The organism is Pseudomonas sp. BMW13, assembly GCF_013357275.1.
In the GTDB taxonomy this organism is placed as follows: domain Bacteria; phylum Pseudomonadota; class Gammaproteobacteria; order Pseudomonadales; family Pseudomonadaceae; genus Aquipseudomonas; species Aquipseudomonas khazarica.
On the sequence record NZ_SUKD01000020.1, the window covers coordinates 1 to 218,270 of the forward strand.

Annotated in this window: 200 protein-coding genes; 70 read left to right on the top strand and 130 right to left on the bottom strand. The window is 64.6% G+C overall.

Features of this window, described 5'->3' with window-relative positions; translation table 11 throughout:
- Positions 1–399: 399 nt before the first annotated feature.
- The 5 genes from nahK to E4487_RS15455 all read right to left on the bottom strand — a co-directional run bounded on the left by nahK (position 400) and on the right by E4487_RS15455 (position 9,469).
- Entirely contained in the window at positions 400–3,042 is a 2,643-nt protein-coding gene (gene nahK / locus E4487_RS15435) for a hybrid sensor histidine kinase/response regulator NahK/ErcS' (RefSeq protein ID WP_167519177.1), read from the bottom strand.
- The gene (gene nosP, locus E4487_RS15440) at positions 2,972–4,135 is read right to left on the bottom strand and encodes a nitric oxide-sensing protein NosP (protein WP_175253781.1); all 1,164 of its coding nucleotides are present in this window, start codon (positions 4,133–4,135) and stop codon (positions 2,972–2,974) included. The genes nahK and nosP overlap by 71 nt, the downstream gene beginning before the upstream one ends.
- 273 nt (positions 4,136–4,408) lie before the next feature.
- Positions 4,409–5,593 carry a porin gene (locus tag E4487_RS15445; protein ID WP_175253782.1) on the bottom strand — a complete coding sequence of 395 codons (1,185 nt, stop codon included), beginning with the start codon at positions 5,591–5,593 and terminating at the stop codon, positions 4,409–4,411.
- A 313-nt stretch (positions 5,594–5,906) separates the two neighbouring features.
- The gene (gene pqqF / locus E4487_RS15450) at positions 5,907–8,297 is read right to left on the bottom strand and encodes a pyrroloquinoline quinone biosynthesis protein PqqF (protein ID WP_175253783.1); all 2,391 of its coding nucleotides are present in this window, start codon (positions 8,295–8,297) and stop codon (positions 5,907–5,909) included.
- A 134-nt stretch (positions 8,298–8,431) separates the two neighbouring features.
- Positions 8,432–9,469, bottom strand: coding sequence for a GlxA family transcriptional regulator (locus E4487_RS15455; protein ID WP_175253784.1), 1,038 nt, complete (start codon positions 9,467–9,469; stop codon positions 8,432–8,434).
- Positions 9,470–9,723: 254 nt separating this feature from the next.
- Here E4487_RS15455 and E4487_RS15460 point away from each other — a divergent pair, with 254 nt between their 5' ends.
- Entirely contained in the window at positions 9,724–10,674 is a 951-nt protein-coding gene (locus E4487_RS15460; protein WP_175253785.1) for a LysR substrate-binding domain-containing protein, read from the top strand.
- A gap of 32 nt (positions 10,675–10,706) precedes the next feature.
- Here the strand turns inward: E4487_RS15460 and E4487_RS15465 are convergent, their stop codons facing one another.
- The 5 genes from E4487_RS15465 to E4487_RS15485 form a co-directional block, all read right to left on the bottom strand.
- Positions 10,707–11,033, bottom strand: a complete 327-nt coding sequence (locus E4487_RS15465; protein ID WP_134675590.1) for an AzlD domain-containing protein — start codon at positions 11,031–11,033, stop codon at positions 10,707–10,709.
- Entirely contained in the window at positions 11,030–11,698 is a 669-nt protein-coding gene (locus tag E4487_RS15470; protein WP_175253860.1) for an AzlC family ABC transporter permease, read from the bottom strand. Before E4487_RS15470 ends, E4487_RS15465 begins: the two co-directional genes overlap by 4 nt.
- A 103-nt stretch (positions 11,699–11,801) precedes the next feature.
- Positions 11,802–13,148, bottom strand: coding sequence for an FAD-binding oxidoreductase (locus E4487_RS15475; protein ID WP_175253786.1), 1,347 nt, complete (start codon positions 13,146–13,148; stop codon positions 11,802–11,804).
- A gap of 155 nt (positions 13,149–13,303) precedes the next feature.
- A complete protein-coding gene (locus E4487_RS15480; RefSeq protein ID WP_175253787.1) occupies positions 13,304–14,812 on the bottom strand; it encodes an aldehyde dehydrogenase in 1,509 nt (502 codons plus the stop codon).
- The gene (locus E4487_RS15485; protein ID WP_175253788.1) at positions 14,812–15,720 is read right to left on the bottom strand and encodes a dihydrodipicolinate synthase family protein; all 909 of its coding nucleotides are present in this window, start codon (positions 15,718–15,720) and stop codon (positions 14,812–14,814) included. The genes E4487_RS15480 and E4487_RS15485 overlap by 1 nt, the downstream gene beginning before the upstream one ends.
- Before the next feature lie 317 nt (positions 15,721–16,037).
- Between E4487_RS15485 and dctP the strand changes: the two genes are divergently transcribed.
- From dctP to dusA, 4 genes are all read left to right on the top strand, one after another.
- Positions 16,038–17,069, top strand: coding sequence for a TRAP transporter substrate-binding protein DctP (gene dctP / locus E4487_RS15490; protein WP_080757095.1), 1,032 nt, complete (start codon positions 16,038–16,040; stop codon positions 17,067–17,069).
- Positions 17,070–17,151: 82 nt separating this feature from the next.
- Positions 17,152–17,679, top strand: coding sequence for a TRAP transporter small permease (locus tag E4487_RS15495; protein WP_175253789.1), 528 nt, complete (start codon positions 17,152–17,154; stop codon positions 17,677–17,679).
- 54 nt (positions 17,680–17,733) lie between these two features.
- Entirely contained in the window at positions 17,734–19,032 is a 1,299-nt protein-coding gene (locus tag E4487_RS15500; protein WP_175253790.1) for a TRAP transporter large permease, read from the top strand.
- A gap of 203 nt (positions 19,033–19,235) precedes the next feature.
- Positions 19,236–20,246, top strand: coding sequence for a tRNA dihydrouridine(20/20a) synthase DusA (dusA, locus tag E4487_RS15505; RefSeq protein WP_175253791.1), 1,011 nt, complete (start codon positions 19,236–19,238; stop codon positions 20,244–20,246).
- On the opposite strand, the gene E4487_RS15510 is transcribed toward dusA, so the two are convergent.
- Positions 20,216–20,542 (bottom strand): transcriptional repressor, encoded by a 327-nt coding sequence (locus E4487_RS15510; RefSeq protein ID WP_175253792.1) that lies wholly within the window; start codon positions 20,540–20,542, stop codon positions 20,216–20,218. The genes dusA and E4487_RS15510 overlap by 31 nt on opposite strands.
- A 196-nt stretch (positions 20,543–20,738) precedes the next feature.
- Here E4487_RS15510 and tal point away from each other — a divergent pair, with 196 nt between their 5' ends.
- Positions 20,739–21,665, top strand: a complete 927-nt coding sequence (tal, locus tag E4487_RS15515; RefSeq protein ID WP_150605644.1) for a transaldolase — start codon at positions 20,739–20,741, stop codon at positions 21,663–21,665.
- 54 nt (positions 21,666–21,719) lie between these two features.
- On the opposite strand, the gene rssC is transcribed toward tal, so the two are convergent.
- Both rssC and rssB read right to left on the bottom strand, forming a co-directional pair.
- A complete protein-coding gene (gene rssC / locus E4487_RS15520) occupies positions 21,720–22,202 on the bottom strand; it encodes an anti-sigma factor antagonist RssC (protein WP_037050692.1) in 483 nt (160 codons plus the stop codon).
- A gap of 8 nt (positions 22,203–22,210) precedes the next feature.
- On the bottom strand, positions 22,211–23,395 hold the full coding sequence (rssB, locus tag E4487_RS15525; RefSeq protein WP_037050690.1) for a two-component system response regulator RssB: 1,185 nt from the start codon (positions 23,393–23,395) through the stop codon (positions 22,211–22,213).
- 214 nt (positions 23,396–23,609) lie between these two features.
- Here rssB and E4487_RS15530 point away from each other — a divergent pair, with 214 nt between their 5' ends.
- Positions 23,610–23,909 carry a PilZ domain-containing protein gene (locus E4487_RS15530; protein ID WP_037050688.1) on the top strand — a complete coding sequence of 100 codons (300 nt, stop codon included), beginning with the start codon at positions 23,610–23,612 and terminating at the stop codon, positions 23,907–23,909.
- 58 nt (positions 23,910–23,967) lie between these two features.
- On the opposite strand, the gene E4487_RS15535 is transcribed toward E4487_RS15530, so the two are convergent.
- The gene (locus tag E4487_RS15535; protein ID WP_175253793.1) at positions 23,968–24,672 is read right to left on the bottom strand and encodes a VacJ family lipoprotein; all 705 of its coding nucleotides are present in this window, start codon (positions 24,670–24,672) and stop codon (positions 23,968–23,970) included.
- A gap of 104 nt (positions 24,673–24,776) precedes the next feature.
- Here E4487_RS15535 and E4487_RS15540 point away from each other — a divergent pair, with 104 nt between their 5' ends.
- From E4487_RS15540 to E4487_RS15550, 3 genes are all read left to right on the top strand, one after another.
- On the top strand, positions 24,777–25,187 hold the full coding sequence (locus tag E4487_RS15540; RefSeq protein ID WP_175253794.1) for a thioesterase family protein: 411 nt from the start codon (positions 24,777–24,779) through the stop codon (positions 25,185–25,187).
- A 62-nt stretch (positions 25,188–25,249) separates the two neighbouring features.
- Entirely contained in the window at positions 25,250–25,966 is a 717-nt protein-coding gene (locus tag E4487_RS15545) for a phosphatase (protein WP_037050681.1), read from the top strand.
- 116 nt (positions 25,967–26,082) lie between these two features.
- On the top strand, positions 26,083–26,349 hold the full coding sequence (locus E4487_RS15550; protein WP_037050680.1) for a DUF4404 family protein: 267 nt from the start codon (positions 26,083–26,085) through the stop codon (positions 26,347–26,349).
- Between the two features lie 70 nt (positions 26,350–26,419).
- Here E4487_RS15550 and queF read toward each other — a convergent pair whose 3' ends face one another.
- The 3 genes from queF to E4487_RS15565 all read right to left on the bottom strand — a co-directional run bounded on the left by queF (position 26,420) and on the right by E4487_RS15565 (position 28,756).
- Positions 26,420–27,250 (bottom strand): NADPH-dependent 7-cyano-7-deazaguanine reductase QueF, encoded by an 831-nt coding sequence (gene queF / locus E4487_RS15555; protein ID WP_175253795.1) that lies wholly within the window; start codon positions 27,248–27,250, stop codon positions 26,420–26,422.
- 136 nt (positions 27,251–27,386) lie between these two features.
- Positions 27,387–27,869, bottom strand: a complete 483-nt coding sequence (locus tag E4487_RS15560; RefSeq protein WP_037050676.1) for a GAF domain-containing protein — start codon at positions 27,867–27,869, stop codon at positions 27,387–27,389.
- Positions 27,866–28,756: an ATP-binding protein gene (locus E4487_RS15565; RefSeq protein WP_150605647.1), complete on the bottom strand. Its 891-nt coding sequence runs from the start codon at positions 28,754–28,756 to the stop codon at positions 27,866–27,868. The genes E4487_RS15560 and E4487_RS15565 overlap by 4 nt, the downstream gene beginning before the upstream one ends.
- A 108-nt stretch (positions 28,757–28,864) precedes the next feature.
- Here E4487_RS15565 and E4487_RS15570 point away from each other — a divergent pair, with 108 nt between their 5' ends.
- The gene (locus E4487_RS15570) at positions 28,865–31,186 is read left to right on the top strand and encodes a response regulator (RefSeq protein ID WP_175253796.1); all 2,322 of its coding nucleotides are present in this window, start codon (positions 28,865–28,867) and stop codon (positions 31,184–31,186) included.
- Here the strand turns inward: E4487_RS15570 and E4487_RS15575 are convergent.
- The 3 genes from E4487_RS15575 to pdxB all read right to left on the bottom strand — a co-directional run bounded on the left by E4487_RS15575 (position 31,176) and on the right by pdxB (position 33,365).
- Positions 31,176–31,634, bottom strand: coding sequence for a MarR family winged helix-turn-helix transcriptional regulator (locus E4487_RS15575; protein WP_175253797.1), 459 nt, complete (start codon positions 31,632–31,634; stop codon positions 31,176–31,178). The two genes, E4487_RS15570 and E4487_RS15575, sit on opposite strands and share 11 nt — an antisense overlap.
- A complete protein-coding gene (locus E4487_RS15580) occupies positions 31,631–32,116 on the bottom strand; it encodes a glutathione peroxidase (protein WP_134675577.1) in 486 nt (161 codons plus the stop codon). The genes E4487_RS15575 and E4487_RS15580 overlap by 4 nt, the downstream gene beginning before the upstream one ends.
- A gap of 118 nt (positions 32,117–32,234) precedes the next feature.
- A complete protein-coding gene (gene pdxB / locus E4487_RS15585; protein ID WP_175253798.1) occupies positions 32,235–33,365 on the bottom strand; it encodes a 4-phosphoerythronate dehydrogenase PdxB in 1,131 nt (376 codons plus the stop codon).
- A 150-nt stretch (positions 33,366–33,515) separates the two neighbouring features.
- Here pdxB and E4487_RS15590 point away from each other — a divergent pair, with 150 nt between their 5' ends.
- Both E4487_RS15590 and E4487_RS15595 read left to right on the top strand, forming a co-directional pair.
- A complete protein-coding gene (locus E4487_RS15590) occupies positions 33,516–34,889 on the top strand; it encodes an MATE family efflux transporter (protein WP_134675575.1) in 1,374 nt (457 codons plus the stop codon).
- A 45-nt stretch (positions 34,890–34,934) separates the two neighbouring features.
- Positions 34,935–36,017: a DUF3080 domain-containing protein gene (locus tag E4487_RS15595; protein ID WP_175253799.1), complete on the top strand. Its 1,083-nt coding sequence runs from the start codon at positions 34,935–34,937 to the stop codon at positions 36,015–36,017.
- Here the strand turns inward: E4487_RS15595 and tusA are convergent.
- Positions 36,014–36,265, bottom strand: a complete 252-nt coding sequence (gene tusA / locus E4487_RS15600; protein ID WP_037050659.1) for a sulfurtransferase TusA — start codon at positions 36,263–36,265, stop codon at positions 36,014–36,016. The genes E4487_RS15595 and tusA overlap by 4 nt on opposite strands.
- Positions 36,266–36,481: 216 nt before the next feature.
- A complete protein-coding gene (gene rlmM / locus E4487_RS15605) occupies positions 36,482–37,537 on the bottom strand; it encodes a 23S rRNA (cytidine(2498)-2'-O)-methyltransferase RlmM (RefSeq protein ID WP_037050655.1) in 1,056 nt (351 codons plus the stop codon).
- Positions 37,538–37,758: 221 nt separating this feature from the next.
- Here rlmM and acnA point away from each other — a divergent pair, with 221 nt between their 5' ends.
- The 10 genes from acnA (at position 37,759) to E4487_RS15655 (ending at position 45,965) form a co-directional block, all read left to right on the top strand.
- Positions 37,759–40,500 (top strand): aconitate hydratase AcnA, encoded by a 2,742-nt coding sequence (acnA, locus tag E4487_RS15610; RefSeq protein ID WP_175253800.1) that lies wholly within the window; start codon positions 37,759–37,761, stop codon positions 40,498–40,500.
- Between the two features lie 181 nt (positions 40,501–40,681).
- Positions 40,682–42,247, top strand: coding sequence for a PAS domain-containing methyl-accepting chemotaxis protein (locus E4487_RS15615; RefSeq protein WP_150605654.1), 1,566 nt, complete (start codon positions 40,682–40,684; stop codon positions 42,245–42,247).
- Between the two features lie 101 nt (positions 42,248–42,348).
- The gene (locus E4487_RS15620; protein ID WP_175253801.1) at positions 42,349–42,753 is read left to right on the top strand and encodes a thioesterase family protein; all 405 of its coding nucleotides are present in this window, start codon (positions 42,349–42,351) and stop codon (positions 42,751–42,753) included.
- 114 nt (positions 42,754–42,867) lie between these two features.
- Positions 42,868–43,389 carry an adenylate kinase gene (locus E4487_RS15625; RefSeq protein WP_175253802.1) on the top strand — a complete coding sequence of 174 codons (522 nt, stop codon included), beginning with the start codon at positions 42,868–42,870 and terminating at the stop codon, positions 43,387–43,389.
- Between the two features lie 50 nt (positions 43,390–43,439).
- Positions 43,440–43,676: a helix-hairpin-helix domain-containing protein gene (locus tag E4487_RS15630; RefSeq protein WP_037050646.1), complete on the top strand. Its 237-nt coding sequence runs from the start codon at positions 43,440–43,442 to the stop codon at positions 43,674–43,676.
- Positions 43,677–43,709: 33 nt separating this feature from the next.
- Positions 43,710–44,072 carry a VOC family protein gene (locus E4487_RS15635; protein WP_150605656.1) on the top strand — a complete coding sequence of 121 codons (363 nt, stop codon included), beginning with the start codon at positions 43,710–43,712 and terminating at the stop codon, positions 44,070–44,072.
- A 205-nt stretch (positions 44,073–44,277) separates the two neighbouring features.
- Complete coding sequence (locus tag E4487_RS15640; protein ID WP_257229439.1) at positions 44,278–44,523, top strand: hypothetical protein; 246 nt, start codon at positions 44,278–44,280, stop codon at positions 44,521–44,523.
- Entirely contained in the window at positions 44,499–45,071 is a 573-nt protein-coding gene (locus tag E4487_RS15645) for a GNAT family N-acetyltransferase (protein WP_175253803.1), read from the top strand. Before E4487_RS15640 ends, E4487_RS15645 begins: the two co-directional genes overlap by 25 nt.
- Before the next feature lie 4 nt (positions 45,072–45,075).
- Complete coding sequence (locus E4487_RS15650; RefSeq protein WP_175253804.1) at positions 45,076–45,618, top strand: DinB family protein; 543 nt, start codon at positions 45,076–45,078, stop codon at positions 45,616–45,618.
- The gene (locus tag E4487_RS15655) at positions 45,615–45,965 is read left to right on the top strand and encodes a hypothetical protein (RefSeq protein ID WP_218952970.1); all 351 of its coding nucleotides are present in this window, start codon (positions 45,615–45,617) and stop codon (positions 45,963–45,965) included. The genes E4487_RS15650 and E4487_RS15655 overlap by 4 nt, the downstream gene beginning before the upstream one ends.
- A 1-nt stretch (position 45,966) precedes the next feature.
- Here E4487_RS15655 and E4487_RS15660 read toward each other — a convergent pair whose 3' ends face one another.
- The 4 genes from E4487_RS15660 to E4487_RS15675 form a co-directional block, all read right to left on the bottom strand.
- Positions 45,967–46,674, bottom strand: coding sequence for a type 1 glutamine amidotransferase (locus E4487_RS15660; RefSeq protein ID WP_175253805.1), 708 nt, complete (start codon positions 46,672–46,674; stop codon positions 45,967–45,969).
- A 156-nt stretch (positions 46,675–46,830) separates the two neighbouring features.
- Positions 46,831–47,175 carry a ribonuclease E inhibitor RraB gene (locus tag E4487_RS15665; RefSeq protein ID WP_037050633.1) on the bottom strand — a complete coding sequence of 115 codons (345 nt, stop codon included), beginning with the start codon at positions 47,173–47,175 and terminating at the stop codon, positions 46,831–46,833.
- A 276-nt stretch (positions 47,176–47,451) separates the two neighbouring features.
- Positions 47,452–48,381: an alpha/beta hydrolase gene (locus E4487_RS15670; protein WP_175253806.1), complete on the bottom strand. Its 930-nt coding sequence runs from the start codon at positions 48,379–48,381 to the stop codon at positions 47,452–47,454.
- On the bottom strand, positions 48,365–49,840 hold the full coding sequence (locus E4487_RS15675) for an NAD(P)/FAD-dependent oxidoreductase (protein ID WP_175253807.1): 1,476 nt from the start codon (positions 49,838–49,840) through the stop codon (positions 48,365–48,367). The genes E4487_RS15670 and E4487_RS15675 overlap by 17 nt, the downstream gene beginning before the upstream one ends.
- Positions 49,841–50,086: 246 nt before the next feature.
- Between E4487_RS15675 and E4487_RS15680 the strand changes: the two genes are divergently transcribed.
- Genes E4487_RS15680 through E4487_RS15690 form a run of 3 tightly spaced genes read left to right on the top strand, consistent with a single transcriptional unit; the run spans position 50,087 to position 52,557 of the window.
- Positions 50,087–51,127, top strand: a complete 1,041-nt coding sequence (locus E4487_RS15680) for an AraC family transcriptional regulator (protein ID WP_218952971.1) — start codon at positions 50,087–50,089, stop codon at positions 51,125–51,127.
- A gap of 50 nt (positions 51,128–51,177) precedes the next feature.
- On the top strand, positions 51,178–52,056 hold the full coding sequence (locus E4487_RS15685; protein WP_134675563.1) for a DNA-3-methyladenine glycosylase: 879 nt from the start codon (positions 51,178–51,180) through the stop codon (positions 52,054–52,056).
- Between the two features lie 3 nt (positions 52,057–52,059).
- Positions 52,060–52,557: a methylated-DNA--[protein]-cysteine S-methyltransferase gene (locus E4487_RS15690; RefSeq protein WP_047591497.1), complete on the top strand. Its 498-nt coding sequence runs from the start codon at positions 52,060–52,062 to the stop codon at positions 52,555–52,557.
- 38 nt (positions 52,558–52,595) lie between these two features.
- On the opposite strand, the gene E4487_RS15695 is transcribed toward E4487_RS15690, so the two are convergent.
- From E4487_RS15695 to aroC, 4 genes are all read right to left on the bottom strand, one after another.
- The gene (locus E4487_RS15695; RefSeq protein ID WP_037050625.1) at positions 52,596–52,787 is read right to left on the bottom strand and encodes a PLDc N-terminal domain-containing protein; all 192 of its coding nucleotides are present in this window, start codon (positions 52,785–52,787) and stop codon (positions 52,596–52,598) included.
- A gap of 80 nt (positions 52,788–52,867) precedes the next feature.
- The gene (locus E4487_RS15700) at positions 52,868–53,407 is read right to left on the bottom strand and encodes an acireductone dioxygenase (protein WP_150605664.1); all 540 of its coding nucleotides are present in this window, start codon (positions 53,405–53,407) and stop codon (positions 52,868–52,870) included.
- A gap of 15 nt (positions 53,408–53,422) precedes the next feature.
- Positions 53,423–54,574, bottom strand: coding sequence for an MFS transporter (locus E4487_RS15705; protein ID WP_037050622.1), 1,152 nt, complete (start codon positions 54,572–54,574; stop codon positions 53,423–53,425).
- A 73-nt stretch (positions 54,575–54,647) separates the two neighbouring features.
- Positions 54,648–55,739 carry a chorismate synthase gene (aroC, locus tag E4487_RS15710; protein WP_150605666.1) on the bottom strand — a complete coding sequence of 364 codons (1,092 nt, stop codon included), beginning with the start codon at positions 55,737–55,739 and terminating at the stop codon, positions 54,648–54,650.
- 124 nt (positions 55,740–55,863) lie between these two features.
- On the opposite strand from aroC, the gene E4487_RS15715 reads away from it, so the two are divergent.
- Both E4487_RS15715 and E4487_RS15720 read left to right on the top strand, forming a co-directional pair.
- On the top strand, positions 55,864–56,856 hold the full coding sequence (locus E4487_RS15715; RefSeq protein ID WP_175253809.1) for a S9 family peptidase: 993 nt from the start codon (positions 55,864–55,866) through the stop codon (positions 56,854–56,856).
- Positions 56,857–56,892: 36 nt separating this feature from the next.
- Positions 56,893–57,693 carry a hypothetical protein gene (locus tag E4487_RS15720; protein ID WP_175253810.1) on the top strand — a complete coding sequence of 267 codons (801 nt, stop codon included), beginning with the start codon at positions 56,893–56,895 and terminating at the stop codon, positions 57,691–57,693.
- 255 nt (positions 57,694–57,948) lie between these two features.
- On the opposite strand, the gene prmB is transcribed toward E4487_RS15720, so the two are convergent.
- Both prmB and E4487_RS24570 read right to left on the bottom strand, forming a co-directional pair.
- Complete coding sequence (prmB, locus tag E4487_RS15725; RefSeq protein ID WP_037050612.1) at positions 57,949–58,869, bottom strand: 50S ribosomal protein L3 N(5)-glutamine methyltransferase; 921 nt, start codon at positions 58,867–58,869, stop codon at positions 57,949–57,951.
- Between the two features lie 86 nt (positions 58,870–58,955).
- Positions 58,956–59,081, bottom strand: a complete 126-nt coding sequence (locus E4487_RS24570) for a hypothetical protein (protein ID WP_256662970.1) — start codon at positions 59,079–59,081, stop codon at positions 58,956–58,958.
- 155 nt (positions 59,082–59,236) lie between these two features.
- Here E4487_RS24570 and E4487_RS15730 point away from each other — a divergent pair, with 155 nt between their 5' ends.
- The 5 genes from E4487_RS15730 (at position 59,237) to E4487_RS15750 (ending at position 62,081) form a co-directional block, all read left to right on the top strand.
- Complete coding sequence (locus E4487_RS15730) at positions 59,237–59,833, top strand: cysteine hydrolase family protein (RefSeq protein WP_037050610.1); 597 nt, start codon at positions 59,237–59,239, stop codon at positions 59,831–59,833.
- 81 nt (positions 59,834–59,914) lie between these two features.
- Complete coding sequence (locus tag E4487_RS15735; RefSeq protein WP_037050607.1) at positions 59,915–60,235, top strand: hypothetical protein; 321 nt, start codon at positions 59,915–59,917, stop codon at positions 60,233–60,235.
- 110 nt (positions 60,236–60,345) lie between these two features.
- Positions 60,346–60,903: a Smr/MutS family protein gene (locus E4487_RS15740; RefSeq protein WP_175253811.1), complete on the top strand. Its 558-nt coding sequence runs from the start codon at positions 60,346–60,348 to the stop codon at positions 60,901–60,903.
- A 200-nt stretch (positions 60,904–61,103) separates the two neighbouring features.
- Entirely contained in the window at positions 61,104–61,649 is a 546-nt protein-coding gene (folE, locus tag E4487_RS15745) for a GTP cyclohydrolase I FolE (protein ID WP_037050603.1), read from the top strand.
- A gap of 63 nt (positions 61,650–61,712) precedes the next feature.
- Positions 61,713–62,081, top strand: coding sequence for a glutathione S-transferase N-terminal domain-containing protein (locus E4487_RS15750; RefSeq protein WP_047591510.1), 369 nt, complete (start codon positions 61,713–61,715; stop codon positions 62,079–62,081).
- 506 nt (positions 62,082–62,587) lie between these two features.
- Here the strand turns inward: E4487_RS15750 and ligA are convergent.
- From ligA to E4487_RS15770, 4 genes are all read right to left on the bottom strand, one after another.
- Positions 62,588–64,951 (bottom strand): NAD-dependent DNA ligase LigA, encoded by a 2,364-nt coding sequence (ligA, locus tag E4487_RS15755; protein WP_175253812.1) that lies wholly within the window; start codon positions 64,949–64,951, stop codon positions 62,588–62,590.
- A 102-nt stretch (positions 64,952–65,053) separates the two neighbouring features.
- Positions 65,054–65,875 (bottom strand): cell division protein ZipA, encoded by an 822-nt coding sequence (gene zipA / locus E4487_RS15760; protein ID WP_175253813.1) that lies wholly within the window; start codon positions 65,873–65,875, stop codon positions 65,054–65,056.
- A gap of 170 nt (positions 65,876–66,045) precedes the next feature.
- Positions 66,046–69,534, bottom strand: coding sequence for a chromosome segregation protein SMC (smc, locus tag E4487_RS15765; protein ID WP_175253814.1), 3,489 nt, complete (start codon positions 69,532–69,534; stop codon positions 66,046–66,048).
- A 6-nt stretch (positions 69,535–69,540) separates the two neighbouring features.
- Positions 69,541–70,200, bottom strand: a complete 660-nt coding sequence (locus tag E4487_RS15770) for a GntR family transcriptional regulator (protein WP_134675554.1) — start codon at positions 70,198–70,200, stop codon at positions 69,541–69,543.
- A gap of 234 nt (positions 70,201–70,434) precedes the next feature.
- On the opposite strand from E4487_RS15770, the gene E4487_RS15775 reads away from it, so the two are divergent.
- From E4487_RS15775 to guaD, 6 genes are all read left to right on the top strand, one after another.
- The gene (locus E4487_RS15775) at positions 70,435–71,568 is read left to right on the top strand and encodes an alkane 1-monooxygenase (RefSeq protein WP_150605672.1); all 1,134 of its coding nucleotides are present in this window, start codon (positions 70,435–70,437) and stop codon (positions 71,566–71,568) included.
- A 338-nt stretch (positions 71,569–71,906) separates the two neighbouring features.
- Positions 71,907–73,361 (top strand): xanthine dehydrogenase small subunit, encoded by a 1,455-nt coding sequence (xdhA, locus tag E4487_RS15780; protein WP_175253815.1) that lies wholly within the window; start codon positions 71,907–71,909, stop codon positions 73,359–73,361.
- 62 nt (positions 73,362–73,423) lie between these two features.
- The gene (gene xdhB / locus E4487_RS15785) at positions 73,424–75,820 is read left to right on the top strand and encodes a xanthine dehydrogenase molybdopterin binding subunit (RefSeq protein ID WP_175253816.1); all 2,397 of its coding nucleotides are present in this window, start codon (positions 73,424–73,426) and stop codon (positions 75,818–75,820) included.
- Between the two features lie 101 nt (positions 75,821–75,921).
- Positions 75,922–76,053 carry a hypothetical protein gene (locus E4487_RS24575; protein ID WP_256662971.1) on the top strand — a complete coding sequence of 44 codons (132 nt, stop codon included), beginning with the start codon at positions 75,922–75,924 and terminating at the stop codon, positions 76,051–76,053.
- Entirely contained in the window at positions 76,050–76,895 is an 846-nt protein-coding gene (gene xdhC / locus E4487_RS15790) for a xanthine dehydrogenase accessory protein XdhC (protein WP_047588650.1), read from the top strand. The genes E4487_RS24575 and xdhC overlap by 4 nt, the downstream gene beginning before the upstream one ends.
- Before the next feature lie 159 nt (positions 76,896–77,054).
- The gene (guaD, locus tag E4487_RS15795) at positions 77,055–78,359 is read left to right on the top strand and encodes a guanine deaminase (RefSeq protein ID WP_175253817.1); all 1,305 of its coding nucleotides are present in this window, start codon (positions 77,055–77,057) and stop codon (positions 78,357–78,359) included.
- A 278-nt stretch (positions 78,360–78,637) separates the two neighbouring features.
- Here guaD and E4487_RS15800 read toward each other — a convergent pair whose 3' ends face one another.
- Positions 78,638–79,405 carry a GntR family transcriptional regulator gene (locus E4487_RS15800; RefSeq protein ID WP_003243324.1) on the bottom strand — a complete coding sequence of 256 codons (768 nt, stop codon included), beginning with the start codon at positions 79,403–79,405 and terminating at the stop codon, positions 78,638–78,640.
- Positions 79,406–79,994: 589 nt separating this feature from the next.
- On the opposite strand from E4487_RS15800, the gene E4487_RS15805 reads away from it, so the two are divergent.
- Positions 79,995–81,335 (top strand): NCS2 family permease, encoded by a 1,341-nt coding sequence (locus tag E4487_RS15805; protein ID WP_037050561.1) that lies wholly within the window; start codon positions 79,995–79,997, stop codon positions 81,333–81,335.
- 580 nt (positions 81,336–81,915) lie between these two features.
- On the opposite strand, the gene uraH is transcribed toward E4487_RS15805, so the two are convergent.
- Positions 81,916–82,269, bottom strand: coding sequence for a hydroxyisourate hydrolase (uraH, locus tag E4487_RS15810; RefSeq protein WP_003460854.1), 354 nt, complete (start codon positions 82,267–82,269; stop codon positions 81,916–81,918).
- A 401-nt stretch (positions 82,270–82,670) separates the two neighbouring features.
- Between uraH and puuE the strand changes: the two genes are divergently transcribed.
- From puuE to E4487_RS15845, 7 genes are all read left to right on the top strand, one after another.
- The gene (gene puuE, locus E4487_RS15815) at positions 82,671–83,597 is read left to right on the top strand and encodes an allantoinase PuuE (RefSeq protein WP_175253818.1); all 927 of its coding nucleotides are present in this window, start codon (positions 82,671–82,673) and stop codon (positions 83,595–83,597) included.
- An 11-nt stretch (positions 83,598–83,608) separates the two neighbouring features.
- Positions 83,609–84,124, top strand: coding sequence for a 2-oxo-4-hydroxy-4-carboxy-5-ureidoimidazoline decarboxylase (gene uraD, locus E4487_RS15820; RefSeq protein WP_047588638.1), 516 nt, complete (start codon positions 83,609–83,611; stop codon positions 84,122–84,124).
- Positions 84,125–84,165: 41 nt separating this feature from the next.
- On the top strand, positions 84,166–84,669 hold the full coding sequence (locus E4487_RS15825) for an ureidoglycolate lyase (protein ID WP_037050551.1): 504 nt from the start codon (positions 84,166–84,168) through the stop codon (positions 84,667–84,669).
- Positions 84,670–84,716: 47 nt separating this feature from the next.
- A complete protein-coding gene (locus E4487_RS15830; protein ID WP_175253819.1) occupies positions 84,717–86,012 on the top strand; it encodes a urate hydroxylase PuuD in 1,296 nt (431 codons plus the stop codon).
- 233 nt (positions 86,013–86,245) lie between these two features.
- Positions 86,246–87,760: a nucleobase:cation symporter-2 family protein gene (locus tag E4487_RS15835; RefSeq protein WP_037050546.1), complete on the top strand. Its 1,515-nt coding sequence runs from the start codon at positions 86,246–86,248 to the stop codon at positions 87,758–87,760.
- 77 nt (positions 87,761–87,837) lie between these two features.
- A complete protein-coding gene (locus E4487_RS15840) occupies positions 87,838–88,698 on the top strand; it encodes an outer membrane protein OmpK (protein ID WP_152489075.1) in 861 nt (286 codons plus the stop codon).
- A gap of 501 nt (positions 88,699–89,199) precedes the next feature.
- On the top strand, positions 89,200–90,666 hold the full coding sequence (locus tag E4487_RS15845) for an NCS1 family nucleobase:cation symporter-1 (protein WP_037050540.1): 1,467 nt from the start codon (positions 89,200–89,202) through the stop codon (positions 90,664–90,666).
- 4 nt (positions 90,667–90,670) lie between these two features.
- Here E4487_RS15845 and E4487_RS15850 read toward each other — a convergent pair whose 3' ends face one another.
- Both E4487_RS15850 and moaA read right to left on the bottom strand, forming a co-directional pair.
- Positions 90,671–91,510 carry a transporter substrate-binding domain-containing protein gene (locus E4487_RS15850; RefSeq protein WP_175253820.1) on the bottom strand — a complete coding sequence of 280 codons (840 nt, stop codon included), beginning with the start codon at positions 91,508–91,510 and terminating at the stop codon, positions 90,671–90,673.
- Between the two features lie 44 nt (positions 91,511–91,554).
- Positions 91,555–92,550 (bottom strand): GTP 3',8-cyclase MoaA, encoded by a 996-nt coding sequence (gene moaA / locus E4487_RS15855; protein WP_047588628.1) that lies wholly within the window; start codon positions 92,548–92,550, stop codon positions 91,555–91,557.
- A gap of 212 nt (positions 92,551–92,762) precedes the next feature.
- On the opposite strand from moaA, the gene E4487_RS15860 reads away from it, so the two are divergent.
- A complete protein-coding gene (locus tag E4487_RS15860; protein WP_037050533.1) occupies positions 92,763–93,407 on the top strand; it encodes a TetR/AcrR family transcriptional regulator in 645 nt (214 codons plus the stop codon).
- A 216-nt stretch (positions 93,408–93,623) separates the two neighbouring features.
- On the opposite strand, the gene E4487_RS15865 is transcribed toward E4487_RS15860, so the two are convergent.
- Both E4487_RS15865 and E4487_RS15870 read right to left on the bottom strand, forming a co-directional pair.
- Positions 93,624–94,058, bottom strand: coding sequence for a heme-binding protein (locus E4487_RS15865; protein WP_037050531.1), 435 nt, complete (start codon positions 94,056–94,058; stop codon positions 93,624–93,626).
- 327 nt (positions 94,059–94,385) lie between these two features.
- Positions 94,386–95,300 (bottom strand): LysR family transcriptional regulator, encoded by a 915-nt coding sequence (locus E4487_RS15870; protein WP_037050530.1) that lies wholly within the window; start codon positions 95,298–95,300, stop codon positions 94,386–94,388.
- 111 nt (positions 95,301–95,411) lie between these two features.
- Between E4487_RS15870 and gcl the strand changes: the two genes are divergently transcribed.
- The 9 genes from gcl to E4487_RS15915 all read left to right on the top strand — a co-directional run bounded on the left by gcl (position 95,412) and on the right by E4487_RS15915 (position 106,159).
- A complete protein-coding gene (gene gcl / locus E4487_RS15875; protein ID WP_175253821.1) occupies positions 95,412–97,187 on the top strand; it encodes a glyoxylate carboligase in 1,776 nt (591 codons plus the stop codon).
- Positions 97,188–97,246: 59 nt separating this feature from the next.
- Complete coding sequence (gene hyi / locus E4487_RS15880; protein WP_175253822.1) at positions 97,247–98,029, top strand: hydroxypyruvate isomerase; 783 nt, start codon at positions 97,247–97,249, stop codon at positions 98,027–98,029.
- A gap of 130 nt (positions 98,030–98,159) precedes the next feature.
- A complete protein-coding gene (locus E4487_RS15885) occupies positions 98,160–99,050 on the top strand; it encodes a 2-hydroxy-3-oxopropionate reductase (RefSeq protein WP_037050525.1) in 891 nt (296 codons plus the stop codon).
- 421 nt (positions 99,051–99,471) lie between these two features.
- Complete coding sequence (locus E4487_RS15890; RefSeq protein WP_037050595.1) at positions 99,472–100,746, top strand: glycerate kinase; 1,275 nt, start codon at positions 99,472–99,474, stop codon at positions 100,744–100,746.
- A complete protein-coding gene (gene pyk, locus E4487_RS15895; protein WP_175253823.1) occupies positions 100,743–102,158 on the top strand; it encodes a pyruvate kinase in 1,416 nt (471 codons plus the stop codon). The genes E4487_RS15890 and pyk overlap by 4 nt, the downstream gene beginning before the upstream one ends.
- 170 nt (positions 102,159–102,328) lie before the next feature.
- Positions 102,329–103,243, top strand: coding sequence for an urea transporter (locus tag E4487_RS15900; RefSeq protein ID WP_175253824.1), 915 nt, complete (start codon positions 102,329–102,331; stop codon positions 103,241–103,243).
- 36 nt (positions 103,244–103,279) lie between these two features.
- Positions 103,280–103,663 carry a hypothetical protein gene (locus tag E4487_RS15905; protein WP_047588616.1) on the top strand — a complete coding sequence of 128 codons (384 nt, stop codon included), beginning with the start codon at positions 103,280–103,282 and terminating at the stop codon, positions 103,661–103,663.
- 89 nt (positions 103,664–103,752) lie between these two features.
- A complete protein-coding gene (locus E4487_RS15910) occupies positions 103,753–104,619 on the top strand; it encodes an ion transporter (RefSeq protein WP_150605679.1) in 867 nt (288 codons plus the stop codon).
- Positions 104,620–104,701: 82 nt separating this feature from the next.
- Positions 104,702–106,159, top strand: coding sequence for a DASS family sodium-coupled anion symporter (locus E4487_RS15915; protein ID WP_175253825.1), 1,458 nt, complete (start codon positions 104,702–104,704; stop codon positions 106,157–106,159).
- A 65-nt stretch (positions 106,160–106,224) separates the two neighbouring features.
- On the opposite strand, the gene E4487_RS15920 is transcribed toward E4487_RS15915, so the two are convergent.
- The 10 genes from E4487_RS15920 to ccmA all read right to left on the bottom strand — a co-directional run bounded on the left by E4487_RS15920 (position 106,225) and on the right by ccmA (position 113,537).
- Positions 106,225–106,551, bottom strand: coding sequence for a hypothetical protein (locus E4487_RS15920; RefSeq protein ID WP_037050511.1), 327 nt, complete (start codon positions 106,549–106,551; stop codon positions 106,225–106,227).
- Positions 106,548–107,759, bottom strand: coding sequence for a c-type cytochrome biogenesis protein CcmI (ccmI, locus tag E4487_RS15925; protein WP_175253826.1), 1,212 nt, complete (start codon positions 107,757–107,759; stop codon positions 106,548–106,550). Before ccmI ends, E4487_RS15920 begins: the two co-directional genes overlap by 4 nt.
- Entirely contained in the window at positions 107,756–108,244 is a 489-nt protein-coding gene (locus E4487_RS15930; RefSeq protein ID WP_175253827.1) for a cytochrome c-type biogenesis protein, read from the bottom strand. The genes ccmI and E4487_RS15930 overlap by 4 nt, the downstream gene beginning before the upstream one ends.
- Positions 108,241–108,780: a DsbE family thiol:disulfide interchange protein gene (locus E4487_RS15935; RefSeq protein WP_037050505.1), complete on the bottom strand. Its 540-nt coding sequence runs from the start codon at positions 108,778–108,780 to the stop codon at positions 108,241–108,243. Before E4487_RS15935 ends, E4487_RS15930 begins: the two co-directional genes overlap by 4 nt.
- Positions 108,777–110,750 (bottom strand): heme lyase CcmF/NrfE family subunit, encoded by a 1,974-nt coding sequence (locus E4487_RS15940; protein WP_037050502.1) that lies wholly within the window; start codon positions 110,748–110,750, stop codon positions 108,777–108,779. Before E4487_RS15940 ends, E4487_RS15935 begins: the two co-directional genes overlap by 4 nt.
- Complete coding sequence (gene ccmE, locus E4487_RS15945) at positions 110,747–111,235, bottom strand: cytochrome c maturation protein CcmE (protein ID WP_037050501.1); 489 nt, start codon at positions 111,233–111,235, stop codon at positions 110,747–110,749. Before ccmE ends, E4487_RS15940 begins: the two co-directional genes overlap by 4 nt.
- Positions 111,232–111,408 (bottom strand): heme exporter protein CcmD, encoded by a 177-nt coding sequence (ccmD, locus tag E4487_RS15950; protein ID WP_037050499.1) that lies wholly within the window; start codon positions 111,406–111,408, stop codon positions 111,232–111,234. Before ccmD ends, ccmE begins: the two co-directional genes overlap by 4 nt.
- Positions 111,405–112,160, bottom strand: coding sequence for a heme ABC transporter permease (locus tag E4487_RS15955; protein ID WP_037050497.1), 756 nt, complete (start codon positions 112,158–112,160; stop codon positions 111,405–111,407). The genes ccmD and E4487_RS15955 overlap by 4 nt, the downstream gene beginning before the upstream one ends.
- 64 nt (positions 112,161–112,224) lie before the next feature.
- Complete coding sequence (gene ccmB / locus E4487_RS15960) at positions 112,225–112,896, bottom strand: heme exporter protein CcmB (protein WP_037050495.1); 672 nt, start codon at positions 112,894–112,896, stop codon at positions 112,225–112,227.
- Positions 112,893–113,537: a cytochrome c biogenesis heme-transporting ATPase CcmA gene (gene ccmA, locus E4487_RS15965; RefSeq protein WP_134675541.1), complete on the bottom strand. Its 645-nt coding sequence runs from the start codon at positions 113,535–113,537 to the stop codon at positions 112,893–112,895. The genes ccmB and ccmA overlap by 4 nt, the downstream gene beginning before the upstream one ends.
- Before the next feature lie 159 nt (positions 113,538–113,696).
- Here ccmA and E4487_RS15970 point away from each other — a divergent pair, with 159 nt between their 5' ends.
- Entirely contained in the window at positions 113,697–115,229 is a 1,533-nt protein-coding gene (locus E4487_RS15970) for a flagellar hook-length control protein FliK (protein WP_175253828.1), read from the top strand.
- On the top strand, positions 115,226–115,567 hold the full coding sequence (locus E4487_RS15975) for an EscU/YscU/HrcU family type III secretion system export apparatus switch protein (RefSeq protein WP_037050489.1): 342 nt from the start codon (positions 115,226–115,228) through the stop codon (positions 115,565–115,567). Before E4487_RS15970 ends, E4487_RS15975 begins: the two co-directional genes overlap by 4 nt.
- Here the strand turns inward: E4487_RS15975 and E4487_RS15980 are convergent.
- The 70 genes from E4487_RS15980 to E4487_RS16325 all read right to left on the bottom strand — a co-directional run bounded on the left by E4487_RS15980 (position 115,548) and on the right by E4487_RS16325 (position 190,786).
- On the bottom strand, positions 115,548–115,991 hold the full coding sequence (locus E4487_RS15980) for a rhodanese-like domain-containing protein (protein ID WP_175253829.1): 444 nt from the start codon (positions 115,989–115,991) through the stop codon (positions 115,548–115,550). The two genes, E4487_RS15975 and E4487_RS15980, sit on opposite strands and share 20 nt — an antisense overlap.
- 123 nt (positions 115,992–116,114) lie before the next feature.
- Positions 116,115–116,537 (bottom strand): DUF2802 domain-containing protein, encoded by a 423-nt coding sequence (locus tag E4487_RS15985; protein ID WP_037050486.1) that lies wholly within the window; start codon positions 116,535–116,537, stop codon positions 116,115–116,117.
- 3 nt (positions 116,538–116,540) lie between these two features.
- Complete coding sequence (locus E4487_RS15990; protein ID WP_037050483.1) at positions 116,541–117,020, bottom strand: chemotaxis protein CheW; 480 nt, start codon at positions 117,018–117,020, stop codon at positions 116,541–116,543.
- A 96-nt stretch (positions 117,021–117,116) separates the two neighbouring features.
- Positions 117,117–117,944, bottom strand: a complete 828-nt coding sequence (locus E4487_RS15995; protein ID WP_175253830.1) for a CheW domain-containing protein — start codon at positions 117,942–117,944, stop codon at positions 117,117–117,119.
- Between the two features lie 86 nt (positions 117,945–118,030).
- Positions 118,031–118,819, bottom strand: coding sequence for a ParA family protein (locus E4487_RS16000; RefSeq protein WP_037050478.1), 789 nt, complete (start codon positions 118,817–118,819; stop codon positions 118,031–118,033).
- Positions 118,820–118,901: 82 nt separating this feature from the next.
- Positions 118,902–119,711 (bottom strand): flagellar motor protein MotD, encoded by an 810-nt coding sequence (gene motD, locus E4487_RS16005; RefSeq protein ID WP_037050475.1) that lies wholly within the window; start codon positions 119,709–119,711, stop codon positions 118,902–118,904.
- A 15-nt stretch (positions 119,712–119,726) separates the two neighbouring features.
- Complete coding sequence (locus tag E4487_RS16010; RefSeq protein WP_037050473.1) at positions 119,727–120,467, bottom strand: flagellar motor protein; 741 nt, start codon at positions 120,465–120,467, stop codon at positions 119,727–119,729.
- A 25-nt stretch (positions 120,468–120,492) separates the two neighbouring features.
- Positions 120,493–121,614: a chemotaxis response regulator protein-glutamate methylesterase gene (locus E4487_RS16015; RefSeq protein WP_037050471.1), complete on the bottom strand. Its 1,122-nt coding sequence runs from the start codon at positions 121,612–121,614 to the stop codon at positions 120,493–120,495.
- 45 nt (positions 121,615–121,659) lie between these two features.
- Positions 121,660–123,903 (bottom strand): chemotaxis protein CheA, encoded by a 2,244-nt coding sequence (locus E4487_RS16020; protein ID WP_175253831.1) that lies wholly within the window; start codon positions 123,901–123,903, stop codon positions 121,660–121,662.
- A 12-nt stretch (positions 123,904–123,915) separates the two neighbouring features.
- Positions 123,916–124,704 (bottom strand): protein phosphatase CheZ, encoded by a 789-nt coding sequence (locus tag E4487_RS16025; protein WP_037050467.1) that lies wholly within the window; start codon positions 124,702–124,704, stop codon positions 123,916–123,918.
- 19 nt (positions 124,705–124,723) lie between these two features.
- Positions 124,724–125,098: a chemotaxis response regulator CheY gene (locus tag E4487_RS16030; protein WP_169968482.1), complete on the bottom strand. Its 375-nt coding sequence runs from the start codon at positions 125,096–125,098 to the stop codon at positions 124,724–124,726.
- 100 nt (positions 125,099–125,198) lie between these two features.
- Positions 125,199–125,945 (bottom strand): RNA polymerase sigma factor FliA, encoded by a 747-nt coding sequence (gene fliA, locus E4487_RS16035; RefSeq protein ID WP_037050464.1) that lies wholly within the window; start codon positions 125,943–125,945, stop codon positions 125,199–125,201.
- On the bottom strand, positions 125,942–126,772 hold the full coding sequence (gene fleN, locus E4487_RS16040) for a flagellar synthesis regulator FleN (RefSeq protein WP_167494315.1): 831 nt from the start codon (positions 126,770–126,772) through the stop codon (positions 125,942–125,944). Before fleN ends, fliA begins: the two co-directional genes overlap by 4 nt.
- An 89-nt stretch (positions 126,773–126,861) precedes the next feature.
- Positions 126,862–128,172, bottom strand: coding sequence for a flagellar biosynthesis protein FlhF (gene flhF / locus E4487_RS16045; RefSeq protein WP_037050460.1), 1,311 nt, complete (start codon positions 128,170–128,172; stop codon positions 126,862–126,864).
- A gap of 11 nt (positions 128,173–128,183) precedes the next feature.
- Positions 128,184–130,313 (bottom strand): flagellar biosynthesis protein FlhA, encoded by a 2,130-nt coding sequence (gene flhA / locus E4487_RS16050; protein ID WP_371923174.1) that lies wholly within the window; start codon positions 130,311–130,313, stop codon positions 128,184–128,186.
- 101 nt (positions 130,314–130,414) lie between these two features.
- Entirely contained in the window at positions 130,415–131,551 is a 1,137-nt protein-coding gene (gene flhB, locus E4487_RS16055; protein WP_037050454.1) for a flagellar biosynthesis protein FlhB, read from the bottom strand.
- A 9-nt stretch (positions 131,552–131,560) separates the two neighbouring features.
- Positions 131,561–132,337, bottom strand: a complete 777-nt coding sequence (gene fliR / locus E4487_RS16060) for a flagellar biosynthetic protein FliR (RefSeq protein WP_037050451.1) — start codon at positions 132,335–132,337, stop codon at positions 131,561–131,563.
- 12 nt (positions 132,338–132,349) lie between these two features.
- Positions 132,350–132,619, bottom strand: coding sequence for a flagellar biosynthesis protein FliQ (gene fliQ / locus E4487_RS16065; RefSeq protein ID WP_037050449.1), 270 nt, complete (start codon positions 132,617–132,619; stop codon positions 132,350–132,352).
- A 10-nt stretch (positions 132,620–132,629) separates the two neighbouring features.
- Entirely contained in the window at positions 132,630–133,415 is a 786-nt protein-coding gene (gene fliP / locus E4487_RS16070) for a flagellar type III secretion system pore protein FliP (protein WP_037050447.1), read from the bottom strand.
- Complete coding sequence (fliO, locus tag E4487_RS16075) at positions 133,415–133,846, bottom strand: flagellar biosynthetic protein FliO (RefSeq protein ID WP_175253832.1); 432 nt, start codon at positions 133,844–133,846, stop codon at positions 133,415–133,417. Before fliO ends, fliP begins: the two co-directional genes overlap by 1 nt.
- 1 nt (position 133,847) lies before the next feature.
- The gene (fliN, locus tag E4487_RS16080; RefSeq protein ID WP_037050443.1) at positions 133,848–134,327 is read right to left on the bottom strand and encodes a flagellar motor switch protein FliN; all 480 of its coding nucleotides are present in this window, start codon (positions 134,325–134,327) and stop codon (positions 133,848–133,850) included.
- Between the two features lie 69 nt (positions 134,328–134,396).
- On the bottom strand, positions 134,397–135,368 hold the full coding sequence (gene fliM / locus E4487_RS16085; RefSeq protein WP_037050440.1) for a flagellar motor switch protein FliM: 972 nt from the start codon (positions 135,366–135,368) through the stop codon (positions 134,397–134,399).
- Between the two features lie 12 nt (positions 135,369–135,380).
- Complete coding sequence (gene fliL, locus E4487_RS16090; protein ID WP_037050438.1) at positions 135,381–135,902, bottom strand: flagellar basal body-associated protein FliL; 522 nt, start codon at positions 135,900–135,902, stop codon at positions 135,381–135,383.
- A gap of 301 nt (positions 135,903–136,203) precedes the next feature.
- Positions 136,204–137,442 carry a flagellar hook-length control protein FliK gene (locus tag E4487_RS16095; protein ID WP_037050435.1) on the bottom strand — a complete coding sequence of 413 codons (1,239 nt, stop codon included), beginning with the start codon at positions 137,440–137,442 and terminating at the stop codon, positions 136,204–136,206.
- Between the two features lie 66 nt (positions 137,443–137,508).
- Positions 137,509–137,862: an Hpt domain-containing protein gene (locus tag E4487_RS16100; protein WP_037050433.1), complete on the bottom strand. Its 354-nt coding sequence runs from the start codon at positions 137,860–137,862 to the stop codon at positions 137,509–137,511.
- A 30-nt stretch (positions 137,863–137,892) separates the two neighbouring features.
- Positions 137,893–139,581 (bottom strand): fused response regulator/phosphatase, encoded by a 1,689-nt coding sequence (locus tag E4487_RS16105; RefSeq protein ID WP_175253833.1) that lies wholly within the window; start codon positions 139,579–139,581, stop codon positions 137,893–137,895.
- Positions 139,582–139,583: 2 nt separating this feature from the next.
- Complete coding sequence (locus E4487_RS16110; protein ID WP_037050427.1) at positions 139,584–139,889, bottom strand: STAS domain-containing protein; 306 nt, start codon at positions 139,887–139,889, stop codon at positions 139,584–139,586.
- 84 nt (positions 139,890–139,973) lie between these two features.
- Positions 139,974–140,423 (bottom strand): flagellar export protein FliJ, encoded by a 450-nt coding sequence (fliJ, locus tag E4487_RS16115; RefSeq protein ID WP_037050425.1) that lies wholly within the window; start codon positions 140,421–140,423, stop codon positions 139,974–139,976.
- A gap of 67 nt (positions 140,424–140,490) precedes the next feature.
- Positions 140,491–141,837, bottom strand: a complete 1,347-nt coding sequence (gene fliI, locus E4487_RS16120) for a flagellar protein export ATPase FliI (RefSeq protein ID WP_134675532.1) — start codon at positions 141,835–141,837, stop codon at positions 140,491–140,493.
- The gene (gene fliH / locus E4487_RS16125) at positions 141,827–142,627 is read right to left on the bottom strand and encodes a flagellar assembly protein FliH (protein WP_175253834.1); all 801 of its coding nucleotides are present in this window, start codon (positions 142,625–142,627) and stop codon (positions 141,827–141,829) included. The genes fliI and fliH overlap by 11 nt, the downstream gene beginning before the upstream one ends.
- Positions 142,628–142,630: 3 nt before the next feature.
- A complete protein-coding gene (gene fliG / locus E4487_RS16130; protein ID WP_037050420.1) occupies positions 142,631–143,647 on the bottom strand; it encodes a flagellar motor switch protein FliG in 1,017 nt (338 codons plus the stop codon).
- Positions 143,640–145,424, bottom strand: a complete 1,785-nt coding sequence (gene fliF, locus E4487_RS16135) for a flagellar basal-body MS-ring/collar protein FliF (RefSeq protein WP_037050418.1) — start codon at positions 145,422–145,424, stop codon at positions 143,640–143,642. Before fliF ends, fliG begins: the two co-directional genes overlap by 8 nt.
- Before the next feature lie 10 nt (positions 145,425–145,434).
- Positions 145,435–145,764 (bottom strand): flagellar hook-basal body complex protein FliE, encoded by a 330-nt coding sequence (fliE, locus tag E4487_RS16140; RefSeq protein WP_037050415.1) that lies wholly within the window; start codon positions 145,762–145,764, stop codon positions 145,435–145,437.
- A gap of 243 nt (positions 145,765–146,007) precedes the next feature.
- Complete coding sequence (fleR, locus tag E4487_RS16145) at positions 146,008–147,423, bottom strand: sigma-54-dependent response regulator transcription factor FleR (protein WP_134675529.1); 1,416 nt, start codon at positions 147,421–147,423, stop codon at positions 146,008–146,010.
- A 3-nt stretch (positions 147,424–147,426) separates the two neighbouring features.
- The gene (locus E4487_RS16150) at positions 147,427–148,641 is read right to left on the bottom strand and encodes a PAS domain-containing sensor histidine kinase (protein WP_047586153.1); all 1,215 of its coding nucleotides are present in this window, start codon (positions 148,639–148,641) and stop codon (positions 147,427–147,429) included.
- Between the two features lie 178 nt (positions 148,642–148,819).
- Positions 148,820–150,295, bottom strand: a complete 1,476-nt coding sequence (locus tag E4487_RS16155; RefSeq protein ID WP_037050409.1) for a sigma-54 dependent transcriptional regulator — start codon at positions 150,293–150,295, stop codon at positions 148,820–148,822.
- A gap of 259 nt (positions 150,296–150,554) precedes the next feature.
- The gene (locus tag E4487_RS16160) at positions 150,555–150,848 is read right to left on the bottom strand and encodes a flagellar protein FliT (protein ID WP_037050406.1); all 294 of its coding nucleotides are present in this window, start codon (positions 150,846–150,848) and stop codon (positions 150,555–150,557) included.
- A 24-nt stretch (positions 150,849–150,872) separates the two neighbouring features.
- On the bottom strand, positions 150,873–151,253 hold the full coding sequence (gene fliS, locus E4487_RS16165) for a flagellar export chaperone FliS (RefSeq protein WP_037050404.1): 381 nt from the start codon (positions 151,251–151,253) through the stop codon (positions 150,873–150,875).
- Positions 151,254–151,325: 72 nt separating this feature from the next.
- Positions 151,326–151,718, bottom strand: a complete 393-nt coding sequence (gene fliS, locus E4487_RS16170) for a flagellar export chaperone FliS (protein ID WP_037050402.1) — start codon at positions 151,716–151,718, stop codon at positions 151,326–151,328.
- Positions 151,719–151,721: 3 nt separating this feature from the next.
- Positions 151,722–153,194, bottom strand: a complete 1,473-nt coding sequence (gene fliD, locus E4487_RS16175; protein ID WP_037050399.1) for a flagellar filament capping protein FliD — start codon at positions 153,192–153,194, stop codon at positions 151,722–151,724.
- 78 nt (positions 153,195–153,272) lie between these two features.
- A complete protein-coding gene (locus E4487_RS16180; protein WP_175253835.1) occupies positions 153,273–153,665 on the bottom strand; it encodes a flagellar protein FlaG in 393 nt (130 codons plus the stop codon).
- 72 nt (positions 153,666–153,737) lie between these two features.
- Positions 153,738–155,222, bottom strand: coding sequence for a flagellin (locus E4487_RS16185; RefSeq protein ID WP_037050397.1), 1,485 nt, complete (start codon positions 155,220–155,222; stop codon positions 153,738–153,740).
- A gap of 245 nt (positions 155,223–155,467) precedes the next feature.
- Positions 155,468–160,495: a glycosyltransferase gene (locus E4487_RS16190; RefSeq protein WP_257229440.1), complete on the bottom strand. Its 5,028-nt coding sequence runs from the start codon at positions 160,493–160,495 to the stop codon at positions 155,468–155,470.
- A 124-nt stretch (positions 160,496–160,619) separates the two neighbouring features.
- Positions 160,620–161,924: a polysaccharide pyruvyl transferase family protein gene (locus tag E4487_RS16195; RefSeq protein WP_175253837.1), complete on the bottom strand. Its 1,305-nt coding sequence runs from the start codon at positions 161,922–161,924 to the stop codon at positions 160,620–160,622.
- Between the two features lie 10 nt (positions 161,925–161,934).
- Complete coding sequence (locus E4487_RS16200; protein WP_175253838.1) at positions 161,935–162,894, bottom strand: FkbM family methyltransferase; 960 nt, start codon at positions 162,892–162,894, stop codon at positions 161,935–161,937.
- Positions 162,895–162,906: 12 nt separating this feature from the next.
- Positions 162,907–163,980, bottom strand: coding sequence for an NAD-dependent epimerase/dehydratase family protein (locus tag E4487_RS16205; protein ID WP_175253839.1), 1,074 nt, complete (start codon positions 163,978–163,980; stop codon positions 162,907–162,909).
- 1 nt (position 163,981) lies between these two features.
- Entirely contained in the window at positions 163,982–164,851 is an 870-nt protein-coding gene (locus E4487_RS16210) for a class I SAM-dependent methyltransferase (RefSeq protein ID WP_175253840.1), read from the bottom strand.
- Positions 164,845–165,675 carry an SDR family oxidoreductase gene (locus tag E4487_RS16215; protein ID WP_175253841.1) on the bottom strand — a complete coding sequence of 277 codons (831 nt, stop codon included), beginning with the start codon at positions 165,673–165,675 and terminating at the stop codon, positions 164,845–164,847. Before E4487_RS16215 ends, E4487_RS16210 begins: the two co-directional genes overlap by 7 nt.
- Positions 165,668–166,723: a Gfo/Idh/MocA family protein gene (locus E4487_RS16220; RefSeq protein WP_175253842.1), complete on the bottom strand. Its 1,056-nt coding sequence runs from the start codon at positions 166,721–166,723 to the stop codon at positions 165,668–165,670. Before E4487_RS16220 ends, E4487_RS16215 begins: the two co-directional genes overlap by 8 nt.
- Positions 166,720–167,601: a sugar phosphate isomerase/epimerase gene (locus E4487_RS16225; protein WP_218952972.1), complete on the bottom strand. Its 882-nt coding sequence runs from the start codon at positions 167,599–167,601 to the stop codon at positions 166,720–166,722. The genes E4487_RS16220 and E4487_RS16225 overlap by 4 nt, the downstream gene beginning before the upstream one ends.
- 2 nt (positions 167,602–167,603) lie before the next feature.
- Positions 167,604–169,394, bottom strand: a complete 1,791-nt coding sequence (locus tag E4487_RS16230) for a thiamine pyrophosphate-binding protein (protein ID WP_175253844.1) — start codon at positions 169,392–169,394, stop codon at positions 167,604–167,606.
- A 141-nt stretch (positions 169,395–169,535) separates the two neighbouring features.
- Positions 169,536–171,431, bottom strand: a complete 1,896-nt coding sequence (locus E4487_RS16235) for an N-acetylneuraminate synthase family protein (RefSeq protein ID WP_175253845.1) — start codon at positions 171,429–171,431, stop codon at positions 169,536–169,538.
- Positions 171,428–172,792 (bottom strand): CBS domain-containing protein, encoded by a 1,365-nt coding sequence (locus E4487_RS16240; protein ID WP_175253846.1) that lies wholly within the window; start codon positions 172,790–172,792, stop codon positions 171,428–171,430. Before E4487_RS16240 ends, E4487_RS16235 begins: the two co-directional genes overlap by 4 nt.
- A gap of 2 nt (positions 172,793–172,794) precedes the next feature.
- Positions 172,795–173,481, bottom strand: a complete 687-nt coding sequence (locus E4487_RS16245) for a sugar phosphate nucleotidyltransferase (protein ID WP_175253847.1) — start codon at positions 173,479–173,481, stop codon at positions 172,795–172,797.
- Complete coding sequence (rfbH, locus tag E4487_RS16250; RefSeq protein ID WP_175253848.1) at positions 173,481–174,803, bottom strand: lipopolysaccharide biosynthesis protein RfbH; 1,323 nt, start codon at positions 174,801–174,803, stop codon at positions 173,481–173,483. The genes E4487_RS16245 and rfbH overlap by 1 nt, the downstream gene beginning before the upstream one ends.
- Positions 174,796–175,863 carry a CDP-glucose 4,6-dehydratase gene (gene rfbG / locus E4487_RS16255; protein WP_175253849.1) on the bottom strand — a complete coding sequence of 356 codons (1,068 nt, stop codon included), beginning with the start codon at positions 175,861–175,863 and terminating at the stop codon, positions 174,796–174,798. The genes rfbH and rfbG overlap by 8 nt, the downstream gene beginning before the upstream one ends.
- Positions 175,854–176,624, bottom strand: a complete 771-nt coding sequence (gene rfbF, locus E4487_RS16260; RefSeq protein ID WP_152489117.1) for a glucose-1-phosphate cytidylyltransferase — start codon at positions 176,622–176,624, stop codon at positions 175,854–175,856. The genes rfbG and rfbF overlap by 10 nt, the downstream gene beginning before the upstream one ends.
- A gap of 200 nt (positions 176,625–176,824) precedes the next feature.
- The gene (locus E4487_RS16265; protein WP_037050368.1) at positions 176,825–178,513 is read right to left on the bottom strand and encodes a flagellar hook-associated protein 3; all 1,689 of its coding nucleotides are present in this window, start codon (positions 178,511–178,513) and stop codon (positions 176,825–176,827) included.
- Positions 178,514–178,581: 68 nt separating this feature from the next.
- On the bottom strand, positions 178,582–180,627 hold the full coding sequence (flgK, locus tag E4487_RS16270; protein WP_037050366.1) for a flagellar hook-associated protein FlgK: 2,046 nt from the start codon (positions 180,625–180,627) through the stop codon (positions 178,582–178,584).
- Positions 180,628–180,636: 9 nt separating this feature from the next.
- Complete coding sequence (flgJ, locus tag E4487_RS16275) at positions 180,637–181,833, bottom strand: flagellar assembly peptidoglycan hydrolase FlgJ (protein WP_134675513.1); 1,197 nt, start codon at positions 181,831–181,833, stop codon at positions 180,637–180,639.
- Between the two features lie 14 nt (positions 181,834–181,847).
- The gene (locus E4487_RS16280) at positions 181,848–182,915 is read right to left on the bottom strand and encodes a flagellar basal body P-ring protein FlgI (protein WP_037050585.1); all 1,068 of its coding nucleotides are present in this window, start codon (positions 182,913–182,915) and stop codon (positions 181,848–181,850) included.
- Between the two features lie 286 nt (positions 182,916–183,201).
- Positions 183,202–183,924 (bottom strand): flagellar basal body L-ring protein FlgH, encoded by a 723-nt coding sequence (flgH, locus tag E4487_RS16285; protein WP_037050361.1) that lies wholly within the window; start codon positions 183,922–183,924, stop codon positions 183,202–183,204.
- A 40-nt stretch (positions 183,925–183,964) separates the two neighbouring features.
- On the bottom strand, positions 183,965–184,750 hold the full coding sequence (flgG, locus tag E4487_RS16290; protein WP_037050359.1) for a flagellar basal-body rod protein FlgG: 786 nt from the start codon (positions 184,748–184,750) through the stop codon (positions 183,965–183,967).
- A gap of 46 nt (positions 184,751–184,796) precedes the next feature.
- The gene (locus tag E4487_RS16295) at positions 184,797–185,537 is read right to left on the bottom strand and encodes a flagellar basal body rod protein FlgF (RefSeq protein ID WP_037050356.1); all 741 of its coding nucleotides are present in this window, start codon (positions 185,535–185,537) and stop codon (positions 184,797–184,799) included.
- 212 nt (positions 185,538–185,749) lie between these two features.
- The gene (flgE, locus tag E4487_RS16300; protein ID WP_037050355.1) at positions 185,750–187,120 is read right to left on the bottom strand and encodes a flagellar hook protein FlgE; all 1,371 of its coding nucleotides are present in this window, start codon (positions 187,118–187,120) and stop codon (positions 185,750–185,752) included.
- 36 nt (positions 187,121–187,156) lie between these two features.
- A complete protein-coding gene (gene flgD / locus E4487_RS16305; protein WP_037050352.1) occupies positions 187,157–187,822 on the bottom strand; it encodes a flagellar hook assembly protein FlgD in 666 nt (221 codons plus the stop codon).
- Between the two features lie 21 nt (positions 187,823–187,843).
- Entirely contained in the window at positions 187,844–188,287 is a 444-nt protein-coding gene (gene flgC / locus E4487_RS16310; protein WP_037050350.1) for a flagellar basal body rod protein FlgC, read from the bottom strand.
- 11 nt (positions 188,288–188,298) lie between these two features.
- Positions 188,299–188,706, bottom strand: coding sequence for a flagellar basal body rod protein FlgB (gene flgB, locus E4487_RS16315; protein ID WP_175253851.1), 408 nt, complete (start codon positions 188,704–188,706; stop codon positions 188,299–188,301).
- 275 nt (positions 188,707–188,981) lie between these two features.
- A complete protein-coding gene (gene cheR / locus E4487_RS16320; protein WP_037050345.1) occupies positions 188,982–189,809 on the bottom strand; it encodes a protein-glutamate O-methyltransferase CheR in 828 nt (275 codons plus the stop codon).
- Positions 189,810–189,853: 44 nt separating this feature from the next.
- Positions 189,854–190,786: a chemotaxis protein CheV gene (locus E4487_RS16325; protein ID WP_175253852.1), complete on the bottom strand. Its 933-nt coding sequence runs from the start codon at positions 190,784–190,786 to the stop codon at positions 189,854–189,856.
- 77 nt (positions 190,787–190,863) lie between these two features.
- Between E4487_RS16325 and flgA the strand changes: the two genes are divergently transcribed.
- The 4 genes from flgA to E4487_RS16345 all read left to right on the top strand — a co-directional run bounded on the left by flgA (position 190,864) and on the right by E4487_RS16345 (position 193,455).
- A complete protein-coding gene (gene flgA / locus E4487_RS16330) occupies positions 190,864–191,622 on the top strand; it encodes a flagellar basal body P-ring formation chaperone FlgA (RefSeq protein ID WP_037050340.1) in 759 nt (252 codons plus the stop codon).
- 135 nt (positions 191,623–191,757) lie between these two features.
- Positions 191,758–192,093: a flagellar biosynthesis anti-sigma factor FlgM gene (gene flgM, locus E4487_RS16335; RefSeq protein WP_037050337.1), complete on the top strand. Its 336-nt coding sequence runs from the start codon at positions 191,758–191,760 to the stop codon at positions 192,091–192,093.
- Between the two features lie 50 nt (positions 192,094–192,143).
- Complete coding sequence (locus E4487_RS16340; RefSeq protein WP_175253853.1) at positions 192,144–192,611, top strand: flagella synthesis protein FlgN; 468 nt, start codon at positions 192,144–192,146, stop codon at positions 192,609–192,611.
- A gap of 94 nt (positions 192,612–192,705) precedes the next feature.
- Positions 192,706–193,455, top strand: a complete 750-nt coding sequence (locus E4487_RS16345) for a flagellar brake protein (protein ID WP_175253854.1) — start codon at positions 192,706–192,708, stop codon at positions 193,453–193,455.
- 30 nt (positions 193,456–193,485) lie between these two features.
- On the opposite strand, the gene E4487_RS16350 is transcribed toward E4487_RS16345, so the two are convergent.
- Entirely contained in the window at positions 193,486–194,802 is a 1,317-nt protein-coding gene (locus E4487_RS16350) for an MFS transporter (RefSeq protein WP_037050330.1), read from the bottom strand.
- Positions 194,803–194,844: 42 nt separating this feature from the next.
- Positions 194,845–196,086, bottom strand: a complete 1,242-nt coding sequence (locus E4487_RS16355; RefSeq protein WP_175253864.1) for a glutamine synthetase family protein — start codon at positions 196,084–196,086, stop codon at positions 194,845–194,847.
- A 364-nt stretch (positions 196,087–196,450) separates the two neighbouring features.
- Between E4487_RS16355 and sstT the strand changes: the two genes are divergently transcribed.
- Both sstT and E4487_RS16365 read left to right on the top strand, forming a co-directional pair.
- Positions 196,451–197,674 (top strand): serine/threonine transporter SstT, encoded by a 1,224-nt coding sequence (gene sstT, locus E4487_RS16360; protein ID WP_175253855.1) that lies wholly within the window; start codon positions 196,451–196,453, stop codon positions 197,672–197,674.
- A 139-nt stretch (positions 197,675–197,813) separates the two neighbouring features.
- Positions 197,814–198,581 carry an ATP-binding cassette domain-containing protein gene (locus tag E4487_RS16365; protein WP_037050323.1) on the top strand — a complete coding sequence of 256 codons (768 nt, stop codon included), beginning with the start codon at positions 197,814–197,816 and terminating at the stop codon, positions 198,579–198,581.
- Between the two features lie 7 nt (positions 198,582–198,588).
- On the opposite strand, the gene fhuF is transcribed toward E4487_RS16365, so the two are convergent.
- The 4 genes from fhuF to E4487_RS16385 all read right to left on the bottom strand — a co-directional run bounded on the left by fhuF (position 198,589) and on the right by E4487_RS16385 (position 202,378).
- Positions 198,589–199,338, bottom strand: coding sequence for a siderophore-iron reductase FhuF (gene fhuF, locus E4487_RS16370; RefSeq protein ID WP_175253856.1), 750 nt, complete (start codon positions 199,336–199,338; stop codon positions 198,589–198,591).
- A 31-nt stretch (positions 199,339–199,369) separates the two neighbouring features.
- A complete protein-coding gene (locus tag E4487_RS16375) occupies positions 199,370–200,350 on the bottom strand; it encodes a GNAT family N-acetyltransferase (RefSeq protein WP_175253857.1) in 981 nt (326 codons plus the stop codon).
- Between the two features lie 59 nt (positions 200,351–200,409).
- Entirely contained in the window at positions 200,410–201,732 is a 1,323-nt protein-coding gene (locus E4487_RS16380) for a lysine N(6)-hydroxylase/L-ornithine N(5)-oxygenase family protein (protein WP_134675506.1), read from the bottom strand.
- Positions 201,733–201,901: 169 nt separating this feature from the next.
- Complete coding sequence (locus E4487_RS16385; RefSeq protein ID WP_080757084.1) at positions 201,902–202,378, bottom strand: sigma-70 family RNA polymerase sigma factor; 477 nt, start codon at positions 202,376–202,378, stop codon at positions 201,902–201,904.
- Between the two features lie 149 nt (positions 202,379–202,527).
- On the opposite strand from E4487_RS16385, the gene E4487_RS16390 reads away from it, so the two are divergent.
- The 5 genes from E4487_RS16390 to fhuB all read left to right on the top strand — a co-directional run bounded on the left by E4487_RS16390 (position 202,528) and on the right by fhuB (position 210,954).
- On the top strand, positions 202,528–203,526 hold the full coding sequence (locus E4487_RS16390; protein WP_175253858.1) for a FecR family protein: 999 nt from the start codon (positions 202,528–202,530) through the stop codon (positions 203,524–203,526).
- Between the two features lie 205 nt (positions 203,527–203,731).
- A complete protein-coding gene (locus E4487_RS16395) occupies positions 203,732–205,423 on the top strand; it encodes a cyclic peptide export ABC transporter (RefSeq protein ID WP_172979166.1) in 1,692 nt (563 codons plus the stop codon).
- 116 nt (positions 205,424–205,539) lie between these two features.
- Positions 205,540–207,942 (top strand): TonB-dependent siderophore receptor, encoded by a 2,403-nt coding sequence (locus tag E4487_RS16400; protein WP_037050308.1) that lies wholly within the window; start codon positions 205,540–205,542, stop codon positions 207,940–207,942.
- Positions 207,943–208,040: 98 nt separating this feature from the next.
- Complete coding sequence (locus tag E4487_RS16405; RefSeq protein WP_257229441.1) at positions 208,041–208,967, top strand: ABC transporter substrate-binding protein; 927 nt, start codon at positions 208,041–208,043, stop codon at positions 208,965–208,967.
- Positions 208,960–210,954 (top strand): Fe(3+)-hydroxamate ABC transporter permease FhuB, encoded by a 1,995-nt coding sequence (gene fhuB / locus E4487_RS16410; RefSeq protein ID WP_037050305.1) that lies wholly within the window; start codon positions 208,960–208,962, stop codon positions 210,952–210,954. Before E4487_RS16405 ends, fhuB begins: the two co-directional genes overlap by 8 nt.
- A 56-nt stretch (positions 210,955–211,010) precedes the next feature.
- Here the strand turns inward: fhuB and E4487_RS16415 are convergent, their stop codons facing one another.
- Both E4487_RS16415 and E4487_RS16420 read right to left on the bottom strand, forming a co-directional pair.
- The gene (locus tag E4487_RS16415; protein ID WP_134675501.1) at positions 211,011–211,979 is read right to left on the bottom strand and encodes an alpha/beta hydrolase; all 969 of its coding nucleotides are present in this window, start codon (positions 211,977–211,979) and stop codon (positions 211,011–211,013) included.
- Entirely contained in the window at positions 211,976–218,260 is a 6,285-nt protein-coding gene (locus E4487_RS16420) for an amino acid adenylation domain-containing protein (RefSeq protein WP_373921538.1), read from the bottom strand. The genes E4487_RS16415 and E4487_RS16420 overlap by 4 nt, the downstream gene beginning before the upstream one ends.
- Between the last annotated feature and the right edge of the window lie 10 nt (positions 218,261–218,270).

The following is a 218,270-nucleotide window of genomic DNA, read 5'->3' on the forward strand; positions in this document are numbered from 1 at the left end:
CGCTTCACCGATCCACCGCTGCGGTGGATGTAAAAGGCGACATCCACCCTACGGCTCTGCTTGTCGTAGGAGCCCGCTGCGGGCGATCCATGCATCCGTGGCCTGATCGTCGGCAAGCCGGCTCCTACACATACCGTCCGATTGCGACTCACGACCTGGAAATCTGCCCGCGGAGCAGTCGTAGGGTGGATCACGCTTCACCGATCCACCGCTACGGTGGATGTAAAAGGCGACATCCACCCTATGGCTCTGCTTGTCGTAGGAGCCCGCTTGCGGGCGATCCATGCATCCGTAGCCTGATCGCCGGCAAGCCGGCTCCTACACATACCGTCCGATTGCGACTCACGACCTAGAAATCTGCCCGCTGAGCAGGCTGCGCCCTGCGGGTATGGCCCGCGTTCAGGCCCCGGCCCCGCGCTCCATCAGGTGACTCATCGCCGTTTTCAGCTTCATCGGCCGCACCGGCTTGTGCAGCAGACTGTGGCCAAGCTCGCGCATCTGCTGCTTGAGCTCGTTGCTGTAGTTGGCAGTGATCATCAGCGCCGGCAGCGGTGCGCTGCGCCTGGCGTTGATCTGCGCAACGGCATCGACGCCGTTGCGTTCGTCGTCGAGGTGGTAGTCGGCGATCAGCAGGTCGGCCTCGGCGTGGTAGTTGTCCACCTGGCGCGCCAGGTCTTCCTCGGACAGTGCGGTAACCACGCGACAGCCCCAGCCTTCGAGCAGGGTACGCATGCCGGCGCAGATCGCCGCGTCGTTATCCAGCACCCATACCCGAGCGCCGCTGAGGCGCTCGATCAGCTGGTCCGGGCTGTCCTGCACGGCGCGCACGCGCGGCGCCCGGCGGGTCAGCGGCACCTCCACGGCGAACATCGAGCCACGGCCCTGCTGCGAGGCCACGCGGATGCGATGGCCGAGCATGCGCGAGATCTTGTCGACGATGGCCAGCCCCAGGCCGAGCCCGCGATCCTGCTTGCGCTGCACCGTATCGCCGCGCTTGAACTCCTGGAATATCTCGCCGAGCTTGTCCGCAGGAATGCCGATACCACTGTCCCAGACCTCGATGGACAGGCTGTTGCCACGCCGCCGGCAGCCGAGCAGCACGCGCCCGCTGGCGGTGTAGCGGATGGCATTGCTGAGGAAGTTGCGCAGTATCCGCGCCAGCAGCTGCACGTCGCTGCGCACCAGCGCCGAGCTGGGCAGGTAATCCAGGCGCAGCCCCTCGCTGCCGGCGACCTGGCGGTACTCGGTGGCCAGGTTCTCCAGCAGCTCGCTGACGGCGAAGGGCGCGATATCCGGCTTGATCACCCCGGCATCGAGCTTGGATATGTCCACCAGCGTGCCCAGCAGGCTCTCGACATCCTCCAGCGAGTTGCTGACGTTGCGCACCAGCGGCTCGCAACCGGAGAGATCCGGCTTCTCCAGCAGCGCGCTGGTGAATAGCCGGGCGGCGTTGAGCGGCTGCAGCAGGTCATGGCTGACCGCCGCGAGGAACTTGGTCTTGGACAGGTTGGCCCGCTCCGCCTCGCCCTTGGCCTCGCGCAGGCGCGCCTCCATCTGCGTGCGCTCGTCGATCTCGCGGCGCAGCTGGTCATTGACCGTGGTCAGCTCGGTGGTCCGTTCGCGGACACGCTGCTCCAGGTGCTGATAGGCCTGGTGCAGCGCCTCGGCGGTACGCCGGCGCTCGGTGATGTCGCGGATCAGCACGAAAATTCCCACCACCTCGCCGCTGGCCAGGCGATTGGGCACGTAGGAGCGCAGCATGTAGCGCTCCTGGCCACTGTGGTTGGTCTCGGCGAACTCGAAGGTCACGCTCTCGCCGGACAGCGCCAGCTCCACGTAGGGCTCCAGGCGCTGGCAGTGCTCCTCGCTGTGCACCTCGCGCAGGCTCTGGCCGAGCATGGCGCCGCGCGGCCAGCAGTACCACTCCTCGTAGACCTTGTTGGTGAACTCGTAGACCAGATCGGCGGACAGGTAGGCGATCAGCGCCGGGACGTGGTCGGTGATCAGGCGGATCCAGCGCTCGCTCTCGCACAGCGCCTGCGCCTGCCGATGGCGCTCGGTGATATCGGTGAAGCTGTTGACGAAGCCGCCGGTGGGCAGCGGATGGGTGCGCACCTCGAGCATGCGTCCATCGAACAGGCGCACTTCCACTTGGCGCAACAGCTTGCCATTGGCATCGCGGCTTTCCGGGGTCAGCGGCTCCAGCTCGCTCTCGGCCATGACCTCGGCGAACGGCCGGTGGGCGTTGATCGGTGCCAGGCCGCAGAGTTCGAGGAAGCGGTGATTCCACAATTCCAGCGCCCCTTCGGCATTGACCATGGCCATGCCCTGCGACAGGTTGTCGACCGCGCGCTGCAGCAGGCGGGATTTCTGCGCCAGCGCCTGCTCGCGGCGCAGCGCTTCGCTCTGTTTCACCTCGGTGATATCGGTGTAGAGGATCACCAGCCCGCCCTCACGGGTCGGCCGCTCGCTGACCTGGACCCAGCGCCCGTCCTGCAGGCGGAACAGGCTCGGCTCGCCCTCGCGGCCCAGTTGCGCTTCCACCACCAGCCCGGTGCTGCGGCTCAGGCGGCGAATCTCCTCCAGCCGCGTACCGGTGCCGATGCGCGCCCGGCTGCGTTCCCACAGGGCCTTGAAGCGGCTGTTGAACAGCACGATGCGCTGGCGATCGTCGAACAGCACGAAGGCGTCGGAAATGCTCTCGATGGCGTCGATCAGGTGCTGGTGGGCGGTCTCGGCACGCAGGCGCGCGTCACTGAGCAACTGATTGCTCGACTTCAGTTCGGCCATCGCCTGGTTCAGCGCATCGGTGCGTTCGCGCACCTGCTCCGACAGCACCACCGAATGCTGGAACGCCGCGTAGGCGTCGTCCCCCCGGGAGTGGATCGACTCCACCCGTTCGATCAGCGCCGCGTTGATGCGCCTGAGCTTGGCGTTCTCCTGCTCCAGGGCCGCACAGCGGGCCTGCAGATCAGCGCTCGCCACGCCCGACAGGTCGGCCAATGGCGACACCGGTGAAGGTCTGATTGATGTGCATGCCATTGAACTGCTCTCCGTAGGTGTTGAAGCCGATCACCCCCTGCTGACGCAGCAGCGTGGCGACCGACTCGACGCCGCCGTCGTTCTCGATTTCCAGGCGCCGCAGGAAACAGTCGCAACCGATGGTCAGCAACAGCGGCCCCAGGCGCTGTTCGAGCCCGGCGAACAGCTGCTCCAGGTTGGGCAGCAACGGGCCGGGATGCATGGCGGTGAGGACGATGCCGTTCTCCACCGCGCAGTAGAACGTCAGGCTGAGGTCGTCGTGCACCTGCTGGATGGAGCGCACGTAGTAGTGATCGCTGATGCGCACCGCCAGCGGATAGGCGGCGAACACCCGGTGATCGAGGGCATCGAGCGGAACGCCGATCAGGTCGGCGTACTCCTGCGCGGCGGGCATCGCGTTGAGTTCGTAGACCCGGCGACTGGTGCTGTCGGCACGGGTGACCACCAGCTTGTCGCCGCGGGGCTGGATGTGGTGGGTGCTGAACACCTCGAAATCCAGCCAGGTGTTGAACAGCACCACCACCGCCGCGCCACTGTGGAAGCGCCCGCCGTGATAGACGTGGGTATGCGTCAGGTGGTTGTCGTCGCCCGCCGAACCGCCGAAGTGCGGGATGCTGCCGAGCGCCGCGCTGAGCGCGCCGAGCACCAGCTCCTCACGGCTGGACAGGCCATCGAGCAGGGTCAGGGCGAAGCTGTGGCCCTTGATCGAGGCCAGCTCGTTGCTGCGGCAGTCCTTGACCAGGCCGTCCACCAGGTGCTGCGCGTCGAGCAGGTTGAAGCGCTCCATCTCATCGATCAGCGCACTGGCGATGGAGAAGCAGCGCAGGTCGAAGCCCAGCGCCACCACGCAGCCGCGGTCGTAGCCCTGCGGGGTGATCTCGCCGGCGCTGGTGCAGCCGACCAGGCTGACGCCGCCGAAGTGCGCCTCCAGCGCCTGGCCGAGGCCGTCGAGGTCGTATTCCGCCGAGCAGAAGAACAGCACGAAGCCCAGATAGGGATGAATCAGCTGGCGTGCCAGTTCCTGGGCCGCCAGTTCCACGTCCTTCGTGCTGGATACCGCCCTGAGCACCCCTTGCGACTGTTCCAAGGCCATACCACGCCCCAATGCACCTACTGATCGAGTGGAAATTCTACGAAGCGCAGGTTGCCCGCCCCATGCTACTTGAGTACTGGATCGGGCCTTCCTAGGTAGGGTGCGCCTTGCACAGCAGCCATGCAGCCGCGACGTGACCCGGATGAAATCCGGGATGTGCAACGGAAAACGCCCCGGATTTCATCCGGGCTACAGGGCCAGGGATATGCAGCAGCCACAAACAGCAAAAGGCCGGGCGGGGGGCGCCCCCTGCCCGGCCTCGAACGCTGCGCGTTACCAGCTGAGAACCGCACCCACGGCGAAGGTGTCGGTGTCCTCGTTCAGGCCGCTGCCGGCGGCGGCATCGATCTGGTACTGGTTGTACTCGGCGACCAGCTTGAGGTTGTCGTTGATGGTGCGGAAATAGGCGATGCCACGGGTCTCGTAGTCAGCCGCCACGCCCAGGCCGTTGCCGTCATCCTCGGTCTTGCCGTAGGACAGCGCCAGGCGGTTCTTGCCCCAGCTGTAGGAGCCCTGCAGCAGGTAGCCATCGCTGTCGATGTCACGCAGGGTCGGCTCGCCCAGGTTGTTGGTGAAGAACGGGTTGATGCCCTTGGCCTGGAAGCCGGAACCGGTCAGCGACAGGCCGCCGAACTTGGCCTGCACGCCATAACCGAGGCCCTTGGAGGTCACCGTGTCGACGGTGTCGTCGGTGTTCTCGGAGGTCTGGTAGGCACCGTTGATCCAGGTGTAGATGGTCGAGCCGCCGACCTCGAACTGGTAGCTGAGCTCGGACTCGAAACGGGGATTCTCCTGGTAAGCCTTGCCGGTGGCGCTGTCGTCGTTGGTGTCGACCGGGTCCATGATGCCCACCGCCACGCGCAGGCCCTCGGCCAGGTTGTTGTTGCGGTAGGTGATCTGCGAAGTCGGGAAGGGGTACGGATAGCCGGTGCCGATGTTGCCGAAGGACACGCCATTGCCGTCCACCAGGCCCAGGGTGTCGGAGACGTTGCCGTAGCCAGCCAGCAGTTCGTCGAGGAAGATGTTGGAGCGCGAGAACAGGCCGAAGTCCTTGCCCACCAGCACCTCGCCCCATTCCGGGTTGGAGACGGTGCCGTAGAACTGGCGAACGTCGATGGCGGTATCAGTGCCGTTGGTTTCGCTGTCGTTGATGGTGACCCAGAAGGACGAGCGCCCGGTCAGCTTGAGGTCATCGATCTGCTTGCCGAAGTTGAAACCGATCCAGTTGGGCAGGAAACCCATCTTCACCCGTGACTGACGGCGGTCGAACTGGTCGCCATCGCGATCCACGTCGCTGTTGACGTAGAAGGCGTTGATATAACCGTCGGTGGAGAAAGTGGTGTCGTCCTGGTCGTACAGGACGATCTCGGCGGCAGCCTGCTGCGCGGTCGCCAGGGCGACGGCGGTGGCCAGGGTCAGGGGCAGAAGTCGAGTGATGGCGATCTTGTTGTTGTGCATAACGCTCTCCGCTTGAGTGGCGACCGCCAGGGCAGTCGTGTCGGAGGCGATTATCGAAAGCGCGCCCTGGCGGCCATACGCTGCCTTGGCAGCGTTTGCCTGCTGCTTTGGCCTGGAGTGACCGGCCCGCTTCCGGCGGCTCGCGACCAGCCTGCTACCGGTAGCGGGAGAAAGGTCGTAGTACCCGCCAGCCCTTGGATGTAGAACGACGGCGCACGGCGTCTGCCAGGCGCGGCGAACGCAGGCACGGGAAACGCCCGGGGCTCGCCGAGCGGCCACGGGTTCGATAGGGAGAGGGAAAGATGGGCGCAGCCTAGACCGGCGTCGCGGCTCCACTGGCCAGCACACGCCAGTCATCGGCGCGCAGCAGTTGCCGGTGCGCGCACAGCAGATCGCGGGGCGTCAAGGCGGCCATTGCCCGCTGCAGCCTTTGCGGGTGAGCCTCGGGCAGCCCGGCCAGGTGCAGCTGCCACAGCTGCTCGGTGCGTGCCCGGTTGGTGGTGGCCGGGGCCAGCGCCAGCTGCAATGCATCGCGCTCAGCGGACAGCGCCGCGTCGTCCAGTGCGGCGAGCGACTGGCATTGCTCATCGAGAAACGCGCGGATATGGGCAAAGATGCCTGACGCATCGCACCGCGGGGACTGCAGGGCAAACAGCAAGCCACAGCAGCCCTGAACCTGGCGAAAGCCGGCGAACAGGGCATAGCCCAGCTGCAGCTCGCCCCGCAGGCGCCGGTAGAAACGCCCCTGCAGCACCTGCCCGAGCAGGCGCCAGGCCGCCTCGGTGCGTGCATCGCGGGCAGGCAGCGGACAGAACAGCAGCAACGCCGCATCCGCGCCAGGCTGCGCCAGGCGCTGCCAGTCGAGACCTCGCGCCGCATCCGTGCATGGCGGCATGTCCGGCAGTGGTTCGACGGCCGCGCACAGCCTGGCCAGCTGCGCCTGCCCGGCGTCCCCCAGGCCGACGCTCAACCCTTGCAGCCCGGGTGCAGCGGGCAGCTCGCACAGCTGCGGCAGGCGCTGCAACAGATCGCGCAGCAGCAGGCCCTGTGCCTCCGGTTCGGCCAGCTCATCCAGCGGCGCCAGCAACACCGGCAGCAGCAGGCCACTGAATGCAGGCAACAGCGCTGCGGGCCCATGCAGCGCCAGGCTCCAGCCGGAGGCCTGCACGCTCAACTGGCTGCCGATGCCAAGCCGCTCGCCGCGCCAGCGCAGGTCGGCGCTGCGTGCTTGCAGGGTGGCCTCCAGGGCCGCCACGTCTGCCGTCACCGAACAGGGGCCGCGCCAGTGGAGAGCGGCCGGGCCGCCCTCGGCCTGCCCCGGATGATGTCGCAGCTCCGCCACCGGCAGAACGGCCGCTGCCGCGCTGGCGCCAGCCAGCAACGGCTCATCACAAGGCAGTTGCCATGTGTACGCCGGCGCCGGCACCGGCGATCGCTCCGCCAGTGCCCGCAACGGCAGCTCCAGGCCAATGGCGGGCCAACGGGGCTGCGCCTGGTCGCCGCCGTGCAGTTCGAACAGAGCGTCACCCTGCGCCAGGGCCGCCAGCAGAGCGCTCAGGTCTCGCAGCGTCTGGTCGTCATCCTGCGCAGGCGTCTGCAGGTGTCGAGCCAGCGCCAGCGGGCCGAGGCCGAGCGACCTGAGAGCGGCTGCCTGCTGCTGATGCTGCAGGCGCAACGACCAGTGCGCATGACCCCGCAGGTGCGCGGCCCAATCCTGCAGGACGGCGCGCAGGACGCCGCCCTGCTCCGCCGTGGCGCCAGCAAGGTCGAGGCGCAACAGACACTGCCCCGCGTGCTGGTACAGCACCCGCGCCTGCAATTGCCGGCACAGCCGCCGTTCCCGCAGCGCCGCCAGCAGGCCACCGGGCGCAGGGTCATGCAGCGCGTCCAGCAACAGCGCCAGGGCGGCCTCACAGCTACCGGCAGCGAGTTGCACAGCAAACCCCAGGTGCAGCGCAGGGCGCGCCTGCTGCAAACACAAGCGCGTCGCGCGCAGCGGCAGCAGGTCGGCCGGCGACGCGGAACCGGCGCCGCCCTCGCCCCCTGGCAGCGCCCCGAGCAAGGTCTCGGCGATCGCCAGCAACTGTTCCGCTGGTTGTGGCCCGACCAGGGTCAGGCGCATGCACCCGGCCCGGAAGTAGCGCCGATGGTGCGCCCGCAGCGCCTGCTGAAAATGCGGCGACTCCACGGCCAGGGTACGGCGATCCCCGGCCAGGAACTCGCCACAGCGATGCCCGGCGGCCAGTGCCTGCCCCAGTGCGTGATCGATGCGACTGTCGCCATCCTGGCTGCGTGCCTGGTACTCGGCATGCAGCACGTCGCGCTCGCGCAGCTGCGCCTCGCTCTCCAGCAGCGGCCAGCAGAGCATATCCAGCAGGCGAGTCAGCGCCGGCTGCAGTTGCGCGGCCGGCAGCTCGCAGACGAAATCCGTATGCCGCGCCCGGGTCGAGGCATTGACCAGGCCGCCATGGCGCTGGGCGAAGGCCATCAGCCCCTGCTCGCCCGGGTAATCGCGGCTGCCGAGAAACAGCAGGTGCTCGAGAAAGTGCGCCAGGCCAGGGTACTCCGGCGGCTCGTCATGGCTGCCGGCCGCCACCCGCAGGCACAAGCCGACGCGCTGCGCCCAGGGCTGCCGCTGCACGCACAGCTGGGCGCCGTTGGCCAGGTACAGGGCGTGGGCGGCAGGCGCATCCGGTTCGGGCATCGATCATCGATCTCGGGCAGTCTGCCGACAATCCTCGGCTCGCCACCAGTAGCGGACAATCCTTCTTTCGCCCTGGGGCACTACACCCTTGGTCGCATGCTCGTTTCCGTCAGGTACGCCGCCGTCACAAGCACCTAGGGCTCCAGAGCGCTCGTGCTCTTGCGAAACTTGCCGGGTGCAACGCCAAACATCTCGCGGAAACGCCGCTGAAAATGCGAAGGCGTCACGAAGCCGCAGGCGACTGCGACTTCGAGCAGCGCCTTGTTGGTGTACTGCAGCAACTGCCTTGCCCGGGTCAGGCGCAGCTCCAGGTAATAGCGCGGAGGCGTGGCCTGCACATGACGGCAGAACAGGCGCTCCAGATGACGACGCGAGATCCCCGAGTAGCGGGCGATCTCACCGATCTCGATCGGGTCTTCGATATTGCTGTGCATCAGCTCCAGGGCCGTTCTGAGCGAGCCCGGCAGGCGCGGGTCCAGGTCGAGCGAGGCGACGGATACATCGTAGGTCTGCCGCATCCTGTCGCAACCCAGCACCTCTTCGACAGAACCGACCAGCTCGGCGTCCGCCGTCTGCCGCACCACCTCCAGCATCATGTTCAGCGAGCTGTTCGCCCCCGCGCAGCTGATCCGCCTGTGCGCAACGACATAGGAATGGCTGGTCATCCTGACCCTGGGGAAGAGTTCTCTCATCATCACCCTGCCGTCGGGGTGGAAGGCGCACTCGTGGCCGTCGAGCAGCCCGGCTTCGGCAAGGAAGTAGGCGCCGTTCCACAAGCCGCCGAGCACAGCGCCGCAGGCCTCGGCCTGACGCAACTTGCCACGCAGCAGCGGCTCGGCGTGCAGAGCGCTACGGAAGCCGCCGCATACCACGATCATGTGCTGCTCTCGCTCGTTCAGCTCAGCGAGCCGACAGTCGACCGAGATGGCGATACCGAGATCGCTGACGACGACATCCTGGTACCCCACCACGCGTACGTCATACAGCGCCGTGGCGTTCATCAGGTTGGCAGTGACCAGTGCATCCACCGCTCCGGTGAACGCCATCATCGAAAAGTTTTCCAGCAACACGAAGGCCACCGGCAATCCGTTGGCTGCAAGCCGGTCATCCTGGCGCCGGCGCAGATGCATGCGGTTCTTGTCCCTCAGGACACTCTCGAAGGAGGATTTCACGGTGCTGGCAACTCCATCGAAGTCAGTGGCCGTCGTCCACGGGCGAGGCCTTCAGGGCGCGGTCCGTGTAGCCGCGCCGGGGATGGCACGGGCCTGCGGGAAAGGACGCCCGCGCAGTTCCCTTTGGCCAGCGCTTTCAGATACTCTCGGGGGGCTGTCGGAACAGGTTTGCACCTGCCTTCCTCTTCAATTCTAGGGCTCGCCCGTACGCTGCAGAATTGACTTTTTATTCAGGAAGTTGAATACCTTTCGTTATGGTCATGCACACCGAGCCCGATCAGACGCTGATCAAGATGCCGTCGCTGCGAGCGGTCAAATCCTTCATCGCCGCAGCCAAGTACCAGAACTTCACCAGGGCTGCCGAGGCGCTGTGCGTGACCCAGGCGGCCATCAGCCGGCAGATTCGCGAGCTGGAAAGCTACCTGGGTGCGGAACTGTTCACCCGCGCCGGTCGCGCGGTGGAGCTGACCACTGCCGGTTCGATCTTCTACGACGCCGTGCAACTGTCCTTCGTCAATATCGCCCAGGCAGCCGAACGCATCCGCAGCCACAACACGCGCAAGCGGGTACTGACGCTATGCTGCTCGCCGGCCTTCTCCGCATTGTGGTTGGCGCATCGTTTGCCGAGTTTCTTCAGTGCCAACCCGGACATCGACCTGAACCTGATCACCACGCAGAACTTCCTGTCGATGGAGCCTGGCGTACGCCCCGACATCTTCATCACCAAGCTGGCCAAGGTGCATGATGGCTACCGCAGCACGCCGCTCTTCCATGACATCATCTACCCCGTCTGCACCCCGCACTATCTGCAACAGCACCCTGAACTGAGCAGCCTCGAGGGGCTACGTGACAGCGTGCTGCTTAACCTCACCCCCTACGGTCGCTCACAGGTCGCCGAGCATGTCGACTGGGGCGTCTGGCTGGCATTCAACGATATCGATATGGAGGCCCGTGCTCACGACAGCCCCCACTTCTTCAATGCCAACGACTACAACATGCTGATCCAGATGGTCCTCAGCCATCAGGGCGTGGCGCTGGGCTGGCATCACCTGGTGGGTCATCTGATCGAACAAGGGCTGCTGGTACGACCGCTGGCCGAAGAGGTCGTGCATCGCGAGAGCCTGCACTACCTGACGTTCCGCGAAGACCGGGAAGATGACCATGCCTGCTGTCGCCTGCGCGACTGGCTGATGCAGCAGCTCTGACCGGCGCTGCAGTGCTTCGACGGCTGTGCGCCCTACATCAGCGACTGTTGCAGCCAGAGCATGCCCATGCCGCTCGCCAGGGTCAGCAGGATGCTCTTCGTGCGCCATGCGACCAGTGCAGCCAGCGCAGCCGCGAGCAGTCGGGCATTGCCCGGATCGAGCGCCATCTCGCCGCCGGGATGGGTCACGGCAGGCAACACCAGCGCGGCCAGCACGCTGGCCGGCACATAGGCGAGCGCCTGGCTGAGCAGCGGCGGGATACGCAGGCGACCATACGCCTGGATGAAGGAAACCCGCAGCGCGAAGGTGCCGAGACCGATGGCGACGAACAGCGCCCAGAGCGCCAGTTCCGCATTCATGGCGTCTCCTTGGTCGTGCTGACAGGCTCAGGCGAACGACGGCGCCCGACGAACAGACCGGTGCAGATACCACAGAAAGACGCGAGCAACAGCCCCAGGTTGTACGGAAGCCCGATAGCCAGTACCGCGACGGCACCGCCGACACAGGCGGCAGCAAGGCCGGCACAGTTGCGGATCGCCGGCACCAGCAGCCCCAGGAAAGACAGGGGAATGGCGAACTCCAGCGACCAGCTCGCGGGTATCCCGGCGCCGATGAAGACGCCAGCCATCACCGACAACTGCCAGCTCAGCCACATGCTCAAGGCACTGCCGGCATAGAACCAGTACCCCAGGGCAGGGTCGCCGCCCGACGACAGCCTCATGATGCTCAGCGCATAGGCCTGATCCGACAGCATGTATGCCAACGGCCATTTCCAGCGCCGGGGCAAGTGATGCAGGTAAGGCGCCAGCGAGGCGCTGTACATGACGAAGCGCAGGTTGATCACCAGCGCCGTGAGCAGGATCACCAGTGCGACCGCATCACTGCGCAGCAACTGCAATGCCGCCATCTGCGCCGACCCGGCGAAGAACAGCAGGGTCATGCCAAGCGTGGCGCCCGGAGAGAATCCCTGCTCGACCGCCATCACCCCGGTGACCAGGCCAAAGGGAATGACCCCCGGCACCATTGGCAGCAGGGCTCGAACACCCTCGAAGAATGCCGTCCAGTGTCGCGTCACATCATCCTCCAGCGCATCGGTGAACTGTGGCCTGCCAGCGCATCGTCGGCCGCTACAACTCGATCCCCGCCTGCCACTCCTTCCAGCGCATGGTCATATTGGCGCCGAGCGACAGGAAGGGTTCGGGAGGCAGGCGGCTGGGCTGGGCACTGGCCTGGAAATCGTCGAGCAGGGTGGAACGCTGATTCAGCGCCAGCTCCGCCGCGAGGAGGCCTGACAAGGTTCCCTTCACGGTGCCCAGGCCGTTCTGGCAGGCAGCCGAGAACACTCGCTCTTCCTGCTCGCCGAACGCCGCCACCGAGTTCAGTGACAGGCACAGACGCCCACCCCAGCGATGATCCATCGACACGCCGTCCAGCATCGGGAAACGAGCCGAGAAGGCACGGTCATGCAGCCTGGCAGCCCGACGGATATGGCGCTCGCCGATCTCCATGGACTGGTTCAGGGTGAAGTGGTTGCGTACGGTAATGCGGTGGCCGCTACCGTCATAGCTCGACACCCGGCGTAGCGTCGTGCCCATCGGATCGGCCGGGAGCAGGCTCCAGTCCGGGACGCCGCCCAGACGCTTGACCTCGGCCTCGCTCAGCGGCCTGGTCATCGAGGCGTAGGTGAAGACGTGCAGCAGGCGCTGCGCAAAGTAGCCGAACGACTGGATATGGCCATTCACCGCGAGGATCACGTGACGTGCGCGCACCCTGCCCTTCGGCGTCTGCAGCACGTGACGGTCACCGAGGGTCATCGACACGACCGGGCTGTGCTCATAGATGCACACTCGCCGGCTCAGCTCAGCGGCAGACATGCGGATGTAGGCCGCCGGCTGGATCATCACGGAATGAGGGGTGAACAGGCCACGACGGTAGAAGTCCGTGCCTGTCCAGGCCTTCATCTCCGTCGCATCCATGATCCTGAACGCTTCACCCAGCGAAGCCAGGTGCCGGCTGTAGGTATCGATATGCTGCTCACCTTTCTGCGTCGCCGCCCCCGTGACCTTGCCACAGGGGTCGAACACCTGCTTCGGCATTGCGGCCTCCGCGGCGGTGTGCCGGGCGAACTCGATGGCGTGCCGATTCAGGCGGATCTGCCGGAGGTCGGCATCCTTGGCGCCGGCATAGGTTTCGGAGTTCAGCTCATGGGGCAGATCGATCATGAAGCCACTGTTACGCCCCGCCGGCCCCTCGGCGAGCCGCCCGGCCTCCAGCACCACGACTCGCTGCCCAGGCACCAGCTGGTTCAGGCGACGAGCCGCAGCGAGGCCGGCGAATCCGCCGCCCACCACGGCCCACTCGACATCGATGTCTTCATCGAGCTGCGGGTAGACGGGGGCTGAAGACAGTATCGCGTTCCATGCCGCAGGGCCTGTATCCCTGGGTAGACGCCTTACCTTTATTGTTTTGCTCATAAACGGACCTGCCAGGATGACAGCTGGGTAGAGAGGGCAAGGACCGCCCTCATGAATGTGCAAGAAATTGCAGACGTGGCGTGACGCAGGCCGCCCGCCGAGCGGACTCGCCGATGCCCCAGGCAGGGCATCGGCGCATTTCAGCGCGCCCGCCCTCAGCCCTCGATCGTTTCGTCCCCGAGGCTGATCCAGATCGTCTTCAGCTCGGTGTACTGATCGTGCGCATGGATCGAGTTGTCACGACCGCCGAAGCCCGACTGTTTGTAACCACCGAATGGCGTGGTGATATCCCCTTCGCCGAAGCAGTTGACGGTGACGGTGCCGGCCCGGATGGCCCGCGCGGCCCGCAGGGCCTTGCGCGAACTGGCAGTGAACACGGACGCGGCCAGACCGTATTCGCTGTCGTTGGCAACCGCGATCGCCTCCTCGAAGCTGGACACGGTCACCACCGCCAACACGGGGCCGAAGATCTCCTCGCGAGCCAGCACGTCACTGCTGCGCACACCGTCGAAAATCGTCGGCGGCACGAAGTTGTCGCCCAGCACCTCGCCACCGAGCAGCAACCGATGGCCGGCCTCCTTGCCCTGGCGTAGATAGCTGCACACCTTGGCGAAGTGCCCGCTGTCGATCAGCGCGCCCAACTGATTGCTCGGGTCCAGCGGCTCGCCCGTGCGCCACTCGGCCGCCTTGGCGCAGACCCGGCTCATCAGCTCGTCCTTGATCTTTTCATGCACGATCAGCCGCGAGCCGGCCGAGCAGTTCTCGCCCATGTTCCAGAATGCCGCCGAGACCACCTGGTCCGCGACTGCATCGAGGTCCTCGGCGTCATCCAGAACGATGCAGGGGTTCTTGCCACCGCACTCGAGCACCACCTCTTTCAGGTTCGACTCGGCGGCGTAGTGGAGGAAGCGTCGGCCGGTTTCGGTCGAACCGGTGAACGCCACCATGTCGACATCCGGATGACGCCCCAGCGCCGCGCCGACGACCGAGCCGGAACCGGTGACGACGTTCAGTACCCCGGCTGGCAGGCCGGCCTCCCTGGCCAGCTCGGCGATACGCAGCGCCGTCAGCGAGGTCTGGGTCGCCGGCTTGACCACTACCGAGCAGCCCGCAGCCAGCGCCGGCCCCAGCTTCCAGCCGAGCATCAGCAGCGGGAAGTTCCATGGCAGCACGGCGCCGACCACGCCGATCGGCTCGCGCACGACCATCGCCACCACGTCCGAGCCGACCGGCGCGGTCTGGTCGTAGATCTTGTCGATGAGCTCCGCATGCCACTTCAGCACGTGGATGGTTTCAGGCACATCGATGGTCTCGCAGTCGGCAATGGGCTTGCCGGAATCGAGACACTCCAGCACCGCCAGCGCCCGACGGTCGCGCTCCATCAGCGCGGCGAGACGAAGCAAGGTCTCCTTGCGCTCACGCGGATGCAGGCGACTCCAGCGACCATCCTCGAACGCCTCGCGGGCGCTCTGTACGGCCAGATCGACATCCTCGGCGCCACAGGCCGCGATCTCCGCCAGGACCGCCCCGGTCGCCGGGTTGATGGTCGGCAGCGTCTGCCCGGACAGCGCCGGGCGGAACGCCCCGCCGATGAAGCTCTGCGTCTGGATCTTCAGGCCATCGGCAATGGCACGATACTCATCAAGGGTCAGCAGGTCGCTCATCACTTGCCCTCCTTCTGGATCGCGGCAATGCTCGCCTTCAACGTGCGAATCACCGTTTCCAGCTGCTGTTGCTCGGCCTCGTCCAGGCCCAGCAAGGGCTTGCGGGTCACCCCGGCGAATCGACCCGCCAGGGTCACGCCGTGCTTGACGCTCTGGATGAACTTGCCGCCCTGCTCCAGCACGCTCATCAGCGGCATCATCGCGCCCATGATGCGCCGCCCCTTGTCGAAGTTGCCTTCCACGACACAGGCGTCGTACAGGGCGATATGTTCCTCGGCGAGGAAGTTGGAACCTGCGCAGACCCAGCTCCTGGCGCCCCAGGCGAAGTACTCCAGCGCCTGGTCGTCCATGCCGCAGGAAGTCTGCAGGTCGGGATACTTCTGCATCAGCAGATGCAGGCGGTTGATATCGCCCGAGCTTTCCTTGATGGAACGGATGTTCGGCGAAGCGAGCACCTCGTCCAGGCAGGCCTCACCCATCACCGTGCCCATGCGCGCCGGGTAGTTGTACAGCATGACCGGCAGGTTGGCGGCGCGGTCCACCGCCAGCACGTGCTGCGCGACTTCGTGCTCGGTCGGCAGCGAGTAAGGAGGCGTGGCGACCAGGATCGCATCGGCCTTGTACTCGGCGGCCGCCCTGGCCAGGCGAATCGACTCGTTCGGATCGATCGAGCCGGTGCCGAAGATCACCGGCACACGCCCCGCACAGCGCGCCACCGCGATCTCGAGCAGGCGAACACGCTCGTCGTGAGATTCGACGTAGTACTCGCCCGTCGTGCCACCCACGACAACGCCATGCACCCCGGCCTCGATCAGATAATCAATGGACGCCATATATGCATCGAAGTCGATACTGAAGTCTTCACGAAAGGGCGTAATTACCGGGGTATAGATTCCTTCAAATCGCATAGGCCTCACCTATTAATAATTGTCGTGGTTCGAAACAAAACACAAAGACGAACGACGCAAGATCTAATGACAAGCGACGTCACGCGACAATCAACTTTTATGTTCCACAAACGATAACTTCAGGTAATGGCGCGCCTTGCACCTGAATAGCGGGCGCTGCCATAACGTGACGTTATCGTTTGCTCGCCGGTTTTGTTTCTTGACGCTCAGTGACGACCGACATACCGTTCAGACCGGCGTGTTAACAACCCATCTGGACACAACAAAGATTGAAGAGCGCGTGACTCGGCAATCAAACAAAAGTCCCGGAGATAAAAATGAAACAGTCGATCCGAACGCTATTTAAAGCATCACAGGCAGTCGTCATTTCCACCGCCCTGGCGCTGGGCTGCACTACAGGGGCACTGGCAAGCAACAAGGATTACAGCTTCAAACTTGCACTGGAATCCGGCGACCGTGACTCGGCGTCGGCCAAATCCATGCAACTCTGGGCCGACCAGATAAAGGAAAAGTCCGCCGGGCGCATGAAGGTCGATATTTATTATCAGGGTGAACTTGGTGGCCAACAGGAACTGTTCGACCAACTTGTAAAAGGCAATATCGATATGATGTTGACCTGGCCTCAGACTTCGTATGACGAACGCCTTGGCGTCAACTACATTCCCTACCTCACCCTGGGCTGGGACGATGCGCTGAAAGCCTATGACAAAGACGGCTGGCTGAAGAACATCCTCGACCCGGTCTATGCCGATATTGGCCTGAAGTATTTCGGCCCCTACCCCGAAGGTTTCGGGGGCATCGCGACCAAGGGCCGTTATGCCACCAACTATCAAGATGCCGCCGGCATGAAAGTTCGGTCGCAGCCCGTATTCCCGCTGCCTCAAACCATGAAGGCCATGGGCTTCCAGGCCGTTCCGATCGACTGGGCCGAAGTCTACACATCGATTCAGACCGGGGTCGTCGACGGCGACTCGAGCAACGTCATCTATTGGGACTACGAATACTTCCGCGACCAACTCGATTACTTCGTGCACTCCAAGCACAACTTTTCGTCCTACGCCATGCTGATGAACAACGCGACCTGGGAGGCGCTCGACGCCGAGGATCAGTCGATCATCGCCTCGGCGGCAGAACACGTGATCGACAAGCAGTTCAAGGACGCCAAGGCCGAGGACGACAAGTGGATTGCCAAGGCCCAGGAGGCCGGCATGAAGTACATCGAGCCCTCCACCGCAGACATGCAGGCCTGGGTCAAGCGGGTACGGGCCGAGGTATGGCCGGAAGCGGAAAAATCCCTTGGCAAAGAGATCATGGACAAGATCCGCGCCAACGCCTCCGTCCCCGAATAATTAGCCGGCGATAACGCCAGCCTTGAGGCAACCCATGCGTCTTACGGTTGCCTTTTTCTATTTACAACAGCAGGACATCTTGATGAACAAGTTGCTGACACTGATGGTGTCGATCGACAAATTTCTCATGCTCATCATCAAGCCGGTCGTCGTCGTAATCAGCTTCCTGGTAGCTGTTTTCCTGGCCTATGGCATCTTCGCGCGCGCCGTGATGGGCAAACCGGTGTTCGGTCTCGAGGAACTGGTGCTGCTGGGCGCCATGTGGCTGTACATGCTGGGCGCCGTTCTCGCCTCACGTGACCGCTCGCACCTGACGGCCGACTTCATCGAGGTCATGTTCAAGAACCCGAAGACGATCCAGGCGTTTCGTATCGTTGCCGCGCTGATATCGCTGGTCATGGCGATCTTCTTCGCCTCCTGGAGCTACGACCTGCTCTATTGGGCCGTCATCAAAGGCCAGAGCAGCACCGTGCTGAAAATGCCCTGGTACCTGTCACAGAGCAGCCTGTTCGTCGCCAGCATCCTCTTCATCTTCTATCAACTGCGAGATGTCCTGAACGACATCAACAGCTTTCGTTCCTGCAGCGGCCCTGATCAAGAACAGGCCTGAACATCCAGAACCCGCCACTCGCAGATAAACCTACAAGAGATACAGAGACTTATCATGGGCGCAATACTTGCTATCGTCGTCGTCATCATGCTGATGATGATCGGAGTTCCGGTTGTCTTCTCATTCGCCGCGATGACTCTGGTGCTGGCCATCAGTTACGGGGTCGATATCTCGTCGCTGATGACCACCGGCTTCTGGTCGGTCAATTCCGTCATCCTGCTGGCCCTCCCTCTTTTCGTCATGACCGGCTACCTGATGCAGGCGGGGGGCATGGCCGCTCGCCTGGTGCACTTCGTCGAGGCCATCGTGGGCAAGTCGCGAAGCGGCATGGGCTCGTCGATGGTCGTCGCCTGTGGCGTGTTCGGCGCCATCTCCGGCACGGCCTCTGCAGCAGTCGCGTCCATCGGCACCATCATGATCGGCCCGATGGAGAAGCATGGCTATCCGCGCGAATACACCAGCGCCCTGCTGGGTATCTCCTCGCTGCTGGGCCTGCTCATCCCGCCGAGCATCACCATGATCCTGTTCGCCGTGGTGACACGCCAGTCGGTCGCCGCCTGCTTCCTCGCGACCATCGGCCCGGGCATGCTGCTGATCCTGCTGCTGTGCCTGATCAACTGGATCAAGATGCGTACAGGGCACGACCCGCTGCAACAGCCCGTCGGATTCCGCCAGCGCGCCGAAGAGATCGGCAATTCCATGTGGAAGGCATTTCCAGCGCTGCTGCTGCCGGTGATCATCCTCGGCGGCATCTATGGCGGCGTCTTCACTCCCACCGAGGCGGCCGCCATCGCGGTGGTCTACTCCATCCCCGTCGGCCTGTTCATCTATCGCGAGCTGGATCTCAAGCGCCTCGCCGAGTGCTTCATCGCGGCGGCCACCACCACCGGTGTGATCATGGTCATCCTGGTGTTCTCCTTCGTGGCCAGTCGGATCTTCACCCTCGAACGCGTCCCCCAGCAGCTGACCGACCTGCTGATGGACCTGTTCCAGAACAAGCTGCTCATTCTGCTGGTGGTGAACGTGTTTCTGATCCTGCTCGGCATGATCATGGACGATGTCAGCGTCGTCGCCATCATCAGCCCGCTGCTGCTGCCGGTGATGGTGAACATTGGCGTAGAGCCCATTCAATTCGCAGCCATCGTCGGCACCAGCGTGGTCATCGGCTGCAACAGCCCGCCTATGGCCCCGATCCTGTTCATGACCTGTCGCATAGGCAATGTGGGCATGTCCCAGGTCATGCGCCCGGCCCTCGGCTTCATGGCATTCGCGGCACTGCCGGTCATGCTGGTGACGACTTACTGGCCCCCGCTCTCGCTGTATCTGCCGAGAGCGTTCGGCTACATCGGTTGATTGCGTGACGGCACGAGGGCGGGACTTTCCCGCCCTCGTGCATTCTGCACATCGGGGATAACCAGCGCCGCTGCACCTGGCGACGTCCGACTGCGCCGGGCAGGCGCTTTCTTGGTAGAATTGCCGATTACTTGCCCACCTGCCGGGACCCTCAGCATCGCTGCCGAGGGTACGGGCGCAGGTTTCAACTGCACTGATCGACGATGCATCAAGAATCCAAGCTGAAAGCCGCCACCACACGCCCTGCCCTGTCCCGCCGCTTCTCCGTGGCGCCGATGATGGACTGGACGGACCGTCACTGCCGCTTCTTCCTGCGCCAGCTGTCACGCCATGCCCTGCTCTACACCGAGATGGTCACGACAGGTGCGCTGATCCACGGTGATCGCGAGCGCTTCCTGCGCTACAGCGAGTGCGAACACCCACTGGCCCTGCAATTGGGCGGCAGCAACCCGCAGGACCTGGCGACCTGCGCGAAGATGGCCGAAGAACACGGCTATGACGAGGTGAACCTGAACGTCGGCTGCCCCAGCGACCGGGTGCAGAACAACATGATCGGCGCCTGCCTGATGGGCCACCCGGCGCTGGTGGCGGACTGCGTGAAGGCCATGCAGGATGCCGTGAGCATCCCGGTGACGGTGAAGCACCGCATCGGCATCAATGGTCGCGACAGCTATGCCGAGCTATGCGACTTCGTCGGCCAGGTGCGTGATGCCGGCTGCCGCAGCTTCACCGTGCACGCGCGCATCGCCATCCTCGAAGGCCTGTCGCCCAAGGAGAACCGCGAGATTCCGCCGCTGCGCTACGACATCGCCGCCCAGCTCAAGCAGGACTTCCCCGACCTCGAGATCGTCCTCAATGGCGGCATCAAGACCCTGGAGGAATGCGAGCAGCACCTGCAGACGTTCGATGGCGTGATGCTCGGCCGCGAGGCCTATCACAACCCCTTCCTGCTGGCGCAGGTCGACCAGCGCCTGTTCGGCGCGCCAGGCAATGGCATCACGCGCCTGGACGCCCTGCTCGCCATGCGTCCCTACGTGGAGCAACACCTGCGCGACGGCGGCACCCTGCACCACATCAGCCGTCACGTACTCGGCCTGGCCCAGGGCTTTCCTGGCGCACGCCGCTTCCGCCAGTTGCTGTCGACCGACCTGAACAAGGTCCAGGACCCGCTGGGCCTGCTCGATCAGGCAGCCGAACTGCTGCGCGGACACTGAGCCGGCGTCACCAGGCGATAGCGGCTGCGCCCTGTCGCCCGGACCATGCCGTTGTCTTCCATGCGCCGCAGGACCTGGCGCACGCTGACCAGGGACAGCGGCTCGCCGGCGTCACACAGCTGCTGGTGCAGCTCGCGGGCGGATACGCCCTGCTCCTCATCCGCCACGCACAGCGCCTCCACCACCTTGAGCCGGGGCATGCTGAAGCGCAGCCCGACCGCCTGTAGCCACTCACGACACTGGCGCGTGTCCGGCACAGCTTCGAGTGAACGAGAGGACTGGGTCTGGGTCGACATAATTCGGGTTCCTTGGCTGCTCGTTACAAGTCGGACTCCACCGACTCAGGGGCGTTCTACCACGCCTGTATAGATAAAGACGAACGAGCGAGCAAAAAGCGCATCCCATGCAGGTAAATTTTGTCAGTGACCCGACCGTTGAGCGCCCGGAGCGCCTCGGGTAAGGTCATGCCATCCGCAACGACAAGGCCACGTCATGACCTCCAAGCTGGAACAACTCAAGCAGTTCACCACCGTAGTCGCCGACACCGGCGACCTCGACGCCATCGCTCGCCTGCAACCGGTGGACGCCACCACCAACCCGTCGCTGCTGCTCAAGGCCGCGGCCCTGCCCCGCTATGCCGACCTCCTGCGCCAGGCCGTCGACGCGGGCAAGGGGGACCTGGGCCTGGCGTGCGATCACTTTGCCGTCGCGGTCGGTCAGGAGATTCTCAAGGTCATCCCGGGGCGTATCTCGACCGAGGTCGACGCACGCCTGTCATTCGACACCGAGGCCACCCTGCAGCGTGCTGAACGCCTGATCGGTCTCTATGAAAAAGCGGGGATCGGCCGCGAACGCGTGCTGATCAAGATCGCTTCGACCTGGGAAGGCATTCGCGCGGCCGAACGCCTGGAGAAAGCGGGCGTACAGACCAACCTGACCCTGCTGTTCACTTTCGCCCAGGCCCAGGCCTGCGCCGATGCCGGTGTGTTCCTCATCTCGCCGTTCGTGGGGCGCATCTACGACTGGTACAAGAAGGCTGAAGGCCGCGACTTCGTCGGCAGTGAAGACCCGGGCGTGCAGTCGGTCACCCGCATCTACGACTACTACAAGCACAATGGCTATGACACGGTGGTGATGGGCGCGAGCTTCCGTAACCTCGGCCAGATCGAAGCACTGGCTGGCTGCGACCGCCTGACCATCAGCCCCGAGCTGCTGCAGAAACTGGCCGAGGACGACGGCCAGCTGAGCCGCCAGCTGGCGCCGGGGGCAGCGGGCGAGCCGCGCCAGAGTCTCGATCAGAGCGCCTTCCGCTGGGCGCTGAACGAAGACGCCATGGCCACCGAGAAACTGGCCGAGGGCATTCGTCTGTTCGCCCGCGACCAGGAAAAGCTCGAGGCGCTGCTGACTGCCACGGCCTGAATGAAAAAAGGGGGCGTCAGCCACGCTGACGCCCCCTTTCGAATACGCCCGAGGTCAGTGCCGTTCGAGCGCGCTGACCAGATCGTGAAAGGCCTCGCGATTGGAATCGTTGAGCCCCATCAGGATACGGTGCGCTTCCAGCACCTTGGCCTTGACCACTTCCTCGGACTGATCCTGCGAAGGCAGGTCGTCCAGGCACTCCGGACAAGGGATCGGCCGGTTGACGATATTGAACACCTGATCGAAGCCCATGGACTCCAGCAGGCGGGTGATATCGTCGTGCGTGGTCACCACGGTGGGCAACAGGCCAACCTTCTGCCGGGACAGAATGGACAATTTCGCCAGCAAACCGAGCGTGGTGCTATCGATACTGCGGGTTTCGGTCAGGTCGATGACGATGGCCGAAAAATTCAGTGCGGTAAAAATCTTTTCAATCGTGGCATCCAGCGCTGAACACAATGTCAGCCGGACTTCACCGACGAACTTCAGGACGAAGGTACCGTCCTGCTCGGCGAATTGGATGCGACCGGGGCTCATCCCAGGATTCATGCAAGGTTCCTGCTCAACACCAGCAAGGCGATATCATCCGGCATCTCGCCCAGATTGGCCAGACCGAGAACTTGACGCAAACCACTCAGGGTACCGCCAGCCTGGCTAAGCAGTTGTGGCAGCACCAGTTCCTTGTCTTTCAGGGTATCTCCCGGCAACAGGTCAAGGATGCCATCGGACAACAGGGTCAGGCTGAACGACTCGGGTAGCGCCATGACCAGATCGTTGTATTCGGCCTCTTCGAACAGGCCGACCGGCAGACCGCGCCCTTCCAGATAGCGGGCCTGACCGTTCTCGAACAGCACGGGCAGCGGCAGGTGGCCACCGACGCTGTAGGTCAGCGTACCGCTGTCCTGGTCGATCACCCCGCCGAGCATGGTCACGTGCTTGCCCAGCTTGCAGTTGATCAGCCCACGGTTGATGTGGCCGAGCACGTCCGAGGGCTTGAACTCCGGCAGCCCGCCGCCGCGCCGCCACTCGTAGAGCAGGCGCGTGGTCATGAACTTGAGCAGCACGGTGACGAACGCGGAGGACGCGCCGTGCCCGGAGACGTCCGCCAGATAGAAGGCGATGCGCCGTTCGTCGATACGGAAGTAGTCGACGAAGTCTCCGGAGAGGTACAGCGACGGAATGATCTGGTGCGCGAAGGTCAGGTCATCCACCTGCCAGGGCGTCACCGGCAGCATGTTCATCTGCACCTGGCGCCCGGCGTTCTGGTCTTCCTGCAGCAGGTGCAGGCTGGCCTGCAGCTCGCGGTTGGCCGCTTCGAGCTTGTCGCGGTAGCGCTGGTTTTCCTGGCGCAGGCGATAGCGGTCGAGCGCTCGGTTTACCGAGTGCTCGAGCACGGCCAGGTCTTCCAGGGGCTTGATCAGGTAATCGGCCGCACCCAGGCGCAGGGCCTCGACGGCATCGTTCATCACGCCGGCCCCGGACACCACGATGACCGGCACTTCGATGCCCAGCGCATTGATCCGGCGGATCAGCTCGAGTCCGTCGACCTGCGGCATGCGCAGGTCACAGATCATCAGGTCGGGGTGTTCCTGCTGAAAGACTTCCAGCCCCTGCAAACCGTTATTGGCCTGCAACACCTTGAAGCCGCTGTCTTCGAGATAGGCCGCGAGGCTTGCACGCACGACGTCGTCGTCGTCGATGATCAGCAGAGTGGCACTGGTTTTGTGCATGGGGTATCCAGGCAAACTGCGCCAGGGCAATTTTTGGTCACTGCCCGTAGCGCGGCGCCGCATCGGTGGCGCCAGGGCGATTTCAAGGGGCAGACGGTACTCCCATCTGTCCAGCGATTCAAGCCGGGACCGGTCGTCGTTCGGCGGCTTTACAGGTCAAATCGGCGGGGGTTATAAGAGCCGCGGGAGAGCTCATAAGAAGAGGACAGGGTCCATGAGTCAGAACGATCGAGCGTACAGCGAGAAACGCGACTACATCCGCATGCGATTGGAAGCTCCAGTCATCCTCCATCATGCTGGCCGGGAAATCCCGGCAATGTGCCTGGATCTCTCCAGTACCGGCATGCAAATCGAGGCCGAAGTCACCTTGAGCATGGGCGATAAGGTCAAGGTCCACATCCCCTCCGAACACAACGAGCTGGCGGGCCTCGATGCCCAGGCCGAGGTGGTGCGCATCAGTGACCTCGAGGATGGCCGTCAGTCGCTCGGGCTGGCCATCCTCTCCATGAGCTGAAATCTGCCCTTACGAAAAAGGCGGCCCTGGGCCGCCTTTTTTGCGTCCGCCAAGGTGCTCAGAAGTCGTCCTCGACCTCACCGTCCTTGACCTTGAACTCGCGGCTCTGCAGGTAGGCGTTGCGGATGAAGATGTACTTGTCGCCGCTGACCAGGCGCTCGGCCTGCAGCAGGCTGGCACGGGTATCGATGACTTCCACGCCACGGCTCACGTTGCGGGTCGGCACGTGGTCCATGTACGGATAGGGCGTCAGGAAGCTGTCCGGTACGCGGCCGGTGGCATCACGCACGGTGCTCGGGCCGAGGAACGGGATCACCAGGTAGGGCCCGCTCCCCACGCCCCAGGCGCCGAGGGTCTGGCCGAAGTCTTCGTCGTTCTTCTGCAGCCCCATGTGCTTGGCCACATCGAAGAAGCCCAGCAGACCGAAGGTGGTGTTGAACAGCAGACGCCCGGTATCGACGCCGGCATCGTGGAACTTGCCCTGCAGCAGGTTGTTGGCCAGGTTGCCGACATCGCCGATATTGCCGAAGACATTGTGCACGCCGTCTTCGAGGAACTGCGGCGTCACGGCCTGGTAGCCCTGTGCGACCGGCTTCAGCGCGTAGGTGTCGAGCGTGTCGTTGAAGCTGAACATGGCACGGTTGAAGCCCTCCCAGGGGTCATCCTCCGACGCCGCCTGACTCAGCACAGGCAAGCAGCTCAGGCCAACGAGCGCGACCAGACTGCCGAGGCGCGCGATCCAGCGAGTACCGGTCACATGCATTGAATTCTCTCCTTGAGGAAAATAACGTGGCCACCGCCAGCGGCCCGAAGGCCGCGTAGTATAAAGCCAGGAGCCCGTCTTGGGCAGCATAGCGAACAATTGCCATGACCGATAAGACACTGCTGCATACCGCCCACATCCCCGTACGCTGGGGCGACATGGACAGCTACGGACACGTCAACAACATCATCTACATGCAATACCTGGAGGAGGCCCGCGTCGCCTGGCTCGAACTGGCGGGCGTGCCCATGAGCAACGTGCCCCAGGGCCCGGTCGTGCTGCAGACCCAGCACACCTACCTGAAACCCGTGGTCCACCCGGCGACCGTGATCGTCGAGCTGCGCGCCGGCCAGGCTGGTCGCAGCAGCCTGGTAGTCGAGCATCGCCTGAGCACGCTGGACGATCCCGAGACGCTGTACGGCGAAGGTTACTGCAAGCTGGTGTGGGTCGATCACGCCAGCGGCCGTTCCGTTGCCCTGCCAGAACACGTGCGTGCGCTGTTCACCGTCACCTGACGGTCATCTTTTGGTCATCCAGCACCAGTAGATTGAGCGGGGCCACTGTCACGGACGCTGCCATGCCCTCCTCTCCGACCGCCCTCCTCTTCGAGCTATCCGGCTGCCTGGTCGACTTCGGCGCGCGCACGCTGCCCGTCGCCCTGCAACGGCTCTACCCCGAATGCAGCACAACGACGCCTGTCGACACCCCTCAGCAGGCACTGGAGGCTTCACTGGGGCGCCCCGCGACGCCAGCGCAGCTGCAGGCCCTGCGGGAGACGCTCAGCGAGGTGGCCGGCGAACACGCCGAACTGGCGCCAGGCGCCGAACGCCTGCTCAATGACCTGGCCGACGGTGGCGTGCCTTGCGCCTGGCTCGACAGGCTGCCGAGCGATGCCAGCCTGCGCCTGGCCGAGGCGCTGCCGGACTCGGTGCTGGCAGCCCTGCCGCAGCAGGCCAGAGCCTGGCCGGCCCCCGACAGCTGCTGGCAAGCGCTGACCCAGCTGGGGGTCGAGCGCCTGGACGGCTGCATCCTGGTCAGCGGCAACCCGCTGCTGCTGCAGGCCGGGCTGAACGCCGGTTGCTGGACCATCGGCCTGGCCGCCTGCGGCCCCTTGTGCGGGCATGCCCCGGCCGACTGGCAGGCGCTGGCCGGCAACCAGCAGGAGCGCCTGCGTGCCGAAGCCACGCTGCAGCTCTATCGCCTGGGCGCTCATTCGGTGGTCGATCACCTGGGCGAAATCGCCGCCAGCCTGGACGACATCGGCATGCGCCGCAGCAAGGGCGAAAGACCCTGAGCGGTTGATCCGGGTCAGGCAAAAGCGCCACGCTTGGAGTACCCTTCAGGTACAGGCGGAAAACTTCCAGCATGGCCTGGGGTCAATGCCTATGCCGATTCGACAAGGAGAACTCTATGCCAGCAAGCGACCTGCAGCAGCAACTGGAAGCCCTACAGCAACACCTGGCCCAGGACACGCCGCTCAGTGAGGAAGAACGGGCATCGCTTTACCTGCTGACCCAGGAAATCGAGGTGCAACTGGCGCGCGAGGCTGCGGCTGCACCGGATGCGACGCTGGTCGATGGCGTCAACCTGGCAGTGGAGCGTTTCGAGGCCAGCCACCCCACGCTCGCCGGCACTCTGCGCAACATCATGCAAAGCCTGGCCAACATGGGCATCTGAACAGCCTGCGCCGGATGACACCGGCGCCTCCAGCAGAAAATGCCGCCCGAAGGCGGCATTTTTCATGGCATCACTGACGCGCGAGACGACCGTTCTCGCTAGTGATCGCCGCCGAGCTGCGGTAGGGATTGATGTCCAGTCCCCCACGGCGCACATAGCGCGCATACACGGTCAGCGACTGCGGGTTCAGCAGGCGCTGCAGGTCGAGGAAGATGCGCTCCACGCACTGTTCGTGGAAATCGGCGTGCTGACGGAAGCTCACCAGATAGGCCAGCAGGCTGGCAGGATCCAGCGCCGCGCCCTGGTAGTGCACCACCAGGCTGCCCCAGTCCGGCTGACCGGTGACCGGGCAGTTGGATTTGAGCAGGTGGCTGTGCAGGCACGCCTCCTCCACCCGTCCGGCGTCACAACGCAGCAGCTCCGGCTGCGGGTGATCGTACTGGCTGACGCTGATTTCCAGCTCATCGATGCACTGGCCCGGCAACGTCGCCACGCCCTCCTCCGCCACTTCCGCCAGCGAACGCAGACGCACGGCCACAGGCTTGCCGGCCACCGCAGACAGATCACTGGCCAGGGTCGCCTGCACCTCGTCCCAACTGGCGAACATCGTCTGGTTCAGCGAGTTGAGATAGAGCTTGAACGACTTCGACTCGATGATGTTCGGCGAATCGGCCGGGATGGCGAATTCGGCGATGGCCACCACCGGCTTGCCGGACGGCAGCAGCCAGGAAAGCTCATAGCAGTTCCAGTAATCCACGCCCTGATACGGCAGGTTGGCACCATCCAGGCCCAGCTCGGCCCACTTGGTCGTGCGCGAAATGGGAAACAGCAGTTCGGGGCTGTATTCGGCGATGTACTGGCTGGACTTGCCCAGCGGAGAGTGTTCGGCGGGGTGCTGCATGGTGCGGAATCCGGAATGGCGAGAACCGGGCGAGTTTAATGACTTGAGCAGCGCTTGTCCTGAGCCGTTGCGCAAGGCGCGCCGCTCGCGGGCACGCAGCCACGCCGGTGCGCGGCCGCTGGTGCCCCGTCACGGCTCAGCAGTCGCTGGCCGCCAGGAAGATCGCCGCCAGCGCCTCGACCCCGGCCTGATCGGCCTCACTGAAGCGCCCGAGCGACGGGCTGTCCAGGTCCAGCACCCCGATCAGTCGGGCATCCTTCACCAGCGGCACTACCAGCTCGCTGTTCGAAGCGCTGTCGCAGGCGATATGCCCGGCGAAGGCATGCACGTCTTCGATGCGCTGCGTCTGCCGGCTGGCAGCAGCGGCGCCACAGACGCCACGGCCGAAGGCGATGCGCACGCAGGCAACCTTGCCCTGGAACGGCCCGAGCACCAGTTCGCCGTCCTTGACCAGGTAGAAACCCGCCCAGTTCAGGTCCGCCAGTTCATGGAAGAGGAAGGCGGAGAACTGCGCGGCATTGGCGATGAAATCCCGCTCGCCGCTGAGCAGCGCCTCCAGCTGTGCGCTCAGCAAGCGGTAGCCATCGAGACCGGAGCCGGTTTGCGACAGATCGATCATGCCTGTTGCTCCAGCAGTTGCAGGCCGACCCAGTGACGGGCGAACTGATAGGCGCAACGGCCGTTGCGGTTGCCGCGCCCCAGCGCCCAGCGAATGGCGGCCTTCTCCAGCGCCTCGTCCCAGTTCCAGCGCAGGCCGACCTGGCGCGCCTGTACCTCGACCCAATGACGCACGACGATCAGGAAGTGCTCCTGGCTGAAGGGATAGAACGACAGCCACAGACCGAAGCGGTCGGACAGCGCGATCTTGTCCTCGACGGCCTCGCTGGGGTGCAGCTCGCCATCGACCATCTTCCAGTTCTCGTTGTCGCTCTGCCGCTCGGGCACCAGGTGGCGGCGGTTGGAGGTGGCGTACAGCAATACATTGTCTGGCGCCTGCTCGAGCGAGCCGTCGAGCACGCTCTTGAGCACCCGATAGTCGCCCTCGCCCGCCTCGAACGAGAGGTCGTCACAGAACAGCACGAAACGCTGCGACTGCCCCGCCAGCAATTCCACCACCCGTGGCAGATCGGCCAGGTGGTCGCGCTCGATCTCGATCAGGCGCAGGCCTGCCGCAGCGTGCTCGGCGAGCAGGGCGCGCACCAGCGATGACTTGCCCGTACCCCGCGCCCCCCACAGCAGTGCGTGGTTGGCCGGCAGGCCGCTGACGAACTGACGGGTGTTGCGCGCCAGCTGCTCGCGCTGGACATCCACCCCCAGCAGATCGCTCAGCGACAGGTCCAGGCACACGTCCAGCGGCTGCAGGAAACCACTGCGGCCATCACGCACCCAGCGCGCCGCCACGCAGTGGCTCCAGTCCACGTGCGGACGCAGCGCCGGCAGCAAGGGTTCAAGGCGTTCCAGCACCTGCTCGGCGCGGGCCAGAAAGTCCAGCAATCGGGAATCCACGATCGACTACTCCTTTTGCGCAGAACCGCACGTTGCAGGCTCTGCCGATACAGCGTCGCGATCAGCTATGCTTGGCATGCGCCAAGGATCAGAGACACGCACACATTCATGGATATTTCGCTCACCAATCGCCTGTCATTCAAACAGGCCGGCCTGACCGTGCTGGTGGCGTTTATCCTCGGCACGCTGTTGAGCGTCACCCAGGTGGCGATCGATTATGCCAGCGAAGACGCCTCCATCAACCGAGAGATTCGCGCCCTGCTGGAAATCAGCCACAACCCGGCAGCGCGCATCGCCTACAACATCGACGCGGAACTGGCCCAGGAGCTGGTGCTCGGCCTGTTGCGCTCGCCAGCGGTTACCCGCGCCGAGCTGATCGACAACAGCGGCCTGGTGCTGGCCAGCGTCAGCCGGCCGCGCAGCGAGAGTCGCTACAGGGTATTCAGCGACAGCCTGTTCAGCGCCGAGCGCGAATTCCAGGACCCGCTCTTCGTCTCCCATGCGCCCCATGAGGCGCTGGGCATTCTGCGCCTGGAGGTCGACACCTATGCCTTCGGCAGCCACTTTCTGCGGCGCTCCCTGCTGACCCTGCTGACCGGTTTCGCCCGCAGCCTGCTGCTGTCGCTGATCCTGCTGGTGCTGTTCTACTTCATGCTGACCAAGCCGCTGACCGGCGTGATCCGCGCGCTCAGCGAGCGCAACCCGCAGGACCCGCAGCATCGTCCGGTGCCCTGCCCGGAAGGCCACGAGCGCGATGAGATCGGCATTCTGGTGGAGGTCACCAACCGCCAGCTGTCGAGCATCGCCCAGGAAATCGAGCAGCGGCGCAATGCCGAGGACCGCCTGACCCAGTACCTGAACGAGCTGGAGAACATCGTTTCGGCGCGCACGGCCGAACTCAAGGCCACCAATGCCCGCCTCAGCCAGTCCAACCGCGAACTCGAGGTCGCCCGCACCACGGCGCTGAACATGGCGCAGGCGCGTTCGGCCTTCCTGGCCAACATGAGCCACGAGATTCGCACGCCGCTCAACGGCCTGCTGGGCATGCTCGCCCTGGCACTGGACGGCCCGCTCAGTGCCGAACAACGCCAGCAGCTGGGCATCGCCCATGACTCCGGCAAGGTGCTGGTCGACCTGCTCAACGATATCCTCGACCTGTCCAAGTTCGAGGCCGGGCAACTCGAACTGGAGTCCATCCCGTTCGATATCGGCGCCCTGGCCGAAGAAACCGCCAGCCTGCTGTCGCAGAACGCGGCAGGTGCCGTCGAGCTGACCTGCCTGATCGACCCCGCGCTGCCGGCGCAGGTGCTGGGTGACCCGACCCGGGTGCGCCAGATCGTCAGCAACCTGCTGTCCAATGCCTTGAAGTTCACCCGCTTCGGCCGCGTCGATCTGGCGCTGACGCGCTGCCCCGAGGGGATCTGCATCCGCGTGCGCGATACCGGCATCGGCATCTCCGAGGAAGCCCAGGCGCGCATCTTCCAGCCTTTCGCCCAGGCCGAGGTGGGCATCACCCGCGAGTATGGCGGTACCGGCCTCGGCCTGGCGCTGACCCGACGTCTCTGCGAGGCCATGCATGGCCAGCTGAGCCTCGACTCCAAGGAAGGCTTCGGCAGCGAGTTCCGCGCCGAACTGCCGCTGCCCACGCATGCGCAGGCCAACCCGCAGCCGCTGCTGCAAGGCAACATCGTCGCGCTGACCGCCGCCAGCAGCGGCCTGCAGCAGATGCTCAGCCAGTGGCTGCCCGCCTGGGGCCTGGGCTTCCGCCGCCTGGATACCGATGCCAGCCTGCTCGGTGTCGACGCCGACCTGCTGATCAGCGACTGCCCGGAGTGCCTGCTCGGCATTCGCCCGGCCATCAGCACACCGGTGCTGCTGGTGACGGCCTATGGCAACTTCCTGCCGCACGATCAGGCGCAGCGTCTCATGCCCCTGCTGCAGATCGCCCGCCCGCTGTCCCGCAGCGGCCTGATCCAGGTGCTGCGGCACATTCTGCAGAGCGACGACGGCGACGTGCATGCCGACGCCCAGGCCAAGCCGACGCGCTCGAGTTCGGCCCGCGTGCTGCTGGTCGAGGACAACCCGGTCAACCAGATGGTGGCCAAGGGCATGCTGAGCAAGCTCGGCTACCAGGTACTGATCGCCGGCCACGGCGCCGAGGCCCTGGACGTGCTGGAGCAGGAGTCCGTCGACCTGGTCCTGATGGACTGCAACATGCCGGTGATGGATGGCTACGAGGCCAGCCGGCGCATTCGCAGCAACGGTCGCTGGCCGGAACTGCCGATCGTGGCCCTGACCGCCAATGCGCTGTCCGACGAGCGCGAACGCTGTCGCGCCGCCGGCATGAACGATTACCTGGCCAAGCCCTTCCAGCGCGAGGAGCTGGCCAACATGCTCAACACCTGGCTGCCGGAGAGCGTCAGCCGTTGAGCCTGGCCAGCAGCTGGTCCAGATTGCGCCGCAGCCCCTCCATCTCCAGCAGCTCCTGATCGGCGAACTGGCACAGCAGCTGTGCCTTCAATGGCGGAACCTGCGCGCGCAAGCCCTGCCCCGCCTCGCTCAGTGCCAGATGCACCTCACGTTCGTCGCTGGCCGAACGCCGCCGCAGCACCAGGCCCATGTGCTCCAGGCGCTTGAGCAGCGGCGTGAGGGTCCCCGAATCCAGCTGCAGGCGCTGGCCGAGCGCCTTGAGCGTGGGCTGCACTGGCGCCTCGTCCTGCCATTGCCACAGCACCAGCATCACCAGGTACTGCGGGTAGGTCAGGCCCAGCGCGTCGAGCATCGGCTTGTAGGCACGAATGACCGCACGTGACGCCGCGTACAGCTTGAAACACAGCTGGTTGTCCAGCTGCAGTTGCGCGCTATCGGATGCACTCATTTCAACAGCGCTTCGATCTCGCTGCCCAGCTCTTCCGGCTTGGTGGTCGGGGCGAAACGCTTGACCACCTGGCCATCCTCACCGATCAGGAACTTGGTGAAGTTCCATTTGATGCCCTGGCTGCCGAGCAGGCCCGGCGCACGCTTCTTCAACTGCACGAACAGCGGATGCGCATCGCTGCCATTGACGTCGACCTTCTTGAACAACGGGAAGCTGACACCGAAGTTCAGCTCGCAGAACTCGGAGATCGCCCCTTCGTCACCCGGCTCCTGCTTGCCGAACTGGTTGCAGGGGAAGCCAAGCACCACCAGGCCCTTGTCCTTGTACTGCTGCCAGATGCTTTCCAGGCCCTTGTACTGGGGAGTGAAGCCGCACTTGCTGGCGGTGTTGACCACCAGCACGGCCTTGCCGCCGAAGTCCGCCAGGGTTTTCTGCTCGCCCTTGATGGTGGTGACCGGAATATCGAAAAGCGCATTGCTCATGGGAATCGTCCTGAATGGATGAGAGTGGCGAACAAAATAGCGAGCAATTAAATTGCATGCAATTTAATACCCATAAAAATAAGGCGCATGGATAGCGCCTCATTGCCTGGCCGCAGCGTTACACCAAGGTTGCGCCCAGCGCCTGCACCAGCCTGGCGAGTTGCGGCGCCTCGCCCTGGAGGCGTACGCGCAGCCCGTCGATCTCGCGGCGCATGGGGTAATGCTTGCGCAGGTGGTCGAATGCCGCGCGGCGCGTGGCGGCCTCGCCCACGAGGCTGCGGCGAAAATCGGCGTCGTCGCGCCGTGGGTCGTACACCGCCCGGCACAGACTGGTCAGCAGCCAGCCGGGCTCGGCGCTGGCGTCGATGCACAGCTCACCCAGCCAGGGCGGCGGCAGCAGATCGGCCAGGCTCACCTGCTCGGCCACGCCGAGAACGCGGCAGCAGGCCTGATAGATCTGCGCCGTACCGCGCAGCTTGCCGTCCAGGCTGTAGCCGGCGATATGCGGCGTCGCCAGCTGGCACAGCGCAGCCAGTTCAACATCGGCCTGCGGCTCACCCTCCCACACATCCAGCACGGCCTGAAGATCGCACCGCACCGGCAACAGCTCGCGCAGGGCGGCGTTGTCCACGACCGCGCCGCGACTGGCGTTGATCAACCAGGTGTCAGGCTGCAATGCGGCCAGGCGCCGGGCATCGAACAGGTGACGTGTCGACGCGTCCAGCGGCGTATGCAGGCTGATCACGTCGCACGCCTCGATGATCTGCTGCAGATCGACGAACGCGCCGCCCTCGGCAGCCTGTCGCGGCGGGTCACAGACCAGCACCTGCCAACCCAGCGCCTGCAGCACATCGACCAGGCGCCCGCCGACCTGCCCCACGCCCACCACACCGTAGACCCGCGTGGCCGGGTCGGCCCCCTCGCGCTCGGCCAGGGCGAGGATGCTGCCCAGCACGTAATCGACCACGCCACGGGCATTGCAGCCCGGCGCACTGCTCCAGGCGATGCCCGCCTCGGCGAAGTAGTCGAGGTCCAGATGATCGGTGCCGATGGTGCAGGTGCCGACGAAACGGACCTTGCTGCCTTCGAGCAGGGCGCGGTCGACCTGGGTCACCGAGCGCACCAGCAGCAGGTCGGCACCGCGCACGTCCGCCGCGCCGATCGCACGTCCAGGCAGGCGGCGGATACGGCCGAAACCGGCAAAGAATTCATCGAGCAGGGGAATGTTTTCGTCAGCGACTATCAGCATGGCGGGCTCCACGAGGCAGGCGTCCATTCTAAGCCAGCATCGCCGTCAGCGTCGCCCCGCAGGCCGCTTGACGGTGCGTCACACCGAGCTTTCCTGACCGACACGTCAAGGCGTAGACTACGCGGTTTCCTGCCTTCCCGAAGAACCGAAATGTCCACCGACACCCGCCTTGGCCGCGTGCGCACGGAACTGCGCAGCCTGCTCCTGCTGGCCACCCCCATCATCATCGCCCAACTGGCGCACACCGCCATGGGCTTCGTCGATACGCTGATGGCCGGGCGCGTCAGCCCGCAGGACCTGGCCGCCGTGGCGCTGGGCAACTCGATCTGGGTGCCGGTGTTCCTGCTGATGACCGGCGTGCTCCTGGCGACCACACCCAAGGTCGCACAGCGTTTCGGCGCGGGCGAAGAACCGAGCATCGGCCCGCTGGTACGCCAGGCCCTGTGGCTGGCCCTGGCCGTGGGCGGCAGCGCGGCGACGCTGCTGTGGAATGCCGAGTTCATCCTGCGCCACATGAATGTCGAGCCGGCCCTGGTCACCCCGGCCATGGGCTATCTGCGGGCCGTGGCCTGCGGCTTTCCTGCGGTCGCGCTGTTCCATGTGCTGCGCTGCTTCAGCGACGGCCTGGGCCACACGCGACCGACCATGGTGCTGGGCATCATCGGCCTGATGCTGAACATTCCGGCCAACTACATCTTCATCTACGGCAAGTTCGGTTTGCCGGCCATGGGCGGTGTCGGCTGCGGCTGGGCCACGGCGCTGGTGATGGGCTTCATGCTGATCGGCATGCTGGTCTGGGTGAAATGGGCGCCCTACTACCGCGCCAGCGGGCTGTTCGCTCATTTCGAGTGGCCGCAATGGGCCGTGATCCGCCGCCTGCTGGCCATCGGCGTGCCGATTGGCGTGGCCGTCTTCGCCGAATCCAGCATCTTCGCGGTGATCGCCCTGCTGATCGGCGGCCTCGGCGCGACCGTGGTCGCCGGGCACCAGATTGCCCTGAACTTCAGCTCCATGGTGTTCATGATTCCCTACTCGCTGGCCATGGCCTCCACAGTGCGCGTCGGTCAGGCACTGGGACGCGGGCAGCCGCGCGAGGCGCGCTTCGCGGCCGGTGTGAGCATGGGCGCCGCGCTGGGCTACGCCTGCCTGTCGGCCAGCCTGATGCTGTTGCTGCGCGAGCAGATCGCGCAGATCTATACCCCGGACAAGGCAGTGATCGCGGTGGCGGCGACGCTGATCGTGTACTCCGCGCTGTTCCAGTTCTCCGATGCCATCCAGGTCACTGCTGCCGGCGCCCTGCGTGGTTATCAGGACACCCGCATCACCATGCTGCTGACGCTCTTCGCCTACTGGGGCATCGGCCTGCCGGTGGGCTACGCCCTGGGGCTGTCCGACTGGCTCGGCGAACCCAGCGGCCCCAGCGGCCTGTGGCAGGGCCTGGTGGTCGGCCTGACCTGCGCGGCGGTGATGCTCGCCATTCGCCTGGCGCGCAGCGCACGCAGGCGCATTCGTCACGCGGTCTGAACGAGGGCGATTGGATAGCCGGGGGATCGGCTCTAGACTGAGCCCATGACACGACTCGTCCTGTTCCTCGGCCTCCTGCTGCTGGCCGGCTGCCAACCGGGCAACGACGGGCTGGCGCTGCAGCGCGACTACCTCGAACGCCTGCAGCGCTCGCTCGACGGTGCGGACTTCGCACCCTTCGACACGCGCACGCTCAGCCAGTATCGCCTGCCCGCGCGACGCCAGCGCCTGCTGGAGCTGCCGGAACTGCGCATCGGCCTGCTCGATCTGGTGATCGATGCGCGGCGCTGCCCGCACCTGCAGCAACTCATCAGCCAGCGCAACAGCAGCCTGGGCAAGCAGCTCCTGCCCAGCCAGCGCCTGGGTTACGAGGGCGACCTGCTACGCGCCATCGACGACTGCCTGCCGCACCTGCCGGACAGCGCCAGCCTGAAAGGCACCCTGCAGCGCCTGGCCGCAGAGAAACGCCGGCAACTGCCCGCCGTGTTCTGGAACGCACTCAATGGCAGCCCGGAGTTCGAGCACTACCTGCGTTTCGCCGACCAGGCATTGCCGCTCGGCAGCCAGAAAGACAACGCCGCCCTCGACGCCCTGCAGCGCCTGGCCAGCGTCGGCGCGGCCCTGCCCCGCCAGCTGCCGTCGGGCAGCGACACCCTGGACCCGCTGTTCTTCGCGCTCTACGCCAGCGAGCAAGGCGGCCAGCTGATCACCAGCCTGGCCAGCCTGCGCCACACCCTCGACGCCGGCAGTGAACTGCTGGAGCAGCGCCAGCGCACGCGCCCCCTGTGCCCGCTGGGCCAGGCGACGCCACGCGGGCGCATCCTGCAGAACATCTTCGTCAAATTCTACGCCGGCGGCCTGCAGCCGTACCTGGCGCAGGTCGACCAGCGCGGCCAGCAGTGGCAGGCGGTGCTGCACCAGCTGCAGCGCGTCGAGGGCATTCCAGCGGCCACCCGCGAGCACCTGCAGCGACTGGCTGGCGAACAGGACGGTTTGTGGCAGGCGTTTCGCGCCGCCACGGCGCGCCACGTCAAGGCCTGGCAGAAGGTGCTGAACAGCTGCGGCCTGGCGCCGGGGCAAACGGGATGGAAAGGCGCCGGGCGCGACGCCGAATCCTGGGCTGGCTAGTCCGTCTTCTTGCGGATCCAGTACAGGTAGGTGCCGTCTTCCTCGGCCTGGCCGAGCAGCTCATGGCCCAGGAACACACAGAACTTGGGAATGTCACGACGGGTCGAGGGATCGGTGGCGATCACCTTGAGCAGGCCGCCCGGCGACAGGTCGCGCACCTTGTTGTGCAGCATCATCACCGGCTCGGGGCAGTTCAGGCCACTGGCGTCGAGCAGGTCATCGTGATTGAGGGTCAGGGCTTCGGACATAGGGGGCTCCACAGGCAGGCGCGCATTGTCGCGCAAAGCTGACCTCCAGGTCACCCTGCGCGCACAACCTTGGATGGGCGGCGCATGCTCGCCAACTGCGGCAGAGTGCCTGCGCTCCGGCGTGTCAGGGATGGCCCGCACGCGCGCTCCGGGAGGACTCCGGAACGACGCGGGAGTCCGGGCCGGGCCCCTGCGGCCCGAGCCCGGTTCATCCCCTCACTTGCCGTGGCGGCGCAGATGACAGGTCACTTCCTCACGGTCGTGGTAGAGCTGCTTGCAGCCGATACTGACCTTCATGCCTCGCTCCGCCAGCCCCGACGCGATGCGCTCGAGCAAGCGCCGCACCTCGGCATAGCGCTGCTTCATCGGCAGCTTGAGGTTGACCACCGCCTCGCGGCACAGCCCCTCGCCCAGCCAGGTCTCGATCATCGAGGCGGTGCGCGCCGGCTTCTCGACGATATCGCAGACCATCCAGTGCACCGGATGGCGCGGGCGGAAGGTGAAGCCGTCAGCCCGCTGGTGCACCACGAACCCCGAATACATCAGGCTTTCGGCCATCGGCCCGTTGTCCACGGCAGTGACGCGGATTTCCCGGTTGACCAGCTGCCAGGTCCAGCCACCGGGCGCAGCGCCCAGGTCCACGGCGGTCATGCCCGGCGCCAGGCGCTGGTCCCACTGTTCACGCGGGATGAAGTGATGCCAGGCCTCCTCCAGCTTGAGCGTGGAACGGCTCGGCGCCTCGCGCGGGAACTTGAGGCGCGGAATGCCCATCGGCCACATCGCCAGGTTATCCGCCTCGGCGATGCCGGCGAACACCTCGCGGCCGCTCTTGAAGGTCAGCAGCAGGCGCGGTTTCTTCGCGTCCTCCACCAGCCTGCCGGCCTTGAGCAGCGCCTTGCGCAGCGGGGCCTCGAACTTCTTGCAGAAGGTGGAGACTTCCTTGCCCTCGTTGGTGTCGAGCACCTCCAGCCACAGGCTGCCGCACACCGGGTAGTCGGCCAGTGCCTCCAGCAGCACACTGATGCGCTCGCTCTCCGGCAGCTCGACGAAGCGCCCACGCGCCCACTGCCGCGGGAAGATCAACTGGTTGAAACGCACGCTGCGCATCAGGCGCTCGCAATCGGCCGCATCGTTGCAGACGAACTCGGCGCACGCGCTGCCAGGCTTGGCCTTGGAGTAGCCGGGCACGTCCAGACGAGCCGCGAGGTCGCTGATCTCGGCGCAGACCTCGCCCTCGAAACCGGGGCGGCAATGCAGAAACAGGGTATTCATCAAAGCGTCTCCTTGAGCCGCGCATGATACCTGAGGCGGGAACCTGAGGCCTGCAAACCTGTCCAGCTACTGTGTAGCCATCATCGTTTGAAGCGGCTACGACTGCTCGCAAACCACGCACATTCAAGGATACGGCTCGCAAGACTCGTCAGGCGGGACTAGCTTGAGAGTCTGCCGCCATCAGACATAGCCCGAACCGTGCGGGCCCAAGGAGACGTGCAATGCCCTCCCTCGATAGCCTGAACTGCCGCCGCGAACTGAAGATCGGCGACACCACCTACCACTATTTCAGCCTGCCCGAGGCGGCCCGCCGCCTTGGCGACATCCAGCGCCTGCCCAAGTCGCTCAAGGTGCTGCTGGAAAACCTGCTGCGCAACGAAGACGGCCAGACCGTGAGCGCCGAAGACCTGCAGGCCATGGTCGACTGGCTCGACCAGCGCGCCTCGGACCGCGAGATACAGTACCGCCCGGCACGGGTCCTGATGCAGGATTTCACCGGCGTCCCGGCGGTGGTCGACCTGGCCGCCATGCGCGACGCCATGGCCAGGGCCGGCGGCGATCCGCAGCGCATCAACCCGCTGTCGCCGGTGGACCTGGTCATCGACCACTCGGTGATGGTCGACCGCTACGCCTCCTCCAGCGCCTTTCACGACAACGTCGAGCTGGAAATGCAGCGCAACGGCGAACGCTATGCCTTTCTGCGCTGGGGCCAGCACGCCTTCGCCAACTTCAGCGTGGTACCGCCAGGCACCGGCATCTGCCACCAGGTCAACCTCGAATACCTGGCACGCACGGTGTGGACGAAGAGCGAGGACGGCGCCACCCTCGCCTACCCCGACACCCTGGTCGGCACCGACTCGCACACCACCATGATCAACGGCCTCGGCGTGCTCGGCTGGGGGGTTGGCGGCATCGAGGCGGAAGCAGCCATGCTCGGCCAGCCGGTGTCGATGCTGATCCCCGAGGTCATCGGCTTCAAGCTCAGCGGCAAGCTCAAGGAAGGCATCACCGCCACCGACCTGGTGCTCACCGTGACGCAGATGCTGCGCAAGAAAGGCGTGGTGGGCAAATTCGTCGAGTTCTACGGCGACGGCCTGGCCGAGCTGCCACTGGCCGATCGCGCCACCATCGCCAACATGGCACCGGAATACGGCGCCACCTGCGGCTTCTTCCCGGTGGATGACATCACCCTCGGCTACCTGCGCCTGTCCGGCCGCCCGGAAGCGAGCGTGCAACTGGTCGAGGCCTACAGCAAGGCCCAGGGCCTGTGGCGTGAAGCCGGGGCAGAACCGCTGTTCAGCGACAGCCTGAGCCTGGACATGGGCAGCGTCGAAGCCAGCCTGGCCGGGCCCAAGCGTCCGCAGGACCGCGTCGCGCTGGGCCAGGTCAGCCAGGCCTTCGACGACTTCGTCGGCCTGCAGCTGAAACCGGCGGCCAGGGAAGAAGGCCGCATGCTCAACGAAGGCGGCGGCGGTACGGCCGTCGGCGGCGACCAGCAGAGCGGCGGGATCGACTACCAGGACGACGGTCATACCCACCGCCTGCAGGATGGCGCCGTGGTGATCGCCGCCATCACCTCCTGCACCAATACCTCCAACCCCAGCGTGATGATGGCGGCTGGCCTGCTGGCCAAGAAGGCCGTGGAGCGAGGCCTGCAGCGCCAGCCCTGGGTCAAGAGCTCCCTCGCCCCTGGCTCCAAGGTGGTCACCGAATACTTCGCGGCCGCCGGCCTGACCCCCTACCTGGAAAAACTCGGCTTCGACCTGGTGGGCTACGGCTGCACCACCTGCATCGGCAACTCCGGCCCGCTGCGCGAGCCCATCGAGAAAGCCATCGCCAAGGCCGACCTGACCGTGGCCTCGGTGCTCTCCGGCAACCGCAACTTCGAGGGCCGCGTGCATCCGCTGGTGAAGACCAACTGGCTGGCCTCGCCACCCCTGGTGGTCGCCTATGCCCTGGCCGGCAGCGTGCGCATCGACCTCACCCGGGACGCGCTCGGCACCGGCAAGGACGGCCAGCCGGTCTACCTCAAGGACATCTGGCCGAGCCAGGCAGAAATCGCCGACGCCATCGCCAAGGTCGATACCGCGATGTTCCGCAAGGAGTATGCCGAGGTCTTCGCCGGCGACGCGAAGTGGCAGGCAATCAGCGTGCCCGAGGCCGATACCTACGCCTGGCAGACGGACTCCACCTACATCCAGCACCCGCCGTTCTTCGAGAACATCGCCGGCGATCCCCCGCGCATCACTGACATCCGCGATGCGCGAATCCTCGCCCTGCTGGGCGACTCGGTGACCACCGACCACATCTCGCCGGCCGGCAACATCAAGGCCGACAGCCCGGCCGGACGCTACCTGCGCGACAATGGCGTGGCCCAGGCCGACTTCAACTCCTATGGCTCGCGCCGTGGCAACCATGAGGTGATGATGCGTGGCACCTTCGCCAACATCCGCATCCGCAACGAAATGCTCGGCGGCGAGGAAGGCGGCAACACCCTGCACATCCCCAGCGGTGACAAGCTGGCGATCTACGACGCCGCCATGCGCTACCAGAGCGAAGGCACGCCGCTGCTGATCGTCGCCGGCAAGGAGTACGGCACCGGCTCCAGCCGCGACTGGGCAGCCAAGGGCACCAACCTGCTGGGCGTCAAGGCCGTGATCGCCGAGAGCTTCGAGCGCATCCACCGCTCCAACCTGGTGGGCATGGGCGTGCTGCCGTTGCAGTTCAAGCCCGGCACCGATCGCAACACCCTCGGGCTGACGGGCCAGGAGACGCTGGCCATCGAAGGGCTCGAAGGCGTGGAACTGCGCCCGCAGATGCCCCTGACCCTGATCGTCAACCGCGAGGACGGCCAGCAGGAACGGGTCGAAGTGCTGTGCCGCATCGATACGCTCAATGAGGTCGAGTACTTCAAGGCCGGTGGCATCCTGCACTACGTGCTGCGCCAGATGATCGCCAACTGACGCAAATGCCCTGCTGCTTCCTGCGGCAGGGCGCCTATTCTTCGTTGGGCCAGGGACGGCCGCCATCGCGACAGAAATGTGACGCCATTCAAAAAGCGTTACACTCGCAAAAAACGGATTCAGCCCTCAACTTCGCCACTTGCCGGCCGATGACAGGGCATTACAACGACGGATACCTGCCATGCGTAACAACCAACCGGTCACCCAGCGCGAACGCACCTTCCCTGCGCAGCAGCGTCTGATCTCCACTACCGATCTCAAGGGCCAGATCACCTACTGCAACGACGCCTTCGTCGAGATCAGTGGCTTCACCCGCGAAGAACTGCAACGTGCGCCGCACAACATCGTGCGCCACCCGGACGTTCCGCCGGCCGTGTTCGATCACATGTGGACGACCCTCAAGAGTGGCCGCCCGTGGATGGGTATCGTCAAGAACCGCTGCAAGAGCGGTGACTTCTACTGGGTCAACGCCTACGTCACGCCGATCACCGAGAACAACCAGGTGGTCGGCTACGAGTCCGTCCGCGTCAAGCCCAGCGCCGAGCAGGTACGCCGTGCAGAGGCACTCTACGCACGGGTCAACGCCGGCAAGTCGGCCGTTCCGGCGAGCAATCAGTGGGTGCCCATCGTCCAGGCGTGGATGCCGTTCATCCTGGTCAGCCAGATCGGTTTTCTCATCGGCCACTGGATGGGCAGCAACTGGGGCTTCATCCTCGCCGCCCTGCTCTCCGTACCGCTGGGCCTGGCCGGCATCGCCTGGCAGACCCGCGGCATCAAGCGCCTGCTGCGCATCGCCGAGCAGACCACCTCCGACCCGCTGATCGCGCAGATGTACACCGACAGCCGTGGCGCCGAAGCACGCCTGGAGATGGCCATGCTCAGCCAGGGTGCGCGCCTGAAGACCTGCCTCACCCGGCTGCAGGACACCGCCGAGCACCTGACCCAGCAGGCGCGCGAAGCCGACAAGCTGGCCCACAACAGCTCGGCCGGCCTCGAGCGTCAGCGCAGCGAAACCGAACTGGTCGCCACCGCCGTCAACGAGATGGCCGCCACCACCCTGGAAGTGGCCAGCAATGTCGCCCGCACCGCCATCGCCACCCAGGAGGCCAATCGCCTGACCAGCGAGGGCCGCGGCATCGCCGAGGAAACCCGCGAAGCGATCCAGCGCCTGTCGCAGTCGGTGGGGGACACCGGCGAGACCGTCACCCGCCTGGCCCAGGACAGCAATGAAATCGGCGGCGTGGTCGATGTGATCAAGGGCATCGCCGACCAGACCAACCTGCTGGCCCTCAACGCGGCCATCGAAGCGGCCCGCGCCGGCGAGATGGGGCGTGGTTTCGCCGTGGTGGCGGATGAAGTCCGGTCGCTGGCGCAACGCACCGCCGAATCCACCGAGCAGATCCACACGCTGATCGCCAAACTGCAGCGCACCGCCGAAGAAGCGGTGATGACCATGGAAATCGGCCGCAAGCAGGCCGACGAAGGCGTCGAACGCGTGCTGAAGGCCGACCAGGCGCTGTCCGGCATCAGCGATTCGGTCGCCAACATCGCCGACATGGCCAACCAGATCGCTGCCGCCGCGGAAGAACAGAGCGCCGTGGCCGACGAGATCAATCGCAACATCACCACCATCGCCCAGCTGGCCGACCAGACGGCTGGCGAGGCGCAGAACACGGCCAAGCTCAGCCAGGCCCTGACCGGCACCGCCCAGGGCCAGTACGCGCTGGTCGAGCGCTTCAACCGCTGACCCCGACCCGGCGCAGTGGCTCAGCCGCTGCGCCGGGTTGCGCACCTGCGCTGTTCCAGGCGCACAGTACGTCCAGCAACGCCCAACCCGAGACCTTCCCCATGAGCTTTGTAACGAAGCGACGAATTCTCTTCGGCGACTGCGACCCGGCCGGCATCGTCTACACGCCACGCATCAGCTACTTCGTCATCGAAGCGGTGCACGACTTCCTGGCTCACGCCCTTGGCGGGCCGGCCATACGCGAAATCTTCGCGATGGGCATTCTGCCTCCCGCCCGCGCACTCTCGATCGAGTTCCTGGCGCCCATGGCCTGGGACGAGGTCATCGACATCGAGGTGCGCAGCGGCGATCTCACCACCAGCTCGTTCTCCTTCTTCGTCGAGGCTCGCAATGCCGCGCACGACGTCACCTTCCGCGCCACCCTCACGCAGGTAGCCGTGTCCCCCGAGAGCAAGCGCCCCATCCCGCTGCCCCAGGCGCTGCGTGACGCCCTGAGCGCGACCTGACGCCCCACGGCGACCCGACACGCGCCTGCATGCGGCGTTTCTGCAGTACCCAGACGCCGGGCAGCCGTGCAATCATCCGGCACAACGCAGTGCACGCGAAGGGAATGATGGGGCATGAAACGGATAGCCGTTTTCGGCAAGCCAGGTGGCGGCAAGTCCACACTGGGCAGGAAACTGGCACAGGCCAAGGGCCTCGAGCTGTTCCCCCTGGACCTGATGGTCTACCGAGCCGACGGAACCAGGGTGTCGAACGAGGAATACGACGCGGCGCACCGCGCCATTCTGGACCGGGACGGCTGGATCATCGAAGGTCTGGGCACGCTGGAGTCCTTCTGGCAACGGCTGGAATCCGCAGACACGCTCATCTACGTCGACCTGCCGTACTGGCAGCACTACTGGTTCACCTGCAAGCGACTGCTGCAGAGCGCATGGGTGAGACCGGAAGGCTGGCCGAAGGGCAGCTCCGTGCTGAAAGGCACCCTGGCGAGCTGGAGATACCTGCGCCTGTCACCACGTTTCTGGACCAGCGCCTTGCTCGCCAGGATCGAGGCAAGCGCCGCCGGCAAGGCGCTCTACCACTTGCAGTCGACCGCAGATATCGACGCCTTCGTCAACGCGCATACGGTGCGCCGCTGAACACGCGCCAGTCGATCAACGGCAAATTCAATCCCTCGGTAGCCATCACCATGCCCTTTCCAGCCCATGAATACGACGCACTGATCAGCCTCAAGGGCGTAGGCCCGACCGTCGTTCGGCGACTCGAACAGATAGGTTTCAACTCACTCGGCGATCTGGCCGAAGCCTGCGTCGGCGATATCGTCAGCGCCGTATCGGCCCAGCTTGGCTCGACCTGCTGGAAGAACAGCCCGCAGGCACGCGCAGCCATCCAGGCGGCCATCGACCTGGCCAGATCCCGTCAGTGAATCCACCCTGCACACAGAGCCAAGGAGCCCGGCATGCCTGCCCACGAGAAGATCGACTACGTCGAATACCCCACCCGCAACCTGCCGGCCAGCAAAGCCTTCTTCCAGGCCGCATTCGGCTGGCATTTCACGGATTACGGCCCGGATTACACGGCATTCGCGGGCGAAGGCCTGGACGGCGGATTCTTCAGCGCCGAGATGTCGGCGCGTAGTGAAAACGGCAGCGCGCTGATCGTGTTCTACAGCGCGCGACTGGAGGAAACGCTGCACAAGATCGAGGCCGCTGGCGGGAAGATCGTCAAACCGATCTTCGCCTTCCCGGGAGGCAGGCGCTTCCACTTCGTCGAGCCCGGCGGCAACGAGTTCGCCGTGTGGTCGGAGCCGGACAGCCAGTAGCCGACACCCTCTGCAGCAGTGCCCGCCCTCGCCCAGGTCCCGTACGCGGTGCCAGGGGTGCGGGAATACCGGCGGAGAAACGCTGTAATAGTTGACCGCCGGCATTCGTTTGACCACTGCCCTGGGTGCACATTAACGTCCCTGCCCTTCACCTCTCGGGCGAGCGTCGCTGCGCCCGGGTCGTGGATGCGGATCATGCTGATCGATGCCCGCCGAGGCCTTGGCCTTCACCTGCCTGCAAGCGGGCCAGCTGAACACCCCGCTCGAACAGGCGGCGCGGAACGGCGAGGGCCAGTTGATTGCACTGCACGATGTCGTCGCCCTGGTGCGAACGCTGCTGGGCCTGTCCGCTGCCAGCCAGGCGCGTGAGCGGTTGCGCGCAGCCATTGCCGATGAGCCCCTCGACTACCTGAACGAGATATCCCGATGCCCGATCTTTCCGTCCATCTGACTACGCCACGTCTGCTGCTGCGCCCACTGGAAGCTGCGGATGCCCCGGCACTGTTCGCAATCTTTTCCGATCCCCAGGTCATGCAGTACTGGAACACCCCGGCCTGGGCCTGCGAGGCCGTGGCACAGGACTTCATCCGCGCGGAATGCCAGGCCATGCACGACGGCCAGCGCCTGACCCTGGCCATCGTCAACAGGGACAGCGGCGAGCTGATCGGCAAATGCCTGCTGTTCAGCTACGAACCCGAGTCGCGGCGCGCGGAGATCGGCTTCGGCATTGCCTCGAGCGCCTGGGGCCGGGGTTACATCCAGGAGGCGGCCCGTGAGCTGCTGCGCCACGGGTTCGAAACCCTGGGGCTCAACCGCGTCGAAGCGGAGATCGACCCGAGCAACGCCGCCTCCGGGCGGGCGCTGGAACGCCTGGGTTTCAGCAAGGAAGGTCTGCTCCGCCAACGCTGGATCATCGACGGGCAGGTATCGGATTCGGCACTCTACGGGCTGCTCAGCGAAGATTGGTATAGCCTTCAGGACAGGCAACAGCAGCGGTGAGAGCATGCAGAGAATCGAGCACATCCGCCAGATGGCGCGCTACAACAGCCGGATGAACGAACGCCTGTACGCTGCGGCTGCCAGTTTGCCCGACGAGGCATTGAGCGCCGAGCGTGGCGCGTTCTTCGGCTCGATCCTGGGCACCCTGAATCACCTGGTGGTGGCCGACCTGATCTGGCTCGGGCGCTATGCCGCACACCCGGCGAACCATCGGGCGCTGCAGGCGCTCGCCGGGCTGCAACGCCCCACGCGCCTGGATCAGCCAATGGCCGCGAACATCCGCGAGCTGACCGCCCTGCGCGTGCAGCTGGACGCCTGCATCGAGGCGCTGGCTGCGGAGATCAATGAAGAGCAGCTGGACCAGCCCCTGGCCTATCGCAACACCAGGGGGATCGAGGCGAGAAAGAACTTCTTCGCCCTGCTGATGCACCTGTTCAACCACCAGACCCACCATCGTGGCCAGGCGACGACCCTGCTCTCGCAGGCCGGGGTGGATGTCGGGGTGACCGATCTGCTGGCCAGCATCGCCGACGAGCCCGCACCATGATCCGCGTGCTCAAGTATGCGCTGATCGCCCTGGGAGCCCTGCTCGCCTGCATCCTGCTGGCCATCGCCATCGTCCTGCTGGTGAACGTCGCCGGCATGGATGCGGACGCCACCTACGAGCTTCGCGGCCGCTACAAGCCGAGCGCCGATGGCAAGACCTACCTGGTGGTCGAGCATGACAACGGCGGTGGCTGCGGCACGCTCTCGCTGGACGGCAAACCCTGGCCGGTGCCACTCGACGAGGCCGGCGAAACGACACCGGGGGTACACACGATCGAATGCGGTGGCGAGATCGAATTCGAGATCCAGTCCGGCAGCATCTACTACTTCGGCTACTGGGGCCCCTAGCTCACAGACCCGCCAGTTGCAGCCAGTGCGCGTAGAAGCCCTCGGCCACCTGGTTCAGCGCCCTGACCTTCTCCGGCAGCTGCTCGCGCATCTCGGCGAGGGACTGCTGGCTGGGCTGGCGCTCATCGAGCAAGTGCGCCCAGTCATCGAGCCAGCACTCGATCAGTGGCTCGGTCATCTCCGGGTGGCCCTGCAGCGCCAGCACCTTGTCGCCCCAGGCGAAGGCCTGGTTGTCGCACCAGCGGCTGCTGAACAGCGCCTGCGCGCCCTCCGGCAGGGCGAAGGTGTCGCCGTGCCACTGGAAGATGCTGAACGGCTCGGGCAGGTGCACCAGCCAGGGGCTGTCCGTCACCTGTGCATGGCGCTGCATGTCCTGCCAGCCCGCTTCGGTGTAGGGCATCCGCCGAATGCTGGCGCCGAGTGCCTTGGCCAGCAGCTGGCCGCCAAGGCAATGACCGATGATCGGCACTTCGCGGGCGATCAGGCGCTGCAGGGCGGCCACCTCGTCGGCGATCCACGGCAAGGGGTCATTGACGCTCATCGGGCCGCCCATCACGGCCACCGCCCTGGGTCGCTCCAGGTCATAGCCACGCAGCTCGCCCAGGTCGACGCGCAACACGTCGAAGCTGCAACCACGCGCCAGCAGCACCTGCGCCAGATGCGCGGGCGGGCAATAATCGATATGGGTCAGGATCAGAACATCGGCCATGAGTACCTCCGCCACGCAGTCTGCGTGATGGCGCTGGCCAAGTCGAGGCTGCCGGTCTGTCCCGACTCGCCTTCAGCAGCAGGTAAGCCGCGCCCTCCGCCCCTCTTCCCCGGCAGGAAAGAGGAGCAGAACACGCCAGACCGCAGGAAAGGCGTGCTAACGGACCGCCGACGCTTTCACCTCCTGGGTTACGCCCCAGCCGTCCAGGGTGCCGCCCAGCGGGACGACAATGGACTCCAGGTCATGCTCGAACGCGCCAATACCGGCATGGGTGGCGTACATCACTTTGCTGATTTGCAGGTGCCAGGCGCCGTCCTCACGGGCGGATACCTGAGCGTTGAGCGACTCGCCGCGAAAATTTCTGGCCGCCATTCTGGCCCGCTCCTCATCGGGAAAAATGGCGTAGAACTCGATCGGGTGGAACTGGGCGAAGTCGAACCCCCCTTCTTTCATCCGACGCAGCACCGAGGTGCTGGAGTCTTCGTGGAAGGCTGTGCTCATAAACGACCTCCTCTCAGGCTATGGATGGATTGACCGCTTTCCCATTGCTACCGCCCGGCTGGACGGTGTCGCGGCCCCTGCTGGCGCCGCCCCGAGAATCGAGCGAATGCTCGACGTGTCTACTTCAAGCGCATCGACGACTGCCCGGCAGAGCACCGGACTGAAAGCCGTCCCTGCAAGGGTAGTCGCTGAACGCCAGGTGCGCGCTGGATGGAAAGTCTTTGTAACGAAGCCGGCGACCAGCGGCAATTGGCCAGCCAGGCGCCCGCGCCCCTCTCACAGCCCCCGTTCGCGCAGAAAGGCCGCCACCCGCCCGATGGCGTAATCCGCCGCATGCAGCACGCCGACATGCGCCTGAAACACGTGCCACAGCCCCGGGTAGCGCTCCAGACGCATGTCGACGCCCGCCGCCGTGGCGCGCTCGGCCAGGCGCAGGCTGTCGTTCAGCAGCAGTTCGTCCTCGCCGACCTGGACCAGCGTCGGCGGCAGGCAGCGCAGGTCGGCGAACAGCGGCGACATGCCCGGGTCGTCACGCGGCACACCGGCCGGACAGTAGAGTTCGGCGGCCTGCTCGACCCAGCTGGGGTGGATCAGCGGATCGCCGGCTGCCGGCTGGTGCATCCGCTCGCCGGTGAAATCGGTGGCTGGCGAGAAGCACACCAGCGCCGCAGGCGCCGGCAGGCCCAGCTCGATGATGCGCAGGCAGCCGACCAGGCTGAGGTTGCCGCCGGCAGAATCACCGCCGATGGCGATCTGCTCCGCGCGATACCCCGACTCCAGCAGGCCCCGGTAAGCCGCCACCACATCGTCGCGCGCCGCCGGATAGGGATGCTCCGGCGCCAGCCGATAATCCAGCGCGCAGACGTCCAGGCCAGCGCGCTTGGCCAGGCTGGCGCAGATGCCCCGATGCGTATCCGGCCCGCCGATCATGAAGGCGCCGCCGTGCAGGTAGAGCAGCACGCCGCCGCGGGCGCCAGGCGCGCGGTGCCATTCGCAGGGGCGACTGCCCAGGGTCGAGGCGCTGCGACGCACACCGCGCGGCGTCAGGGTGACAGTGGTGAGGGCGCGCAGCACGCGGCGCTGCCCGGAAACCGGCATCGGTGGCCGCACCAGCCCGCGAAAGAACAGACGCAGGAAACCGCGCAACAGGCCGCGCAGCAGCATCTGCTCGGCGGCGGGGGCTTGGAATTCAGCGGACGCAGTCATAGTCGGCAAGCTCCGGAGTACGGGTCATGAGGCGATAGGTGAAGGTGAAACCCGGCCAGTTGTTGGTGTTCTTGCCGGTAGCGGTCTTGTACCAGCTGTCGCAGCCCTGTTCCCATATCGTTCGTTGAGTCGCCTGTTGCAGTCTGGCGTTGTACCGGCGCTGCACCGGCGGCCGCAGATCGAGATAGCGCAGGCCCTGCTCACGCAGCGCACGCAGGCAACCGAGCACATAGGCGTACTGGCTCTCCAGCATGTAGAGAATCGAGTTGTGGCCGAGGTTGGTATTCGGCCCGTACAGCAGGAACAGGTTGGGAAATCCGCTGACGCTGATGCCCTTGTACGCCTCCGCGCCGTCCTTCCAGGCCTGGTTCAGGTCCTGGCCATCGAGCCCACGGATGCGCATCGGCGCCAGGAAGTCGGTCGCGGTGAAGCCCGTGCCGTAGATCAGCACGTCGCAGGGATGCTCGCGACCGTCGGCGGTCAGCAGAGAACGTTCACGCACTTCGTGAATCGGCGAATCGACGATCTCGACGTTGGCCTGCGCCAGCGCCGGGAAGTAATCGTTACTGATCAGGATGCGCTTGCAGCCCATGGGGTAGTCCGGCTGCAGTTGCGCCCGCTTGCCGGCGTCGGGCATCTGCCGTTGCAGGTGGCGGGTGAAACTGTGGCGGAACACACGCATCAGCCAGGGAAAACAGATGAAGGCCAGTGCACGCCCCTCGTGGTGCAAGTACTGCAGCAGGCGGTCGGCACGCTGCCACAGCGGCAGACGGCGTTTGAGGGCGATCTCCCAGGGGCGATAGGCACGATCCGCCTTGGCCAGCACGTAGGCAGCCGAGCGCTGGAACAGGCTCAGGCTGGCGACCCTGGGCTGGATCTGCGGGACGAACTGGATGGCCGAGGCGCCGGTGCCGATCACGGCCACATGCTTGCCGCTCAGATCGAGGTCATGGCGCCAGCGCGCCGAGTGGAAGGCCTCGCCACGGAAATTCTGCAGACCCGGCAGCTGCGGATAGGCAGGCCGGTTGAGCTGGCCGCAGGCACTGACCAGCGCCTGCGTCTCGATCACCTCGCCGCCAGCCAGTTCGACGCGCCAGATGCCGCGTGCCGCATCGAAGTCGGCGCCAAGCACCTCGCTGTTCAGGCGGATATGCGCATGCAGCCCGTGCTTCTCCACGCACTGGCGGATATAGGCATGGATCTCCGCCTGCGGGGCGAACCTGCGCGACCAGTCGTGCTTGGCCTCGAAGGAGAACGAGTACAGGTGCGAGGGCACGTCGCAGGCTGCCCCCGGGTAGCTGTTGTCGCGCCAGGTGCCGCCGACGTCGCCGGCTTTCTCCAGCAGCAGGAAGTCCTCCTGACCGGCCTGGCGCAGCTGCATGGCCAGGCCCAGCCCGGCAAAGCCGCTGCCGATGATCAACACGCGCCAGGGCGCGTCAGTACGGGGGTTGTTGTGCATTGTGGTCTCCCCAACCCGTATGGGCACCTCTAAGAACTACCTGCGTTGTCATCGCTGCGTTAAAAACAGGCTCAAGGTGCTGATTTTCAGCTGTGAACTGCACTTTTTCGCCTGTTTTCGCCTTGCGCTGACTGCCTCGCTCACATTTCTAGAGGCACCATTTATGGCGATCAGGGGATGCTACTTGCCTCGCCACGTCCGGGTTATGGCATAGTCGGCCAGGATATTGTGATTTTCGGACAACTCATGCCACCACCCTGGCCTGCCCGGCGCAGCATCATCAGCGTCCAGTTGCTCACCCAGCTGGGGCTCGACCTCGGCCTGAGCCTGGACAGGTGCCTGCACGGGACCGGGCTCACTCCCGTGCACCTCACCGGCCTGAACGGCGAGGTCGAAGCCGCATGCGAGCTGCAACTGATCGCCAACCTGGTCGAGGCGCTGCCCCGGGTCGGCGATCTGGGCCTGCAGGCCGGCCGGCGCTACCACCTGACCACCTATGGCGCCTGGGGCTACGCCATTCTCAGCAGTGCCAACGTGCGCCAGGCGGCGGAGCTGGGGCTGCGCTATCACGGCCTGACCTACGCTTTCACCCGCATCAGCCTGAACGTCGAGGGCGCCGTCGCCAGCCTGTGCTTCGATGACCAGGCAGTGCAACCGGCGCTGCAGGACTTCATCGTGCAGCGTGACATGCTCGCGGCGCTGGTGGTGGTACGCGAACTGCTCTGCAGCAGGTTGCCCTTGCTCGCCCTGGAACTGCGCCAGGCGGCGCCAGCCGACGTCTCGCCGTTCATCGCCGCCTTCGGCCAGGCGCCACGCTTCGGCGCCGCGCACAACCGCCTGGGGTTCTCCGCCGACCTGCTGGACAACCCGCTGCCACGCGCCAACCCGCAGCTGGTCCAGGCCTGCGAACTGCAGTGCCAGGCACTGCTGGCCCGCCATCAGCTGCATCAGGGGCTGGCCGGGCGCGTACGCCAGCTGTTGCTGCAATCGCCAGGACAGCTGGCCGACATGGAACAGCTGGCCAGCCAGTTGCACCTGAGCAGCCGCACCCTGCGCCGCCGTCTGCTCGATGAAGGCACCCACTTCCGTGGCCTGCAGGACGAGGTGCGCCAGGCGCTGGCCGAGGAGCTGCTGGCCGCTGGCGGACTGAGCCTGGAGGAAATAGCCGAGCGCCTGGGTTACGGCGAGCTGTCCAACTTCATCCACGCCTTCAAGCGCTGGAAAGGCACGACACCCGGGCGCTATCAACGCGCGACCACCGCGTTCGGCCAGCCGCAGGCAGTTTGAAAGTCATCTTCGCGCTGACAAGCCCTCGATGCCGAGCTAGGGTGCGAGCCATGAACATCATCACCCTGCTCCTGCCCTACCAACCGCCCTGGGACTGGCAACAGTTCCACAGCCACTTCGCCCTGCGCGCGATTCCCGGCCTGGAGTCGCTGAGCGCCGCCAGCTACAGCCGTGGCTTCATGATCGACGGCGTACCCGGTTGGCTGCAGGTCATGCCGCTGGCCGGCCAGAACGCCCTGGAACTGCGCTGCCGGGTCACCTCGCCGGCCCATCTCGATCACGTCGAGCAGCGCGTTCGCCGCATGTTCGATCTCGACAGCGAGCCCGAGACGATAGTCCGTCACCTCAGCCGCGACGCGCTGCTCGCACCGCTGCTGCAGCGCAACCCCGGCCTGCGCCTGCCCGTGGCCTTCGACCCGTTCGAGCAGGCCGTGCGCGCCATCGTCGGCCAGCAGGTGGCGGTCAAGGCAGCGGTCACCATCGTCGGCCGTCTGGTGCAACGTGCCGGTGCGCCGATCGAGACGCCGCAGGCAGTGGGCATCAGCCATCTGTTCCCTACCCCGCAGGCGATCGCGGAGGCGGACCTGACGGGTATCGGCATGCCGGGCAAGCGCGTGCAGTGCCTGCAGCACTTCGCGGCCTGTATCGCCGACGGCCGCCTGCAACTGAGCCTGCAGGACGGCAGCGCAGCGCTGATCGAACAGCTGTGCGCCCTGCCCGGCATCGGCCCGTGGACGGCGCACTACATCGCCCTGCGTGCGTTCGGCGAGGCCGATGCGTTTCCCGCCAGCGACCTGGGCCTGCTCAAGGCCCCGGTATGGGGCGCCGAAGGCATCGACGCACGACGCCTGCAACTGCGCGCCGAGGCCTGGCGGCCATGGCGCGCCTACGCCGCAGCGCATCTCTGGCACAACTATTCAGGAGGCTGAAGCATGCACTATCGCTACCACGACAGCCCGCTCGGGCCGCTGTTCATCGCCGCCGACGACAGCGGTCTGCAATTGCTGCTGATGGAGCTGGACAGCAGGCCCTGGCGCATCGAGGACGACTGGCAGCCTGCCGGCCGTGAGCTGGACGCCGTGTGCAGTCAGCTCGACCAGTACTTCGCCGGCCAGCGCCGCCATTTCGAGCTGCGCCTGGCGCCACGCGGCACGGCGTTTCAGCAGCAGGTCTGGCAGGCGCTGCAGGCCATCCCCTACGGCCGTACCTGCAGCTACTCGGAGCTGGCCAGAGTCATCGAGCGCCCCCAGGCGGTGCGGGCGGTCGGCACCGCCAACGGCGCCAACCCGATCTCGATCATCGTGCCCTGCCATCGGGTGATCGGGCGCGACGGCAGCCTCACCGGATATGCCGGCGGCCTGTCACGCAAACAGTGGCTGCTGGAACTGGAAGGCGTGCTGCAGCCGACCCAGGCGCAGCTGGCGCTGTGAACGCGGCGCACGCCTGCGGCGCCAGCCGCACGGCCGGGTCAGATCCTGACGTTACCGCGCGGCCCCATCAGCGCCCAGATGATCAGGCCGACCACCGGCAACAGCACGATCAGCAGAATCCACAGGATCTTGATGCCGGTCTCGGCACCGCTCTTGACCACGTTGATGATGGCCCAGATATCCAGGGCCAGGATGACCAGGCCGATCAGCCCATTGAAGGTGGAACCCATGACGACACTCCTGTGTGAGGGGTTGCCTGCATAGGATAGTCAGCGGCCGGCGCGGGTTCCCTGCGGGTTGACCGCGCGCTTCACTCGCCCAGGCGCGGGAAGCGGCTGGCGATATCCTCACCGCTGCGTTCCGGCGCCTCTTCCTGCTGGCTCAAACGCAGCGCCAGCACGTGTGGTTCCTCGCCCAGGTCGAACCAGTGGCGGGTGTCGCCCGGCAGGGTCAGCAGATCGCCACGCTCGCCCTGCAGCACGTAGACGTAGCCATCCAGATGCACGTTGAGCTGGGCGAACCCGCCGATGAACAGCCAGGCGCTGGCCTTCGCCTGCACCTGCTCGTCGAGGTGACGCGCACGCAGTTCGAGCTTCTGCGGATGATTGCGCTGCAGGTTGAACAGCTCCTGGCACACATAGCCCTGCTCCCCCATCAGCGCCTGCAGCCACAGCCCGTAGGCCGCGTCGAACTCGCTGTCCTCGCAACCGGGGCGCAACGCCTGCGGCAGCTCCAGGCGACGGTAGTCGATACCGACGGCCGCCAGGGTGCTGGCGATATCGTCGGCATGGTTGAGAACCTTGTTCGGCAGTTCCGGAGAGGTGTTCAGGTGGACGCTGAGGCTGCTCATGACGGGGCACTCGATTCAGGGCCGCTCGGGCGGCAGGCGGGTGGCAATGATGAAGGCTGCGAGCAAGGCTACCAGACTGGCGATGGCGAAGGTCCAGGCCGGTCCCAGGCTGTTCCAGCTGTACCCCGCATACAGCGCGCCGAGGGCACCGCCGATACCGGCCAGGCTGGCGTAGAGCGCCTGGCCCTGGCCCTGCTGGCGATCGGCGAAACTGCGCTGCACGAAGTGGATGCAGGCGGCATGGAAGGCGCCGAAGGTGGCGGCGTGCATGCACTGCGCCAGCAGCAGCACGGGCAGATACTCTGGCAGATTGCCCAGCAGCAGCCAGCGCAGGGCGGTGATCAGGAAGCTGGCCAGCAGCACCGCACGCAGCGAATAGCGCTGCAGCAGGCGCGCCATGACCAGGAACAGGAGAATCTCCGCCACCACCCCCAGCGCCCAGAACAGGCCGATGGCGCCACGGCTGTAACCGACGCCTTCCAGGTGCAGGGTGAGGAAGGTGTAGTACGGGCCGTTGCTCAACTGCATCAGCGCGACGCAGAGGTAGAACGCGAGCATGCCGGGGCGCCGTAGCTGGCGCAGGAAACCACCCTGCTCCGGGGTGCTCGGGCGCTGCAGTGGCTGGGCGTTGGGCACCCAGAAACTGCCGGCGACGATGCCGGCCATGATCACCACCAGCGCCGCCGGGTAGGCATCCAGGCTCAGCCACTCGAACAACAGGCCAAGGCCGACCACGGCGACGATGAAACCGATGCTGCCCCACAGGCGGATCTGGCTGTAGCGCGCGGCCTGCTCACGCAGGTGCGCCAGGGTGATGACCTCGAACTGCGGCAGCACCGCGTGCCAGAAGAACGCATGCGTGGCCATGATCAGCGCCAGCCAGGCGTAGCTCTTGTCGAGGAAGATGCCGGCGAAGCAGGCCAGGGTGCACAACGCCCCGAAGCGCACGATGAGCAGACGCTGACCGGTGTGATCACCCAGCCAGCCCCACAGATTGGGGGCCACGCAGCGCATCAGCATGGGAATGGCGATCAGCTCGCCGATTCGCGCCGCAGAGAAGCCCAAGTGGTCGAAGTACAACGCCAGAAATGGCGCCGTCCCCCCGAGCAAGGCGAAGTAGAAGAAGTAGAAGCCCGACAGCCGCCAGTACGGCAGAGACGCCGTCATGAGCGGCGGGGTTCAAGCGGCACGCAGAGGCAGCGGCACAGCCGCCCGCGACCTGCCGCTCGTGGCGTGTCGCTCAAAGCTGACCCAGCACCGGCGTGGTAACACGCACCTCGGCATTCTGCGCACGGTGACGCAGCAGGTGGTCCATCAGCACGATGGCCATCATCGCTTCGGCGATCGGCGTGGCGCGGATGCCCACGCAGGGGTCGTGGCGACCCTTGGTGATCACGTCCACCGGATTGCCGTCGACATCGATGGAACGCCCCGGCGTGGTGATGCTGGAGGTCGGCTTGAGGGCCAGGTGGGCAACGATCGGCTGGCCGCTGGAGATGCCACCCAAGATGCCGCCGGCATGGTTGGAGAGGAAACCCTGCGGGGTCAGCTCATCGCGATGCTCGGTGCCGCGCTGGGCCACGCAGGCGAAACCGGCGCCGATTTCCACGCCCTTGACCGCGTTGATGCTCATCAGCGCGTGGGCCAGTTCGGCGTCGAGGCGGTCGAAGATCGGTTCACCGAGCCCCGGCATCACGCCTTCGGCGACCACGGTGATCTTCGCCCCGACCGAATCCTGGTCACGGCGCAGCTGATCCATGTACGCCTCGAGCTCCGCCACCTTGTCCGGGTCCGGGCTGAAGAAGGCGTTCTGTTCGACGCTGTCCCAGCTCTTGAACGGAATCTCGATGGGACCGAGCTGGCTCATGTAGCCACGGATGACGATGCCCTGGCTGGCCAGGAACTTCTTGGCGATGGCGCCGGCGGCCACGCGCATGGCGGTCTCGCGCGCCGAGCTGCGGCCACCGCCGCGGTAGTCGCGGATACCGTACTTGTGGTGGTAGGTGTAATCCGCGTGAGCCGGGCGGAACAGGTCCTTGATCGCCGAGTAGTCCTTGGACTTCTGGTCGGTATTGCGGATCAGCAGGCCGATGGAGCAACCGGTGGTCTTGCCTTCGAACACCCCGGAGAGGATTTCCACCTCGTCGGCTTCCTGCCGTTGCGTCGTGTGGCGGCTGGTGCCTGGCTTGCGGCGGTCGAGATCACGCTGCAGGTCTTCCAGGCTGATCTCGACACCGGGCGGGCAACCGTCGACGATGGCGACCAGCGCCGGGCCATGGCTTTCGCCAGCGGTGGTGACGGTGAACAGCTTGCCGTAGGTATTGCCGGACATGGGAAGACGCTCCGCGAGATTCAGCTCCGACCTGCCGCTGCGCAGGCCCGATTCACAAGGTGGGCGAGTATACCTGCCAGCCCCTTGCAGTTCACCCCGAACCTTGCGCGGTCACAGGCGTCCAATGCCAGTCTGCCACTACCCCAACCTCACCATGCTGCGAGCCCTGCTCTTGTCCCTCACCCTGATCGCCGGCCTGGCCCAGGCCGCCACCACTCGCCAACAACCCGTCAGCCTGGCTACCGACCAGGGCACCCTGCATGGCAGCCTGCTGCTGCCGCAGAGCGACAAGCCGCTGCCGGTCGCGTTGCTGATCGCCGGCTCCGGCCCCACCGACCGCAACGGCAACAACCCGGAAGGCGGCCACAACGACGCGCTGAAGAAACTGGCCCAGGTACTGGCCCGCAACGGCATCGCCAGCCTGCGCTACGACAAGCGCGGCGTCGCCGCCAGCCGCAGCGCCACCCCGGATGAGCGCGACCTCAGTGTCGAGCGCTACGTCGCCGATGCCAGCGGCTGGACCAGGCAGCTCAAGGACGACCCGCGCTTCGACCGCGTGATCCTCATCGGCCATAGCGAGGGGGCACTGATCGCCAGCCTCGCCGCCGCCGACAGCCCGGTCGATGCCCTGGTATCCATCGCCGGGCCGGCCTACCCCATCGGCCAGGTGCTGGACATGCAGCTGGCCATGCGCCTGCCGCCCGCTCTCCTCGCCGAGAGCCGGCACATCCTCGCCAACCTGATCCGCGGCACGCTGCAACCCGAGGTGCCCGAAGCCCTGCAGGTGGTGTACCGCCCCAGCGTGCAGCCCTACCTGATCAGCCTGCTGCGCCAGGATCCGGCGGAGAACTTCGCCGCACTGCGTATCCCGGCGCTGATCGTCCAGGGCAGCCACGACGCCCAGGTCAGCCCGGACAACGCCGAGCTGCTCAAGCAGGCCAAGCCAGACGCCGAGCTGGCCATGATCGCCGGCATGAACCACGTCATGCGCATCACCCCGGCAGCCTGGCAGGAACAGCTAGCGTCCTATGACGATCCGCAGCTACCCTTGGCCCGTGCACTGGGCGAGCGGATCGTCGCCTTCATTCGCTCCAGCGCAGAGAAAAACGGTCGATAACCTGCAAAATGACCCGATCAAGCGCACAGGACGTCCATGAGCGAGAACCCAGCCCCGGCGGCGCAAGCCCCCGAAGACGCAGCCGCAGGCAGCGAAACGCCCGCTGCGCTACATCCCTGGTCTGAGCTGCCGGCGGAACAGTTCAGCCTGCTGCGCCTGGCGCCGCTGCCCGTCGACCGCGAGACCGGCCCCAGGCCGCTGCGGTTCGTCCAGCTGGGCCGGGTCGAGCGCAACGCCAAGGACCTCAGCCTGCTGCGCCTGACCGTGCAGGTGCCCGGACAGCGCCTGCATCGCCAGCAGAACCTGCTGGAAGTCTGGGCCGACCACCAGCGCAAGGAAATTCGCTTCGGCCCGGACAAGGGCCTGAGCGTGGAGCCGGCCAATCGGGGCCTCGGGCGCTTCCTCATGGCCCAGGGCATCGCCTGGGCGCGCAAGCACTTCGCTCACTATCAGGTCGAGGGCGGCGCCCTGCCGACCAAGGACAACTTCAACGAAGCTGCCCGTGAACGGCGCGACCACGCTCTGAAGGCGCAGGGCTTCACCATCGAATACAGCGATCCGCTGCAGCTCAAGCCCTTCTACAGTGCGCCGCGGGTCAGCTCGCTGCACGGCGACTGGCAGGCCGAGAAGGTGCAGATCATCGAATTGCTGGACGCCGCCGCCATGTTGCAGCAGGCCGACCAGAACCTGCAGGAGCAGAGCGTCAAGCTGCGCAAGCTGGAAGACCGGGTCGATCGCCTCAAGCGCGAGGACACCGGCCTGCGCTTCACCATCACCTGCCTCATCGCCTTCAGCCTGTTTCAGGCCGGCTTGCTGATCTGGATCGCCACGCGCTGAGCACGCCGGCGGCGCACCGCGTGGAGGGAGGCGCTTGAGCGGCGAGCTTCCCGGATCGCGGCTGAAGCCGCTCCCACACTTGCATCGTCGTGTCGCTCACAGGGTGGATCACGCTGTTTCAAGCCAACGTTGCGGTGGATGTATGAAGCGACACCCACCCTACGCGCTGATCACCCCGCCGCTTTTGTAGGAGCGGCTTCAGCCGCGATCAGCGGTGCACGCCATGCCGATATGCATGGCGAACAAGCACGCCCATCACGCCCCGATACGCGAACGGAACAGCGCCTGATGGTCGCGGCACTGCTTGGCGGCGAGCAGGAACACACCGTGCCCACCGTTCTGGAAGTCCAGCCAGGTGAAATCCACTTCGGGGTACAGCGCCTCGACATGCACCTGACTGTTGCCCACCTCGACGATCAGCAGGCCGCGCTCGCTGAGGTGGTCGGCAGCCTCGGCCAGCATGCGCCGCACCAGGTCCAGGCCATCGTCGCCGCAGGCCAGGCCCATGGCCGGCTCGTGCTGGTACTCGGCAGGCATGTCGGCGAAGTCTTCCGCGTCGACGTATGGCGGGTTGGAGACGATCAGGTCAAAGCGCTGGCCCGGCAGACCGGCGAAGCCGTCGCCCTGCACGCAGTACACACGCTCCTCCAGCCCGTGACGCTCGATGTTCTGGTTGGCAACCTCCAGCGCGTCGAAGGACAGGTCGGCCAGCACCACTTCGGCCTCGGGGAATTCGTAGGCGCAGGCGATGCCGATGCAGCCCGAGCCGGTGCACAGATCCAGCACGCGCGCCGGTTCGCTCGGCAGCCAGGGGGCGAAGTGGCGATCGATCAGCTCGGCGATAGGCGAGCGCGGCACCAGCACACGCTCGTCGACCACGAACGGCAGACCGCAGAACCACGCCTCCCCCAGCAGATAGGCAGTCGGCACGCGCTCCTCGATGCGCCGCTTGAGCAGCGCCTGCAGGTGCGCGTGTTCCTCGTCCTCGAGGCGACAGTCCAGGTAGGCATCGGAGATTTCCCAGGGCAGGTGCAGCGCCCCGAGCACCAGCTGGCGCGCTTCATCCCAGGCGTTGTCGGTGCCATGGCCGAAGAACAGCTGCTCGGCCTGAAAACGACTGACGGCCCAGCGGATGTAGTCGCGCAGGGTACGTAAACGGGTGGTGAGAGCAGTCACGGGCGGCCTCCGGATGAAAAGTGCGGAAGTTTAGCCCAGAGCAGGCAGCAGGCGCATGGGCCTGTGGCGAACGAATCCCGGCGCGGCTAGTGCTTGTCGCGCCAGGAATCGCCATCGTCACTGGGACGACGCAACTCGCGCAGCACGGCAATGGCCACGGCGATGGAGAACAACAGCCAGAAATGCGGGGAAAACTGCGACAAAAGTGACATGGCAACTCCTTTTGCGTACGACCCTGAGTCCTTCAAGGCAGTTCCGATTCTGCTCCGGCAATCTGTACTGAGCAAGCTTTGGCGCAGATAGAGGTTCACAGACCGCGCTGGCAAGCGGACAATGGCACATTATCACCATCAGCCAGGAGCCCGAGATGTCCCATCCGCAAACCATGTTCCAGCTCACCGGTCGTGGCCACGCACCGGCCAGCCTGAACAATGCGACCTTGCTGATCATCGATGCCCAGGAGGAGTACCGCAGCGGCGTCCTCGCCCTGCCCGGCCTGAACCCTGCGCTGGCGGAAATCGCCAACCTGCTGGCTGCCGCGCGCAGCGCTGGTGCCGACATCGTGCACGTCAAGCACCTCGGCATCCCCGGCGGCCTGCTCGACCCCAGCGGCCCACGCGGTCGCCACCTGCCGGAAGCCGCTCCGCTGGCCGGCGAGATCGTGGTCGAGAAGCGCCTGCCCAACGCCTTCGCCGGCACCGAACTGCACGACCGCCTGCAGGCGCTCGGCCATCTCGACCTGATCGTGTGCGGTTTCATGACCCACTCCAGCGTCAGCACCACCGTGCGTGCCGCCAAGGACTACGGGTATCGCTGCACACTGGTCGACGCCGCCTGCGCGACTCGCGACCTGCCCGCGGCAGACGGCAGCGTGATCTCCGCAGCCGAGGTCCATCGCATCGAGATGATCGCCCTGGGCGACAACTTCGCCACCCTCGTGCCGCACAGCAAATCGCTGATTTGACCCACGTCGCAACCTTGCCAGAGCGGCGGAACTCCAGAGAAAGCGACCGGTCACACCGCCGATAACCCGGAGGAAATCGGAATGAAGCTGTCCGACGATTTCGATGCACGCCGCCTGCGCCCGCGCCAGCCGAGAAGCTGGAGCCTGCGTATCGGGGCTGGCCTGGGCGCGTTGCTGGCGGCGTTCGGCATTCTTCTGGGGATGGCGGGCGTCGCCTCGCTGGCTGGACGGGCACCGGTACTGGGCACGCTCAACGACTCGACCGGTGAAGCCATTGTCCTGCTGCTGCTCGGCCTGTTCCTGCTCTGGGCCGGCATCGCCTTCTGGCGGCGCTGCCGCAGACGCCTGCGCCGCCCCAGCGACCTGAGCCTGTCACCGAACCTGATGAAGAAGCGCGACTGAGCGCGATACCGCATCACCAACGGGCGGGATGATCGCCAGCCGAGTCCGTCTTTCTGCGCGTAACCGCCTGGCATTTGGGTAAGATAGCCGCCTGTTTCGCGGAGCCATCGATGCAAGACGACGACTTTTCCCTGTTCCAGGCCGAGCTGCGTGGCGTCAAGCCGCTCAAGCACGACCGCGCCGATACCGGCAAACCCAAACCCGATCGCAAGCAGCTCACGGCCCTGCGCCAGGCAGCGACCATCAGCCAGGGCGAAACCAAGGTGGACGGCCTTTCCGATCAGTTCGTCATCGACGTCGGCGCCGAAGACCCGCTGTACTGGGCCGGCAATGGCGTGCAGGACGGCCAGATGCGCAAGCTCAAGCTGGGCCAGATCGCCTTCGAGGGCAGCCTCGACCTGCACGGCATGAGCGTCGAGAAAGCCCGCGATACCCTGTGGGAGTTTCTTGCCGAGGCCACCAGGCTGGAAGTCCGCTGCGTGCGCGTCACCCACGGCAAGGCGGTGCGCATGGACGGGCGCAAGCCGATGATCAAGAGCCACGTCAACACCTGGCTGCGCCAGCACCCCAAGGTGCTCGGCTTCACGTCCTGCCAGGCCAAGCACGGCGGTACCGGCGCGGTGTACGTGATGCTCAAGCGCACGATGATGGATGGCCGCGACGAGTGAACGGGCATTGACCGCCCGCGAGGCGCAGACGAGGCCCTCGCAGTGCACGAGCAGCAAATGAGCATTCGACCGGGCTGGCCTGCCAGCCTGTCTTAAACGACGCAGGGAGTCGGCGGAGGTGCCCTCCAGGCGCCTGACGCACTTGTCAGGCCCCGTTTCGCGCCCTACCCTGCGCCATTCGATACCCAACAGGAATCTCCATGTCCCTGGAACAACACTACACCGCCATCCTCGGCCAACTGGGCGAAGACGTCTCTCGCGAAGGCCTGCTGGATACCCCCAAGCGCGCCGCCAAGGCCATGCAGTACCTCTGCCGCGGCTATGAGCAGACCCTCGAAGAGGTCACCAACGGTGCGCTGTTCAGCTCCGATAACAGCGAGATGGTGCTGGTGAAGAACATCGAGCTGTATTCGCTGTGCGAGCATCACCTGCTGCCGTTCATCGGCAAGGCCCATGTCGCCTACATCCCCAATGGCAAGGTGCTGGGCCTGTCCAAGGTCGCCCGCATCGTCGACATGTTCGCCCGCCGCCTGCAGATCCAGGAAAACCTCAGCCGGCAGATCGCCGAGGCCATCGAGCAGGTCACCGGCGCCCTGGGTGTCGCCGTGGTGATCGAAGCGCAGCACATGTGCATGATGATGCGCGGCGTGGAGAAGCAGAACTCCTCCATGGTCACCTCGGTGATGCTCGGCGAGTTCCGCGAGAACCCGGCCACCCGTGGCGAGTTCCTCAATCTGGTTCGCTAAGCGGCGGACAACCACGGCCGTTCACCCGCGTGAACGGCCGTGCGCATTTCAGGAGTAGAGACAATGTTGCTAAAAGCCCTTCGCATCGGCCTGGGCCAGCTGGTCGTGTTCGGTGACTGGATCAGCCGTCCGCGCAAGCTGGCGCGCAGCCCCGAGGCTCAGGCCCAGGTCGAACAGGCCACTGCCGACCTGGCGCTGTACCAGTTCCATGCCTGCCCGTTCTGCGTCAAGGTACGCCGCAACCTGCATCGCCTGAACCTGCCGGTGGAACTGCGCGACGCCAAGAACGATGCCCAGCATCGCCAGACCCTCGAACAACAGGGCGGACGCATCAAGGTGCCGTGCCTGCGCATCGAGGAAAACGGCCAGAGCACCTGGCTGTACGAGTCCAAGGCGATCATCGCCTACCTCGACCAGCGCTTCGCCGGCTGACGCCAAGCTTTTCGTAGGAGCCGGCTTGCCGGCGATGCTTCTCCGATCAGCTCGCCGGCAAGCCGGCTCCTACAGGTTCAGCGTTCGACACCTGCACTTCGTCCAGTCCAGACCGTAGGGTGGATCACGCTTCACCGATCCACCTCCACGCAAGGCCATCCGCAACCGCTCCATCGCCCTGGTGGATGAAAAGAGCGTCATCCACCCTACCCGTAGGGTGGATCACGCTTCACCGATCCACCGCCACGCAAGGCCATCCACAACCGATCCATCGCCCTGGTGGATGAAAAGAGCATCATCCAGCCACCCGTAGGGTGGATCACGCTTCACCGATCCACCGCCACGCAGGGCCATCCGCAACCGCTCCATCGCCCTGGTGGACGAAAAAAGCGTCATCCACCCTACCGTAGGGTGGATCACGCTTCACCGATCCACCGCCACGCAGGGCCATCCACAACCGATCCATCGCCCTGGTGGATGGAAAAAGCGCCATCCACCCTACGGTGTCAATCCAGTTCGATCTGGTGCTTGTCACGCAGGAAATTGCGGAACTGCGCTTCGTCCAGCACCTGAATCCCCAGCTCGCTGGCCTTGGCCAGCTTCGATCCGGCGCCAGGCCCGGCCACCACGCAATGGGTCTTGGCCGACACGGAGCCCGCCACTTTGGCGCCAAGCCCTTCGAGCTTGTCCTTGGCCACATCGCGATTGACCGTCAATGCGCCGGTGAGCACCCAGGTCTGCCCGGCCAGGGGCAGCCCCTCGACGACCTTCTTCTCGCTTTCCCAGTGCATGCCGAAGTCACGTAGCTGCTGTTCGATGGCACGGGCGCGCTGAGCGTTGCCTTCGCCGTCGAAGAATTCACGCACGGCCTTGGCCTGCCGCTCCGGCAGCGTCTGGCGCATGTCCAGCCAGTCACCGCCGAGCACCGCTTCCAGGCTGCCGAAACGCTCGGCCAGCTTCTGCGTCGCACCCGGACCGACACTGGGAATATTGAGCTTGTCGAGCATGCCGCCGAGGGTGGCGACGGCACTGAACTCGGCGCTCAGCTCGCCCTCCTCCTGCAACTGCAGGCCACAGGCACCGAGCAGCGCGTCGATGACCTGCTGGTTGTGCGCGTCCTCGAAAAAGCTGTGGATCTCATGCGCCACTTCCAGACCGATGTCCGGCAGGTAGGTGAGCACTTCCGGCAGCGCCTGGCGCACCCGCGCCAGCGATGCCAGCGAGCGCGCCAGCACCTTGGCGGTTTCCTCGCCCACATCGGGAATGCCGAGGGCATAGATGAAACGTGCCAGCGTCGGTCGCTTGCTGGCCTCGATGGCCGCCAGCAGCTTGTTGCTGGACACCTCGGCAAAGCCTTCCAGGCCGATGATCTGCTCGAAGGTCAGCTGGTACAGGTCGGCCGGCGAGGCGATCAGCTTTTCGTCGACCAGTTGCTCGATGGTCTTGTCGCCGAGGCCGTCGATATCCATGGCGCGGCGCGAGACGAAGTGGATGATCGCCTGCTTGAGCTGCGCCTGGCAGCTCAGGCGACCGACGCAGCGGTACACCGAACCTTCGCTGACGCTTTCCTTGCCCTTGCTGCGCTTGATCAGCTGGGTACGCTCCACCGCCGAGCCGCACACCGGACACTGCTCGGGGATATGCACCGGTCGCGCATCATCGGGGCGGCGCTCGGGCACCACCGCCATCACCTGCGGGATCACGTCACCGGCACGGCGGATGATCACCGTATCGCCGATCATCACCCCCAGGCGCGCCACCTCGTCCATGTTGTGCAGGGTGGCATTGGCTACCATCACACCCGCCACCTTGACCGGCTTGAGCCGCGCCACCGGCGTCACCGCGCCGGTGCGGCCGACCTGGAACTCGACGTCGAGCAGCTCGGTCAGCTCCTCCTGCGCGGGGAACTTGTGAGCGATGGCCCAGTGCGGCGTACGTGCACGGAAGCCCAGCTGCTGCTGATCCTCGATATTGTTGACCTTGAACACCACGCCATCGATGTCATAGGCCAGGCTCATGCGCCGTTCGCCGATATCGCGGTAGTAAGCGAGGCAATCCTGCACGCCCCTGGCCAGCTTCAGCTCGCGGCTGATGGGAATGCCCCACGCCTTGAGTTGCTGCAGCATGGCCACCTGGGTACCCGCCAGCTCACCGCTGACCTGCCCGACGCCGTAGCAGCAGAACTCCAGCGGACGGCTGGCGGTGATCTTCGGGTCGAGCTGACGCAGGCTGCCAGCGGCCGCGTTGCGCGGATTGGCGAAGGTCTTGCCGCCAGTCTCGGCCTGGCGCGCATTGAGTTCCTCGAAACCGGCCTTGGGCATGAACACCTCGCCGCGCACCTCCAGCACCTGCGGCCAGCCCTCGCCCTGCAGCTTGAGCGGCACGTTGCGGATGGTACGCACGTTGCTGCTGATGTCCTCACCGGTGCTGCCGTCGCCACGGGTAGCGCCACGCACCAGCTGGCCGTTCTCGTAGAGCAGGCTCACCGCCAGTCCATCGAGCTTGGGCTCGCAGCTGTACTCGACCTCGGCACCGCCGCCGAACAGGTCGCCGCCGGCCAGGCCCAGGCCGCTCTGCACGCTGCGGTCGAAGGCGTGCAGGTCGTCTTCCTCGAAGGCATTGCCGAGGCTGAGCATCGGCACCTCATGACGCACCTCGCCAAAGGCGCCGAGGGCTTCACCGCCGACGCGCTGGGTCGGCGAATCGGGCGTCACCAGTTCCGGGTGCTCGGCCTCCAGTGCCTGCAACTCGCGAAACAGGCGGTCGTACTCGGCGTCTGGCACGCTGGGCTCGTCCAGCACGTAATAGCGGTAGTTGTGCGCGTCCAGTTCCTGGCGCAGTGCGGATATACGTTGGGCGACGTCGGTCATTGCAGATAAAGCCTCAAGCGACAAACTTGCAGCGGCAAGAACAAAAAAGCCCCAAGCCAAGCGCTTGGCTTGAGCTTGAGGCTCGCAGCTTGCCGCTGCTCTTTAGCGTTTCTGGGTCAACTGCCGGCGCTCGAACTCGACGATGCGCTGGCGATAATGTTCGATGGTCTGCGCAGTCATCACGCTGCGCTGGTCGTCCTTCAGCTCTCCGCCCAGCTCATGGGCCAGCTTGCGCGCTGCCGCAACCATGACGTCGAAGGCCTGCTTGGGATGACGCGGGCCGGGCAGGCTGAGGAAGAAACTCACGGCGCGGGTGCTGAAGCCTTCGATGTCATCGAGGTCGAAGGTGCCCGGCTTGAGCGCGTTGGCCATGGAGAACAGCACCTCGCCGTTGCCGGCCATGCTTTCGTGACGGTGGAAGATGTCCATCTCGCCGAAGCGCAGGCCGCTCTCGAGAATGTTCTGCAGCAGCGCCGGCCCCTTGAAGCCGACGTCATCGCGGGCAACCACGTTGATCACCAGCACTTCCTCGACCGGCGCGGCATCGACAGCCGGCTTGACGGGTTTCTTCGGCTCGACGGGCTCGTCATCGACCGGGTTGAGCAGGGTCGGTACCGGCTCGTCGACGGCCAGGTTGAGGTCGCCCTGCTGCGGTTCGTTACGCGGACGGCGCGGTAGGTCCTTGGCGCTCATCGAGGGCAGGTCGTCTTCATCCAGCTGCGGTTCGAGGTCACGCTGAACCACCCGCGGCGGGCTGAGCAGATCCGGGTCACTGTCGTCATCCGGCATGTTGGCGAAACTGCGGTCCAGTTTGAACCTGAGTTTGCCCTTGCCACCGCGCATGCGACGCCAGCCGTCGAACAGAATGCCAGCGATAACGATGATGCCAATAACGATCAGCCACTCGCGCAGACCGAATTCCATGAAATACCTGACCCTTAAAAATTCTGGTGAAAAAAAGATCCAATCAATCGGACCCTGACTCGACTATAAAACACGGCGCCAACTCCATGTTCTGTCTGACGTTTTCCGCGTGTAACAAAAGTGGGCAATAAGCTAGCACGACGAAAGGCAACTTTACACAGGCAGACGCATCAGCTCTCCACCATCGCCAGTGCCTCTTCGACATCCACTGCCACCAGACGCGAGCAGCCCGGCTCGTGCATGGTAACCCCCATCAATTGATCGGCCATTTCCATGGCGATCTTGTTGTGGGTGATGTAGATGAACTGCACCGTTGCCGACATCTCCTTGACCAGGCGCGCATAACGACCCACGTTGGCGTCGTCCAGCGGCGCATCCACTTCGTCCAGCATGCAGAACGGCGCCGGATTGAGCTGGAAGATGGAAAACACCAGTGCCAGGGCGGTCAACGCCTTCTCTCCGCCGGAGAGCAAATGGATAGTGCTGTTCTTCTTGCCCGGGGGCCGCGCCATGATGGTTACACCGGTATCGAGTAAATCTTCGCCGGTGAGTTCCAAATAAGCACTGCCGCCACCGAAAACTTTTGGAAAGAGTGCCTGCAAACCGCCATTGATCTGATCGAAAGTTTCCTTGAAACGATTGCGCGTTTCCTTGTCGATCTTGCGAATGACGTTTTCCAGGGTTTCCAGCGCTTCGACCAGATCGGCATCCTGCGCATCCAGATAACGCTTGCGCTCGGATTGCTGCTGGTACTCGTCGATCGCCGCCAGGTTGATCGGCCCAAGGCGCGCGATACGCGCGGCCATGCGCTCGAGTTCCTCTTCCCAGGCACTCTCCGTGGCATCGGCCGGCAGCGTGGCGATCACCCCGTGCAGGTCGTAATTGTCCTCGGCGAGCTGATCGGCGAGGGCCTTGCGCCGCACGTTGAGCGACTGCCAGTCCATGCGCTGCTGCTCCAGCTGGCCGCGCAGCAGTTGCGCCTGCTGCTCGGCCTGGCTGCGACGCTTCTCGGCGTCGCGCAGTTCGCGATCGGCATCTTCCAGGGTCAGGCGTGCCTGACGCAGCTCCTCGTCCACCGCCATGCGCCGTTCGAGCAGTTCCTCGAGCTTGATGCGCAGCTCTTCCAGCGGCGCCTCGCCCTCCTCCAGGTTCAGTGACAGCTGCTCGCGCCGCTCGTGCAGGCGCTCGGCCTGCATTTCCAGACGCTCCAGCGCCTGGCGAGTGGAGTCGTGCTGCGCCTTGAGCGAGCCGAGGCGCACCGCCAGCTGATGGGCATGATCCTTGTGCTGGCGGGCCTCCTGACGCACCCGGTCGAGGCGCTCGCGCAGGCTGTCACGGCTGGCCAGCAGGCTCTCGCGCTGCTCGTTGTCCTCGGCCATGGTATCCAGCGCATCCTGCAGGTGCAGACGCGCTTCACCGAGCTGCTCCTGCTCCAACTCACGCTGCTCGGCCACTTCCTGCAGCTCGTCGTGCAGACGACGGCGACGCAGCCCCAGCTGCTCGGCCTTGGCCTGGCTGGCGGACAGCCGCGCCTTCAGCTCGGCCAGCTGGCGGCCAAGCTCCTGGCCCTGGCGACGCTGTTGCTCACGCTGCTCTTCCTGACGACGCTGCTCGTCACGCAGGCCCAGCAGACGCTCATCCAGTAGCGCCAGCGCCGCCTCGCGCTCCTCGCGTTCCAGCTGCAGGCGCTCCAGCTCCTGACCGCGCGCCAGCACGCCGCTGTCCGCCTCGGCAGCGCGACGCACACGCAGGAAATGCCGACCAACCCAGTAGCCGTCACGGCTGATCAGGCTTTCGCCCTCGGCCAGTTGCGCACGCGCCGCCAGCGCCTGCTCCAGCGACTCGACCGGACGCACGCCGGCCAGCCAGGGCGACAGGTCGTGGCTCGCCTCCACCTTGTCCAGCAGGCTGCCGGCGTTGCGCATGCCGCCCCTGGCGGGGCTGAGCAGGCGCAGCTCACCCTGTTCCAGCGCGGAGAAATCCAGCCCGGCAAAATCGTCCAGCAGCACGGCCTGCAGGTCGGCACCGAGCACGGTCTCCACCGCCAGCTCCCAGCCGGCCTCCACGCGCAGCCCTTCGGCCAGGCGCGGACGCTGTTGCAGACCCTGCTCGCGCAACCACTCGCCAGCGCCCTGCCCCGGGTCCAGCGCGGCCTGTTGCAGCGCCTCCAGCGAGGCCAGGCGACCATCGAGACGCTGCAACTCGCCCTGTGCCTGCTGCTGCGCCTGACCGGCCTGCTGCAGCTCCTCACGCAACTGCTGCAGGCGCTCGGCCTGCTGCTCCTCGGCCAGTTGCAGGGATTCGTGCTCCAGCTCGCCGGCGGCCAGCTGTTCGCTCAGTTCGAGAATGGCGGCGTCTTCGGGGTCGGCGGCCAGTTGCTGCAATTCTTCGCCCAGGCGACGCTGACGCTCGCTCAGGCGCTCGAGGCTCTGTTCCAGCTGGGCGATGCGCGACTGCTGCACCTCGGCCTGGCGACGCGGCTCGGCACTGCGCTGGTTGAAGCTGTCCCACTGCTCCTGCCAGCCGTGCATGGTGGTCTCGGCTTCCTCCAGGCTGGCGGCGGACTCCTCGGCGGCGGCCGCAGTCATCTCCTGCTCGGGCAGGAGCATCTCCAGCTCCTCGCCCAGGGTGGCCAGCAGGGTACGGTCGTGGCCGAGGTGCGACTCGGTTTCCAGGCGCGCCTTTTCCGCCTCGCGCAGGTCGTCCTGCAACTGGCGCAGGCGCTGCTGGCCGTGCTGGATGCTCTGCTCGACGCGGGCGATATCGCCGCCCACGGAATAGAAACGGCCCTGCACCAGGTTGAAACGCTCGGACAGCTCGTGATGACCGTCGCGCAGGCGCTCGATGCTGGCATCGGCACTGCGCTGCTCGGCCACCAGGGCCTCGAAGGCCACCTCCTGGTCACCGATCACCTGCTCGCGGCTGCCGACCTGCTGGTTCAGGGTCTGCCAGCGCAGCGCCAGCAGCTGAGCCTTGAGCTGACGCTCCTCGGCCTTGTATTCCTGGTACTTCTCCGCAGCCTGGGCCTGCCGGTGCAGGCGCTCGAGCTGGCGCTCCAGCTCCTCGCGCAGGTCGGTCAGGCGCGCCAGGTTTTCCTGGGTGCGGCGGATGCGATTCTCGGTCTCGCGGCGGCGTTCCTTGTACTTGGAGATGCCGGCGGCTTCCTCGATGAAGTTGCGCAGTTCCTCGGGCTTGGCCTCGATCAGCTTGCTGATCATGCCCTGCTCGATGATCGAGTAGCTGCGCGGCCCCAGGCCGGTACCGAGGAAGATGTCGGTGATGTCGCGGCGACGGCACTTGGTGCCGTTGAGGAAGTAGGTGTTCTGCGCGTCGCGGGTGACCCGGCGGCGGATGGAAATCTCGGCGAAGGCGGCGTACTCGCCCACCAGCGAATTGTCGCTGTTGTCGAAGATCAGCTCGATGGACGCCTGGGTCACCGGCTTACGCGTGTTGGAGCCGTTGAAGATGACGTCGGTCATCGACTCGCCACGCAGGTTCTTCGCCGAACTTTCGCCCATCACCCAGCGCACGGCGTCGATGATGTTGGACTTGCCGCAACCGTTGGGCCCGACCACCGCCGCCATGTTGCTGGGAAAGCTGACCGTCGTCGGATCGACGAAGGACTTGAAGCCGGCCAGCTTGATGCTCTTCAGGCGCATCGGGGCTTAGCGCTCCGCCAGGGTCGCCAGCACCAGCTGGCAGTTGTGCTGACCGTAGGCCTGCAGGACTTCGCGGGCACGCTCGTGGTCACGCCCGACGATCGCCTGCAGCAGGCTGGCGAAGGTGCCCATGAACTGGCCCATCTCGCCTTTGCGGCGCTCCAGCGCCAGGTGGTAGGTGCGGCTGATGGCCGGCAACAGGTTCTCCAGGGTTTCCTGCAGGTAGGGGTTGTCGGCGAAGGGAAAGGCCGCGCGCATGACGTCGAAGCTGTTCTCGACGAAGGCGCCGATGTCGCCACGCTGCAGGCTGTCCAGCAGGCGCTGCTGGATGTCGATGAACGGCGCCAGGTCGGTTTCCACCTTCCACCCTTCGATCACCGCGCGGGCCAGCATGGCGTAAAGCTCGATGGTCAGCGCATAGAGGCTGGTGACGTGATGCGCAGTCAGTTCGCTGACCTGGGCACCCCGGCGCGGCAGGATCACGATCAGGTGGCGACGTTCGAGAATCAGCAGTGCCTCGCGCACCGAACCACGGCTGACATTCAGGGCCTGGGTGACCTTCTGCTCCTGGATGCGCTCACGTTCCTTGAGCTCACCACGAATGATGCGTTCGGCCAGATAGTGGGCAATTTGCTCGGCGAGGCTGTCCGGGGCCTTGAACGTCATGACATTCCTTATGTGCGTCGATACAGCGGGCAGGCGGTCGAGTCTGGGGGCCCCGCCACGGCTGGGCGGAAGCAAGAAAATCTGGCGGCGAGTGTAACACAGGGTGTTACCGGGCCAAGCGTCCGCGGCATGTGCTTTCCGTTCTAAAGGTCGGCCATGAAGCCATGGTCACAAAAACTGATTGTCCTACAATCCTACATGTCAGCTCATAACAACAATCAGACGGAGACCGGCATGTTCGAAAGACTTCCCTCGCACTGGATGCTCGCCCTGAAGAAGGTCGGCTACTGGATCTGGCTGATCCCGGTGCTCGGCATCCCCCTCAGCTACCACTGGTCGCTGGGCAGCGCTCATGCCGACGCCTGGGCCTGGCTGGTGATCACGGTGGTGTTCGGCGTGATTCCGCTGCTCGACTTCGTCGTGGGCCGCGACCCGGCCAACCCGGACGAGCGCGACCAGGTACCAGCCCTGGAAGCCCAGGGCTACTATCGCCTGCTGAGCCTGGCGACGGTGCCGCTGCTGCTGGCGATGCTGGTCTGGAGCGCCTGGATATTCGTCAGTTACGCGGGCTGGAGCTGGGTCGGCCAGCTCGGCTGGGTACTCTCGGTGGGCACGGTGATGGGCGCCATCGGCATCACTGTCTCGCACGAGCTGATTCACAAGGATGCGGCGCTGGAACAGAACGCCGGCGGCCTGCTGCTGGCAGCGGTGTGCTACGCCGGCTTCAAGGTGGAGCACGTGCGTGGCCACCATGTGCATGTCTCGACGCCGGAAGACGCCTCGTCCTCGCGGTTTGGCCAGAGCCTGTACGCCTTCCTGCCACATGCCTACAAGCACAACTTCCTCAATGCCTGGAGGCTGGAGGCCGAGCGCCTCCAGCGCCGTGGCCTGCCTGCCCTGCACTGGCGCAACGAGCTGATCTGGTGGTACGCCATCAGTGCGCTGCTGTTGCTCGGTTTCAGCCTGGCCTTCGGCTGGCTGGGCGCACTGTTCTTCCTGGGCCAGGCGCTGATGGCCTTCACCCTGCTGGAGATCGTCAACTACGTCGAACACTACGGCCTGCACCGGCGCAAACTGGACAACGGCCGCTACGAGCGCACCACGCCGCATCACTCGTGGAACAGCAACTTCCTGCTGACCAACCTGTTCCTCTTCCACCTGCAGCGCCACTCCGACCACCACGCCTACGCCAAGCGGCGCTACCAGGTACTGCGCCATTTCGACGACAGCCCGCAACTCCCCAACGGCTATGCCGGAATGATCGTGCTCGCCCTCTTTCCGCCACTGTGGCGCGCAATCATGGACCCCAAGGTGCGCGCCTACTACGCCGGCGAGGAACACCAGCTGAGCGAATCGCAGCTGACCTGAGCATCGCTCGCCCCAGCCAGCCCCGGCCGCACAAGCGCCCGGGGCTGTTTTGCTGCACCGCACGCCATGCGCGCAACCCTATCCGCACTCACCCTACGGCCCCTCTCCAGGCCCCGTGCCAGCGCCCTTCACTGGCATGAAAGTCGCTACGCTTTCTGCATCAGCCGCTCATAACCGAAACGCATGACAAACAGCTGACCGCCAGGTCAAATATTTGTTGACCCAAAAGTCAGAAATCTCTAGATTGCCCCTATTGGCAACCGCGCCAGCGCCTTGCGACGCGTGCATTTCACTGGCGGCCAACCGATTCATAACAATAAAGTGCCTGGAGGTCGTCCTTGATCCAGTTTTTACTCAACCGGGAGCTGCGTACCGAGCATGCCCTGGACCCCAACGTCACCGTGCTCAACTACCTGCGTGAACACGTCGGCAAGACCGGAACCAAGGAAGGCTGCGCCTCCGGCGACTGTGGCGCCTGCACCGTGGTGGTCGGCGAACTGATCGGGGAGCGCGTGCGCTACCGCACGCTCAACTCCTGCCTGACCTTCGTCTCCAGCCTGCACGGCAAGCAACTGATCACCGTCGAAGACCTCAAGCACGAGGGCAAGCTGCACAGCGTGCAGCAGGCGATGGTCGACTGCCACGGTTCGCAGTGCGGTTTCTGCACCCCCGGTTTCATCATGTCGCTGTTCGCCCTGCAGAAGAACCAGGCCGCGTCAGGCGCCAGCGGCTACGACAAGGGCGCTACGCTGGAGGCCCTGGCCGGCAACCTGTGCCGCTGCACCGGCTACCGCCCGATCATCGACGCCGCCGAGCAGGCCTGCTGCCAGAAGCAACCGGACCAGTTCGATGCCTTCGAGAGCGACACCGTCGCCCAGCTCAAGGCCATCACCCCACGTGAAACCGCCGAACTCAACAGTGGCGACAAGCGCTGCCTGGTACCGCTGACCGTGGCCGACCTGGCCGACCTCTATACCGCCAACCCCGAAGCGCGCCTGCTGGCTGGCGGCACCGACCTGGCCCTGGAAGTCACCCAGTTCCACCGTGAACTGCCGGTGATGATCTACGTCGGCCATATCGAAGACATGAAGCGCATCGAAGTGACCGACAGTGCCATCGAGATCGGCGCCGCCGCCGCGCTGTCCGACTGCTACGCAGCGCTGTCGCACGAATACCCGGACTTCGGCGAGCTGCTGCACCGCTTCGCCTCGCTGCAGATCCGCAACCAGGGCACCCTGGGCGGCAACATCGGCAACGCCTCGCCCATCGGCGACGCCCCGCCGCTGCTGATCGCCCTGGGTGCGCAGATTGCCCTGCGCCAGGGCAACAACCGGCGCATCCTGCCGCTGCAGGAGTACTTCCTCGACTACAAGGTGACCGCTCGCCAGGAAGCCGAGTTCATCGAGAAGATCATCGTGCCACGCAAGCAGGCGAACCAGGCGTTCCGCGCCTACAAGGTGTCCAAGCGCCTCGACGACGACATCTCCGCCGTCTGCGCGGCGTTCAGCCTGACCCTCGTCGACGGCGTGGTGAGCGAAGCGCGCATCGCCTTCGGCGGCATGGCCGCCATCCCCAAACGCGCCAGCGCCTGCGAAGCGGCCCTGGTCGGCTCGGCCTGGTATCCAGGCGTGATCGAACGCGCCTGCGAGGCGCTGAGTGAAGACTTCACCCCGCTGTCGGATTTCCGCGCCAGCAAGGAATACCGCCTGCTCACTGCCCAGAACCTGCTGCGCAAGTTCTTCCTGGAACAGCAGTCACCCGAGATCGAAACCCGGGTTACCGCTTACGCGTAAGCGTGCAGTGAATTGATCCGCCGCCGGCCCGTCCGGCGGCATGCGAAGTTTTGGAGGCGAAGATGTCCAGTCATATCGAACACAAATCCCAGGAAGAGCTGGCCGCACTGTTTCGCGCCGGCATGACCAGCGGCGTGGGCCGCAGCGTCAAGCACGAGAGTGCGGACAAGCACGTATCCGGCGAAGCGGTCTATGTCGACGACCGCCTGGAATTCCCCAACCAGCTGCACGTCTACGCGCGCCAGTCCGACCGCGCCCATGCGCGCATCGTGCGCATCGACACCCGCCCCTGCTACGAGATTCCGGGCGTGGCCATCGCCATCACCAAGGATGACGTACCGGGCCAGCTGGATATCGGCCCGGTGGTCGCCGGCGACCCGCTGCTGGCCGACGGCAAGGTCGAGTACGTCGGCCAGGTGGTCCTGGCAGTGGCCGCCGACAGCCTGGAAACCGCGCGCAAGGCGGCCATGGCCGCGATCGTCGAGTACGAGGACCTGGAGCCGATGCTCGACGTGGTCGAGGCCTACCGCAAGCAGCACTTCGTCCTAGCCAGCCACACCCACCGCATCGGCGACTCGGCTGCCCAGCTGGCCAGCGCCCCGCGTCGCCTACAGGGCACGCTGCACATCGGCGGCCAGGAGCACTTCTACCTGGAAACGCAGATTTCCTCGGTCATGCCCACCGAGGATGGCGGCATGCTGGTCTACACCTCGACGCAGAACCCCACCGAGGTGCAGAAGCTGGTCGCCGAGGTGCTCGGCGTGCCGATGAACAAGATCGTCATCGACATGCGTCGCATGGGGGGCGGTTTCGGCGGCAAGGAAACCCAGGCCGCGGGCCCCGCCTGCCTGTGCGCGGTGATCGCGCACCTCACCGGCCGGCCGACCAAGATGCGCCTGCCGCGCATGGAAGACATGAGCATGACCGGCAAGCGCCACCCCTTCTATGTCGAGTACGACGTCGGCTTCGATGACGACGGCCTGCTGCACGGCATCGAGATGGACCTGGCCGGCAACTGCGGCTACTCGCCGGACCTGTCCGGTTCCATCGTCGACCGCGCCATGTTCCACTCGGACAACGCCTACTTCCTGGGCAACGCCACCATCAACGGTCATCGCTGCAAGACCAACACCGCCTCGAACACCGCCTATCGCGGCTTCGGCGGCCCGCAGGGCATGGTCGCCATCGAGGAAGTGATGGACGCCGTCGCCCGCAGCCTGGGCAAGGACCCGCTGGAAGTGCGCAAGCGCAACTACTACGGCAAGACCGAGCGCAACGTCACCCACTACCACCAGACCGTCGAGCACAACGTCATCCACGAGATGACCGCCGAGCTGGAGGCAAGCTGCGAGTACGCCAAACGCCGCGAGGAAATCCGCGCCTTCAACGCCAGGAGCCCGGTGCTGAAGAAAGGCCTGGCCATGACCCCGGTGAAGTTCGGCATCAGCTTCACGGCCACCTTCCTCAACCAGGCCGGCGCGCTGATCCACATCTACACCGACGGCTCGATCCACCTGAACCACGGCGGCACCGAGATGGGCCAGGGCCTGAACACCAAGGTCGCACAGGTCGTGGCCGAGGTCTTTCAGGTCGATATCGAGCGCATCCAGATCACCGCCACCAACACCGACAAGGTGCCCAACACCTCGCCCACCGCAGCCTCCAGCGGTGCCGACCTCAACGGCATGGCGGCGAAGAACGCCGCCGAGACCATCAAGCAGCGCCTGGTGGACTTCCTGGTGCGCGACTACAAGGTCACGCCGGAAGACATCGAGTTCCGCAATGGCCAGGTACGGGTGCGCGATCACTTCCTGTCGTTCGAGGAAATGATCCAGAAGGCCTACTTCGGCCAGGTATCGCTGTCCTCGACCGGCTTCTACCGCACGCCGAAGATCTACTACGACCGCGACAAGGCTGCCGGCCGCCCCTTCTACTACTACGCCTACGGCGTGGCCTGCGTGGAGGTGCTGGTGGACACCCTGACCGGCGAATACCGCATGCTGCGTGGCGACATCCTGCATGACGTCGGCGACTCGCTGAACCCGGCCATCGACATCGGCCAGGTCGAGGGTGCCTTCGTCCAGGGCATGGGCTGGCTGACCTGCGAGGAGCTGGTGTGGAACGCCAAGGGCAAGCTGATGACCAACGGCCCGGCCAGCTACAAGATCCCGGCCATCGCCGACATGCCCATCGATCTGCGCGTGAAGCTGGTGGAGAACCGCAAGAACCCGGAAGACACCGTGTTCCATTCCAAGGCCGTCGGCGAGCCGCCGTTCATGCTCGGCATCGCGGCCTGGTGCGCCCTGAAGGACGCAGTGGCCAGCCTGGCCGACTACCAGGTGCAACCGCAGATCGACGCCCCGGCCACGCCCGAGCGCGTGCTCTGGGGGGTGGAGCAGATGCGCAAGCTGAAGGCTCAGGCCAAGGCGGCCAGTGCCACCGAGACCGAGCCGGCCTGACCTGTAGGAGCCAGCTTGCTGGCGATCCGCACCTCAGGATCGCCGGCAAGCCGGCTCCTACGACAAGTGCTTCAATCGAAAAACGCAACAGGTGTACAACAATGACAAGACACACCGAGCCGAACAATCCACCCGCGCGCCCGGCACCGGAGCCGATTCTCGAGCCGTCGCCGAGCAACTGGCGCCTGCCGCGCCCGGGACAGACCACGCCTTCCTGGAGGCTGAGCAAATGAGCTGGATCAGTGCCCTCGCCGACCTGCAAGACAAGGGCGAAGCCTGCGTGCTGGTGACCATCATCGAGGAGCGCGGCTCGACCCCGCGCAACGCCGGCTCGAAGATGGTGGTCACCGCCGAGCGCATCTTCGAAACCATCGGTGGCGGCCACCTGGAGTACAAGGCCATGCAGATGGCCCGTGAAATGCTCGAGAGCCGCAGCCAGGACACCCGCCTGGAGCGCTTTTCCCTCGGCGCCAGCCTCGGCCAGTGCTGCGGCGGCGCCACCGTGCTGCTGTTCGAGCCCATGGGCCAGCCCCAGGCGCAGATCGCCGTGTTCGGCGCCGGCCATGTCGGCCGTGCACTGGTGCCGCTGCTGGCCAGCCTGCCGTGCAAGGTGCGCTGGATCGACTCGCGGGAGAACGAGTTCCCCGAGCAGATCCCGGCCAACGTGCAGAAGATCGTCAACGACGAGGTGGTCGACGAGGTGGAGAACATGCCGCCCGGCAGCTACTACATCGTCATGACCCACAACCATCAGCTCGACCTGGAGCTGACCGCGGCGATCCTGCAACGCGGCGACTTCGCCTACTACGGCCTGATCGGCTCCCGCACCAAGCGCGTCAAGTTCGAGCACCGCCTGCGCGAGCGCGGCTTCGAGGAGCCGCTCATGGCACGCATGCGCTGCCCGATGGGTCTGCCCGAGGTGAAGGGCAAGTTGCCGGTGGAGATCGCCGTGTCCATCGCCGGCGAGGTGATCGCCACCTACAACGCCCTGTTTGGTGAAAAGACAGCCGGCCAGGAGGTCAAGAAAGGCGAATCCAGCGTGGCCAGGCTGTTGCCGGCGTCGCGCCGCTCCTGATTGCCCCGATTTTCCGGTGCGCAAGGCGCACCCCAGCCACAACGCTGTTCACCTGGGGACGCATGAGTTCTACTCGCCTCCCCGCCGGCAGACGCGACGACCGCTCGCGCTCGCCCCGTGGCCAGCGCATAGCATTGATCAACCCATGAGATTCGAACGATGAGCAATACCGTCAAAGCCTACCGCGCCGCCATCCTGCACAGCCTGGCCGACCCGGCCGTGGTCGGCGTGGAACAGTCCTATCAGTACTTCGAGGACGGCATCCTGCTGATCGAGAATGGCAAGGTCGCCCAGGTTGGCGCTGCCGCCGAGCTGCTGCCGAAACTGGCCGGTGTCGAGGTACAGCACTACCGCGATGCGCTGATCACCCCCGGCTTCATCGACACCCACATCCACTACCCGCAGACCGGCATGATCGCCTCCTACGGCGAGCAGCTGCTGGACTGGCTCGAGACCTACACCTTCCCCACCGAGCAGCAGTTCGCCGACAAGGCCCACGCCAGCGACGTGGCGGCGATCTTCCTCAAGGAGCTGCTGCGCAACGGCACCACCACCGCCCTGGTGTTCGGCAGCGTGCACCCGCAGTCGGTGGACGCCTTCTTCGAGCAAGCCGACAAGCTCAACCTGCGCATGATCGCCGGCAAGGTGCTGATGGATCGCAACGCCCCGGACTACCTGACCGATACCGCAGAAACCGGCTATGCCGAGAGCAAGGCGCTGATCGAACGCTGGCACGGCAAGGGCCGCCTGCACTACGCCGTCACCCCGCGCTTCGCCCCGACCAGCACGCCGGAGCAGCTGGAGCTGGCCGGCAAGCTGCTCGGCGAGTACCCGGACCTGTACATGCACACCCACCTGTCCGAGAACCGCAAGGAGATCGAGTGGGTCAAGGCGCTGTTCCCCGAGCGCAAGGGTTACCTGGACGTCTACGACCACCACAGGCTGATCGGCCCGCGCGCCGTGTTCGCCCATGGCGTGCACCTGTGCGACGAGGAGTGCCGGCGCCTGGCCGAAACCGGCTCGGCAGTGGCCTTCTGCCCGACCTCCAACCTGTTCCTGGGCAGCGGCCTGTTCGACCTGAACAAGCTGGAAGCACACGGCGTCCGCGTCGGCCTGGGTACGGACGTCGGCGCCGGCACCAGCTTCAGCCAGCTGCAGTCGCTGAACGAGGCGTACAAGGTGATGCAGCTGCAAGGCAAGAAGCTCGACCCCTTCAAGTCGCTGTACCTGGCCACCCTGGGCGGCGCCAACGCGCTGTACCTGGACGACAAGCTGGGCAACTTCCTGCCGGGCAAGGATGCCGACTTCCTGGTGCTGGACTACAACGCCACGCCACTGATCAGCTACCGCATGCAGCAGGCCAGGAGCCTGGAAGAGCGCCTGTTCGCCCTGACCATGCTCGGTGACGATCGCGCCGTGAAGGAAACCTTCGCCGCCGGCGTATCGGTGCACCAGCGCAGCTGAGGCCGGCACCCGAGCGTTTTCGTCGCAGCGGATCCATCCGCGATCAGGCTGCCGGCAATGCGCGGCGGCATCGCGAATGGATTCGTGCCGACAGCGTGGCGCGAGATGTTCACCACGCGACGCGATCGCAGGAGAGCCTGCTTGCCGGCGATCAGCTCAGCCGCGCATCGCTGGCCTGCCAGCGCCTGCACACATGTGCCTCGGTCCAGCCACGCCGCCCCGACAAAAAAGCCCCGATGCGCGAACATCGGGGCTTTTTTCGTATCCAGCGCATCCAATCAGCGGTTGGCCGCGCTCCGCCCAGGCTTCTTCTTGGTCTGCAGCAGGTGCGAGAACACTGCGTGCAGGTCATCCGAGGCGCTTTCCTCGTCCAGGTTCAGCTTGCTGTCGATATGGTCCATGTGGTGCATCATCAGGTGCACCGCACGCTCGGCATCGCGTGCCTCGATGGCGTCGATCAGCTGGTTGTGCTCATCGTACGAGCAATGCGAGCGGCTGCCGCTTTCGTACTGGGCGATGATCAGCGAGGTCTGCGATACCAGGCTGCGCTGGAAGCTCACCAGCGGCGCGTTACGCGCGGCCTCGGCCAGCTTCAGGTGGAACTCGCCGGACAGGCGGATGCCGGCGCCACGGTCACCTCGGGAGAAGCTGTCCTGCTCGTCCTTGACCATCTGCCGCAGCTCGGCGAGCTGCTCTGCCGTGGCATGCTCGACGGCCAGCTCGGTGATCGCGCGCTCCACCAGTCGGCGTGCGTAGAAGATCTGCCGGGCTTCCTCGACGCTGGGGCTGGCCACTACCGCACCGCGATTCGGCCGCAGCAGCACCACCCCTTCATGGGCCAGACGCGACAGGGCACGGCGAATGATGGTGCGACTGACACCGAAGATCTCGCCCAGGGCCTCTTCGCTCAGCTTGGTACCTGGCGCCAGGCGCTGCTCGAGAATGGCATCGAAGATATGGGCATATACGACATCGTCCTGAGTCCCGCTACGGCTGCTCTTGCCCGCACGCGGCTGCTTCTTCAGTGGCTGCAATTGATCGTTCATTCTGGCTCGCGTCAATGAGAGTCGGCGACACTGCGACTCTACTGTGTTCTACCCGGTAGCTGACAAGCTCCGAGCGAAAAAACATCAGAAAAATATTCGGCCAATTGTACACAACTCAACCAGCCACCACACCTGTCGTCGTATGACGTCCTCCCTGAGAGGTCAGCCGACAGGCGAGAAAACCGAGCGCGCCTTCAAACTCTTTCCTTATATGCACGCCACCCTTCAGGTCGTTACCGGATAAGGCCGAGCCGATCGCTCCTGGCATGCCCTCCCGAGACCAGGACGAGCTGCTGCGCGGATCACCCATCTATCTGTTTTAAAAGAGCTTTTACCAACAGGCAGGCGATTGTCGCCAAATCCACCCGCTGAATCCTGGAGATCGGCGAATGGTGCGATTCATGCAACATTAAAAACATTAATTGCATTTTTTGTATACAACAGCATAATCGCGCCTGAGTGACTTCTTGACCGCTCGGTCAACAACTTAGCCAGGAAGCACCGCCGAGAACACCGCCTGCCTCAGAGAGCATTGTCCTTGCGCAACGCTCTGGGCGGTACACAACAAGAGAGATGAGGAGTACCCGCTGTGGAAAGCGTCAAACAAGAACAACACGCGACTCAACTGGCAAGAGGTGGCCTGCTCGACCGCTTCTTCAAACTGACCGAGCACCGCACCACCATCAAGACCGAACTGATCGCTGGTGTGACCACCTTCGTCACCATGGCCTACATCATCTTCGTCAACCCCAACATCATGGCCAGCGCCGGCATCGACCACGGGGCCGCCTTCGTCGCCACCTGCATCGGCGCGGCGCTGGGCTGCTTCCTGATGGGGCTGTACGCCAACTGGCCTGTCGGCCTGGCACCCGGCATGGGCCTGAACGCCTTCTTCACCTATACCGTCGTCGGCGAGATGGGTTACAGCTGGCAGATCGCCCTGGGCGCGGTATTCATCTCCGGCGTGCTGTTCATGATCATGAGCCTGTCGAAGATCCGCGAGTGGCTGCTCAACAGCATCCCGATGAGCCTGCGCTTCGCCATGGGCGCCGGGGTCGGCCTGTTCCTCGGCCTGATCGGCCTGAAGACCGCCGGCATCGTCGTCGACAGCCCGGCCACGCTGCTGACCATGGGCTCGTTCGGCAACCCGTCGGCGCTGCTCGCCGCCGTGTGCTTCCTGCTGATCGCCGTGCTCAGCCACCGCAACGTGTTCGGCGCCATCCTCTTCAGCATGCTCGGCGTCACCGCCCTGGGCTGGGCCCTGGGCCTGGTCGAGTACGGCGGCCTGGTGTCGATGCCACCGAGCCTGGCTCCGACCTTCCTGGCCATGGACATCGCCGGCGCGTTCAACGTGGCGATGATCAGCGTGATCCTCGCGTTCCTCTTCGTGAACATGTTCGACACCGCCGGCACGCTGATGGGCGTGGCGCATCGCGCCAACCTGGTGGATGAGGACGGCAAGATCCAGAACCTGTCCAAGGCCCTGAAAGCCGACTCCACCTCCAGCGTGATCGGCGCCATGGTCGGCTGCCCGCCGGTGACCAGCTACGTGGAGAGCGCTTCCGGGGTCGCCGCCGGTGGCCGCACCGGCCTGACCGCCATGACCGTCGGCATCCTCTTCCTCGCCGCGATGTTCTTCGCCCCGCTGGCCGGCATGATCCCTGCCTACGCCACCGCCGGCGCGCTGATCTACGTGGCGATGCTGATGATGAGCGGCATGGCGCACATCGACTGGAAGGACCATACCGACACCATCCCCGCCATCGTCACCGTGGTGATGATGCCGCTGACCTTCTCCATCGCCAACGGCATCGCCCTGGGCTTCCTCACCTACGCCACGCTGAAGCTGCTGACCGGCCAGCGCGAGAAGGTGTCGCTGAGCCTGTACGTGCTGTGCGTGATCTTCATCGCCAAGTTCGCCTTCCTCTGAACGCAGACGTTCCGCGCTGATCGCAGCCCCGGCCTCGTGCCGGGGTTTTCCGTTTGGCCCGGCAGCGACGGGCGGATGTGCAATCCGCAAGCAGGTTGCCGGCCCCGGATTTCATCCGGGCTACGGGCCTGTGCATTCAGGGTTGCACAGGTTTGGCTCCCCTCTCCCATTCATGGGAGAGGGGCTGGGGGAGAGGGCTGAAAATGCCGCAAAACGGCCAGTTTCCCCCTCTCCAAACGCGGCCCGCCCTAACCCTCTCCCCAAAGGGGCGAGGGGACTGATCGTGTCCGACCACTTCTTATGTGAACAGCATTACGGCCCTGTACTGGTTTTTTCGTTTGTCTCAGCAACGGCAGGCACGCCGCCAGCCCAGACCCGGCTTTCATCCGGAGCATGCGCCGAAGATCGGCTCGGCAGGGTGCTCCCCCACACCAATCGAAATAGACGCGCCATCGATGGGCCGTGATGATGGCCCCGAAATGCGGGCAAAAAAAAAGCCCGCAGTGTGAGCGGGCGTAAGGACTCAAACGAGTCTGAGGGTGACAAGCATTCGTCCGACAGGCAGTGGCCTGCCGGTCAGTCAGCTACCGCGATAGGTGGAGTAGCTGTAGGGGGAAATCAGCAGCGGCACGTGGTAGTGCTCCTGGCCGGCATCGATGCCGAAGCGCAGCACGACCACGTCGAGGAAGGCCGTGTCCGGCAGCTTCACGCCACGTGCGCGGTAGTAGTCACCGGCATGGAAGTGCAGTTGATAGACGCCCGTGCGGTAGTCATCGCCCTGCAGCACCGGCGCATCGCAGCGGCCATCGTGATTGGTGGTAACGCTGTTGATCAGCTCCAGCTGCGCGCCTTCGACGCGGTACAGCTCGACCTTGATGTCACTCCCTGGGCAACCGTGCGCGGCGTCCAGTACATGCGTAGTCAAACGTCCCATGGGTCTCGGATGCCCGTTGCGCCCAGCGCCAGACGGACACCACACCTCCTCTGCTCTGTTGAAATCGGTTCGTCGCAATGCTCCGACGCATCGGCAGGATAGCATGCAGGCAGAATATACAACACTTTCACAGACAAATTGTACACAATAATTAGCTCGCCGCTTTCTGCCATGCACCAAACAGGTTCATGACGAAGCCTGTTGCGATGCACGCTTGGCGCCGCGTGAGCGGCTCGGAGCTGACCATCCGGGCAAATTTCCGGTTATGCCGCACGGCCGATAAAATAATGAAAAGTCGATTTACAAACGGCAATCTACTTTGTATACAATTAGCCATCCCGGTCGCGTAACCCTGAAGCCAGGCACGCAGTGACCGCAACGCTCCATACAGGAAGACTGCAGTGAACGCTGATTACCCACGCGATCTGATCGGCTACGGCGCCAACCCGCCCCACCCGCACTGGCCGGGCGACGCCCGTATCGCCCTGTCCTTCGTGCTCAACTACGAAGAGGGTGGCGAGCGCAACATTCTTCATGGGGACAAGGAGTCCGAGTCCTTCCTCTCCGAGATGGTCGCCGCCCAGCCGCTGCAGGGCCAGCGCAACCTGTGCATGGAGTCGCTCTACGAGTACGGCAGCCGCGCCGGGGTCTGGCGCCTGCTCGAGCTGTTCCGCAAGCACGACATTCCGCTGACCGTCTTCGCCGTGGCCATGGCCGCCCAGCGTCACCCTGAGGTGATCAAGCAGATGGTCGCCGCCGGCCATGAAATCTGCAGCCATGGCTATCGCTGGATCGACTACCAGAACATGGACGAAGCCGGCGAGCGCGAGCACATGCTCGAGGCCATCCGCATCCTCACCGAGCTGACCGGCGAACGCCCGCTGGGCTGGTACACCGGCCGCCTGGGCCCGAACACCCGGCGCATCGTGCGTGAAGAGGGTGGCTTCCTCTACGACTCCGACACCTACGACGACGACCTGCCCTACTGGGACCCGGCCAGTACCATGGAGAAGCCGCACCTGGTGATTCCCTACACCCTGGACACCAATGACATGCGCTTCACCCAGGTGCAGGGCTTCAACAAGGGCGACGACTTCTTCGAATACCTCAAGGACGCCTTCGACGTGCTCTACGCCGAGGGCGAAGCCGGCGCGCCGAAGATGCTGTCGATCGGCATGCATTGCCGCCTGCTCGGCCGACCGGCCCGCCTGGCGTCGCTGGCCCGCTTCATCGAATACGTGAAGCGCCATGACAAGGTCTGGTGTGCCCGCCGTGTCGACATCGCCAGGCACTGGCACGCCACCCATCCCTTCCGCGCGACCGAATGAGAGAGCCGCCCATGAGCCGTTTCCAGACCCTGACCCCTTCCCAGCTGAGCCGTGACGCGTTCGTCGCGGCCTTCGCCGACATCTACGAGCACTCGCCCTGGGTGGCCGAGAAGGCGTATGACCTTGGCCTGGACGACAGCGTCGACGACATCGACGGGCTGCAGCAGCGCATGGCCGACATCCTCCTGTCCGCCAGCGCGGATGCCCAGCTGGCCTTGATCAACGCGCACCCGGACCTGGCCGGCAAGGCCGCCGTGCGCGGCGAACTGACAGCCTCCAGCACCGCCGAGCAGTCCGGTGCCGGCATCCACGAATGCACCGCCGAGGAGTTCGCCCGCTTCACCGAGCTCAACGACGCCTACAAGGCCAAGTTCGGCTTCCCCTTCATCAAGGCCGTCAAGGGCAGCAACCGCCACCAGATCCTGGCAGCCTTCGAAGAGCGCATTCACAACAGCCCGGAGCAGGAGTTCAGCACCGCCCTGGCCGAGATCAACAAGATCGCCCTATTCCGCCTGCAGCAGCTGTAAGGCGCTGCCCCCTTCAACCGAACAGAACAAGTAGAACAGCCATGCGTAGCCTGACCATCGAGCCCCTGAGCAAAGAAGCCTTCGCCCCTTTCGGTGACGTGATCGAAACCGAAGGCAGCGATTTCTTCATGATCAACAACGGCTCCACCCGCCGCTATCACAAGCTGGCCAGCGTGGAGACGGCACAGCCGGAGGACCAGGCCATCATCAGCATCTTCAGCGCCGAGGCGCTGCAGATGCCGCTGACCATCCGCATGCTGGAACGCCATCCGCTGGGCAGCCAGGCCTTCGTCCCGCTGCTCGGCAACCCCTTTCTGATCGTGGTCGCGCCAGTTGGCGATGTACCTGTATCAGGGTCCGTCCGTGCCTTCCTCAGCAATGGCAGGCAGGGCGTCAATTACCATCGCGGCGTCTGGCACCACCCGGTGCTGACGATCGAAAAGCGGGATGACTTCCTGGTGGTTGATCGCAGTGGTTCCGGCAACAACTGCGATGAGCATTTCTTCAATGAGGACGAGCTTCTTCTCCTCAACCCCCACCAATAAGAGAAGCCCGGGGCTGGCGTGTCTCCCCCGGGAAAGAGGTACAGATCGTGGAAGCACATTTCACCGAATGGCTAAACCTGGGCGTCCGCTGGATCCATATGATCACCGGCATCGCCTGGATCGGCGCATCCTTCTATTTCGTCTGGCTGGAGAACAACCTCAACCGTAGCAACCCACGCGAGGGCCTCTCGGGCGACCTCTGGGCGATCCACGGCGGCGGGATCTACCACCTGGAAAAATACAAGCTGGCCCCCCCGAAAATGCCGGAGAACCTGCACTGGTTCAAATGGGAGGCCTACTTCACCTGGCTGTCAGGCGTCGCCCTGCTGCTGGTGGTCTACTACCTCAACCCGAGCCTGTACCTGGTCAAGCCGGGTGTCGATCTGGCGCCAGCCGCCGCCATCGCCATCGGCCTCGGCTCCATGGCCGCCAGCTACCTGATCTATCACGTGCTCTGCGACTCGCCGCTGGGCAAGCGCCCGGCCCTGCTCGGCGCCGTGCTGTTCGTGCTGATCATCGCCGCGGCCTATGGCTTCAGCCAGATCTTCAGCGGTCGTGCCGCGTACATCCATGTCGGCGCCATCATCGGCACCATCATGGTCGGCAACGTGTTCTTCACCATCATGCCGGCCCAGCGCGCGCTGGTTAAGGCCATCGAAACCAACACCACCCCCGACCCGCTGCTGCCGGCCAAGGGCCTGCTGCGCTCGCGTCACAACAACTACTTCACCCTGCCGGTGCTGTTCATCATGATCAGCAACCATTTCCCGAGCACCTACGGCAGCCAGTACAACTGGCTGATCCTGGCGGGCATCGCGATCCTGGCCGTGCTGGTACGCCACTACTTCAACACCCGCCACGACAGCAGCAAGTATGTCTGGACCCTGCCGGCCGCAGCCCTGGGCATGATCTGCCTGGCCTATGTCACCTCCCCGGCGAACCGCGCTCCCGCTGCTGCCCCGGTGGCAGCCGTGGAACAGCCGGCAGCCAGCGAGACCCTGAGCAAGGTGGAAGAAGTTGCCAGCAGCCAGCCAGATGCCCAGGAAAACCCGACCCCGGCAACAGGTGGAGCGGCGACGGCTGCCGACTTCGGCAAGGTCGAGAGCGTGATCCATGAACGCTGCACCGTCTGCCATTCGGCCACCCCGAGCAGCCCGATGTTCAGCGCGGCGCCAGCCGGCCTGATGCTCGACACGCCCGAGCAGATGCAGGCTCAGGCCGCGAAGATCCACGCCCAGAGCGTTGCCTCGCAGATCATGCCGCTGGGCAACATCACCCAGATGACCCAGGACGAGCGCGACCTGATCGGCAACTGGATCGCCAAGGGCGCACCGACCAACTGATTGCCACACGTGCCGTGCCCGTGACTGGGCGCGGCATCTTTTTACGCCCCGGAACCGCCGGCAGCGCGAGCTGACCGGCGGTTGTTTTTTGTGCACAATCTATAAATAAATTGTTTTTAACCATGTCCACATGTTGCTATAGTCGCCACATCCTGACCACCTAGACAACTTTCTAGCAAACAGGAAAGAGGTGCCGTGAAGCCTCGTGTAAGCCCATGACCGTATAAAAACAAATGGCAGGCTATGACATGACCACAAACAGCAACGCCCCCACCCCAGCTGCGCCTACCGGCAACAGCGACCTGATCTACCAGTTGGATGACACCCCCGCTTTCGCCCCCGCCCTGTTCGCGGCGCTGCAGCATGTGCTGGCCAGCTTCGTCGGCATCATCACCCCCACCCTGATCGTCGGCAGTGCCCTGGGCCTCGGCGCCCACGTGCCCTACCTGGTGAGCATGGCCCTGTTCGTCTCGGGCCTCGGCACCTTCGTCCAGGCCAAGCGCATCGGCCCTATCGGTTCCGGCCTGCTGTGCCTGCAGGGCACCAGCTTCGGCTTCCTCAGCGTGATCCTCAGCGCCGGCTTCATCGTCAAGGGCCGCGGCGCCAGCGAGGAGGAAATTCTCGCCACGCTGTTCGGCATCTGCTTCTGCGCGGCCTTCGTCGAGATCACCTTCAGCCAGTTCATCAACAAGCTGCGCAAGGTGATCACCCCGGTGGTGACCGGCACCATCATCTGCTTGATGGGCCTGTCGCTGATCAAGGTGGGCATGACCGACCTCGCCGGCGGCTACGGCGCTGCCGATCTCGGCGCCCTGCACCACCTGGCGCTCGGCGGCCTGGTGCTGGGCACCATCGTCCTGCTCAACCGTGCGCCATCACAGGTGCTGCGCCTGTCGGCCGTGATCATCGGCCTGACCCTCGGCTTCGCCGTGGCCTGGTTCAACGGTCGGGTGGATTTCGCCAACATGGCCGAGGTGCCGCTGCTCAGCGTGCCGCAACCGTTCAAGTACGGTTTCAGCTTCGACTGGATCGCCTTCGTGCCCATCGCCGTGATCTTCCTGATCACCCCGCTGGAAACCGCTGGCGACCTGACGGCCAACTCGATCATCTCCAAGCAGCCGGTCAAGGGCCCGCTGTACATGCGCCGGATCAAGTCCGGGGTGCTGGCCGACGGCTGCAACTCGGCAGTCGCCGCCATGTTCAACAGCCTGCCGATGACCACGTTCAGCCAGAACAACGGGGTGATCCAGCTCACCGGCGTCGCCAGCCGCCACGTGGCCTTCTACATCGCCGCCATCCTCATCCTGCTGGGCCTGTTCCCGGCGGTCGGTGCGGTGCTGCAACTGATGCCCAAGCCGGTGCTCGGCGGCGCCACCCTGATCATGTTCGGCACCGTGGCGGTCGCCGGCATCAAGATTCTCAGCGAAGCCGGTCTGCACCGTCGCAACGTGCTGATCGTGGCCATCTCCCTGGGCCTCGGCCTGGGAGTCGCCGGCGTACCGGAGGTGCTGTCGCACATGCCGGACGTGCTGAAGAACATCTTCGGCTCGCCGATCACCATCGGAGCCTTCAGTGCCATTGCGCTGAACATCTTCCTGCCCGACGAACAGCAGGAAGTGGAAGAAGACGACTACGACCCGGAGGCGCACCTGCACACCGTGCTGCAGAACCGCCAGGACGATAGCGTCGACGACAGCAGCCTCAAGAGCCTCGGCCGCGACCTGACCCCGGACGCGCGCACCAGCTGATCACGCCCCACCCGTCCACTCCTGGCAGCACGCTGCCGGGGGTACCCGTCTGCACGTCAAAAGAACAAGGAAAACCCATGAAACTCAAGCATCTGCCTCACTGCTTCGCCCTCTCTGCCGGACTGTTCTCCGGTCAGCAGGCGCTTGCCGGCGACCTGCTGCACTGGCAGGACAACAGCCTGTCCTACCTGTACGGCGAGAACTTCCAGCGCATGAACTTCAACGGCGAAGAGCAGCGCACCCAGACCACCTTCACCTTCGAGCATGCCAGTGGCTGGGCCTGGGGCGACATCTTCTACTTCCTCGACTACATCCGTACCGACAACGTGCAGACGCGCGGCAGCTTCGACAACGGCAGCTTCCGCCAGCACGAGCGCAACTCCTTCTACTACATGGAGTTCTCCCCGCGCGTGAGCCTGAGCTGGCTGACCGGGCAGGAGCTGGCCGTCGGCCCGATCAAGGACGTCTATGCCGCCTTCACCTACGAGAAAGGCGAAGGCGGCCCTGGGCCGGAGAACTACCTGTACGGCATCGGTCTGGACTGGGACGTACCGGGTTTCAACTTCTTCAAGACCAACCTGTACCAGGTGAAGATCAACAACCACACCTTCTTCGCCGACCGCAACAGCAACGGCTATGCGACCCAGCTGACGGTCAGCGCGGCCTATCCGTTCAGCCTGGGCGAACAGGACTTCCTGGTGGATGGCTTCGTCGACTGGCGCTCACCGTCCCGCGATGCCGGCACCCAGACCTCGGTAGGCTCCTCGATCCAGATCAAGTGGGATGCGGGCAAGGCGCTGTTCGGCAAGGAGCGCCAGCTCTACGTTGGCACCGAAGTGAACATGTGGCGCGCCAAGTACGGCGTGAAACCGGTAGACGGATCGGGTGACCGCTTCGACCAGACCGCCGTGCAGGCACTGGTCAAGTACCACTTCTGACCACTGCCGCAACGCACTTGGCCGATGTCGGGTAGGGACAGCGGCCGGGTAAAGGGGGGATCGGCGTTCGCGCCCTTCCCCCTTTTCTTCGTTTCGGGCGAGCCATCCCTGGCGTCCCGGACACACCTGCCTCGGCTGCAGCGCGCAGCCGCGTGCCGATCCGCAGCGCACCATTGCGACCCGCGCATGTCACCCCGGCACCGTATCGGTGCAGATCCGCAACCCTGCTGCCACCTTGAGGCATGCCTCTCTCCACGCATGAAACTGATCATTCGGTCAAGTTTTTGATCACAATATCTATGATTTTTGTGTTCAATCTTCAAGAAAACCATGTTCATCAAGGTTTTTTATGTGTACAAGACACTCAGGTTCCATCCGAAACACTGTCGAAGTGGCTGTATACACAAACCCAGTCACGAAGCGCATACAAAAGCGGAATGAAACCTGCAGGCAAACCTCCTCATACGCCACCGTGCGCAAGAACAATACTGGGAGCGGTTCATGTCCGACACTGACGACTTTCGCATCAAGCAGATCGACCCCACGCTGCATAACGAGGACCTCGCTCCACTGGCGCCGGAGAAGCGCACCTGGGGCTGGTTCGAGATATTCAACGTGTGGTCCAACGACATTCAGAGCCTGTTCGGCTACACCCTCGCCGCGACACTGTTCATCTCCTACGGGCTCAATGGCTGGGCGGTGCTGGCCGGCATCGTGCTGGCCGGCTTCATCGTCATGGGCCTGGTCCAGCTGACCGGCAAGCCCAGCGTCAAGTACGGCATCCCCTTCCCGGTGTTCGCCCGCGCCAGCATGGGTGTGCGCGGCGCCAACTTTCCTGCACTGGTACGCGGCATAGTCGCCATCTTCTGGTACGGCGTGCAGACCTACTTCGCCTCCACCGCCGTGGCGCTGCTGCTCAACTCGCTGCTGCAACCGCAGGAACCCGCCCTGTACCTCGGCCTGACCGCCATCGGCTGGCTGTCCTACGTGATCGTCTGCCTGTTCCAGGTCGGCCTGTTCATCTGCGGCATGAGCTGGATCACCCGCTTTCTCAACTGGGCCGGCCCGCTGGTCTACGTGGTGATGATCGCCCTGATGATCATGATCTGGTACCAGGCCGGGCCGAGCCTGCTGGGCGAGCTGGGCAACATCTTCCGTGGCAGCGGCGACTATGCCGCCGGGCCGGTGGCCGCCTTCTTCGCCGTGGTCGGCACCATGGTCGCCTACTTCGCCGCCGTGGTAATCAACTACGGTGACTTCGCCCGCTTCGTCAAAAGCGAAAGGCAGATGACCATCGGCAACTTCCTCGGCCTGCCGGTGAGCCTGGCGTTCTTCTCGCTGATCGCCCTGGTGATTACCGCCGGTACCGTGGTGGTGTTCGGCGAGACGCTGACCAATCCGACCGACATCGTCGCCCGGGTCGACAACCTGACCCTGACCATCATCGCCGCGCTGACCTTCTTCGCCGCCACCGTGGGCATCAACCTGGTGGCCAACTTCATCCCGCCGGCCTACGACCTGGCCAACCTCGCCCCCGCGCACATCAGTGCGCGCACCGGCGGCTTCATCACCGCGGCCATCGCCTTCTTCATCGGCGCCCTGTGGGTGGCCTTCATCAGCAACGTCGGCATCGCCGCCTTCGTCGATACCCTGGGCGCGGTACTGGCGCCGCTGTACGGCATCATCGTCGCCGACTACTACCTGGTACGCCGGCGCAAGCTCGACCTGCAGCAGCTGTTCAGCGCCGAGGTCGGCTCGGCCTACTACTTCGACGGTGGCTGGAACCGCAAGGCGCTGGTCGCGTTCGTCGTTGCTTCGCTGTTCTCGGTGGCCTCGGTCTGGGTTCCCGGTCTGAGCCAGCTGTCGGGCTACGCCTGGCTGCTCGGCGCCCTGCTCGGCGCGGTGCTGCACTATGGCCTGATGCACGGCCAGGCGCAGGCGCTGAAACGCGCCAACGCCAGCGCCTGAACCATCAACGCAGGGACGAAGCCGGCGCCTGTGCGCCGGCTTTGGCTTTCTGGCGTTCGAGAAAGTCGACCTTCCACTGCTCGAGCCCCATGTACTCGCTGTCCAGGTTGGCCTCGACCCGGTACTTCGCCTTGAGCGCCGCCACATCGGCCGAGCGTTCGCCGAGGAAGCGGTCGAAACGGGCGATCAGCTGCGGCTGACGCACGCTCGACAGGTGGAAGCTGCCACGGGTATGCGGCAGCTTGGGGTCGAACACCAGGGCACCGGGGCGCGCCCGGATGTTGTCGAGGTAGTGGGTCGCCACCACCACGTTGAAATAGGCACCATCGGTGTCCTGCTTCAGCGCCTGGCGAATCATCTGCCGCAGGTCGTCGCTGTAGCTCAGCTGGATCTGCCCGTCGTCGATGCGCTGCTCGTAGCCTCGCGGCGTCCAGCCCTGCACCATGGCCAGGCGATGAATGCTGTCCAGCGCCTGCCCCTGGCGTTGCGGCGCCACCAGCACGCCATCGACGTAATCGACCACCGCCGCACTGTAGTGCAGCGTCATGCCGACCTTCTGCGCGCCGGCCCAGAGCGGGCTGTCCGGGTACTTGAAGTCGATCTCGCCGCGCTGCAGGGCCGGCAGCAACTGCTCGACCGGCAGCGCCCTGTAGGTCAGATCGATGCCGCTGTCGGCGGCGAAGGCGTCCAGCACCTCACGGGCGAATCCCTGGTACTTGCCTCCCGCATCGAGGCTGTAATGCGGAGCGAACGGCAGGTCCTCCACCCCCACCACGTAGGTCTGCGCCCAGGCAGCGGGTGACAGCAGAACGGCAAACAGCAGACAGGGTCGTACGGGCTTCATTGCGAGCCTCCTTGTTTTTGTTGTGGGATTCCGATCAGGCCGTCTCAGCCGCCGGTCATGCTCATGAAGCGCACCACCTGCACCTGCTCGTCGCTGGCGAAGTGGTGCCGCTCGGGCTTCAGGCGCAGCGCCTCGACCAGCGCCTGGCGCAGGCGCTCGCCGTCACCCGGATGCGCGCGCAACAGGCGCTTGAGGTCCAGCGCATCGTCATGCCCGAGGCACAGCACCAGCTTGCCTTCGGCAGTGACCCGCACGCGATTGCAATCACCACAGAAGTTGTGGCTGTGCGGGGAAATGAAACCGACCTGGGTCTGCGTACCGACCACCTGCCAGTAGCGCGACGGCCCGCCGGTGACCTTGTTGCTGCGCACCAGCGCATGACGCTGCTCGATGCGCCGGCGCACCTCGTCACTGGAGCAGAAGGTCTGCTCGCGGCTGTGGCTGACCACGCTGCCCAGCGGCATTTCCTCGATGAAGCTGATATCCAGACCACGGGCGATGGCGAACTCGACCAGATCGAGCACCTCGTCGTCGTTGCGTCCGCTCTGCACCACGCTGTTGAGCTTGATCCGCTCGAACCCGGCAGCACGCGCCGCCTCGATGCCCGCCAGCACCTGCTCCAGCTTGTCGCGCCGGGTGAAGGCGGCAAAGCGCTCGCGTTGCAGGGAGTCCAGGCTGATGTTCAGGCGACGCACACCCGCTGCACGCAACGGCCCCGCCAGCTCGCCAAGCTGCGAACCGTTGGTGGTGATCGCCAGGTCCTCGAGTTCGTCCCGCGCGCCCAGGCGCTGCAGCAGGCTCAGGACGTTCTTGCGCACCAGCGGCTCGCCGCCCGTGATGCGGATGCGCCGCACGCCCAGCGCGATGAAGGCGTCGGCCACGGCATAGGCCTCTTCCAGGCTGAGGATCTGCTGGCGCGGCGCGAACTGCATGTCTTCGCTCATGCAGTAGGTGCAGCGAAAGTCGCAGCGATCGGTCACCGACAGACGCAGGTAGGTGATGCGACGACCGAACGGATCGACCAGTTGATGGGTGTGCACGGTGGGTCTCCTGCAGCGTCACGCGCCGAGACTTTCTTGTCATGGATATTGCTGCGCGGGATAAAAACAGAAAAGCGTTTTCTTGTATACAACAATTTGACCCAAGAGTCAGATAAGCGCCAGGCAGCCCGCAGCCGTTGCCTTGAGCCCCGCGCGGAGCCGGTGCTACCATGCCCGACCGCCGCCCGGCGGAAAAGGAAAACACAGGGCCTATGACCAGCATTCGCGAGCGTAACAAAGAGCTCATCCTGCGCGCAGCCAGCGAGGAGTTCGCCGACAAGGGCTTCGCCGCCACCAAGACCAGTGACATTGCGGCCAAGGCCGGCCTGCCCAAGCCCAACGTCTACTACTACTTCAAATCCAAGGAAAACCTCTACCGCGAGGTCCTGGAAAGTATCGTCGACCCCCTGCTGGCTGCATCGGCCCCCTTCAACCAGCCGGGCCACCCGAGTGAAGTGCTGACGGCCTACATCCGCTCGAAGATCCGCATCTCCCGCGAACTGCCGCACGCCTCCAAGGTATTCGCCAGCGAGATCATGCATGGCGCACCGCACCTGTCGCCGGAGCAGACCGAACAGCTCAACGCCCAGGCCAAGCACAACATCGCCTGCATCCAGCGCTGGGTGGACCAGGGGCTGATGGCCCCGGTCGATCCGCACCACCTGCTGTTCAGCATCTGGGCCGCGACCCAGACCTATGCCGACTTCGACTGGCAGATCTCCATCGTCACCGGCAAGGCCAGCCTGGACGATGCCGACTACGAAGCCGCCGCACAGACCATCATCCGCCTGGTGCTCAAGGGCTGCGACGTCGACCCGCTGCCATCGGGCGCCTCCGAGCTGGTGACCAGCGCCTAGATTGACGCAGGGGCATTCGTCGACTCTGCAGGAACGCTGCGTGCACCCGACCCGGCGTCGGGAAGATCGCGGGTTACCGCTGCAGCGTTCTGGTGGATGTGAAAAGCGACATCCACCCTACGTAGGATTCTGTTCAGCGTCAGGGGGTGGATCGCGCCGTGCCGATCCACCGCCCTGGTCGCCGCCCGCAGGAAATCCGGGGCGGCTGCCTGGTCCCTAGACCCCGGGATCCGCCTTCAGGCCAAGCGACTCCAGCGCGCCGAGCGCGCATTGCTCGTCGATGTCCGAGGTGTCGCCGGTAATGCCGACGGCGCCAATCACCGCGCCGTGCTCGTCGCGAATCAGCACGCCGCCCGGGGCCGGCACCAGGCTGCCCTCGGCCAGGGTGTTCACCGCGCCGATGAAGGCCGGACGCTGCTGCGCGTCGTTGGCGATCGCCCGCGAGCCCTTGCCGAGCGCCAGCGCACCCCAGGCCTTGCCGATGGCGATCTGCGGGCGCAGCAGGCTGGCGCCGTCCTCGCGCTGCAGGCTGATCAGGTGGCCGCCGGCATCCAGCACCGCCACCGTCAGCGGCGCGGCGCTGAGGTCACGCCCGACGGCCAGGGCATTGCGGGTGATGTTCACCGCTGTGGAAAGAGTGATCGTGGTCATGCAGGTTCTCCAGAAAAGCGAATGGGCATTCGCCGCACAGACCGGTGAAGGGCACCTCTATAAACGACCTGCGTTGCCATCGCGGCGTTAAAAGCAGGCTCAGAATGCTCATTTACAGCACGTAAACTGCGCTTCTTCGCCTGGTTTTGCCTTGCGCTGACTGCCTCGCCTACGTTTTTAGAGGTGCCCTGAACGTGTGCGGCATGGATAAGCGCCTTATGCAATAGCTGAAGAGAAGGCTTGTTGCAACAACAAAACACAAAATCAATAAAATATGTACACAATATCTTTATCTGAAAATCACAATCAAAGTATCGAGCATACGGGCTAGTCCGCCCGGTTCTCCCAGTACCCCGGCGTGTTGTAGATGTCCTTGAGATAGTCGATGAAGAAACGCACCTTGGCCGGCAGATAACGCTGCTGCGGATAGACCGCCTGGATGTCGTAGGCCGGGATCTCGTAATCGTCCAGCACCGTCACCAGCTCGCCCGCCTTGAGCTCCGCCTGGATCTCCCAGGTCGAACGCCAGCCGATGCCCAGCCCCTGCTTGACCCAGTTGTAGAGCAGCTCGCCGTCATTGCAGTCGAGGTTGCCCGCCACCTTCACCGCCACCTGACGCCCTTCGCGCAGGAAGGTCCAGCCACGCTGCTGACCGCCCTGCAGGTTGAACGCCAGGCAGTTGTGCCGCGCCAGATCCTCGAGGGTGCGCGGCACGCCATGCAGCTCGAAGTAGCCGGGTGCACCGCAGACCACGCGGCGATTGGGGAACAGCTTCACCGCGACGTAGTTGGGGTCGGTGACCTCGCCGATGCGGATGCCCATGTCGTAGCCCTGGCGCACCAGGTCGACCAGGCTGTCGGTGAAGTTGAAGGACAGCTTCAGGTCCGGGTAGCGCAGCAGGAAGGCCGCCGCATGCGGCGCGATGTGCCGCCTGCCGAACGCCGCCGGGGCGGACACCACCAGGTGCCCGCGCACCGACTTGCCGCCGCGGGCCACGCTGGCATCGGCTTCATCGAAGTCCTTGAGCAGGCTGCGTGCACGGTCGAGGTACTGCTCGCCCAGGTCGGTCAGCTGCAGGCCGCGCGTGGAGCGGTGCATCAGCTTGACGCCGAGATGGCGCTCCAGGGCATCCAGGCGCCGCCCCATCACCACGGGGGTCACGCCTTCGCTGAGCGCGGCGGCGGCAAAGCTGCCGTTGTCGGCGACCAACACGAAACTACGGATAAGGGTATGGCGGTCCATTCGATACTCCAGATATCGACAGAACTGAAGTATCCAACAATTCCGTCGTTCCGGTACAGCCGTCATCCTTGCTCCCAAGAAGAAAAACCACCGACTCGGAGAACAATGGTCATGGCCAGAATGAGAGCAATCGAGGCAGCCGTACTGGTGATGCGTCGCGAAGGTGTCGACACCGCATTCGGTGTCCCCGGTGCCGCCATCAACCCGCTCTACGCTGCACTGAAGAAACTCGGCGGAATCGATCACGTCCTGGCTCGTCACGTCGAAGGCGCCTCGCACATGGCCGAGGGTTACACCCGCACCAACGCCGGCAACATCGGCGTGTGCATCGGCACCTCCGGCCCGGCTGGCACCGACATGGTCACCGGCCTGTACTCGGCCAGCGCCGACTCCATCCCGATCCTGTGCATCACCGGCCAGGCACCGCGTGCACGCATGCACAAGGAAGACTTCCAGGCCGTCGACATCACCAGCATCGTCGGGCCGGTCACCAAGTGGGCGACCACCGTGATGGAGCCGGGCCAGGTGCCGCGCGCCTTCCAGCGTGCCTTCCAGGAAATGCGCAGCGGCCGACCGGGCCCGGTGTTGATCGACCTGCCGTTCGACGTGCAGATGGCCGAGATCGAGTTCGACATCGACGCCTACGAGCCGCTGCCGGTGGCCAAGCCGAGCACCACCCGCGTTCAGGCCGAGAAAGCCATCGCCATGCTCAACGAGGCCGAGCGCCCGCTGCTGGTCGCTGGCGGCGGCATCTTCAACGCCGACGCAGCGGACAAGCTGGTCGAGTTCGCCGAACTCACCGGCGTGCCGGTGGTGCCGACCCTGATGGGCTGGGGCGCGATTCCCGACGATCACCGGCTGATGGTCGGCATGGTCGGCCTGCAGACCTCGCACCGCTACGGCAACGCCACCCTGCTCGCCTCCGACCTGGTGTTCGGCATCGGCAACCGCTGGGCCAACCGCCACACCGGTTCGGTCGAGGTGTACACCGAAGGCCGCAAGTTCATCCACGTCGACATCGAACCGACGCAGATCGGCCGCGTGTTCAACCCGGACCTGGGCATCGTTTCCGACGCCGGCAAGGCGCTGGATGCCTTCCTTGAGGTCGCTCGCGAATGGAAGGCCGCTGGCAAGCTGAAGGACCGCAGCGCCTGGGTCGACAGCTGCCGCGAGCGCAAGCGCACGCTGCAACGCAAGACCCACTTCGACAACGTGCCGGCCAAGCCGCAGCGCGTGTACGAGGAGATGAACGAAGCCTTCGGCAAGGACACCTGCTACGTCAGCACCATCGGCCTGTCGCAGATCGCCGGCGCGCAGTTCCTGCACGTATACAAGCCGCGTCACTGGATCAACTGCGGCCAGGCCGGCCCGCTGGGCTGGACCATTCCGGCGGCCCTCGGCGTGGTCAAGGCCGACCCGGCACGCCAGGTCGTGGCGCTGTCCGGCGACTATGACTTCCAGTTCATGATCGAAGAACTGGCTGCAGGGGCGCAGTTCAACCTGCCGTACATCCACGTACTGGTGAACAACTCCTACCTGGGCCTGATCCGCCAGGCGCAGCGCGGCTTCGACATCGACTACTGCGTGCAGCTGGCGTTCGAGAACATCAACGCGCCGGAAATCAACGGCTACGGCGTCGACCACGTCGCGGTCGTCGAAGGCCTCGGCTGCAAGGCGATCCGCGTGTTCGACCCGAACGAACTGCAGAACGCCTTCGCCGAAGCCAAGCGCCTGATGGCCGAGCACCGCGTACCGGTGGTGGTCGAGGTGATCCTGGAGCGGGTCACCAACATCTCCATGGGCACCGAAATCAATGCCATCAACGAGTTCGAGGAACTGGCCGAGCGCGGCGTAGACGCCCCGACCGCCATCACGCTGCTGGATTGACGCAACCCATCCCCTCTCCCGCCTGCGGGCGGGGGGAGACACACGAAAGGAGCGACACCATGCCCCGTTTTGCTGCCAACCTGTCCATGCTGTTCACCGAGGTGGACTTCCTGGACCGTTTCGCCGCCGCCGCCGAAGCCGGCTTCAGCGGTGTGGAATACCTCTTCCCCTATGACTTCGCGGCAGAAGAGATCAAGGCCCGCCTGGATGCCAACGCCCTGAGCCAGGTGCTGTTCAACCTGCCAGCCGGTGACTGGGGCAAGGGCGAGCGCGGCATCGCCTGCCACCCGGATCGCGTCGAGGAGTTCCGCGCGGGCGTCGACCAGGCCATCGCCTACGCCCAGGTACTGGGCAACAAGCAGATCAACTGCCTGGCCGGCATCCGCCCGCAGGGCGTGGACTGCGCCACCGTGGAGAAGACCTTCGTCGACAACCTGCGCTATGCCGCAGGCAAGCTCGAAGCGGCCGGCATCCGCCTGGTCATGGAAGCCATCAACACCCGCGACATCCCCGGCTTCTACCTGAACAACACCCGCCAGGCCCTGGAGGTTCGCGACAAGGTCGGCAGCACCAACCTGTACCTGCAGTACGACATCTACCACATGCAGATCATGGAAGGTGACCTCGCCCGTACCGTCGAGACCAACCTGGCCGCCATCAACCACGTGCAGCTGGCCGACAACCCGGGCCGCAACGAGCCGGGTACCGGCGAAATCAACTACCGCTTCCTCTTCGAGCACCTGGACCGCATCGGCTACCAGGGCTGGGTCGGCTGTGAATACAAGCCGGCAACCACCACCGCTGCCGGCCTCGGCTGGATGAAAGCGCACAACGCAATCTGAAAGCTGCACCTGTAGGAGCGGATTCATCCGCGACCACCGGCGAAGCCGGTGCCACTCACCGCGGCGTCCGTTTCGCGGGTAAACCCGCCCCTACAGGCTCGGTTCATCACCTACAACGAGGTTATCTCTCATGGCTAAAATCGGATTCATCGGCACCGGCATCATGGGCAAACCCATGGCGCAGAACCTGCAGAAAGCCGGCCACACCCTGTTCCTCTCGGAGCACCACGACCCGGCTCCTGCCGACCTCCTGGCCGCCGGCGCCATCGCCCTGGCCAACCCACAGGAAGTCGCGCAGGAAGCCGAGTTCATCATCGTCATGGTGCCGGACACCCCGCAGGTCGAAGACGTGCTGTTCCGCGACAACGGCGTGGCGAGCGGCGTCGGTGCCGGCAAGGTGGTGATCGACATGAGTTCGATCTCCCCCACCGCCACCAAGGCCTTCGCCGAGAAGATCAAGGCCACCGGCGCCGCCTACCTGGACGCCCCGGTATCCGGCGGCGAAGTCGGTGCCAAGGCCGCGACCCTGTCGATCATGGTCGGTGGCTGCCCGAACGCCTTCGAACGCGCCCTGCCGCTGTTCCAGTCCATGGGCAAGAACATCACCCGCGTCGGCGGCAACGGCGACGGCCAGACCGCCAAGGTGGCCAACCAGATCATCGTCGCCCTGAACATCCAGGCCGTGGCCGAAGCCCTGCTGTTCGCCGCCCGCAACGGCGCCGATCCGGCCAAGGTGCGTGAAGCGCTGTCCGGTGGTTTCGCCGGCTCGAAGATCCTCGAAGTGCACGGCGAGCGCATGATCAAGGGCACCTTCGATCCTGGCTTCCGCATCAGCCTGCACCAGAAGGACCTCAACCTGGCGCTGTCCGGTGCCCGCGAGCTGGGCCTGAACCTGCCCAACACCGCCAATGCCCAGCAGGTGTTCAGCACCTGCGCAGCCCTCGGCGGCAGCGGCTGGGATCACTCCGCCCTGATCAAGGGTCTGGAGCACATGGCCAACTTCAATATCCGCGGCGAGTAACACAGCGCCCTCTCCCCCGCCCCCTCTCCCGTAAACGTGAGAGGGGAGACAAGCAGCTTGGCGTTGCACGGATTTTCGGCGTACGCCAAACAAGTCCCCTCTCCCACTTGTGGGAGAGGGTCAGGGAGAGGGGCTTTGCTGTTCGCCCACCCTTTCGACCTTCCTGGCAGGAGGTGTCACGGCCCGATTGCCAGGTTGGTCGATTCCATTCCCCAGGTGCTGCCAGGCGGCGCCTGGGGAATGGAATCGATCCAGCATCACCCTGACGGACATGCCGCGCAGGCACCCCGACTCATCGACTCCTACGCGGCCTGCCCGCCTCCCTCATCCGGCGCTTCGCGCCACCTGCTCCCGCCAGGAGAAGGCCATGAAGAAAGGCGTCGCTGCGCGACTCTCAAGCCAAGACCAAGAGAACACCGCCATGACCTTCGATCCGCAACGCCTGCTGCGCGACCTGTTCGCCACCGCCATCGCCGCCGCGCATCCGCGCCAGGTGCTGGCCGACCACCTGCCCGCCGACCGCAGCGGCCGCGTCATCGTCATCGGTGCCGGCAAGGCAGCTGCAGCCATGGCCGAGGTCATCGAGCAGGAGTGGCAAGGCGAGGTGAGCGGCCTGGTGGTGACCCGCTACGAACACGGCGCCGAGTGCAAGAAGATCGAAGTGGTGGAAGCCGCCCACCCGGTGCCGGACGACGCCGGCGAGCGCGTAGCGCGTCGCGTGCTGGAGCTGGTGTCCAACCTCTCGGAAGACGACCGGGTGATATTCCTCCTCTCCGGCGGCGGCTCCTCGCTGCTGGCCCTGCCGGCGGCGGGCATCTCGCTGACCGACAAGCAGGCGATCAACAAGGCGCTGCTGAAATCCGGCGCCACCATCGGCGAGATGAACTGCGTGCGCAAGCATCTCTCGGCGATCAAGGGCGGCCGTCTGGCCAAGGCCTGCTGGCCGGCCACCGTCTACACCTACGCCATCTCCGACGTGCCCGGCGACGAAGCCACGGTGATCGCGTCCGGCCCCACCGTGGGCGACCCGACCACCTCGGCCGAGGCCCTGGCGATCCTCGCGCGCTACGCCATAGACATCCCGAGCAACGTGCGCAGCTGGCTGCAGGACCCGCGCTCGGAAACGGTCAAGCCGGGTGATCCGGTACTCGCCCGCAGCCACTTCCAGCTGATCGCCACCCCGCAGCAGTCACTCGACGCCGCTGCCGCCAGGGCCGAGGCCGCTGGCCTGCCGGTGCTGATCCTCGGCGACCTGGAAGGCGAATCGCGCGACGTGGCCAAGGTGCACGCCGGTATCGCCCGCCAGGTGCAGCTGCACGGCCAGCCGATCAAGCCGCCGTGCGTGATCCTCTCCGGGGGCGAAACCACCGTGACCGTGCGCGGCAACGGGCGCGGCGGGCGCAACGCCGAGTTCCTCCTCAGCCTCACCGACAGCCTCAAGGGCCTGCCCGGTGTCTATGCGCTGGCTGGCGACACCGACGGCATCGACGGCTCCGAAGACAACGCCGGCGCCATCATGACGCCCTACAGCTATGCCCGTGCCGGCATCAAGGGCCTGTCGGCCCGCGACGAACTGGACAACAACAACGGCTACGGCTACTTCGCCGCCCTCGACGAACTGATCGTCACCGGGCCGACCCGTACCAACGTCAACGATTTCCGCGCTCTCCTGATTCTCGAGGCCCCAACCCAATGAACGCTGACAAGAAAGTGAAGATCCTCGCCACCCTCGGCCCGGCGATTCGCGACGCCGCGCATATCCGCCAGCTGGTGGAGGCCGGGGTCAACCTGTTCCGTCTCAACTTCAGCCACGGCGAACATACCGATCATGCCCAGCGCTACCAGTGGGTACGCGACGTGGAGCGCGAGCTGAACCAGCCCATCGGCATCCTCATGGACCTGCAGGGGCCGAAACTGCGCGTCGGCCGCTTTGCCGAAGGCAAGGTGCAACTGGTCAACGGCCAGAGCCTGCGCCTGGATCTGGACGCCACGCCCGGTGACGCCAGCCGGGTCAACCTGCCTCACCCGGAAATCATCGAGGCCCTGCAGCCGGGCATGAGCCTGCTGCTGGACGACGGCCGCCTGCGCCTGAAGGTGACCGGCAAGCAGCGCGACGCCGTGGACACCTGCGTGGTGGCCGGTGGCGAGCTGTCCGACCGCAAGGGCGTCAACGTGCCCGAGGCCGTGCTGCAGCTGTCGCCGCTGACCGAGAAGGACCGCCGCGACCTGGCCTTCGGTCTGGAGCTGGGCGTGGACTGGGTGGCGCTGTCGTTCGTGCAGCGCCCCGAGGACATCGTCGAAGCCCGCGAACTGATCGGTGGCAAGGCCTTCCTCATGGCCAAGATCGAGAAACCCTCGGCCGTCACCCACCTGGAAGACATCGCCAGGCTGTGCGACGCCATCATGGTCGCGCGCGGTGATCTGGGCGTGGAAGTGCCGGCGGAGAACGTGCCACGCATCCAGAAAGACATCGTGCGCACCTGCCGTCAGCTCGGCCGTCCGGTGGTGGTGGCCACGCAGATGCTCGAGTCGATGCGTTTCTCCCCGGCGCCGACCCGGGCCGAAGTCACCGACGTGGCCAACGCCGTGGCCGAAGGCGCCGATGCGGTGATGCTGTCGGCAGAAACCGCCTCCGGCGACTATCCGCTGGAAACCGTGCAGATGATGAGCAAGATCATCCGCCAGGTGGAGAGCGGCCCGGACTACCAGAGCCAGCTCGACGTCGGCCGGCCGCAGGCCGAAGCCACGGCCAGCGATGCCATCAGCTGCGCCATTCGCCGCATCAGCTCGATCCTGCCGGTGGCCGCGCTAGTCAACTACAGCGAGTCCGGCGCCAGCAGCCTGCGTGCCTCGCGGGAACGGCCGAAAGCCCCGATCCTGAGCCTGACGCCGAGCCTGACCACCGCCCGCCGCCTGACCGTGGCCTGGGGCATCTACTCGGTGGTCAACGAACGCCTGCGCAAGGTCGAGGAAGTCACCAGCACCGCCCTGGAGATCGCCCAGGCCCAGGGCATGGCCAAGCGCGGCGAGACGGTGGTGATCACCGCCGGCGAACCCTTCGGCCAGCCAGGCAGCACCAACAGCCTGAGGATCGAAACGCTGCATTGAGGCGTAGCCCGGATGAAATCCGGGAATGCCCCAGCCTCCCGTCCGGGATTCCAGCCGGGCTACTCACTGAGCCGGCGGCCCTGCACAGAGCCGTCGAGCCGCCCGGACGGCACCCCTCTCCCGCGAACGGGAGAGGGGTTGGGGGAGACAGCTCTCTTGGCACATCGATCATGCGTCCACTGACAACCGCCTACCCCGCCCTGCAGAGCCTGCGCGCCCTGCTCAGCGGCTTCGCCCAGATATTCCTCCAGCAGCACCCGGGCTGTGGCCTGCTGGTGCTGCTGGCCATCCTCGTCGGCGCGCCGGAGCTGCTCGCCGGCGCCCTGCTCGGCGGCCTGACCTCGACCCTGGTCGCGCAGCGCCGCGGTTACCCACCTGCGGACATCGCCATCGGCCTGTACGGCTACAACGGCATCCTGCTCGGCCTGCTGCTCAGCCTGAAACTGCCCTGGACACCACTGTTGCCCGTGCTGATCGTCACCAGCGCCGGCCTTTCCAGCCTGTTGCTGGCCCCCTGGATGCAGCGCATGCGCCAACAGGGCTGGCTACCGGCCTTCACCTTCCCCTTCGTGCTGCTGGGCTGGTTGCTCCTGGCGCTGACGGCCCAGCTGCAATGGCCGACCGACACACCACCAGCGCCCCCCGGCATACCTGAGCTGAACGCGCTGCAGCTGCTGCTGGCCGTGCTGCGCGGCCTCGGCCAGGTCATCTTCCTCGACTCGCCACAGGCCGGACTGTGCCTGCTGCTCGGCCTGCGTCTGGCCGATGGCCGTGCGGCCTTCTGGGCGCTGCTCGGCTCGAGTGGCGGGCTCGCCCTGGCAATCACCCAGGGCTGGCCCGACGAGGGGGCACTGGCCGGCCTGTTTGGTTACAACGCCAGCCTCGCGGCCATCGCCCTGGCCCAGGTGCACCGCAGCCCGCTGGCACCGGCAGCGGGCATCCTCCTCGCCCTGATCCTGCAGCCGGGTTTCAGCGCCGTCGGGCTGCCGGCCCTGACCATGCCGTTCATCCTGACCTGCTGGCTGATCAGAGCCGGCGCACAAAGCTGGCAGCGCGCAGTGAAGGACAGCACGCCGACAGGTTAATATCGCGCCATGAGCCGCTCAGGGAACCCCAGGATCATGGACAGACGCACACTCGGCCTCGGCCTGCTGCTGGCTGCAGCCACGGCCAGCGCAGAAACCAGCCCCAGCCTGATCGGCCCGGTCAGCGATATCCTCGTCAGCGAGGATCGCAGCGGCCCACAGCAGGAGGGCTGCCAGACGTTCACCGTCAGCGCGGCGATGGTCGCTGACTTCCTGCGCCACGCCATCCTCATCACGCCGCGCCAGGAACACGACTGGTACCTCTACGGCCCCTGCCAGGCTCACGGCACCTTGCGCACGCGCTACGGGGAATGGCAGTGGCAGTTGCTCAACCTGGGCACGGCACGCATCACCGCAGTGACCGGTGACAGCTTCATCCTGGCCGACCCACGGGAGGAGTCGTCGCTGGAAGGCGAGTAGCCTGGGCAGGCGCGCAGGAGGCGATCGTCCCTTGCCCTCTCCCCCCTTCCTGCCTAGGCTGTGCCCCTTTTCAGATTTCGGACATTGCCATGGACAATCGGCAGAGCTGGCGTCAGCGCCTGTACATCATCATCTTCGAGACCAGCACGCCGGCAGCGCAGCGCTTCGACAACTGGCTGCTGGTGGCCATCCTCACCAGCCTGGTGGTGGTGATGCTCGACAGCATCGAACGCTTCCACAACCAGTACGCCGGGCTGTTCAGTGCGCTGGAGTGGTTCTTCACCGCACTGTTCGCGGTCGAATACGCCTTGCGCCTGTACTGCTCGCCCAAGCCGCTGCGCTATGCCTTCAGTTTCTTCGGCCTGGTCGACCTGCTGGCCGTGCTGCCGGCCATCCTGGCGCTGATGTTCGCCGACGCGCAGTACCTGATGATCGTCCGCGCGATCCGCATGGTGCGCATCTTCCGCGTGCTCAAGCTGCGCCACTACCTGACCCAGGCCAATTTCCTGCTGGTGGCGCTACGCGGCAGCAAGCAGAAGATCATCGTCTTCCTGGTCAGCGTCTCTACCCTGGTCACGGTGTTCGGCGCGCTGATGTACGTGGTCGAAGGCCCGGCCCACGGCTTCACCAGCATCCCCACCAGCATCTACTGGGCAGTGGTGACGCTGACCACCGTGGGCTTCGGTGACATCACGCCGAAGACGCCGCTGGGGCAGATGCTGGCGACGATGGTGATGATCACCGGCTACTCGATCATCGCCGTGCCGACCGGCATCTTCACCGCGGAACTGGCCAATGCCATGCGCCAGGATGGCCAGATGGAGCACGACTGCCCGCACTGCCGCAAACCCCGCCACGAGCACAGTGCGGCGTTCTGCAACCGCTGCGGCGGACCGCTGTTCACGCGCTGCGATCCAGCCTCTTCAGCGCCTCGCGACAGGCGTGAAACAGACTGAAGCAAAACCGATGGGCCAGCGCGTGGTCATAGAGTCGCCCGCTGGGCTATAAAGCCGCCTTTTTTACGCTGAAGGAAGCGCCATGGCCGTTACCACCAATGAAACCACGGCGCCTGCCAAGGCGGCGTGGATTGGCCTGATTCTCGGGCCACTGCTGCTGCTCGCCTGCCTGCTCACGGAACCGCCTGCCGGACTCTCCAGTGCCGCCTGGGCCACCATCGGCCTGACCCTGCTGATGGCGACCTGGTGGTCCACCGAGGCCATCCCGATCCCGGCCACGTCGCTGCTGCCGATCCTGCTGATCCCGGCGCTGGGCATCGACAGCCTCAACGCCGCCAGCGCGCCCTACGCCAACCCGACCATCTACCTGTTCCTCGGCGGTTTCATCCTCGGCCTGGCCATGGAACGCTGGAACCTGCACAAGCGCATCGCGCTGATGACGCTGCTGGCCGTGGGCAGCAAGCCGAGCCGGCAGATCGCCGGCTTCATGCTGGCCACCGCCTTCCTCAGCATGTGGGTGAGCAACACCGCCACGACCATCATGATGCTGCCCATCGGCCTGTCGGTGGTGGCCATGCTTGCCGGCGAACAGGACTCCGGTGGCGCCGAGCGCGAGCGCTTCGCCACCGCACTGCTGCTGGCCATCGCCTACGCCGCCAGTATCGGCGGCATCGCTACGCTGATCGGCACGCCGCCGAACGCGTTGCTGGCGGCCTTCCTGGACGAGAACTACGACGTGCAGATCGGCTTCGGCCAATGGATGCTGCTGGGCCTGCCCGTGGCGTTCGTGATGCTGGTGCTCACCTGGTGGTGGCTGACCCGTGGTGGCTTCAAGCTGGCCGGCCACGACAGCTCGCAGCTGATCCGCAGCGAGCTGGCCGAACTCGGCCCACTGAGTCGTGGCGAGAAGCTGGTGGCCCTGGTGTTCGTGCTCACCGCCCTGGCCTGGGTGTTCCAGCCGCTGATCGCCGACAAGTTACCCGGTGTCAACGACACCAGCATCGCCATCGCAGCCGCCATGGCCCTGTTCATCATCCCGGTGGACACCCGCAAGCGCGTGTTCCTGATGAACTGGGAAAGCGCCAGCAAGCTGCCCTGGGGCGTGCTGCTGCTGTTCGGCGGCGGCCTGTCGCTGGCCAGCGTGATTCGCAGCACCGGCCTGGCCGAGTGGATCGCGCAGAGCCTGGGGGCGCTGGGCGCCCTGCCGGTGATCGCGATGATCGGCGTGGTGGTCCTGGTGATCATCTTCCTCACCGAGGTGACCTCCAACACCGCGACCGCCGCCGCCTTCCTGCCGCTGCTCGGCGCCCTCGCCGTGTCCCAGGGGATGCCGGCGGAACTGCTGGCGATTCCCGCCGCCATCGCCGCCAGCTGCGCCTTCATGATGCCGGTGGCGACGCCACCCAACGCCATCGTGTTCGGCACCGGGCACATGAAGATCCAGTCGATGATCAAGGCGGGCTTCGCCCTCAATCTGTTCGGCGTGGTGCTGGTGACGCTGATCTGCTACCTGCTGGTAGGGCTGATCTGGGCGCACTGATCCCGGCTCGCACAAACGAAAAACGGCGCCTGCGGGCGCCGTTTTCATATGCGGGGACCGCCTGATCAGCGGTTCTGATAGTGGCGGAACAGCCCGGGCGGAATGCCACTGCTGTCGGTCGCCTGCCAGGGACCGGCCACGCGGGGCGACCAGCTCCAGCCACCGTCGAAGCGATAGAAGACGCGCTCACGGTAGTACAGGTCCCGCGCGCCTTCGACCACGTAGACCCCCAGCGCCGGGCTCCAGTGGCTCTTCACCCCAGGCGGCGGCGCATAACGCGGATGCGAGGGCTGCTGGACCGGCGGCAGATCGTCGATCGGTGTGTTCGGCTGCTGCAGCACGCAGCCGCTCAGGCCGAATCCGAACAATGCCGCCAGCACCAGGCGCTTCATTGCACCTGCCCTTCGCGGCTGTCGATCAACAGCGTCTGGGTCTCACGTGCGGTGTTGGCCACCGGGCCGACCTGGCCCGTCCACTCGCCCTGGGTGGCATTGCCGGCGCGGGATACGCGGGCCACCAGCTGTACCTGATCGAACCGGGAGATCTTCAGTTCCGGCATCATCGCGTCGACATCCGAAAGGCTGATCCGGGCCGGCAGGTCGGAGACCTTCAGGCGTTTGACCGCCAGCGGCATCGGCGGACCGCTGAGGGCACGGGCGAAGACGAACACGGCATCATCCGGCTGCACGTTCTTCTGCACCTCGGGCGACAACGATACGCTGACCTCCAGCGCATGCACCTTGGCACCCGGTTCGGCGACAGCACTGGCCTGCCCGGCATCGCCCATCTGCTCGCGAGCCCGCTCGATACCACCGACGATGGCGGCACGCGACGGGTCCTGCTCCGGCAGCACCGCGACCAGGCGCTCCCAGTAGCGCACGGCATCCGCATAGCGCTGGCTTTCGTAGGCCGCGATGCCCAGCAGACCCAGGCTGGTCACCTCCTGCGGATCGCCCTTGAGCGCCTCGTCGGTGAGCGCCTGCAGACGCTCGCTCCATTGCTTGCCTTCGGCGAAGTACAGCGCCTGCGCCCACTGACCAAGCAGCTCCGGCGCACGCCCGGCCAGGTTCACCGCCTGTTCGAACGCCTTGGCGGCGTCGCCTGCACGCTCCTGCGCCATGTAGGTACGTCCGAGGAAGTACCAGGCCTCGGCGGACTGCGGCTGCTCCTTGACCGCCTGCTCCAGGCGCGCGGTCATTTCCTCGATGCTCTGCGGCTGCTGGGCCGCCAGCAGGCGCGTCTGCTCGAGCTCGTCGATGGCGCCCCAGTGCAGGTACAGGCCGACACCCAGCACGGGCACCAGCAAGGCGGCGAACAGCGGAATCTTGCCGCCCAGCACACTGCTGCGGCGCTGCACGCCCTCGGTGTCGTCCAGCAATTCGCGGGCAGCTTCGGCACGGCCGGCCTCGAGTTGCGCGTCGTCGAGCACACCTGCCTGGCGCTGGGATTCCAGCTCCTGCAGGCGCTCCTGGTACAGGGTGACGTTGAGCGCGGTGCGGTCTTCTTCGGCCTGCAGCTTGCGGATGCGCAGCACAGGAATGAGCAGAAACGCCAGGGCAGTCAGCAACAGCAGCCCGGCGGGCAACCAGAAATCGATCATCGGTCTTTCTTGTCCTGAGAAGCTTGGTCGAGCAGCGCGGCGAGTCGCGCCTGCTCATCAACGGAGAGGCCTGCGTCGGCACGGTCCTTCTGCTGGCCACGGCGGCGCAGCACGATCACGCAGAGCACCACGAAGCCGATCAACAGTAACCCGGCCGGGCCGTACCAGAGCAGCAAGGTGCGGCTGGTCACGGGGGGGTTGTAGAGCACGAAGTCGCCATAGCGGGCGACCAGGAAGTCGATGATCTGTGCGTCCGTCTTGCCCGCCTCGACCATCTGGTAGACCTCGTCGCGCAGGTCCATGGCAATCGGCGCGTTGGAGTCGGCGATATTCTGGTTCTGGCACTTCGGACAACGCAGCTCTTCCACCAGGGTGCGGTAGCGCTGACGCTCCGCCTCGCTGGCGAATTCGTAGGTATCGATGGCCGCATGGGCCACGGCCACCAGGCCCAATGCCAGGCCGGCAGCAAGCAACAGACGCTTCATGGCCGGGCCTCATCGACGAGTTGCTGATAGATCGGTGCCAGTTGCTCGCGCCACACGCGCTCGTCGATGGTGCCGACGTACTTGTGGCGAATGATGCCCTTGGCATCGACGAAGAAGGTTTCCGGCGCGCCGTACACGCCGAGGTCGAAGCCCAGGCTGCCCTTGGCATCTTCGATGTTGAGCTGATAGGGGTTGTGCAGTTCGCGCAGCCACTTCTGTGCGGGCTCGCGCTGATCCTTGTAGTTCACCCCGTGGATCACCACACCGGCCTCGGCCAGCTTGTTCAGCACCGGATGCTCGTGGCGGCACGACGGACACCAGGTGGCCCAGACGTTGACCAGGGCCGGCTTGCCCTTGATGTCGGCCTCGCTGATGGCGCGTTCGGGGTCCTCCAGCGACGGCAGGCTGAAGGCCGGGAACGGCTTGCCGATCAGCGCCGAGGGCAATTCCGACGGATCGAGGAACAGGCCACGATAGAGGAACACGGCAATCGCCAGGAATGCCAGCAGCGGCAACAGCATCAGTAGACGTTTCATGCGCTGGCCTCCTGCAGACCCAGTACCTCGCGCACGCGGGTGCGCACCTTGATCCGGTAGCGTTTGTCCGCGGCAGCCAGCAAGCCGCCGAAGGCCATCAGCAGGCCGCCCAGCCAGATCCAGCGCACGAACGGCTTGATGTGCACGCGAACGGCCCAGGCGCCCTGCTCCAGAGGCTCGCCGAGGGCGACGAAGAGGTCACGGGTGAACCCGGCATCGATGCCGGCCTCGGTCATGGTCGCCTGCTGCACGGTGTACAGACGCTTCTCGGGATACAGCACCTTGACCTCGCGCTCGCCGTCGAAGACGCGCACCGTGCCCTTGTCGGAGATGAAGTTCGGGCCCTCATGATGCACCGCACCATCGAACTGGAAGCGATAGCCGGCCAGCTCCACCGAGTCACCCGGCGCCATGCGCAGGTCGCGCTCGTAGCTGCCCAGGCTGGTCAGCACCACACCGAGGGCGCATACGGCGAAACCGAAATGCGCCAGCTGCATGCCCCAGTAGCTGCGGCCCAGGCTCGGCAGGCCCTTGAGCAGGCCCTTGTGGCGGGTCTTGTCGAGGATGTCGCGCACCCCCGCGAGGATCACCCAGAAGGCCAGCACGCACACAGCCAGCACCGCCCAGTGGAAATCGCCGTGGACGAAGGTGGCAATGGCCGCCAGCACCACGCTGGCCACCAGCACCGGGGTCAGCATGCTGCCCAGCCACTTCAGCGGCGTATCCTTCCAGCGCACCAGCACGCCGACGCTGATCACCGCCATCAGCAGCGCCATCAGGGGCAGGAACAGCGCGTTGAAATACGGCGGGCCGACCGACAGCTTGGCGCCGGTCAGGGCATCGAGCACCAGCGGGTACAGCGTACCGAGCAGGATCATCGCGGCGGACACCACCAGCACGATGTTGTTGACCAGCAGCAGCGTCTCGCGCGACCACAGGCCGAAGCCGACCTGGCTCTTGACCACCGGCGCGCGCACGGCGAACAGCGCCAGCGATCCGCCGACCACCACCAGCAGGAAGGCGAGGATGAACACGCCCCGCTCCGGGTCGGTGGCGAAGGCGTGCACCGAGGTCAGCACACCGGAGCGCACCAGGAAGGTCCCCAGCAGGCTCAGGGAGAAGGCCGCGATGGCCAGCAGCACCGTCCAGCTCTTGAATACGCCACGTTTCTCGGTCACCGCCAGCGAGTGGATCAGCGCGGTGCCCACCAGCCAGGGCATGAAGGAGGCGTTCTCCACCGGGTCCCAGAACCACCAGCCGCCCCAGCCCAGTTCGTAGTAGGCCCACCAGCTACCGAGGGCGATGCCGATGCCGAGGAAGGCCCAGGCAACGATGGTCCAGGGCCGCGACCAGCGTGCCCAGGCCGCGTCCAGCTTGCCGCCGAGCAGCGCGGCGATGGCGAAGGCGAAGGCCACCGAGAAACCGACGTAGCCCATGTACAGCATCGGCGGATGCACGATCAGGCCGAAGTCCTGCAGCAACGGGTTGAGGTCGCGGCCGTCGATCGGTGCGTTCGGCAGCAGGCGCTCGAAGGGGTTGGAGGTGATGATCAGGAACAGCAGGAAGCCGACACTGATCATGCCCATCACGGCCAGCACGCGGGCGAGCATCTCCTCCGGCAGATGCCGCGAGAAGATCGATACGGCGAAGGTCCAGCCAGCGAGGATCAGCGCCCACAGCAGCAGGGAACCCTCGTGAGCGCCCCATACGGCACTGAACTTGTAGTACCAGGGCAGCGCGGTGTTGGAGTTGCTGGCGACGTAGGCGACGGAGAAGTCGTCGACCATGAAGGCGTAGGTCAGGCACAGGAAGGAGAACAGCAGGAAGGCGAACTGCCCCCAGGCAGCCGGCTGCGCCAGGCTCATCCACTGGTGGTCACCGCGCCAGGCGCCGATCAGCGGCAGCGTCGCCTGCACCAGGCACAGGCACAGCGCCAGGATCATCGCCAGATGGCCGAGCTCGGGGATCATTGCGCACGCTCCTGCTGATAGCCCTGTTTGGCGGCCTTGGCCTCATCGTGTTTCTGCATCATCCCGCTCTTTTCCAGCGCCTGCATGACTTCAGGCGGCATGTAGTTCTCGTCGTGCTTGGCCAGCACCTCGTCAGCCACCAGCACGCCGTCTTCGTTGACCCGACCCAGGGCGACGATGCCCTGCCCTTCACGGAACAGGTCCGGCAGGATGCCGTGGTAGCGAATGGTCACGCCGTGAGCGCCGTCAGTGACGACGAAGTCCACTTGCAGCGAATCCGCCGAACGCTTCACCGAGCCCTCTTCCACCAGACCACCGGCGCGGATGCGGGTATCGACCGGCGCCTCGCCGGCCGCGATCTGCGTCGGCGTGTAGAACAGGTTGATGTTCTGCTGCAGCGCGCTCAGTGCCAGGGCAACGGCGATGCTGACGCCACAGAGAATGGCCAGGACGATGTACAGGCGTTTCTTGCGAACCGGATTCACTTCGACTTCTCCCGGCGCAAACGGCGCGCCTCGTCTTGCAGATAACGGCGGCGTGCCAGGATCGGCAGCACCACATTCAACGCCAGGACGACCAGGCTGATGCCATAGGCGCTCCAGACGTAGGCGCCATGGGTGCCCATGGCGAGAAACTCGGAGAACGACGCGAAACTCATGCCTTGCCCTCCACCAGCGCCTGCACTTCAGCCTTGACCCAACTGCTGCGGGCCTCGCGTTTGAGCACTTCCAGGCGCATGCGATAGAGCAGCACGGCGCCGAAGAAACAGTAGAAACCCAGCACCGCGAGCAGCAACGGCAGCCACATCTCGACCGGCATCGCCGGTTTCTCGGTGATCTTGAAGGTCGCGCTCTGGTGCAGCGAGTTCCACCACTCGACCGAGTACTTGATGATCGGAATGTTGACCACGCCGACGATGGCCAGCACGGCGCAGGCCTTGGCGGCGCTGTCGCGGTTGCTGATGGCGTTGCCCAGGGCGATGACGCCGAAGTAGAGGAACAGCAGGATCAGCATCGACGTCAGGCGCGCGTCCCAGACCCAGTAGGTGCCCCAGGTCGGCTTGCCCCAGATGGCGCCGGTGACCAGCGCGATCGCCGTCATCCAAGCGCCGACCGGCGCGGCCTGTTGCAAGGCGACATCGGCCAGCTTCATCTTCCAGACCAGCCCGACCAGGCCGGCGACGGCCAGCATGACGTAGATGGACTGGGCCAGGAAGGCCGCAGGAACGTGGATGTAGATGATGCGGAAGCTGTTGCCCTGCTGGTAGTCCGGCGGCGCGAAGGCCAGGCCCCAGACCAGGCCGACGGCGATCAGCAGCAGCGCCGCGACGCTCAGCCAGGGCAGCCAGCGGCCGCTCATCTCATAGAACCACTTGGGCGAACCCCACTTGTGAAACCACGTCCAGTTCATTCAGTCGACTCATCATCTGTAACGTGGCCCGGACTGTATCCGGGCTACGCATCACGGTTCGTTCTTATTCGCCGACGCTGATGGTCAGGCCAGCGGCAATTGCAAAAGGTGTCAGCGTCACCGCCAGGGCAGTGAGGCTGGCCAGCCACAACAGGTGGCCGCCAGCCGGCAATCCTTGCAAGGCCGCCTGCAGAGCCCCGCTACCGAGAATCAGCACCGGGATGTACAGCGGCAGAATCAGCAGCGCCAGCAACAACCCGCCGCGCTTGAGACCTACGGTGAGGGCTGCGCCCACCGCGCCGAGCAGGCTCAGCACCGGCGTGCCGAGCAACAACGACAGCAGCAGGACCGGCAGGCAGCGCCCGGGCAAACCGAGCATCAGGGCCAGCAGGGGCGCCAGCAACACCAGCGCCAGGCCGCTAAACAGCCAGTGTGCCAGCACCTTGGCCAACACCAGAAGAGGCAGGGGGTGCGACGAAAGGACCCACTGCTCCAGCGAGCCGTCCTCGAAATCACTGCGGAACAGCCCGTCCAGCGAGAGCAGCACGGCCAGTAGCGCCGCTACCCAGAGCAGGCCGGGAGAAAGGGTTTGCAACAATTGCGTCTCCGGCCCGACCGCCAGGGGGAACAGGGCGATGACGATGGCGAAGAACACCAGCGGGTTGGCCAGGTCGGATGGGCGACGGGCCAGCAGGCGCATCTCGCGGCTGAGCAGTTGCGTGAAGACGTTGCTCATGCGGCGTGTTGCCCCAGATCGAGTTCGCGGTAGGTGGCCGGCTTGTGCGCGAGGCTGTGGTGAGTGGTCAGCACCACCACGCCGCCCTGCTCGCAGTGGCGCGCCAGATGTGCCTCCAGTTGCGCCACGCCATGCTTGTCCAGGGCGGTGAACGGCTCGTCGAGCACCCACAGCGGCGGCGTGTCGGGCAGATACAGCCGGGCCAGGGCGACGCGGCGCTGCTGCCCGGCGGACAGGGTGTGGCAGGGCACGTCCTCGAAACCACGCAGGCCTACCGCCTCCAGCGCCTGCCAGATCGCCTCGCGGTCGGCCGCACGATGCAGGGCGCACAGCCAGGCCAGGTTCTCCTCGGCAGTCAGCAGGCCCTTGATACCGGCCGCGTGGCCGATCCACAGCAGGTCATGCGCCAGTTCGCTGCGTTGCTGCGCCAGCGCCCGCCCCTGCAACAGGATGTCGCCCGCCGTCGGCTGCCGCAGGCCGGCCAGCAGGCGCAGCAGGCTGGTCTTGCCGCTGCCGTTGGGGCCGCTGATCTGCAGCATGTCCCCGGCCTGCAGGGCGAAATCCAGATGCTCGAACAACATGCGCCAATCCCGCTCACAGCTGAGCGCTACGGCTTCGAGAAAGGGAACGGTACGGGTCATCGATACCTGGCAGGGTTAAAGTAGGCAGAGTCCAGGCCGCTATACTGACGCGAGCCGGAAGTACGGTGCGGAACGGGGCGGCATTATACATGTCGCATCACTGTCCCCGCAGTCAGCATTTTCGACAGGTTGTTAACAGACTTTCGACCAAGAGCCCAGATGAGCGAAATCAGCAGCCCACGTCCGCTTCCCTCCTCGCCACCGGTGATTCGCAGCACGGTGACGGCCGCTGACCTGGCCGTGCGCCTGCTGCAGCCACTGGAGGGCATGCTGGCCGCAGGCGAAAGCGCCAAGGCCGAGGTGGTCGCCATCCGTGAACAGGCGCAGAGCTTCCAGCTGCTGCTCAAGCTGACGCTCGATGGCGGCAAGCAGACCACCCTGCAGGCGGAAAGCCCGCGGCCACTGGCGCAGGGCAGCGCGCTGCTGGTGACGGCGCTGTCGGACACCCGCCTGGCCCTGGCGCTGCAGGCCGGCGGCGACAAACCGCTGACCAGCCTGGACCTGCAGCAGCTGCCCCTGGGCACGCTGGTGCAGGGCAAGGTCGTCAGCCGCGACGCGCTGCCGACGCAGAACGCCCAGCCGGTCTATCGCCTGCTGGTGAACCTGCTCAACACACCGCTGGCTGGCAGCCAGCTGGCCCTGGACAGCCCGCTGGAGCTGCCCCTCGGCAGCCTGCTCAGCGCTCAGGTACAGGGCAGCCAGAATCTGGCCTTCCTGCCGCTGAGCGGCCGCCTGGACCAGCTGGTACTGGGCCAGCAGCTGGCCGCGCAGCAGAACCGCCAGGCGTCCCTGGAAGGCCTGTTCAAAGGCCTGCAGAACCTCAGCGCCGGGGACGACGCCTTGCGTGGCAGCATCGACAAACTGCTCGGCGCCCTCCCCGACAGCAGTCAGCTGAGCACCGCCAAGGGCCTGGCACAGGCACTGGAAAGCAGCGGCGTACTGCTTGAAGCCAAGCTGCTGCAAGGCCAGACCGCCGCCCTGCCCCAGGATCTCAAGGCCAACCTGCTGCGCCTGATCGCCCAGCTCATGCCGCAGTTGCCAGGCGGCGCAGGCACGCTTGCCGGCCTGCAGAACGCCCTCAACCAGAACCTGCCCACGTTGGCCCGACAGCTGCTTGGCGTGAACGCCACCGGCGGCTCCGCACGCCAGCAGGCGCTGACCTTCCCCCTGCCCTCGCGCCTGCTGCAGAACATGGACGGCGAGGCCGATCTGGAAACCCTGTTGAAGCTCGCCGCTGCCGCCGTATCGCGGCTGCAGACGCACCAGCTGTCGAGCCTGGCGCAGACCCAGGTGGACGCCAACGGCAACCTGGTCACCACCTGGCAGCTGGAGCTGCCCATGCGCCACCAGCAGGAGGTGATCCCCTTGCAGGTCAAGTTGCAGCGCGAGGACAGCGGCAAGGCGGAGAAAGCCGAGCAGAAGGACACACTGTGGAAGGTCGAGCTGGCGTTCGAGCTGGAGCACCTCGGCCCGCTGCAGGTACGCGCCCAGTTGCTGCGCGGCAGCCTGTCCAGCCAGCTGTGGGCCGAACGCGCCGACACCACCCAGCTGATCAACGCCGAACTTGGCCATCTGCGTGAGCGCCTGCAGGCCGCCGGCCTGGAGGTCGGCGAACTGGCCTGCAGTCAGGGCATGCCGCCACAAGGCCCGAAAACCTCGCTGGAACAACGCTGGGTGGATGAAACCGCATGAGCCGCAAGACACAGCCCGAGCCGCGCCAGGCGATCGCCCTCAACTACGACGGGCAGAGCGCCCCCGTGCTCAGCGCCAAGGGTGACGACGAGCTGGCCGAAGCCATACTCGCCATCGCCCGCGAATACGAAGTGCCGATCTACGAGAATGCCGAACTGGTGCGCCTGCTCGCGCGCCTGGAGCTGGGGGACGCCATTCCCGAGACGCTGTATCGCTGCATCGCCGAGATCATCGCCTTCGCCTGGTACCTGCAGGGCAAGACACCCGCAGGCTTCGACCCGGATGCCGAACGCGACGTCACGCCACCGCTGCCCCTGCTCAAGGGGCCGGCGAACTGACCGCCAGACGCTGGTCGGCGGCCTCCTTGCTGCTGGGCAGGTCGAACAGCTGCCAGACGAAGTAGCCACCACGGAAATAGAACACCCGGGTGTAGCCCCAGCGCACCGCCTGCTCGACGGCCACGGCGCTCTGCGCGCACACCTCGCTGTCGCAGTAGATCACCAGGGGCGTCTCGCGCGGCAGGGCTGCCTCGGCGAGGCCGGGAAAACGGCCGTGCAGGTCCAGGTGCACGGCGCCCTGCACATGCCCCCAGCCCCACTCGCGCGCCGGGCGTACATCGATGAACAGCGCGCCATGGTCATGCAGGTGCTTGGCCTGCATGACGTTGACGGTGATGGCGCCGGACACCTGCAAAGGCGCTTCCTGAGCCATCAGCGGCTGGCAGAGCAAGCAGCTGGCGAGCAGAACGAGCAGACGACGCATGATCATCCCCCTCCGAATGCCGCACGAGAACCTTCTTTCAGCTTAGATGGGATGAAACAGGCGCTAGGACTGATTGGGCAGGCCCGTGGACCTGCTAAGAACGCTGCCGACTATCAGTGACAGCTATTGCGGCTGCCCCGCCCTGGGCTTGTGCAGGCGGCTGATCAGTTCGGCTTCCGCCTTGCTCAGCCCGCAGGACTGGGTCAGGTCGTCGACGCTGGCACCCATGCCGACCAGGCGTGCAGCCTGGGTGAAGGACAGGCTGCTGGGGTCGCGCTGCTCGATCTGACTGACCTTGTCCGGCAGCGGCGCCACCACGCGGCGCAGCTCGTGCAGCTCTTCGCCCATGCGAATGCTGCCGGTCAGGTAGGCATCGAGCCGCTTGCCGAGCTCCTTGATCCGCGCATCACGCAGTGCATCGCGCTTGGCCTGCTCGGCGAGCAGGCGCTGCTGGTTGCGATGCAGGCCGTTGCAGACGATGCCCAGTGCCACGCAGACCAGCGCCAAGAAGGCCAGGGCCGCAGCGAGCATGGCAAACTCGGACATGGCTCAGATGCTCTCCAGCTCCGACCACTCTTCCTCGGACATCAGCTTGTCCAGCTCGACCAGGATCAGCAGCTCGCCGTTCTTGTTGCAGACGCCCTGGATGAACTTGGCCGATTCATCGTTACCGACGTTCGGCGCAGTCTCTATCTCGGACTGACGCAGGTAGACCACTTCGGCCACGCTGTCGACGAGAATGCCGACGACCTGCTTGTCCGCCTCGATGATGACGATACGGGTGTTGTCGGTCACCGGCGCCGACCCCAGGCCGAAGCGCTGGCGGGTATCGATCACGGTCACCACGTTGCCGCGCAGGTTGATGATGCCCAGCACGTAACTCGGTGCACCCGGGACCGGAGCGATCTCGGTGTAGCGCAGGACTTCCTGCACCTGCATCACGTTGATGCCATAGGTCTCGTTGTCCAGGCGAAAGGTCACCCACTGCAGAATCGGATCTTCGGCACCTTGTGCAGAACTTTTCTTCATGTCCCTAGCCTCGTCAGAAACCGCCCAGTGCGGCGTTCGCGGGTCAGCCCGCTTGTCATTCAACTATAGAGCCCGTGACCACGAACTCACCAATTATCAATGCAGTTTTCCACCGTTCAGCCGTTTGGCGCCACCGCTGGCGATCAATTCGGCCAGTGCCGCGACGTCCAGCAGCGCGCACATATGCTCGATCACCGTACCGGCCAGCCATGGCCGCTGGGTGCGCTGGCTGCGCCATTTGACCTCGCTGGGGTCCAGGCGAATCGAGCGGCTGACCTGGTGAACGGCAAGCCCCCACTCGTAGCCCTGCACCGAAATCACGTACTGCAGGCCCTCGCGGAAGTCCTCGCGGTAGCGGTCCGGCATCACCCAGCGCGCGGTGTCCAGCACCTTCAGGTTACCGGCCTGGCTCGGCAGGATACCGAGAAACCAGTCCGGCTGGCCGAACAACGGCGTCAGCTCCTGCCCCTCCAGCGGGTAGATGGAGCCCAGGCAGATCAGCGGCACGGCGAGCGTCAGCCCGGCGACGTCGAACAGCAGGCACTCGAACGGCTCTTCTGCCCAGGCCGGACGACCATCTGCCAGCAGCCCGGCCGGTTGCGCCGCGACCTCCAGATCGAGATCGAGGGCGGGAGGCGCCTCATCGATGACTGGCGCCGGCACCGGCACCCGCAACTCCACGGGCGGCGCTTCCACCAGCACCGCTGCCTGCACCGGAGCAGGCGCGGGCGCCTCGGCCACGGCAATCACGCTCACGGGTTCGAGCAGACGCGCATCACGCACCTGTTCCTCGAGCACCGCGGCCTCGAACTCGTCGAGGCTGACGGACTCTTCCAGCTCGGCAACAGCCTCCTGCAACAGCCCGTCGAGATAGGACTGCAGGGCCAACTGGGAACGCGTGGCGGTGGCGAGGTTACGACTCATGACTGGAACCCGAAACGATATCTTTACAGTCTATCGGCTGCAGCCTGCTCCGACTTGAGTGGCGCAGTTCAACACAAGCGTTCATCTCAGGCCACCTGCGCCGCTGGCTGGTGGCTGAGCAGATGCTTGAGCAGGGCACGATAGGCAATCACGCCACGGCTGCCCGCGTCGAACTGCGACGGGGTGCGTCCGGCCCGGCTGGCATCGCGCAGGCGCGTGTCGACCGGAATGTAGGCTGGCCAGAGGTGCTCGGGGTAAGTATTGCGCAGAACGCGCAACGTGCTCATCGATGCCTGGGTACGGCGATCGAACAGGGTCGGCACGATGGTGTAAGGCAGCGCCTGCTTGCGCGAACGGTTGATCATGGTCAGCGTGCTGATCATCCGCTCGAGCCCCTTGACCGCGAGGAACTCGGTCTGCACCGGGATCACCAGCTGCTGGCTGGCCGCCAGGGCGTTGACCATCAGCACGCCAAGCAGTGGCGGGCTGTCGATGATCGCGTGGTCGAAATCCTCCCACAGCTGCGCCAGGCTCTTGGCGATCACCAGGCCCAGGCCGCTCTGCCCCGGAGACTGGCGCTCCAGGGTGGCCAGTGCGGTGCTCGACGGCAGCAGCGAGATGTTCTCGTGGCTGGTGCCATGCAGCAGTTGCTTCGGCAGGCCCTGGGGCACGTTGCCCTGATGCAGGAACAGGTCGAAGCAGCTGTGCTCCAGGGTATCCGGGTCATGCCCGAAATAACTGGTCATCGACCCATGCGGGTCGAGGTCGACCACCACCACACGTTTGCCCGCATCGGCCAGGAGGCCTGCCAGGGCGATGGACGTAGTGGTCTTGCCGACACCACCTTTCTGATTGGCTACTGCCCAGACTTTCATTTTCTCTCATCCTCCCGGCACGCAGCGCTCAGGCCGAGAATGGCTGTCACCTGCACGCGGCAGGCGACTGGGATTTGACAGGTCACGATTGCGGAACCCCCGACGCAGACGCCGGTGCAGGTTGCGTGCCAGCGCCGGACTGTCGAGTCGAGGTACTGCCTGCACCGCGACGGGTATCGAGATTGCGCGAAATCACCAGCACCACCCGGCGATTGCGCGCCCTGCCCTCCGCCGAGGCGTTGTCCGCTATCGGCTGAAACTCGCCGTAGCCTACCGCCGCCAGGCGCGAAGGGTCGACACCATCCATGGCCAGCATACGCACGATGCTCGACGCCCGTGCCGACGACAACTCCCAGTTGGTCGGGTACTGAGCGGTCTGGATCGGCAGGTTGTCGGTGAAGCCCTCCACCTTGACCGGGTTCTGATAGGGCGCCAGAATCTTGGCGACCTTCTCGATGATGGAAAACGCCTGGTTGTTCGGGATGGCGTCTCCACTTGGGAACAGCAGACTGGAACTGAGTTCGATCTCGATCCACATCTCGTTGCCCCGCACCGTCAGCTGATCGCTCTGGATCAGCTCGCCGAACACTTCGCGCACGCTCGAGGCGATACTCTGCAGGGTGGAATCGGAGCTGGGATCGTCGTGCGTGGTGTCGTCAGGCTCGCTGGTACGCGGCCTTTCTTCACCCACCGGGATCGGCTTGATCGAACGATCCGGCTGATTGAACACTCCCGTCAGCGACTCGGAGAGAATCTTGTACTTGCCTTCGTTGATCGACGAAATCGAATACATCACCACGAAAAAGGCGAACAGCAGGGTGATGAAGTCGGCGTAAGAGACCAGCCAACGCTCATGATTCTCGTGTTCTTCCTGGTGCCGCCTGCGCGCCATGCTGCCATCCCCCCATCAGTCCATGAAGCCTTGCAGCTTCAGCTCGATGGAACGCGGATTCTCACCCTCGGCGATGGACAGGATGCCCTCGAGCAGCATCTCGCGGTAACGCGACTGACGCAGCGCGATGGATTTGAGCTTGTTGCCGGCCGGCAACAGCAGCAGGTTGGCAAAACCCACGCCGTAGATGGTGGCGACGAACGCCACGGCAATGCCGCTGCCGAGCATGCTCGGATCGGCCAGGTTGCCCATCACGTGGATCAGCCCCATCACCGCGCCGATGATGCCGATGGTCGGCGCGTAGCCGCCCATGCTCTCGAACACCTTGGCAGCCTGGATGTCACGTGCTTCCTGGGTGTAGAGGTCGACCTCGAGGATGCTGCGGATCGACTCCGGCTCGGCGCCGTCGACCAGCAGCTGCAGGCCCTTGCGCGCGTACGGGTCAGGCTCGGCGTCGGCGACAGCCTCCAGCCCCAGCAGGCCTTCCTTGCGCGCCACCATGCTCCAGCCGACGACCCGGTTGATGCCGCCAACCAGGTCGATACGCGGCGGAAAGAAGATCCAGCGCACGACGACCATCGAACGCTTGAACACGGTCACCGGCGTCTGCAGGAAAGCAGCGCCCACGGTGCCACCCAGCACGATCAATGCAGCCGGCCCGTTGAGCAGCGCGCCGGCATTGCCACCCTCGAGGTAGTTGCCGCCGAGTATCGCCACGAACGCCAGAATGACGCCGATGAGGCTCAGTACATCCATTGGCAGGCATCCGCATTAGCGTTGGTCACTGGCAGGCCTCGGTCAGGTGACGACCGATGTCATCCAGGCCATAGACGGCATCGGCCAGATTGGCTTTCACCACGGCCATGGGCATGCCATAGATCACGCAACTGGCCTCGTCCTGTGCCCACACCTGGCTGCCGCCCTGCTTGAGCAGACGCGCGCCCTCGCGGCCGTCCGCGCCCATGCCGGTCAGCACCACCGCCAGCACCTTGTCGCCATAGGACTTGGCGGCGGAGCCGAAGGTAATGTCGACACAGGGCTTGTAGTTCAGACGCTCGTCACCCGGGAGGATTTTCACCACGCCGCGCGAATCGACCATCATCTGCTTGCCGCCCGGCGCCAGCAGTGCCAGCCCGGGGCGCAGCACGTCGCCATCCTCGGCTTCCTTGACCTGGATCCGGCACAGCTTGTCCAGACGCTCGGCAAAGGCCTTGGTGAACGCCGCCGGCATGTGCTGGATCAGCACCAGAGGCGCCGGAAAATTGCCAGGCAACTGGGTCAGAACCCGCTGCAGGGCCACCGGGCCGCCGGTCGAGGTGCCGATGGCCACCAGCTTGTAGGCCTTGCGCTTGGGTGCTGCCGAGGCGCTGCTGGACGGCGCTGCGCTGCGCGCAGCCGGGCTGGCCACAGCGGGCCGGGCCGGTGCGGCCGGGCGACTAACCGGCGCTGCCGTCGGACTGGCCGCTGTCGGCGCCGGAGCCACCGCGGCCGAACTGAAACGGCGGTTACTGCGCGCAATGCTGTGCACCTTCTCGCACAGCATCTGCTTGACCTTCTCGGGGTTGCGCGAGATGTCCTCGAAGTTCTTCGGCAGGAAGTCCACGGCACCGGCGTCCAGCGCGTCGAGCGTGACACGGGCGCCCTCGTGGGTGAGCGAGGAGAACATCAGCACCGGCGTCGGGCAGCGCTGCATGATGTTCCTCACCGCGGTGATGCCGTCCATCATCGGCATCTCGTAATCCATGGTGATCACATCGGGCTTGAGCGCCAATGCCTGATCGATGGCTTCACGTCCGTTGGTGGCCGTCCCTACCACCTGAATACTGGAATCGGCAGACAGAATTTCCGAAACACGCCGGCGGAAGAAGCCGGAATCGTCCACCACCAAGACCTTGACAGTCATAAACACTCCTAGACGGCACGGGCTTCGGCCCGTGCCGCAAAACCATCAGAAACGCCGAGCGTAGCGCTTGAGCATGCTCGGTACGTCGAGAATCAGCGCGATGCGACCGTCGCCGGTGATGGTCGCCCCGGACATGCCCGGAGTGCCCTGCAGCATCTTGCCCAGTGGCTTGATTACCACTTCTTCCTGACCCACCAATTGATCGACGACAAAACCGATGCGCTGGCTGCCCACGGTGAGGATCACCACGTGACCTTCGCGCTGCTCCTCCTGGAAGGCCTGCGGTACCAGCCAACGCTTGAGATAGAACAGTGGCAGCGCCTTGTCACGCACGATCACCACTTCCTGGCCATCGACCACGTTGGTACGCGACAGGTCGAGGTGGAAGATCTCGTTGACGTTGACCAGCGGGAAGGCGAATGCCTGGTTTTCCAGCATCACCATCAGCGTGGGCATGATCGCCAGGGTCAGCGGCACCTTGATGATGATCTTCGAGCCCTGGCCCTTCTGCGAGAACACGTTCACCGTGCCGTTGAGCTGGGTGATCTTGGTCTTGACCACATCCATGCCGACACCACGGCCGGACACGTCGGAAATCTCGGTCTTGGTCGAGAAGCCTGGGGCGAAGATCAGGTTGTAGCATTCGAACTCGTTCAGGCGATCCGCCGCGTCCTTGTCCAGCAGGCCCTTTTCCACGGCCTTGGCGCGCAGCACGTCGGCATCCATGCCCTTGCCGTCGTCGGTGATCGACAGCAGGATGTGATCCCCTTCCTGCTCGGCGGACAGCACCACGCGACCGGCACGGGCCTTGCCCGCCTTCTCGCGCTCCTCCGGCGTTTCCACGCCATGGTCGACGGCGTTGCGCACCAAGTGCACCAGCGGGTCGGCCAGGGCCTCGACGAGGTTCTTGTCGAGGTCGGTCTCTTCGCCCACCAGCTCGAGGTTGATCTCTTTCTTCAGGTTGCGCGCCAGATCGCGGACCAGACGCGGGAAGCGGCCGAACACCTTCTTGATCGGCTGCATGCGGGTCTTCATCACCGAGGTCTGCAGGTCCGCAGTGACCACGTCGAGATTCGACACCGCCTTGGACATCGCCTCGTCGCCGCTGTTGAGGCCCAGGCGCACCAGGCGGTTACGCACCAGCACCAGCTCGCCGACCATGTTCATGATCTCGTCGAGGCGCGCGGTGTCGACGCGTACGGTGGTTTCCGCCTCGCTCGCCGCCGGTGCCTTGTCGCCAGCAGGTGCCGGCGCGGCTGCGGCGCGGCCAGCAGCGGGCTCGGCCTTGGCCGGAGCGGCCGACTTGGCGGGCGCAGCAGGTGCAGCAGCTTTGGCCGCTGCGGCGGGCTTGGCTACAGGTGCAGCCGGTTTCGCTGCCGGAGCGGGAGCAGCCGGCTCACTCGGCGGCACGAACTTGCCCTTGCCGTGCAACTGATCGAGCAGCGACTCGAACTCGTCGTCGGTGATGTCATCACCGGCAGGCGCCAGCGGTTCGCTGGCAGCGACGGCTGGCGCGGCGGTTTCGGCCGGGCCGGAGAACTGCCCCTTGCCGTGCAGCTGGTCGAGCAACGCCTCGAATTCATCGTCGGTGATGTCGTCACTGGCAGGCGCCGGCGCCGGTGCGGCAGCACTGGCGGTGCTGGCAGGCGTCTCGACCGGACCACTGAACTGCCCCTTGCCATGCAACTGGTCGAGCAGCGACTCGAACTCGTCGTCGGTGATGTCGTCACTGGCAGGCGCCGCCGCTTCCACGGCCGGGGCATCGCCCAGGGCGTCGAGCAGCTGTTCGAACTCGCTGTCGGTGATGTCGCCGGATGCCGCAGCAGCCGCAACCGGCTCAGGCTCCGGCTCGGGTTCCGGCGCGGCTGCCACGACCGGCGCAGGCGCCGGCTCGGCACCAGCCGGTTCAGCCAGGCGCGCCAGCGCGGCCAGCAGTTCCGGCGTGGCAGGCGTCGGCTCGCGGCGCTCGCGCACCTCGCCGAACATGCCGTTGACTGCATCAAGAGCCTCGAGCACCACGTCCATCAGCTCCGAGTCGACGCGACGCTCACCCTTGCGCAGGATGTCGAACACGTTCTCGGCTATGTGGCAGCACTCCACCAGCTCGTTGAGCTGGAGGAAGCCCGCTCCGCCCTTGACGGTATGGAAACCGCGAAAGATGGCGTTGAGCAGGTTCATGTCGTCCGGCCGGCTTTCCAGCTCGACCAACTGCTCGGACAACTGTTCGAGAATCTCGCCGGCCTCTACCAGGAAGTCCTGGAGGATCTCTTCATCGGCGCCGAAGCTCATATTGTGTGCTCCTTAGAACCCTAGGCTGGACAGCAGGTCGTCGACATCGTCCTGACTGGAGGCAACGTCATCACGCTTATCGGCATGAATCTGCGGACCTTCACCCCGCGATGGCTCTTTTATTTTTTCCTGTTCGGCACGCAACGCTTCGTGGTCATGCTGAATGCCGGCAAAACGGTCGACCTGGCTGGCCATCAGCATCAGCTTGAGCAGGTTGCCTTCCACCTCGGTCACCAGCTGGGTGACCCGCTTGATCACCTGCCCGGTGAGGTCCTGATAGTCCTGCGCCAGCAGAATGTCGTTGAGGTGATTGGACAGTTTGGCGCCGTCACGCTCGCTGCGCGCCAGGAACAGCTCGACGCGCTTGGCCAGCTCGCGGAACCCTTCGGCGCCCATCTCGCGACGCATGAAACGGCCCCATTCGGCGCTCAGGCTCTGCGCCTCATCGCTCAGGTCATTGACCAGCGGAGCGCTCTGCTCCACCAGGTCCATGGTGCGGTTGGCCGCCCTCTCGGTCTGGGTAACGACGTAGTTCAGGCGTTCGGTCGCATCGGCGATCTGCGACAGTTCCTGCGCATGCGGCATGCGCGGGTCGATCTGAAAGTTGACGATGGCGTTGTGCAGCTCACGGGTCAGCTTGCCGACCTCGTGATAGAGCCCGCGATCACGGACCTTGTTGAGTTCGTTGATCAGTTGCACCGCGGCGCCGAAATTGCCTTGTTCGAGGCTATCGACCAGGTCACGGGCGTTGTTTTTCAGGGTCGACTCGAGGTCACCCATCGTGGAGTCATCATGTTCCATAGCACCCTCGCGGCCGACATCAGCCGTTGACTCGCTCGAAGATCTTCTCGATCTTTTCCTTCAGCACCTGGGCGGTGAAGGGTTTGACCACGTAGCCATTCACGCCGGCCTGAGCCGCCTCGATGATCTGGTCGCGCTTGGCTTCGGCGGTCACCATCAGCACCGGCAGGTGCTTGAGACGCTCGTCGGCGCGAACGGCGCGCAGCAAGTCGATACCGGTCATGCCGGGCATGTTCCAGTCGGTCACCAGAAAGTCGAAGCTGCCGCTCTGCAGCATCGGCAGCGCCGACGTGCCGTCATCGGCTTCTGCGGTGTTGGTGAAACCCAAGTCCCGCAAGAGGTTCTTGATGATCCGTCGCATCGTCGAGAAATCGTCAACGATGAGGATTTTCATGTTCTTGTCCAAGTCGACCTCCGTACAGTCCCAAACGTATTGCGCTTGCAACTACGTCCTTTAATCGAGAAACCGCTTCCGCCTGCGAGTACGCCGCTGTTCAGCCTGCGCGCCATTCACTCAGTCGCGAGCGCAGGCGTGCCGCGCACTGACTGTGCAGTTGGCTCACACGTGACTCGCTAACCCCCAGCACTTCACCGATTTCTTTCAAGTTCAGTTCTTCATCGTAATACAGCGCCAGCACGAGACGTTCACGCTCGGGCAAACCGGCGATGGCCTCGGCCAAAGCCGCCTGAAAGCGTTCGTCTTCGAGGTCCCGCGAAGGTTCGAGGTGGGTGTGCCCGGCGTCTTCGTGCAACCCGCCGTGCTCGCCATCCTGCAAGAGGTCGTCGAAGCTGAACAGACGGCTGCCCAAAGTGTCGCCAAGAATGCCGTAGTAATCCTCCAGACTCAATTGGAGTTCGGCAGCAACCTCGTGATCTTTAGCGTCGCGCCCGGTTCGGGCTTCGACTGCACGAATCGCATCGCTGACCATACGGCTGTTACGGTGCACGGAACGCGGCGCCCAATCGCCCTTGCGTACCTCGTCGAGCATGGCACCGCGAATGCGGATGCCGGCGAAGGTTTCGAAACTGGCACCCTTGCTGGAGTCGTATTTGCGCGAGGCCTCGAGCAGCCCGATCATCCCCGCCTGGATCAGATCATCGACCTGCACGCTGGCTGGCAGGCGTGCCAGCAGGTGGTAGGCGATGCGTTTGACCAGGGAGGCATAGCGCTCGATCAACTGGTGCTGGGAGTCCTGCGCCTGCGCCTTGTTGTACATACGAAGTCCAGAAGCTGCTGTCATACGGCACTGTCAGCCGTCGGTTGCTGCACCAGACGCTCGACGAAGAACTCCAGATGGCCGCGGGGGTTGGCCGGCAACGGCCAGGTGTCGACCTTCTGAGCAATCGCCTTGAACGCCAGGGCGCACTTGGATCGTGGGAACGCCTCATAGACGGCACGCTGCTTCTGCACGGCCTTGCGCACGCACTCGTCGTAGGGCACGGCGCCGACATACTGCAGGGCGACATCAAGAAAACGATCCGTCACCTTGGTCAGCTTAGCAAAGAGATTGCGCCCTTCCTGCGGACTGTGAGCCATGTTGGCCAGGACGCGGAAACGGCTGATGCCATGGTCACGGTTGAGCAGCTTGATCAGGGCGTAGGCATCGGTGATGGAGGTCGGTTCGTCGCACACCACCACGAGGATTTCCTGCGCCGCCCGGACGAAGCTGACCACCGCGTCGCCGATACCAGCGGCGGTGTCGATCACCAGGACATCGAGGTTCTCGCTGATGTCGCTGAATGCCTGGATCAGCCCGGCATGCTGCATCGGCGTGAGGCTGACCATGCTCTGCGTGCCCGACGCGGCCGGCACGATGCGAATGCCGCCCGGCCCCTGCAGCAGCACGTCACGCAGATCGCACTCGCCGGCGATCACATCGGCCAGGGTGCGCTTGGGCGTGAGCCCCAGCAGCACGTCGACGTTGGCCAGCCCCAGGTCGGCGTCCATCAGCATCACCCGCCGACCGAGGTCGGCCAGGGCCATGGACAGATTCACCGACACATTGGTCTTGCCGACGCCACCCTTGCCGCCGGTCACCGCAATCACCTGTACGGGATGCATACCCATGTTCTTTCTACACCTTGTCTAACTTCGACTTGACCATCAGGCCGTTCACTCCCGCGCTCATGCGCGAGAGGGTGCAACATTGTCGCCGTTCAGCCGGCGCGCTGCGCGGGCTGGTGATAGAGCCCGGCGAACAACTGCGCCATGGCGTCCTCACTCGGCTCCTCCGCAGACTGCAGGCCCACTGCGCGGCTGACCAGCTGGTGGCTGCGCGGTACCTGCAGGTCATCCGGAATGCGCGGCCCGTCTGTCACATAGGCTACCGGCAGATGCTGGCCTATAGCCAGACCCAATACCTCGCCCAGGCTCGCAGCCTCGTCCAGCTTGGTCAGTATGCAACCAGAAAGTCCGCAGCGCTTGTAACTATGGTAGGCCGCCTTGAGCACTTGGTTCTGACTCGTTGCCGCCAAAACCAGATAATTCTTCGACTTGATGCGTGGCGACGCCAGGCTCTCCAGCTGCAGACGCAGTGCCGGATCGTTACCCGGCAGGCCTGCGGTGTCGACCAGCACCACGCGTTTCTTGGCCAGCGGCGTCAGAGCCTGCAGCAGAGACTGACCGGGATCGACCTGGGTCACCGATACGCCAAGGATACGCCCAAGCGTCTTCAGTTGCTCCTGTGCGCCAATACGATAGCTGTCCATGCTCACCAGAGCGACCTGCTGCGCGCCGTACTTAAGCACGTAGCGCGCAGCCAGCTTGGCCAGCGTGGTGGTCTTGCCCATGCCGGCCGGACCGACCAGGGCGATCACCCCACCCTCTTCCAGCGGCTCGACCTTGGGCGTTCTGATCGCGTGAGCCAGGTGGGCCAGCAGCATGCGCCAGGCCTGACGCGGCTCGGCCACACCGGCCACCTTGCTCAGCAGGGCTTGCGACAGCTCGGCCGACAGGCCCATGCGCTGCAGGCGACGCCAGAGGTTGGCCTGCTGCGGACGACGATTCTGCAGCTGCCCCCAGGCGATGGACCCCAACTGGACTTCGATCAGCTCACGCAGACCATGCAGCTCGAAGCGCATCGCGTCCAGAGCCCGGGGATCGACCGCCGGTGCAGCGGCGACAGGCACCTCGAGCGGGCGCTGCGGCTTGACCGGCGTCGCCGGCAGCTCGGGCGCCAGCAGCGACTCGTTGGCGAACAACTGGCGATCCTTGCCGGCATCCTGTTCGGCACGGGTGGTCAGCTCGGCCTGGGCGCTGGCGATGCGCGCCTGGGTCTTGCGCAATTCGGCTTCCAGCGCCGGGTTCGGGCGTGCCGGTGCCGGCGCCTGGTAATCCAGTGCAGCCGTCAGCTCCACACCGCCAGCCACGCGGCGGTTGCCGATGATCGAGGCATCGGCGCCCAGTTCGTCACGCACCAGTTTCATGGCGGTCCGCATATCGGCGGCGAAGAAGCGTTTGACCTGCATGACCCTTTACCTCAGTTCTGGCCAACCGTAGCGACTATGGTGACCTGCTTGTTGTCCGGAATTTCCTGGTACGCCAGCACGTGCATGCTGGGTACCGCCAGCCGCGCGAAGCGCGAGAGCATCGCCCGGATCGGACCGGCCACCAGCAGGATCACCGGTTTGCCGAGCATTTCCTGGCGCTGCGCCGCATCCACCAGGGAACGCTGCAGCTTTTCAGCCATGCCGGGCTCGAGGAGGATGCCATCCTCGCTGCCCTGACCGGCCTTCTGCAGACTGTTCAGCAATATCTGTTCCAACCTTGGCTCCAGGGTGATCACAGGCAGCTCCGGCTCTAGTCCCACAATGCTTTGCACGATTGCGCGGGCCAGCGACACGCGGACTGCGGCGACCATCGCGGCGGGATCTTGACTCTTCGGCGCGACGTTGGCGATCGCCTCGGCGATGGTGCGGATATCGCGTACCGGCACCTGCTCCTGCAGCAGTGCCTGCAACACCTTGAGCAGGGTCGACAGCGACACCAGCCCCGGCACCAGCTCCTCGGCCAGCTTGGGCGAGCTCTTGGCCAGCAACTGCATGAGCTGTTGCACTTCCTCGTGACCGAGCAACTCGTGGGCGTGCTTGTGCAGGATCTGGTTGAGGTGAGTCGCGACCACCGTACTGGCGTCGACCACGGTGTAGCCGAGCGATTGCGCCTGATCACGCTGGCTGGGGTCGATCCATACCGCCTCCAGGCCGAACGCCGGATCCTTGGCGGCGATCCCATTGAGCGGGCCGAACACCTGGCCGGGGTTGATCGCCAGCTCCCGGTCGGGATAGACCTCCGCCTCGGCGACGCTGACGCCCATCAGCGTCAGGCGATAGGCGTTGGGCGCCAGGTCGAGGTTATCGCGGATGTGCACCGAGGGCATGAGAAAGCCCATTTCCTGCGAGAGCTTCTTGCGCACGCCCTTGATCCGCGCCAGCAGTTGGCCGCCCTGGTTGCGATCGACCAGCGGAATCAGGCGATAGCCCACCTCCAGGCCGACCATGTCCACCGGGGTGACGTCATCCCAGCCCAGTTCCTTGACCTCCTGGGCCTTCTGCGCCGGCAGCAGCTCCTGCTGACGCTGGACCTCCTTGACCTCCTCTTCCTTGGCCTTGCGCTGGCGATGGGCGATCCAGTACGCGCCACCGGCGGCGATCAGGCCCAGACCGATGAAGGAAAAGTGCGGCATGCCCGGCACCAGGCCCATGGCGATCATGATCGCTGCGGCCACGGCCAGCGCACGCGGCGAGGCGAACATCTGCCGGTTGACCTGCGCGCCCATGTCCTCGGAGGTGGACACGCGGGTCACCATCACCGCCGCTGCCGTGGACAGCAACAGGGAAGGAATCTGCGCCACCAGGCCGTCACCGATGGTCAGCAGGGTGTAGACCTTGCCGGCGTCGGAGAAGGCCAGGCTGTGCTGCAGCACGCCGATGGCGATACCGCCGATGAGGTTGATGAACAGGATCAGCAAACCGGCGATGGCGTCACCGCGGACGAACTTGCTGGCACCGTCCATGGAACCGTAGAAGTCGGCCTCCTGCGCCACTTCGCTGCGGCGCTTCTTGGCCTCGACCTGGTCGATGAGGCCGGCGTTGAGGTCGGCGTCGATGGCCATCTGCTTGCCGGGCATGGCATCCAGGGTGAAACGCGCGCTCACTTCAGAGATGCGCCCGGCACCCTTGGTGACCACCACGAAGTTGATGATCATGAGGATGGCGAACACCACGATACCGACCACGTAGTTGCCGCCGATCACCACCTCGCCGAAGGCCTGGATCACCTGCCCCGCCGCGCCATGCCCCTCGTGACCGTTGAGCAGCACCACACGCGTGGACGCCACGTTCAGCGCCAGGCGCAGCAGCGTCGCCGCCAGCAGGATGGTGGGGAACACGGCGAAATCCAGCGGTCGCAGGGCGTAGATGCTGACCAGCAGGACGACGATCGACAGGGCGATGCTGAAGGTGAACAGCACATCGAGCAGGAACGCCGGGATCGGCAGCATGACCATGCCGAGCATGACCAGCAGCAACAGCGGAATGCCCAGGTTGCCATGGCGCAAGCCTGCCAGGTTGCTGCGCACTTCACCGATTAACTGTGCTCGATCTACTGCCACGTGCCCTACCCCAACCATTCAATCTTTTGACGCGAGACTGCGCCCTAGAGGGGTAATGGCAAGAAGCGTTCCACAAATGCCGAAGCCGCGTACGACGCCGCTTACGTGTCGCGACGCAGGTCCGGCGGGATGGGCAGATCCGGCAGCGGTCCGGGGCGCTTGCCCTTGCCGGCGCGGTACTGACGCAGCTGGTAGACGTAGGCCAGCACCTGGGCCACCGCCAGGTACAGACCGGCAGGAATCTCCTGGTCCAGCTCGGTGGAGTAGTACACCGCCCGCGCCAGTGCCGGCGACTCCAGCACCATCACCTGGTGCTCCTGGGCGATTTCACGGATCTTCAGCGCCAGGAAGTCGCCACCCTTGGCCAGCAACATCGGCGCCCCACCCTTTTCCGGGTCGTATTTCAGCGCCACCGCGAAGTGGGTCGGGTTGGTGATCACCACGTCGGCCTGCGGCACCGACTGCATCATCCGCCGCTCGGCCATTTCCCGCTGCAGCTGGCGAATGCGGCCCTTGACCTCGGGCTTGCCTTCGGTGTCCTTGTACTCGTCACGCACTTCCTGCTTGGTCATCATCAGCTTCTGCTTGTGACTCCAGAGCTGGAACGGCACATCCACCGCCGCGATCAGGATCAGCCCGCAGGACAGCCAGAAAGCGCTCCAGCCGACGACCTTGAGGCTGTGCAGGATCGCCGGCTCGAGCGGCTCGTTGGCAATCGACAGCAGGTCGTCCTGGTCGACCGACAACACCAGCAGCGCCACAGCCAGGATCACCAGGAACTTGGCCAGCGCCTTGAGCAGCTCGACCAGCGCCTGCACGGAGAACATACGCTTGAGCCCGGCCAGCGGATTCATCCGGCTGGCCTTGGGCTGCAGGGCCTCGGCGGAGAACAGCCAGCCGCCCAGCGCGATCGGGCCGACCACCGAGGCGATCAGCAAGGCGATGAAGAACGGCTGCACCGCCACCAGGGCGGCCTTGCCGGAGGCCAGCAGGTGCAGGGCCATGCTGCCTTCGTTCATCAGCACGTCGCGCGGCAGGCTGAAGTTGCCGCGCATCACCCCTATCAGGGTATTGCCCATGTAGGCGCCGAAACTGATCAGCGCCACGGTGCCGGTGAGCGTCACCGCCAGCGTGTTGAGCTCCTTGGAGCGAGCGATCTGGCCTTTTTTCCGCGACTCCTCGAGCCGCTTGCCTGTGGGTTCCTCGCTCTTGTCGGCGCCGCTTTCGCTTTCAGCCATGCGGACTCCTCATCGCGTTTCGGCGAATTCGCCCAGCTGCTGCAGGGCGTCGCTGGCCAGCGCCTGGAACAGGCTGCCAAAGTCGGAAAGGCTGACCCAGAAGATCACCAGGCCCATGGCCAGGGTCAACGGGAAACCGATGGAGAAGATGTTCAACTGCGGCGCGGCGCGGGTCATCACGCCAAAGGCCAGGTTGATCACCAGCAGGGCGGTGACCGCCGGCAGCGTCAGCAGCAGCCCGGCACCGATGACCCAGCCGAGCTTGCCCGCCAGGGTCCAGTAGTGATCGACCATCAGCCCCTGCCCGTAAGGCAAGGTGACGAAGCTCTCGGCCAGCACCTCCAGCGCCACCAGGTGCCCGTTGATCGCCAGGAACAGCAGGGTCACCAGCATCAGCATGAACTGCCCGAGCACCGGCACCGAGACGCCGTTGGTTGGGTCGACCATCGAGGCGAAACCCAGGCCCATCTGCATGGCGATGATCTGCCCCGCGACGATGAAGAGGTGGAAGAACAGCTGCAGGACGAAGCCCAGCATGGCACCGATCAGCACCTGCTCGACGATCAGCAGCAGGCTGCGCAGGCTCAATGCGTCCACCTGCGGCATCGGCGGCAGGGTCGGCACCAGCACCACGCTGATGGCCAGCGCCAGGTACAGGCGCACGCGGGTCGGCACCAGCTGCGTACCGATGATCGGCATCACCATCAGCATCGCCGCGATACGGAACAACGGCAGCAGGAACTGGCCGACCCAGCCGCTGATCTGCGCATTGCTCAACTCCAGCATCGCCCCCTGCCCTCAACCGATCAGGTAGGGAATGTTCTGAATCAGCGTCTGGGTGTACTCCATCAGCTGACTCACCAACCAGGGACCGGCCCAGATCAGGGTGATCAGCATCACCATCAGGCGCGGCAGGAAACTCAGGGTCTGTTCGTTGATCTGCGTGGCGGCCTGGAACATCGCCACGATCAGGCCGACCACTAGGCTCGGCACCACCGCCAGGCCGACGATCAGGACGATCAGCCAGAGCGCTTCGCGAAACAGGTCAACCGCAATCTCGGGGGTCATGTGCGCCTCGCTATAAGGTGCCGAAGCTGGCGGCCAGGGTGCCCATGATCAGCGCCCAGCCATCGACCAGCACGAACAGCATGATCTTGAACGGCAGCGAGATGATCAGCGGCGACAGCATCATCATGCCCATGGCCATGAGGATACTGGCGACCACCATGTCGATGATCAGGAACGGGATGAAGATCATGAAGCCGATCTGGAAGGCCGTCTTCAGCTCGGACGTCACGAAGGCCGGCACCAGGATGGTCAGCGGCACGTCCTCGACACCGGCCAGGTCGGTACGCTTGGACAGGCGCACGAACAGCTCCAGATCGCTCTCGCGGGTCTGCGCCAGCATGAAGTCGCGGATCGGCCCCTCGGCACGCGTCAGCGCCTCCTGGGCGACGATCTCCTCGTTGAGATAGGGCTGCAGGGCGTCGCTGTTGATGCGGTCGAACACCGGCGCCATGATGAACATCGTGAGAAACAGCGCCAACCCCACCAGGATCTGGTTCGAGGGCGTCTGCTGCAGGCCGAGCGCCTGCCGCAGGATGGAGAACACGATGATGATCCGGGTGAAGCTGGTCATCAGCATGACGAACGCCGGGATGAAGCTCAGCGCGGTCATGATCAGCAGGATCTGCAGGCTGACCGAGTACTCCTGCTGGCCGTCCGCGTCCGTGGACAGGGTGATGGCCGGGATCGACAGCGGGCTGCTGCCCTGCTGGATCAGGCTATTGCCCGTGGGCGGATCCTCGGCGAACGCCAGCGAAGTGGCCAGGCTAAGCACCAGCACCAGCAACAGACGCAGCATCAGGATTTATCCTTCTGATCCTTGCCCAGCAGCTCCATCAGGCGCTGGGCGAACTCGGGGGTGGCGGGCTCGGCATCGCCCAGGTGCACCGGCTCCTTGAGCACATGCAGCGGCGCGATGCGCCCGGCGGACAGGCCCAGGAGGATCTGCTCGTTGCCCACCTGCACCAGCACCAGGCGATCGCGCGGCCCGAGCGGCTGGGTCGCCAGCAGCTTGATAACCTGGCCACCACGCGGTGCCAGCTGCTGCACACGGCGTAACAGCCAGGCCAGCAGGAAGATCAGGCCGATGACCAGCAACAGCCCCAGCAGCAACTGGCCGAGCTGGCCGGCCACATCGCTGCTGGCCATCGGCGTCGCGGCCTTGCCGGCAGACTCGGCGGCGACAACGACGCCAGGCAGCGCCAACAGCAACGCAAGGATTCGGCTCATGTCAGCGCAGCTTCTTGATGCGTTCGCTGGGGCTGATCACGTCGGTCAGGCGGATGCCGAACTTCTCGTTGACCACGACCACTTCGCCATGGGCGATCAGCGTACCGTTGACCAGCACGTCCAGCGGCTCGCCGGCCAGGCGATCGAGCTCGATCACCGAACCCTGGTTGAGCTGCAGCAGGTTGCGGATGGTGATGTCGGTGTTGCCGACCTCCATGGAGATGGACACCGGAATATCCAGAATCACATCCAGGTTGGGCCCTTCCAGGTTGACCGGCAGGTTGGGCGACGGCGGTGCGCTGCCGAACTCCTCCATCGGCGCACGCGGCGCGGCGGGCTGCGCAGGTTGTGCGGCCTCCTGCCCGGCCAGCATGGCGTCGATGTCGTCCTGCCCGGCGTCTTCACCGGCCTCGGCCAGCGCAGCAGCCCACTCGTCGGCCAGTGCCTGTTCCTCGGGGGAAGTGTTTTCTTCGTCTGCCATCGTCTTTCCTCGCCTGGCTTCAGCTATTCGTTCGCATCGGGCCAACCGGCCCACAGGGTTGCCGGCGCTTCAGCGCTGGCGTTCGATCGGGTCCAGCACCTGCAAGGCCAGGTTGCCCTTGTGGGCCCCCAGCTTGACCTTGAAGGTCGGCACGCCATTGGCGCGCATGATCACGTTGTCCGGCAGCTCCACCGGGATCACGTCTCCCGGCTGCATGTGCAGGATGTCGCGCAGCTTCAGCTGACGACGCGCCACCGTCGCGGACAGGGGCACGCTGACATCGAGGATGTCTTCGCGCAGGGCCTTGATCCAGCGCTCGTCCTGATCGTCGACATCGGACTGGAAGCCGGCGTCGAGCATCTCGCGGATCGGCTCGATCATCGAATACGGCATGGTGATGTGCAGGTCGCCGCCACCGCCGTCCAGTTCGATGTGGAAGGTGGAGACCACCACCACCTCGCTGGGGCTGACGATGTTGGCCAGCGCCGGGTTGACCTCCGAGTTGACGTACTCGAAGTTGATATCCATCACCGCGTGCCAGGCTTCGCGCAGATCGACGAAGGCCTGATCCAGCACCATGCGCACCACGCGCAGTTCGGTCGGGGTGAACTCGCGCCCTTCGATCTTGGCGTGGCGGCCGTCGCCGCCGAAGAAGTTGTCCACCAGCTTGAACACCAGCTTGGCATCGAGGATGAACAGCCCGGTGCCACGCAGCGGCTTCATCTTCACCAGGTTGAGGCTGGTCGGCACGTACAGCGAATGCACGTACTCACCGAACTTCATCACCTGCACGCCACCCACGGCGACGTCGGCGGAGCGCCGCAGCAGGTTGAACATGCTGATGCGGGTGTAACGGGCGAAGCGCTCGTTGATCATCTCCAGGGTCGGCATGCGCCCACGGACGATACGGTCCTGACTGGTCAGGTCATACTGCTTGACGCTCGTCGGATCGGCGGAGTCTTCGGTCTCGACCAACCCGTCGTCGACGCCATGCAGCAGCGCATCGATCTCGTCCTGGGAAAGCAGGTCTTGCACGGCCATGTTCGGCTCCCGCTACTGCAACACGAAATTGGTGAACAGCACCTGCTCGACCACAGTGCTGCCGGTTTCCTTCTGGGCCAGCTCCTGCACGCTGGCCAGCGCCTGCTGCAGGAGCATCTCCTTGCCCAGCGGCGTCTGCAGCGCGGCGAAATCCTGACCGGCGAGCAGCATCACCAACTGGTTGCGCAGCACCGGCATGTGCACCTTGAGCTTCTCCATCCCGGCAGCGTCACGCCCCATCAGCGCCATGCTGAGCTGCAGGTAGCGGGTGCGCCCCTGGTAGTTGAAGTTGACGACGAAGGCCGGCATCAGGTCCTGATACAGCGCCGGCTGGTGCCCCGGGGCGGCAGGCGCCTCGGCTTCGCTGGCCGCATGCTCCTCGGACTTGTCGCCCTTGCTGAGAATGAACCAGGTACCGCCAACGGACAGGCCGACAGCCAGCAACAGGCCCACCACGATGAGAATGATGAGTTTGAGCTTGCTCTTGCCGGCGGGTTGTCCCTCGGCCGCAGGTGCCGCTTCTTTCTTAGCCATGCCAATAATCCGTCACTTGTCGGAGTTTTGTCCGCTTTCAAAGGGTTAAGAGCAAGTGTTATGCCAGCATATGAGCAGGCTTGTCTAACTCCGGGCTGCGGATTTAACAGCGCCAGCCTCTTGCTGTCACCTCAAATGCAATCGCCCGGGTTGCCTGAATGGCTACCCGGGCGATTGCAAGTCTAGCGGAGTCACGCCGAACATCGGAGCCGGCGGCCTGTGGCGTGGCGCTCGTTTCGCTCGCGCCAGGCGGCCGCCGATGCCGCGCAGCGGGCCAGGACCGCAGCGTTTCGGCTACGTATCACGCGTAGTAGTCGACGAGCCCCCGACCACTGCTCAGGCGATCGCTGCGGATTTCCTGATGACCGACGGCCTGCCCCTCGTCACCGGCAAACAGGCCATCGCGCGCGCCGGAACCGCCGCGCCCGCCCTCGCCCTGGCCTTGCCCCTGCCAGCCACGGTTCAGCGACTGGTCGGAAACGTTGGCATCGGCCAGGTTCATGCCCTGTTGCGCGAACATCTCGCGCAAGCGATGCATCTGCCCTTCCAGCGCGTCACGCACACCGGCGTTGGGGCTGGCGAAGGTGACCTGGGCCTGGTCCTGAGTCATGTGCACCCGCACCTCGAGGCGCCCCAGGTCCGCCGGGTCGAGCTGGATCTCGGCAGACTTGAGGTTCTGGCTGGACAGCCACATGACCCGATCGACCACCGCCTCGCTCCAGCCGGCCTGCTGCATGGCCACCGGCTGGCCGGGTACCAGCGGCAGACGCTGCGCAGCGTTGGTCTGCTGGTTGAGGGCCTGGGTCAGCGCACTGAGCTTGCTGACGAACTGATCCGGACGATTGGGCTGGACGCTGTCCTTCAGGCTGTCCTGGACATCCTTGGCCAGGCTCTCCAGCGGCAGGTCCAGGGTGGACTCGTCAGTCGTCGTGGTCGACTCCTCGCCCTTGCCCATGGCGGCCATGGCGGCGGCGAAATCGGCACTGGCCACGGTCTTGGTGCTCTTGCTGACAGCCTCCTGCACCGGCGTAGGCTTGACCGCCAGTTCCTCCGGCTGCGAATCGAGCAGCGCCAGCGGGTCGAGCCCCTCTTCCTCCGTCACCGGCCCGGCCTCTTCGCCAGCGGCAGCGGCGGCGGCACCGGTGATCACCAGCGCCGCGGGCTCCAGCTCCTCATCGGGGAGCGCGGCCTCCTCGGTTTGCGGCTGCATACCGCCCAGGGCCATCGCCAGCAACGGGTCGAGTTCCTCCTCCCCGGTTTCCTCACTCGGCAAGGAATTGCCGGAGGCGGCAACCTCCGGCTGCTCAGCGGCAGCCGTGGCAGCGTCGGCCTCGGCCGTAGCCGGGCCGCTGCTCTGTTCTTGCTTGGGCTTCTCGGCATTGCCAGCACGCTCGCCAGGCTTGGCCTGGCGCTCCTTGGCATATACCTCGGCAAAGCTGGAAGCACCGTTCTTGCTGGGCTCCGGCGCTTTAGCCGGCTGCTTCGCTTTGCTCTTAACCTCAGGCGTGGCCTGCAGGCGCAGATCGGGCAACGCGGACATGGACGCTCTCCGTCTAATGGGTCGTGACGGTATCAGAGCAAAGGACGGGCCAACTCGTGCAATCGCCTAGACGCGATAACGCTGGCGCTCGGATTTGAGCAGGATGCGGACGATGGCGAACTCGCGCTCGATCTGCTCGATCAAGGCCGGCGCCAGCTCCATCGCCTCACGCCGCCCGGCGTCTTCGAGCTCCTTGCACAGGCCGGACAGCATCACCGCGCCCATGTTGCTGCAGCTGCCCTTGAAGCTGTGCGCAGCCAGGCGCAGCCCCTGCGGGTCGCCCTGCGCCTCGGCCTCGCGCAGCAGGCGCACGCGCTCCTCGGAGTCAGCCACGAAGGTATCGAGCAACGCCGGATATTCGGCTTCCATTACGTCCTGCAGGGCTGCCAGGACGGCATCGTCGAGATGGATATCGGACAACGGGTCACTCCCTGAACGACAGGACTGGCATTATGCCTCAGCAGACCAGCAAAACTCCACGCTGACGCCCCGGCCATCCGCGCAAAGGCCAAAACCATCACTGAGCTGGCGAACCAGGCCCAGACCGCGCCCACACAGGGCTTCATCACCGGCCGCATCGACCTCGTCCGGGTCGAATCCCGGCCCGCTGTCCTCGACCCGGATGATCAGCCGACCACCGGCCCCTTCGGGCAGCATCTGCAGGTGAAAACGCACGTAGCCATCCTGCAGCGCGCCCAGGCGCAGGCGGCGCTCGCGGTAGTATTCGGCAAAACCGCTGGCATCGCGCTTCAACGAGGAGTCCAGGCCCATCACGCCATGCTCCAGCGCGTTGGAGTAGAGCTCGGCAAGCACGGTGTACAGCTCGCCACCACGCGGCCTCAGCGCCTGCACGTCGAGCAGCAGCTGCAGCAGGTACGGCAAGGGATTGAAATGCCGCAGGCTGTGCGCCCGAAACTCGAAAGTCGCGGACCAGTCCTGCGCACTGCTCAAGCCACTGTCGGCGAACGCCAGCGGCCGGGGGCGCCCGTCATCCTCGGGCATCCCGACCTGAACCATGCTGACGTCGTCCTGCTGCTCGCCACGAAACGCCACCAGCGCCCGCTGGATTTCCTCGAACAACGCCGGTGGCTGGCGGTTGGCGTCCAGCAGCTCCAGCAGGCGCTGCTCGCCGAACAGCTCGCCCTGCTGATCGCAGGCCTCCAGCACGCCGTCGCTGAGCAGGAAGACCCGATCGCCCAGCTCCAGCGGATAGACCTCGCAACGATCGCTGAACGCGGCGGGGTCGAGAATGCCCAGCGGCAGGTGGCGCGATACCAGCGGCTGCCGCGGCCGGCCATCGGCATGCAGCAGGTAGCCGTCGGGCAGGCCGCCGTTCCACACCTCCAGCAGACCGCGCTTGCTGCTGATGTTGAGCATGGTGGCGCAACAGAACACCCCCACCGGCAGGATGCGCTTGAGCTTGGCGTTGATCTCGCGAAGGATCTCGGCGAGCGCATGGCCCTTGGCGGTCATGCCATAGAACACCTCGGCCAGCGGCATCGCACCGATGGCCGCCGGCAATCCGTGGCCGGTGAAATCGCCAAGCATCACGTGCATGCCGCCCGACGGCTTGTAGGCCGCCAGCAGCAGGTCACCGTTGAACAGCGCGTAGGGCGATTGCAGGTAGCGTATGTTCGGCGCGGCCAGGCAGCCGGAATGCGCCACCTTGTCGAACACCGCCTTGGCCACGTGCTGCTCGCGCAGCAGGTGCTCGTTGTGCCGGGCGATCAGGTCACGCTGCTGCAACACCGTGTCGTGCAGGCGGCGCAGGCGATCCATGGCGCCGATCTTGGCTTCCAGGATCACCCGGTTGTAGGGCTTGGCGAGAAAGTCGTCGCCACCGGCCTCCAGGCAGCGAACCAGCGCCTCGCCCTCGGTCAGCGAGGTGAGAAAGATGATCGGAACCAGCGCCTCGCCGGTCTTCTGCTTGATCCGCCGGGCCGCCTCGAAGCCATCCATCACCGGCATCAGCGCGTCCATCAGCACCAGGTGCGGACGTTCCTCCTCGAACAGGGCGACCGCCTCGAGGCCATTGCTGGCGGTCGTCACGCGATGCCCCTGGCGACTGACGATGGTCGACAGCAGCATGCGATCGGCCGCGTTGTCCTCGGCAATCAGGATCGACAGACGATCAGGCATGCTCAGGTGATCTGGAACAACTGCTCGAAGTTGGAAATAGCGAGGATCTTGCGAACGTCGCTACTGCAGTTGAGCAGGCGGATCTCCGCGGCATCGCCACCGGCATGGTCGCGCAGCAGCAGGAGCATGCCCAGCGCCGAGCTGTCCAGGTAGCTGGTGTCGCGCAGGTCGACCTGATAGCGCTTGGGCGTGATGTTGACGCGCTCGTAGGCGTCACGGAATTCCTGGTGGGAGGCGAAGTCGAAGCGTCCTCGAATCACGATGGTCAGCTCTTGCCCGTCCGCGGACGGTTGCGAGGTAATGGCCATGTCTACTCCTTTGTCGAGACTCTGCCAGATAAGGTGGTTCACGTCTCAAGGTGTAGCACCTGCCCGGCGCCGAAACAACTCCGTTCAGGGTTCGCCGCGATCGATCAGGCGCTGCGCCAGCTCATCGAGCAGCTTCTGCTCGCGTCGATCCTCGGCCAGACGCGCCTCGTCGATATAGCGCTGGACCAGCTTGCGCAGCCCTTCCAGCCGCGCGTAGCGCTGCTGCCAGAGCGCCCGAGCCTTCTCCATGTTGGCGCGGTGCCATTCGAGACTCTGCTGCTGCTGCCCGACGGCCGTCTCCAGCTGCGAGAGAAAGCGCTGGTAGTTCATCAGCCACTGCCCGGAGACGCCCTTGCTGCCTTCGCTGATCCACTGCTGCTGGTAATCGCCACGAAAGCGCTCCAGCTCGCCCAGCTTGGCTTCGGCCTGGCCGACCAGGCCCCGGCAGTGCCCCAGCTGGCGGGCGGCCTCGCGCTCGGCCTTCTCCGCCATGTCGACCACCGGCTGCAGGCGCTTGGCTCGACTCAGGCTCATGCCGCAGTGCCCCCTGCGGCAGCGTCCAGGCAGCGCAGCGTCGGCTCAGGAACCATGTCTCGCCCCGTCACTGCCCCAGCACACCGGCCAGTTGTTCGCGACTCTGCGCCATGCCGACGCTCTCGCCGAGCCCCTGACGCAGGTACTGGGCCATCTGCGGCTGCCGCGCGATGGCCAGGTCGGTATCGGCGTCGCCACCAGGGACGTAGGCACCGACGCTGATCAGGTCGCGGCTCTGCTGGAAGCGCGACCACAGCTGCTTGAAGCGTTGCGCCTGCTTGAGCTGCTCGGCGGGCACCACCTGCGGCATCACCCGGCTGATGGAGGACTCGATGTCGATGGCCGGATAATGCCCCTCCTCGGCCAGCCGGCGGGACAGGACGAAGTGCCCGTCGAGCACACCGCGCGCCGCATCGGCGATGGGGTCCTGCTGGTCATCGCCTTCGCTCAGCACGGTGTAGAACGCGGTGATCGAACCACCGCCGGCCTCGGCATTGCCGGCACGCTCGACCAGCTTGGGCAGCTTGGCGAACACCGACGGTGGATAGCCCTTGGTCGCGGGCGGCTCGCCGATGGCCAGGGCGATCTCCCGCTGGGCCTGGGCATAGCGGGTCAGCGAATCCATCAGCAGCAGCACGTTCTTGCCCTTGTCGCGAAAGTACTCGGCGATACGCGTGCAGTACTGCGCCGCACGCAGGCGCATCAGCGGCGCATCGTCGGCAGGCGAGGCGACCACGACGGAACGCTTGAGCCCCTCCTCGCCGAGGATTTCGTCGATGAACTCCTTCACCTCGCGCCCACGTTCGCCGATCAGGCCGACGACGATGATCTCGGCTTCGGTGAAGCGGGTCATCATCCCGAGCAACACCGACTTGCCCACGCCGGTACCGGCGAACAGGCCCAGGCGCTGGCCACGCCCGACGGTCAGCAGGCCGTTGATGGTGCGGATGCCGACATCCAGTGGCTGGCTGATGGGGTCACGGTTGAGCGGGTTGATCATGGGGCCATCCATCGGCACCCAGTCCTCGGCTTTCATGCCGCCCTTGCCGTCCAGGGCCCTGCCGGCACCATCGAGCACCCGGCCGAGCATCGACATGCCCATCGGCAGGCGGCCCGCATCCGGCAGCGGCACGACACGTGCGCCCGGCGCGATGCCGGCCAGACTGCCGACCGGCATCAGGTAGATCTTGCCGCCGGAGAAGCCCATGACCTCGGCCTCGACCTGCACCGGGTGGTAGCTGTCATCGTTGATCACCAGGCAGCGGCTGCCGATTGCCGAGCGCAGCCCCTCGGCCTCCAGCGTCAGGCCGACCATGCGCAGCAGGCGGCCTTCGAGGATCGGCTGGCTGGGCAGGTTGATGGCGTCGCTGTAGCCCTCCAGGCGCCGCGCGAAGCTCACCCGGTCAAGGCGCATCGGAGTTTTCCAGGTCCAGGTTGATGTCCGCCTCGGGCGGCTGGGTCGCCTGTGCACGCTGTTGCTCGAACAGCTGCTTGAGCGCCTGTGCCATGCGCGTTTCGACGCTGGCGTCGATCTGGCTGTGCTCGGATTCGATACGGCAGCCGCCAGGCAGCAGGCCGTCGTCCTCGAGAATGCGCCAGTCTTCTTCATGGCGCTCGCGCAGGGCCTTGATCGTCTCGAAGTCCTGCGGGTTGATCTGGATACGGATGTTGTCCGCGCCCATCGGCAGCAGCTTGAGCGCCTCGCGCAACACCTGGCGAATCTGGCTGGAATCGGTGTTCAGCTCGCGCTGGATCACCTCGCGCACCATGTGGCTGACCAGGCGCACCAGGGCGACCTCGACCTGCTGGTCCTGCTCGGCGATCGGCTCCAGCAACTGTTGCATGAGTTTCTCGAGGCCGTCGATCTTGAGCGCCAGGGCGGCGTCGGCCTCCTGCTTGGCCTTGAGCTGGCCGGCATGAAAACCGTCCTTCTCGCCGGTGGCGAACCCTTCGTTGTAGGCGTCCTGGCGGATCGCCTCCACCTCGTCGAGCGTCAGGGGTTTGACATCCTCGAGCGCCACCTCTTCGACCTGCGCCGCCTCGTCCACCTCCGCTTCGGCAGCCGGCGCCGGCTCTTCGACGGTTGGCTCGGCTTCGGCCTGCGCGTCTCCGGGCGGGTCGAAACTGGGCAATGCCCAACGGTCGAACGTGCCAAGATCCTTGGCACGAATCAGCTCGCTCTCCGGCTCCTTGGTCACCGACATGGCTTAGACCATTTCCTCGCCGCCCTTGCCGCCGAGCACGATCTCGCCGGCTTCGGCCATACGGCGAGCGATGGTGAGGATTTCCTTCTGCGCCGCTTCGACGTCGCTGACGCGCACCGGCCCCTTGGCCTCCAGGTCGTCGCGCAGCAGTTCCGCGGCGCGCTTGGACATGTTCTTGAAGACCTTTTCCTTGATCGCATCGTCGGCGCCCTTGAGCGCCAGTACCAGCACCTCGGACGACACCTCGCGCATCAGCGCCTGGATGCCGCGGTCGTCGACGTCCGCCAGGTTGTCGAACACGAACATGAGGTCCTCGATCTGCGTCGACAGGTCTTCGTCCACCTCGCGGATCGAGTCCATCAGCTGGCCTTCCACCGAGCTGTCGAGGAAGTTCATGATGTCCGCCGCACGCTTGACCCCACCCATGGTGGCGCGCGAGGTGTTGGCGCTGCCGGAGAACTGCTTCTCGAGAATCTGGTTGAGTTCCTTGAGCGCCGAAGGCTGCACGGTGTTGAGCGAGGACACGCGCAGGATGATGTCCAGGCGCACCTTGTGATCGAAGTGGCTGAGCACTTCGCCGGCCTGGTCCGGATCGAGGTAGGCGACGACGATGGCCTGGATCTGCGGGTGCTCGTAGCGGATCACGTCCGCCACCGCACGCGGCTCCATCCACTTGAGGCTGTCCAGGCCACTGGTGCTGCCGCCGAGCAGGATGCGGTCGATCAGGTTGCCGGCCTTGTCCTCGCCCAGTGCCGCGGTGAGCATCTTGCGGATGTAGCCGTCGGAACCGACGCCCAGGCTGGTCTGGTCGCCGACGATCTCGACGAACTCGCCCATAACCTGCTCGACCTGCTCGCGGTGGATGTTGCGCATGCCGGCCATGGCCACGCCGACGCGCTGCACTTCCTTGGGCCCGAGATGGCGCAGCACCTGCGCGGCATCGGTCTCACCCAGCGACAGCAGCAGGATCGCGGCCTTGTCGACCTTGGTCAGCTTGGTAGCGGTACGATTGTCACTCATCGGCGTTGATCCACTCTTTCACTACCTGGGCAACGCGGCCCGGATCTTCCGCCACCAGGCTCTTGATGGCGTTCAGTTGTGCATCATACCCCTCACTGGGACTGGGGAGCATTATGCTCTGCGGCCCGCCCAGACTGACGCGATCGTCGGACAGCTCGCCATCCAGTCCGGCCATCTCGCCCAGTTCCACGTCGCCGCCCTTGCCCTGCTCGCCGCCCTTGCCGCCGCCGGTGATGTTGTTCAGCACCGGGCGCAGCACGCCGAACACCAGGACCAGGATGAACAGTACGCCGAGCACCTGCTTGACGATGTCCCAGAACCAGGGCTGGGTGTAGAACGGGATATCCGGAATCTCTTCGCCGATGGACGCGGTGAACGCGGTGTTGATCACGCTGACGCTGTCCCCGCGGCTGGCATCGAAGCCGACCGAGTCCTGCACGAGACGGGTGAAACGCGCCAGGTCGTCGGCACTCCACGGAACGCGGGTGGTCTCGCCCGTCGCCGGGTCGACACGCACCTGGTCATCCACCACCACCGCGACCGACAGGCGACGCAGGCGCCCCTGCTGCTGCTTGGTGTAGCTGACCGAACGATCCAGCTCGAAATTGCGCGTGGACTGCTCGCGCTTGTCCGCCGGGTAAGGCGCCAGCATCGGCTGGCCGGTGGCCGGATCGGTGATCTGCTGGCCATTGGCATCCACCAGCGGCTGCCCGGCGGCTACCGGCCCGGCAGGTGCCGCGGCGGCAGCGGCCTGCTGCGGCGCGGCAGCCGGACCCGGCGGCTGATTGGACAGTGCGCCCGGCACGCCCTGCGGCGGCAGGCTGCTCTGGCGCTGTTCGTTGACCTGCTGTTCGCTGCGCAGGGCCGGCTGGTCCGGGTTGAACATCTCGGAGGTGGACTCGACCGCACTGAAATCCACGTCGGCAGACACTTCGGCCTTGTAGCGCCCGGTGCCCAGCACCGGCTGCAGGATGTTGTGCACGCGCTGGGTGAACAGCGTTTCCATACGACGGGTGTAGTCGAACTGCTTGCCCGCCATGGTCAGCTCGGACAGCTCCTGCTGGTCGGAGAGCAGATTGCCCTTCTGGTCGACCACGGTGACCTGGCCCTTGTCCAGTTCCGGCACGCTGGTGGCGACCAGGTTGACGATGGCCATGACCTGGCTGGGCTCCAGCGCGCGGCCCGGGTACAGCTCCACCAGAACCGAGGCGGAAGGCTTGCGCTCGTCACGCACGAACACCGAGGCTTTGGGCATGGCCAGGTGCACGCGCGCAGCCTTGACGTTGTTGAGGCTGGCCACGGTGCGCGCCAGTTCGCCCTCGAGGCCACGGCGGTAACGGGTCGCTTCCATGAACTGGCTGGTGCCCAGGCCCTGCTCACGGTCGAGAATCTCGAAGCCGACACTGGTGTCGGTCGGCGCCACTCCGGCGGCGGCAAGGCGCATGCGCGCACGCGCCAGATCGTCGGCCTTGACCAGCAGGGCGCCGGAATTGGGTTCGATGGTGTAGTCGATGCCGGACGCCGCCAGCGTGTCGACCACCTGGGTGGCGTCCATCCCGTTCAGGCTGCCGTACAGCGGACGATAGTCCGGTTGCTGCGACCAGAGCACCACGGCAAAGCCGATCGCCACGCTGGCGGCCAGGCCGACCAGCAGGCCGAGCTGGCGCAGCACCGACATTTCCGCGAGGTTTTCCAGGAAGCTAAGACCCAGCAGCGGCTTCTTGGGCTCGCCTGCGTCAGCCTTGGCCGGGACGTTTGCTACTGCTGCTTCAGCCATGAATCAACCCTCAGACCGGCATCTGCATGATGTCTTGATAAGCCTGGACCAGCTTGTTACGCACCTGGGTCATGGCCTGGAAGGATACGCTGGCTTTCTGCGAGGCGATCATCACGTCGGTCAGGTCGACCCCGCTCTGGCCCATCTCGAAAGCGGTAGCCAGCTTGTTGGAAGCCTGCTGGGTTTCGTTGACCTTGTTCACCGCCTGGCCAAGCATCTCCGAGAAGCTCGGCGCCCCGGCCACTGGCTCGCTGACAGCAGGCTTCTGCCGGGCCATGGCCTCGGCCTGCATGGCACGCATTTCCAGCATCAAGCGATTGAATTCAACACCCTGACTCATGACATCCTCCACTGCCCGCTTTTTGACGCTAGCGGTGCTTTGCAGGGGTATCTGCAACAAGGGTGCCAAGAGAGCAGCTTCAAGCTTCAAGCTTCAAGCAAGAGCAAGAGCGGGCGACGGGGAGGTACGGCCGGCAGGAGCGGATTCATCCGCGAAAAGAGACAGCACCGCGCCCGCCGGAATCGCGAATGAAAGGCTCCTGCACGAGGAGCCAGGCGATGGCGAACGCGGCGTTACCAGAGATCAACTGGCGTAGAGATAGGCCTCGACATCCATGCCGGCATCACGCATCTGCGCCAGCTTGTAACGCAGCGTGCGCGGGCTGATGCCCAGGCGCTCGGCGGCCTCCTTGCGGCGGCCACGTTCGGCACGCAGGGTGTCGATGATGACCTGGAATTCGCGACGCCGCAGGTCTTCCCCCAGCGCGCCACCGTCACCGCTGCCCAGCGCTTCGTCCGCCGGGACCACGGCCGCCGGCGCACTGGGCACCACGGCCAGGCGCGGCGCGGCGCTCTGCACGGACTGGCCGATGGAGGCGTTCAGGCACAGGTCCTGCGCCTGGATCACCCCGCCTTGCTGCAGGATCAGGGCGCGCTGGATGGCGTTGTCCAGTTCCCGCACGTTGCCGGGCCATTGATGCTGTACCAGGCTCTGCGCCGCCGACTCGGAGAGACGCACCGGAGACTGATTCATTTTTTTGACGTGCTTGGCCAGCAACCGCTCGGCGAGCGGCAGGATGTCGGCAGGTCGCTCGCGCAGCGGACGCCAGGCCAGCGGGAACACCGACAGGCGATAGTAGAGATCCTCACGGAAACGCCCGGCCGCCACTTCGCCGGCCAGATCGCGGTTGCTGGTCGCCAGCACGCGAATATCCAGGCTGACGGGCTTGCGCGCCCCGACCCGCTCCACTTCGCGCTCCTGCAGCACGCGCAGCAACTTCGCCTGCAGCCCCAGCGGCATCTCGGAAATCTCGTCGAGCAGGATGGTGCCGCCATCCGCCAGCTCGAACTTGCCTGGCTGGGCCGTGACGGCGCCGGTGAAGGCACCCTTCTCGTGACCGAACAGGGTGGCCTCGAGCATGTTGTCGGGAATCGCCGCGCAGTTGATCGCGATGAACGGGCCATTGCCGCGCGGCGACTGCTGATGGATGTAGCGCGCCAGCACCTCCTTGCCGGTGCCGGACTCGCCGGTGATCATCACCGTCGAATCGCTCTGCGCGACGCGGGCCGCCAGCTCGAGCAACTGCACGCTGGCCGGTTCCAGCGCCACCGGGCCGTCGCGATCGCCGGCCGGCAGCTTGCCCAGCGCATGCTTGGCGACCAGCTCCAGCAGGGTGCGCGGCTCGAAGGGCTTGACCAGGTAATCGGCGGCACCCTGACGGATCGCATCGACCGCACGCTCCACCGCGCCGAACGCGGTCATCAGCAGCACCGGCAACTGCGGGTGGCGAGTGCGGATCTGCGCCAGCAACTGATGCCCGTCCATCCCCGGCATGTTGACGTCGCTGACCACCAGGCCGAACGGCTCCTCGCTCAGTGCGACCAGCGCCGCCTCGGCGCAATCGACCGCGCGATAGTCGTGCCCACCCAGGCACAGGGTATCGGCCAGGGCTTCGCGCAGGGCGCGATCGTCTTCAACCAGCAGGACTTTGGCAGCCATGGGTTACTCCTGTTTCGAATGAGGTGCCGCGTTGAGCAGCGGCAGGGAAACGATGGCGCAGGTTCCACGACCCGCACGCGATTGCAGCAGCAGCTGGCCCTGATGGGCACGCGCCACGGCCTTGACCACCGCCAGCCCCAGGCCGGTTCCGGTGGTCTTGGTGGTAAAGAAGGGTTCACCCAGGCGCGCCAGGGTTTCGCGTGACATGCCCGGGCCGTTGTCGCTGACGCACAGGCGCAGCTGGCCATCACGACGATACAGATGGATCTTCAGACGAGCATCGCGCCCGGCGGCCTGGATGGCGTTGTCGATCAGGTTGAGCACCGTGCCGACCAGGGTGTCGCGATTGCACAGCAGCTCGCCCTCGCGGACGTCGCACTGCCAGCGGACCGCCATGTCGCCGACGTGGGCCTCGGCGGCCGCGCGCAGGGCAGCGAACAGCTCGGCGGGCGACAGACGATCCGGCAGCGGCAACTCACCGCGGGCGAAGATCAGCATGTCGCGCACCTGGTTCTCCAGCTCGTGCAGACGCTCCTTGAGACGCCCGGCGAAGCGCTGCTGCTGCTCGGCGGGCAGGACCTGCTCGTTCAGGTGACTGGCATACAGCAGTGCCGCGGACAGCGGTGTACGAATCTGATGCGCCAGCGAGGCCACCATGCGCCCCAGCGCAGAGAGTCGCTCGTGACGGGAAAGCTGATCCTGCAGGCGACGGGTTTCCGTCAGGTCGGTCAGCAGCACCAGCTGACCGGGCTCGCCGTGCAACGACCGCGTGGCGATCGACAGGCGTCGGCCATCGCGCATGGAAATCTCGTGGCCATCGTCTTCACGCGGGGCGAAGTTGCGCGCGATCACCTGGCGCCAGAGCATGCCGACCAGGGGCTGTCCCAGCAGTGCCCGGGCCACGGGGTTGGCCTCGCGCACCACGCCCTGCCCATCGATCACGATCACGCCACCCGGCAGCAGGTCGAGCAGGCTCTGCAGGCGATGCGCCAGGCGCTCTTTCTCCGCCAGTTCCTGCATGCGCTGGGCGCTGACCAATGCCAGCTGGCCCTTGAGCTCGTTGACCCGCGCCTCGAGCAGGCTGTACGACTCGCTGAGCTGGCTGGACATCTGGTTGAACAGGGCAAAGGCCTGTTCCAGACCGGCACGACTGGCCTGCTCGAGCGGCGCCGACAGGCTGGGCTCGGTGGATTCGGTGGGACGGCGGTTGGCTTCCATCTGCTTCTCTCGCATGACGCACCGTCAGAAGACGGTCAGATGCAGGAGACCTAGCAATCCCTGTGCCTATTTTTTTGTTCTTATTTTTCAATAACTTGAAAAATAAAGCCGGGTGCTGTGTCAAAGCCCCGGCTTTATTGGATGAAACGCCTGCATCAATGGACGTATCGATGACGCCTCAGTCGTCGTCCTGACCTTCCTCTTCACGACGACTCATGCCGTACTTGCGCATCTTCTCCACCAGCGTGGTACGACGAATGCGCAGGCGCTCGGCCGCCCGCGCGACGACGCCGCCGGCATCATCCAGCGCCTGCTGGATCAACCCCTGCTCGAGGTTGCCGAGGTAGTCCTTCAGGTCCAGGCCCTCGGGCGGCAGCATGGCCGGCGTGTCGAGCCCCGGCAACCCGGCCATGATCGCGGCGCGCTCTTCCATTTCATCGCGCAGGGTGGCGGCCAGTTGCTCGTCCTCGTCATCCACGTGACGGAACTTCTTCGGCAGCTCGCCAACGCCGATCACGCCATAGGGATGCATGATCGCCATGCGCTCGACCAGGTTGGCCAGCTCGCGCACGTTGCCCGCCCAGTCATGGCGACACAGCGACATGATGGCCGCCGAGTTGAAGCGGATGGAGCCACGCTTCTCGTGCTCCATGCGCGAGATCAGCTCGTTCATCAGCAGCGGGATGTCTTCGATGCGCTCGCGCAGCGGTGCCATCTCGATGGGGAAGACGTTGAGGCGGTAGTACAGATCCTCACGGAAACTGCCGTCCTCGATCATCTTCTCCAGATTCTTGTGCGTGGCCGCGATGATGCGCACATCGGCAGTCTGGGTCTTGTTGCTGCCCACACGCTCGAAGGTGCGCTCCTGCAGCACACGCAGCAGCTTGACCTGCATCGGCAGCGGCATGTCGCCGATCTCGTCGAGGAACAGGGTACCGCCGTTGGCCAGCTCGAAGCGCCCTGCCCGGCTGGTGATGGCGCCAGTGAACGCCCCCTTTTCATGGCCGAACAGCTCGCTCTCCAGCAGCTCGGCCGGAATGGCCCCGCAGTTGACCGGCACGAAAGGGGCCTCACGGCGCTTGGAGTGGTAGTGCAGGTTGCGCGCCACCACCTCCTTGCCGGTACCCGATTCGCCCAGGATCAGCACGCTCGCTTCGGTATCGGCGACCTGCTGCATCATCTGCCGCACCTGCTGAATGGCGCGACTGGTGCCGACCAGGCTGCGGAACAGATTGGGCTCGCGCTGACGCCCGCGATCACGGGCCTGATCGTACATTTCCCGGTAGACCTGGGCGCGATGCAGAGAGTCGAGCAGCTTGTTGTAGCTCAACGGGGTTTCCAGGCTGGCCAGCACGCGCCTGCGCAGGTCCTCCGGCCACTCGCCGATCGACGATTCCCCGACCGTCAGCAACGGCAGGAACTCGTCCCAGCCGACGATCTGCTTGGTCAGCTCGAGCGCGCCGCCCTTGGCCTCGACGTCACCCAGCAACACGCTGAGCACCTCACGGCTGGAGTCGAGGTCCGCAACGGCGCTGCGCCAATCCAGGCTCGTACAGGCCAGGTGCTCTTCACCGAGGAAATTCAGGATGATCGCCAACTCATGACGACGCGCAGCGTTGTCATCGATCAACAGGATTTTGGTTTCACGCCACATCTTGTGTTTGTCTGACCCGAAGAGTGTAGGGAACGACGCGCCAGATGCCCGGCGCGATCCGGCAATTGGCCACTAGTAAAGTCAAAAAATTGAAGCCAGTCAATTTTATGACGTAACTTTTTTCACTCGCGCCTGGCTCTAGCTAAGCACTTGCCGGCGAAGCCGGGTAGTGGCAACCGATGAAACAGAGAGAGGCAGGAAAAGCGGAAAGAGGCAAACCGAGTCGAACCTGCTGGTTAAACTCGGTAACACCGGGAAATCAACCGAAAAGCTGATAGACCTTGGCGCCCTGGTGGGACTGATTGAGCTGCACCAGCTCACCCGCGAGACGGCGCTGCTCCGCCTGACAGACGGCAACCAGCTCACGGTACAAGGCGAGCAGGTTTTCCATGCTGACACGCAGCTCCTCTTCGTCGCGGCTGTCGATCATCGCCGCATCGACCGCCATGCGGCATTGCAGATCGAGCTCGCCGATGGCGGCCCAGTCCTGCTTGGCCAGGGCGTCACGCATGGCCGAGCCGGTCGCCTGCAAACGCTGAACGGATGAACTCATTCGCTTCTCCTCCGATGCCGGCCACTACTGGGCGATGGCATCCCAACCCTGTTTGACGTTGCGCAGCAATCCCGACACCTCTTCGAGGAGCTCGGGCTCATTGCTGACGTTGGCCTCGGTCAAACGGGAAATCATGTACTCGTACAGGTTGTCGAGATTACCCGCCAGCTCGCCACCCTGTTGATGATCGAGACTTTCGCGCAGCCCCGAGATGATGGCAATGCTCTTGCCGATCAGCTCGCCCTTCAGGGAGGTCTGGCCACGCTCCATGGCGCCGCGCGCCTGGGCAATACGAGACAGGCCACCTTCCATCAACATCTGGATCAGACGATGAGGGCTGGCTTCCGCAGCCTGGGCCTGGTTGTTGACGGTCTGATACTGCCTGAGGGCCGCCATTGCGTTCATAGTTGCTCTCGCTCTACCGATGGGCTGATACCTAAGGTATCGGCGCTGGCGAAGAAAGCTTTAGCCGCAATCTCAATTTGCCGGGACGGGCTCGACTTCCGGGCCGATGGCATCCCAGGCGCCCTTGATGTCACCCAGCAGCGCCTGAACTTCATCGAGGGTACGCGGTGTGTCATCCAGGGCGACACCTGCCAGACGGCGCGTCATGTAGTCATAGAGCGCATCCAGGTTCTCGGCGATTTCCCCGCCCAGCTCCTTGTCCAGCGCAGCCTGCAGCACGCCCAGGATGGTGATGGTGCTGCCCACGGCCATGCCGCGGATCTCGGTATCGCCTTCGGCCAGGGCCTGCTTGGCCAGCATCACGCGCTGCAGCGCGCCTTCGAGCAACAGCTGCACCGTGCGGTAAGGCGATACCTCCTGGCTGGTCTTGACCTGCTTGTAGGCATCAATCGGATTCTTGCTCATCGTTTAGCTGTCCTTCTTCACGAAACCAGGCAGGTTGGCCAGCATGCTGCCCAGGCTTTCGCTGGTTCGCGAGAGCTGCCCCACCAGGGAATCCATGGCGTTGTATTGAGCGTAGAGGCGCGTTTGCAGGCTCTCCACACGCTTGTCCAGCGACTCGCGCTGCTTGTCGATGTTCTGCAAGGTGCCACGCAGGGCGCTGTCACGCTGCTTCAGCACGCCATCGGTCGCCACATAGCCCGAAACGAAGCCAGACAGACGCCCCATCAGGCCGTCTTCGCCCGTGAGATAGCTGCCGACCTGGTCGAAATTGCTGTCGAGCGCGGTCGTCAGCAGGGTGTCGTCGATAGACAGCTTGCCATCTTCGTCGGTGGTGATGCCGAGACTGGCCAGCGCCTTGACGCTGTCCTCGCTGCCACCGGTCATCTTCACGATTTCGTTGCGCAGCCCGGACATCACGCTACGCACCGTGGAGTCCCCCACCAGCGGCCCTGCCACCGGATCGGAGCCCTCTACCTCGACGACTGCGGTCAACTGCGCAGACGACGAAATCAGGGCGTTGTAGGCGTCGACGAATTTCTGCAGGTTGCTTTTGACACTGGCCTTGTCGACCCCCACCGTGAGGCTGATGGTCTTGCCATCGGTCAGGTCGGTAGCGCTCTGGGCCGAAACCAGATCGATCGTCACGCCCTCGAGCGCATCCTCGATCTTGTTGCTGTTGCGCACCAGTTGCAGACCGTCGATGGTCAGTTTGGCGGACTTGGCCTGAGTGATCACACCACCTGCACCGGTATCGGAACTGGGCTTGAGAAACGCATCGGCGTTTCCGGGATCGACCGTCGGCGTAAAGGCCTGGCTGGTCAGCGCGTTACTGCCGGTGGTAACGCCATCCTCGGTGACCGCCACCTGGATATCGTTGCCCGCGCCGGTCTTGGTCGAGCTGAGTACCAGGCGCGAGCCCGAGTCATCGGTGATGATGGCCGCGCTGATGCCGCTAGTCTTGCCGGCCTCGTTGATGGCATCGCGCATACCGGCCAAGGTGTTGTTGGCCTCGGTAATGTCGACGCTGATACTGCTGGTGCCCGCCGAGATCTCCAGCGTGCCGCTATTGAACGTGGCCGGCGTGCTGCCGGACGCAGACACTGACTGCAGCGCGACCTTGCTGCTGGCCGCCAGCTGCTGGACCTGAACACTGTAGGTGCCCGCCGAGGCAGTAGTGGTGGCGGTTGCCTTGAGCACGCTGCTGCTCGACGAACTGGCCGTGCGAGACTCGAACAAGGCGGGCTTGTTGAGCGCATCGATCGCCGTCTTGAAGGTATTCAAGGCGCCAGTCAGGCTGCCGAGTGCAGAGATGCGCGTGGTGGTCTGCTTCTCGAGAAGGTCAAGCTGGTTGGTTTTCGGTGCTTTTTCGGCATTGACCAGAGTCTTGACGATTGAGTCGATGTCAATCCCCGAACCGATTCCCGTGATACCTACCATGATCCTGTACCTCGTCAAAAATTCGACTGCATCCTATCGATAAGGGAATACAGTCAAAACTCATGCCAAGACGTGACGCTATGCCTCGGCCTTGAATAACAGACTGCGCACCTCCGACAGATTCTCTGCCAGCTTGAGCGCTTCCTCGGACGGAATCTGCCGGATGACATCACCGGACCCCGAATCCGTCACCTTGACCACGACTCGTCCGGAACCATCGTCCACCGCGAAGTTGATATTGCGACGGACCGACTGGACGAATTCCTGGATGGTCGCCACCGCGTCCTCGACCTGCTCACGACTGACATCCTGAGCGGGTGGTACGGGGCGAGCGGTTGACTGTTCGTCAGTCACGCTGATCGCAGCGACACCGGCGAGACCCTGTTTCGGGCGTGAATCAGCAGCGTTGGAGACGCCACCATCGCGGACAACCGTGGAGCTGACCTGAGGCTTGATTGAGCTGACGTCCATAAATTTCTCCTCACAATGAGGTAACGGGGGAAAGAGCCTGGCCCTTCCCCCCGTAGTCTAGCGCCTTTGGCCTTAACCCAGCAGGCTGAGTACTGCCTGCGGCAACTGGTTGGCCTGAGCCAGGATCGCGGTACCGGCCTGCTGCAGGATCTGATTCTTGGTCAGTTCCGAAGTTTCGGCAGCGAAGTCGGTGTCACGAATCCGGCTACGAGCAGCGGAGGAGTTCTCAGCGATGTTCTGCAGGTTCGAGATGGTGTTCTCGAAGCGGTTCTGCACGGCACCGAGCTGAGCACGCTGGCTGTCGATGTTGGAGATCGCACCGTTGATGATACCCAGTGCATCCTGAGCCCCCGTCGCGGTACTGATATCGATCGTATTCACCGCATCGAGCTCACTGAAGCCGTCGGTACCCAGACCACCGGTCAGACCGCTAACCTGGAAGGCGTCGGCTGCTTCCAGCTGCACCTGGCCATCAGCCCGCGCACCGCCGCCAACAGCGATGGTAGCTGCAGTGCCGACGGTAGTCTCGCCGTCGAAGCTCTTGGCCTGCAGAGTCGCACCACCGGAGCCCGCGTAGTTGGAGACCTGGATCGCATCACCGCGAGAGCTGACCAGTTCGATGGTGTCGCCCTTGGATACAGCCGAGATACCAGTTTTGCCGGTTTCACGGTTGATCGCATCTGCCAGGGAAGACAGGTCGGTCAGGTCAGTCACCACTGCCGAGATGCTGACAGCATCGGTGGACAGCGACTTGCTGGTCAGGCCGGTGAGGTCGAAGGACACAGTACCCGAAACGGTGATACCACCCAGCTCGGCAACGGTACGTGCGTTGGCGGTCACGCCGGTTTCATCGCTCTTCGCGTTGACAGCGCGAGCCACTTCGCTGGCGGCACCGCTGGCCGCGCCCGAGATGGCGACGTTGCCGTCGGACAGCTTGGAGTTGATGTTGAACGAGGAGCTGCCGTAGGCGCTGCCCGAGGTGGCGCTGAACGCGGCACCGGAAGCGATGGCCTGAGCGGCACCACCGTCGGTGGTGAAGCGGTTGATACCGATGCGATCGGTAGCGGCCGAGCCGATGGAAACGCTGATGGTTTCGTAGGCATTCGCACCGACCTGGAAGCTCTGCGAACCGAAGCTGCCGTCGAGGATCTTGCGACCACCGAAGCTGGTGGTGTCGGCGATACGGTTCAGTTCCTGTTGCAGCTGGGCGACTTCGCCCTGCAGTGCAGCACGTTCGGTAGCGCCGTTGGAGCCGTTGGCGGATTGCAGCGCCAGGTCACGCATACGCTGCAGGATGCCGGTGGACTGCTGCAGAGCACCTTCAGCGGTCTGCGCCAGGGAGATACCGTCGTTGGCGTTACGGGTCGCGACGCCCAGGCCGGTGATCTGGCTGGTCAGGCGGTTGGCGATCTGCAGGCCGGCAGCGTCGTCTTTGGCGCTGTTGATGCGATAGCCGGTGGACAGGCGCTGGAGGGAAGTATCCAGGCCTTTGGACGAGCTGTTCAGGTTACGTTGAGTGTTGAGGGACGCAACGTTGGTGTTGACTGTAAGGGCCATGGTATTGCCTCCAGATGACCGTAGAACCGTTTGTCTGAGCTTGCGAGCTCGGGCCTGCATGCTCAGACGCCCAGAGAGTTCGCATTCGATCTCTTTATCGGCGCTTGCCTAAGGAGCTTTAGAGACAATTTTCAGCTTTTTTTTATTCTTTCTACTCAGTCACTTAACCGATCCTTGATAGCCAAAGGCCGGCTTTGACTGAAAACCGTCGGACCAAGCGAGGGGTCCGACGGCCCATTTGCGCATCAATCAGGCGTCCAGGCCTGGCGCCAACGCTGCAGATTCTCTCCATCTAGCATCCAGTCGCGGTAGACCGCGTCACGCAAACGATCCCCCGCAACCGCTGCCGCATCAAGATCGTTGATGTGCATGCGGATGGCGTCGACCCAGTCACGGAAGCGATTCTTCACCCGGGTCACCGGCAGGTCGCCGCGGTAGCACACCAGGTCGCTGCACACCACCGGGAAACCACAGGCGCCATATTCGAGGAGACGCAGATTGCTCTTGCACTCGTTGAACAGGTTCTGCTCCACGGGCGCCAGGGCCAGGTCCAGATCCAGACCAGCCAGAGCAGCCGGGTAAGACTCGATATCGACACCCGCGTGGATTTCATTAACGAACGGCCGGATCACGTCCGGGCACATGCCCATGAACACCCACTCGACCTCGCCCGCCAGTTCGCGCACGACATCGACGATCAGGTCCAGGTCACCGGTATGGCTGACCCCGCCCGCCCAGCCGACACGCGGCTTGCGTCCACGCCGGCGCTGGCTCTCCAAGCCCTTCCACCATTTCACCGGCAGACGATTCTCGATCACCCGGATATCGCCATGCAGCCCGGCGAATGCATCGGCCAGCGGCGCCGTGGAGACCACGAAGCGATCGACGAACTCCAGCCCGCGACGCAGCGACTTGAGGATGTCACGCGGCATGTGCGCGCGGTGCACGCTCTTTAGTGGCAGGTTGGGCAGGTAGTCGTCCAGCTCGTAGATCTTGAATGCACGCGAGAACCGCTGGATGCGACGCATGGCCTCCAGACGCTCGTCGCCGATCTGCCGCTGCAGCACCACGACGTCGGGGTCGTAGCGTTCGAAGTCGGTCACCGAGAGCAGCCCCATGGACAGGGTGCCATCGGCCAGACCTTGCGCCTTGAGCGCCGCCAAGGGCTGGATCACCCGGTAGTGGCCACACCCCCAGGGATCGGCCGGATGCGCCAGCACCACGGGCGAGGGCCGCCAGCTCAAGGGGCGCCAGGTGAGCGACACGTCGCTCTCCAGATCGAAACCACGCCCGCTCAACGCCAGGTTGCGGTTGTAGGCCGGATCGTTAGCCAGCTGCGGCAGGTAACGCTCGTACAGCTGATCCTCCGCAGCGGCGCCTGCTCGCACCTGTTCGGCCTCATGCAGCACGATCGCATTCGCGGCCCACACCGTCAGGTAGCCTGCCGCGCGAACCCGCAGGCACAGGTCCACATCGCGGAAGGCGGCCAGCTGTGCATCGAGGCCACCCAGCTGCTGGAAGAGCTCCGCGCGAACCATCAGGCAGGCTTCGCCAACGGCGCTGTAGTTCTGATCGACCTGGAGACGATGCAGGTATCCCGCAGCCTCCATGGACTCGCCCGCGAAGGCAGGCGTTGCCGGACCATTGAGCCCGAGCAGCAGGCCGGCCTGGGCGATACGCCCGCCAGGCGTCAGCAACTTGCCGCCCACCACTCCGACTTCGGGACGCTGGGCATGGTTGAGCAATTCGTCGAGCCAATCGGCGTTGACGATGGCGGCGTCACCGCAAAGCAGCAACAGGTACTCTCCCCTCGCCTGCTCCGCCGCCCGATTCTGCGCCAACCCGCTGCCTCCTGCGATCACCCGGACCTTGTCATCGCCAAGCGCCGCCACTTCACTCAGCCAGGCACTGACATCCGGGTGGCTGCCGGCGTCGGCCAGCAGCACTTCGTAGCGAGCGTAAGCGGTCTTCTCCAGCAGGCTCTCGATACAACGCTGCAGGGCGGCCAGCGGCACGTCCGTGCCGAGGATGATAGACACCAGCGGCGTGGCCGCATGGCCGTAGTGAACCCGATAGCGACCCGGCAGGCCCGGCAGTACCTTGGCCTCATATCCGCGATTGCCCAGATGGCGCTCGATCACCCTGCGCTCGTCCGGGTTGTCACGCAACGCCGGGGCATGAGCGATCAGCAACGGCTCATCGATATGGCCCAGCCCGGCCAAGCCCTCCTGCTCGATGAGCCGGGTCAGCAACTCGAACTCGAAGGCCTCAGGGAACGCCAAGTCGAAGCCGCCACAGGCCAGGAACAGATCGCGGCGATACAACCAGTGGCGCGCCATCACCATGGGGAAGCTGAGCAGCAGATCGAGATTGAACCCCGGCAGGAAAGCCCCGCCCAGGCTACCGTCCGGCAGGCGCTGCAACTGGTCGCCGTAAACCGCACGGCAGTCCGCATTGCGGGCCAGTTCCAGCCCCGCCACCATCAACCCGCTCTGGGTGAACTCGTCGCCCGCGCTCGCCAGCATGAACCACTGGCAGTCACTCGCCTCGACCGCGCGATTGACCTGCGCAGCCAGGGGCTCGTCGGTCATGCGCAGGAAATGCAGCTTGTCCGTCGCCGAGGTGGCCGGCACGTCCGCTGAGGTGATCACCAGAATGCGCAACGTCGCATACAGGCAGTGCTCGCCGATCAGGCTCTTGAGCGTCACCATCAACGCTTCGGACTGCCCCTGCGCATCGACCACCACCACACCGATCAGCGGCCCGCCCTGATGATGCTGCAGGTACTCGCCGATCTGGCGGTTCTCGCTGACCGTTGGCAGGCGTTCGGCCAGCCACTGCGCCAGGTCGCTCCTGACCGGTTCGCCGAGGCTGCGCAGCATCTTCTCGCGATCACGCTGCAAGCCGTCACTGCAGGAGCCGACATAACGCCCATAGAGCTCTCGGTAGAGTGCCGGGAAGTTCTTGCGCTCACGTCCCAGCATGTGGTCGCCACCGGCGCCAGGCGCCCGTGTATGCACTTCACTGGTAACGGTGGGGACATGCACGAACGGGTAGCGCGTGGCCAGGCGCAGCAGCATGTCCCAGTCTTCGAATGCGGCGAGATCGGTGTCGAACTCACCGACCGTGGCGAGCATCTCGCGCGGATGCGCCCAGGTGTTCACCGGGATGTAGTTCTGCACGAACAGCCGGTCGCGGTCGAACGTCTCGTGCTTGAACGGCTGGCCGCGCTCCAGCTCGATGCGCTGCCCGTCCTCCAGCTTCTCGTTGACGTACTCGACCCCGGTATAGATGACGCTCCCCGGATGCTGCTCGAAGGCCTCGGCCAGCACGGCCAGGTGGTTGGGCAGGTAGATATCGTCGTCGTCGAGATAGACGATGTAACGCCCGCGCGCCAGCGCAAGCCCCGCGTTGCGTGCCGCCGACAGCCCCTGGTTGCGCCCCTGGCGGATATAGGTGACGGGAAAGTCGCAGGCCGCCAGCAGCTGCTCGACCGGCTCGCCGTTGTCGTTGACCAGGATGACTTCGAAATCGCGCAGCGTCTGGCTGCCGACGCTGGCCAGGGCATCCTTGAGCAGATCGGCGCGGTTGTAGGTGGTGAGGATGATGGAGAACAGCGCGCGCTCGTCTAGCAGCGCACGCGCCTCGAGACGCTCGCACAGAAGCCGCACACGTTCGCCCAACTGCGACGTCTGTTCGCTCGGGTAAAGGGCAAGCCGGCGGCGCAGATGCGCCGCGACATCACGTTCCCGACCTCGCAACCGGTCCTCGGCACCACGCTCGAAAACGCCTTCCACCAAACGGATATGGTCGGACAGCGGGGCACTTGAAGAGTAGAACTCGGTAGAAAGCTGCGCCGAGTGGGCCCGGTAGGTGACGCCAGGCTCGCTCAGAAAGATGAAGTCAGGATGCCTCTCCGCTACTTGCAACATCGAAAGCCAGTCACCGGCACCATTGAGCCTCGGGTCTCTGCGCCAAACCTGCAGGAAGGGCTCACGCTGGATCAATGCCGCCGAAGGCGGAATGTAGTTGTCATGAATCAGCAGTTCCGCTACCTCATTGCGCCCACCGTCATAGTCCTCATGCCAGTACCCTGGGTGTCTGGGCGCGACGAGGGACGCGCCCTGTTCATTCACCCAACGGATTGCGGTGTAGCCGACCACTGCCTCGGGCTTTTTCAGCAAACGCGGGAGCAGACGTGCCAGATAACCCGGGTTGTAGTAGTCATCCGCCATCAGAATCGACAGATAACGCCCCTGAGCGAGCTGGATGCCATTGAGAACGTTGTAACTGGGACCTACGTTGCGTGAGTTGCGCAAGTAACGTACGCAAGGTTCGCCAGCGAACGACTTGACGACCTCCGCTGTACCGTCGGTCGAGGCGTTATCGAGCACCAGGATCTCGATATCGTCATACCCCTGATCCAGGACGGAGGAGATCGTCTGCTTCAGAAAACGCCCGTAGTTGTAGGCCGGGATGATGACACTGAGCAACGGCCGTTGATTGCGAACGGCAGCGGCATCACCCGCGATCGCAGCAGTCAGCGCGGCGATCCAGCATTCGGCGGAATATGGATAGCTGCCCTTGTCGGAGCAGAACGCCTGCAGCGCTGCCGCTGCAGCGTCGACCTGGGCGGCACAGCGGGCTTCGATATCGGTCTCGCCCGGACAATCACGCGCATCGACGTAAATCCCTGGCGGTACCCACGCAGGAACGTCCCAGTCGCCCCGGTGTACTGGCACCTGCCCTGCTTCCAGGCACTCGCGCCACTGCGGAGAGAGCAGTCCCGGCACCTCGGGCATATCCGTACAGACTCTCCACTGCCCTGGCTGCGCTGACGCCAGCGGCAGCTTCAGCGGTTGATTCAGGCAAACCAGCTGACCATCGGTGAAAGGCTCGCCACGCGGAAGAAAGATGCGTGCGAACGAAGCCTCCTGCTCGACAGCAAAACGTGGCTGCTGGCCACGCAACAGAAGGTAACGACGCGCCTGCCGATTTCCGGCAGACAGGGACGGTCCTGCCTGGACGCCTGGGACGAGCAACAGCGCGTCACACGCTATCTCCTGCTCGGGAACGAGCCGCTCGAAAATCAGCCCATGGCTATCGCCATAGGCCTTGAGTTGCTGCCAGGGCAGCTCGCGCAGCAAAGGCTGCCAGAATGACTCGTCGAGGAAGAAAAGTTGCTCCGGATCATCACCGGCAACACCAGCGACACCCACCCGCCAAGGCTCGTCGAGGCAACGACCTCCGACCATCACATCATTCTGCATCATGTCCCCTGTCATTGTTTTGCGCCCTGGCAGGGCTTCGGCTCCGGCGACCTTGCCGTGCACCGGACACCTTCGGCCAGAGCATTCCCGGACGACCCAGGTCGATTGTCCCCGATGGCCTCAAGGCTTACGAGAGCGCATGGAAGGTGAGCTGATCATCGAACAGGCACCCATGCTCTACCCCCGCCTCCTGCAAGTGCCGCTCGGCATAGTCACGCCCCGCGAACGTGGTAATGAACACATAGACGCCGTCTCGTCGCAATCCTGCCAGCGCGTCCGAGCGCACCACAGGCACGCCACAGAAGCTGTCGGCCTGCAGGTACTCATCCACCACCACCACCAGCTCGCTGCCTGGTCGCAACTCCCGTAGCGTGCGGCTCAAACGCACACCGTGCGTATTGGCTCCCCAGAAGGCGAAACGCAGGGGAGCCGGGTCATCCGTCAGCAAGCGGCGCAGCGCCTGTTCCATCAGATGATTGTAGCGGCTACGTTCACGCGCCTCGTAGAACGCACTGATCTCGGCCCAGGGCGCCCAGCGCTCATGCGCGAGTTCTATCTGCCTGGCAGCGGCGTTGCGGATCTGCTGCTTGAGGTCTTCGAGATCGAGCACGCCGGGATTCCAGTCGATTTCGGCGAAAGTTTCCCGCGTATGGATTTTCACGAAGCGATCCAGCCAGGCGAAGCGATCGCTGATGTTGTGAGCCACGACGATGGTCGGAACCCCCATCGCGATGCAGGGGGCCGCGCAGTGCAGGCGACTGGTCACCACCAGCGCCCCCTCGTCGGCATAGCGCCTGCACTGCTCGCGCGCCAGGGCATCCAGGCGATCAGCCTCCTGCTGATCGGAGGGAATGCGCTCATAGGGGTATACGTGCGTCATCCGCTCGGCCTTGTCGAGAAGCGCCTGAGGCATGTGCTCCAGCACCTCGTCCGGGACATCGACGAGAAACACCTTGCCGTCCACAGGAGCGCGCTCACGACGTGGGAAGGTGATGGTCAGGCACCCGGAAAGAAAGGCCGCCACGCCACGCGAACGGAACATGTGCATGACCCGTTCGTCACGAGCACCAATGGGCTCATGCCGGCGAAAATGATCCAGCTCTGCCGGATCATCCACGTCACTGGAAAGCCCGAAGCTGAAATAGATCGGGATGATGTAGGGCGACAATGGCAGCGGACTCTGTGCATTGCCCAGCGTGAAATAGCCACACATCGGCATGAGCACGTAGCCATGGCGTCCGTCGTAATCACGAAACTCATAGCGATTGAGCCGTACGATCTGCTCGTCAGGAATCCCCATGCAGGCATACAGGTGCTCGAGAGCATGTGTCTGGATATCGTCACCGAGATTGCTCCGGCTCCCTGCAGTGAGGTGGCCGAAGATCATGACATTGGTGATAAGGCCGTACTTCATGGCCGTCGGAACAAACATGGCAGAGCCTCTATCGAGCGGGTGAACACCACCGGGAAAGCACCTCGGCGTGCCGTTGCGGGTGCATGAACAGGTAGTTGGTCTGGACGGTTTGCTCGGTGACCTCTGCGCAAGCCTCCAGCTTGCCGTCAGCGGCGAAGACCCAGGCACGGTAGCCATGACGCCCCAGCAGGGCAAATACATCATTGGGGTGATAGCCGAACTCCCGCGACCACTTGCGCAGCAGTTCAACCAGGATGATTGGCGTGTGTTGCAAGATCGTCTCCCCTCCCTGCAGCACCATAAGCTCTGCGCCCTCGACATCGATCTTGAGCAAGGAAGGCACGATATCGCGGGAGGCGCAGAAGGCATCCAGGGTCGTGGTCTTGCACACCACATCCTGTATCGCCGAGGTCCCACGCGATTGTCCGGTCAGTTTCAGCGAAGTGGCGCCCGAGACATCGGGGGCAAAAAGAAAGTTCAGCTCGGCCTCTTCGTTGAACAGCCCCATGCCAACAGGCTCGATGTTATCCAATTGATTGAGCCTGATGTTCTTCTTCAGGACCTCGACCGTCGCGGGGATGGGCTCGAAGGCATAGATACGTGAATTCGGGCAACTGCGCCCCAGCACGAGGGAGTACCAACCAAGGTTTGCACCGATGTCGAGAAATACATCGCCGTCACGAAATACCGACTCGAGGAAGCGGGTTTCATCGGTCTCGTAACTGCCAAAGTCGAGCAACGTGTAAGGTGTCGCGTGCAGGTCAACGGCGTCCACCGACATCGAAATACCGTACGCGGCGGACGTTACCGTGACCCCCTCATGGGTCATCCGAACTTCCGCCACATCGGTGCCGGAGATGAACGCGGGGTAATCGAAAAGCCCTCGGTGCTGTGTGTTGAGGTATTCGACATATTCGTTCTTGTCGATCTCACCCGCCTTGAACTGCTCCCGAGCCTCGACGAGACGATTGCGTGCGGTCTTTTCCATGTGTTTTACCGTTCAGGATTCGGTGAAATAGCGCAAGGTTCGCTCGAACCCTGCCTCGGGGAGAATCGTAGGCCGCCATCCCAGTCTTTCCATCTTGGAAATGTCGCAATGGCCGTGGGCGCGAAACAGTGCCTGCCGCGCCGTATTGGGGGGTTGATGCGAAACGCTCAGGCCAGGGGTTGGCGAAAGTCCCGCGATCAGCCTTGCCAGTTCGAGGATCGTGGTTTCCTGATCCAGACCGACGTTATAGGCATTGCCGCCCTCGCCTCGCAGCAGCAATATCAGGAACGCCAAGGTGGCGTCGGCCACGTAACAGAACGGCCGACTGCCGGAACCATCACTGTTGAGGACGATGTCGCGTCCGGCCAGGGCGTCAGCGACGAAGTCGGCAAAGGAACGCCCGTCATCCAGGGCAATCCCGGGGCCGTAGGTATGGGATATCCGCGCCATGATGGTGTTCACGCCGTGCTGTCGAAAGTAGTCGGCGCACAGGGTCTCGGCGACTCGCTTGCCCTCCCCGTAGCAGGCGGAAATGTCCAGCGGGTCCAGTACGCCGAAATCTCCCTCAGCGATGGGCCTGTCACTTTCACCATGACCGTAGACAGCGCCGCTGCTCATGAACAGAACCCTGGCATGATGCAGCCGGGCCAATTCGAGCAGGTTGAGCGTGCCGAGGACATTGGCGCGCACGGTACCGACAGGATCGGCCAGATAGTGTTTGGGGCTGGCGGCACCAGCGGCATGAACGACGAAGTCCACGCGCTCGAGCTCGGGAAGCGGATCACAGACATCCTGGATGATGGGGCGGAACCATGCGTGCTGCATCAGATGCGCGAACCGGCGGCGTAGCTTTTCTGGGTTGCGCGCCAGAGCGTGAACAACCACAGGCTGCTCAGGCCAACGTTCGCTCAGGAGGGCAAAGAACTCGACCAGATAGGCAGCAAGAAAGCTGGTTGCACCCGCGATCAAGACATGGCTACCCGCGAAACGCGCCCAATCTTCGGGCCTGGAAAAGATCGACTCCAGGTCTTCTGCTATCACCGGGTGGCGCTGGCCTGCGCTGGCATCCTGCATCAACGTCGCCATCTCAGGAACGCCTCGTCAGAACACCCATGACCTGGCCCTTGATCCAGCCCAGATCGACCGGCAGGTGCAGCACGTCGAGCACTTCAAGACCAAGACGCTCCAGCAGGCAGCGAACGGAGGTCTCGGTGAAGAAATTCACATGCTCATGCCAATGCCTCTTCAGCGGAGCCAGCTCCAGGCTGCCCGGATGCTCACGCATCAGGGCCTCGCTGGGTACCTCGAGATAGAAGAGCGTATCCGGGCCAAGCGCCGGAACGATTTCCCGCACCAGTTCCAATGGGTAGGGAACATGCTCCAATACCTGACTGCAGGTCACCAGGTCATACCGATTCTGCGCAATACGCTCAAGATCGACTCGCTCAGCGCCCGCTACCAGCTCCACGCCGGAGATATCGTGGATATGCAGTAGACGGTTGTTGCCGCGAAACAGGCTGTTGATCCCGGTGTCACCGCCCCAGTCCAGCACCGCCGGCGCCTCTGGCAGACGAGGCGCCAGCCAGTCCTCGACTTCGCTCAGGTAGGCAGAACGGTAGGTGAAGTGCTGCCGGGAACTGGCAAAGCCCGGTTCGAAACGGATGCGTTGAGCGTAATAGAGGTCGTCGCGGTAGTTATGGTAGAGCGCAGCCATCTGCTCGTCGGTGAAACGGTAGTCGAGAAACAGCGCCCCACATGCCTGACACTGCAGCGAGTTGCACAGCGTATAGGCCATGCCCTGACGCAGATCTCGCAAGCCCCAGTCAGCGGTGATTTCCACTGGTTCATGGCCGAAGACACGCAAGGCAACGAAAGGCATCAGCACCGCTGGCGATCGATGCAGTTGGTCACTGCCACAACAGATGCAATGCCGGGCGATCAGTTCACGACTCACCATGTGCTACGCCCTCCATCCATCACCAGATTGGCACCATTCATGTAAGCAGACGCATCCGAGCACAGGAAGGCAATAGCGCCTCGATACTCGTCCGCGTCCGCCATGCGGCCCAGCGGAATCAGCTGGGTCAGCTTGCTGACGAACACATCGTTCTGCCCGGCGTAAACGCCTCCCGGCGACAGGGCATTGCAACGCACGCCCTGCTCGCACCAGTAGGTGGCCAGGTACTTGGTCAGACCGATCAGGCCATGCTTGACCACTGAGTAGGTCACCGGTTTGACCGGCTGCTGGTCGGCCTCGCGCCCTTCTACCCGGTAAAGACGTTGGTCAGGCGCAATCACGCCCAGGTCAGAGGCGATATTGACGATCACCCCGCGCCCCTGCCGAGCCATCTGCGCGCCGAACACCTTGGCGCAATTGAAAGCGCCACCCAGACCAACGTTCAGGTCGAGCTGCCACTGCTCCCAGGGAAAGTTCTCCAGACGGGAGAAGTCCTTGTCTCCAGCGCTCTCTACCTTGGGATTGCGTGCGGCATTGTTGATCAGGATATCCACCCGCCCGTGCCGTGCCAGCAGCTCTCGTCCCACCACCTCGAGCGCATCCAGGTCAGTGATGTCAGCCACCCAGGTTGCAGCCTGGCAGCCGGTTTCCTCGATCAACCTGGCAGCATTGGCTGCCAGGGCTTCGCCGTTGATATCCAGCAGAACTGGCAAGCCACCGAGTCCGGCGATGGTCGTGGCATGCTGATAACCCAGCAGGCCCGCACCACCGGTGATCACCGCCACACGCCCCTGCAGGCGGAACAGACTGTCCACGCTAGCCATGCACGTTCACCTCGCTCAGCGCCACTTCCCTGCCCTCCTTCAGCGAACGTAGAGCCGTCAGGGCCAGACGCAGGCTCTGCAGGCCGTCATGCAAACTCACCTGCGGCGTGGCTGCCCCCCTCACGCAGTCGAGGAAGTGGCGGGCCTGGGCCAGGAACATGTCGTTGCGCACGAAGCCCGCAAAGTCGTTCTCCTCGCTCAACTCGCCCTCGGCGCCGTAAACCCGCAAGCGGTTGGCCAGTAGGTCGATCTCGGCATAACCGGCGTCGCCGACGATCTTGAAGCAGCGCACCGGCGGGCGTTGCAGGTAGTCCTGATGCAGCAGGATCGGGAAGCTGCCCATAGCGCCATCACAGCGCATCAACGACGAAGCGGTGTCCTCGACATCAATCTCCAGATGGCTGAGTTGACCGCCATGGGTGACGATGCTGCGTGGCAGGCCGAAGAACCAATAGATCAGATCCATCTCGTGGATCTGCGACAGGATCACCCCGCCGCCCTGATCAGCACGCGCGGCATACATCTGCCGGTAGTCCTCGTAGCGGTGCCAATTGGGCAGGTACTCGCCGATTTCCGAACGCACGCTCAGCAGGCGCCCGAAGAAGCCGCCGTCGAGCAACGCCTTGAGGCGCTGCAAGCCCGGATGAAAGCGGAAGTTGTAGCCAACGTGGAACGGCAGGCGGCGCTGCTCAACCTCGGCCAGCAACTGATCAATGCCGGTGAGATCACTGGCCAGCGGCTTTTCCATGAACACCGGCACACCGGCACGCACGCAGTCGAGCGCCACCGGTACATGCAGCGAGTTGGGATTACAGATGAACGCCGCATCCGGCTTTTCGGCCAGCGCCTCGGCGAGGTCGTGATGCACATTGATCGCATAGTCGCGCTCGAGGTCGGCGCCTTCGTCGACAGTCAGGTTGTCACGCAGCTTGATACGCTGGCCGCGCACCCGATAGGCATGCACCTGCAGCTCATCCCCGAGCAGTTGGCGCAGGTTGCGCAAGTGGCGCTGGCCAATGCCGCCCAGGCCACAGAACAGAATCTTCACGATGTTTTTCTCTCGTTTAGGGCCGTACCGCGCAGCCAATCGGATGCGAGTGCTGCCATGCTGGCGAGCCAGCGCGGTTCGTCACCGGCCTCGCCACGGGCAACCTGCAGGACGAAGTCGCCACGGTAGTTGTACTGGATAAGTTGCTCGCGCAGGCAGGGGAAATCGGTATCGCCCTGCCCCAGCGGCACGGTCGTGGCACCCAGGCGGCGATCCTTGATGTGCACGCTGCCGACACGCGCACCATAGGCAGCGAATTCATCCGCCGGGCGATAGCCCAGCGAGGCGCTGTTGCCGGCATCGTAGTTGACCTTGACCAGCGGGTGATCGAGCTGATCGAGCAGTTCACGGAACGCCTGTGGCGCCAGGTCGGTTTCCAGGTGCAGTTCGACGCCATGAAGCTCGGCCTGCGGCAGCACCTGGCGCAGGTTGGCCACCACCTGATCGCGCTCACTTTCGTCACGAATGCGCGAGGCATCGACGAAAGGCAGCACTACGCGGCCCACGCCCATTTCCGGGCAAATGCTCAGCAGCCACTGCAGGCGTTCGAGCAGTTCGGCGTTCTCCACCTCGCTGCAGCGCAGCAGCGGACGATCCATGAAATAGTCGGCGCAGATCGACACCACGGCGACGCCGTGCTCAGCCAGCAGGCCATGCAGCTCCTCACGCCCTTCGGCTGTCTCCAGCGGGTTGGCGCCCTCGCCGAACAGGTCATAGATCCACTCGATGCCACGTAGGCCAATTTCGGCCGCACGAGCGATTTCCAGGCGCCAGCCCTGACGCGGGAAGGACTGGAAGCGCCCCTCCTCCGGTGCACCCAGACGACCCTGCATGGTGTAGAGGCCGGCATCGGCGTATTGGCTCAGGTAGTCGCTCATCATCAATCGTCCACCAGCGGAATCAGCATGTTGGCGCGCAACTCGTCACGCTCCAGGAAGGGGAACAGGTCTTCCAGCGGGCTGGAAACCATGACGCCGTTCTGGCCGATCTTCGAAGTGATACGCGGGCCGATGGCCTGGTCGGACTCGACCATCACTTCGCACAGTACCGGGCCGTCCAGCGCCAGTACCTCATCGAGGGCCTGGCGCAGATCAGCCTTGCCGTCGATGCGCCGTACCGGCAGACCGAAGGCTGCGGCCAGGGCGGAAATGTCCGGCAGGGTCAGTCCGGAATCCGGGTCACAGCCGATGGTCTGTTTGAAATAGCCGCCTTGCGAGGCACGAATCGAGGCATAGCCATTGTTGTTGAGCACGAAATACTTGATTGGCAGGCGCAGTCGGCGCACGACCTCCAGTTCCTGGATGTTCATGACGAAGCCACCGTCGCCATCGACCGAGATGGTACGCCGGCTGCCACTGCCCAGGCAGCCACCGATCGAGGCCGGCAGGCCGTAGCCCATGGATCCCAACCCCCCCGTCGCCACCGCGCGCTGGCCGCGCTTGAGGCGTACCGACAGCCAGAAGGTGTCCAGCGCAGCACCGGAGCTGCCGGGAATGATCTGGTCCCCCTCGGCCATGGCCTCGGACAGAGTCTCGCTGAATACGTAGGTGTTCACGTAGTCGCTGGGCTGGCGATACTCGGGCAGCACAACCGGGTAGGCGCCTTTCCAGGCCAGACAACGCTCACGCCAGTCCTGGCAGTCCAGCGCCTGAGAACCGTTGACGGCAAGCAACCGCTGTATGAACGCTCTCGCATCGCAGACAAAACGCTCGTCAGGCATGTCGCCCAGCTTGCTGATTTCCGCCGGATCAATGTCCACCACGACGATCTCGGCCTGGCGTGCGAAATGGCTGCGGTTGAAGCCGGTGATGGAAAAATCCATACGGCAACCGATGGCCAGTACAAGGTCGGCGTTCTGCACGCTGAAATTGGCGCCACGCTGCGCCACGGTCCCACAGCGGCCAACGTAGAGCGGGTGGTCGTACTCGAGCAGGTCCGCGCCGATCCAGGTCGTCAGCGTCGGCAATCCCAGCGTTTCGACCAGCTCGCGCATGGCGGCTTCGCCCCCGGAGGCGTGGATGCCATTGCCCACCAACAGTACAGGGCGCTGGGCCTGACGCAATCGTTGCAGCAGCCGTTGCAAGGCGACTTCGTCCGGTAGCGGCGAAGGCTCTTCGACGTCAGGCGTGTAGCCAAGCAGTTGCTCAGGCTCGATCTCGGTTGCCTGGACGTCCAGCGGGACGTCGAGCCACACAGGCCCCTTGCGCCCACTGAGCATCAGATGCAGGGCCTTCTCTAGCTCGTAGCGTACCCGCAGCGGGTCCAGCAGACATACCGCGTACTTGGTCAGGGGCGTGACCACACTGACGATGTCCAGCTCCTGAGTGCCGAGTTGGCGCAGACCGCTATCACCCTTTAGATCGGCACGTTTGACCTGACCGGAGACGTACAGCGCGGGAGTCGATTCGAACCAGGCGCCGGCCAAACCGGTAATGGCATTGGTCGCGCCGGGTCCGGAGGTCACCAGGCACGCACCGAAGCGCCCGGAGGTACGCGCATAGCCCTCGGCGGCTATCGCGGCACCCTGCTCATGAAGCATGCTCACGGCGGTCAGTCGCGGCTGGCGGAACAAAGCATTGTTAAGGTGCATGGCCCCACCGCCGGGCAGGAAAAACACATGCCCTACGCCCTGGTTGGCGATGAACTCGAAGATGTAGTCAGCGACACGCATGAGGTCGTTACTCGCAGCGAGAATGAGAGGAAGAATGCGAACGGGGCAAGGGCATCTTTAAAGGACTCCGTCGCGAGACGGAATCCATCTGGCGAGCTTGCAGAACCACCGGCTCGCCCGAAGGGATCATGCCCAGGCTCGTCATAGCGATTGCAGAAAACGCAGGGCCGACCAGAAGCCGGCGCCATGGTCCTTGTGTCCCTGCCAGACTTCGGGGATGAAGCTGACATGGGGATGGCGTTTGATCTGCGCCCAGGCGGCCGGCCAGTCGATGTCGCCGGTGCCCATCAGCACGCCTTCGCCGTTGATGCCCTTGGCATCGGCCACGTGCAGATGCGCCGAGTGCGGCAGCAGCAACGCCAGCGCCTGCTGGAAGTCGAGGCCGAAGTGGAAGCAGGTCATCTGCAGGTGCGACAGGTCCAGGCACAGGCGCAGGTCATGCTCGCGAGCCTGCGCGGCCAGCTCTTCGGGCATCATGAAGATGTTCTGGTGACGCTGGCCACCGAAATGCCAGGGGAAAGGCGCCATGTTCTGCGGGATCAGCTCGGTGCCGGCGAAGTCGACCTGACGGCAGGCCTCATGGAAACGGTCATAGAGCTCGGCACGCATCGCCAGCGGACGCGGCTCATCGGCGGAGAAACCACCGATATTGGCGACGATCAGGCGCGCATCGGCTTCAGGGAAGAACTCGCCGATCTCCAGGGTCGCATCCACCACCCGCTGCAAATTGTCGATGGAGCGCTGGCGATAGGCCGGATCGTCCGCAGCCAGGTCCAGCAACTCGCTGTTCTCGAACAGTTCCGGGGCATGCACCACCAGCCGTGAGCACTCCACTGCGGCGAGAAACGGCTGCGGCTTGAGGCTGAGGTCGCGGTAGGACAGGTGGAATTCGAACAGGTCCGGACTGATTCGCCGCCGGTAGTCGAGGAAGTCGTGGTAGCGCACCGGCACGCCCCAGCGGATCGGCAGGTCGAACGCCAGGCGTTGCTCCTGGGCCTGCTCGCTCAGGTCACTGTCGAAGAGGAAATCGCCCTGGGCGATATCACGCCCGGCCGGTTTGCCCAGCAGTTCCGGTAAACGATACGGCGGCAAACCCTGGCCAGGGCTGGCAATACGCAGCATCGAAGCGTCCATGACGGTGCCACGAGTAATATCACGTGCCGCGATCACGCTCTTGCCGAGATTCTCGCGGTTCAGCAGTTCCCCCTGACTGGCATGGCGCCCCGGGCCCTGCCAGGGCAATGCCAGCTCCAGTTGACGAATGCCGTCGACAAGCTGGCGGAATTCTCCCGGCTCCAGGCTGGCCAGATGGTCCGGGCCTTCCATCCCCCGATCCAGGGTGATGTGCCGTTCCACCAGCTTGGCACCCAGCGCCACTGCGCCCAGGGTGATGGCAATGCCGCGCTCATGACCGGAATAGCCAATCAGGCCGTGCAATTCCTGCAGGCGCCGCAGATAGCCAAGCTGGATATCGGCCTCCGGAGCCGGATAGGCGCTGTTGCAATGCAACAAGGCGAACGGCGTACCGAGCGCCTTGAGCTGCTCGATGGCCCGCACGATCTCATGCTCGAAGGACATGCCCGTGGACAGGATCAAGGGTTTGCCCAGGCTGGCGGCCTTGGCGATCAGGTAGGGATTGCACAGATCTGCCGAAGCGATCTTCAGCGCCGCCACGTCGAAACCGGCCAGCGCGTCGACACTGGGCTCGTCCCAGGGCGTGCACAGGTAGGTAATGCCCTTCTGCGCGCAATAGGCGCGCACCTCGCGGTGTTCATCGAGGCTGAGCTCTACCTTGTCCAGCAGATCCTGGATGTACTCGACGCCCAGGTCCTCGGCGCGCGAGCCATCGGCCTTGCGGCGGTACAAGGCGTCGCGGTTGCGCAGCTGGAACTTGACGCAGTCGGCACCGGCCTCGATGGCGGCATCGACGAGGCGCCGCGCCAGCTCCAAAGAGCCGTTGTGATTGTTGCCGACTTCGGCGATGACGTAGACGCGATCGCCCCCCAGCGGGAAGCCGTCGATCAGAAATGAGGTCATTGGATTTTCGTTCGCCATGAGGTCACACCGCTCGATTCGAAGCGGAAGTTCTGGGTCTGACAGCCCAACGCGCCTACCGCGTCGACCACGCGCTGGCGGTGCTGGGGCTGCACATAGAACAGGAAGAAGCCGCCACCGCCGGCACCCAGCAGCTTGCCGCCACAGGCCCCCGCGGCCAGAGCGGCTGCGTAGATATCATCGAGCCGGCCATCACTGATGGCCGAAGAGAAACGCTTTTTCAACTGCCAGGCTTCGTCCAGGCAGGTGCCGAACGCCCTGAGCTCGCCGCGAATGAGAAAGTGGTGCATGCGCCGACACAGGGTGACGCTGGCGCTGAGCAGCTCGGTTTGCGACAGCTCGGCTTCGATCTCCTCACGCTGCAGCTGATGCAGGCGCCCGGAGTCATGGGAGATGCCGGTATCGCACAGCACCAGGCAGGACTCCAGCTCGTTGCGGATGGCGTCCTCCAGCCGAATGGGATGGACCAGGTTGCGCTGATTCTCGAACTCGATCAGGTTGAACCCACCAAAGGCGGAGGCGTACTGATCCTGCCAGCCACCGGCGATGCCGAAGCACAGGCGCTCGGCCTGGAACGCCAGCTCGGCGATCTCGTAGGTGTTCCAGCGGTCCTGGCGCAGCTCGTTGAACACCGCGATGGTTGCCGTGGTGGCCGCTGAAGAGCCGCCAAGCCCCGACCCCACTGGAAAATCCGAACGCAGGTACAGGTCGAATCCGTACTTGGGTTTGATCACTGCGATGATGGTGGCCAGCAGGCTCTTCTCCCCTGCGGCCAGCAGTTCGGCCAGGGAGCTGTAGTGTTCTTCGCGCTTCAGGTCTTCAGCGAAGATGCTGATCCGACCATCGTCGCGCGGGATCAGCGTGGCATGGGCGTACAGCCCCACGGTGCAACTGAGCACCGCCGCCGAGTGGTCGATGAAGAAATAGGTGAGGTCCGCGCCGCCGCCGCAGAAGCTCATGCGCACCGGCGCGCGAGCACGCGCCAGCACGGGCACCTCGGCGCTGGCGGCCATCTGCCGGGTATACACCTCCACCAGGCGACCATGCTCATCCAGCCCCGGCAGCGCGTTGTGGCCCAGGTCGAAGGCCTTGAGCAGGTCCTCCCGCGGCACGCCAATCTGCACCGAGCGGAATTCCTCGTTCATGCAGGCGGTCACCTGCTCGTCCGTTCTGCCCCCTTGCAGCAGGTGGCGGCGTACGTCACCGTTGGTCACCACGCCGAGCAAGCGCATGTCATCAGCGACCACGAAGGATATCTGCAGAGCGCCAGCCTCGATGCATTCGATGGCGTCGAGAATGCTCTGCCGTTCGCGGATGCTGAGGGTTTGCGCGAGCAGGCTCATGATCAGGACTCCATCCGAAAGTCATTGGCGTAGCGATCGAGCGACTCCGGCGTGCCGATATCGATGAAGCGACCGCTGTACTCGATGACACTCACGGCCTCTCGGGCCAGCAACTCGGGCAGCAGTTCCTGCTCCATCGAGCACGCACGCACGGCAGCGCTGACGAAGGTATCGCAGGTGAAAGCGTAGACGCCCGCGTTGATCAGGCCCGCTCCTCCGCGACCTTTCTCCAGCAACGCCTGCAGCTGGCCAGCGGCGTCGATTTCTAGGCTGCCGTAACGACTGCGATCGTCCACACGTGCTCCCAGCAGCGCATTGCCGGGCCCCTGCATCATCAGCCTGTAGCCATCGACATCGACGAAGGTATCGGCGTTGAGCACCAGGTAGCGGCCCTGCGCAGGCTGCTCACGCAACGCGTTGAGCAGCGCCCCCCCCGTGCCCATCGGGCTGGACTCGACCACCAGCGTCAGTGGCAGCCCTGCGTCACGCGCCAGGCCAGCGAGCTGCTCGGCCACCTGCTCGGCTCGATAATGGGCGCAGAGCACCGCCTCGCTGATACCGGCGCGCGCCAGCTGACGCAGCACGCGTGCCAGGAAAGGCTCTCCGTGCACCGGCACCAGCGCTTTCTGCGCATCGGTCACGCTGCGCAGGCGCGTGCCGAAACCACCGCAGAGCACATAGGCACGCATCAGCGCAGCCTCCGCACGTAGGTTTCCAGGCTGCGCGCGGCATGCTCCAGATGATCCTCGGTGAGCCCTGGCCAGAGACCGATCCAGAAGGTGTCACGCATCACCTTGTCGGTCACTGTCAGCTCACCGCTCACACGGTATTGCTGGCCTTGCATGTAGGGCTGGCGCGTCAGGTTGCCAGCGAACAGCAGCCGCGTGCCTACACGTTGCTCATCCAGATGGCGCAGCAGCCCGACCCGTTCGATGCCGCAACCATCGCGCAGGGTCAGCGGGAAGCCGAACCATGACGGATCGCTGCCTGGCGTCGCGTGCGGCAGGATCAGTTGCTCGGCACAGCCGGCCAGACGCTCGCTGAGCCAGGCGAAGTTGCGCTTGCGTGCGGCAATGAAATCATCGAGGCGATCCATCTGCGCCAGGGCACAGGCGGCCTGCATGTCGGTGATCTTCAGGTTGTAGCCCAGGTGCGAGTAGGTGTACTTGTGGTCGTAACCTTCCGGCAAATCGCCCAGCTGCCAGCAGAAGCGTTTGCCACAGGTGTTGTCCTCGCCTGGCGCGCAATAGCAGTCACGTCCCCAGTCGCGGAACGACTCGACGATGCGCTTGAGCAGCGGCGAGTCGGTGAACACCGCCCCGCCCTCGCCCATGGTGATGTGGTGGGCCGGATAGAAACTCAGCGTGCCCAGGTCGCCGAAGCTGCCTACCTGACGCCCTTCGTAGGTTGCGCCAAGGGCATCGCAACAATCTTCGATCAACCACAGGCCATAACGGTCGCACAATTCGCGGACGACTTTGAGGTTGAACGGGTTGCCCAGCGTATGGGCAAGCATGATGGCCTTGGTACGTGGCCCGATGGCGGCTTCGATCAAAGCCGGATCGATGTTGTAGGTGCCCAGTTCGATATCGACGAATACCGGCACCGCACCAAACTGCAGGATGGGATTGACCGTGGTGGGAAAACCGGCGGCCACGCCAATCACTTCGTCACCCTTGCGGATCGCTCGATCGCCCAGACGTGGCGAGGTCAACGCGGAGAACGCCAGCAAATTGGCCGAAGAGCCGGAGTTGGTGGTCAGCACACCACGCCGCCCCAGATAACGGGCCAGGCGCTTCTCGAAGGCCTGGTTGAAGCGCCCGGTGGTCAACCAGCCATCCAGCACGGCCTCGGTCATGTTTTTCAACTCGCCCGCGCCGATCACCTTGCCGGACGGCGGCACGGCATCGCGGCCGGCTTCGAAGGCAGCAGGAGCCAATTGCAGTTCGGCATAGCGCTCCACCAGCTCGGCAATCTGCTGCCGCAGCGCCTGCGCCGTCTGTTCACTCATGTGTTTCGCCTTGATAGGCCGCGATCTGCGCACGGCTGAATGTCTGCATATCCTCGCCGGCCTGCCAGGCCTGGTGCCAGTCGAGGGTTCGTTCGATGGACTGCTGCAAGGTCCAGCGCGGGCGCCAATCCAGACGCACACGCGCCTGGCTGGAGTCCAGCGCGAGCAGGCCAGCCTCGTGCGGCTGCTCACTCGCCTCGACCGACCAACGCGCCTCATCAGGCCAGCGCCGGGCCAGCCGCTCGACCAGTTCGCCGACGCTGACCAGCCCCTCGTTGTCGGGGCCGAAGTTCCATGCCTCCGCCACGGCCTCGCCCTGCTCGACCAGCGCCTGCGCCAAGCGCAGATAGCCGTGCAGCGGTTCGAGCACGTGCTGCCAGGGGCGCACGGCCTGCGGGTAGCGCAGCGTCAGCGACTGCCCGGCCTGCCAGGCACGCAGGATATCGGGCAGCAGACGGTCAGCCGACCAATCGCCACCGCCGATCACATTGCCGGCCCGCGCCGTGGCGAGCGCGATGCCCGACTCGCGCAGGAACGACTCGCGCCAGGACGCGCAGAGCAGCTCCACACAGGCCTTGCTGCTGCTGTAAGGGTCATGTCCACCGAGGCCATCACTTTCGCGGTACGGCCAGAGCCATTCACGGTTCTCGTAGCACTTGTCGCTGGTCACCACCAACATCGCACGCACACTGTCGCAATGGCGCACCGCCTCCAGCAGGTTGACCGTACCCATGACATTGGTCGCGTAGGTCTCGACAGGCGCACGGTAGGATTCACGCACCAGCGGCTGAGCCGCCAGATGCAGGACGATTTCCGGGCGAAACGTCGCTACGGCCTCGCTCACGCGCTGGGTATCACGGATGTCGGCCAGGGTCCCCGGCACCTCCTCGTGCAGTTGCGCAACCTGCCACAGGGAAGGGCCGTCGGGAGCCGGCAATGCATAACCGCAGACCTCTGCCCCCAGCTCCCGCAGCCACAGCGCCAACCAGCCGCCCTTGAAACCGGTGTGCCCGGTCAACAGGACCCGGCGGCCTGCCCAGAACGCCGTATTCACGACCATAGACGCCACTCCGCCTGGCCGCTCTTCCAGCGCTCTTCGAGCAGCACACGATCGCGCAGCGTATCCATCGGCTGCCAGAAGCCGCGATGCAGATGGCTCATCAACTGCCCCTGCTCGGACAGCTGACGCATCGGCTCGTACTCCCAAGTGGTGTCGTCGCCGTCGATGTAATCGAACACGCCCGGCTCGAGCACGAAGAAGCCACCATTGATCCAGCCGCCATCGCCCTGAGGCTTTTCCTGGAAGCCCCGCACCTGCTGTCCCTGGACATCCAGAGCACCATAACGGCCAGGTGGCTGTACGGCTGTCACCGTGGCGAGCTTGCCGTGGCCACGGTGAAAATCGATCAGTTGCGGAATGTCGATGTTGGCGACGCCATCGCCGTAGGTCAGGCAGAAGGTCTCATCGCCCAGGTAGTCACGCACACGCTTCAGGCGACCGCCCGTGGCGGTGCTCTCGCCGGTGTCGACCAGGGTCACACGCCACGGCTCGGCATGCCGGTTGTGGATGTGCATCTGGTTCTCTGCCATGTCGAAGGTCACGTCCGACATGTGCAGGAAGTAGTTGGCGAAATACTCCTTGATGACGTAACCCTTGTAGCCCAGACAGATCACGAAATCGTTGATGCCGTAGTGGGAGTAGATCTTCATGATGTGCCAGATGATCGGCTTGCCGCCTATCTCGATCATCGGCTTGGGCCGCAGGTGAGACTCTTCGCTGATACGCGTGCCCAGCCCACCGGCCAGAATGACTGTTTTCATAGACTCGCCCAGGTCGTCCGCTCAGACCGACAATTCATTGACCTTACCCCACTCCCACGAACCATTCGAGCAAAATACATGCCGCACTGCAGAAGGATACGGGGAGAGCAAGACATGACGGGGAAACGTGAAGCGAACCGCCACGGCCGTCCCGCCCAAAGGGGGCGGGAGCGTAGCAGCACTGGGGAGGAGGCGGCTAGTTAACGCAACTGATTGAACAGGTTCAGACCGGCAATTTTCACGTAGCTCTGCTGTGCCGCCTCGAGCACGATGGTCTGGAATGACAGGCGCGACAGCGCCTCGGCGTAATCCAGCTCTCGCAGGTCGGCCTGCACGGACTTGTTCACCAGGGTGACGTCCTCGTTGTCGATCTGCGTGGTCTCGATCAGGTTACGCCGGGCTCCGATCTCGGTGCGGACCTCATCGACGTTGCCCATGCCGTTGTCGAGGTTCTTCAGAGCAATGGCCACCTCGTCACGGATCGCCAGGTTGCCGGCCGGCGAGGTCGGCGAGGACTCCAGGGTCTGGCGCAGGCGTGCGATGGTGTCGAGGATGCTGCGCTGCTCCTGGAACTGCGGCTGCACGCCGAACTCATCGCCGCCCGCCGCGTTGGCCGGGGCGGAAATGCTGAAGTCGACCCCATAGACGTTGAAGGTCGACGGATAGGGGCCCGCTGCGGTACCCGTGCTCAGCACCGGACTGCCAGGCCCGAGCGGCTGGGCGTAGACCTCGTAGTTGGTCGCATCGGTGAAGCGCACCACCACCCCGGCCGTGGGAAATTGCGCGTCGAAGGTCGCCTGGTTGACGATGGTGCCGCCCGATACCACCGCACCCGAGGCGTTGGTCGAGGAACGGGTCACGGCGAACTCGGTCTCGGCCGACTGCAGGGTGAAGCTGTGGGTACCGATGCCCGGCGTACCCGCCGTTGCCGGCGGTTGAATGTCCGCCAGCAGGTTGTCCAGGTCCATGGAGTTGTCGCCGTCCTTCAGCACCACGTCGAGCTGAAAGCGCATGCCACGGAAGTTGATCGTGTTGCCACTGTTGGCCAGCGGGTCGATCTTGCCGCCGCCCGGAATCTCGGACGTGACATCGGCCCCGGAAGCGTCGTAGATGCGGAATTCGTTGCCGCTGACGAACGCCAGCGAATAGGGCTCGCCACTGCGGAAGGTGGAGTTGAAGGCGCGGTCGTCCTCGACCAGGCCCGGCGAGATGAACACGCGCTGCTCGTCGGCGGGAACCGCCGGAATGCTGGTGGCCGGCAGCGGCGGCGTCGGCAATGCCGGGTTGTTGACACCGTCGGTGTTGGCCACCCGGTTGGCATTGGTGACGCTCTCGAACAGACGCTTGCCGTTGTCGTTGATCGCCACGTTGGTCGAACTGGCGACCTGCAGGCTGCGCTGACCCTCGTCACCGAAGTAGGAGTAGGTGCCGTCCGGGTTGCGGACGAACGGCTCGGTCTTGCCCAGGTTGCCGCTGAACAGGTATTCGCCACGGGCGTTGCGGCTGTTCATCAGGTTGAGCAACTCGGCCTCACGCTCCTCCAGCTCCTTGGCGATCGACTGGCGATCCTCTGCCGACAGGCTTCCGCCGCCGGCACGCACGGCCAGTTCGCGCACCCGCTGCATGACGGTGTTGACCGAGTTGAGCGTGGTCTCTTCCTGCACCAGGCTGTTTTCCGCCGCCGTCAGGTTGTCGTTGTACTGCTTGAGCACGGCCTGCTGCTGCTCCAGCTGCAGCAGGCGCACCGAGGCCACCGGATCGTCCGCCGGCGTGAGGATGCGGTTGCCGCTGCTGATCTGTTCCTGGGTCCGGATCACATTGGAATAGTTGCGCCCCAGACCGGAAACGCCGTTGTTGAACGCCTGGATGGATGAAATGCGCATGACCATGGGGCTTGCCTCTTGCAACGCCTGTCAGTTGAACAGGCTACACCCTCTCGATGCCGGGAGGGTGACTATCAGAATGTATTGATCAGGGTATCGAACAGGCTACGCGCAACTTGAATGATCTGCGCCGACGCCTGGTAGTACTGCTCGAACTGGATCAGCTTGGCGGCCTCCTCGTCGAGGTTCACCCCGGAGACCGAATCGCGGTTGTCGGTGGCCTGCTTGAGGATCGCACCGGTCGCCTCTCCGTCGACCCGCGCCTGGCTGGTCAGGGTACCGACACGCTCGACGAGGTCACCGTAGGAGTCGGTGAAACTTGCACCGGTCGTGCCGGGCGCCGCCGGGTTGATGCCGATCACCGCCTTGTTCTGCAGGTCGGTCAGTTTCAGGGCGTTGCGGTTGTCGGACACGCCATTGGTGTTGAACGACACCGAGAAGTTGTCGCCGCCCTCGGGACGGCCACTGATGGTGACTTCGTAATCGAAGGTGCTGGGCACGTTCGGCGGGTTGGCCGGTACGGTGATGGTGACCGTGTTGTTCTGTCCCGGCACGATGCTGCCGGTGTCGATCACGTTGCCGTTGATGTCGACCACGTCGTAGCTCTGGGTCGCGCCACCGCCCGCTCCCATCACGATGCGCAGGGGCGGCGCATTGCGCAGGCTGGTCTCCAGGTCGGCCTGTGCGACCGGATCGTAGATGTCGATCTCGGTGAGCAGGCTCGGCTGGGTGATCTTGCCGGTGCCGATGTTGGCCGGGCTGGTCTCGGCCTTGAGCGGCGAGGCGAACGCCAGCTCTTCGGCGTTCTTCATGTCGGCACGCATGTGGCTGCCGGCATTGCGGGTCGGCATGATGGAGAAGCGATCCCCCGCGGCGAAGGTGCCTGCCGCCACGCCGAGCGAGAAGCCATCGACCTCCGGGGCCGGGACGGTAGTGATATCGAACGTCGCCGGCGTCGGCGGGAACAGGGTGCCATCGGAGACACGCCGCACCACGTACTCGGTCGCGCTGGTGAACTGCACCTCGTAGTCACTGGTGGTCAGCTGTGTGGTGTCGGTGATGGTGACGTTGAGATTGGCCGTCGGGTCGCTGTTACCGACGCGGGCCAGGCTGCGCTGGGCCAGCAGCAGCGGATCGTTGAGCGGCCTGAACAGCTCGTTGCCGAACTCGCCGTTGAGGTCCAGGCCCTGGCCCAGCTGGCGGTTGATCTGGTCGGTGACCGACAGCGCCAGACGGCCGACCGCGTTCAGCGAGGTGTCCAGCACGTCCTGGCGATAGCGCAGCAGGCCGCCCATCTCGCCACCGGTGATCAGCGAGGTGACGTTCTGCCGCGAGTTGCCGCTGACGAACTGGATTTCACTACGCAACGGGTCGCTCTGCCCCGGCGTCACCTCCAGGCGTGCGGCATTGCTGCCCACCACCAGCGGCTGGCCGGAGCCGATGAACAGGTTGTAGGTGTTGTCGTCCTGCGGCACCACCGTCACGCCGACGAACTCGGAGAGCTTGCGCACCGCTTCTTCACGGGCGTCGAGCAGGTCGTTCGGGGCCTGCCCGTTGGACGCCGCCACGGCGATGGCATCGTTGTAACCGGCGATCGAGGTCGCCAGCTGATTGACCTGATCGGTCACGGCGGACAGCTGTTTGTTGATGAAGGCGTTCTGCTCGTTCAGCCGGTCATAGATCGTGTTGAAGCGCTTGGCCAGACCCTCGGCTTCGGACAGCACCAGCTGCCGCGCCGGAATGTTGGCAGGGTCCTCGGCGGCCGTCTGCAACGCGGCGAACAGCTTCTGCAGGCCCGGCGTGACACCGGTGGTGCTGCCAGCGAGCAACGAGTCGAGCTGGTTGATCTGACTCAGGTAGGCCTGGGTGTCGCTGTTCAACGCCGTACTGCTGCGCACCTGCGTATTGAGGAACTCGTTGTAGATGCGCCGCACATCGACCAGCGTGGTGCCCGAGCCGATGTACCCCGCCCCGCTGAACTGCGGCGTGCGGGTGGCCTGCACGGTTTCCTGGCGGGAGAAACCGGGCGTGTTGACGTTGACGATGTTGTGCCCCGTCACCGACAGCGACGTCTTGTTCGCTGCCAGCCCGGACAGGCCTATGTTGAGTAGGTCAGCCATGAGTCAACCTCAGGTCCTTGTGGTGGCGCTGTCGGCAGCGGCGATTGCCTGATAGGTCTGCATCTTGCGCGCGATCTGGGAGATCTTGCGGGCGTACTGCGGATCCGTGGCATAACCGGCCTGCTGCAGTTCCTTGACGAAGCGCTCCGGGTTGTCGGTGGTGCTCAGGGCCTTCTCGTAGCGCCCGTTGTTCTGCAGGAAGCTGACGTAGTCGTCGAAGCTCTGCGCATAGGAGTCGTAGGCACGGAAATTGGCGGTTTCACGCACTGCCTTGCCGCCCTGGTACTCGGTGGTCAGCACGCGTGCCGACTCGCCATCCCAGCTGTTGTGGGTCTTGATGCCGAACAGGTTGTGGCTGCTCTGGCCATCGCCGGTACGAATGATGGATTTGCCCCAGCCGGTTTCCAGCGCGGCCTGCGCCACCAGGTAGCGCGGGTCCACGCCGATCTTTTCGGCAGCGGCCTCGGCCATCGGCAGCATGGTGGCGACGAACTCCTGCGGCGAACTGAATGCCGCCTTGCCCGGCGCCAGCGGGGGCTGGGCGATACGGCGGCCGGTCAGGGCGTCGCTGTTGCCCAGGCTCAGGGCCTTGTCCCGGGGCGCGGCGCTGCTCTGCGCCGGAATCCAGTCGTTGCCGGACAGGGTCTTGCCCTCCCCCTCCCCGGCCGACGGCACGATGCCTGCCAGCAGGCGGTCCGCCAATTTGCCGGGCACGGCCAGACGACGGCGATTGAGCAGCGCCACGTCATCACGGAAGCCTTCGGCGCTGGCCACCTTGTCTGCCGCTTTGTCGGTCGTCGCGGCGGACGTCGCAGCCACCGGCTGTTCGACCTGGGCGAACGGATTGGGCCGGCTCGACGGCTGCTTGATCTTCGACATCTGCCGTACCAGCACATCGGCCAGGCCGATGCCACGCCCTTCCTTGGAGAGCGTCACCGCCAGCTGCTGGTCGTACATGTCCTGGTAGGTCTTGCTCTCGTTGCTGTTCATGAAGTTGCCCTCGCCGAACGCAGCGTTGGCCGAACGCATGGCCTTGAGCATTTCGTTCATGAACAGCGATTCGAATTCCTGCGCGACCTTGCGGATGTTCTGCTCGCTGTCGCCACCGACCTTGAACTGGTTCAGGCGGTTCAGGTCGGTGAAGGCACCGCTGTCGATCGGGCTTTTGCCGTTGCCGAGCAGGCCGGCCGAGAGTCGAGAATCCATATCGGCAGTCCTCCTCAGATCACGATCAGGTCGGCCTGCAGAGCGCCGGCTTGCTTGAGCGCCTCCAGGATGGCCATCAGATCGGAGGGCGCAGCGCCCACCTGGTTAACCGCACGCACGATCTCGTCGAGGCTGGTACCCGGACCGAATTTGAACATCGGCTTGGCCTCCTCCTCGGCGCCCACACGCGAGCGTGGCACCACCGCCGTCTGGCCGCCCGAGAGCGCGTCCGGCTGGCTGACGATCGGGTCTTCGGTGATGGTCACCGTCAGGCTGCCGTGGGTGACGGCCGCCGGCTGAACCTTGACGTTCTGGCCGATGACGATGGTGCCGGTACGCGAATTGATGATGACCTTGGCGATGGCCTGCCCGGCCTCCACCTCGAGATTCTCCAGAATCGACAGGTAGTCGACGCGCTGGTTGGGGTCGAGCGGCGCGCTGACCCGGATCGAGCCGCCGTCGATGGCCTGTGCCACGCCCGGGCCCAACAGGTTGTTGACCTGGTCGACGATGTTCTTCGCCGTGGTGAAGTCGGGGCGATTGAGGTTCAGGGTCAGGTAGTTGCCCTGATCGAAACCGCTCGGCACCGGGCGTTCCACGGTGGCACCGCCAGGGATGCGGCCGGCGGACGGCACGTTGACGGTGATGCGCGAGCCATCGGCGCCGCTGGCATCGAAGCCGCCGACCACCAGGTTGCCCTGAGCGATGGCATAGACGTTGCCGTCGATGCCCTTGAGCGGGGTCATCAGCAGGCTGCCGCCGCGCAGGCTCTTGGCGTTGCCGATCGACGAGATGGTGATGTCGATGACCTGGCCCGGCTTGGCGAACGGCGGCAGGTCGGCATGCACCGACACGGCGGCGACGTTCTTCAGCTGCACGTTGCCGCCGGCCGGCACCTTGATGCCGAACTGCGCCAGCATGTTGTTGAAGGTCTGCACGGTGAACGGGGTCTGGGTGGTCTGGTCACCACTGCCATTGAGCCCCACCACCAGGCCGTAGCCGATCAGCTGGTTGCTGCGCACACCCTGGATCGAGGCCAGGTCCTTCAGGCGTTCGGCCTGGGTCGGCAGGCTCAGCAGCATGCAGCCGAGCAGAGTGGCCAGGAGCAGCCAGTCGTTGGCACCGCGATGACGGTAGCCGCGATGGGCAACGGCGAACTGACGGCGGCAGGCTCCGGCCGCAACGCCCTCATGCCGGCTGGACGCCCTGCTGGGCTGGACGCGCCCGCCCGGCTTGCGCGCCGCGTCGACCGCGAAGGCCTTGCGCGCAGAACCGCTCGCGGTGAGTCGCGCATACCAGTGGGCCAGGCGGCTCAGCGCCAGGAACGAAGGATGAGGCAACCAGATTTTCATTTGCGCGCCCTCAGGGTCAGAACGGCCACAGCGGGCTCATGAAGAAGCGGCTCAACCAGCCAGGCTGACTGGCGTCGGCGAAGGCCCCGGTACCGGAATAGGTGATGCGCGCATCCGCCACCCGCGTCGAGGCGACGGTGTTGTCGGTGGCGATGTCGTCGGCGCGAACCAGACCGGAGATGCGCACCAGTTCATCACCGGTATTGAGGGTCATCCACTTCTCGCCGCGTACGGCGAGGATGCCGTTGGGCAGCACTTCGGCGACAGTCACGGTGATCGAACCGGACAGGCTGTTGCTCTGCCCTGCCTGGCCGGAGCCGGTGTTGGCGCGCTGCGAATCCCAGCTCGAATCCAGGCTCAGCTTGTCGTTGGTCATGCCCAGGGCGCTGAGGCCGCTCAGCGGATTCTTCGGTGCTACCGCCATGCCGAACAGATTGGGCACGCCCAGGGTGCCGCTGCTGTCCTTCTGCAGCGAGCTGTTGGCATTCTTGCTGGCCTGCGTCCGCTCGTTGAGGGTGATGGTGATGATGTCGCCGACGCGGAACGCCTTGCGGTCGTCATACAGGCCGTTCTCGAATCCTGCCTGGTAGATCGAACCGTTGTTCTGTGCCGCCGGCAACGGCGTGCGCGGCAGTACCGGCGCGTAATAGGGATCATCCGGCTTGGCTGTCGGCGCCACGCAGCCGCTGCCGAGCAGCAGGCCAGCCAACAGGGGGAAACAGAGTATTTGCCGGTTCATAACCACTACCTCGCGGCGTTCACAACAGAATCAGGATTGATCAGAGGTTCTGCGTCACGAAGGACAGCATCTGATCGGCGGTGGAAATCACCTTGGAGTTCATTTCGTAGGCGCGCTGGGTGGTGATCATGTTCACCAGTTCCTCCACCACGCTGACGTTGGAGTTTTCCAGGGTGTTCTGCAGGGTGGTGCCCAGACCGTTGAGGCCAGGGTTGCCGACCTGCGGCGCGCCACTGGAACCGGTTTCCAGGAACAGGTTGTTGCCGATGGCTTCGAGACCTGCCGGGTTGACGAAGTCAGCCAGCTGGATGTTGCCGATGATCTGAGGCTGCGGGTTGCCGGCGGTGGTGACCGACACGGTGCCGTCCTCGCCGACGGTGAAGGTGCGCACTTCGTTGGGCAGGACGATGGCCGGCTCCAGGGCAAAGCCCTGGGAGGTGACGATCTGGCCATCGGAGTTCAGGTGAAAGCTGCCATCGCGGGTGTAGGAGACAGTGCCATCGGGCTGCAGGATCTGGAAGAAACCACGGCCATTCACGGCCAGGTCCAGCGGCTGCTCGGTGGTCTGCAGGCTACCGGCGGTGAAGATCTTCTGCGTACCGACCACCCGCACACCGGTGCCGAGCTGCAGGCCGGACGGCAGTTCGCTGTCCTGGCTGGACTGGCCACCCGGCTGACGACGAATCTGGTACAGCAGATCTTCGAACTCGGCCCGATCGCGCTTGAAGCCAGTGGTCGCGACGTTGGCCAGGTTGTTGGAAATGGTGGTCAGGTTCATGTCCTGGGCGGACAGACCGGTCTTGCTGACCCAAAGTGCCGGAAGCATATCGTTTCTCCTCGGACGCCGGTTTTACGGCGCCGCGTACTGGTAATTAGCTAATCTGCAAAACCCGCGCCATGGCCGAGGCATTGTCTTCGGCGGTACGCATCATCTTCACCGACAGCTCGAACTGACGGGACAGGGACAGGATCGCCGTCATCTCTTCGACGGCATTGACGTTGCTCGCCTCGAGGAAGCCGGAGGTGAGCTGCACCGTGGCATCGGCCTCTACTTCGGGCTGGCCCTTGACCCGGATCAGACCGTCGGTGCCCTTCTCCAGGCTCTTCGGATCGGGATTGACCAGCTTGATGCGGTCGACCTCGGCCAGTACGTTGGGGTTTTCGCCAAGGGCGCGAATGCTGATGGTGCCGTCCTGGCCGATCTCCACCTTCTGCTCCGGCGGCACGGCAATCGGCCCGGCATTGCCCATCACCGGCAAGCCGTTGCCGGTGCGCAGCACACCGAGGGCATCGATATTCAGACTGGCGGTACGGACGTAGGCCTCGCTGCCATCCGGGGCCTGCACGGCGACCCAACCCTTGCCACCGATGGCGACATCGAGGTCGCGCCCGGTCTCCTGCAGCGAACCCGGGCGGAAATCGGTCGCCGGGCGCTCGCTCATCGCGAACACGCGCGCCGGGTAGGTGTCGCCGAACAGCGGCATCGAACGCGCCTGCTCGAAATCACGACGGAAACCCGAGGTGGACACGTTGGCCAGGTTGTTGGCATGGGCGCGCAGACCCAGGGTGTTGTTCTGCGCTCCGGTCATGGAGACGTACAGCATCTTGTCCATGGTAATTCTCCGAGTGGGCGACGTGCCCTTGGCTCTTTGCATGCTTTACAGCAAGCGCCGTGCCAAACGGATAAATCAATTGCAAGACACTGATTTAAAAGAATTTATCTAGAAGCAGAGAGCGCCGAAAGACATGCGGCGGCGAGGTTTTGCCGGTTGCGGAACGGCAAAGCGGCAAGCCTGGCTTGCCGCTTCATCTCAGGTCAGCGCCATCAACGCAGGTTGATGATGGTCTGGGTGATGGCGCTCTCGGTCTCGATGGTCTTGGCGTTCGCCTGGTAGTTACGCTGCGCCACGATGAGGTTCACCAACTGGTCCGACAGCTCGACGTTGGAATCCTCCAGCGCCCCCGCTTCCAGAGCCCCGAGGGTACTGCTGCGCGGAGTACCGATCACCGGCTCGCCCGACTCGAAGGACTGCACCCAGGCCGTCTTGCCCACCGGCGTCAGCCCCTGGACGTTGGCGAAGTTGGCCAGCAGCACCTGCCCCTGCACCTTCGACTGACCATTGGTGTAGCGGGCGAAGATCACGCCGGTGTCGTCGACTTCGAGCCCGGCAAGCTGACCCGTGGTATAGCCATCCTGGCTGACGGCATTGACCCCGAACGACGCGGCGTACTGGGTCGAACCACGCATGTCGAAGGTGAATGCCTCGCTGTCGGCCCCGTTGGCGACCATCGTGCCCGGGTTGGCCGGGTCCTCTTCCGCCGGCGTCCAGTCGGTATCGGCCAGGGCGAAGATGCCGTTCGGCGTGCCCGCCGGAATCGCCGGCGCATCCAGGGCCGGATTCGCCGGCGTACTGGCCAGCGGCGTCAGCGCCGGGGTCGCCAGCTGCCCGGCGGCATCGTAGTTCACCGCATAGCTGAAGGGCTGGGTGCTGCTCGGGTCGCGCGGGTTCACACCGTCGATCAACACGTGCATGACCCAGCCGTTGTTGGCCGGTGCCTCGTTCTTGACGAAGTACTGGCTCATGACGTGGGCGTTGCCCTGGGCGTCGTAGATGTTGGTGGAGGTCGACCAGTTGAAGGACTGCGAATCGCTCGGATCGAAGGTCGGCGCCGCCATGGTCCCGGCATTGACCGGACGCACGGCATTGGAGTTCAGGTTGACCGTCTGCGTGACCGTGGTGGTCGCCTTCGGCTCCTGCTGCCCGGCGTTGACGCGCAGGTCGGTGCGCACCGGCAGGATATTGCCGTTCTCGTCGGCGCCGTAACCCTGCAGGCGATAACCGAAGTTGTTGACGATGTAGCCGTCACGGTCCGTACCGAAGTAACCCGCGCGGGTATAGCTGATGTCGCCGTTGTTGCTGGTGACGAAGAAGCCGTTACCGCTGATGGCCATGTCCAGCGCGTTCTGCGTGTAGTTGATGTTGCCCTGGTTGAACAGCTGCGCCACGTCGGCCAGCAGCACGCCACTGCCCTGCGGGTTCTTGCCGGTGCCGAGCACCGACGAGGCGTAGAGATCGGCGAACTCGGCGCGAGACTGCTTGAAACCCGCGGTGCCGGCGTTGGCGATGTTGTTGCCCGTGACATTGAGGTCGCTGGTTGCCGCCCGCAGACCGCTGAGACCGATATTGAAAGACATGGAAGACTCCTTTGCCGGAACTGCCGGCGGCAATAATTACTGGCCGATGACCTGCACTTGCGAAAGCGGAACACTGCCGAGGCCGGCGAGGTTGAGCATCAGCTCGCCGCCACCCAGCGTCACGCTGTCGACGTTGGCCGGCAACATGGTGTACAGCCCCTTGGTTTCCGAGCCATACGTGGCCTGCGCCTCGAACTTGTAGGTCCCTGGCGGCATCAGGTTGCCGTTGGAATCCTTGCCGTCCCAGATGAAGCTGACGTTGCCGGCAGCCTGCTCGCCGAGGTTGACGCGCGACACCAGCGAACCGGCGTTGTCGTAGACGTTGACGTAGACGTTGCTGCTGCTGACCGGCAGAACGGCGGTCGCCTTGAAGCTCTCACTGGTATCGACGACGGCTTTCTCGCTGGGGATGATCACCTTGCGTCCGACCAGCGAGGAGGCCTGCAGCGCCTGCGACGACTGGTAGCCGGAGAGCAGCGACTCCATGCTGGTGTTGAGCTTCTCGATACCCTCCACCTGGCTGAACTGTGCCAGCTGGGCGATGAACTCGCCGTTGCCCTGCGGCTCCAGCGGGTTCTGGTTGTTCAACTGGGCCACCAGCAGGTTGAGGAACTCGTTCTTGCCGAGCTCCTTGTTCTGCGTGGTGTCCTGCTTGATCTGATACTGGTCGAGTACCGAACTCGTGCCGCTTACTGTGCTCATCCCTAGTCCCCTTCAAATACGTTACTGACCGAGGGTCAGCACACGCTGCAGCATCTGCTTGGCGGTATTCATCATTTCCACGTTGGTCTGGAAGGCGCGACTGGCGGAAATCATGTCAGCCATCTCCTCGACCACATTGACGTTCGGGTAGTAGACGTAACCATCGGCGTTGGCCATCGGATGGTCCGGCTCGTAACGCGGCATCAGGCTGCTCTGGTCCTCAATCACACCGAGCACCTGGACACCACGGCCGGCGTCGTCCTGCTCGGCGAACAGCGAGCCGCGATCCCCGTCCTGCGCCTGCTGGAACACCGTGGCGAATACCGGATGACGGGCCCGATAGGTCTGATCGATGCTCGAGGAGACGGTCTCGGCGTTGGCGATGTTGCTGGAAATGGTGTTCAGCCGAGTGCTCTGGGCGCTCATACCGGTTCCGGCGATATTGAAGACACTGGCAAGAGACATGGTCGCGCTCCTTATTCGCCGCGCAGGGCCGCGGTCAGCCCTTTGAACTTGCTGTTGAGGAAGGTGAAGCTGGCCTGAAACTGCACCGAGTTTTCCGCGTAGTTCGATTGCTCGATCTGCAGGTCGACGGTGTTCTGGTCCAGAGAGGCATGGAACGGCGTGCGGTAAGGCAGCTCGGCCTCGCCCATGGCCACGCCGTCAGCCGCGATATGACGGCCATCGGTGCGCGCCAGGCTGACATTGCCGCGCTGCTGCTTGGCATTCTGCTCGGCGAGCACGCTGGCGAAGTCCAGATCGCGCGCCTTGTAGTTCGGCGTGTCGGCGTTGGCGATGTTGTTGGACAGCACCTCGGCGCGCTGAGCGCGGAACGCGAGCGCCTGTTCGTGGATACCGAGTGCCTTGCCGAAATTGATGCTCATGCTCTGAACCTTTGCCACTGGGGCGATCTGGTTACCGTTGCGAGCTATTCAGCAAAGCCTGTGCCAACTTGTTTAACCCTTGCAAATCAATGAGTTAGACAAATTCCAGAGAAGCGAAAGCGGCAAAGCGGCAAAGCTTTACCGCCTACGGGCAACCAGGCGGCAATGCCATGCGGGCATACGTTGCCGCTGCACATTGCCGCTGCGCGGGTGCCGAAAACGCCAACGGGAGGCACATGGCCTCCCGTTGCTGACATACCCGACCGGCGTCGCGGCTACTTGGCCTTGTAGATGATCCCCGGGCTGCACTGCACCATCTGGTACTTGTCCGGCAGGCCGTTGAGCGCCTCGGACGCCCCGAGGAACAGGTAGCCACCGGGCTTCAGGGTCGCATGGATGCGCGTGAGGATGTCCTTCTTCACCTCCGCCGAGAAGTAGATCAGCACGTTGCGGCAGAACACGATGTCGAACTTGCCCAGCGCGGCGTAGCTGTCCAGCAGGTTGAGCGGACGGAACTCGACCCGGTTCTTGATCGGCGCCTTGACCTGCCAGCGTCCAGGTCCCCTGGGGTCGAAGAAGCGCTGCAGGCGTTCCTGCGACAACCCCCGGCCCATGGCCAGACTGTCGTACTCGCCGGACTTGCAGTTGCTCAGCATCGACGGGGACAGGTCCGTGGCCACGATCTGCACACCGGCCTTGAGTTGCCCCAGGTTGGTCCGCTCGAACTCGTCGATGGACATCGACAGCGAATACGGCTCCTGGCCGGACGAACAGGCCGCCGACCAGATGCGCAGCCGCTGCGACGGGTAGGCCTTGATCAGCTCAGGCAGTACCCGGCTCTTGAGCACCTCGAACGGATAGGTGTCACGAAACCACAGGGTTTCGTTGGTGGTCATGGCATCGACCACCTGCTCACGCAATCCGCCCCGGGGCTGGCTCTGCATGCGCTGCACCAGTTCACCCAGGGTCTTGATGCCGTTCTGTTCCATCAGCTTGTTCAGACGGCTGGAGACCAGGTACTGCTTGTTGCTGCCAAGCAGGATACCGCAGGCCTTTTCCAGGAAAGTCCGGAACTGCTCGAAATCCAAATTACCCGAAGACACTAATGCAGCCTCACCAACCATAATGTTTGCCAAGAGACGTTCTCTTAGCCCTCATCCGACACACGAATGCGATCGACCACGCGCGCCGCCAGATCATCCGGCTTGAACTTGGCGAGGAAATCGTCAGCGCCGACCTTCTTCACCATTGCCTGATTGAACACGCCCGAGAGCGAAGTATGCAGGAGGATATGCAACTTCTGCATGCGCGGGTCGCTGCGAATCTCCGTGGTCAGTGTATAGCCGTCCATTTCCGGCATCTCGATATCGGAAATCAGCATCAGCAGTTCCTTATCGGGATTGCGGCCTTCGTCCACCATTTTCTTGAGGTAGTCGAGTGCCTCACGGCCATCGTTCAGCGCGGTGACCTCGACACCCACGGTCTGCAGGCAGCGGGAAACCTGCTTGCGCGCCACGGAGGAGTCATCGACGATCAGGACGTGCTTGGTCACCGCCTGGCTCTGCACCTGTTCGTCGATGACGCCCTCAGAAATCGCTTCCGACGTGGGCGCGACCTCGGCGAGGATCTTCTCGACGTCGATGATTTCCACCAACTGCTGATCCATCCGCGTGACCGCCGTCAGGTAATGATCGCGGCCAGTGCCCTTGGGTGGTGGATGGATCTCTTCCCAGTTCATGTTGACGATGCGCTCGACCGAACGCACCAGAAAGCCCTGAACCTTGGTGTTGTACTCGGTGATGATCACGAAACTGGTTTTCAGATCACTCAGCGGCGCCCGACCGGTGGCGATCGACAGATCGAGAATCGGGATGGTGCCGCCACGAATGTTGGCCACCCCGCGCACCACCGGGCTGGACTTGGGCATGATGGTGAGGTTCGGACACTGCAGGACCTCTTTCACCTTGAATACGTTGATACCGTATAGCTGCGGGCCTTCCAGGCGAAAAAGCAACAACTCCAAGCGGTTCTGTCCCACCAACTGAGTTCGCTGGTTAACCGAATCCATCAACCCGGCCATGCCCGGACTCCTTCTCGTCTAGTAACGCTCTCCCCGTTGAGCCTAGCAGGCGGCACGGGGCTTGCTTTGCATTGCTCATGAAGCAGACAACGTCATCATTCCGTCAGCTACTGGCAAAGTGCCTTACTCTTTTGCCCGTTGTACTCGCTTTGCCGATCCTCGGCTATAGCGCTACGGCGGCGGCCAGCTTTACCAGTGCTGAACAACTTATCGGCGCCACCGAGACCTTTCTTGAGGAAGCGGTCACCAATTATCTACAGCGTAGCGAAATCCACGGCCGCCATGAGATTCGTGTGAATCGCCTCGATCCTCGCCTGCGCCTGGCACTGTGCGACGTTCCGCTGACGACCACGCTCGAGAGTCCGGCACAGCCCCTGGGCCGGGTCACCACCCGTGTGCGCTGCGACGGCAGCGCTCCCTGGACCGTGTTCGTTCCCGCCGAAGTGCGCCTGTACCGCCATGTCGCCGTACTCACCCGCCCCCTCAAGCGCCTAAGCATAGTCAAGGCTTCCGACCTGAGCATGGCCGAGCGCGATATCGGCCAGCTTTCGCAGGGCTACCTGACGGATCCGGCGCAGGTCGTCGGCAAGAAATTGACGCGCCAGCTCAATGCCAATCAGGTCATTGCGCCCAGCCACTTGGAGGCGGCGGAAGTGATTCGTCGCGGCGACCAGGTCGTGATCAACGCCGTCGGCGCCAATTTCAGCGTGCGCATGCCCGGCGAAGCCCTGACGGACGGGGCTCCTGGCGAACAGATCAACATCCGCAACCTGCGCTCGCAGCGGGTCATCCGGGCCCGGGTCGTGGGTCCGGGCCAGGTCGAGGTCGCCATGTAGGCACGTTTCTTGTAGCGTAAAGGTCAGGCGATTCCCTACACTGTTCGACGACGCGATGAAATTAGTCCTAAAGTTTTCTCGGCAGTGGCCGAAAAGCATGGCAAGCGTCCACCATATCGTCCGAGGTTCTGCATCATGGTCATCGATTTCAACCGGCTGAATAATGCCAATACGTCCGCTACCACGGGACGTACCGGCGCGACTCAGGCTGGCAATCGCAGTGAATCGGCACAGCCGAGCAAAGCGCCTGTCACCGGTAGCGATGGACAAACCGACGCCAAGAGCGGCGAACCCGTGCAACTGAGTCGCGAGGCTCAGCAGCTGCAAGCAATCGGCGAGAAGCTGCGCGATCAGCCCATCGTCAACAAGGAGCGCGTGGCCCAGCTGAAACAGGCCATCGCTGACGGCAGCTATCAGGTCGACAGCAAACGCGTCGCCCAGAAACTGCTCGACTTCGAATCCCAGCGCTAGTCCCAGGGCTGCGCTGGGGGTGTTGGACGCCCGACCCCCAAGAGCCCGCCATGCAAGACACCGCCCTGCTAGACCTGTTCTCCCACGATATCGGCACGGCCGAGCAGTTGCTTGAGCTGATCGATAACGAATTCCAGGCCCTGACCGACCGCGATCTCGCCCGCCTCGACCGCCTGCTCGGTGACAAGCAACCGCTTCTCGCACTCCTCCAGCAGCATGGCAACGAGCGCAGTCGCCTGCTGCTGAGCGCCAACCTGAGCGCGGACCGCCAGGGGCTCGCCACGCTGGCCGCCCAGTCCGCCGTCGGTGATCAGTTGCTGGCGCGCAGCGAAGAGCTGTCCAAGCTGCTGCAACGCTGCCAGGATGGCAACACGCGCAACGGCCGACTGATCCGCGCCAACCAGGCGTCGGTCGGCAACATCCTCGGCATTCTGCGTGGCGGGGAAACGCCCGGGCTCTATGACAGCCGAGGCAGTGCCGCTAAAATCGCGCAGCAGAGACCGCTCAGCCAGGCTTGAGCGAATCACACCAACAATAAAAGCACAGGGACATGCAGGCACTTCGCCAGTATGCTAGTGCCGTTGTAGTCCATGACTCGGAGAGTTCCGAACTGTGTCCAGCGCGTTCCACGACGAGAGCGGCCCCCAGCCGCCCAAGGTGCTCAAGACATCCGCAGAGATCATTGCCACCTTACGTCAATTGCAGCAGAACCATGATCCTCTGGTCATCCAGTTCAAAGGACGTGGCCAGCGTTTCCAGAGCTATCTCGTCGAGGTCGACCGCGACCGCGCGCGCATGGCCCTGGACGAAATCATCCCGACCGACGGCGAGCGCTTCCTCAAGCAGGGCGAATCCTTCAACGTCGAAGCCTTTCGCGATGGCGTGCGCGTAGCCTGGAGCTGCGAGCATGACGTGCAGCTGGGCGAACTCGAAGGTGCGCCGTGCTACTGGGCACCGCTGCCGCTGGAAGTCATCTATCACCAGCGCCGCAGCGCCTTCCGCGCCCAGCTGAAGCAGAGCGACCAGGTCAAGGTCGTACTGACCGGCGACAAGCTGCGCGATGCGCTGCCCGGCCACCTGCTGGACATCTCAGCGACAGGCTGCAAGCTGCGTTTCGCAGGCAACCTGAGCGAGCAACTGAGCAACGGCCAGGTGCATGAGCGCCTGACCGCGCAGCTGCCGTTCGGCTCGATGACCTGCGCAGTGGAATTGCGCCATGTGCAGTACGACGAAAAGCTCGACATGACTTTCGTCGGCACGCGCTTCTACCGCATGAGCGGCCTGGAGCAACGTCAAGTCGAGCGCTTCGTCTATCAGTTGCAGCGCGAGGCGCGTCGCACCGAAGGCGACGGCCCCTTCTGAATCCCGCGAGAGCCGCTGCCGGGACGCAGGCTACTGCCCGGCACGCTCGCCCTTCTCCTCGTTCTCGCCTGGCGCCTCAGGAGCCGGCTCCTGCTGCATCTGTTCCTGCACCGTCTGCTCGTCGACGCGCGGATCGAGCGCGGCAACCAGCGGTGAGCTGGTGACGTTGCCCGGCATGGCCATGTGCTGCAGCGGCGCATCGTCGACCTGGTGCAGATGGGTGACCACCTCGGGACGAATGCGCCAGATCAGGATCAGCGCGCAGAAGCAGACGAACACGTAGAGCATGTTGGCCCCGTAGAAACGCATCAGCACGCCCGCCAGCAGGGGTCCGATGCAGGCGCCGACGCCGAAGGTGACCAGCAGCATCGCGGTCAGCGAGACCCGGCGCTCCGGTTCCACGTGGTCGTTGGCCAGCGCCACCGCCAACGGATACAGGCTGAACTGCATCAGGCTGACCAGAAAACCAACGCCGATCAGCAAGCCGAGGAACACCTGCGGCAACGCCGCCAGTGGCAGCGCGGCCAGCAGCAGAAACACCGCACAGCCTCGAATCAGGCGCACCCGGTCACGCCGGTCGGACAACCAGCCCAGCGGCCACTGCACCAGCAGCCCGGCCAGAATGCAGCTGCCCATGAACAGACCCACCTGCTCGGTGGAGAGCCCCATGCGCGTGGCATACAGCGGCGCGAGGCCATAGAAGGAGCCGATCAGCAGCCCGGCCACCGAAATGGTCGTCAGCGACAACGGCACCCGGTCCAGGAAGAAGCGCAGCTCCAGCGGTGCCGGATGCAGCGGCGCCGGGTGCAGGCGCCGGGTCAGCGCAACCGGCACCAGGCACAGAGCGAAGCAGAGAGCGACCAGCATCAGCAGCTCCAGCCCCAGCGTCGGATGCACCACCAGCGTCAGCTGTCCGAGAATCAGCCCCATGTAGGACGCTGCCATGTAGCCGCTGAACACCAGGCCGCGCTGCTTGGCATCGGCCTGCTCGTTCAGCCAGCTCTCGATCACCATGTACTGGCACATCATGCCCAGGCCCACCAGCATGCGCAGGAACAGCCAGAACGGCAGCCACTCCACCAGGCCATGCCCCAGCACCGCCGCGGTGACCACCCCGGCGCAGGCCACGTAGGCCCGAATGTGCCCGACCCGGCCGATCAGTCGGTGGCCGAGCTTGCCCCCCAGCACCAGGCCGAAATAGTTGGCCGCCATCAACGCCCCGACCCACAGACCATCCACCGTGTCGGCCAGGCGCAGGGCCAGGTAGGTACTGAGCAGACCGGAACCCAGCAGCATCAGCAGCGTGGCGAAGTACAGCGAACGGAATGACTTCCAGATCAGTCGCATTGACGGATAAAGCTCCTTGTACGCGGGTAGGCAAAAACAGCGTCAGGCCTGGCCAGCCAGAACACGACGCTCCCAGGGCGTTATTTCATCGTAGAAGCTGGTCAGCTCCATGGTCTTGCTGGCGATGTAGCCTTCGATGAATTCCGCACCGAACAGTTCGATTGCCAGCTCGCTTCGTTTCAGACGCTCGATGGCGGCGTGCATGGTACAGGGTAGCGTCAATTCTTCTGGCACCTCGAACTCCCCCTGAATCGCCGGGCTTGGCTGCAGCTCGCGCTCCAGGCCATGCAAGCCGGCGGCAAGGCTGGCAGCGAGGGCCAGGTAAGGGTTGGCATCGGCGCCAGGCAGGCGATTTTCCACCCGTCGCGCCACCGGCGCACTGGCGGGAATGCGCAGCCCCGCCGCGCGGTTGTCCGCCGACCAGCAGGCATTGTTCGGTGAGGCATAGGGGTGGCACAGGCGCTGATAGGAGTTCACATGCGGCGCGAACAGCAGGGTGAAATCCGCCAACGCGGCCTGCTGGCCAGCGATGAAGTGATAGAAGGCCGCTGTCGCCTCGCCATTGTCGGCGCTGAAGATGTTGCGGCCACTGCCCTGCTCCACCACGCTCTGGTGGATGTGCATGGAGCTGCCGGGGGTGTGCGCCAGGGGTTTGGCCATGCACACCACGGACAAACCATGCTTGAAGCCGACCTCCTTGAGCAGATGCTTGAACAGGAAGGTCTGGTCGGCCAGCTGCAGCGCATCGCCGTGCAGCAGGTTGATCTCGAACTGGCTCACGCCCATCTCGTGCATGAAGGTATCGCGCGGCAGGCCGAGCGCCTCCATGCAGCGGTAGACATCGGCGAAGAACGGCCGCAGGCCATTGCTGGAACTGACGCTGAACGCCGCGCCACCATCCTCACGGCGGCCATCGAGCCCCAGCGGCGGCAGGAATGGCTGCTGCGGATCGGGGTTGCCAGCGAAGACGAAGAACTCCAGTTCGGTGGCCACGACGGGTTGCCAGCCCTGCTCGGCATAGCGCGCCAGCACGCGCTTGAGCAGGCCACGGGTGGACAGCCCGGAACTGCGCCCGTCCAGCTCGTCCGCGTCGCAGATCGCCAACGCGCGCGGCGGCTCGCTCCAGGGCAGGCGGTGGATCTGGCTCGGCTCGGCATTGAGCAGCAGGTCGCCGTCATCGCTGCCGTAGAAGCGCGCCGCCGGGTAGCCGCCCATGATGCACTGCAGCAACACGCCGCGAGCGAGCTGCAGGCGACGGCCTTCGAGGAAGCCACTGGCGGTCATCACCTTGCCGCGCGGTACCCCGTTGAGGTCGGGGGTGACGCAGTCGATCTCATCGATCCCCTGCAGAAGGGTTTCCAGTGGGCGGCAGTTGGCAGTGCTCATCTTTATTGTCCTTGAATGACGCGAATACCGCCCGAGGGGCGGCGAGACGTACAAAATACGCATCGCATGTTCAATATTTCAAGCAGTGCAAGCTTATCGAGATGCGACACCGCCTTGCACTCCGTCGCCGAGATCGACCGCCCTGGCTAGAAGCCCATGAAGGCTGTGCTAGAGTCGCGCGCTATTTTTTCGGCCCTGGCTGAAAGTCCTCTCGCCCCGGCGCCCTGCTCGAGCAGCGTGCCCAGCAACCAGAGACCACCCGATGTCCCAAGCCCTCCACCCTGCCCTGCAGCTTCTCAACCGCATCAGCCTGGTGACGCAGATCGTCATCGGCCTGCTGGCAGGCATCGCCCTTGCCTATGTCGCTCCCCAGGCTGCGCTGTCCGTCGGCTTCATCGGCAATGTCTTCGTCTCCGCGCTGAAAGCAGTGGCGCCGATCCTGGTGTTCATCCTGGTGATGGCCTCCATCGCCAACCACCAGCACGGTCAGCAGACCCACATCCGCCCGATTCTGCTGATGTACCTGCTCGGCACCTTCAGCGCCGCACTGGTGGCCGTCGTCGCCAGCTTCGCCTTCCCCTCGGCACTGGTGCTGAGCAGTCAGGCCGCCGAACTGTCGCCTCCCGGCGGGATCGGCGAAGTCCTCAAGACCCTGCTGATGAACCTGGTCGACAACCCGGTCAATGCGCTGCTCAGGGGTAACTTCATCGGCATCCTGGCCTGGGCCATCGGCCTGGGCTTCGCCTTCCGCCATGCCAGCGCCGGCAGCAAGCAACTGCTGGGGGACCTGTCCAACGGCGTCACCGCCATCGTCAAGCTGGTCATCCGCCTGGCCCCGCTGGGCATCTTCGGCCTGGTGGCCGCGACCCTGGCCGAATCCGGTTTCGACGCCCTGCTCGGCTACCTGCACCTGCTGGTGGTGCTGGTCGGCTGCATGCTCCTGGTCGCCCTGGTGGTCAACCCGGTGCTGGTGTACTGGAAGATCCGCCGCAACCCCTATCCGCTGGTCTTCACCTGCCTGCGCGAAAGCGGCCTGACCGCCTTCTTCACCCGCAGCTCGGCGGCGAACATTCCGGTCAACCTGCAACTGTGCCAGCGCCTGGGCCTGCACGAAGAAACCTACTCGGTGTCCATCCCGCTGGGCGCCACCATCAATATGGCTGGTGCCGCCATCACCATCAGCGTGCTGACCCTGGCCGCCGTGCATACGCTGAACATCGCGGTGGACCTGCCCACCGCCCTGCTGCTCAGCGTGCTGGCCTCGATCAGCGCCTGCGGCGCCTCGGGCGTGGCCGGCGGCTCGCTGCTGCTGATCCCGCTGGCCTGCAGCCTGTTCGGCATCCCCAATGACGTGGCCATGCAGGTCGTCGCCATCGGCTTCATCATCGGCATCGTCCAGGACTCGGCAGAGACCGCACTGAACTCCTCCACCGATGCACTGTTCACCGCTGCGGCGTGCATGGCGCAGGAAAAGCGCCAGGGCTGAAACGACAGATAGAAGGCTTGCGCGTGCAGGCCTTCTGTATTTCGGCTGGTGCCACACCTGGCACCGACAAAGGGAAAATTGATAACGATTAGCGTTTGAATTAGATTGACGCCTTTCGCAACCTACCGCGGACGGCTTCATGTTCGAATTGCAAAGCGTCAGTTACAGCATTCCTGAACGCACACTGCTGCATCCCCTGAACCTGCACATCGATGCCGGACGCATGGTCGGTCTGATCGGCCACAACGGCTCCGGCAAATCCACCCTGATCAAGTTACTCGCTCGCCAACAGGCACCCAGCGGCGGCCATATACTGCTCGACGGCAAGCCGCTGGCAAACTGGGGCCAGCGCGACTTCGCCCGCCAGGTGGCCTACTTGCCTCAGCAGTTGCCACAGACCGAGGGGCTTACCGTGCGTGAGCTGGTAGGTTTCGGCCGCTATCCCTGGCACGGCGCCCTTGGCCGTCTGGGTAGTGAAGACCGCACGCACATCCAACGCGCCATGGACCTGACCGATACCGGCATCTTTGCCGATCGTCTGGTCGACCATCTGTCCGGAGGGGAGCGCCAGCGCGTCTGGCTGGCCATGTTGCTGGCGCAGAACACCCGTTACCTGTTGCTCGACGAACCCACCTCAGCGCTGGACATCGCCCACCAGGTGGAGGTGCTCTCACGCGTCCACGACCTCAGCCGTGAGTTGGGCCTGGGCGTGCTGGTGGTGCTGCACGACGTCAATATGGCTGCGCGCTATTGCGATCACATGTTGGCCCTGCACAGTGGTCGCCTGCTGGCGCAAGGCAACCCGGCCGAGTTGATGCGCGGCGAGACCCTGGAGCGTATCTACGGCGTACCCATGGGGATAATGACCAATCCTGCGGACGGATCGCCGATCAGCTACTTGCAATGAGCAAAGGCTAGCGATCATCGGTATAAGGTAGAGGCTGATCCAGCAAGGGGCAGTTATCGCAATGCTCGAGGTTCTCGAGGCGATAACGAATGCAACACACCCTACGCTGGCGCCAGAGACCGTCGGGACGCAGCTCCTGACTTACCTGCAGATACCGAATCGGCCTGAACAGGGGGTTGCGAACACCATCGGCGCATCGCTCCTGTTCCATCAGCTCATGGCCATGCACCAATAACGACGAGGGCAAGACCTTGCCCATTTCACCGACGAACCACTCCAGGTAGTTACCGGCGTTGCTCCAGAGCACCTTGGGTGACAGCCTTGCCTCCGTCGCCAGTATCTGGATAAACGCTTGCAGATGCCCGGTCAGCTCGGCGAAGCGCTGAAAGGCATCAGCCGGTGGAACGGCAAAGGGTTCACCATCGTCGGGTAACTTGAAGGCCTGTGGCAGCCCCTGCTCGTCCAACACCACCTCAATCGCATCGAGCGCCAACGGCAAACGACGTCCCAACACCAGCGCAGCAGCGACCACTGGAGGAATCAGTCGAACCAGATAGTGCTTGGACCACTGCGAGGCCAGTGCTCGGCGGTCCTGCCCGACATGCAGGGGGTCGAACCGCTGCAGTACCGCATCGAGCTGAGCCGTATGCAGGAGTTGGCGCACCGGCAGCGACGGGCGCGGGTCTTCAAAGGTAGTCAGCACGTCGCGATAACTCGCAAACTCGCCAAAAAACAGTGGAGCAAGAGCTGCGATCATCGCCCCCCCCTGCGAATTCGGGAGAACCAACTCAGCACAATCGGCATCGCTCGAAGAAACGCTCGCGACTCTGCGCCATCAACGCAGCGCGCTTGTGCGGAAAATCGAATTCCTTCTCCTGCCAGAAGCCGAGACGCTGCATATGGCCAATCATCCGCTGATTGTCGGCACGCGGCTCAGCGACGATGCGCTGGGTACGCGGTTCATCCAGCAACAGATAATGCACCAGAGCCGATAGCCAGCTTTCCACCTTGTGCGGCCCGCGATGATCCTCCTCGCCAACCAGCATGTGAATGCCGCGGTCGTAGTCAGCGGCAGCGTAGAAAGGCGCTATGCGATCTTCCTTGGCCCAGTAAGCTTCGAAATAGGCGAACGGCTGGTCGTCAAAACACCCGATCATCGTCAACACATGCGGATCGGCCGCCAGACGCTCGAGATAGTCGCGGTGCTGATCGAGGCTACCCTGTTCCTGCCAGAACTCAGCTACTCGAGGGTGGTTCTGCCAGTGATTGAAGCGCTCCAGGTCGACTTCGATATCAAGCGTACGCAGCGAAATCCAACTGCCCAGACGAAAGTCGAAGCGTCGATACAGTTCGCCGGCGGGCTTCGGCGAGCGTTGCGGATGACGCCGCCCATCGCTGAGCACGAAGCGCTGCGGATAGCTTTCGCTGGCCGCCCCGCTGCGCCAGGGCATCGGCAATTGCCAGAACATCGAACGCTGCACCTGCCAGAGGCCGCCCATCTCAGGGCTGAGCAGCCCCTGCTGCACCAGCTCAGCAGGACAATCGTCGAGCCTCAGCAGCAGTCGTTGGCAGGCTGGATCGATGGCGAACGCCTGATAAGAGAAAGCCCAGAGTGCAAGCGGCATATCACGCCCTTGCAACCACCAAACCTCGTCCTGACGCTCGGCGCGCAGCAGCGGCTGCCCATCCAGCAACAAGGTCAGCTCATCCGCACCACCATCGACCATAAGCACGCGCCCATCGGGCAAGGGCAGAGAAACACCGGTCATGAATACAACCTCGAAAACCTGAAGACGAATGGCAAATGAAGATATTTAGTCGAACTCACTCAGGCGCTTTCCAGCGCCCGAGCTTGAGTCGTAGCGGCTGCTGGCATGCGCTCGAACAGCGAATGGGCGATCTCCTCAGCGCGCATCGGCAGTACCGACAGCAAGGTGTCGCTCAACCCATGACTGCTCTGACTGAACCCCTGTAGATACACGCCAGCCCGCAGCTGCGCGTCAGCACGCACACGGTAGTCGCGCTCGACCTGGAAATCGCCCAGGTATTTCTGCAGCGGCGCCAGCAACTCGCGGTGAGAACTGCGCTCATAACCGGTGGCGAGGATCACCGCATCGTAACGTTTGCTCTCAATATCACCGGTGGCACTATCGCGCAGCGCCAACTCGATCCCCTCATCGCTGGCACGGGCGCTTTCAACCGTGCGCCGGCACAGGAAACCATGACGCGCCTGCTTGGCCACTTTCTGCCGATAGAAGATGCCGTAGATACGCTCGATCAGATCCAGATCGACCACCGAGTAATTGGTGTTGTGGTACTCATGAATCAGCTTTTCGCGCTCGGCCTCAGGCTCGTTGAACACCAGATCGGTATAGCCGGGGGTGAATATCTCATTGACGAATGGGCTGTCGTCAGCCGGCTTCAGCACCGCCGCACGCAGGATCATGTCCACCTGCACCGACGGATAACTGTCGTTGAGGTCGATGAAAGCCTCCGCCGCGCTCTGCCCACCGCCAACCACGGCGATGCGCATCGGCTGGTGACGATTACAGGGCTGGCTGGCCATGCGTTCCAGATACTGGGCGTGATGGAAGACCCTTGCATCGTCACGCAGATGGGTGAAGGCAGACGGAATCCGCGGAGTCCCTCCGGTACTGAGAACAATGGAGCGCGCCAGGCGGAAGCGCTCGGCGCCCTGACTGTCGACAGAGATCACCCGTAACTGGTCGATACCCTGAGCACCATGCACCGGCTCGACGCGAACCACCGACTCCCCGTAGGCGCACTGATCGGCAAATTGCTGAGCGACCCAACGCAGGTAGTCGTTGTACTCCATCCGGCATGGGTAGAAGGTGCCAAGATTGATGAAATCCACCAGGCGTCCCTGCGCGTGCAGGTAGTTGACGAAGCTGTAGGGACTACTGGGATTACGCAGAGTGACCAGATCCTTGAGGAAGGAAATCTGCAGTTCACTCTGGCTCACCAGGGTATTGCCGTGCCAGCGGTAATCCTGCTGACGATCGAGGAACAACGCATTGTAAGCGCGCCCTTCCCGCTCACCCTGCTCCTGCAGAGCAATAGCCAATGCCAAATTGGAGGGGCCGAAGCCGATGCCGAGCACGTCGTAGGTCGGAACAATCAACTGAGTCATGATGCCTGTGTCCTTTAGCCGTTTGCCATGAACAAGCCATGGGCCTGCCTGGGAGAGTCCGCTCGCTCAGCCTTGCGGCCCGAGGATGCGGTCTTGAAGAAGAAGACGAGGCAGAAACTCAGAAATTTATAATAATTCTCATTACTGACGCTTCATCAACGGCTTACTCTCACCTCGCCCACCGGCGCAGACGCATGCGGCAATGCTTCATGGCGTTGACGATATGCTTCTCCACCATGTCGCGAGAGATGCCTATGCTCTCGGCGATCTCGGCATGAGAACAGCCCTCTACCTTGCGCATCAGGAATGCCTGGCGACAAACCGGTGGCAGTTCGTCCAACGCCCTCTTCAGTAGGCGCAACTGCTGCGCCTGACAGGCCTGAACCTGTGGATCACAGGTGTCGTCGAGTTCTTCATGCCCCAGAGACTCGAGCGGCTCGTCGGCGCGCACCTGCGCACGCCGGTATCGGTCGACACTCAGGTTGATCGCGGTTCGAAAAAGAAACGCGCGCGGCTGCTCGATGGCAGCCAAGGACTTACGCTCGAGCAGGCGCAAGACGCTTTCCTGAGCCACATCTGCAGCCGCCTGGCGATCACCAAGCGTACGACTGAGGTAACGGACCAATTCTTGGTAATGGTGTATCACAACACTCTCTAAGCCCCCGAAGGAACCGCCCCGTGCAGGTTCCTGATGTGTCACGACAACAGACACTTGCTGACAGCCCCGGTCAGCGATACTTATAATCACTCGCATTTTGTGCAAATGAAAGCCTCGCAAAAGCCTGGGACGCCCGAATGATCGAGCCGCAATCCACCGACGAAGACGAGCGCCTCAGCGCCGAGGCGGCATACTGGTGCGCGCGTCTGCATGACATGGACTGCACTGCCGAGGAGCGCCAGGCCTTCGCTCGCTGGATAGCCACTACCCCCGACCACCAGCACGAGTACGACGCCATGCTGGCGATCTGGCGGCTGGCCGATCAACTACACCCAGCCCACGCCTCCACGCCCAGCAACACGACAACTCGCCCTCGCCGCCAACGAACCCCCTGGCGCGCGACCAGGATTGCCGCTGCCGCCATGCTGGGAGGAGTGACTATCTGGATGGGCGGCTGGGTGGCAGGCCTGCTGCCAGCGCAGGTTGGCTACTACGCAGCTCAGGAAGCCCCGCGCAAGGTCATCCTGGCAGACGGCTCGCACGCTCAACTGAACAGCGACAGCAGACTGATCTTCGCCATCTTTCGCGACCACCGCAGTGCCTGGCTCAGTAGCGGTAGCGAAGGCTATTTCGAAGTCACTCACGACATAGAACAGCCTTTCAGCGTACTGACCGACAACGGCCAGGTGCGCGTCACTGGCACCCGTTTCAATGTCTGGACAGACGAACGACAGATGCTGGTCAGCCTGCTTGAAGGAGCCGTGATCGTCAGCCCGCCGAATGGCGCCCAGGCTGGCCAGGCGCAACTTTCGCCAGGCATGCAGGCACGCTACAGCAAAGGGAGCAACCAGATCGACGTGGAACAGGCAAGCACCACCAGCGCCATTGCCTGGACCGAAGGCAAACTGGTGCTGGATGATCTGACATTGAGCGCCGCCCTGCCACTGATCAATCGCTACCTTGAACAGCCGGCTCGCCTCGGCGACGCAGCCAGCGGCAACCTGCGAATAGGTGGGGTCTACCGTACCGACGACCTCAAGGCGCTGGTCGAATCGCTGCCAACCGTGCTGCCCATCGAAGTCAGGCGTGACGATGACGGTGGCCTGGTACTGAAGAGCCGCTACGCCTCACTCTAGCCGGGCACGCCATGCGCACGGGGAGAACGATGCCGGACCTGCAGCAGAAGCGAAGCTCGTGCAAGACACTTATCCAGGGTTTTCTTTGAGTTTTCTCTCGCCTTATCCGTCTTAACAGGAACGATTCGGGTTTGCAGTCATTTCGATTGCAACCGCGTCGCCCCGTTTTCCGGCGCAGCTCTGCGCCGAGCCTCAGGACTGGATGATGCAGACACCTCCGCAAAGTACGTTCCGCGAACTCCTCCGGCTGTTACGCCCGTTCGCGCCACAACTCGCCGCCGCAACCCTGTTGGGCATTCTTGGCGGCGCCAGCATCACGGCACTGCTGGCCACCATCAACTACAGCCTGCATTCCGATGACGGCATGCACAGCGCCTTGCTGTTGGGTTTCGCCGGGCTCTGCCTGTTGGCCCTGGTGGGCTCTATCGTGTCCGACATCGGCACCAACTATGTCGGTCAACACGTTATCGCGCGCCTGCGCAAGGATCTGGGCAGCAAGATCATCTCGGCACCGATCGACCAGATCGAACGCTACCGCAGCCATCGCTTGATTCCAGTGCTGACCCACGACATAGACACCATCAGCGATTTCGCTTTCGCCTTCGCCCCACTGGCAGTGTCACTCACCGTCACCCTTGGCTGCCTGGGCTATCTGGCCTCGCTTTCGCTACCCATGTTTCTCACCACCGCCCTGGCTATCGTCATCGGCAGCGCCATTCAGTACGTGGCGCGCAGCAAGGGTATCCGCGGCTTCTTCCAGGCCCGTGACGCCGAAGATGATCTGCAGAAGCACTATCGCGCCATGGCCGAGGGTGCCAAGGAACTGCGCATCAGCCGCCCGCGCCGCTTCCAGCATTACAGCGAGCGCCTGCAGGGCACAGCCGAACGCATCTGCGACATCCAGATCCGCTCGATCAATCTGTTCGTCATCGCCAAGGGCTTCGGCTCGACCCTGTTCTTCATCGTCATCGGCGTGGCCCTGGCTTACCAGAGCTTCTGGCCGAGCACCGACAAGGCGACACTGAGCGGCTTCATCCTGGTGCTGCTGTACATGAAGGGGCCACTGGAGCATCTGGTTGGCCAGCTGCCCATCGTCAGCCGCGCTCAGGTGGCCTTCCGCCGCATTGCCGAGCTGTCGCAGCGTTTCTCCTCGCCAGAACCCAATCTGCTTTTGAGTGACGACGGCCGCAGCGCACCGCCCATGCGAGGCATCGAGCTGCGCGGCCTGCACTACCGATACCCCACCGAAGACGGCGGAGAAGGCTTTGGCGTCGGCCCGGTAGATCTGCAGATCCGTCCCGGTGAGATCCTCTTCATCGCTGGCGAGAACGGCTGCGGCAAAACCACGCTGATCAAGCTGCTGCTGGGACTCTATGTGCCCAAGGGAGGCACGTTGCAACTCAACGGCGAGCCGGTGACAGACGCCAATCGCGATGATTATCGCCAACTGTTCACCACCATCTTCGCCGACTACTTCCTGTTCGAGGATCTGCTAAAGGGCAGCCAGGACATACCCGCCGAAGCCAACCGCTACCTGGAACGCCTGGAGATCGCCCACAAGGTCAGTCTGGACGACCACAACTACTCGACCACCGACCTTTCCACAGGCCAGCGCAAACGCCTGGCGCTGGTGCAAGCCTGGCTGGAGAAACGCCCAGTGCTGGTGTTCGACGAGTGGGCCGCCGATCAGGACCCCGAATTCCGCCGCATCTTCTATACCGAGCTGCTGCCAGAGCTTCGGGCTCAGGGCCGCACCTTGATAGTGATCTCCCACGACGACCGCTACTTCCACGTAGCCGACCGCCTGCTGCAAATGGCCTCCGGACGAATCGTTTCACTACAGGAACAGCATCGAGGCACCACTGAGCCTGCTGCGGAGAGCTCCCCCGTCGGGTAAGGCACCAGCAAAGCACGAGCGTGAAATTTCTTTTCCGGTTTCCGCTCACTCGTGCGTCTTAAAGCAAATCATTCTAATTATGACCAACGCTAAACAGATAATTCAGGAGTACAGCAGTGCGCTCATCCAGCTCTTTCTCTCCGTCCGCGAACACACTCAAACCTCTGGCTCGCCTGGTGCGCGCCACTGCGTTCGGCCTGGCACTTGGGGCTTCTGCACCGCTGCTGGCCGAGCCCGTACGCATCGACCTGCCGGCACAACCGCTGGCCTCGGCACTGACCAGTCTGGGGGAGCAGACCGAGCTGCAGATCCTGTTCAACCCGGCCCAACTCAGCCGCCTGCGTAGCAATGCCGTCACTGGCGAAATGGAGGCTCTGCAGGCACTGGATGCCCTGCTCGAAGGCACCGGCGTGCGTTATCAACTCGACGGTAACCGCGTCAGCCTGTTCACCAGCGCGGGCGACAATGCCCTGGCCCTGCCCGAGCAGGTAATCGAAGGGCGTAGCGAAGGACAGAGCAGTTTCGTACCCAAAACCAGCAACAGCGCCAGCAAAACCAATACCTCAATTCTCGAGATACCCCAGTCGGTATCGGTGATCACCCGCGCCCAGCTCGAAGCCCAGGGTGCACAGAGCGTTACCGAAGCGCTGCGCTATGTGCCGGGGGTCAAGGTGGAGACATATGGCCTCGACCCGAAAGGCTACGACTGGCTGTTCATTCGCGGTTTCAACGGCCAGAGCACCAGCGACTACCTCAACGGCCTGCGTCAGCAGAACAACGACTACGCCCTGTTTCGCAGCGAGCCCTATGCACTCGAAAGAGTCGATGTGGTTCGCGGCCCCGCCTCGACACTGTTCGGTCAGGGTGATGCTGGCGGCGTAATCAACCGGGTGAGCAAGAAACCTACCGCCAACCAGACCAACGAGATTCAGCTCACTGCCGGCAGTCATGACCGTCGCCAGGGTCAGTTCGATGTGGGTGGCGCACTCGACGAGCAGAGTCAGTTTCTCTACCGCGTCGTCGGCCTGTACCGCGAAGCCAATACACAGGTGGAGTATGACGATGGTCATGAGCTGGAAGACGATCGCCAGTACATCGCACCGTCCTTCACCTGGGCGCCGAACGAAGACACCAGCCTGACCCTGCTCACCGACTTCCTGCGTGATCGCAACGGCGGCAGCCTGTTCGTCTACACCAAGCCTAATGGTCACACCACCGATACACTGCTGGGCGACCACAGCTTCAACCGCTTCGACCAGGATCAGTACAACCTCGGCTACGAGTTCCGCCACCGCTTCAACGATACGCTGGAGTTCCGTCAGAACCTGCGCTACGGCCAGGTGGATCTGACGTTCAATAACCTGTTGCCATTCTCGATCAACCAAACCACCGGAAATGTGGTGCGGATTGCGGATCGCCGCAATCAGCACATGGATACCTTCGCGGTGGACAATCAGCTACAGGCCGACTTCACCACAGGCTCGATCCGCCACACATTGCTGAGCGGCGTGGACTATAGCTGGCAGGACGCAGACGTTACCTTCTACCGGAACTTCGGCCCAACACTGAACGTGTTCAACCCTGTCTATGGCCAGCCAGTAACGACGCCGGGCCCAACCAACGGGCTAACACAAGCCGACTACAACCAAACCATCGAACAACTCGGTGCCTACGTCCAGGATCAGATCCACTTCGACGACCACTGGCTGCTGACCCTCGGCGGCCGCCACGACCGGGTGCGTAACGACTTCGATAACAACATTCCCAACAGTCAATCCACCAACCAGAAAGACGACGCCTTCACCGGCCGCGTAGGTCTGACCTACGTCACCGACTTCGGCTTGGCGCCCTATATCAGCTACGCCGAATCCTTCGCGCCCAACAGCGGGGTCAGCAGTCAGGGCAGCACCTTCGATCCCAGCGAAGCCGAGCAGTGGGAAGTGGGGGTGAAGTACCAGCCGCATGACGACCTGCTGCTGACCCTGGCCGCCTACGACTTGACCAAAACCAATATCCTTACCGCCGAGCGGAATAGCAGTGGGGCAACTACCGGTTTCAACGTCGCGGAAGGTGAGCAGCGTTCGCGCGGCATCGAGGCCGAGGCTCGTCTCAAACTGGGCGAGCACTGGGATATCCTCGGTTCGTACACCTACACCAAGGCACAGATCACCCGCAGCAACGACGGCAATCAGGGCAACCGGCCAGCCAACGTGCCAGAGCACATGGCTTCTGCCTGGGTGAACTACAACTTCAGCGATGGCTCGCTGCGGGGCCTGACCCTGGGCGCAGGTGCCCGCTACGTCGGCTCGATGTATGGCAATAACGCCAATACCTTCGGGGCCGACAGCTACACCCTGTTCGATGCCTCGGCCAGCTACAAACTGACGCCACAGGTCACGCTGGCCGTATACGCGCAAAACCTGTTGAACGAGGACTACACCGCCACCTGCGACGCGGCCACCAGTTGCTACCCCGGCCTGGAACGCAACCTGATGACCAGCGTCAAGTACAGCTGGTAACCAGGTGCAAAGCCCGGCACCGCCAATGGCGCTGCCGGGCTTTTGCTTGCTGACTGATCAGGCTCCTGCGGGAGCCTTGCGCGTATCTGGAGAAATACTTGCCTGCCTCGACGAACCTCCCCCACCGCCACCTGAAACGCCGCCAATTGCTTCAGGCCATGGCCATCGGCGGATTGGCCCTCGGCTGTGGCTTGCCATTGCGAGCGGAGCCCCTGCAGCGCGTGGTCGCCATCAACTGGGCCGCGGCAGAAACGCTGCTGACGCTCGGCGTGGAACCACTGGCCATTTCCGACGTCGGCTACTACCGACGGCGAATGCCCGATCCAGCACTGCCGCAGACCGTGCGCGACATAGGCCCCTACTGGGAGCCCAATCTCGAATTGCTGCACCAGTTGAACCCGCAACTGATCCTCAGCGATGCCCTGCCCAACAGCGTATTACGTACGCTCGGTGATATCGCACCGACCGAGGTGGTGAACATTTTCCCAACCGACAAAGGTGTCTGGAACAGTGCCAGCGCTTTCATGCGCCAGTTGTCCGAGCGGCTGCACCTGAGTGACCGCGCCGACGTTTATCTGCAAGCCGCAGAGCAACGCCTGGAGACGCTACGCAACCGTTTGGCGCTAAGCCCACGGCCTGCGATTTACATCGCCGTGCTCAACCAGGATGGCCGCCACGCCACTGTCTACGGCCAGCACAGCATGGCCCAGGACGTGCTCGAACGACTGGGGCTGCGCAATGCCTGGAACGGCCCGAGCAATGCCATGGGCTTCAGCCTCACCGGTATCGAGCGCCTCAGCGAACAACCCGATGCCCATCTGCTGTACATCGAAATTCCTACGACGTCGGCGCGCCTGCAGAGCCTGCGTCAGCCCAATGCCTTGTGGAACAACCTGCCATCAGTGCGCCACCATCAAACTCAACCGCTGGGCAAATTCTATCCCTATGGCGGCGTGGCCTCGTACCTCAGCCTGGCCGAGCGCATAGCCGACTATCTGGACAGCCAAGAGGTGCAGCATGGCTGAGTCACTGAGCCTTCCCATGCGCCCGCCTCGGCATAGCCTGGGCTCGGCGCTGTGCACCCTGCTTATCGCCATACTGGCAGCACTGCTGGTATGGCGTGGGCTCAACGGTCTGCTCCCGCACGAACTGTGGTGGCAGGCGCTGTGGTCACCGGATCTGGACAGCCCCAATCAGGTACTGCTGCATTTCAGCTTCGCGCCACGCCTGCTGGTCAGTCTGATGGTTGGCGCAGCCCTCGGCCTGGCCGGCACCCTGTTCCAGCAGATTCTGCGCAATCCGCTGGCCGAACCGGTGACCCTTGGCGTCGCGGCCGGCGCCAACCTCGCCCTGTCGGTCACCACCATCTGGGCACCGACGCTGCTGATCCATGGCCTGGAAATCGTGACGCTGGCTGGGGCCGGCCTGGCTACCCTGGCCCTGTTCAGCTTTGCCTGGGGCCGCCATTTGTCGCCGTTGCGTTTCATCCTGACCGGCATGGTGATCAGCCTCTACTGCAACGCGTTGAACGCCCTGCTGGTACTGTTCAACCACGACTACCTGATTGATTTGCTGCTGTGGCAGGCCGGCTCGATCAACCAGAGCGGCTGGGATGGCGTGCTCTACCTGGCGCCACGTCTGGCCGTCGCAGCCACGCTGGCGGTGCTGCTGATACGCCCGCTGGCAGCGCTCGGCCTGGAAGACCAGAGCGCGGCCAGCATCGGCGTGTCGCTGCGCGCCACCCGTGGCTTTGGCCTGCTGGTCGCTGTGGCGCTGAGTGCCTTCGTCACCAGCGTGGTCGGCATCATCGGTTTCATCGGACTCGCCGCGCCGGCCATCGCGCGCATGACCGGCGCTCGCACCCTGCGCCAACGGTTGCTGTGGGCGCCTCTGCTCGGTGCCGCGCTGCTGTGCCTGGTGGATCAGTGCGCACGTGAGCTGTCGCGCCTGGTCGGCGAAGTACCGGCCGGCATCCTCACTGCGGTGTTCAGTGTGCCGCTGCTACTCTGGCTGCTGGCGCGCCAGCGCAGCGGCGGTATCCAGCCGCACAGAACGAGCCTGGGACGACCAACGGAGCATCCGTGGCGGCCAATTCTGCTGGTTGCCGGGTTGCTGATCATGCTGCTGATACCTGCCGTGTTTTTGGCCAAAGGGCTGTACGGATGGCAGTGGGCTGAGCTTGGCGAGCTGCACTGGCGCTTGCCGCGTGTGTTCGGTGCACTGGCCGCCGGCGCCATGCTGGCCATGGCCGGGCTGTTGGTGCAACGCCTGACCGGTAACCCCATGGCCAGCCCGGAGGTATTGGGTGCCAGCTCAGGTGCGGCGCTGGGCGTGCTGGTGCTGTTCCTGCTGGTACCGCAGCCGCAGGCGCTGATGCTGCCGGCAGCCAGCCTTGGCGCCTTGCTGACCCTCGCAGTTCTGCTCTGGTTCGCCTGGCGCAGCGCCTTCAGCCCGGAGCGTTTGCTGCTCACCGGCGTGTGCCTGACCACCCTGATGGGCGCGCTGAGCACCCTGTTGATGGCCAGTGGTGACCCACGCATGACCGCGTTGATGAGCTGGATGACCGGTTCGACCTATCAGGTCGATGCCAATGCTGCCACGACCGCCGTGATCCTGACCGTGCTGCTGGGCGCCGCTGCGTTACTACTGGCACGCCCACTCGATCTGCTCGGCCTGGGTAACGGTACGGCGGCAGCACTCGGCCTGCGCCTGCGCGCCAGCCATCTGGGGATCCTGCTGCTGGCCGCACTGCTCACCGCCGCTGCCACCCTGATGGTCGGTCCCCTGAGCTTCGTCGGCTTGATCGCACCGCATATCGCCCGCCATCTCGGCGTACACCGTGCGCTACCGCAGCTCCTGCTAAGCGCTGGCGCCGGTGCACTGATCATGCTGTTGGCCGACTGGCTGGGGCGGAACCTGGCTTATCCATGGCCGGTTTCCGCCGGGCTGCTGGCCGCGTTCATTGGCTGCCCATACTTCCTTTGGCTGATGCAGCGCGAACGCCGTGGCTAGCACATCGTCAACGACTGGTGCGCACAGCGCACCAGTTTCTCCTTGATCGATACGCCCTACCAGTAGCGTCGCAGAAACGCTGCCGCCTGCTCGTAGTGCTCCAGCACCTCCGGCACCAGCCCGGCCATGCGCAGGAAGTCATGGGTCATGCCACGACATAGCCGGCTCTGCACGACCACACCCTGCTCGCGCAAATGCTCGGCATAAGCCAGGCCCTCATCCAGCAAAGGGTCGAACTCGGCGATCAGCAGAAGAGCCGGCGCACTGCCACGCAATTGCCCCTCGGCCAGCAACGGCGAGCAACGCCAGTCACGGCGCTGCGCCGGCTGTTCTGCATAGTGCTGGTAGAACCAGGCCAGTGTCGCGCTCTCCAGCAGATGCCCTTCGGCAAACAGCTCCTGGGATTCGCTGGTCTGGCGGGCGTCCACCGCCGGATAGAACAGCAGTTGCGCGCAGGGCTTTGCCTCCTGCGTGGCAGCCAGCTCGGCACAAACCACGCTGGCCAGGGTCGCGCCAGCACTGTCCCCCCCCAGGGCCACGCGTGCCGGGTCCAGGCCCAGCGCCAAACCGCCTTCTTGCAGCCAGTCCCAGGTATCGCGCACGTCCTCCAGGGCAGCGGGAAAGGGATGCTCCGGCGCCAGTCGATAGTCCAGCGCCAATACCGCGCACTGCGCGCTGATGGTCAATTGCCGACAGATCGCATCGTGCGAGTCCAGGCTGCCGATGCAATAACCGCCGCCATGCAGATAGATCAGCACTGGCAGCGCCGCACCGGCCTGCTCCGGCCGATACAGCCTTGCCGCCAGATGACCATGGCGCACCTGCGGCGAGACTTGCTCCACGGTACAGGGCGGAGCGAATGGTGGCAGGCTGCGCGAAGCGGCCTCGAACTCGGCACGCGCCTGTGCCACCGGCAACTCATGGGGAGCCGGCCGCCCTGCCCGCCGGCCCTCGTCGACCATATCGAGATAGGCGGCGATTTCCGCGTGCAGCTCGCCAGGTACATTAGAAAGGGCAACACTCATAGCGCGAACGCCTCCTGCGCGATCTGTGCGCAACAATGATCGATGACTGCCAGCAACTCCTCCTCGAAAGACGCCATGAAGCGCTCGATGCTGGAAGGACGAAACACCTGCCGACTGAACAGACAGCGCAGCGCCAACTCACCGTCGTGCACCTGGCCGACGATCTCCAGCCAGTTGTTCAGCGGCGCGCTCGCGGCATAGGCATCACCGGGCCGCTCATCGAGCAGGCTGAACAGGGCTTCGCCGTCGGCGCTCTGATCGAGCTGGCCCAGGTAGTTGAAAGTGACGCGCGGCTGCGCCTGTGCTGCCAGCCTGCTGCGCATCTGGCCATCGGCCAGATAACGCAACACACCGTAGCCGATGCCCTTGTTCGGCACCGCACGCAGGCGTTGGCGCAGCGCCGTGATGGCCTGGCCATAATCGCCCTCGCCAGCCTCCAGACGCACCGGGAACAGGCTGGTGAACCAGCCCAGGGTGCGGCTGTGGTCGAGGCCATCGAACAGATCCTCACGACCGTGCCCCTCCAACCCGACCAGCACCGCATGCTGCCCACTCCAGCCACACAGTGCGCGACCGAGGGCCGCCAGCAGCAGATCGTTGATCTGCGTGCGATAGGCTTGCGGTGCGACTTTGAGTAGTCGCGTGGTAGTGGTTCGATCCAGGCGCAGACTGATCCGCTCACGCAATGCCACCTGAGCACGACCGCGAGGGTTGTCGCGCGGTGGCTCGCCCAGCCCCTCGCTGGCAGTCTGCTGCAGCCAGTACGGCAGCTCCTCGCGCACGCTTGGCTGACAGACGTAGGCCCTGAGACTTTGCGCCCAGTCTCGATAACTGCAGGAAGACGGCGGCAGATCCGGCGCTTCACCGCGCTGCAATGTTCCATAAAGCCGTTGCAGATCCTCCAGCAGAACCCGCCAGGACACACCGTCCACTCCCAGGTGATGGATCACCAGCAACAGTCGGCAGCTGCCATCGGCCAACTGGCTGTAGACAGCCCGCAGCAAACGCCCCCGACCGATATCCAGGCTGCGCTGTGCACTGTTGGCCAGTGCCAGCGCCTCGTCGGCATCTGCCGGTTGCTGATGCCAGAGCAGCGGGTTGGTCTCCAGCCCCAGTTCATCGAGATTGCAGTAGCGCTGCCGCCACTGGCCGTCATCGTCCCTGGCGAAGGCCAGGCGCAGGCTGCCATGCTCGGCCAGCAGCAAGCGCAGCGCCTGCTCCAGGAGGCTTGCGTCCAGCGGTCGATGGCAAGCCAGCAGCAGGGCCTGGTTGAAATGGTCGGGTTCAGGCAGATGCTGGTCGAACAGCCACTGCTGGATCGGCAACAGGCTGAAGTGCTCTCCGTCCTCGGCCGCCTCCGTCACCAGCGTTGGCGTGGACGCGCTGGCCTGCTGCGGGCGCTCCAGCAAAGCCGCGATACTCTGGTACTGCAACAGGTCGCGTAAACGCAGCTCCAGGCCAAGTCCCTCGGCCTGACGGGCACGCGACACCACCTGCAGGCTGAGAATCGAGTCGCCCCCCAGGTCGAAGAAGTTATCGTGGATACCCACCTGCTCGACCTGCAGTACCTGCGCCCAGATATCCGCCAGGATACGCTCGGCTTCATTGCGCGGAGCGACATACCCCGCGCCCTGCCAGCTCGGCTCTGGCAGCGCCTTGCGGTCGATCTTGCCTGCCGGTGACAGCGGCATGCGCTCGAGTCTGAGGATCTGTGCCGGCACCATGTAGTCCGGTAGCTGCGCCCGCAGATCGCTGCGCAACGTGTCGCCATCGACCTCACCGACCACGTAGCCGATCAGTTGCTTGCCGCTGGCGCCTTCGCGAGCCACCACCACCGCTTCGCGCACCTGCGCGTGAGCCTGCAGGCGCGCCTCAATCTCGCCGAGCTCGATACGGAAACCGCGGATTTTCACCTGATGGTCGATACGCCCCACGTACTCAACGACGCCATCGGCGCGTCCGCGCACCAGATCGCCACTGCGATACAGACGCGCGCCCGGCTCGCCAAAGGGGTCGGCGACGAAACGCTCGGCGGTCAGCCCCGGGCGCTGGTGATAACCGCGCGCCAGCAGCTCACCGCCAATGTACAGCTCGCCAGCCACCCCCAGCGGTACCGGACGTAGCTGTGGGTCGAGGATGTACAGTCGGCGCGCGCCGACCGCCTGGCCGATAGGGGCATACGCCGCCTGGCAACGCGTGCTCGCATCGGCCTTCCACAGCAGCGGTGTGACCACGGTTTCGGTCGGCCCGTAACCGTTGATCAGGTGTTCGGCCTTGAGAGTACGGCGCGCCAGTTCGAAGGCGGCTTCAGGCACTGCATCGCCACCAAAGCAGTAGATGCGCATGCTCGGCACATGGCCAAGGTGCGCGGCCTGATCGGCCAGTTGCAACAGGTAAGCCGGCGGGAAGGCCGCGACCGTGACCTGGTGCTCGCGCAGCTGCGCCAGGGTCTGCTCGGCACTCCACAACGCCTCCCCACGGATCAACAGACTGCCGCCATGGCTGAGGGTAGTGAGCCAGCGCTCATGGGCTCCGTCGAAGGCGAACGACATGAAGATCAGTTCGCGATCGTCCGGCGTCATGGCGTAACGCTCGCCGATGGCGCGGCAGTGCGCGGCGATCTGTCCATGCGCCACGGCCACGCCCTTGGGCTGGCCGGTGGAACCCGAGGTGTAGATCAGATACGCCAGGTTGCCAGGCTGCACGTTCACCTGGGGCAGCTCGCAGGATTCGGCAGACAGATCGAGCCTGTCCAGCTCCAGGCACACAACACCTTCAGGGACGGGCAGACGCTCACGCAGGCGGCTGTCGGTCAGCAGCAAGGTGATGCCGGCGTCCTGCATCTGGAACGCCAGGCGCTCGCGCGGGTAGTCGGCGTCCAGCGGCACGTATGCGCCACCGGCCTTGAGCACGGCGAGCAACGCCAGCGGCAGCTCGACACCACGCGGCAAGGCCACGCCCACGCGCACTTCGGGGCCGACGCCGAAGGCCAGCAGGCGCCGGGCCAGGCGGTTGGAGTCCAGTTCCAGACGCTGACGGTCGAGGCTGACAGTCTCGTCGATCAGCACACAATCCTGCGGGCGCTGGCGGTTGTGTCGAGATATAGCCAGGTGTACCGGCTCGAATGCCGTCGGCAGCGATGCCTGACCGTGCAGACGATGGTGCGCCTCGTGTTCGAGCGTGCTCAGGCAATCGAGATCACCGAGGCATTGCTCGCCCCCCTGCAGCATGGCGGCGAGGATCTGCTCGAAGTTGGCGCGGATACGCAGCACCGCATCCTCATGAAAATGGCTGCGCAGGTACTGGTATTCGATCTCCATTCCCTCGCCCAGACGTACGGCCAGATCCATCGGCACGCTAGTCACGTCCTTGGACGCCAGCTCACCGAAGCGCGGCCCATCGCCACCACCGCGCCGCAACGCCTCATCCACCGGGTAGTTCTCGAACACGATGATGCTGTCGAACAGCGCCTGGCCGCCATGACCCGCCCAGCGCTGGATGTCGTACAGCGGCGTGTGCTCGTATTCGCGCACCTCCAGGTTGTAGGCCTGGAGTGCTCGCAGCCAGTCACCGAGCCCCGCATCCGCCGCTGGCGCCTGTACCACCGGCAAGGTGTTGATGAACAGCCCCAGCAACGTCTCGGCCCCCGCCAGGCCAGTGGGTCGCCCCGCGACGGTGGCGCCGAAAGTGACCCGCTGCTTGCCGGTGTAGCGCTGCAACAGCAGCAACCAGGCGCCCTGCAACAGGGTGTTGAGGGTCACGCGCTGCTGCCGGGCAAAGGCTCGCAAGCGCTCGGTCGCCGCAGCATCGTAATGGCTGTAGGTCACGCCATGGCCACTGCCTTCAGCGGGGCGCTGCAGGCTGTCGGCCAGCAAACAGGATTCGTCCAGCCCGGCCAGGCGTTGCCGCCAGAACGCTTCGGCAGCGTCGCCATCCTGGCGCTGCAGCCAGGCGATGTAATCGGCGTAGCGTGCGACGGGCGCTGGCAGACGCTCGCCGGCATAGACCTGCAGCACCTCCTTGATCAGTTGCGCGCCGCTCCAGCCATCGGTGACCAGGTGGTGCATGGTCCACACCAGTTGCCAGCGCCCCTCACCCAGGGCCAGCAGGCTCATGCGCTGCAGCGGTGGCCGGGCCAGATCGAAGCCTTCGGCGCGGTCACGCTCGGCGAAGGCGATGACATCCGTCTCGCCCTCGATCACCCGCACCTCGGCGGGTACCTGGCGCTGCACCACCTGCAAGGGCTGGCGCAGCCCGCCCTGCCAGAGAAAACCGCTGCGCAGCGTTTCGTGGCGCGCCACCACATGCGCCCAGGCCGCCTGCAAACGCGCCGGATCGAGCTGCTCGACCGCCACGCTGATCTGGTTCACATAGAGCCCGGACCCCGGGTTGTCGAGGGCATGGAACAGCATGCCCTGCTGCATGGGCGACAGCGGGTAGATATCTTCGATGGCAGCGGCAGGCAGGTCGAGGGTATCGAGCTGCACCTGATCGAGACCAGCCAGAGGGAAGTCTGCCGGCGTCACGCCGCCCGCGCCCGGTGTCAGGCAATGGGCGATCAGGGCGCGCAACTCGGTCAGGTAACGCTGCGCCAGTTGCATGACCGGCGCCTCGTCGAACATCGCGCGGCTGAAGGTAAAGCGCAGGCCCAGACGCGCATCGAGCACCTGACCATCGATGCTCAGCCAGTTGCCCAACGGCGCCTCAGCATCGCGGTTCGGCCCGGCGTTTTCGCCGGCCAGACGCAACAGGGCATCAGCGGCGAAGCTGGCATCGAATTGGCCCAGGTAGTTGAAGGTCACCCGTGGCTCGTGCAGCCCTTCCAGGCCCTGGCCGAGGTGGCGCAGCAGGCCATAGCCGAGTCCCCCACGCGGCACCGCACGCAGTTGCTCCTTGACCGCCTTGATCGCCGCATCGGGTTCGCCCTCAGCATGTAAATGGAGCGGGTAGAGGCTGGTGAACCAACCCAGGGTACGGCTCAGATCGATATCGTCGAACAATGTCTCGCGGCCATGGCCTTCCAGCAACACAGCGGCACTGCTCTGCCCGCTCCAAGCACACAGGGCACGAACCAGTGCAGTCAGCAGCAGGTCGTTAACCTGGGTGCGATAAGCAGCTGGAGCCTGTTGCAGCAGGGCACGCGTTTCGCCCTCGTCCAATTCCAGGCGCAGGGTGTGGGCATGACGCTCGGTCAGGCTGGCATCGGTGCGGGCGCCTGGCAGGCTCGGCGCCTTGACCTCTAGCTGGGCACGCCAGTAATCCTGCTCGGTGGTCAGCTCGGGACTGGCGGCAAGCTCGACCAGACGCTGCGCCCAGCGCTTGAACGAACTGCTGCGCGGCGCCAGGGGCTGTCCCTCGTAATGCGCCTGCAGATCCTCCAGCAACACCCGCCAGGACACACCATCGATGACCAAGTGATGGACGACCAACAGCAAGCGCTGGCTGCCGTCAGCCATGCTGACCAGCATGGCGCGCAGCAGCGGGCCACACGCCAGGTCGAGGCTACGCTGTGCGACGGCGCAATGATGCTCCAGTTCACTGGCATCGGCCGCCTCACGCAGCCAGAGCACGTCGGCATCCACCAGCTCCGCATGCACGGCATGACTACCATCGGCAGCGAAACGCAAGCGCAGGGCATCGTGATGCGTCTGCAACGCCGCCAGGGTTTCGCTCAGACGCCGCGCGTCCAACGCTTCGCGGCAGTGCAGCAGCACAGCCTGGTTCCAATGGGCGCGCTGCGGCATGGGAGTGGCGAAGAACAATCGCTGGATCGGCAGCAACGGCGTCTCGCCCTGCTCCGGCCCCTGCTCGGCCTCGCTTACCGCCTCACGAACGACAGAGGCCAGGGCGCGTAGGCTCTGGTGCTGGAACATGTCCTTGGGGGTCAGTTGCAAACCAGCTTGGCGGGCACGGCTGACCACCTGAATGGAAACGATGGAGTCGCCACCCAGCTCGAAGAAACTATCCTCACGCCCCACCTGGGCCACGCCCAGCACGCTTTGCCAGATATCGGCCAGTAGCCTCTCATGCGCCGTTTCTGGCGCCTGGTAATCCGCCTGAACGGTGCTGAACTCCGGCACCGGCAAAGCCTTGCGATCGAGTTTGCCATTCGGCGACAGCGGCATGGCCTCAAGCACCAGAATGCGCGCCGGCACCATGAACTCCGGCAATTGCTCAGCCAGCGCCTGGCGCAACTCCTCGCCGTCGCAACCAGCCACGGCATAGCCCACCAGCTGCTTGCCTTGCGCTGTGTCACGCGCCACCACCACCGCCTCTTCCACCTGCGGATGT

Coding starts and splice junctions, on each gene's coding strand:
- nahK (WP_167519177.1), bottom strand. CDS start 3,042: ATGGCATGCACATCAATCAGACCTTCACCGGTGTCGCCATTGGCCGAC.
- nosP (WP_175253781.1), bottom strand. CDS start 4,135: ATGGCCTTGGAACAGTCGCAAGGGGTGCTCAGGGCGGTATCCAGCACG.
- E4487_RS15445 (WP_175253782.1), bottom strand. CDS start 5,593: ATGCACAACAACAAGATCGCCATCACTCGACTTCTGCCCCTGACCCTG.
- pqqF (WP_175253783.1), bottom strand. CDS start 8,297: ATGCCCGAACCGGATGCGCCTGCCGCCCACGCCCTGTACCTGGCCAAC.
- E4487_RS15460 (WP_175253785.1), top strand. CDS start 9,724: ATGGTCATGCACACCGAGCCCGATCAGACGCTGATCAAGATGCCGTCG.
- E4487_RS15465 (WP_134675590.1), bottom strand. CDS start 11,033: ATGAATGCGGAACTGGCGCTCTGGGCGCTGTTCGTCGCCATCGGTCTC.
- E4487_RS15470 (WP_175253860.1), bottom strand. CDS start 11,698: ATGGTGCCGGGGGTCATTCCCTTTGGCCTGGTCACCGGGGTGATGGCG.
- E4487_RS15475 (WP_175253786.1), bottom strand. CDS start 13,148: ATGAGCAAAACAATAAAGGTAAGGCGTCTACCCAGGGATACAGGCCCT.
- E4487_RS15480 (WP_175253787.1), bottom strand. CDS start 14,812: ATGAGCGACCTGCTGACCCTTGATGAGTATCGTGCCATTGCCGATGGC.
- E4487_RS15485 (WP_175253788.1), bottom strand. CDS start 15,720: ATGCGATTTGAAGGAATCTATACCCCGGTAATTACGCCCTTTCGTGAA.
- dctP (WP_080757095.1), top strand. CDS start 16,038: ATGAAACAGTCGATCCGAACGCTATTTAAAGCATCACAGGCAGTCGTC.
- E4487_RS15495 (WP_175253789.1), top strand. CDS start 17,152: ATGAACAAGTTGCTGACACTGATGGTGTCGATCGACAAATTTCTCATG.
- E4487_RS15500 (WP_175253790.1), top strand. CDS start 17,734: ATGGGCGCAATACTTGCTATCGTCGTCGTCATCATGCTGATGATGATC.
- dusA (WP_175253791.1), top strand. CDS start 19,236: ATGCATCAAGAATCCAAGCTGAAAGCCGCCACCACACGCCCTGCCCTG.
- E4487_RS15510 (WP_175253792.1), bottom strand. CDS start 20,542: ATGTCGACCCAGACCCAGTCCTCTCGTTCACTCGAAGCTGTGCCGGAC.
- tal (WP_150605644.1), top strand. CDS start 20,739: ATGACCTCCAAGCTGGAACAACTCAAGCAGTTCACCACCGTAGTCGCC.
- rssC (WP_037050692.1), bottom strand. CDS start 22,202: ATGAGCCCCGGTCGCATCCAATTCGCCGAGCAGGACGGTACCTTCGTC.
- rssB (WP_037050690.1), bottom strand. CDS start 23,395: ATGCACAAAACCAGTGCCACTCTGCTGATCATCGACGACGACGACGTC.
- E4487_RS15530 (WP_037050688.1), top strand. CDS start 23,610: ATGAGTCAGAACGATCGAGCGTACAGCGAGAAACGCGACTACATCCGC.
- E4487_RS15535 (WP_175253793.1), bottom strand. CDS start 24,672: ATGCATGTGACCGGTACTCGCTGGATCGCGCGCCTCGGCAGTCTGGTC.
- E4487_RS15540 (WP_175253794.1), top strand. CDS start 24,777: ATGACCGATAAGACACTGCTGCATACCGCCCACATCCCCGTACGCTGG.
- E4487_RS15545 (WP_037050681.1), top strand. CDS start 25,250: ATGCCCTCCTCTCCGACCGCCCTCCTCTTCGAGCTATCCGGCTGCCTG.
- E4487_RS15550 (WP_037050680.1), top strand. CDS start 26,083: ATGCCAGCAAGCGACCTGCAGCAGCAACTGGAAGCCCTACAGCAACAC.
- queF (WP_175253795.1), bottom strand. CDS start 27,250: ATGCAGCACCCCGCCGAACACTCTCCGCTGGGCAAGTCCAGCCAGTAC.
- E4487_RS15560 (WP_037050676.1), bottom strand. CDS start 27,869: ATGATCGATCTGTCGCAAACCGGCTCCGGTCTCGATGGCTACCGCTTG.
- E4487_RS15570 (WP_175253796.1), top strand. CDS start 28,865: ATGGATATTTCGCTCACCAATCGCCTGTCATTCAAACAGGCCGGCCTG.
- E4487_RS15575 (WP_175253797.1), bottom strand. CDS start 31,634: ATGAGTGCATCCGATAGCGCGCAACTGCAGCTGGACAACCAGCTGTGT.
- E4487_RS15580 (WP_134675577.1), bottom strand. CDS start 32,116: ATGAGCAATGCGCTTTTCGATATTCCGGTCACCACCATCAAGGGCGAG.
- pdxB (WP_175253798.1), bottom strand. CDS start 33,365: ATGCTGATAGTCGCTGACGAAAACATTCCCCTGCTCGATGAATTCTTT.
- E4487_RS15590 (WP_134675575.1), top strand. CDS start 33,516: ATGTCCACCGACACCCGCCTTGGCCGCGTGCGCACGGAACTGCGCAGC.
- E4487_RS15595 (WP_175253799.1), top strand. CDS start 34,935: ATGACACGACTCGTCCTGTTCCTCGGCCTCCTGCTGCTGGCCGGCTGC.
- tusA (WP_037050659.1), bottom strand. CDS start 36,265: ATGTCCGAAGCCCTGACCCTCAATCACGATGACCTGCTCGACGCCAGT.
- rlmM (WP_037050655.1), bottom strand. CDS start 37,537: ATGAATACCCTGTTTCTGCATTGCCGCCCCGGTTTCGAGGGCGAGGTC.
- acnA (WP_175253800.1), top strand. CDS start 37,759: ATGCCCTCCCTCGATAGCCTGAACTGCCGCCGCGAACTGAAGATCGGC.
- E4487_RS15615 (WP_150605654.1), top strand. CDS start 40,682: ATGCGTAACAACCAACCGGTCACCCAGCGCGAACGCACCTTCCCTGCG.
- E4487_RS15620 (WP_175253801.1), top strand. CDS start 42,349: ATGAGCTTTGTAACGAAGCGACGAATTCTCTTCGGCGACTGCGACCCG.
- E4487_RS15625 (WP_175253802.1), top strand. CDS start 42,868: ATGAAACGGATAGCCGTTTTCGGCAAGCCAGGTGGCGGCAAGTCCACA.
- E4487_RS15630 (WP_037050646.1), top strand. CDS start 43,440: ATGCCCTTTCCAGCCCATGAATACGACGCACTGATCAGCCTCAAGGGC.
- E4487_RS15635 (WP_150605656.1), top strand. CDS start 43,710: ATGCCTGCCCACGAGAAGATCGACTACGTCGAATACCCCACCCGCAAC.
- E4487_RS15640 (WP_257229439.1), top strand. CDS start 44,278: ATGCCCGCCGAGGCCTTGGCCTTCACCTGCCTGCAAGCGGGCCAGCTG.
- E4487_RS15645 (WP_175253803.1), top strand. CDS start 44,499: ATGCCCGATCTTTCCGTCCATCTGACTACGCCACGTCTGCTGCTGCGC.
- E4487_RS15650 (WP_175253804.1), top strand. CDS start 45,076: ATGCAGAGAATCGAGCACATCCGCCAGATGGCGCGCTACAACAGCCGG.
- E4487_RS15655 (WP_218952970.1), top strand. CDS start 45,615: ATGATCCGCGTGCTCAAGTATGCGCTGATCGCCCTGGGAGCCCTGCTC.
- E4487_RS15660 (WP_175253805.1), bottom strand. CDS start 46,674: ATGGCCGATGTTCTGATCCTGACCCATATCGATTATTGCCCGCCCGCG.
- E4487_RS15665 (WP_037050633.1), bottom strand. CDS start 47,175: ATGAGCACAGCCTTCCACGAAGACTCCAGCACCTCGGTGCTGCGTCGG.
- E4487_RS15670 (WP_175253806.1), bottom strand. CDS start 48,381: ATGACTGCGTCCGCTGAATTCCAAGCCCCCGCCGCCGAGCAGATGCTG.
- E4487_RS15675 (WP_175253807.1), bottom strand. CDS start 49,840: ATGCACAACAACCCCCGTACTGACGCGCCCTGGCGCGTGTTGATCATC.
- E4487_RS15680 (WP_218952971.1), top strand. CDS start 50,087: ATGCCACCACCCTGGCCTGCCCGGCGCAGCATCATCAGCGTCCAGTTG.
- E4487_RS15685 (WP_134675563.1), top strand. CDS start 51,178: ATGAACATCATCACCCTGCTCCTGCCCTACCAACCGCCCTGGGACTGG.
- E4487_RS15690 (WP_047591497.1), top strand. CDS start 52,060: ATGCACTATCGCTACCACGACAGCCCGCTCGGGCCGCTGTTCATCGCC.
- E4487_RS15695 (WP_037050625.1), bottom strand. CDS start 52,787: ATGGGTTCCACCTTCAATGGGCTGATCGGCCTGGTCATCCTGGCCCTG.
- E4487_RS15700 (WP_150605664.1), bottom strand. CDS start 53,407: ATGAGCAGCCTCAGCGTCCACCTGAACACCTCTCCGGAACTGCCGAAC.
- E4487_RS15705 (WP_037050622.1), bottom strand. CDS start 54,574: ATGACGGCGTCTCTGCCGTACTGGCGGCTGTCGGGCTTCTACTTCTTC.
- aroC (WP_150605666.1), bottom strand. CDS start 55,739: ATGTCCGGCAATACCTACGGCAAGCTGTTCACCGTCACCACCGCTGGC.
- E4487_RS15715 (WP_175253809.1), top strand. CDS start 55,864: ATGCCAGTCTGCCACTACCCCAACCTCACCATGCTGCGAGCCCTGCTC.
- E4487_RS15720 (WP_175253810.1), top strand. CDS start 56,893: ATGAGCGAGAACCCAGCCCCGGCGGCGCAAGCCCCCGAAGACGCAGCC.
- E4487_RS24570 (WP_256662970.1), bottom strand. CDS start 59,081: ATGTCACTTTTGTCGCAGTTTTCCCCGCATTTCTGGCTGTTGTTCTCC.
- E4487_RS15730 (WP_037050610.1), top strand. CDS start 59,237: ATGTCCCATCCGCAAACCATGTTCCAGCTCACCGGTCGTGGCCACGCA.
- E4487_RS15735 (WP_037050607.1), top strand. CDS start 59,915: ATGAAGCTGTCCGACGATTTCGATGCACGCCGCCTGCGCCCGCGCCAG.
- E4487_RS15740 (WP_175253811.1), top strand. CDS start 60,346: ATGCAAGACGACGACTTTTCCCTGTTCCAGGCCGAGCTGCGTGGCGTC.
- folE (WP_037050603.1), top strand. CDS start 61,104: ATGTCCCTGGAACAACACTACACCGCCATCCTCGGCCAACTGGGCGAA.
- E4487_RS15750 (WP_047591510.1), top strand. CDS start 61,713: ATGTTGCTAAAAGCCCTTCGCATCGGCCTGGGCCAGCTGGTCGTGTTC.
- ligA (WP_175253812.1), bottom strand. CDS start 64,951: ATGACCGACGTCGCCCAACGTATATCCGCACTGCGCCAGGAACTGGAC.
- zipA (WP_175253813.1), bottom strand. CDS start 65,875: ATGGAATTCGGTCTGCGCGAGTGGCTGATCGTTATTGGCATCATCGTT.
- smc (WP_175253814.1), bottom strand. CDS start 69,534: ATGCGCCTGAAGAGCATCAAGCTGGCCGGCTTCAAGTCCTTCGTCGAT.
- E4487_RS15770 (WP_134675554.1), bottom strand. CDS start 70,200: ATGACGTTCAAGGCCCCGGACAGCCTCGCCGAGCAAATTGCCCACTAT.
- E4487_RS15775 (WP_150605672.1), top strand. CDS start 70,435: ATGTTCGAAAGACTTCCCTCGCACTGGATGCTCGCCCTGAAGAAGGTC.
- xdhB (WP_175253816.1), top strand. CDS start 73,424: ATGTCCAGTCATATCGAACACAAATCCCAGGAAGAGCTGGCCGCACTG.
- E4487_RS24575 (WP_256662971.1), top strand. CDS start 75,922: ATGACAAGACACACCGAGCCGAACAATCCACCCGCGCGCCCGGCACCG.
- xdhC (WP_047588650.1), top strand. CDS start 76,050: ATGAGCTGGATCAGTGCCCTCGCCGACCTGCAAGACAAGGGCGAAGCC.
- guaD (WP_175253817.1), top strand. CDS start 77,055: ATGAGCAATACCGTCAAAGCCTACCGCGCCGCCATCCTGCACAGCCTG.
- E4487_RS15800 (WP_003243324.1), bottom strand. CDS start 79,405: ATGAACGATCAATTGCAGCCACTGAAGAAGCAGCCGCGTGCGGGCAAG.
- uraH (WP_003460854.1), bottom strand. CDS start 82,269: ATGGGACGTTTGACTACGCATGTACTGGACGCCGCGCACGGTTGCCCA.
- uraD (WP_047588638.1), top strand. CDS start 83,609: ATGAGCCGTTTCCAGACCCTGACCCCTTCCCAGCTGAGCCGTGACGCG.
- E4487_RS15825 (WP_037050551.1), top strand. CDS start 84,166: ATGCGTAGCCTGACCATCGAGCCCCTGAGCAAAGAAGCCTTCGCCCCT.
- E4487_RS15835 (WP_037050546.1), top strand. CDS start 86,246: ATGGCAGGCTATGACATGACCACAAACAGCAACGCCCCCACCCCAGCT.
- E4487_RS15840 (WP_152489075.1), top strand. CDS start 87,838: ATGAAACTCAAGCATCTGCCTCACTGCTTCGCCCTCTCTGCCGGACTG.
- E4487_RS15845 (WP_037050540.1), top strand. CDS start 89,200: ATGTCCGACACTGACGACTTTCGCATCAAGCAGATCGACCCCACGCTG.
- E4487_RS15850 (WP_175253820.1), bottom strand. CDS start 91,510: ATGAAGCCCGTACGACCCTGTCTGCTGTTTGCCGTTCTGCTGTCACCC.
- E4487_RS15860 (WP_037050533.1), top strand. CDS start 92,763: ATGACCAGCATTCGCGAGCGTAACAAAGAGCTCATCCTGCGCGCAGCC.
- E4487_RS15865 (WP_037050531.1), bottom strand. CDS start 94,058: ATGACCACGATCACTCTTTCCACAGCGGTGAACATCACCCGCAATGCC.
- E4487_RS15870 (WP_037050530.1), bottom strand. CDS start 95,300: ATGGACCGCCATACCCTTATCCGTAGTTTCGTGTTGGTCGCCGACAAC.
- gcl (WP_175253821.1), top strand. CDS start 95,412: ATGGCCAGAATGAGAGCAATCGAGGCAGCCGTACTGGTGATGCGTCGC.
- hyi (WP_175253822.1), top strand. CDS start 97,247: ATGCCCCGTTTTGCTGCCAACCTGTCCATGCTGTTCACCGAGGTGGAC.
- E4487_RS15885 (WP_037050525.1), top strand. CDS start 98,160: ATGGCTAAAATCGGATTCATCGGCACCGGCATCATGGGCAAACCCATG.
- E4487_RS15890 (WP_037050595.1), top strand. CDS start 99,472: ATGACCTTCGATCCGCAACGCCTGCTGCGCGACCTGTTCGCCACCGCC.
- pyk (WP_175253823.1), top strand. CDS start 100,743: ATGAACGCTGACAAGAAAGTGAAGATCCTCGCCACCCTCGGCCCGGCG.
- E4487_RS15900 (WP_175253824.1), top strand. CDS start 102,329: ATGCGTCCACTGACAACCGCCTACCCCGCCCTGCAGAGCCTGCGCGCC.
- E4487_RS15905 (WP_047588616.1), top strand. CDS start 103,280: ATGGACAGACGCACACTCGGCCTCGGCCTGCTGCTGGCTGCAGCCACG.
- E4487_RS15910 (WP_150605679.1), top strand. CDS start 103,753: ATGGACAATCGGCAGAGCTGGCGTCAGCGCCTGTACATCATCATCTTC.
- E4487_RS15915 (WP_175253825.1), top strand. CDS start 104,702: ATGGCCGTTACCACCAATGAAACCACGGCGCCTGCCAAGGCGGCGTGG.
- E4487_RS15920 (WP_037050511.1), bottom strand. CDS start 106,551: ATGAAGCGCCTGGTGCTGGCGGCATTGTTCGGATTCGGCCTGAGCGGC.
- ccmI (WP_175253826.1), bottom strand. CDS start 107,759: ATGATCGATTTCTGGTTGCCCGCCGGGCTGCTGTTGCTGACTGCCCTG.
- E4487_RS15930 (WP_175253827.1), bottom strand. CDS start 108,244: ATGAAGCGTCTGTTGCTTGCTGCCGGCCTGGCATTGGGCCTGGTGGCC.
- E4487_RS15935 (WP_037050505.1), bottom strand. CDS start 108,780: ATGAAACGTCTACTGATGCTGTTGCCGCTGCTGGCATTCCTGGCGATT.
- E4487_RS15940 (WP_037050502.1), bottom strand. CDS start 110,750: ATGATCCCCGAGCTCGGCCATCTGGCGATGATCCTGGCGCTGTGCCTG.
- ccmD (WP_037050499.1), bottom strand. CDS start 111,408: ATGAGTTTCGCGTCGTTCTCCGAGTTTCTCGCCATGGGCACCCATGGC.
- E4487_RS15955 (WP_037050497.1), bottom strand. CDS start 112,160: ATGAACTGGACGTGGTTTCACAAGTGGGGTTCGCCCAAGTGGTTCTAT.
- ccmB (WP_037050495.1), bottom strand. CDS start 112,896: ATGAGCAACGTCTTCACGCAACTGCTCAGCCGCGAGATGCGCCTGCTG.
- ccmA (WP_134675541.1), bottom strand. CDS start 113,537: ATGACCCGTACCGTTCCCTTTCTCGAAGCCGTAGCGCTCAGCTGTGAG.
- E4487_RS15970 (WP_175253828.1), top strand. CDS start 113,697: ATGAGCGAAATCAGCAGCCCACGTCCGCTTCCCTCCTCGCCACCGGTG.
- E4487_RS15975 (WP_037050489.1), top strand. CDS start 115,226: ATGAGCCGCAAGACACAGCCCGAGCCGCGCCAGGCGATCGCCCTCAAC.
- E4487_RS15980 (WP_175253829.1), bottom strand. CDS start 115,991: ATGCGTCGTCTGCTCGTTCTGCTCGCCAGCTGCTTGCTCTGCCAGCCG.
- E4487_RS15985 (WP_037050486.1), bottom strand. CDS start 116,537: ATGTCCGAGTTTGCCATGCTCGCTGCGGCCCTGGCCTTCTTGGCGCTG.
- E4487_RS15990 (WP_037050483.1), bottom strand. CDS start 117,020: ATGAAGAAAAGTTCTGCACAAGGTGCCGAAGATCCGATTCTGCAGTGG.
- E4487_RS15995 (WP_175253830.1), bottom strand. CDS start 117,944: ATGAGTCGTAACCTCGCCACCGCCACGCGTTCCCAGTTGGCCCTGCAG.
- E4487_RS16000 (WP_037050478.1), bottom strand. CDS start 118,819: ATGAAAGTCTGGGCAGTAGCCAATCAGAAAGGTGGTGTCGGCAAGACC.
- motD (WP_037050475.1), bottom strand. CDS start 119,711: ATGGCGCGCAGGCGGCACCAGGAAGAACACGAGAATCATGAGCGTTGG.
- E4487_RS16010 (WP_037050473.1), bottom strand. CDS start 120,467: ATGGATGTACTGAGCCTCATCGGCGTCATTCTGGCGTTCGTGGCGATA.
- E4487_RS16015 (WP_037050471.1), bottom strand. CDS start 121,614: ATGACTGTCAAGGTCTTGGTGGTGGACGATTCCGGCTTCTTCCGCCGG.
- E4487_RS16020 (WP_175253831.1), bottom strand. CDS start 123,903: ATGAGCTTCGGCGCCGATGAAGAGATCCTCCAGGACTTCCTGGTAGAG.
- E4487_RS16025 (WP_037050467.1), bottom strand. CDS start 124,704: ATGGAACATGATGACTCCACGATGGGTGACCTCGAGTCGACCCTGAAA.
- E4487_RS16030 (WP_169968482.1), bottom strand. CDS start 125,098: ATGAAAATCCTCATCGTTGACGATTTCTCGACGATGCGACGGATCATC.
- fliA (WP_037050464.1), bottom strand. CDS start 125,945: ATGACAGCAGCTTCTGGACTTCGTATGTACAACAAGGCGCAGGCGCAG.
- fleN (WP_167494315.1), bottom strand. CDS start 126,772: ATGGGTATGCATCCCGTACAGGTGATTGCGGTGACCGGCGGCAAGGGT.
- flhF (WP_037050460.1), bottom strand. CDS start 128,172: ATGCAGGTCAAACGCTTCTTCGCCGCCGATATGCGGACCGCCATGAAA.
- flhB (WP_037050454.1), bottom strand. CDS start 131,551: ATGGCTGAAAGCGAAAGCGGCGCCGACAAGAGCGAGGAACCCACAGGC.
- fliR (WP_037050451.1), bottom strand. CDS start 132,337: ATGCTGGAGTTGAGCAATGCGCAGATCAGCGGCTGGGTCGGCCAGTTC.
- fliQ (WP_037050449.1), bottom strand. CDS start 132,619: ATGACCCCCGAGATTGCGGTTGACCTGTTTCGCGAAGCGCTCTGGCTG.
- fliP (WP_037050447.1), bottom strand. CDS start 133,415: ATGCTGCGTCTGTTGCTGGTGCTGGTGCTTAGCCTGGCCACTTCGCTG.
- fliO (WP_175253832.1), bottom strand. CDS start 133,846: ATGAGCCGAATCCTTGCGTTGCTGTTGGCGCTGCCTGGCGTCGTTGTC.
- fliN (WP_037050443.1), bottom strand. CDS start 134,327: ATGGCAGACGAAGAAAACACTTCCCCCGAGGAACAGGCACTGGCCGAC.
- fliM (WP_037050440.1), bottom strand. CDS start 135,368: ATGGCCGTGCAAGACCTGCTTTCCCAGGACGAGATCGATGCGCTGCTG.
- fliL (WP_037050438.1), bottom strand. CDS start 135,902: ATGGCTAAGAAAGAAGCGGCACCTGCGGCCGAGGGACAACCCGCCGGC.
- E4487_RS16095 (WP_037050435.1), bottom strand. CDS start 137,442: ATGTCCGCGTTGCCCGATCTGCGCCTGCAGGCCACGCCTGAGGTTAAG.
- E4487_RS16105 (WP_175253833.1), bottom strand. CDS start 139,581: ATGCCTGATCGTCTGTCGATCCTGATTGCCGAGGACAACGCGGCCGAT.
- E4487_RS16110 (WP_037050427.1), bottom strand. CDS start 139,889: ATGGCCATTACCTCGCAACCGTCCGCGGACGGGCAAGAGCTGACCATC.
- fliJ (WP_037050425.1), bottom strand. CDS start 140,423: ATGAGCCTGAGTCGAGCCAAGCGCCTGCAGCCGGTGGTCGACATGGCG.
- fliI (WP_134675532.1), bottom strand. CDS start 141,837: ATGCGCCTTGACCGGGTGAGCTTCGCGCGGCGCCTGGAGGGCTACAGC.
- fliH (WP_175253834.1), bottom strand. CDS start 142,627: ATGTCGGTGACCAAGGAGCCGGAGAGCGAGCTGATTCGTGCCAAGGAT.
- fliG (WP_037050420.1), bottom strand. CDS start 143,647: ATGAGTGACAATCGTACCGCTACCAAGCTGACCAAGGTCGACAAGGCC.
- fliF (WP_037050418.1), bottom strand. CDS start 145,424: ATGGCTGAAGCAGCAGTAGCAAACGTCCCGGCCAAGGCTGACGCAGGC.
- fliE (WP_037050415.1), bottom strand. CDS start 145,764: ATGAGTCAGGGTGTTGAATTCAATCGCTTGATGCTGGAAATGCGTGCC.
- fleR (WP_134675529.1), bottom strand. CDS start 147,423: ATGGCTGCCAAAGTCCTGCTGGTTGAAGACGATCGCGCCCTGCGCGAA.
- E4487_RS16150 (WP_047586153.1), bottom strand. CDS start 148,641: ATGGAAGCCAACCGCCGTCCCACCGAATCCACCGAGCCCAGCCTGTCG.
- E4487_RS16155 (WP_037050409.1), bottom strand. CDS start 150,295: ATGTGGCGTGAAACCAAAATCCTGTTGATCGATGACAACGCTGCGCGT.
- E4487_RS16160 (WP_037050406.1), bottom strand. CDS start 150,848: ATGAGTTCATCCGTTCAGCGTTTGCAGGCGACCGGCTCGGCCATGCGT.
- fliS (WP_037050404.1), bottom strand. CDS start 151,253: ATGAACGCAATGGCGGCCCTCAGGCAGTATCAGACCGTCAACAACCAG.
- fliS (WP_037050402.1), bottom strand. CDS start 151,718: ATGAGCAAGAATCCGATTGATGCCTACAAGCAGGTCAAGACCAGCCAG.
- fliD (WP_037050399.1), bottom strand. CDS start 153,194: ATGGTAGGTATCACGGGAATCGGTTCGGGGATTGACATCGACTCAATC.
- E4487_RS16180 (WP_175253835.1), bottom strand. CDS start 153,665: ATGGACGTCAGCTCAATCAAGCCTCAGGTCAGCTCCACGGTTGTCCGC.
- E4487_RS16185 (WP_037050397.1), bottom strand. CDS start 155,222: ATGGCCCTTACAGTCAACACCAACGTTGCGTCCCTCAACACTCAACGT.
- E4487_RS16190 (WP_257229440.1), bottom strand. CDS start 160,495: ATGATGCAGAATGATGTGATGGTCGGAGGTCGTTGCCTCGACGAGCCT.
- E4487_RS16195 (WP_175253837.1), bottom strand. CDS start 161,924: ATGTTTGTTCCGACGGCCATGAAGTACGGCCTTATCACCAATGTCATG.
- E4487_RS16200 (WP_175253838.1), bottom strand. CDS start 162,894: ATGGAAAAGACCGCACGCAATCGTCTCGTCGAGGCTCGGGAGCAGTTC.
- E4487_RS16205 (WP_175253839.1), bottom strand. CDS start 163,980: ATGGCGACGTTGATGCAGGATGCCAGCGCAGGCCAGCGCCACCCGGTG.
- E4487_RS16210 (WP_175253840.1), bottom strand. CDS start 164,851: ATGGTGAGTCGTGAACTGATCGCCCGGCATTGCATCTGTTGTGGCAGT.
- E4487_RS16215 (WP_175253841.1), bottom strand. CDS start 165,675: ATGGCTAGCGTGGACAGTCTGTTCCGCCTGCAGGGGCGTGTGGCGGTG.
- E4487_RS16225 (WP_218952972.1), bottom strand. CDS start 167,601: ATGAGCGACTACCTGAGCCAATACGCCGATGCCGGCCTCTACACCATG.
- E4487_RS16230 (WP_175253844.1), bottom strand. CDS start 169,394: ATGCGTGTCGCTGACTACATCTTCGAGTTCATCGCCAACCAGGGCGTA.
- E4487_RS16235 (WP_175253845.1), bottom strand. CDS start 171,431: ATGACCTCATTTCTGATCGACGGCTTCCCGCTGGGGGGCGATCGCGTC.
- E4487_RS16240 (WP_175253846.1), bottom strand. CDS start 172,792: ATGAGCCTGCTCGCGCAAACCCTCAGCATCCGCGAACGGCAGAGCATT.
- E4487_RS16245 (WP_175253847.1), bottom strand. CDS start 173,481: ATGCGTGCCTATGTGCTCTGCGGTGGTTTCGGCACGCGCCTGCGCAGC.
- rfbH (WP_175253848.1), bottom strand. CDS start 174,803: ATGAGTGAACAGACGGCGCAGGCGCTGCGGCAGCAGATTGCCGAGCTG.
- rfbG (WP_175253849.1), bottom strand. CDS start 175,863: ATGGTCGTGAATACGGCGTTCTGGGCAGGCCGCCGGGTCCTGTTGACC.
- rfbF (WP_152489117.1), bottom strand. CDS start 176,624: ATGAAAACAGTCATTCTGGCCGGTGGGCTGGGCACGCGTATCAGCGAA.
- E4487_RS16265 (WP_037050368.1), bottom strand. CDS start 178,513: ATGGTCATGCGCATTTCATCCATCCAGGCGTTCAACAACGGCGTTTCC.
- flgK (WP_037050366.1), bottom strand. CDS start 180,627: ATGGCTGACCTACTCAACATAGGCCTGTCCGGGCTGGCAGCGAACAAG.
- flgJ (WP_134675513.1), bottom strand. CDS start 181,833: ATGGATTCTCGACTCTCGGCCGGCCTGCTCGGCAACGGCAAAAGCCCG.
- E4487_RS16280 (WP_037050585.1), bottom strand. CDS start 182,915: ATGCTGCTGAGCCTGCCGACCCAGGCCGAACGCCTGAAGGACCTGGCC.
- flgH (WP_037050361.1), bottom strand. CDS start 183,924: ATGAACCGGCAAATACTCTGTTTCCCCCTGTTGGCTGGCCTGCTGCTC.
- flgG (WP_037050359.1), bottom strand. CDS start 184,750: ATGCTTCCGGCACTTTGGGTCAGCAAGACCGGTCTGTCCGCCCAGGAC.
- E4487_RS16295 (WP_037050356.1), bottom strand. CDS start 185,537: ATGGACAAGATGCTGTACGTCTCCATGACCGGAGCGCAGAACAACACC.
- flgE (WP_037050355.1), bottom strand. CDS start 187,120: ATGTCTTTCAATATCGGTCTCAGCGGTCTGCGGGCGGCAACCAGCGAC.
- flgD (WP_037050352.1), bottom strand. CDS start 187,822: ATGAGCACAGTAAGCGGCACGAGTTCGGTACTCGACCAGTATCAGATC.
- flgC (WP_037050350.1), bottom strand. CDS start 188,287: ATGTCTCTTGCCAGTGTCTTCAATATCGCCGGAACCGGTATGAGCGCC.
- flgB (WP_175253851.1), bottom strand. CDS start 188,706: ATGAGCATCAATTTCGGCAAGGCACTCGGTATCCACGAACAGGCGCTC.
- E4487_RS16325 (WP_175253852.1), bottom strand. CDS start 190,786: ATGGCCGGGTTGATGGATTCGGTTAACCAGCGAACTCAGTTGGTGGGA.
- flgA (WP_037050340.1), top strand. CDS start 190,864: ATGAAGCAGACAACGTCATCATTCCGTCAGCTACTGGCAAAGTGCCTT.
- flgM (WP_037050337.1), top strand. CDS start 191,758: ATGGTCATCGATTTCAACCGGCTGAATAATGCCAATACGTCCGCTACC.
- E4487_RS16340 (WP_175253853.1), top strand. CDS start 192,144: ATGCAAGACACCGCCCTGCTAGACCTGTTCTCCCACGATATCGGCACG.
- E4487_RS16350 (WP_037050330.1), bottom strand. CDS start 194,802: ATGCGACTGATCTGGAAGTCATTCCGTTCGCTGTACTTCGCCACGCTG.
- E4487_RS16355 (WP_175253864.1), bottom strand. CDS start 196,086: ATGACCGCCAGTGGCTTCCTCGAAGGCCGTCGCCTGCAGCTCGCTCGC.
- sstT (WP_175253855.1), top strand. CDS start 196,451: ATGTCCCAAGCCCTCCACCCTGCCCTGCAGCTTCTCAACCGCATCAGC.
- E4487_RS16365 (WP_037050323.1), top strand. CDS start 197,814: ATGTTCGAATTGCAAAGCGTCAGTTACAGCATTCCTGAACGCACACTG.
- fhuF (WP_175253856.1), bottom strand. CDS start 199,338: ATGATCGCAGCTCTTGCTCCACTGTTTTTTGGCGAGTTTGCGAGTTAT.
- E4487_RS16375 (WP_175253857.1), bottom strand. CDS start 200,350: ATGACCGGTGTTTCTCTGCCCTTGCCCGATGGGCGCGTGCTTATGGTC.
- E4487_RS16380 (WP_134675506.1), bottom strand. CDS start 201,732: ATGACTCAGTTGATTGTTCCGACCTACGACGTGCTCGGCATCGGCTTC.
- E4487_RS16390 (WP_175253858.1), top strand. CDS start 202,528: ATGATCGAGCCGCAATCCACCGACGAAGACGAGCGCCTCAGCGCCGAG.
- E4487_RS16395 (WP_172979166.1), top strand. CDS start 203,732: ATGCAGACACCTCCGCAAAGTACGTTCCGCGAACTCCTCCGGCTGTTA.
- fhuB (WP_037050305.1), top strand. CDS start 208,960: ATGGCTGAGTCACTGAGCCTTCCCATGCGCCCGCCTCGGCATAGCCTG.
- E4487_RS16415 (WP_134675501.1), bottom strand. CDS start 211,979: ATGAGTGTTGCCCTTTCTAATGTACCTGGCGAGCTGCACGCGGAAATC.